Consider the following 230686-nt stretch of genomic DNA (forward strand, 5'->3'; position numbering starts at 1 on the left):
CGCTGATGTCTCTGACGATCGCGACCGGTTTCGTGGTCGATGATGCCATCGTCATGATCGAGAACATCTCCCGCTATATCGAGATGGGCGAGGATCGTATGACAGCCGCAATGAAGGGTGCAGGTGAGATCGGTTTCACCATTATTTCGCTGACAGTTTCGCTGATCGCGGTGCTGATTCCACTCCTGTTCATGGGAGATGTGGTCGGTCGTCTGTTTCATGAGTTCGCGTTGACACTTGCCATTACGATCGTGCTGTCAGCAGTGGTTTCTCTGACCCTCGTGCCGATGATGTGCGCGCGGTTACTCTCAGAGCGCCCGCATAGCCAGGCGGATGCACACACAGCGTTCCAGCGCTGGTCAGCCCGAATGGAAGTAGCGACAGAGCGTCTGATCGCGGTATATGATCGCGGGCTCGACGTTGTTCTGGCGCATCAGCGGATTACATTGCTTGTGTTCGGTGCGACGCTTCTGCTGACTGGTTTCCTTGCCTGGGAAATCCCCAAGGGTTTTTTCCCGGTGCAGGATACGGGTGTCATTCAGGGTATTTCCGTCGCAGCACAGTCGACCTCATTTGATGCCATGAAGGAGCACCAGCAGGTACTTGCCCGTGCGATCCTGAAAGATAAGGACGTAGTTTCGCTGTCATCGTTCGTTGGTGTCGATGGTCAGAACTCAACCCTGAACCAGGGTCGCTTTCTGATCAATCTTCGGGATCATGATGAGCGCAGCTCCTCCGCGCAGGAAGTTGCAGCCCGACTCACTGACGAAACCGGTGGCATTGCGGGCATCCGCCTTTATCTGCAGCCGGTGCAGGATCTGTCACTCGATACGACAGTTGCCGCCACGCAGTATCAGTTTCTGCTGGAAAATCCCGATTATAATGAGTTCAAAAGCTGGGTTCCGAAACTTGTCGAAGCGCTGCAGAAAGAGCCAGCTCTTTCTGACGTGACATCTGATCTGCAGGCTGAGGGGCTTGTGGCACGGATAACACTCGATCGTGCCACCGGAGCACGCTATTCGATCACGCCGCAAACGGTGGACAACGTGCTTTACGACTCATTCGGACAGCGCCAGATCTCCACGATTTACACTCAGTCCAATCAGTATCGTGTCATTCTTGAAGCCGATCCGAAATTCCAGACGAAACTCGGGTCGCTCAACCAGCTCTACCTGCCAGGTGTATCCGGAAACTCCGGTGAAAGTACTTCCGGTCCAACAAGGTCTCCAACGTCAGGGCTTGTTCCGCTGGCGGCTGTGACGTCGGTTACACATGAGACAGCCCCGTTGCTGATCACCCATTTCGGTCAGTTTCCGGCGACGACGATCTCGTTCAACGTTTCGCCGGGCTATTCTCTTGGCCAGGCGACAGATATCATCGAACGTGTTGAGAAATCCGTGAGGCTGCCAGCCTCCTTCCAGACATCGTTCCAGGGAACTGCGGCGGCATTCCAGGGGTCGCTCGGCAACGAGATGTTCCTCGTCGCCGCAGCTCTCGTTGCGGTCTATATCGTGCTGGGCATTCTGTACGAGAGCTTTGTTCATCCGGTCACCATTCTCTCCACCCTGCCCTCTGCCGGCATTGGTGCACTGCTGACTCTCCGTCTGTCAGGAGCCGGGCTTGATGTGATGGGTATTATCGGCCTGGTGCTGCTGATCGGTATTGTGAAGAAGAATGCGATCATGATGATCGACTTTGCATTGGAGGCCGAGCGAGTACATGGCATGTCCTCTCTGCAGTCGATCCGGCAGGCGGCCACGCTGCGTTTTCGTCCAATCCTTATGACCACGCTGGCCGCCATGCTTGGTGCATTGCCGATGGTTATTTCACATGGAACCGGCTCGGAGCTGCGTCGCCCTCTTGGTCTTGCCATCATCGGTGGTTTGGCGCTTTCGCAATTTCTGACTCTGTTTACTACCCCGGTGATCTATCTGGCACTCGACACGATGGCTCAAAAGTGGCGCGGGCGCGTGGGATCGGACATCACAGGCACGAGTCCGGAGCCGGATCATGGCCGGAGCTGATGCTGCGATGTTGATCTCTTTTCAGGCTAACCTGTTGTCATGAGTCCATGCCGCATCTTTATAGAGCGGCCTGTCGCGACCATATTGCTGACGGTCGCCCTGCTGATTGCCGGAATTATCGGTTATGTGAAACTTCCGGTTTCCGATCTGCCTAACGTCGATTTTCCAGTCATTCAGGTTCAGGCACAACAGGCGGGCGGATCGCCTGAAGAGATTGCCAGTTCTGTCGCTGCACCGCTTGAGAGACGTCTTGGTGGGATCGCCGATCTGACTGAGATGACGTCGCAATCGACTCAGAATCAGGTTCGCATCACGCTTCAGTTTTCGCTGTCACGTGACATCAATGGTGCTGCGCGAGACGTAGAAGCAGCACTGCAGGCCTCCCGGGCCGATCTGCCGACATCACTTCGTCAGAATCCAAGTTATTTCAAGGCGAACCCGAATGGCGCGCCAATTATCATTCTCGCCCTGACTTCTCCTACCCGCACTCCTGCCGCCCTCTATGACTTGGCGAGCAACGTGTTGCAGCAACACCTTTCCCAAATTCGCGGCGTTGGGATGGTCGATATTGCCGGAAGTGCTTTACCTGCAGTGCGGGTAGAGATGAATCCACTTAAGCTGTTTCGTTATGGGATCGGCTTTGAGGACGTAAGGGCAGCCTTGTCTTCAGCAAATGCTCATGGACCCAAGGGAGTTATCGATCAGAACGGAATGCGTTTCACGCTGGATACGAACGATCAGGCACGTTCTGCACAGGCATATCGAGACCTGGTGATCGCTTACCGGAACAACCGACCTGTCCGTCTGTCTGATGTCGCGGATGTGCATGATGGTGTCGAGGATGTCCGGAATGCCGGATTTTATAATCGCGAGCGGGCGGTGATTGCTGTCGTGTTCCCGCAGGCCGGCGCGAACGTCATTCATACGATCGACCAGATCAAGGCTGAGATGCCGATTCTTCAGACAGCCTTACCAACGGATGTATCGCTTCATACAGCACTCGATCGATCGCTCACGATCCGGGCCTCCCTGAAGGATACTCAGACGACTCTGATCATAGGCGTTATTCTCGTTGTGCTTGTTACTCTGGTTTTCCTGCGATCAATTCGTATGACGATCATTCCGGCCATTGTGGTTCCGACGTCGATCATCGCGACGTTCGGCGTGATGAAGCTCATGAATTTTTCGCTCGACAATATGTCGCTGATGGCACTGACGGTTTCGACTGGTTTTGTCGTCGATGATGCGATCGTCGTGCTGGAAAATATTGCCCGTTACATTGAGGAGGGAATGCCTCCACGTGAAGCAGCTCTGAAGGGTACAGAAGAAGTTGCTTTTACGGTTCTCTCGATTTCAATTTCGCTGATTGCAGTTTTTCTTCCTATCCTGCTTCTCGGAGGTCTTGCGGGCCGATTATTCCACGAACTTGCGATGACGGTGTCAATCACCATCATGATCTCGATGCTGCTGTCTCTGTCGCTAACGCCCATGCTGGCTTCGCGTATTCTGAAGCCTGTGTCAGTTCATGCTGAAACCTCCGGATCAGAAGACAGATGGTTCAGGCGGGCGGCGTCCATGCTTGGCCGTATATCCGGGCAGGCAGTCGACAGTATGGCGAAAGGATATGAATCCAGTCTGGACGTGGCTTTGCGACACAATCGTCTTGTCCTGCTGACCCTGCCGCTTACCATTATTCTGATGGGTGTGTTGTTCGTTGCGATGCCCAAGGGATTTTTTCCGACAGAAGACACCGGGATGCTGATGGGGCATCTTCAGGGTGACCAGTCGAGTTCATTTACGGCCATGACTCAGAAAGCTGACGCCGTGCAGGCAGCTGTTCTGAAGGAAAAAGAGGTCGAAAGCATTGCCGGATCTGTCGGTGGTGGTCGCGGCTCGGCCAATCAGGCAAACCTGTTTCTTCAGTTGAAAGACAAAAGTGAACGTGGACCCGCAGAAAATCTGATGGTGCGGATCACGAAACGGCTGAGTAATCTTGTTGGAGCGCGGTTTTTTCTCATGCAGCCGGGCGCAGTGCGCGCAGGAGCGCGGCAGGGAAACGCCGGGTATCAGTATACGCTGGAGGGCGATACCGCATCTGAACTTTATAGCTGGACACCGAAGCTCGTTGCGGCTCTTAGCCGTCATTCGGAGATTCTCGACGTATCCTCCGATGTTCAGCAGGGGGGAGCGGCTGTTGTTGCCGCGATTGATCGCGACACGGCCTCCCGGATGCAGATCACGCCACAACTGATTTCCAACACAGTTTACGATGCGTTTGGCCAGCGGGCTGCCTCTGTCATTTATAACACGCTGAATCAGTATCGTGTCGTGATGGAGGCGGCTCCTGATTTTAGGGCGAACCCGGACACGGTCAATCAGATGTGGGTTAGTGCGGCAGGCGGCAGCGCAGGTGGAGGGACTGTTTCAAACACGATCCGTGTCCGCGCCGCAACGACGGGCTCGAGCAGCAGTAGCGAGACTGCGAGCATCAGCAGTCAGAATTTTCGTAATCAGATTGCAAACCAGCTTGCTGGTGGCTCTTCCACATCCACCGGCTCGGCCGTGTCGACAGGAAGTGAGTCAATGATTCCGATTACCTTTATCACGGACATTTATCCGTCGCGGACGCCGCTTTCGGTCAATCACCAGGGGCAATCCGTCGCGGCGACGATTTCATTTAACCTTGCTCGCGGTGTCGCGCTTAGCCGGGCGATAGAAATTATCGGGAACGAAACTGTACGTCTCCATATGCCCACAACGATCCACGGCAGTTTCGCGGGAAATGCTGCTCAGTTTCAGCAGTCAGTCAATGATGAGCCGCTCCTGATCATGGCGGCGCTGGTCGCTGTGTATGTTGTGCTGGGAATTTTGTACGAGAGTTACGTTCATCCACTAACCATTCTTTCAACCCTGCCGTCGGCGGGAGTAGGCGCGCTGCTTGCTCTGGAACTTTTTGGCGAGGATTTTTCGCTCATCGCTATGATCGGGGTCATCCTGCTCATCGGCATCGTAAAAAAGAATGCCATCATGCTGGTTGATTTTGCGATCAATGCAGAACGGGAGACGCACTGCTCGCCATTGGACGCCATTCGCACGGCTTGTCTGCTCCGTTTCCGGCCGATCATCATGACGTCGCTGGCCGCTGCTCTTGGGGCAGCACCACTTGTCTTCGGCAATGGCTATGGCGCCGAGATGCGGCGCCCGCTCGGTATTGCCATCGTGGGAGGGCTTCTGGTCAGCCAGGCCCTCACGCTTTACACCACACCGGTAGTTTACCTGACACTGGATCGTCTGGCGCTGCGCGTCAGGCATCGTTCGTGGAAATTACGCTCTCACCCTACTAATCCTCAGGAAGTCTGACGCGGATGAAGACTACGATGCCCCGCCGCCCCACCCGCCGCGCCATTCTCATACTTACGCCACTAATGTTGTCCGGCTGTATGGTAGGCCCGGATTATAAGCGTCCGGAAGCTATTATCTCTCCGAAATTCAAGGAGCTGCGTCCGGCTCCTGGATGGAATTATGCTGCACCATCTCTTGCCGCAGCGCCGAAAGGTAAATGGTGGGAGATTTATAACGACCCGCTCCTGAATAGCCTGGAAGAACGGGTTGCCATCAACAATCAGAATGTCATCCAGTATGAAGCACGGTATCGGCAAGCCCGGGCAGCAATCAATTCTATCCGTGCCGAGCTTTATCCCACACTGAGCGGATCTTTGAGTTTCAACCGAAACAGCACAGGTCGCGGATCGCGTAATGCGTCTTCCGGTGTTCTGGTTAATTACGGTACCGGCGACACAGAGACCAGCTATACGCCATCCAACTCGACCGAAACCACTTATGGGATGGGTCCGACAGCAAGCTGGGACCTTGATTTATGGGGCGCCATCCGCCGGCAGGTTCAGGCTCAGGTCACGGAAGCGCAGGCAACTGCCGCAGACCTCGCAAATGCGGCTCTATCCTATCAGGTCCAGCTCGCCACAGCGTATTTCAATCTTCGGTATCAGGACAGTCTGAAAGATCTTCTTCATCGGAACGTAATATTTTATGAACGTTCTTTTCAGATTACCAACAATCAGTTTCAGGCTGGTGTTGCGGATCCGACCGCTGTGCTGCAGGCTCGCACGCAGCTGGAACAGACGCGTGCTCAGGAAGTCCAGGCCGGCATCGCGCGTGCGCAATATGAGCATGCTATTGCCGTCCTTGCCGGTGAGGCTCCCGCTGATCTGAACATTGCTCCCGGTATGCTGCCGCGGGCTATCCCTGCAATACCGGTTTCTGTCCCGGCGACGCTTCTTCAACGGCGACCGGACATTGCGGCGGCCGAGCGCCGTATGGAGGAGTATAATGCGCAGATCGGCGCTGCGATCGCTGCGTTCTACCCGGACGTCAAACTAACAGCTTCTTATTCCTACAGTGGTGATCCTGTTGGCGCCCTTGTTCAGGTCGCTAACCGAATATGGTCTCTTGGTGCGGCGGCAACGGAGACTATTTTTGAAGGAGGTGCACGCACAGCCGCAGTTCACGAAGCTGACGCCAACTACAATGCTTACACCGCCACTTATCGGCAGACTGTACTGACAGCGCTGCAGAATACGGAAGATCAGTTATCCAATCTGCGTATTCTCGCTGATCAGGCGACACAGCAGGAGATCGCTCTGAATGCGGCAAACCAGGCGGTGACTGTATCGATGAATCAGTATCTCGCTGGTACGGAGATTTACACGACCGTCATCACGGCCGAGGTAACAGCGCTGTCAAACGCTGAGACTGCGCTGGCTATCCAGCAGAGCCGGATTGTGGATTCAGTGACTCTTATCGGGGCGCTTGGTGGCGGCTGGGATGCCGCCAGCCTGCCGAGCAAAGGATCAATGCAGACGGATAATCCGTTTCTTCCATCCTTCATCCAAAAAGATAAAAACTGAAATTCATGATCCGCAAAATTAATGTTTTACAAACGGAAATATTGCCGGGCGCAATCATTTGCTGATGTTATGTGTGGGATTCAAGCCTCCTTCACATTAATTGAATGTGGCTTTTGAAACCTAGCAACGCTGCATCACGCAGATTACGCTGAGCGTTCGGATGCACATAATATTCAAAAAGCGGAGTAAAAATGACGCCCGGCATAATATGAATGGCATAATTTGCCTCCATGACCATCGTATCGCGCTGCACGCCCGTTGCGTGATTTGGCATTGTACTTCCTTCGTCCATCAGATATTGCTCAGTGAGCGACACACCTTTGGAAATCTTTGTATACGTAAATGCAAAACCCATTGTATCGTAAGGTCGTGATCGAAAGACACCCCGGTTCAGCAACGCTCCATATGCGAGATACTGTCGCAGAGATGTATGTGGATCGTTATAGATCACACCCCAAAGAGCAGTGAGACCTGAGTCCTTATCGTGATAGTGGAGGAGGCGCTGGTCGAACATTCCCCAGGTTGACCATGATGCACTTCGCGATTTCTGCTTACGATGCGTCAGCGCATAAGGCTGATCGTAAAGATCCAGAAAATTGTCATTCTGAGGCGTGCTGAAAACCTGAGCGCCAATCTTGTAATGACCAGGAAGTGTACCGCTACCAAAGACAGGTTCCCAGGCGGTTTCAACAGGTGCTGTATAACCAATAATATTGGCTCCGTTAAACTTGAAACCTGTGCGATGCTGAAAAACCTGGTAAATTCCATCCTCAATAGGATAGAGACCTGTCTGAATATAGACAGAGCGGGCCGGACGACCGCGCACCCGGAATCCCCACGTCGAGGCAGGATATCCGGCGGCAAAATTGGTATCGGTAATCCCTTTTGGGCGCCCACAGAAGCTCCCGTTCTGGAAATTGCAGAAGAGCGGGCTCGCCGCAAAGTCTGAAATTTCTGCCATGCGTCCGGCTGCTACGACAAAACGGCCACCGAACAGCGTTTCCTCACCATATAGATAGACCAGATGCACAACGACGTTTCCACCGCCGCCGTATGTTTCTGAAGCATGATTAAGCCAGTCGCCGAACATGCGGTTAGCCGTTGTCCCGTACCGTCCAATCGTGACCATATGCGTTGCAAATCCCTTCCAGCCGGCGAGCTTTTCCCAGTCGATATCAAGCTGCATGGCATACTGACCGGCGTTACTTGCCCCCTGTCTGTAATTAACGAAACCCGGATTGCTACCGCGTGTGGGCGGCGTTATCGCCCCGGCAAATTCGTTTGTATTATCAACAAGAAAATTAACTCCCCTCGCCCGCAACCATGCGGATAACGGGTTAGGCACGATGACCTCCGGATGTGAAAAGGGAGGCACTGATGTTTTTGTCGTTGCGTTGGGCAGCAACGGTGTAGACACAAGCTGGCTCGGTGCTGAACCGATATCGCGATCCATGACCTGTGCATGCGCCGGAGCAGAGAAGTACGAAGACAACAGGCATGTGATTGTCGCGCCCGCGACGCGCCGGAAAGCTTCACGAGACAAAAATTTCCCGCCAGCTCTCCTGTTTCTGACAGCAGAAACTACTGGCAAAGAAACAGCATCAAAAAATGGCAACATAAACTGTTGCGAGGCAGTCTGATTCCGAATTTTTTCCATGGAGAGCACACTCAATGCACAAAAATGGAAGCGATAAGGCAGAAAATCAGCCCGAACACAGCAATCAGTGTCTCAAGAACGGACCATGTCTTCATTGTCTGGGGAACCGTTAATCCCAGATATTCTTTAATCTGCCAGAAACCGGCATCGTTCATCGGCCCAAAGGCGACCGAACCAGACCCGGTTACGAGAACCATAAGTTCTGGTGACACGCCCGTTGAATGTGCAAGAATAGGACCGACAATTCCGGATGCCGTCGCCATCGCAACAGTTGCGGACCCGCACGCAACGCGCACGATTACTGCCAGAAGCCAGGCAAGGACGAGCAGCGGCATATGAGCGCCGAGTGCGGCGTCAGTAATCGCCTTCGACACGCCGCTATCCACCAGAACGCGGCCAAAACCACCGCCGGCACCAATCAGCAGCATTATCAACGCCGTGGGGCCGAGACACTCATTGGTAAACCGGAGAATTGTCTCGCTGGAGAACCCGCGAGCAACACCCAGAACGTAAAACGACATCACCGTCGCGATAGCCAGTGCGATGTCGGTATTACCGATGAAATGCAGAATACTATTGGGCGTACTCTGCGGGATAGTCAGAAAATCTGCTGCTGAGCCTGCGAGCATAAGGATAACCGGCGACAGAATTGTAAATACTGTCAGGGAAAAACCAGGAAGATTGTCCGGCGTCTCTGTGTGGATAAATTGTTCGGCCAGAGGGTTCACTTCTGTAAGTGGAACACGCGCTGCGGCGAAGCGCCCGAAAATGGGGCCTGCGATAATGGCGATGGGCGTGCCTATAAGGATGCCAAGCAAGATCGTGTGACCAACATTAGCATGATAGGCGCTCACGGCGAGTAATGCCGCCGGATGCGGCGGGATCAGTGCATGGGTTACAGATAACGCCGCGCCCATCGGGAGAGCGACACGCAGCAAAGGAGTTTTCGTGCGTTCTGAAAGCACGAAAACCAGGGGAATAAGCAGGACGAAACCAACCTCGAAAAACACAGGCAAACCGATGAGAAGACCTATCACCATCATTGCCCAGTCGATGCGATCCCGACCTGCAAGACTGGAAATTGTAATAGCGATACGATCAGCACCACCTGACTCCGCCAGCATTTTTCCGAGCATGGTGCCCAGGGCAATGACCGTGCCGACATGGCCAAGCACGTGACCTGCCCCGGCCTCGAATGAACCAACGACTTTGTCTGCGGGCATTCCGGCGACAAGGGCCATTACAACCGACGTCACAAAAAGAACGATGAACGGATTCAGACGAAAACGCGCAATCAGGACGATAACCGCACCGATCGCCGCCGCAGCGAGAGAGATGGCAAATATTGAGCTCATCCGGTGAGAACTCCCCTTTCTGGTGAAGTGCTCAACGTCCTGAAAGGGGACACGGAAAGACTTATAAAGTAAACGTGATGGTAGTATTCTAACGCATATTCCGGGCGTTAAGGCATTCGGCCAAAAGCACCTGATAAAGATGGGTTTCCTGCCCGCATATTGGGTCGCAGAGGAAACCGTTCAGTCAGAATGGGTGATGACCAGTATCCTCTTACAGGGAAACGGTAATCCCCCCATCCACCATCAGCACGTGGCCATTCACAAAACTGGATGCGTCGGAGGACAGGAAAACAGCAGCACCGACCAGTTCATCCACCTGTCCCCAACGTGCGGCAGGCGTGCGTTTGCAAAGCCAGTCTGTAAAAGCTACGTCCGCTACTAAGGCTCGATTCATTTCTGTTTCGAAATATCCAGGAGCAAGCCCGTTAATCTGCAACCCGTGACGGGCCCAGTCTGTTGCCATACCTTTGGTGAGATTTTTTACGGCCCCTTTTGTTGCGGTATAAGGTGCTATTCCGGGCCGGGCGAGCTCGCTCTGCACGGAACAGATATTCACAATTTTGCCCCGACCGCGCGGAATCATATGGCGCGCAACAGCCTGCCCAACGAAAAATACGGCATTCAGATTTGTTGAAATCAGAGCGTCCCAGTCCGCGCGTGGAAACTGATCCAGAGGAGCGCGACGCTGGATGCCAGCGTTATTGATAAGAATATCGATGGAACCGACATCGCGTTCGATTGCATCGATACCGGCAATGACAGCGCTCTGATCCGTTACATCGAAGGCTGCGGTTATCGCGTGCAGACCATCTTTTTCTAATATCGTTCGGGCTTGTTCCAGCCGTTCGGAATCACGTCCGTTAAGGACGATTTCCGCGCCGTATTGCGCAAGCCCCTTTGCCAGAGCAAGACCGATGCCGCGTGAAGCACCTGTTACGAGAGCCCGCCGGCCCGAGAGGGAAAAAAGACTGGTATCTGGCATGTATGCCTCGACTGTTTTTGGAAACAGTTTGCAGTAGCAGCCTTTTTTATCTCCTTCTCAACACGTCTCTGTGCGCGGAGGTCAGCTTAACTGAGATTTTTCTCCAGCCCTTCCGGAGCGTATCTAAAATGCCTGGTCCGTACCACCACCTGTATCCCAAAGAGCTGCCCTTACTTCTCCAATAAGCTCCTCCAGAGAGGGAGGCAGCCAGCGTGCTTCCCGAACATACACGCCAAGGTCAGTGGTAGCACCGGCGTCCTTTAGCGGGATATGCACAAGTCCCGTATTACCCGGCTCAAGCGCCAGCCAGGACTGAAAGGACACACCCGTTCCAAGAGCCACCATTCGGTTTGTCAATTCGATTGAACCTGTTTCTACGACAATCTTTAGCTGTTCACGGTAAGGGCGCAGAAACGGTTCCATGACCCATCGAAGTGACAAAGTTGGCGAAGGCAAAATCAGGGGGTACTTCAGACACTCAGCGACGGTGACGGAGGGTTTCCGGGATAATGGATGACCTGCGGGCACAATCGCGCCGATCGGGAAAGTAGCGACCGTAATCTGACGGAGATCTGGCATCGGTTCTAACGAAAATGCGATTCCGAGGTCTGTCTGGCCGCTGCTGAGAGCCCTGGCAATCATCCCGGGTGATCCTGCCTCGGCGTGGGTGACGATACCGGGATAGCGCACCATCATGCGTTGCAGAATACGGGGAAGCAGACCGCCCATAACGCCGGCGACTGCCATCACCCCGACGCGACCTTCGTGGCCTCCCCTAAGCGCAGCAATCCGTTCATCAGTGCGACGGGCATCCTGCAGGACGGTGACAATATGACGGGCGACGATTTCTCCGGCGGCTGTCAACACCATTCCACCGGGCAGTCTGTCAAAAAGAGGTGCCCCGATTTCGGCTTCCATCTGACCAAGTTGCCGTGTGAGCGCAGAGGGTGTGACATTCAGTCGCCGCGCGGCCTCACGAATGGAGCCGTACTCACGCACTGCATCGAAATACAGGATAGCGCGATCATGCACCCTCAAAACTTGTCCAGGTCGCCATTCTCTCACAGGCTGGCTCTCTTTCCGTGCAAAAGCCGTTCAACAACTTCTGCCGCCGCAAAGGCTGCAATCACTGCGGGCCGTTTATCTCTTATTCCACGGTTTCCTATCGGACAGACAAGACTGGCGATCCGATCTCTGGACAGACCGACCTCCCGTAATCCTCGTTCCAGCCTGAGGCGCTTTGTCACTGAACCAATCATCCCGACGTAGGCCAGGTCACCGCGTTCGAGAAGTTCTGCCACAATCACTCCATCCAGTGCATGGTTATGGGTCAGCACAAGCGCACCAGCTCCCGGCGGCGCCTCGGCCACCACCCGTTCCCAGGATCCATCAGACACCACCTCGATACCAGCAGGAACAATTCCGAATTCTTCAGAACGTGAATCAATCCAGATCAGGCGAAGCGGAAGCAGTACGAGCGCGGCAGCCAGCGCTCGTCCCACATGACCTGCTCCAAAAAGCAGCAGAACCGGTAAATGTATGTTTTCATTTCTGAGCTGTTCGGCAGCAAGCTCAAGGTGTTCGTCATCAAGACATTCTATTCCAACCGAGACACTGCCACCGCAACACTGTCCACTTTCAGGTCCGAGCGGAATAATGAGTTTTGCGGAACCACCACTGTCTGCAAGCATTGAGCGAGCCTGACGGATCGCCTGCCATTCGAGTTCACCACCTCCGATTGTCCCAAGCATCCCATCAGCACTTACAAGCATAAAAGCGCCCGCTTCACGCGGCGTCGAACCGAGTGCCCGTTCGACGGTCAGCCGCGCGACAGGGATGCTCTGTTGCTGCCAGCGGCAGATGATCTCACCGGGATCATCCATATACCCTTCTCACGTAGTCCCTGTTGCCACACGATCTGCGGCGATTGAGCGCAGATGCTCTGCACAACGCAGGATCGTCTCAGGCGTCGCCGGTGCGTCCAGGCGCGGACAGCTGCGATAATCGTCCAGACTCGCAATGGCATCAGAAATAGCATGAAGCACTGAAAGACCATGAACAAAAGGCGGTTCGCCAACAGCTTTCGACCGGAAAATCGTTTCTTCCTGATTTGGAGCATTATCCAGAAGACGAACATTGAAGATCCGGGGGCGATCCGAGCAGCCGGGGATTTTGTAAGTGCTGGGAGCGTGCGTTCGAAGCCGCCCGGCAGAATCCCACACCAGTTCTTCCGTAGTGAGCCAGCCCGCACCCTGTACGAACGCACCTTCGATCTGCCCTATATCGATGGCCGGGTTCAGAGACTGACCTGCATCGTGGAGGATATCGACACGTTCGATACACATTTCACCTGTCAGCGTATCGACGGCGACCTCTGAGCAAGCGGCTCCGTAAGCGAAATAGAGGAAGGGACGACCGCGTCCCGTGTCGGGATTCCAGTGGATTTTCGGTGTTTTGTAAAAGCCGTTTGACGACAGGGAGATACGGGCGAAATAGGCGGCTTTGATGAGGTCAGAGAAAGGGATGAGGGTTTCACCTGCCTGCACACCTTCGGGTGTGAAGGCTATGTGGTCCTCCGGAACGGACCAGTGTTCGGCGGCGAATGTTACGAGCCTGGTTTTGATTTTGATGACCGCATCAAGCACGGCCATGCCGTTCAGGTCGGCGCCGGAGGAGGCGGCTGTTGCCGAAGTGTTAGGGACTTTACCGGTGTTTGTGGCGGTGATGCGGACGCGGTCGGCTTCGAGCGCGAATTCGCGCATGACGACCTGAACCATTTTAGTATGAAGCCCCTGCCCCATTTCGCAGCCGCCGTGATTCACCTGGACGGAGCCGTCAGTGTAGACATGCACGAGGGCGCCGGCCTGGTTATAATGAGTAGCGGTGAATGCAATGCCGAATTTGACCGGTGTCAGAGCGATGCCGCGTTTGATAAAACGGCTTTTTGTATTGAAGACTCTGATGTCTTCGCGTCGTTTTCTGTAACCGCAGTCTTCGGCGAGAGCTTTCATGATGTCCGCCGCGATGCTATCTTCGACGTTCATGTGATAGGGCGTAAGGTCTCGGTCGGTTCCGGTTTCGTAAGTATTGCACAGGCGCACATCAAGCGGATCGAAGCCGGTAGCGTAAGCGATTTCCTCGATGAGGCGCTCGGCGCCGACAATGCCTTGCGGGCCGCCGAAGCCGCGATAGGCGGTGTTGGACTGGGTGTTGGTTTTAAGGGGTTCGGAACGCAAGCGGACATCGGGATAGTAATAAGCGTTGTCTGCATGAAACAAAGCGCGGTCAGTGACAGGGCCGGACAGGTCGGCGGACCAGCCGCAGCGGGCAGCAAGCACCATATCGACGGCATGGATGCGGCCTTCGTCGTCGAAACCGACATTGTAGTCGATAACGAAGTCATGTCGCTTGCCGGTTATAGTCATGTCGTCGTCGCGGTCGAGGCGCAGTTTGGTAGCGCGACCGGTGATCGAGGCCGCGAGGGCTGCGAGGCAGGCGGGGCCGTTGGCCTGGGTTTCCTTACCGCCGAAGCCGCCACCCATGCGGCGCACCTCAACAGTGACGAGCGCGCTGGGGCAGTCGAGGACGTGGGCAATCATCAACTGAGTTTCGGTCGGGTGCTGGGTAGAGGACCAGACACACATTTCTCTGTTCTCGCCGGGCATGGCCATGGCGGCCTGACCTTCAAGGTAGAAATGCTCCTGGCCACCGACACTGAGGCTACCAGAGACGCGGCGGGGGGCTTTCCGGAGAGCGCTTTCGGCGTCCCCGCGGCTCATTGTGAGGGAGCGCCAGACAACTTCGCTGCCTGCGGCACGGGCCTGGGCGACATCGAGGATCGCGGGGAGGTCTTCGTATCCGATTTTTGCCAGGCGGACGGCGGCGCGGGCCTGAGCACGGGTTTCGGCTACGACTGCAAAGATCATCTGGCCATGATACGACACGATATCTTCGGCCAGGAGCGGTTCGTCATGTTTGCCGACGGGGCTGACATCGTTGTGGCCAGGAATGTCCTTCGTTGTCAGAACGAGGACGACACCGGAAGCGGCACGGACAGCTCCCAGATCTATCGACAGGATGCGGGCGTGGGCTCTCGTGCTGAGGCCGGGGGCCAGGTGCAGGAGCCCCTTGGGTTCGGGCAGGTCGTCGATATAGGTGGCGGCGCCAGAGACGTGAAGAATCCCGCTTTCGTGGCGGAGGGACTGGGATGCGCCACCGCGCACCGGTTTCAAGGATATGCGTTGAGAAACTGATCGGGCATCCAGGGCTTTGGTTTCGGCTTTTGTGCCGTCGATGACTTCGGTGGAGGGGCCTGCCATACCGGCACCGAGGTCAAAGGCGTCGCCCGGGTCAGACATGGGCTGTCTCCGCGCGATGCGTGCGGACGGAGACGCGGACGGGGGTCTGCCCGGCGGTTTCGGCGTAAAAACGTGTCAGCAGGTTCCGGGCGACTTCCTGGCGATACCAGGAGGAGGCACGCAGGTCTGAGAGAGGTGTGAAATCCTGACTGACAGCATCACGGGCGGCGGCAAGCGCGGCTTCGTTCCAGGGGCGTCCCACGAGGGCAGCTTCGGCGGTGGCGGCACGCTTCGGGATTGCAGCCATGCCGCCAAAAGCGAGGCATGCTGTGTGGATGTGGCCGTCGCGGAGGGTCAGGGAGAAGCCTGCCATGACGGCAGAGATATCCTGATCGAAGCGTTTAGAGATTTTATAGCCTCTGAACAGGACTCCTTCTTCGGGGACCGGCATAAAGACAGCTTCAACGAATTCATCGGGCGTGCGGTCCTGAACGCCGTAATTGATGAAAAACGCTTCGAGAGGAATGCGACGTCTCTGAACGCCGCGTCGGAGGATGAGTTCGGCGCCGGCGGCGATCAGGAGAGGCGGGCCGTCTCCGATCGGGGAGCCGTTGGCAATATTGCCGCACAGGGTCGCGGAATTTCGTACGGGACGAGCCGCGACGCGGCGGAAGGTGTCGCGCATTTCAGGCTGTATGGCGCAGAGCGGAGCTTCAGCCTCGCTCCAAGTGACAGCGGCGCCGATTGTAACGCCTTGTGCCGTTGCTTCAATGCGTCTCAGTTCGGGTATTTGACCGATGAACACGACGTGGGGAAGTATGCGACCGAATTTTGTCACCCAGAGTCCGACATCGGTGGCACCGGCGACGATACGAGCAGCGGGGTCGGTCTGCATTGTGGCGGCAAGTTCGTCAGCGCTGGCGGGGATGGTCAGGCGACCGGCATCTGTCGCAATCACGACCCCTTCCCCGGTCTCCATCGTGGCCAGGCGTTCGGAGATCTTTGCCGTTTCCGCGTCAAATCGATCCGGCCCGGCGGCCAGCGCATGGCGCATCGCACGAATGATCGGCGCATAGCCGGTACAGCGGCAGAGATTACCGGCGAGGGCGTCGTCGATATCGGTATCGGTGACAGGTCCGTTTTTTGTTTCGGCGCGTTTACGGAACACAACCATCGACATGATGAATCCGGGTGTGCAGAAACCGCATTGCGAGCCGTGCTGCTCCACCATGGCGGTCTGGACCGGGTGCAGGGCGCCGGACGGATCGCGGAGGTCTTCCACGGTGTAAACCTGAGCCCCATCAAGCATAGGTAGAAACTGGATGCAGGCATTGACAGCCTGCCAGGTCAGGTCTTCGTCGTCGTTCGCTGTGGTGTTGCGCCGAACGACGATGATGGTGCAGGCGCCGCAATCGCCTTCATTGCAACCTTCTTTGGTGCCGGTGCGGCCACCTTTCTCACGCAACCAGTCGAGTGCCGTCATGGTCGGCGGCACGTCGTGGAGGACGATATACTCGTCGCCCAGCCAGAATCTGAGTGTGTCGCGCATTGCCCCTCCCTGCAAACCCGATGACATGCCAGGCACCAGATGACCTTTCCCCCCCCCCGGAACGGACCATCGCTTCTCTGATAAAAATCAATCCTATAGCGAGGACTCTGTAAGAGCAAAGGAAAGGCGGTGAAGCAGGATCAGGGGCTGTTCTCTGTCTGCTGATTTTGAGGCGGCGGCTTCAGTGTCAGAGCCTGACAAAACAATCTGTTATAGGTCCAAAGTGTGCATGAAATATTCATTGCCTACGAATTCCCCGGTGCAGTGGGGACTGCTCATTACACCGGTGCCCACACGGTTCAGTCACTCATCGGGAAAACCTGCTTCTGTCGACAGCTTCCTGAAACGACAGAGCCTATCCGCATTTCCGGGCGGCCAACCCAGATGATTATGATCAGAATTATTCTCGCGCCACCCCCTCTCCCCTAACCACTCGTCCCATACCGAATGCGGGGTATGTGTCCTTGAGGGACAGATTACGATAAGACAGAGCCTACGGTAATTCCCACACGTGTCATCAGGGTGAGGTTTTTCCCGAATCAGTCGACGATGAGCACGAACCGTGCATGCCTTTTTTCCGCTTATCAGCACAAGGATCAAAAACGATTCCATGCCCATCAGCAATTTGTCGAGTAATCAGATTCAGAAGCCTCATTCTCGGTAAGATTTCGCCTCCGGTTTTTGATGACGGTCTGAGAGCGGCTTTTGGCCCTGACGTATTCGATGGCTAGCCAGATTCACTCGTGCGAAGGGCGGTTGACTGCGCGTCCACGCAACGAAGTGGGGCAGCCTGAAAAACCGTTACAAATCCTTCCACTGATCTGCTGCTCCATACAGTTTGCCCTTCACGGCAGAGAGAGTAGATAGGTGCCATGCTCAGTCATGTCTCTTTACGACACGTCTTCGTTTGCATCCCCGGCCGATGCAGCATTCGGACGTGCAGTCCGAACGACAAAGTCACTCCCGCTCCGATCGCGCGTGAAGTAAACGTTTATAGTGTGTCCCCATTCACAGGACCAAGCACCCTGTGCTGAAACTGAAAACTTTTGATCGATATGTGCTGCATCAGCTTTTCGTGGCGCTGCTTGCAACCACTGGCGGCCTTGCCGCGCTGATTTGGCTCACTCAGTCGCTCAGATTCGTCTCACTTGTCGTCGACCGGGGCCTGTCCCTCCGGGTATTCATCGAACTGACCAGCCTGATGATCCCGTCCTTTGTGGCTGTAGTGCTTCCGATTACGACCTTCGTGGTAACACTTTTCGTCTATCATCGACTGGCAGGCGATCGGGAACTTACGGTGATGCGCGCCGCGGGGCTGTCTCCCTTTTTACTGGCCAGATCAGGTCTGATTTGCGCCACAGTCGCCATGCTTCTTACTTTCGCGCTTAACCTGTGGATCGTGCCTGTTTCCTACCGGGATTTCCGCCAGTTCGAGTTTCAGATCAGAAACAAGATGGCCGCTTTCCTTCTCCAGGAAGGTGTTTTCACCAAGTTGTCGGACGCGATGACCGTCTATGTCCGTGAACGGGATCACACCGGGATGCTGCGCGGAATCATGGTGGAAGATGATCGGATTCCGAATAGCCGTGCAACGATCTTCGCGGAACGAGGAACAATGCTGATTGTCAACGATCAGCCCCGGGTGGTGATGTATGATGGATCGCGACAGGAAATCGACCACAAAACCGGGCGGCTTACGTTGCTCTTGTTTGACAGCAACACACTGGATCTGACGTCTTCAAAGTCTGACCAGGTACGGCCCCGTGATGCGGCGGAAATGTCCCTGCAGGAACTGATTAATCCCGATCCGAGAGAAGTGAGTGAACGTGACAGAGGCAAGCTCGCTGTCGAAGGCTGGCGGAGAATTACATCTCCCTTCACTGCCTTCTCGTTCGCCATGATCGGCATGGTCGCGATTCTCAGGGGAGCGTTTTCGCGTCATGGCAACATCCTCAGGCCGCTCTTTGCTGTTCTCGCTGTGATCGGATTGCTCGCCCTAAATCTTCTGCTGCAAAATCTTGCCAGCCGGAATATGATCTTGATTCCGCTGATCCTTATCGAAGCCGTAGTGCCGGGAATAGTCTGTGCGCTTCTCCTCTTTGCATCTGAAGTCAGAACGGCCGGACAGAAGATACCTTCTTCCGTTCGCCCGAACGCCTGAGGCCTGTTACGGTGGTCGTTTCTGTCACACTGTCACTCTATATCGCGCGCCAGTTCATGCTCTCGGTTATGGCGATGACGGCATCTCTAACCGGAATCGTTTGCCTTTTTGATTTCATTGACCTTCTGCGAAGAGTTGCAACAAAACCTGATGTACCGACGAGTCTGGTGACGGAAATCGCGGGGTTACATATCCCTTATTTTTTCATGGAGATAATGCCATTCGGTGTGCTTCTCGGTGGAATTGTCTGTTTCTGGCGCCTGACGCGCTCTTCGGAACTGGTCGTCGCCCGGGCCGCTGGCATTTCCGCCTGGCAGTTCCTGGCTGCTCCTCTCGCTTGCGCCCTGATGCTAGGGACGCTGACAACGGGTATCATTTCTCCTCTTTCTTCTGTCATGTATGGTCGCGCTGAAACACTCGACGAGCAATATCTGCGCACAGGTGGCGGCCCTCTGACAATGTCTGGTGCCTCACTCTGGCTACGGCAACTTGATTCCGGCCTTGATGAACGCGGCGTCGCAATCCTCCACTCCCGGGACACTCATCTGAAGGACGGCACTCTCCGGATTCAGGATGTCAGCGTGTTTCGCATCGACCGACACGATCATCTCATTCTGCGAATCGAAGCGCCTTCCGGGCGTCTGGAAGCAGGATACTGGCTACTCGAACAGGCTCACACTCTGCGACCCGACGAAATGGCAGGACCGCCCGAAACTGTCATGCTGCCAACGGATCTGACTCTAAATCGTGTACAGGAAAGTTTCGCATCTCCTGACACGCTGTCCGTATGGGCACTTCCGGGTTTCATTCGTTTACTGGAGCGTTCGGGGTTCTCTTCGATTCGTCATCAGCTTCATTTCGAAGCGCTTCTTGCTCTTCCAATCCTCGCCGGAACGATGGCTCTCGTGGCTGCCGGCTTTTCAATGCGGCCAACACGCCGCGGTGGTGTGGCAAAGATGATCGGCTCGGGCGTCGCCGCAGGATTTCTGTTGTTCACAGTCTCGAAAGTTGCTGAACAATTTGGTAACTCCGGAGCGCTGCCGCCGTTGCTCGCAGCATGGGCGCCAACCGGGGCTGGGCTTTGCCTCGCGGTCTCATTGCTATTGCACCTGGAGGATGGCTGATTGCCCTTTTTGATGACCAGTTCCACAGGCTTTCCTTCCCATCAGATGAGACGCATGATTGCCGCGTGGCTGAAAAGCATCAAAGGGCTGACCGATGCTCGTAGCCTTGCTGGATGGAAGGGAGGCGGAGTCTTTCTGGCCGGACTAGGAACGACATATGCCCTTCTTCTGGTTTCGACCGAAACAGCCCACGCGCAATTTCGGCCAACGCCACTGCACGTAAATACCGGAAGCACGACATCGCGAAATGATCCTGTTACCTTTCAGGCGGATAAGGTGAGTTATGACGACCACGCTGGCGTCGTTACATGGACAGGCAATGTGCAGGTCTGGCAAGGCGACCGCATCATGCGTGCCGACAAAATGACCTATGATCGGAATACAGGTATTGTGGCGGCTGCCGGCAGTGTCGCTTCAAGCCAGCCGGACGGATCGGTTCTGTTCTCTCACTACGCGGAACTGACAGGAAACATGCGTGACGGCGTGATGACTCACGTCAACGCGTTGCTGACAGACAACGCGAAACTCGCTGCTAACGGAATGAGGCGAACCGGCGGCAAGATCAACGACCTGACGCGTGCAGTATACACAGCCTGTGAAATCTGTGCAAAGAATCCGACCCGTGCGCCTTTCTGGCAGTTTCGTGCCTATAACGCGACGCAGGATCTTCAGCATGAAGAGATTGATTTCCGTGATGTCTATATGGATATCCTCGGTATACCAGTTCTATACCTGCCCTATTTTTCGATCACTGATCCATCAGCCAAGCGTCACAGCGGCTTCCTGATGGCCGGGATTACGCCACATGACCGCTATCTCGGAACTTATGTCACGATCCCTTATTACTGGGTCATAGACGATCAATCAGATCTAACGGTTCAGGGACTTTTCTCGACAAAGACGGGCCCCCAACTCAGTGCTCAGTATCGTAACCGTTTCAATTTCGGCACACTCAATATTCTCGGTGGTGTCGCCTATGACACATATCGCCACGCAGGTTACACGAATGATTTCGGTGATTCGGTCGGTGCTCAGAATGATCGTGGCATTCAGGGATATGTTTTTGCTCAGGGACAGGCCTCAATCACCAAAGCATGGCGGGGCGGTTTTAACGTGCAGATCGCGAGTTCTGCCAACTACATGCGTGACTACCGAATTCAGGGTTACGGTTCTGACACCCTGAACTCCAACGCTTATCTCGAAGGATTTGGTACAGGAGCCTATAGCCGGATCGACGGTCAGTTTTATCAGGGCCTGAACCAAGGTGTCATTCGCAACAGTGACCTTCCATTTGTCATGCCGCATTATGAATACAGTTTTCTCTCACAGCCCGACATTCTTGGTGGACGCATCGGCGTCAACACCAATGATTTCTATGTTTACCGCTCCAACGGGACGAGAGATCAACGCGGTGAGTTACAACTAAACTGGGACAGGCCGTTTAGAACCAGCCTCGGTCAGAAATATCTGGTGACGCTGCGGCTTGACTCAATGCTCTATCGGGCCAGCAATCTTTATCAGCAGCCTAACTTCTATAAATACCGGGGAACGACTGTGGAAGGGCAGGTCGTGCCAACTGTCGCGGTGAAGATGAACTGGCCCTTCTTACGTCAGTTCATGAAAGGTCGCGGCACCCAGATTTTTGAGCCGATCGTTCAGGCAATCTATGCACCGAATACTGGCGATGGCATGTCCCGGAACATGCCCAATGAAGACAGTCTTAATTACGAATTTACCGATTCGACGCTGTTTTCTCTCAACCGTTTCCAAGGCACAGACAGAATTGATGGAGGCTTGCGCGGCAATGTCGGCATGCACGGCAACTGGACATGGAATGGTCACGTGGTCGATCTTCTGGTGGGCGAAAGTTTCCAGGAGCACATTGAGCATGACCGCCTGCCTTATTCGGGCCTGAATCACCATCTGTCAGACGTTATAGCCCGCGCTCGCGTAGAACCAACACAGTATCTGAGCTTCACGGCACGTACGCGGGTAAACCCTAAAAACGGCGACATCGATTTTGGTGACGCGTTGTTTAACCTCAATGGACCACATTTTGGCCTTTCAGGCGGGTATGTATGGGAACCGGTTACGCCTTTCTATTATTACGTAAATAATTATCACGATTCCAACCCGCCTTCCGTATACTACCAGCGCACGAATGAAATTAGCGGTGGCCTCTCGACTAACTGGGCTAACTGGCATGCGTCATTATTTGCTCGTCGGGCCCTGTCCCGCAAACAGTTTGTCACAATTGGCGCAAATGCGGGCTTTCAAAATGATTGTTTTGGACTGGATGTTATGTATCTCAAACAGTATACGACAATCGGCGGTCAGCAGCGCAACTCCACCTACCTTTTCACCGTCACACTTAAGAGTATCGGTGCATTTGGCCTGAAATAACGATACAGGCAAAGGATAACCAGTGTGCATGCCGCGCTGATGCGCTTCAAATGCGTGCCACATTCCGGTAAACGCGACTCCCTTAACTGCGACGGCGAGAGACCAATCTGCATGCGACTGAGCCTTTCCATTACCGGGTCCGCCTTGGCGCTTGTGATTGCAACCAGCTTTGCTTCCTGTCCGACAGAGGCGCTGGCACAACGGCATCACCACAAACAGCAGTCCGACTTGTCAGAACCCGCCGACGGCGTGGATGATGCCCGGCCTCATACGAAACAAGCAGGAAAGAAAGTCTTACCGGTTCTGGGTGAAACTCAGGATACAATCATTGCGGTCATCAACGGCATCCCGCTAACCCGGCGCGACGTCGATAACCGTGGTCGTTTGTTCGCGCTATCAACAGGCCTCCCGATGAACGAGGATGTCATGAGCCGAATGCGGCCCCAGATTATCCGACAGCTAATTGATGAGCGGCTTCGTACGCAGGAAATCCTCAACCGCCATATCAATGTTACTCCTGAGCAGATCGCCGCCGCGATTGAAGGTATCGAAAAGCGAAACGGTATGCCTGCTAACGCACTTCGCAACCGACTGGCGCAGGATGGTGTGTCGTTAACGACACTGATCGACCAGATCCGAGTCCAGATTGGCTGGACTCAGGTTCTCAGACAGGAACTGGGAACACGTTACCGGATGACTTCGCAGGAAATTTCTCAACGAACCGATGCTCTTCAGAAACAGGAAGGGCGTCCGGAATATTTCATCAGTGAGATTTTTGTTCCTGTCGAAGATGCGCGGCACAGTGAAACTGAACTGAAATTCACCGAAACTATTATTCAGGAACTCCGCAAAGGAGCCCCCTTCTCAATTGTCGCGGCGCAGTTTTCGCAAGCACAGAGTGCGCTTGACGGTGGATCCATGGGCTGGGTTCAGGAAGACAGCCTTGACCCGGAAGTCGTGGCCATGGTTCGCAAAATGCCTGAAGGCGCGATTTCAAATCCGATTAAAGTGGCCGGAGGCTATGTCATCGCGACCGTTCTTGGCAAACGCATTATCGGGCACCAGCCCGGGACTTTGCTAAATGTTCGGCAGGCATTCATTCCTTTTGCTGAGCACCTGAATCCCCAAAATCCAACACCGCAACAGCGTCAGGCACTACAAACCTCTGTGCAGATCGCTCAGCAGTCGCATAGTTGTGAGGATCTGATCGCTGCGAATAAGAAATTGGGAGAAGTGCGCCCATCCAATCCAGGGGAACTTCAGCTTGAACGCCTGAACCCACAGATGCAGCAGGTTCTGGGAACCCTGCCAATTGGAAAAACAACCCGTCCCCTGGTGTCAGAAGATGGGATTGCTCTGCTAATGGTCTGTTCTAAAACCACGAAGAATTTTGCAAATCGCACACCTAGCGAAATTGCTGATCAGTTGCTGAACGAACGTGTGGAACAGACAGCACGACAGCTTGACAGGGATCTGCACCGGAAAGCCGTCATTGAGATGAGATCTAAAACCTGAGCAGACTGGTCAGATAAATGACACGAGAGCCCCTTGTCTCCGTCATAAGCCGCCATAATCTCGATGCCAGACGCGCTCTTGGTCAGCATTTTCTCCTTGATCCCGGCATCACGGCACGGATTGTGCAACTGGCAGCACCTCTTGCCGGACGTCATGTCATTGAGGTTGGTCCAGGCCCTGGCGGACTTACCCGTCCCCTACTCGATAGCGATGCAGCCTCTGTCATCGCTATCGAGGTCGATCCCAGAGCCGTCTCTGTTATCCGAGAACTGGAAATCGAGGCACCAGACCGCCTCCATCTGGTTGAAGCCGATGCAACCAAGGTTGATCTGACAACTCTCTGTCCCGCACCACGAAGGATCGTGGCGAATCTTCCATATAATGTTGCCACCCCTCTGCTGATTGGGTGGCTCAGACAAGCCGCTTCGTGGGAGCGTCTGACACTGATGTTTCAGCTGGAAGTAGCCGAACGAATTTGCGCCGAACCGAACACTGAGCATTACGGGAGACTTGCTGTTATCTCGCAGTGGTGCGCTCTGTGCTCGCAGATCATGCGGTTACCACCAGGCGCCTTTTCGCCTCCACCAAAAGTCTGGTCCGCAGTAGTTGAATTGACACCCCATGCAGACCAGCCCGACTCTCAGCTGTTCCGAGCAATGGAACAGGTGACTGCCGCTGCGTTTGGTCAGCGACGAAAGATGCTCCGTGGAGCACTAAAGGGTATTGGTGGCGAGCGACTACTAAACGCGGCGGCGATCGATGGATCGCGCCGCGCAGAAACGCTCGACGTTTTAGAATTTGATCGTCTGGCGCGTAATTACCTCACCATAACTCAAAAAGGCAGTGTATAAATTCATACCGACAAAAATACCAGCTTGAGGCCACATCGAGAGGGCCACATTACTGACCAAATGAATTCATCTGGTCAGTAATGTTTTGGTATCAGGTTGGTTCAGTCAGCCAGAAATGGCCTGCCTTCATGTGCAACAAGAAGATCATGCATATCGGTTGCATGCTCTTCTTCCTGTGCCAGTATTTTTTCCAGCATGATCCGGGTAGTGGGGTCTTTCTGACCAAAATAGCGAATCAATTCGCGGTAATGCTCAATCGCAACCCGTTCTGCGATAAGATTCTGCTTCACTAGTTCTACCAACGTTCCGGGCTGACCGTATTCGGCAGCTGAGCGCGTAGCAAGCCCCTCCGGATTAAGATCTGGCACACCACCCAGTTGATCAATTCGCTCCGCAGCCCACTGCATGTGCGTCTGTTCTTCGCGCGCATGCTCAGCAAACTCAGCAGCGACACTTTCACTATTAATCCCGGAAACAGAAATTGAATTCATCGTATAACGCAGCACGCAAACAATTTCGGTCGCGACCACTGTTTGCAACAGTTCAATCGCCTTTTTCACATCGCCTTCATAAGCAGGTGTGACAGCACCATCACCGATCGATTTTTTCGCACGTGCACGCAATGTCTGAATATCGGACAGAAATGTATTATCTGTGTCCGTCTGTGTTTTCGTCATAAGAATACAACTCGTCCGTTGAGGTCAGTCAAATAACGGACAAGCTGGCTACAGGTTTCAAACTATGTCTTAAAATCCTGCCGAAAAATTATAAATCGTCCAGGAATTGCCCTCTTTCCTGTTGCAATTCAGCGAGCCGCTCAGACCGAAAACCCGTTGCCACCACATAAAGTTCGCTGGAGTCTTTGCGACTTGCCGGCGGCTTGGCGTGACGGACGCTTGAAAAAACTTTTTTCATCGGATCAAGCATTTGCTTTTCTGATCCACCCTGGAACACCTTAGCGACGAATGTGCCACCCTCAGCCAGAACATCCAGCGCGAAGTCAAACGCGCCTTCAGCAAGCCCGATAATTCTGAGATGATCCGTAGGCGCGTGACCCGTTGTGTTGGGCGCCATATCCGAGAGTACAAGATCAGCCTTGCCACCAAGCATCTCAATCAGACGCGCTGGCAATTCCGGATCGGTGAAATCTCCTTCAATAATTTCAGCGCCAGGAACTTCATCAACTGGCAGCAGGTCGACCCCGACAACACATGCCGCACCGCGCTTGACAGCAACCTGTGTCCAGCCACCTGGGGCAGCGCCGAGATCAACCACGCGCTGCCCGGGCTTAATCAGATGAAACCGGTCATCAAGTTCGATCAGCTTGAAGGCTGCCCGGGAGCGCCAGCCCTGCTTGTGTGCCGCCTGCACATAGGGGTCATTAAGCTGACGTGCCAGCCAGCGTTGCTGAGCTGTAGTTCGTCCCCTGGATTTCTTAAGCGATACTGATTTGGACCGGATATTCTGCGGAGCAAGACCGTCCTCACCACCATCCCGGGCACCGGGCGCGGATTTCTTTGTGAGAGCACGCCCCGGCACCCGAGGCAAATTCTCAGCTTTGGATGTCGAAACGGGGTGACTGGCGCCGCGCTTTGAAGGTGGGGCTCTGGTGGTCAAGTGTTGCTTACTTCTTTTCTGTTACACGCACCGGATTATCCGGGCATACGATGCTGTCTGCCACGTGCCCCGGAAAGTCCGTTACGCCTTCCGCCAGCTAATCCATTGCCGCTCATCATTCGTGTGAGCAGGCCATCCCGCAATCCACGATCCGCAACAACAATATCTGAAGACCAGTGAGAGAGAAATGCTTCGAAAATTGCACAGCCAGGAAGAACATAAGAGGCACGTTCGGAGCCAATGCATGGATGGGCATGCATACCCTGCACCCCCATACGATGTAGCCGTGCGATCGCTTTGTGTGCGTTCATCACACCAAGATGGTATCCATCGATAGCACATCGTGAATATCGGGGCAGATCAAGGTCCAGACTAGCCAACGTTGTCACTGTACCACTGGTGCCGACAACACGCACTCCTCCCCCAAGAATCTCCCGGTTTATCCGATGCGTTGTCTCAAATGCTTTAAGCTGATGATGCACATGCTGCACCATAACACGGTAGTCATCGGGACGGTGTGAAGAAAACTGCTCGGAGAGGGTAATGACGCCGATTGGCAGACTGATATAACCAATCACATCATGCGTACGGCGTCCGTGATCAAGCCGGACCCACGCAATTTCTGTTGAGCCGCCGCCAATATCGAGAAGCAGACCCCGGGTCGGTGCTGGCTGGCCGCTGGCAGATTTTATGGTCCCGGCTGCACCACGATAAAAGCTTGAAAAAAGCAGACCCGAACAGCTTTCGACTGCAAGTTCTGCTTCTTCCCGACCAGAGATAATCTCAAACCGGAGGCCTGTTTCGTCATGGATACGTCTGATGAACTCACGGCCATTTCTTGCCCGCCGGCAGGCTTCTGTCGCCACAGCACGAAAACCGGAAGGCGGCCGGCGGCCAAGCCGCACGGCACAGGTGTGAAGGGCATCCAACGTCCGGGCCATGGCATCCTCACCCAGTTCGCCGGTTTTTTGCAGCCCCTCTCCGAGACGGACGATGCGGCTGTAACTGTCCACCACACGAAAGCCACTATTCGCCCGCGCCGCGATCATCAGGCGGCAATTATTCGTGCCCAGATCGATTGCCGCCAAGACATCATCGTTATCATGACCAGCATATGACCGTCGGGTTGCCGGTCTTTCGTTGCCATCCGGACCCATTTCACTTTTACCGGACACAAAAGCCGGCCCGGAGGTTTTGACTCCTGTGCAATCTGATCCGGGCAAAGACGGGAAAAAACTGGCGGGCACGGGCGGGAGGGTGGTCAATACCTCCTGACTCCGGGGCCAGGCGCGGGAACGGTCCATCGTCTGGTCCTTCAGGTTAGGGCAATTTTATGGCAATATTTCAAGAAAATGACGGTCCGGGCAAGCAAAAACTTACCCACTGTCACAAAGTAAAAAAATGCCCTTGCCCTGTGTGAGCCGGAATGCTACCTGCCTGCTCACCGCAGGAACGGTGGCTTTTGCCTGATGTTCCGAACCTCGTTGGGGGATAGTTTAGCGGTAGAACTACCGGCTCTGACCCGGTCAGCCCTGGTTCGAATCCAGGTCCCCCAGCCATTTTCCCCGCTTTTTCCAAAAAATCTGAAGTGACTCTATCTGTCTTGCGCCCTGTGTTTCAGGGGGATCGCGAGTAGTGATTTCCGTGGGATAATACCGTGTTTCAGGCCTGAATGGCGGCGCTGACAAGGGCGTTTTTTACGGTCTGGTGGCTTCGGTTCGGGTGAGCGCGGCGATCTGGTGCTGAAATTCGGGATAATCCTGAGTGAGTGAGGCACGTTTTCCGGGTTCAAAGTCTTCCGGGATGAAGCCGGGGGCCATGGTTGTGCCCACGAATGACCAGCCGCGCGGACCTGCGGGAGCTGAGCCTTGCCAGGTATTGTGGGGCACGACGAGGGCTGGTGTCTGCGCGTCGAGCGTGACTTCGCGGCCATGTCCGTCGGGCGTGAGAAGCAGGATATGGACCGGGTCGCCGCTGTAGAAGTGCCAGACTTCATCTGTTTTCAGGCGGTGGATAGCGGAGAAGCCGGTGGCGGTTTCGACGTAGAGAATGGCTGTGGAAATGGGATGCCTGATTTTGTTGTAGCGGGCCGGGAGAGCTGAGCCGTCGATGGTTTCATCGGTGCGCAGGAGTTGGGCGAACCAGCCGCCCTCTGCTGGCACCGGCTGCATATGGAAGCGGGCGATGAGGCGGGCCGCGGCTTCGGGGGTGCGGGCATGTGTCGGGGACAGGAAGAGCCAGGTGGTTGCGAGGGTGATCAGGACGTGGCGGGCTGCTGTGGCGGGACGCATGGTTTCGGTGCTCTTCGGGGGTTTGTCTGAGAGGCGGGGCGGGCTCCCCTGCCCTGCTTTCGGGATGTTCTGTTTATCGGGACTGGCGGTTCTGGCGAAGAGGTTCCGGGGGCTTCGGAGGGGGCTGGTTTTCCAGATGGGTCGGGGTGGTTTTTCTGTGGATCACGGATTGTTTCGGCGGGACGTGATGGAGGGGGCTGGTTGTGGTGGAACGGAGGGTTGGACGAGGTTCGGCTGAGGATGGCTGCGGGGTGACATGGTGAGGGCTCCGGTCCTGGTGATCTGTGACTGGGACTGTCTTTGCCGGGGAATGGGAGAAATTTATTTCGTTTTCCGGGGTTGGTCCGGTTTGGGGACGTAAGGGATTCCAGAGAGTTCCGGAAAAGTATGGTTCGGATGTGGAATGGTTTTTGGGATCGGTTTCTGACTGACTTTCCGGGCCAGGATGCGGACGATGGAGATGGGGGCCGCTTTCCGAAGAAAAGGATGCGCGATCGGTCTGGTTCCGTATCATTCTGCGGTCTTTGGTCTTTGCGGACGGTCCGGTTTGGGGGGGGTAGCGGAAGGGCCGGTTTTGGGTGGATGAGCGTCATAGCTGACGCAGTGACAACTCGATATTTTGCTTGCCGCTCCTAAGTAAGTTCTGTTACGTATTACCGTTCGTAATACGGAGCTGAGCTCATGGAAACGGTTGTCGTTCGCAAACAGGGCAATTCTGTCGGTGTTACCCTTCCAGCGGAAACACGTATCCGCCTTGGTCTTGAGGTCGGCCAGGAACTCACGCTGGTCGAAATGGCCGACGGAATCAAGCTCGTGAAACGTAATCTCAGGCTTGAACGCCAGATGCAGATGGCGCGTGAGACACTGCGTGAGCAGGCTGACGTTCTTCAGGAACTGGCCAAGCGCTGATGCCGGGTGTGCTGCCTGAGTTTCTGGAACCCGACGCGGTGCTGTTCATGCACGATCAGGCCCTGAAGGAATACGGCGGAACCCACGGGCTCAAAAGCGAAGATCTGCTGCACAGCGCGTTAGCCCGCGCAGAAAACCGCTGGCACTATGCGGAATCCGATCCGCCGGACACCGCGACTCTGGCTGCGGCCTACGCTTATGGCATCGCGCGCAATCATCCCTTCAATGACGCCAACAAGCGGACAGCCTGGAGCTGTTGCATCCTTTTCCTGCGGTTGAATAGCACTCGTGTGCAGGTCGGCGCTCCGGAAGCTGTCGAAGCGATGGTGGCTCTTGCGTCTGGCGCAATGGAGGAAGACGCGTTCGCGGTCTGGCTCCGGCAACATTTTCAAAACCAGTGATTCCACATTTTCGACATCGGACCAGATTTTCTCATGAGCACGACACCCCGCACTGCCTCCCTGTCCTCCATGATCTGGCAGGTCGCCGATCTTCTGCGGGGCGACTTCAAGCCAGCCGAATACGGTCGGATCATCCTGCCCTTTACCGTTCTGCGCCGCCTTGATGCCGTTCTGGCTCCTACTCGTGCAAAAGTGCTGAAGGAAAAGGAGAAGTGGGAGAGCAAAGGCATCGACCCCATGCCTTTCATGGAGAAAGCCGCCGGTCTGAAGTTCGTGAACACGTCCGACTTCACGCTGAAAGGCGTGCTGGGCGACCCGGATAACCTGACCCAGAACCTCTCCGCCTATATCAACGCCTTCTCACCCGCTGCCCGTGACATCTTCGACCACTTCCGCTTCATCGAGCAGACAGACCGTCTGGCAAAGGCCAACCTGCTCTACCTGGTGCTTGAAAAATTCATCAGCTTCGACCTCAGCGACAAAGCCGTCGATAACCACCAGATGGGGCAGGTGTTCGAGGAACTGATCCGTAAGTTCTCGGAAGCCTCCAACGAAACGGCAGGCGAGCACTTCACTCCGCGCGAAGTCATCAGGCTGATGGTGAACCTGATCTTTGCTGAGGATGACAGTCTGCTGACCCCCGGCAATGCCGCCGTGCGCACCATCTATGACCCGACGGCAGGCACCGGCGGCATGCTCTCCGTTGCGGAAGAGTTTCTGCTCGATCACAACCCGGACGCCCGTCTGACCATGTTCGGGCAGGAACTGAACCCGGAATCCTATGCCATCAGCAAGGCTGACATGCTGATCCGCAATCAGGACGTCAGTAACATCCGCCTCGGTAACACACTGTCAGATGACGAACTGGCGGACTTCAAATTCGATTACATGCTCTCCAATCCGCCTTTTGGCGTGGAGTGGAAGAAGGTTGAGAAAGCCGTTCGCGCCGAGCATGAAAAGCTCGGTTATGACGGGCGCTTCGGCCCCGGCCTGCCGCGCATCTCGGACGGTTCCATGCTGTTCCTGCTCCATCTCGTCCACAAGATGCGCCCGACGAAGGACGGCGGCTCACGCTTTGGCATCGTCCTGAACGGCTCGCCCCTGTTCACGGGCGCCGCCGGGTCCGGCGAGTCCGAAATCCGCCGCTTCGTTCTGGAAGAGGATCTTGTCGAAGCCATCATCGCGCTGCCGACCGATATGTTCTTCAATACCGGCATCGCCACCTATGTCTGGGTGCTCACCAATCGCAAGCCAAAGAACCGCAAGGGCAAGGTGCAACTGATCGACGCCTCCTCCTTCTGGCAGAAGATGCGGAAAAGCCTCGGCTCCAAGCGCAAGGAAATGGGAGAGGACGACATTACCCTCGTCACGCGCCTGTTCCGCGATGCGCAGGAGGCGCAGCTTGCCACCGTGACCGCTACCGATGGCACGCAGACGCGTGAGGTTGTGATGAAGGGCGCGGAACCACCGGAAGCGCCGGAAGGCGGCAAAGTCAAACTCGCGCCATTGAGCCGCATTTTTCGCAATGAGGCGTTTGGCTATCAGACCATCACCGTGGAGCGTCCGCAGCGCGATGAGGACGGCAATATCGTCCTTGGCCAGCGCGGCAAGGCAAAGGGCAAGTCCATGCCCGATAGCAGCCTGCGGGACACGGAAAACGTGCCGCTGGATGAGGACATTCACGCTTACTTCAAACGCGAAGTCCTGCCGCATGCCCCGGATGCATGGATTGACGAGGACAAGACAAAGATTGGCTACGAAATTCCGTTCAACCGGTATTTCTATGTCTTCGAGCCGCCACGTCCGCTTGCGGAGATTGATGCGGATCTGAAAGAGGTGACCGCGAAAATCATGGCGATGCTTGGGGAGCTTTCGGCATGAGTTTCCCGAAGTATCCGGCTTATAAGGACAGCGGGGTTGAGTGGATTGGGGAAATTCCTGCTCATTGGTCATTGCAACGATATAAACAGGTCTTTGCTGAACGGGATGAGAGGTCTGAGACGGGAGAGGAAATGCTCTTATCTGTATCAGCCTATACTGGCATAGCTCCTCGCGGCGAAATTATTAATGATGGTGATTTTTTAAGCCGGGCGCAGTCTCTTGTTGGATATAAGATTTGTTATCCCAACGATCTCGTGATGAATATCATGCTCGCGTGGAACCGCGGGCTGGGGTTCTCAAATTATTACGGTATTGTTAGTCCTGCATATTCAGTATTTAAATTGCTCTCAGGAAATTTTGCGAGATTTTTGGATTACTTAGTCCGATCAGATGAGGTTATTTTGTACTATAAAGCATTCTCATCTGGAGTTATCGATTCTAGATTGCGGCTTTATCCCAACATTTTTGGATCGCTGTATTGTGCACTTCCTCCACTCCCCGAACAGCAGGCAATAGCCAGCTTTCTGGACCGCGAGTGCGCGAAGATTGACGCCCTGATTGCCGAACAGGAACGGCTGATTGCCCTCCTTGCGGAAAAGCGGCAGGCCGTCATCTCTCACGCCGTCACAAAAGGCCTGAACCCCAACGCCCCCATGAAGGACTCAGGCATTTCGTGGATCGGGGTGGTGCCGGAAGGGTGGGAAGTGCATCCTCTGAAAAATGTAGCGTCAGTACAAACCGGGATTGCTAAAGGCAAAGAGGTAATAGAGCAGAAATCAGTGCAAATGCCGTATCTCCGGGTAGCCAATGTTCAGGATGGGTATTTGGATTTGTCTGAGATATCTAGAATTAACATTGATAGAGATCAGGTCGAGAAATATTTGCTGCGACAAGGAGATGTTCTTATGAACGAGGGGGGAGACTTCGATAAATTAGGACGCGGCGCCATTTGGTATGGCGAGATATCTCCTTGTATTCATCAAAATCATGTGTTTGCCGTTAGACCAAAATCTATAATGTCAGAGTGGGTGTCTGCAGTTATTGGTTCTGACTATGCAAAATTTTACTTTATGACACGCTCCAAACAATCCACAAATCTTGCATCTATTTCTTCAACAAATTTGATGATGCTCCCAATAATAGTTCCTTCGATTGATGATCAGAAAACTATTGTCAATTTTTTGGAGAGTAAAAAGTCTCAATTCGAAAACCTGATGAATTCAGCTAATTCTATTATCACCCTCCTCAAAGAACGCCGCTCCGCCCTCATCTCCGCCGCCGTCACCGGTAAGATCGATGTCCGAGCCCAGAGCAAGGCCATCGCAGCATGATCGACACCAAGGGCCGCTCTCTGGAGCTTTTCTATATCGACGGTCATCCGGACGGCATGATCACCGCCGAACTTTTCAACTGGACAGGACATGTGTTCGTCACGCCGCGCACACGCCTGACCGAAGCGCTCAGACGGGAGGAGGCCGGTTATGCCGGGGTCTACCTGTTGCTTGGCGAGAAGGATGGGCAGGACTTCGCCTATATCGGGGAGGCCGAGGATCTTGGTGTCAGGCTGAAACAGCACGCGGCGGCGAGTGACAAGGACTGGTGGGAAACCGCTGTTCTGGTCTCCGCCAGCGCGAACCGGCTGAACAAGGCGCATGTGAAGTATCTGGAAGCGCGGCTGGTCGTCATGGCGCGGGAGATCGGGCATACGCCGTTGCACAATGGCAATTCCCCGAAGCCGCCGGGTCTGACGGAAGCGGATATTGCCAAGATGGAGGCGTTTCTTGCCAGTCTGATGGTGGTTCTGCCCGCCATCCGGGTGGACATGTTCATCCAGCGCAGCCGTCCGGCGGGGTCGACGACTTCTGCCGCCACCAGACAAGCAGTCGCGGTAAATGAACAAAGCTCAGATTTAGAGCCAGAGTTCACTCTCAAATATCCGAAATATGAAATCGAAGCGCATGCTGTTTTACAGGATGGCGAATTTATCGTTCTAACCGGTTCTCGTCTCTACCCGTGTTGGCAAGGGAGGGAAGGAACGAGCTATCATCCACTACGCGATGAACTTGAGAGAGGCGGTGTTATAAGATCTGAGGGTCAATCCACTGTATTTGTGAAGGATTATGCCTTTTCCAGCCCAAGTGCGGCGGCATCAATCATCTATGGACGCCCTGCGAATGGCCCGGACAAGTGGCATCAGGTCCCCTCTGGAATCACTTATAAAGAATGGGAAAATCGTCAGCTTGATGCTCTTCCCATAGAGGATGTTGCTGAATGACCGATCTTCACAAGGAGCATCATCTGGAATCCGAAATCTGCGATTACCTCGGACGCTCCGGCTGGCTCTATGAAGATGGCTCTGCCGCGCGGTATGACGTGGCGCAGGCCCTGTTCCCCGAAGATCTGCTGGCGTGGGTGCGCGAATGTGAGCCGGATGCGTGGAAGACGCTGGAGAAAACGCACGGGGCCTCGGCTGGCGCAGTTTTATGCCAGCGTGTGCGGGATGCCCTGAATGCGCGTGGGGCGCTCGTCGTCCTGCGTGATGGACTGGACATTATCGGGCTGACAAAAACGCTGAAGATCTGTCAGTTCCGTCCGGCCCTGACGATGAATCCGCATTTGCAGCATCGTTATGACGCCAATCGTCTGCGTGTGGTGCGGCAGGTGCGTTATTCGGCCAGCAACGGCAATGAGCTGGATCTGGTGCTGTTTCTGAATGGCGTTCCGGTTGCGACAGCGGAGCTGAAATCGAACTACACGCAGTCGGTTCAGGACGCGGTGGAGCAGTATTGCACCGACCGCCTGCCGAAGCCGCCGGGCAAGCCAGCGGAGCCGCTGCTTTCGGTGCCTGGCGGGGCGGTTGTGCATTTTGCTGTCAGCAACAGCGATGTGATGATGTGCACGCATCTGGATGGCGCGCACAGCCGGTTTCTGCCGTTCAATCAGGGGAACGAGGGCGGTGCGGGCAATCCCGGCACCACGGCGTATCTGTGGCGGGAGGTGTGGCAGCCTGCCTCGTGGCTGGACATTCTTGGCCGCTACATCATTCCGGCAAAAAAGAGGGGGAAGATTACGGGCTGGATCTTTCCGCGCTATCATCAGCTTGCCGCCACACGGCTGCTGGTCTCCACCATTCTGAAGGAGGGGCCGGGGCAGCGTTATCTGATTCAACATTCCGCCGGGTCGGGCAAGACAAACTCCATTGCCTGGACGGCGCATTTTCTGTCCGATCTGCATGACGCGCATAATCACAAGCTGTTCGACACCGTCATTGTGGTGTCGGACCGGACGGTTCTGGACCGGCAACTTTCGGAAACCATTGAGAGTTTCGAGCGCACGCGCGGTGTGGTGGCGTCAATTTCCGGCAATGGGGGCAGCAAGAGCCAGGAGCTTGCTGCGGCACTGCATACCGGCAAGAAGATCATCATCTGCACGATCCAGACTTTTCCGTTCGCGCTGGAGGAAATCCGTCAGCTTGCGGCGACCGAGGGCAAGCATTTCGCCGTGATCGCGGATGAGGCTCATTCCTCGCAGACCGGGACATCGGCCAGCAAGCTCAAGGCCGCTCTTTCATCCGGTGAACTGGCAGAGCTTGCGGATGGCGGGGAGATTAGCACGGAAGATCTGCTGGCGGCGGAAATGGCGCAGAGGACTGCGGCGGACGCGGGAATTTCTTTTATTGCTTTCACGGCTACGCCAAAGGCCAAAACGCTGGAACTGTTCGGGCGGTTGCCGCATCCGGGTCTGCCCAGGGGCGAGGACAACAAGCCTGAGGCGTTCCATGTCTATTCCATGCGGCAGGCTATCGAGGAAGAATTCATCCTTGATGTGCTGCGGAATTATGTGTCCTGGAAACAGGCGTTCCGCCTGAGCCAGAACGGACAGATTCTGGATGACGAGGAAGTCGAGGCTTCGGAGGCAAAGAAGGCGCTGATGAAGTGGGTGCGACTGCACCCCACCAACATCGCCGCACGGGTGCAGATCGTGGTGGAGCATTTCCGCCAGAATGTGCAGCCGCTCCTTGGTGGCAGGGCTCGCGCCATGGTGGTGACGGCCAGCCGCAGGGAGGCTGTGCGCTGGAAGCTGGCTATGGATCGCTACGTAAAGGAAAAACACTATCCGTTCGGGCTTCTGGCGGCATTTTCGGGCGAGGTGGATGACCCGGAAAGTGGCCCGGAGCCGTTTACGGAAAGCAACATCAATCCTGAGCTGAAAGGACGTGATCTGCGGGAGGTTTTTGCCGAAGATCCGTGGCGCATTCTGATCGTGGCGAACAAGTTCCAGACGGGTTTCGATCAGCCATTGCTGTGCGGCATGTATGTGGACCGGAAGCTCGGCGGCATTCAGGCCGTACAGACGCTTTCGCGGCTGAACCGCTGTTATCCGGGCAAGGACATGACCTTCGTGGTCGATTTCGAGAACGACCCGGAAGACATCCTCAAGGCGTTCCAGCAATATTACACGAAGGCCGAACTGGCGGACCTCAGTGATCCGAACTGCGTGGTGAACCTGCGCCACAAGCTGGATGACGCCGGGCTGTACGATCAGCCCGAAGTGGATCGGGTGGCCCGTATCCTGACAAATCCGAAAGCGACGCAGCAGCAGCTTGATGCGGCCATCGTGCCGGTCAGTTCCCGTGTGCTGGGCCGGTATCGTGATGCCCGGAAAATTGTTCAGGACGAACCGGAAGGCTCACAGGAGCGGAAAGAAGCAAAGGAACGGATTGACGGCCTGATCCAGTTCCGGAGTGATCTGGCCTCCTACGTGCGGATGTATGAGTTTTTCAGTCAGATGCTGAACTACGGCAATCCGGATTATGAAAAGCTGTACCTGTTTGCAAAAATGCTCTGGCCGTTGCTGAAGTTTGACCGTGAGCGCGAGACCATCGACACGACGACCCTGCGTCTGACGCATCATCTTATGAAGGATCTTGGCAGGCAGAAGCTTGGGCTGAAGAACAGGGCCGGTGACGGGCTGGAGCCGGTCAGGGAAGCCGGTTCCGGTCAGCCACAGGAGAAGATGAAGGTTCAGCTCTCGCGAATTATCGAGGCGATCAACGATCTGTTCGAGGGCGACCTGACGGATGGAGACAAGGTGGCGTTTGTCACCGGCCTGGAAACCAAACTGGCAGAATCGGAAAAACTGCAGGAACAGGCGCGGGCCAATACGAAGGACCAGTTCGCCAATTCACCTGATCTTCATGAAGAGGGGCTGAATGCGACCATCGAACTGATGGAGGCGCATGAGACGATGGGCAAACAGATGCTCAACGACAACACGCTGCTTCGCGCGGTTATTGCCGCGATCGTAAAGCAGGGCGGGCTGTGGGAGGGGTTGCAGGGACAACGCGGGCCTGGTGGACCGGGGTGAGAACTGTCTGCTTATAGCAGAGGTTGTGAAGACTGACCTGTCGATGAGAGTATCCGGATCCTGCCCGGACCCGGCAGGAACCTCAGGCCCCTGCACCCCTATTGATTAATAATAAAATGGTTTCCAAAGGTCTGTGGCCTTTGGCGGGGTTCGGGGCGGAGCCCTGAGGCTCCTTTCCCTTCTGGTGATCAGTTTCCGGCGCGGCGGGTTAGTTTTTCGAGGGCCTGGGTGACGCGGCGGGCGAGGTCGATGCGCTGGATGTTGGTGAGTTCGCGGACGATGGCGAGTTTGTGGTCGGGGCGGAGGCGGACGGTGCCGTCGGTCCATTTTGCCATCCAGCGGATGAGGCCTTCGGGGTTGGCGAAGGTGTTGCCTCTGAACTGGAGGACCATGCCTTTGGGTCCGGCTTCGAGGCGTTCGATGCCGGCGGTGCGGCAGTTTCGTTTCAGTTCGACGACATCGAGAAGGTTTTTAAGTTCGGGGGGGACGGCGCCGAAGCGGTCCACCAGTTCGGCTTCCATGGCTTCGTTTTCGGCGTCGGATGCGAGGGTGCTGATGCGGCGGTAGAGTCCGAGGCGGACGGGGAGGTCGGTGACGTAGGTGTCGGGGATGAGGACGGGGAGGCCGAGGACGATGTTGGGGGTCCAGTCGCGGTCGGCAGCGCGTTCCCTGCCCTTCTCTGCTCTGAGATCCGTTACGGCGTCCTGGAGCATCTGCTGGTAGAGTTCGATGCCGACTTCGCGGATGTGGCCGGACTGTTCGTCGCCGAGGAGGTTGCCGGCGCCGCGCAGGTCGAGATCGTGGGAGGCGAGTGTGAAGCCGGCGCCGAGGGTGTCGAGCGTCTGCATGATTTCGAGGCGTTTCTGGGCGGCGGCGGAGAGGAGATGGGTCTGGGGCCAGGTGAGGTAGGCGTAGCCGCGCTGTTTGCCGCGACCGACGCGGCCACGGAGCTGGTAGAGCTGGCCGAGGCCGAACATATCGGCGCGGTGGATGATGAGGGTGTTGACGGCGGGCATGTCGAGGCCGCTTTCCACGATGTTGGTGGAGAGCAGGATGTCGTATTTTCCGTCGGAGAACTCGGTCATCACACGTTCGAGTTCGGTTGGGGAAAGCTGGCCGTGGGCCTGGATGAGTTTGGCGTCGGGGACGATTTCGCTGAGGCGTTCGCCCAGGCGGTTGAGGTCTTCGATGCGGGGGGCGACGCAGAAGATCTGGCCGCCACGGAAGCGCTCGCGCTGGATGGCTTCGCGGATGACCACGCTGTCGAACGGCATGATGAAGGTGCGGACGGCGAGACGGTCGGTTGGCGGGGTGGCGATGAGGCTCATTTCGCGCACGCCGGAGAGGGAGAGCTGGAGGGTGCGGGGGAGCGGGGTGGCGGAGAGGGTGAGGACGTGAACGTCTTCGCGCAGGGCTTTGAGTTTCTCTTTATGCGTGACGCCGAAATGCTGTTCTTCGTCGATGATGAGCAGGCCGAGATCGGCGAACTGCACGGTTTTGGCCAGCAGGGCGTGGGTTCCGATGACGATGTTGATGCTGCCGTCGGCGAGGCCCTTGCGGACTTCGGTGGCTTCCTTTGCGGTGACCATGCGGGAGAGCTGGGCGACACGGAGGGGGAAACCCTCAAAACGGGCCTCGAAGGTTCGGAAATGCTGACGGGCGAGGAGTGTGGTGGGGACCACCACGGCGACCTGGGCGCCGGACATGGCGGCGACGAATGCGGCGCGGAGGGCGACTTCGGTTTTGCCGAAGCCGACATCGCCGCAGACGAGGCGGTCCATGGGGCGGCCTGAGGCCATGTCTTCGAGCACGTCGGCGATGGCGTGGGCCTGGTCTTCGGTTTCCACGAAGGGGAAGCGGGCGCAGAATTCTTCCCACTGACCTTCGGGCGGGGCGAGTGACGGGGCTTCGCGCAGGGCGCGGGCGGCGGCGGTTCTGATGAGGGCGCCCGCCATGTCGCGGATGCGCTGCTTCATCTTCGCCTTGCGACCCTGCCAGGCCACGCCGCCGAGTTTGTCGAGGGCGACGCCGGCCTGATCGGAGCCGAAGCGGCTGAGCAGTTCGATGTTTTCGACGGGGAGATAGAGTTTCTGGCCGCCGTCATAGAGCAGGCGGAGGCAGTCATGCGGGGCGACGCCGACGCTGACGGTTTCGAGGCCATCGTAGCGCCCGATGCCGTAATCCTGGTGGACGACGAGATCGCCTTCGGTGATTTCGCCGGCTTCGGAAATCAGTTCATCGGCGCGGCGACGTTTGCGGGGCGGGCGACCGATGCGTTCGCCGAGGAGGTCCTGTTCGGAGACGATGGCGATGTCGTCGCCGATGAAGCCGCGGTCGATGCCGAAGGTGAGCAGGCCGACGGGGCCGGGCTTCATTTTCGCGGCCTGTGTCCAGGAGTCGAAGGTTTCGACAGCGATTTTGTTGTCCTGGAGGAGGGTTTTGATGCGCTCGCGGGAGCCGCGTGTCCATGCGGCGATGTAGCAGCGGCGTTTTGTATCGGCCCAGGTCTGCGCCTGATCTTTGATGAGGGAGAAGACCTGTTCGCGTTCGCCCTGGGGAGTGAGTTTGGAGAACATGATGCCGGGGCGGCCGAAGGCGTCGATGCCTGCGGCGCCGTCGGGTTTGGCGAAGGGGCTGAAGCGGGTGACGGGGGCGCGGCTCATTGCGGCGTCCCAGGCTTTGCGATCGAGATAGAGGAGGTGTGGCGGGAGGGCGCGGTAGGGGGATTCGCCTTCGCGGGGCGGGGTGCGGCGGGCTTCGTAGTGATCCTGGATCATGTCGAAGCGGGCGGTGAGGGATTCATCGACCTGGTGGTCGAGGGAGATGGCGGCGTCCGGGAGGTAATCGAACAGGGTTTCCATTTCTGTATGGAACAGGGGCAGCCAGTGTTCGATGCCGGTGTAGCGGCGGCCGTCGGTGACGTGTTCGTAGAGGGAGTCCGCGGCGGCGGCGGGTCCGAACTGGTCGCGCCAGGCGGCGCGGAAACGGGAGACGCTTTCCGGGTCGAGGGAGAATTCCGAGACGGGGCGCAGCGTCAGGCCGTTTGTGCTGGTGGTTGAGCGCTGGGTGCCGGGGTCGAAGTGGCGGATATTTTCGACTTCGTCGCCGAAGAGGTCGAGGCGGACGGGCTCGGGCTGACCGGCGGGGAAGAGGTCAAAGATGCCGCCTCTGGTGGCGAATTCGCCGGGTTCCATGACGGTATCGGTGCGGGTGTAGCCGTTGGCGATGAGGAGTTCGATCAGGAAGGCCTGATCGAGGCTTTCGCCCTGGGCGATGGCGAGGGACTGGCCCCGGAAGGCGGCGCGCGGGGAGACCCGCTGCATGAGGGCGGCGGGGGTTGTGAGGACGATCCGGCCTTTTTTCTTCGCGTCCGGTTTTTCGAGCAGGCGGGTCATTGTTGCGACGCGCTCGGCGATGATGACGGGGTTGGGGGAGACGCGGTCGTAAGGCAGGCAGTCCCAGGCGGGGAAGCGGAGGGTTTCGATATCGTCGCCGAAATAGCTGAGCAGGTCGCCGAGGCGGGCCATGGCGGCATCGTCGCGGGCGACGTGCAGCACCGGGCCTTTGTGTTCGCGGGCGCGTCTGGCGAGGAGGAGGCCGTCGAATCCTTCGGGGGCGCCCCAGACGGAAGTGGCGCGGGTTGCGGTTTTGACGTCAGCGTCCATCAGCGACAGTTCCATAGGATTAAGAGCGGCCCTTATGGGGTTTCAGGCCGGTTTTGAGTGTTTCGCGGGCTCGTTTGTGATGCCGGACCGCTGGTGTGCGTCGTTCAGCAAGGCCCGGAGCATGGGGGTTTCGCACTCTTCGGGCACTGGCAGACGTCCGAACAGCCAGTCGGTCAGCACGGGATCGGGGGTTTCGAGCACGGCTTCGATATCATCGAGTGCGGTGGCGTCCATAGTGTTGACGTATTTTTCGACGAAGCCGCCGATGAGGATATCGGTTTCGAAGGTTCCGCGATGCTGTGAGCGGAACAGCAGTCGTTTGCGCCGCCTCTCCAGGTCGGACTGTGCGTCGCCTGCTGATGCGTCGGGAGACGATGTGGCGGGGGAGATGGTTTCGTTTTGTTCCATGGCGCCGCTGTCCTATAGCCTTGTGGCTTATGCCTGTCAGCCCGACAAGAAAGGCCGTCGCGCCGTCCGTGTCCAGATCACTGCTCCCGTCGGAAGGCCCCTCCATGCTCCAGGCGCATGAGGGCCTGGCGTCCTGCCTGCCTGTTCCGGCTCTGATTGCGCCGTTGCTGGAGCCTCTGTCGGGTCTGGCGGGGGTGAAGCCAGCGACGGCGAAGTTGCTGGCGCGTGTTGTGGGTGGGTCGAAGGTGATCGATCTGCTGTTTCACATGCCTGAGAGTGTGACGGACCGGCGGTATCGGCCTGATCTCCGCGCGGCGGAGCCTGGGATGGTTGCGACGGTTGAGGGCGTGGTGACGCGGGTGGCGGCCCCGGCGCATGGCCGGCAGCCGTGGAAGATTGTCGTTGAGAATGCGACGGGGGCGCTTGAGGTTGCGTTTTTTGCGCGCTGGCAGGCGAAGCGGGCGGTGACGGGGGCTGCGGTTCTGCTTTCGGGACGGCTGGAGGTTTTCAACGGTCGTCTCTCGATGAGCAATCCGGAGTATTTTCTGGCGGCCGGGGATCTGGTCCCTCCCCTCGATCCGGTTTGGCCGCTGACGGCGGGGCTGTTTGGCGGGCAGGTTCGGGCGGCGATGCGGCGGGCGTTTGCGCTGATTCCGGAGGGGATGCCGGAGTGGCAGGACGCGGCGGTGGTGGCGCGGCATGGCTGGCCGGATTTTCGCACGGCGCTGCTGTGGACGCATTTTCCGGGGGATGATCCGTCGTTACTGGCGGGCGATGCGTGGCGTGGGGCGCGGCGGAAGGCGCGGGAGCGGCTGGCATGTGATGAGTTGCTGGCGGATCAGGTTGCGACGTTGCTGGCGCGGGAGGCGAACCGTGAGCGTCCGGGTCGGGCGCTGGTGGGGGATGGAGCGCTTCAGCGGGAGGCGTTGCGGCGGTTCGGGCATGTGCTGACGGGCGCGCAGACGCGGGCTGTGGCGGAGATTGAGGCGGATCTGGGGGCGCCGCGTCGGATGGTGCGTCTGTTGCAGGGGGATGTGGGCTCGGGGAAGACGCTGGTGGCGTTGCTGGCGATGTTGCGGGCGGCTGAGGCGGGGGCGCAGGCGGCGATTATGGCGCCGACGGAGATTCTGGCGCGGCAGCATTATGCGACGTTTCAGCGACTGTCGCCGGTTCCTGTGGTATTTCTTTCGGGTTCGGTGCGTGGCAAGGCGCGGAAGGAGGCTCTGGCGGCGATTGCGGACGGGTCGGCGTCGCTTGTGATCGGGACGCATGCGCTGGTTCAGGAGGCGGTGCGGTTTCATGATCTGGCGCTGGCGGTGGTGGATGAGCAGCATCGGTTTGGGGTTGGGCAGCGGATTTTGCTGACGGAGAAGGGCGAGGCGGTGGACATGCTGGTCATGACGGCGACGCCCATTCCGCGCAGTCTGCTGCTGGCGCACTGGGGTGAGATGGATGTGAGCCGGCTGGACAGCAAGCCGGCGGGGCGCAAGCCGATCCGGACGTCGATTCATGGTCAGGAGTCTTTTGAGGAGGTTCTGGCGGGGATCGGGCGGGCGCTGGGGCGTGGGGCGCGGGTGTTCTGGGTGTGTCCGCTGGTGAGTGAGAGTGAGACGCTCGACATTGCGGCGGCTGAGGCGCGGCATGCGGCGCTGTCGGAGCGGTTTGGGGGGCGGCCCGGAGCGCAGCAGGTTGCGGTCGGGCTGGCGCATGGCCAGCAGGACAGTGCGGTTCGTGAGGCGGCGATTGATGCGTTTGCGACGGGGGAGTCACGGCTTCTGGTGGCGACGACGGTGATTGAGGTTGGCGTGGATGTTCCGGCGGCGACGGTGATGGTGATTGAGCATGCGGAGCGGTTTGGGCTGGCGCAGTTGCATCAGTTACGCGGGCGGGTTGGCCGGGGGGCAGCGGAATCGTTCTGTCTTTTGCTGCATGGGGCGGAGGTTGGGGCGACGGCGCGGCAGCGGCTGACGTTGTTGCGGGAGACGGAGGACGGGTTTCTGATTGCGGACGAGGATTTCCGGCTTCGGGGTGGCGGGGATGCGACGGGGAACCGGCAGTCCGGGTTGCCGGGGTTTCGGATTGCGACGACGGACGAGGCTGAGTTTGATCCGGGAGCGTTGCTGGTGCTGGCGCGGCAGTCTGCGGAGATGAAGGTCCGGGACATTTTGCGGCGTGGCCGGATTGATGAGGCGCTGGCGGTATTACTTGCGCTGTTCGGGAAGAGTGATTTCCGGCGGGTAATACAGTCGGGATGAATTTACGAAACCGCAGTCATTTTCAGATACGTTTTTAAGTATATTTTTACATAAGACTGATATCCGGACCGTGAAGAACAGGCAGAAATGCGGGACGATATTCAGCATTTCCGCTCAGTGACATAACAAGGCGTGGTATCGCGGTATGCAAGACCTGAGTTTTCCTCTGATCAGCCGTGATGCCTACCTTGCGGTGATTGCGCGGATGACGATGCAGTTGCTGCCTTGCGAAACTGTTTTTGTTGTTGGTCAGGCCGATGCGAAGGCAAAGCCCGGGGTTCTGGCTGTGGCGGGGGATGTCCCGGGGGCGGATATTGGTGCCCTGGTTGCCGGTTTTAAAGGCTCGACTGATCAGCTTGCGGCGGAGAATGGTGTCAAAGCAGGGCTTTTCGCTCATGCCATTGATGGTTTTCAGGCGTGGGTTACGAGGCCGCTGCAACACGACGGCGGGGGCACTGCGTTTCTGCTGTGCCTGAACCGGCCAAGGCAACTATTTGAATCTTCCGCGCTGACCCGGCTGGCGACGCTTCAGGCATCGACCGATCCCATGCCCAAAGGCGGCCGTAAAGCGCATACCGGGCCGCCGTCCGGGATTGCGGCTCTGACGCGTTATCTCGATACCCGCATTACGGCGACCGGGATTTCAGACACGGCGCCTCTGGCGCTGTTGCGGCTTGATCTGGGGCGGATCGGGCCGATCAATGACAGTGATGGGTGGCCTGTATCGGACGCGCTGATTGAGGGGGCTTATGCTCTCCTGCGGGAAATCGCGCCGAACCCGTGTTTCACGGTTCATCTTGGCGGCGGGAGCTTTGCCGTTGTCGTGCCGCTTGAGCGTGATGTGGAAAAGGCGGAGGCTCTTGGGAGCGCGATTATCGCACGAATGAATGAGGGGAAAGACAACCCTGATAACGGGTTTCCTTTTGAGCCTTATATTGGCTGGGCTGCCTATCCGTTCGATGCGCCGGATACTGACACGCTGACCGGATTTGCAAACGCGGCGCTGGCCAGAATCAGGGGTGTCAGGGCTGGCCCCTGTATCAATCGTGTGGCTCCGGAAATTGCCCATGCTCATGCCGATCAGATGGGCATGGAAGCAGATCTTCGGAAAGCTGTTGCCGGGGGGGATTTCACCATCAACTGGCTTCCGGTTCTTGAAACCAGCACGGAACGTGTGATTGCGTTTGAAGCTCTGGTGCGCTGGAATCGTCCGGGACATGGAGAGATTGATCCGTCTTTTTTTCTGACCTGCGCGGAAAATGCGGGTCTTATCGAAGACATTGATCGCTGGGTGCTTCATGACGCGTGCAGGCAGGCGAAGGCCTGGAAGAAGCCTCTTGGCCTCAGTATCAATGTATCGCCCTGCTGGCTCGATACTGAGCGTGTTGCCTCGTCAATCGGCGAGGCGTTGCAGAAGAGCGGGCTTGATCCGGAGCGGCTTCGGATTGAACTTTCGGAACGCCGCAGTTTCGGGTCTGCTGACAGTGCCCGAAAGGAGCTTGCCCGCATCAGGGGCATGGGGGTCCGGCTTACGCTTGATGATTTCGGAACGGGATTTGGGGCTCTTGAGCGCCTGACGAATTATCCCTTCGATCAGGTCAAGCTGGATCGTATGTTCGTTAACCGGCTTGGGACAGATAGCCGGGTCGAAACCGTATTACGGTCCACGCTGTACATGATTCACTCACTGAATATGACCTGTTGTGCCGAAGGTGTGGAAACCGAGGAGCAACTGGGTTTCCTTGATGCGCATGGATGCGAGGAAATTCAGGGCTTCCTTATCGGACGCCCCACCATTCAGCTTCCGGATTACCAGGACGACTGAGACTTCTGAAACAGTCTCCCGGAGCGCATCGTCATCAGGCGGGCCGGCCTGATGACGTGAGGTACTTTCTGATCGCGCGATAAAGCGGCCGGCTATCAGAATTTCGCGGATGCGGCGAGTGAACCGTAGTTGAACAGGCCGCTGCGTGCCGTGTCGAATTCCTGCGTCTGCCAGACCTGGCTGTAGGACAGTCTGACGCCATAGAACATCACCGCGACGCCGGCGTGGATTTCGCCCACATCCCATTTTTTATTAACATGCGGTGAATTGCTGCGCATGGTGTTGCCCTGAAGCGTCGCGTCATAGCCGACCGCGTCACCCGTTACGCCACCGAAGAAATACCAGGGAACGGTACGTGTTCCTTTATAGGCGTCGGCTCCATCGGTTCCTGCGCCGATTGTGGGCACACCGAAATCGCTGTCCAGGCCCTGCCCGAACCGGATGGTGTCTCCGATTGTGCCGGCGGTGCGGTAGTCACCCACGCGCGCGGCCACTGTCGGGAGCATGTCGAACGAGATGCCGTTCCGGCCACCGATCGTGCCCAGCGGCAGACGCCAGGTCCGTCCGTACTGCACCTGAAAAATCGGCTGATTGGAGAGCTGATGGCTCCAGCCCTTGTTGCTGGTATCCCCGATTGCGCCGTGGAAGCCGTTCTGCAGCTGTCTGCCCAGCGCGTCAGGACCCATGACGCCAAACTGGATGCCGAAGACCCCGCGCGACAGGTCTGTGTCGTTGATCAGATTAACCGTTCCGAGGAGCACGCTGGAATAGGGCCGGTCACGGGCCGAGGGCGTGGCGATCTGCGTATCGGATGGCGTGAAAATCATCTGCTGAACGCCCATGCTGATTCGCTGCATGCCGCGTCCGAGGATGGCCCGGTTGATGGTCGCAATCGGCGCGGGAAGAGTGTCCGTACCTGAGGTCCAGTTAAACCGGAGGCCGCTTGTGTAATACTGATCGGAGGTTCCGTTCAGGGTCGAAACCGCGTCATTTTCACCCTGAAGCGTCCATGTTCCCTGCTTGTCCTGCAAAGGAGTCGCGTAAGCACCGGATGTTGCGGCAAGACCCACCGTTAGCGCACCGGCTGAGGCAAGACTCTTCCAGTGAGTGCCAAGACGGTGTTTCAGACCATGCCGCATTATTTCTTTTCCTTGCGTGGCTACCGCCTGCCCGCGGAATGATCCGCACAGGCTCTTCGCTCCAGATCGTTTAAGACAAAAGATCTTAATAAGAAAGTCCTGTGAAGGTCAGCAATCTTGTGGAGCCCGCATAAAGATTACTTCTCCGGGATGACGCATTGACTGATTTTTCGCCTCTTCATTGCGAGAAATTCATGTGAACAGGGGTGCCATAAGCAAAAAGACAGTAGCTTTCTATCGACACCTTATGCTTTTCTCTTTTTGTCCCCGGCGACCAACCGGAAGCCCCGGACACCGGAATTCAAGGTTGAGACGATACGTACCGCGACAGGTGACCATTACGGGCGCCGCCTCCTCCCTCCCCGGATTTATTTCACAGGGCGACTTTTTCGCCATACCAGACCTCGGGATCAAGACCGTTGAGAAGTAACCGAACCGACCGCAGCTCCCGCTCCCCCCGCCGCGGCGGATTTGACGATGATTTCATGAGCACGCCCTCACCTTATGATCGCGGCAACTCGCCTTTTGGCGGCGCTGGCGCAGGAGCAGGTGGCGGAGATCGTGGTGGATATGCACCGCGTCGCCCCTCCAGCCCGCAGGTGATCGCCTCCGGACCAGAAATTGATGCCACCGTAAAGTGGTTCAACGGCGAAAAAGGCTTCGGCTTCGTCGAACTGGCAGATGGTTCGGGTGACGTATTCCTGCATGCGAATGCTCTTACCCAGGCCGGTCACGAAAGCGTGAATCCCGGTGCAACTCTTTCTGTCCGCATTGGCCAGGGCCCTAAGGGTCGCCAGGTTGCGGAAGTTCTCACGGTTGATGAGAGCACAGCACAGCCTGAGCGCCCGCGCTCACCAGGTTTCGGTGCCGGTGCGCCTCGCTCCGCGGGCTTTGGTGGCGGTCGTGCGCCTCGTCCGGCTCCGGACCTGTCCGGCGCGGAAGAAATTCGTGGCACCGTGAAGTGGTATAATGCCACCAAGGGCTTCGGTTTCATTACGCCTGACCATGGCGGCAAGGACATTTTCGTTCATGCATCCGCTCTTGAGCGTTCCGGCATCGGCTCGCTCAACGAGGGGCAGATGACGAACGTGAAGGTTGTTCAGGGCCAGAAGGGTCCTGAGGCTGCTGCTATCAGCCTCGACTGATCCTGACTTCATGATGGCGGTTTCTGATGAACCCGCCATTATCTGAAAAAGCCGCCACTCCCTGTTATGGGGCTGGCGGCTTTTTTTGTTGGGGTTGCCGGGGCTGCCTGATGTGTCTCTCTGGTGAGCGGGAACTTGGCTGGCGTGTGTTTTTGAGTGTCGGGAAGGAAATACGGGCTCTGGCCAGACCGGGAAAGGAGTGCTGCTTACCGCAGTCTGGCGCTTTCTCAGGGCTTTGCCCTGAAACCCACCAAAGGTCACAGACCTTTGGAAACCATTTTATTATCAACAGATTGGGGTGAAGGGGTCTGCGACCCCTTCCGGGTCCGGACAGAGCCCGGGCTTCCGCCGCCCCCTGGAAAGGTCTGCGACCTTTGGCAGGAGAGCGGCTGTGATTAGTCTTCGCGGCCTTTGTTCCGTATCAGGCGCGCTTTATCACGCTGCCAGTCACGTTCGGCGATGGCGTGTCGTTTATCGACTTTCTTGCGGCCTTCACCCAGTCCGAGCGTCATTTTGGCGATGCCGCGGGCATTGAAGTGAATGTCCAGCGGCACGAGGGCGACACCTTCCCGTGCGACCGCACCGAGGAGGCGTTCGACCTGTTTTTTATGGAGGAGCAGTTTGCGGGGCGCGCGGCTATCGAAACGTGACAGGACGCCGCCCTGATATTCGGGGATGAAGCAGTTGAAGAGCCACAACTCGCCATTCCGCTCGCCGGCATAGGCTTCGGCAATCTGAGCCCGGCCTGCGCGCAGGCTTTTCACTTCCGGTCCTTTCAGGACCAGGCCGGACTCGATGGTCTCGGTGATTGTGTAGTTGAAGCGTCCCTTACGGTTCTGCGCGGCAATGCCATGCGAGATCAGGCCCGTCTTGCGTGAAGATGCCATCGGTTCAGCCAGACAGCCCGACTTCCGCAAGCGCGGCTTTCACCGTCTCGCGGGAGGCTGTCGTCAGCGGTGCGAGTGGCAGGCGGCATGTTTCGCCGGCAAGTCCGAGCAGGGAGGCCGCGAATTTGGCCGGAGCCGGATTGCTTTCGCAGAACAGGGCGTCATGCAGAGGGAGCAGCCTGTCCTGGAGCGCGATGGCTTCGGCGGTGCGTCCGGCCTGCCAGGCGGCCTGTGTCTGAGCGCAGAGAGATGGCGCGATGTTTGACGTGACGCTGATGACGCCGTCACCACCGGCCGCCATGAACGAAATCGCGGTTCCGTCTTCTCCGGACAACTGATTGAAATACTTGTTACGGATTGCGTGGCGCACCTGAAGTGGCCGCAGCAGGTTGGCGGTTGCATCCTTCACGCCGATGATATTGGCGTGCTTTGCCAGACGCGCCATGGTCTCGACCGAGATATCCACGATCGAACGACCCGGGATATTATAGAGGATCACCGGGATGTGGATTGCATCGGCGACGGCGCTGAAATGCCGGTACAGGCCTTCCTGCGAGGGCTTGTTATAATAGGGCGTGACGATCAGGACGGCGGATGCGCCGGCGGCTTCGGCGTGTTTTGCCAGATCAATGGCTTCAGAGGTGCTGTTTGATCCGGCGCCCGCTATGACGGGCACGCGGCCGGCGGCGATGTGAATCGTCCGCGCCACGATGGCATGGTGTTCCTCATGGGACAGTGTCGGACTCTCACCGGTCGTTCCGACGGGGACCAGACCGGAGATACCCTCGGAAATCTGCCATTCGACGAAGCGGTCGAACGAGGCGAAATCGAGAGAGCCGTCCCGGTTCATCGGGGTAATGAGGGCAGTCAGCGCCCCCCTGAACATGGCTTCGGTCATGGTTTTCTTCTTGATGGTCCAATGGACAGACGTTTTTCGTTGCTTTGGTATGCCACGAATAAAGCTGACTGTCAGGCCACCCTGCCCGGCGTCCGGAGCCTGAACGGCGATTGCGGGTAGACTCCGAGGGTGCGGAACCGTTCGGCGAAGAATTCAAGCTCGGCGAGAGCCTGTTTCAGGCCGTCTTTGTCCGGCCTGCCTTCGACATCGAGAAGGAACTGCGTCGCGGCGAATGTTCCTTCGAGCATGTAGCTTTCAAGACGGGTCATGTTGACGCCGTTCGTGGCGAAACCGCCGAGCACTTTATAAAGAGCGCCCGGCACGTTGCGGACACTGAACAGGACCGTTGTCATCACCGGGCCTGATGCCGGGATGTCCGCGGGATGCAGGGCCATGACATAGAAGCGGGTGGTGTTATGGGCTGCGTCCTCGACATTTCGGGACAGGATGGTCAGGCCGTTGAGTTCGGCGGCGAGTTCGGACGCCACCGCGACGTCTTCCGGTCTGCCCCAGCCGGCGACCAGCTCGGCGGCTCCGGCTGTATCGAATTCGACGACGGGTGTGAGGTCGTGCTCTCTGATCAGTGTTCTGATCTGGCCCATGGCGACGGGATGGGTGTGAACGCGGCGTGCCTGTTCGACGCGTGCGCCGGGGATTCCCATCAGGCAGTGTTCCACGCGCTGGAAATGCTCGCCGATGATATGCAGGCCGGAGTCTGGCAGCAGGGCGTGAATGTCCGGCACGCGACCGGCGAGGCTGTTTTCGCAGGCGAGCATGGCCAGCGTCGCACGGCCTTCATGCACGGCTGCGATTGCGTCGGCGAATGTTTCGCAGGGCACGGTTGTCCAGCCGGGATAAGCCTGACGGCAGGCGAGATCGGAATAGGCGCCGGGGCGCCCCTGGAAGGCGATTGTATGCGGAGTGGCGGTCATGCTGACAGCCCTTCCAGTATCCGGCGTGCTCTGTCCAGATCTTCGGGCGTATCGACGCCGAACGGCGCTTCAGCGATCCGGGCGCATCCGATGGTCATTCCGGCTTCGAGGGCGCGGAGCTGTTCCAGCTTTTCGCGCTTTTCGAGCGGGGATTCCGGCAGGCTGACGAAGCGGGCGAGTGCTGTACGGCGCCAGGCGTAGACGCCGACATGGTGCCAGAGCGGGCCGCTTCCCCAGGGGATGGGCTGTCTTGAGAAATAGAGGGCGCGGGCGGTTTGTGCTGTAGCGGACCCGAAGGCGCAGGCGACTTTGACGACTGAGTCGGTGCGGGCTTCGGTGTCGGTCCGGATGGGGGCGACGAGGGTTCCGATATCGACGGCCGGGTCTTCGAGTGGGCGGAGGGCGGCGCGGAGGGTTTCCGGGTCGAGACCGGGGAGATCACCCTGGAGGTTGATGATGATCCGGCTTTCGCCGTGTGGGTCGAGCTGCTGTGCGGCTGCATGGACGCGGTCTGATCCGGAGGGAAGATCCGGGTCGGTGAGGACGGCTTCATACCCTGCCCGGCTGACGACGCTGGCGATTTCGGGATCTCCGGCGGCGACGATGACGCGGCCGGCTCCGGCGCGGCGGGCGCGTTCGGCGACGTGGAGGATCATGGGGAGGCCGGCGATACTGGCGAGGGGTTTGCCGGGCAGGCGTGTGGAGGCCATGCGTGCGGGGATGATGATGAGGGGGGTGGTCATGGGGTTGCGGGGTTTACCTGGTTCCCGGCGAGGGTTTGCCGGTGGCTTCACATGATGGGGCTGGCACTCTAGAAAAGAGCGGTATCTGAGGCAACTGCGCGGTGTGCGGGGGTTGCTGTGGCTTTTCGTTTTTGAACCGTTATGTTTCGGGCTGGCGAGGCCGGGGCGGCGGGATTTTCGGGATGAGCATGGATTTTCAGACGGCCAATCGTGGCGCTTTTGCATTGCTTCTTACGGTTGGGACGCTTTCCGTGTGCTGGGGTGCCGGAGCGGTTGTGGTTCCTTATGCGGTGCCGGCGAAGCCCGGGGTGGAGATTCCGGCTTCTCCGGCTGAGGCGCCCCCTGCCCCGCCTGTGGCTTCGGCTGTTGCTCCGACGGCTCCGGTTTCCGGGGCTGAGACTGGGACCGGAGCTGGGGCCGGGACTGGCGGGGATGTCGCGCATGGAGCGGCGCTGGCGCAGCAGAGCTGTGCGATGTGTCACACGCTGACGGCGGATGCGCCGGACACGGTAGGGCCTAATTTGTTTCATGTATCTGGTCGTAAGGTTGGCGGGAAAGAGGGGTATTCGTACTCACAGGCTTTGTCGGGGCATGGGGGGCAGTGGGATGATGCGACGCTGAATGCGTGGCTGACCAATCCGGCGGCGTTCGCGCCCGGGACGCGGATGTCATTTCCGGGGATTGCGGATGACAAAGATCGGGCGGATGTGGTGGCCTGGCTTAAGACGTTGCGGTGACGGGGCATGTTTTGCGGGGGCTGTTTTCGCCGTCATTCCGGTCATCGGAAGAGCGCCTGACCGGTCAGGAAGGCGGTCACCGGGAATGGTGCGGCCCATATACTTTTTGTCGCCGGCAGGAACAGCCTGAACGCATCCGGCGTTAATGTAAAAACAACTACCCCTCTGTCGGGACAGTTGTTTTTACGGACAAAAATCATGTCTAAGCCGGTTCTTATCGTCGGCGCTGGACCTGTCGGCCTGACCATGGCCGCAGAACTGGCCCGTTACCGTGTGCCCGTGAGACTCATCGACAGATTGTCGACGCGCACCACTCAGTCCCGGGCGCTGGCCGTCTGGCCCCGAACCCTCGAACTGCTTGATATGGCGGGCTGTGCGGATGCTTTCGTGGCCGCCGGGCTGCACGCAAAAGCCGTTAGTATCCACTCCGGCAACAGGGTTCTCGCACGCATCCCGTTCGGGACGATCGCCTCTTTCTTCAATTATCTGCTGATGATTCCGCAGTCCGAGACTGAACGTCTGCTGGAGGATCATTTTCAGATTCTTGCCGGCACAGTCGAACGGGAGACCGAACTGACGGATTTCGTCGACAGGAACGGGAGTGTTACCTGCACTCTCACGCATGCCGGAGGGGAAATTGAAACCATGGAGGCGGCCTGGCTCATCGGTTGCGATGGCGCGCACTCCTTCGTTCGGCGCAGACTGGGCGTTCCATTCGAGGGTGAAACCCTGCCAGCGGGTTTTGTCCTCGCCGATGTGCATGTCGCGGGTCTCACCGTCCCGCCGGACGAACCGGCGATTTTCTGGCACCCCGATGGGGCGGTCATGTTTTTTCCGATAGCGTCAGGCCGCTGCCGTATCATCGCCGATCTCGGATCGGTTCCTTTACATGCGCCTGATCTTGCGGAAATGCAGGCGCTTGTTAACCGGCGCGGTCCGGGCGGTGTCATCCTGTCCGATCCGGTGTGGTTGTCGGATTTTGGCGTCAATGAGCGCAGGGTCCGGGATTACCGCAAGGGTCGCGTATTCCTCGCGGGTGACGCGGCTCATATTCATAGCCCCGCCGGTGGCCAGGGGATGAACACGGGCATGCAGGATGCTTTCAATCTCGCCTGGAAGCTGGCGCTTGTTGAGCACCGGAAGGTTAGCGCGGGTCTGCTGGAGAGTTACAGCATCGAACGCAGCGCCGTCGCACGGCAGATCCTCTCGGATTCCGGCCATATGACCCAGGTTGCGTTACTTAAAAACCATCTGGTTCAGAGATTACGTAATTTTATCGTAAGGAGAATTTTTAGCATCCCGATGATCCGTCATGCCATTGCCGGTCGGCTTTCCGGCGTCATGATCGGGTATCCTGACAGTCCTCTCAACGCGGGCTCTGCCAGAGGACTGCACGGCCCGGAACCGGGGCAGCGGTTTGTTGCCGGGTGCGGCTGTCGGGGAGGCGATACGCCTCGCTTTACACTCATTGCCAGAGACGATGCTGAAGCGCGGGCCATGATCGCGCGTCATTCCACATTGCTAAAATCTGAAGTGTGCCAGCCACCGGATGAAAACGGCATCTGGCTGGTAAGGCCGGATGGATACGTTGCGGCTGCCGCGCAAAGCCGGGCCTGGGCGGTGATCGACTCAGCCCTGACGAGGATGGCAGGGGTGCTCGGGCCAGTCGCAAAACATGGCTGATGAGGACTTGCGGAATACAAATCCATGGCTTCCCGGGTAATCGAGGCCGGTGTCAGTGAGGATCTTCACTGGCTCGTCTCGGCTATTGAGGTAACTACCGGTTTCTCATACGGATCACCCGACGGCACGTTTTCCCGGCCAGACCAGATGCGTTTGCAACCGATATGATTAACGCAATAAAACGGTTTTTGGAGGCCTGCGGTCTCTGGCGGGTTTCAGGGCGGTGCCCTGAGTCGGGGGATACTCTGAAAGGCGCTTTTTGTGGCTCATGATTTTGATGTTCTGACTGAGACGGCGCTGGCTCTGGCGGATGTGGCGGGGACGGTGATTCGTCCTTATTTCCGTGTGCCGATCGGGAGTGATGACAAGGCGGATCAGAGCCCTGTCACCATTGCGGACCGCATGGCGGAGCGGGTGATGCGGGCGGTTCTGGCGGAGCGGCATCCGGAGCATGGGATTCTGGGTGAGGAGTTCGGGCTGGACAATGAGGGGGCTGGCTATCGCTGGACGCTTGATCCGATTGACGGGACGCGGGCTTTCATTACGGGGCGTCCGGTTTTCGGGACGCTGATTGCGCTGACTTATGATGGGGAGCCGGTTCTGGGTGTGATTGACCAGCCGGTGACGGGTGAGCGGTGGCTGGGCGTTGCCGGGCGGCCAACGCTGTTTCGTTCGGCGGCGACGGGGGTCATGCGCCCGATCGGGACGCGCCGGTGCGCGGTCCTGGCGGATGCGGATCTGTCGTGCACATCCGTTGAAATGCTTGAAGACGCGCCGCGGCAGGTCTGGGGCAGGCTGAAAGACTCAGTAAAACGGGTCAGCTGGGGTGGCGACTGCTATGCCTACGGGCTTCTTGCCATGGGCTATATTGACGTGATTGCCGAGTGCGCGATGAAACCCTGGGACTGGGCGGCTCTGGTGCCGGTTGTCGAGGGGGCGGGCGGGCGGATGACGGACTGGAATGGCGATCCGCTGCGTGACGGGGGGGATGGCACTGTTCTTGCTGTCGGCGATCCGGCGTTGCTGAACGATGCCGTGAAATGCCTCCGCGCCTGACGGCGCTCTGCGTTGCATTCCGGCGGCCTCTGATTTCCGCCTGTCGGGAAACGTGCTATGGCACCGGTCCCGCGATCAGGCTCGTTCTCAGGTAGCCGGGGCCGGGCGTGCGCGCTCCGGACTGCGCGGAAATACGCCAGCCTTGCCTTCCGGCAGGCTCACTTTCAACCGGGCCGGGCCAGCAATGCCGGGACCGCCGTAACTGCTACGAGCAAACTGAATGATTCCACATCTGTCTCTGCCGAAGGATAAAATCCGTATTCTGCTTCTGGAGGGTGTGCATGACAGTGCCGTCGCTCTTCTGAAAGCGAGCGGCTATGAGAATGTGACGCGTCACAAAGGCGCTCTTGAAGGCGATGCGCTGCGCCACGCGCTTGAAGGCGTTCATGTCGTCGGCATCCGGTCGCGGACGCAGCTGACACGAGAAGTCATTGAGGGTGCTGACAGGCTTTTTGCGATCGGCTGTTTCTGCATTGGCACCAATCAGGTGAATCTCGACGCGGCCCGCGAGGGGGGCGTTCCGGTTTTCAACGCGCCGTTCAGCAATACCCGTTCAGTGGCCGAACTGGTCATGGGCGAGATTGTGATGCTGATGCGTCGTATCTTTCCGCGTTCTGCTGGCTGCCATGAAGGCCGCTGGGACAAATCGGCGACGAACAGCTGGGAAGTGCGCGGCAAGACGCTGGGTATTGTCGGTTATGGCTCGATCGGGTCGCAGCTTTCCGTTCTGGCCGAAGCCTTTGGCATGCGGGTGCTTTATTACGATGTGATCGACAAGCTTGGTCATGGAAACGCGATGGCCTGTGACACGCTGGAAAATCTGCTGGCTGAGAGTGATGTTGTGAGCCTGCATGTGCCGCAGCTTCCGACGACGGCGAATATGATCGGTCGTGAGCAGATCAGGCAGATGAAGCAGGGATCGTTCCTGATCAACAACGCGCGTGGCAATGTGGTTGATCTGGAAGCGGCGGCTGAGGCTCTGAAATCCGGGCATCTTCTGGGTGCGGCGATCGATGTGTTTCCGAAGGAGCCGAAGGGTCCGGGCGACCGGTTTGTCTCGCCGCTTCAGGAAATCGACAACGTGATTCTGTCGCCGCATATCGGCGGTTCGACGGCTGAGGCGCAGGAGCGGATTGGCGTTGAGGTCGCCCGCAAGCTGGTGGAATATTCGGATATCGGCTCGACGCTGGGTGCGGTGAATTTCCCGAGCGTGCAGCTTCCTCAGAGTCCGCGTGGCACGCGCTTCATGCATGTTCACCGCAATGTTCCGGGGATCATGTCGAAGATCAACGAGCTGTTTCTGCGTGAAGGCTGCAATGTCACGGCGCAGTATCTGCAGACGGATGGCGAGATCGGTTATGTGGTCGTTGACGCCGAGACGGCAGGCGACACGGACAAGGACAATCGCCTTCTGGAGATGCTGCGTGATCTGGACGGCACGGTTCGGGCGCGTCTGCTTTACCAGGGCAGCTGACGACCGGAGTTTGCGGGCGCGATGATTAACACGCGCGTCCGCGCTTTCACATTTTCGGGCATTGAGGCCATTCCGGTCTGGGTTGAAGTCCAGATTGCGAATGGTCTGCCTGCGTTTCTGATTGTCGGGCTTCCTGACAAGGCGGTTGGCGAGGCCCGGGAACGGGTTCGGGCGGCGCTGACATCCATGGGGCTGGCGCTGCCGCCGAAGCGCATTCTCGTCAATCTTGTTCCGGCGGACCTTCTGAAGGAAGGCTCGCATTTCGATCTTCCGATTGCACTTGCGGTTCTTGCCGCGATGGAAATCGTGTCGATTGAGGAACTGGGGCGATATGCGGTGCTTGGCGAGCTTTCGCTGGATGGCCGCATCAATCGTGTTGCCGGTGTGATCTCCGCTTCCATGGCCGCGGCCACCATGAAGCTCGGGCTGATCTGTCCGGCTGTTCAGGGGACCGAGGCGCTTTTTGGCGGGAGTCGGGATATTCTGCCTGCGCCGGATCTGACGACACTGGTCAATCATTTTCGTGGTTTGCAGATTATCTCGCCGCCGGAGTTTTCGCCGGATCACGAACTGCTTCCGGCTGGCCCGGACATGGCGGATGTCAAGGGCATGGAGGTTGCACGCCGGGCTCTTGAGATCGCGGCGGCTGGTGGTCATTCGCTGCTGATGTCGGGGCCGCCGGGGTCGGGCAAGTCGATGCTTGCCGCGCGGCTTCCGGGGCTTCTGCCGACTCTCACACCGGACGAATCCCGCGAAGTGACCCGGATTTACAGCGCGGCCGGGCTGATTTCCGATGACGGACCGCTCCGGCGGCCGCCCTTCAGGGATCCGCACCATTCGGCCAGTCAGCCTGCGCTGGTGGGTGGCGGCGCGCGTGCGAAGCCGGGGGAAATCAGCCTTGCCCATCGTGGTGTGCTTTTCCTTGACGAGCTGCCGGAATTCTCGCGGCAGGCGATTGAGTCGCTGCGGCAGCCGCTGGAAACCGGGCAGACCACGATTGCGAGGGCTGCGGCGCACATCACCTATCCTGCGCGGTTTCAGCTTGTCGCGGCGATGAATCCCTGCCGCTGCGGGTATCTTGGAGACGCGTCCCGCGAATGTCGGAAAGCGCCGCGCTGCGGAGAGGATTATCTTGGCCGCCTTTCCGGCCCGCTGCTGGACCGGATTGATCTCTGGGTCAGCGTTCAGCCGCTGTCGCCGCTTGATCTGATGGTTGCGCCGGCGGGGGAGAGTTCTTCGGTGATTGCGACACGTGTTGTCACGGCGCGGGTTCAGCAGCATCTGCGCGGGCAGTCTGAGCGGAATGCCGAGGCGTCCCCGGATGGTTTCGATCTGGATGCTGAGGCGAAGGCTGTGCTTGGAGATGCGGCGCGAAAACTGCGTCTTTCGGCGCGTGGATTTACGCGGCTGCTTCGCGTGGCCCGGACGATTGCCGATCTGGAGAGCTCGGAGCCTGTTCAGGCGCAGCATGTTGCTGAAGCGGTGAGCTTTCGTCACCGGAGTTATACCGGCGCGAGCTGAGGCTGACACCCGGGGCGGGGTTCTGTCGTTATCAGGTGCCGACGCATTCTCAGGCCTTTGCACGTGATGACCATCAAGGGTCGCAGACCTTTGGAAAGGCTCTGTTGTCGTGACGTGTTTATCTGTGATTTTTCAAAGGGTTAGCAGAATCCGGGCTCTGCCCGAACCCGGCAGGGACCGCAGGCCCCTGCACCCCGATTTATTTATAATAAAATGGTTTCCAAAGGTCTGTGACCTTTGGTGGGTTCCAGGGCAAAGCCCTGCGAAGGAGCCAACACTTAACGACAACAGAGCCTTTGGAAACCGGCCTGTTACTCAACAGATTGGCGTGAAGGGGTCTGCGACCTTTTCCGGGTACGGGCCTTTCTTCATGACGGTCAGTTTTTGTGCGGGCTGGTATGACACCGGCATCTGACAGACCGGACAAACAAAAACGCGGGACCGGTTAGCCGGCCCCGCGTTTTCGGGAAGTTTACCTGACGGGAACCATCAGACGTCGTTGATGGTGCCTTTGACCTTGCCCTTCAGGTCTTCCGCGTGGCCTTTGAGCTGCTGGGCCTTGCCTTTTGCCTCAAGCTCGGTGTCGTTTGTGGCTTTGCCGATAGTTTCTTTGGCGCTGCCTACGACTTTATCGCCTGCGCCTTTAAGTTTGTCGGTAAATTCACCCATTGTGGTGTCCTCCTGATACAGGGTCCGCCGTGACGAAGGCCCTTTGCATAAGAAACGTATGCGGGGCGCTCAGGTTCACAGACCCTGATAAAAAAACGTCTCATGACGCTGTTTCAAAAGTTTTTATGCGGTGTGAAGATCCTTCGCAGGAGGGATGACCGGTATGTGTTTCCGGGCGCCTGGGCGGAGTGGTCTTTCAGCCTGTGACGGGATTTTTGCCGGATGGCCCCTTCCCTTCTTCGGAGGCGCGCCAGAGATACCACGCGGCGACGGAACGCCAGGGTGAGAAGCATGCGGTGACCTGGGCCAGCTGGCGGGGCCGCAGCCGGACCTCCTGACGTTTCAGTTTGCGCCAGCCTTCACCGATGCCGAAATCATCCACTGGCATGATGTCAGGTTTTCCAAGTGTAAAGATCAGCAACATTTCCACGGTCCAGCGACCGATTCCACGGAGGCTGGTCAGGTGCGCGATCAGGTCTTCATCGTCCATGGCTTCTGCCCCGGCCCGCGATGGCACGATGCCGTCGAGACGCGCCTGAGCGAGGCCCTGGACGGTCACGATTTTCCGTGCGGAGAGGCCGCAGGCCCGCAAGGTTTCGAAGGAATATGAGAGGAGTTCGCCGGGTGACGGGCAGCGATCGTCCGACAGGGCTTTGAGTCGCCCCAGGATCGCGGCGGCGGCACGGCCATGGAGCTGCTGATAAAGCACGGCTCTTATCAGTGCTTCGTAAGGCTCGCCTGTCTGATCGGGCTCCAGCCGACATCGTCCGGTTCGCTCGATCAGGGCCGCGAAATCCGGATCGGCCGCGGACAGAAAATATTCCGCAGGGTGAGGAGAAGCTGTCATCGGCGATCATGCTCCGATACCGGAAACCGGGACAGAGCTATCTTCATCGGGCGACCTGTCATGATTGTTTTTTTCCTTCATGCTGGCCGCTACACCCGGTAGACGCTATCACATGACCGGGACCACTACTCTGAGCCGGAACGGGCGACCTGAACGATACGTTCTGTCACCTCTCTGTCTTGCCTGGCAGGGTGGTCAGACTGCCGTGCCAGTGGCAGAATTGCGTGCCTGTATCTGGTGCCGGACTGGTGCCTGTTCTGTTTTCCCGGAGACTGACCCAACTCCATGACGGTGTCACAAAGGCCTCCTGCAGGGTCCGGGGAAAGGAAAGAACCGGTTATCGTTCCTTCATCGGGCATGGAACGGGTGTTTTCTGCCCGGACAGCGGCCAGGAAACCACCGGAGAGCGATCCGATGCGGCCTGGCCTGGGGCCGGCTCTGGTCGAGCGTGGACCGGGGGTGCGCCGTCTGCGTCCGGCGAAAACGCCGATGACGCCGCGTCAGGTTTTTGCTGATCCTGATCTGATTCCCGTCATTCTTCTGTCTCTTCTGCTTCACCTCGCCTTGCTGACGGTGGCCATTCTGCTTGCGGCTCATCATCGCCCCCGGGGGAATCCGCAATCTCCTGAAACCGGCTCGGTTGACATGATGTTCGTTACCCCGCCGGCGCAGAGCGGGATGAAGGGCGAGCGCTCTCCTGATCAGGCCGGTGGCACGGATTCGCCGAAATCATCGCAGAGCAGCAATGCCCAGCCGGAAGAGTCCGAGGCATCGGCGGGGGCTGCGAAGCCGACCACGGAGCCGCCTGCGGCGCCTCCGATTCCCGAGGCGCCGGCGGATGAGAACTATCCGAAACCGACCAATGAGACGGCTCCGGTCAATCCTGCATCGACCGATGCCGGTCAGGGCAGCAAGAAGGCGGCGAAGCAGACGGCCAGCCGGCAGTCAGTGAAGCATGAGCAGCACAGGCAGCGGGCGCCCTCCCCGTTCGATTCGCCGATGGATCTGTCCTTCGACCAGTCCTCCGCGCCGCGTCGTTCCCGGCGCGGACGATCTGGCGGTTCCGGCGGCCCGATTGATCTCTCGATCGGACCGATGATCCAGAACGGGCAGCTCAACGCGCCGTTTGCGACCCGGAGCACGACGAAAGGCGTCAGTGACGATTACAGCGCCGATGTGGACCGCTGGATCCGGCGGCACATGTATTATCCTGAGGAAGCGGCGCGAAACGGGGAGGAAGGGCCTTCTTCGGTTCATGTGGTGATTGATCGTCAGGGACGTGTGCGTTTTGTGCGGCTGACCAACCAGTCCGGGTCGTATGAACTCGACGCATCGACGACGGGCATGTTCCATGGGGCGCAGTTGCCGCCGGTTCCGCCTGATATTCCGGGGGACCACTTCGATCTGGATGTGACGATCAACTATATTCTGATCCGTCACTGAAGCTGACTGGTCTGCGATTACGGCGGCGGGACATTTTTTCCTGAACAGTCCTGAACGAAGGTCGCTCTGACGATCCGGACGTGTACGGTGCGGGATCGGCTGATTCGGAGGAAGCAGAACTATGAGTGATTCGGCTCGGATACTGGATTCTGTCGGGACTGATTTTGTCGCATTCCGCGATGCCACCGGGGCGGTGGCGCGGATCGAAGAGCTTTATGACGAAAGCGTCCGGCTCCTGCGCGAGGCTTTCCTGGGCAACGGCGCCGACGTGTCGGAACGGGCGGTTTATCCGTATCTTGCGTTTTTTGTCGCGCGGGGAGCGCCGCCCGAGACGCGGCCTCCGTTCGATATTGTGCTTGAGCCGGGGTTTTACGGAACGACGCTCACGCACCCGGAACTCTTTCGGGAGTACTGGTGTGAGCAGATCGACATTCTTCTGCGCCATTATGACCAGCCTGTTTATGTGGGGCGTTCGCTCCGGCCGATACCGCTGCCCTACGTCATTGAAGAGGCTGTCAGCGCGCTGACGGAAGCTGATCTGCGTCGTATTCAGCAGCGTTTCGCGCTGCCGGATCTGCATGCGACGGACGATTCGATTGCCAATTGTCAGAATATTCCGACGGACGGGCAGCCGCGTCCGCTTTCGCTGTTCACGGCGGAGCGCACCGATTATTCGCTGGCCCGGCTGCATCATTATACGGGGACGAGCCCGAAGCATTTCCAGCGGTTTATCCTGCTGACGAATTACCAGCGCTATGTGGATGCGTTTCGCGATTTCGGACGGACCGAGGTGGCGAAAGGCGAAGAATACTGCGCCTTTGTCGAGCCGGGGGACTGCGTCTGGACGGGGACGACGGGTGAGTGCGTTCCGGGTGGGCCGCCTGTCACCAGCCTGCCGCAGATGCCGGCCTATCATTTGCAGCGCCCGGATGGTGACGGGATTACGCTGGTGAATATTGGTGTTGGCCCTGCCAATGCGAAGACCATCACTGACCATATGGCTGTGCTTCGGCCGCATTGCTGGCTGATGGTGGGTCATTGTGCGGGATTACGGCGCACGCAGGTGCTTGGGGATTATGTTCTGGCGCATGGGTATGTCAGGCAGGATCATGTTCTTGATGATGATCTTCCGACCTGGGTTCCGGTTCCGCCGATCGCGGAGGTGCAGGTGGCGCTTCAGTCGGTGACGGCTGAGGTGACGGGTCTGAAGGATGCGGAGCTGAAGACGCGGCTCCGGACGGGCACGGTCATGACGACGGACAACCGGAACTGGGAGTTGCGTCTCAGGGAATTATTTACCGAGATCAACATGTCACGGGCGATTGCTGTTGATATGGAGTCGGCGACGATTGCGGCCAACGGATTCCGGTTCCGGGTTCCTTACGGGACGCTTCTTTGTGTGTCTGACAAACCTCTGCACGGAGAATTGAAGCTGCGCGGAATGGCCAATGCCTTCTACCGCGAACGGGTTAGCCAGCATCTGACGGTCGGGATTGAGACGATGCGGCTGTTGCGCAGACAGGGGGTTGCGAGGCTACATTCCCGCAAGCTGCGTGGTTTCGATGAGCCTCCGTTCCGGTAACGGGCGACTCGTCCTGGCTGTAAAAGAGCGTTACGCTCGTACCAAGGATCATTCCTGTGCCGACTTCTTCTTATCCACCAGAGGTCATTCCTACGATCCGTGTTGTCGCCATGCCTACGGATACCAATCCGGCCGGTGATGTCTTCGGGGGCTGGCTTGTTTCGCAGATGGATCTGGCCGCGGGCACGGCCGCGGCTTTCCGGGCGAAAGGGCGCTGTGTGACGGTTGCGATCGACAGCTTCATTTTCCACGAGCCTGTCGTGGTGGGTGATGAGGTGAGCATTTATACGAAGATCACGCAGACCGGGCAGTCTTCGATTGTCGTTCATGTGGAAACCTGGCGCAGGGCGCGGAACACCAATTACCGCCGAAAGGTGACGCAGGGGAAGTTCACCTTTGTCGCGCTTGATGAAGCCCGGAAGCCGCGCCATCTGCCGCCGGAAGACGGCTTTGACACGATCACGGAGTAGGCTGGTTCTGAGTAATCTCTGTTTGTGCCGCGGCGGTTTCCGGCCCTGTGGGTGACGGCCTTCTGCGTGCCGGAGGTTTTTCAAACCGGGACCGCTTTTTTGCGTTGAATGATCATGATGCCGTGCGTGTGACGTCGATTGTCCGGACGTTGTCTGGCTGACCAGAGAAGATAAAAATGAAGCAGAACGAACCACTCCGCGCTGTGACCTCGTGGGAGGTGGACGTTGCCGGTTATCCGCTCAGTCTGCCGATCACGCCTGTCTCACCGGACCGCGCTATTGCGCTGATGATGATTACCGATCTGGGCGTTTCGTTTGGCGATCATATCGGGGCGGCGCTCGCTGAGAGATTTCGTCCGCTGAAGCCGGAACTTGTCATTGGCACGGCGACGCTGGGCATTCCGGTCGCGATTGAGGTCACGCGTCATCTCGGGCTCGACAAATACGTCATCCTGCAGAAATCCCCCAAAAAGCATCTGGCGGATGCTCTGACGTATTCCCTGTCTTCCGTGACATCGCACGGCACTCAGGAACTGCGTCTGGACAAGGCGGCTTTGCCGATGCTGATGCGGCGGCGTGTGATTGTGGTGGATGATGTGATTGCCACGGGGTCGAGCCTTCTGGCGTCTCTGGTGCTGGCGCGTCAGGCTTCGGCTGAAGTCGTGGGGCTTGGTGCTGTTCTGACGGACGGGGAGGCCTGGCGTTCGACGCTGGGGAAAGATGCGGCGCTGGTGCAGGCGCTGGCGCATATTCCCCAGTTTCGCAATGCCGGGCCTGGGCGGTGGGAACCGATTGCGGAGAGTGGCGCGTAAATTAAGCGGATCGAAACCCGTCTGGCACAGGATGGCGCGAACAAATTAAGGCCTGATGTGCGTGAACGCTTTCACTTCCTCCCCCCACGTCTTCATTGCGACGCCGTGCTTCGGCGGTCTTGTCACGCAGAATTATATGCAGTCGATCATTGGCTGCATGGCGACGGCGCAGCAGTCCGGCATTGAGCTGACGCTTTCGATGATCGGGAATGACGCGCTTATCACGCGGTCCCGCAACACGTTACTGCATCAGTTCATGGCGCAGAGCTCTGCCTCCCATATTCTGTTTATCGACAGTGACATTGGTTTCGCGCCAGACGCCCTGCCCCGCATTGTGAATGCGGGCAAGGACCTGGTGGCCGGGCTTTATCCTCTTAAGGACCGCTACTGGGATGCGCTGACCGAGGCGCAGACCCGGCGCGGGGAAACACCGGCGACGGCTTCGCTCCGGTATGTCGGGGAGACTGAAGCCCTGCACGAGCAGCAGCATCCTGTCGGGACGGAAGGTGCGCTGGTGAAGGCGGCTTATGCGGGAACGGGGTTCATGCTCATCAGCAGGAACGCTGTTTCTCAGATGATTCAGGCCTATCCTGAGACGCGCTACAGCCGGATTGATGCGCCGGTCGGGCAGGATGAGTCTGCCCCGGTCGCTGAAACGGAGGCGTATGCGCTGTTTGACTGCATGATCGATCCGGAGACGAAGACGTATCTGAGTGAGGATTTTGCGTTCTGCCGCCGCTGGCGCGCCATTGGCGGTGAAGTCTGGCTTGATCCGTCACTTGTGCTGACTCATACCGGCTCATCGACCTTTGCGGGAGATCCTTCCGTTCGGGTGGGGATCATCAGGCCGGCACGGAGCGCGGCCTGAACGCGGCGGCAGGCTGTTTCAGAAGTCCGGTTTTGTCTGTGACAGAATGCCGCCCTGGCGCAACGGAGCGACTTTTCGGGTCAGGCCTGTTGCATCGTCTGTTTGAATCATCAGGCCGGCGATCGTCGCCTCGCCATCGGCGGGCTGAAGGCGCTCTCCTGGCATTTTGCGAATGAACCGGGCGATGGCGGTCTCTTTCTGCATGCCGATGACACTGTCGTAATCGCCGCACATTCCGGCATCGCTCTGAAAGGCCGTCCCTGCCGGCAGGATCCTGTGATCTGCTGTGGGGGTGTGGGTGTGGGTGCCGATCACCAGCGAGACTTTACCGTCCAGGGCGTGACCGAATGCCCATTTCTCGCTGCTGGCTTCTGCGTGCAGATCGACGACGGCGGCCTGCATGGTGACGCCCAGACGATGCCGTGACAGCAGTTCGAGTGTCAGGCGGAAGGGATCATCGAGAGGATCCATGAAGAGCCGCCCCATCACGTTGACGACGAGGGCGCGGCGGCCATCGGCGAGTGTGATGACCGTGCTTCCCTGTCCCGGGGTTGCGGGGGGGAAGTTGAGTGGTCGGATGACTGTTGCGAGGGCGTCGATTTCGCCGATCAGGTCGCGTCTGTCCCAGGCGTGGTTCCCAAGGGTGATGACATCGACGCCACACGCCATCAGGTCACGGGCGATGGCAGGCGACAGGCCAAATCCGTGGCTGGCGTTTTCCGCATTGGCGATGACGAGATCGAGGGCGAGAGTGCGTCTGAGGTCCGGGACGCGGGCGAGAACCGCGTCTCTGCCGGAGCGGCCAACAATGTCACCCAGAAACAGTATCCGCACGCTCTTCTCCCGTTTCTGCAAGGCTGTCCCGGTGCGGGTATAGTCGCGCTCCGCATAAAAGCCAAAAAACGGGTGATGCTCAGTCTGGTGTCGTCACGTCGTCCTGCCCTGGGTTTTTGCCCGCGGAGCAGTGGATAATCTCCCGTTCGGTGACGATGACGGGCAGGGCGATGTCGTGCGGGCCGGTGGGGATGGCCGTCTTTTCCTGCATGGATGAAGCGTAACCGACGGGCCTGGCGTGCGGGAGCGCGGCGAGCGTCCGGTCATAGTAGCCCCCACCATATCCGAGACGATAGCCACGGCGATCGAAGGCCAGCATTGGCACGAGCACGATGTCCGGGGTCATGACCGGCCCTTCGGGATGCTGTGTGCCGAAGCGGCCCGGCTGCATTGCGCAACCTGGCCGCCAGAGACGAAACGTGAGGGGGTGACCTTTTTTGGGTGTCTCGGGGAGCCCGATGATCAGGCCGTCCTGATGGAGGGCGTGACAGAGGGGTCGCAGGTCGATTTCATGTTCCAGCGGCCATGTGCAGGCGACGGAGCGGATTTTTCGGGTGTGGAGATGGGTGCGAAGCCAGTGGCAGACATCGGCGGATAATGCTGCATCCCGGGATCGCAGCGCTTTGCTGGCGTCGCGAAGAGCGCGTTTGGCGGCTGCGATGTCTGGCGGATCGTCGTGCATTCTGTGTTCAGGAGTGTTTTGCGGAGCCACCATGGCCGTTGGTCTATACAACCTCCAGGACCTGCTAGTGCAGGTGGGCGCCGGATACCATGACCACGATCACAGCAGCGCCAGCTCCCGAGGAAGTGCTTATCGGCCCAGGGGATGAAATTGCCTGACGAACCGGGCAGCTCCGCATCCCTAATCTAGTCGCGCTCAAGGGCATCCGCAATGGTTTCGGTGCGTTCAGCGAGCAAAGAAATCTGTTCCAGCAGATAGGCGTTGTCTTTTGTGGCCTGCTCTCCGGCGATGATGGCGTTATGTGTTTCCACCGGCAGTTTTTCAGCGGACACATCAGAGATCTCATCGGCCATCAGCAGCGCCGCGAGCACGAGCACCTTCGCTTCTCCGCTGAAGCCGAGATTGCGGACCCGGCTGACACGTTTTTCGACTTCCTGCGCCATGGCCAGCAGGTGCCGCTCTTCGCCACGCTCGCAGCCGATCGTATAGGCGTATCCGTTAATGCGAACTGTGACCTGCGGCATGTTCATCCCTCCCCGCCATATCGTTGCCCGGACTCATATCCTGAACTGTAGTTCGTATCATTCCAGGACGGCGACTGATGGTGGGAATCCATCGGGGGATTGTTCTGATAAGGGCCTTCCGTGAATGACGGGTCGCCGTTCTGGCCGGTCTGCGGATTATGGAATGGCTCTTCATACTGCTGAACAGGAAACTGTGCTGGCTCAAAGGTCTGTCCGCCGTTGTCTGAGGGCGGCATATACGCATCGGCGACCGGCTGGCCGTAAGCAGGGTTATGATCTGCCGGGGGCTCATGAACCGGCGCGGCGGCCACAGTCTCCCTGGTTTCCAGAACATCGTTAATCCGGGTCATCAGCAGATCGATACTCGCCAGAACCTCCTGCATATCCGGGCCAGGCGGCGGAACCGGGACTTCAGGTGGTGTTTCTGTTTTGCGACGATCGAGCGCAAAGGCGATCCGGTCGAGGGCTGTGCGAAGTCTGCTGACCGGATCTGCGGCAGCCGGAGAGCCGGCCATCGGGTCGTCGTGCCTGTCTTCGCCTCTGTCCGACACTTGTGCAGCCCTGTCTGTGTATTGAAATACCAATGTCACAGATCACCCGCACGGGATAGAACGTCAAGCATGATCCGCACACCATCTTCCGAAAAAGCAACTGAAAATGCTGCTGCGCCGCGTTGTGCTGTGTTTGTTATCGGCACGATTTCCGAAGCGCGGCGTGCTCTTGCCATTGGCCGCGAGCTTGCGGTGTGCCCTGTGCTGCTGTCTCCGCCGGATGCGGCATCGTTCATGGGCTCTCCCTGGTGGCTCGCCATGATGGATGCTGTGCGTCGGGAGTGTCTGGTTCCGGGCAGCGGGGCCGGCGGAAATTCCGGGCCTGATGAGTGCGGGCTGGCTGGTCCGGCTTTCATCGACATTCTGGATTGCGGCGCTCAGGCGGGGCGCGCGGCGTCGGCTCTGGCGCTGGGACAGTCCCGCATCGTTCTGCACCTGGAGTGTCCGCAATATCGGCAGGTTGCTGATCTGGCGGCTTCGCTGAATGCCGAAGTGATTGCGTGCCGTCCGGAGGCTTATGTTGTGACTGCTGACCTGACGGCTGAACGTCTGAGAGACTGTTTCAGACATTTCTCCGCTGAGTGAGAGTCTGTTTCAAAAGGCTCTGTTCGTGGTGCGTACTGATCTGTGATTTTTGGTGGTTTCAGGGCAAGGCGCTGCGAAGGTGGCGGAGCGGTCGTGTGGGCGGAGGGCGCGGAAAACATGCCTTACTCCGTGGCGTTCGTAGACAGGAAAACGCAGGCGGAGCATATGCGGTCGTCATGGGAGATAAGTTGATGGCCGCAGTGCAGAACGCAACGACAGATGACATCGCCGGGTGTGAGATTTATCTGGTTACACCGGCCATTTCAGATGCGGACGCCTTTCTGCCGTGTATCGGGCAGATATTGTCGGCAGTTCCGGTCGCGGCTGTCAGGCTTCGGCTCGAAGCGGGGGCGCCTGAGACTTTGATCCGCGCGATTGAAATACTTCGCCCTGCCATTCAGAATCAGGGTGTGGCTCTGATCCTTGACGGCTTGCCGGAGCTTGCAAGGCAGACGGGCTGCGATGGTGTTCATGTCGATGGGGCCGATGTTGCAGCGGCGCGCCGGTTGATTGGTGACAGCCTGCAACTCGGCGCCTTCTGTGGCACAAGTCGGGATCTTGGGATGCAGGCCGGGGAGAGTGGCGCTGACTACATCTCGTTCGGCCCGTTTCATGACACATGCGACGAGACCGATATGGCGTTGCTCCAGTGGTGGGCGGAAGTGATGGAACTGCCTGTGGTCGCGGAATGCGGCTCACCGGAGCAGATGCTGGAGAATACTGCCCTGCTCAGTCAGTTAACGCGGACGGCCGATTTTCTGGCGACTGGCATGACCGGCCAGACTCAGGACGGACAGCCTGACGCCCTGGCCGCGCTCCTGCGTGCGATCCGGGCCGCATCCTGATCCGGGGCGTGAGCCTTTTACCTTATATCAAACAGCATTAAAGACTAACTGCCGCGAGGGCTCTGCCCGCACCCGGAAGGGGTCGTCACGCGAAGGCGTGCTGCACGCGATGCCCCCTTCACTCCGATCTGTTGAGTAACGGGCCGGTTTTCGGATGTCCGTGACGTTTGGCAGGGAGCGGGGTGAAGCACCGGAGCTTTCTTCCCGCGTGTCAGCGTTAGCACGGACCGGAGTGGGGGCTTTTCCGTTCTGTCGTTCAGGCGTTGAGCGGGTTTATCTGCGTTACGCCATCGAGTGACCATGTGACCGGATGGTCTCTTCCGATCAGCCTGACGGCAGTACGCACTTCATCTGCCGTCAGCGAAACGCGCTTTGCCACGGTGTCTGCGGCGGGGAAATCGGAACGGAAATGCGCTCCACGACTTTCACGACGCCTCAGTGCCGACACAAGCATCATCTGGGCGATCAGCGCGACATCATCGTAATCAGCGAATCGTGAGATGCGCATGAGGGCATCGGTCAGCATGGTTTCGGTTCGCATCGGCGCCATTGCGGTTGACATGACTTTGCGCACTACCGGCAGCAGACCTCGTGGCAGCGACTGCTCAGGCCGGATGCCCGAAACGTCGCGAAACGGGGCAGGCATCCGGCCCGTGACGTTTTCTGCCACGAACCGGCTGCACACCACCGCTTCCAGTAATGGATTGCCGTCATACACCGACGCGCCGTGAAATCCGGTGCTGGCCACTTCTCCGCAGGCCCACAGGCCGGGAAGCGAGGTTCTGCCGCTGGCATCCGTCCTGATCCCGCCCATATGGAATGCCGGTGCGGGCCGGACGGGCAATGCCTGTGTGGCGGGATCGATCCCGCGTGCGTGACACACGGAGAGGAATGATTTCAGGATGCTGCCGTCCTTTTTTTCATCCGACGCCACAATTTTTCGCAGATCGAGAAAGACCGCGTGTCCCTCGGTTTTCCGTGCGAAAATGGCGCGTGCCACATAGGCCGGATCGCTGATATCGCCTTCGAGTTTTTGCCCCTGTTCATCGAGGAGCATTGCATCGGGTCCGTAGAGGCCGAACGGAATCGCAAGCCCGGAACCGGGTGTATCTCCGAGTGAGAGCGCGAACGGATGGAAATGGACGAATTCGAGATCGGAGAGCACGACGCCCGCCCTGGCGGCGACGGCCAGTCCGCTTCCAGCTGCTGTTCGGGGGCCGAGACCGTCGCTGTAAAGCCCGCATGTTCCGCCTGACGCGAGGATGACAGCGTCTGAATCGAGTGTCACAGACCGTTCGCCGGCGTTCAGCGCGATCCCGCGCACGTGTCCATCAACGACGATCAGGCGCCGTACGGCTGTCGGTGCGATAATCGTGACGTTGGGGCGGGCATGGACCGCTGCGAGAAGGGCGGCATGCAGAGCGAAGCCCGAATCATGAGATCCGGCCTTTATGGTGATGCCAAACTGGCCGAGCGTATCGACCACACTGGCCATAGCTCCGGTGATGCGCTGGACTGTCTCAAGACTGGCGAGGCCGTCGGCTCTCTCCAGAGTGTGCCTGGCGCGGTCAGCAGGTGTATCGTCGGCTCCGAGGGCGGCGGCGACGCCATAGGGCAACGCCCCGACACCGGGAGGCTCGGCGCAGGACACCAGGACGCAGGGTTTGTCGCCAAAATGGAGAGCGGTCATCAGCCCTGCCACGCCGGCTCCGACGATGACGGGCAAACCGCGCAGAGTATGAAGGTCAATTCTGGCGGCCATTGGTGCATCCTTTTCAGCGAACGAAACGCCGGTGCCATTGAGGTCGGCCAGGATGCACAGTCTTCTTCCCTATCCGACGGGATGATCAGTCGGGCATCGGAAGAGTCACGCAGTCCCGGGCAGTCTCTCCGGCGGCGTTCACATCGGAGTTCAGTCGCAGAGAAAGATCAGCAAACGGTTACCGGCAGCGGATTTCGGGGGTTCAGGGGTTCAGTCATCATTTTCGGTCCTCGGCGCTGAACGCTGTATCCCGTCGGGTTTTTCGGGTCCGGTTACCACGGGGCTCAGGAGCGTTTCGATTGTTTCGTAGCGGGCCAGATCGCCGGCCAGGGGCAGGACGAGCGGCACGCTCTGCATTGATCGCGCCACGGCGACATCGATTTTAAATCGAAACAGTTTGGCCGGTCGCCCGACGATTTCATCGCTGTGGCCGCCGGTGTCTTCGAGAAATCCGCAGTTTATTGCGTTACGGCGGAACACCTGTTTATCGAGCACCTGCCCCAGCACGCCTTCAGCGGCGGCCTGAAACTGTGGGATGGTGAAGCGATCGGGCATCAGTTCCACTGGCAACGACAAGGACTTCAGGGGGCGTCGCAGGTGACACAGGGTACTTGCGAGCCAGCCCCGGAAGGGTCTTCCCAGAGATCCGTCTCCGGAAGCGGCTCCGTCTGTTTCCGGCAATCCGGCCTGATCAAGGACTGTCCATCGCTCGGTGGCCAGTTCCGGGCGCCAGGACCAGCCTTCGCCTGAAAAGAGAACGCCGAGGCGGCGGCGATGCAGCAGTTGTTCCGGCGTCAGACCTGAAGCCGTTGCACTTTGTAACGAATCATTCACCAGTTGCGCCGCCAGATCGGAGATGCGTTCCACGTCAGCCTCTGACCGCCGATCCTCCCAGGGCATGATATCGTAACAGGAAACCCATCCGGGTTCACCGGAGCCCATGCGCGTCGTGACGAGGTACGGTATTTCGATCATCCGGCCGCCGCCTTCCGTCTGCGTGACGCGAACCGGCAACTGTTCGGCGCAGGCCGTGGGGAAGCGTTGCTTTCTGACGAGAAGTGCTTCCAGTGTTGCCCGGATGTTCCCTTCTCCGGTCTTTTCAAGCACTGCGTTTGGCAGACCGCCGTGTGTGTCTGTCATAACGTGCGGTTCTCCGGCGCTGAGAGCAATGGGAACGGCAATGATGATGATCCGGTCTCCCTCCCGCATTATGGACGGATCATCGCGACTATGCCTTCGGGCCACCTTATCTCTGGGCAATAATGCCTGTGGGACGCGGCGCCTGATGCCCGACGCCTCCATTTACTCTCACTGTACCGCCCGTGCGACGGTCCCGGCTTCTCTTTGTGCGGCCACGGTCAGCTACAACGTATTATTACCCGGGTCTTTCCGGACACGTGAAAACATTGCGACATAGCGTGGCAGGACAAGCAGAACTGTCATCTCAACGCAATGATCGGTGATCCGGACATGTCCCTGGATTTCGCTACTGTGACGATTTCTGTTTCATGGAACCATCGATAAAGGCGGGCATTCTTGTTAGCGCGATGCCATGTTATTGTCTGACGTGTTGCGCGCCTTACCGGAGAAACAGAATGGCAAATGAAACCGCCAGAGACAGACTGATTGCCCTTCTGCGTGGCGTTGAGTATTTTAATACGCATGTCTTTCCGGAGAAGCAGGAGCTTTTCAAAGGACTGGCGGAAAGCCAGGCGCCGAGCACTCTTTTTATTGCGTGCGCCGACAGCCGCGTCAGCCCGGGGCTGATCACTCAGACTGACCCTGGCAACCTGTTTATTCTGCGCAACATCGGCAACATCGTTCCGGCTTATGGGGAAATGCTGGGCGGTGTGTCTTCTGCGATTGAATACGCGGTTCTCGCGCTCGGTGTTTCCAGCATTATTGTCTGTGGTCATTCAAACTGCGGCGCGATGACGGCTCTGCTTGACCCTGATCCCGGCAAGCTGGCGAAAATGCCGACTGTGAAATCATGGTTGCGCAATGCTGAAGCGGCGCTGGCCGTGACTGCGGCTCTGGTGAGTGAGGATGCCGGGCCTGCAACTGTCCGTTGCCTGGCCGAGCAGAACGTGTTGTTGCAGATTTCGCATCTTCGGACGCATCCTTCCGTCGCGGCGGCCCTTGCACGCCGGCAACTGATCCTGCAGGGCTGGTTCTATGATATCGGCACAGGCGAGGTTCTGGTTCTTGATGAGGACTCCCGCAAGACGATTTCTATCGAGGACGCGATATCGCGCCTTGAGACAAAGCCTGTTCCGGCCGAACCGGTGGGTTGAGAAGGGGTCGGCGGGAGGTATTTTCGCCGGTCAGTTCTTTTGCCTGACCATACTGCTGCTGGCATGTCTGCCAGCCTGCGCGTCTGGTTCTTCACTGAAGCTTGCGACATGGAATCTCGGCTGGCTGACATCACGGCCTGCCGGTGATTCTGCGTTACCGGAAGGAATTTACCGGCGCAATGAGGCGGATATTGCCCGCCTTGCCAGCTATGCCGATCATCTGGATGCCGATGTTATCGGGTTTCAGGAGGTTGATGGCGCGCCGATTGCCGCTCGGATATTCCGGCCGCCGAAATACAGAATCATCATGTCCGGGGACCATGTGGTGCAGCAGGTCGGGGTTGCCATCCGAGGTTCGCTGAGCGTGACCCGGAATCCGGATCTGACGGCCCTGAATGTTTATCCTCCCGATGCGCCTCATGCCTTACGCAGCGGGCTCGACATCACGATAAGCGATGGCAGGGCCTCTCTGCGGCTGCTTGTGGTTCATCTCAAGACGGGGTGCTGGGACAATCCGTGGGCGGAACGGCAGCATGCCTGTCCGACGCTCAGGAGCCAGTTTTCCGTTCTCGACAACTGGGCGCTGGAGCGCAACGACTCAGAGGAAGCTTTTGCGATTCTTGGTGATTTCAATCGCCGCATGACGCCGGCTGATCCGTTTTTTCTTTTTCTGAAGCAGGATGCTCCGCTGACCCTGACCACTGCCGGGCGGGCCAGTCCCTGCTGGGGGGGCGAGTATTTTATCGACCATATCGTTCTGGGAGGGAAAGCGCGGGACTGGCTCAGACCGGACAGTCTGCGTGTCACGACCTATCATGATCCGGGCGTCACGCCGGCGCAGCTTTCAGATCACTGTCCGGTCTCGGTGCGGCTTGCTTTCCCCTGAGGGCTCTGCTGGCGTTACGTGCCGGTGTTTTTCTCAGGGCTCTGGTAGCGTTGCGTGCAGAAGATCGGGCTCTGCCCGCACCCGGAAGAGACCGTCACGCGAAGGCGTGCCGCGCACGACGGCCCCTGCACCCCGATTGATGAATAATAAAATGGTTTCCAAAGGTCTGTGACCTTTGGTGGGTTCCAGGGCAAAGCCCTGGGAAGGAGCCAGCACTTAATGACAACAGAGCCTCTGGAAGCTCCGGCCTGGTGATCAGCAGATCGGGGTAAAGGGGTCTGCCCTTTTCCGGGGCCGGGGAAAGTCCGGCTTCCGCCAGCCATTAACGACAGCGGGGCCTTTCAGACGGGCATCATGCGGAGATGTCGGCGTCCGGGCGGGAGGGAGCAGCTCCGAGGGCCTGCAGCGCGGGATCACGATCCCATTCATCGGCCGGAACCAGATCCACGCCGACCCGGAGGGAGTCGCCTCCGCCGCCGAGGATCAGGCCTCTGACCGGGCTGATATCTGCGTAATCCCGACCCCATCCCAGTACGACATGCTCATCCCGCGCCACGATTCCGTTTGTGGGATCGAGACCGATCCAGCCGTGATCCGGTCCGAGCCAGGCGCCGACCCAGGCGTGCGACACGTCTGCGCCGAGACGTCTTTTCTGACCGGGCAAAGGCCGGGTCCGGATATAACCGGAGGTGTAACGCGCCGGCAGGCCGAGCCAGCGCAGGCCACTCAGTATCAGATGGGTGAAGTCCTGACAGACGCCTTCTTTGCGTGCGAGGATCTCATCGGCGGTTGTGCGGAAGGACGTGACACCGGAGCGAAAGCGAAACTCTCTGAAGACCCGAAGATTGAGGTCCATCAATCCCTCGATGACCGGGCGGCCTGCAGGGAAGGATTGCGCGACCCAGGCGCCCACGGCTGGCGATGTTGCGCACATCGCTCCGTCGAACAGATATTGCGATACGTCGGGGTCCTGCATCGCCAGAGTGGCCACGACTTCCCAGGGGAGCGATTTTTCCGCGGGCGGCGGCAGATCGAACAGGACTTCGACCTCGGATGTCGCCACGATATCGAAGCGGCTGTGCGGGGCTTCGTGGAACAGCCAGAAGATCCGGTTCCCGAAATGATCGACGCCTTCCCGACGGCGGACGGGCAGCGGATCGCAGTCGAGACGTGTCCATATGACCCGCTGGCCGGGAAAATCACGGGGCGTCACATGGAGAACGTGCGAGGCCAGTTCTACCGGGCGCCCATAGGTGTAGGACGTCGCGTGGCGGACACGATAAATCATGCTTCGGCCTCATCGAGGCTTCCGTCTTCTGAGATTCCGACGAGCCGGGGCGAGTTGAGCACGGAGAAGTAGCAGCGGCCGATTTCCCCGGACAGCAGCATGACGGAGGCCTGTGCCTGACGCAGGGCCTCGGGCAGGATTGCGGCAGCCCGATCCTGATCCGGGTCTTTCATCACGGACGATACCAGGCAGGAGAGCATCTCCAGCAGGTCACTGGCGGCGGAGGCCAGTTCCGCGGAGGCGGCGCGCTGCGCGGAGGGGGCTGTGCTTTCGTCTTCCGATGCCAGTTCGGCGAGAGAGTCGCGAAGGGCTGTCAGCTGAAATCCGGCGCCGCGCGGGTTGTCATCGTCCAGCAGGAGCAGATCCAGGACGGGTGCGGGCTGCACGACGCCGAAATAGCGGGACCGGTAGGTGATCACGCTGTCGCAGAGTTCCAGCATGAGGCGGAGCGCGCCTTCCATCCGGCCACGCTGGTGAACGTCCGGCTGCTCCAGTATCCCCGCGCAGCTCAGCAGGACGGCAGATGCCCGTTCAATGCGCCGTCCGAGATCCATGAACTGGCGGCCACCGGAACGGACCATGTTTTCCGCCGCGAGGCCTGACAGGGTGGCGCCGTAAGCCAGGAGGCGGCCTGTGATGTCGGTCAGGAAGTCCCGGATCTGACCCGGATCTCCGCGCGAGGGCCGGGTTTCCATGGCGCGCAGGATCGCATGCGCCTGATGTGTGATGAAATCGCGCATTTCACGTGTGAGGCGGTCGGTCAGTTCCGGCACCAGGCGAATGATTTTACGCAGCAGAAGAGCGAACAGCCCGTCCTTGCTGGTCGCTGAGGAAAGTTCCCTGATCATGCCGGCCACGGCGTAACCGGAGAGGGCTGTCTCGCCGGCGAGGCCGGCGACCCGCATCTGACGCATCAGCACATCGAGATCGGCCCGCTCGCGGGGTGAAGGATCGGGGCCTGAAAGATGGGCCAGGACGACGTGCAGCAGTCTGGCGGCTCCCTCGAGCTGTTCGAGATAACGGCCGAGCCAGAAAAAATCGTCTGCGGCGCGGCTTGGCAGATCTCCCTGGGAGCGACGAATCGGCAATGGGCGTGCATGCGGCACCGGATGTTCACGAGGGGCAAAACGTTCATCGGTTGTTACCCACACATCCTTCGTGACCTGGGGGCCGGAAACCGGCTCGATGGTGACGGCGTCGTCGTCGGCGAAAACACGTCCCAGGCCGCCTGGAAGCACGCTCCAGTTCGAACCGTCATGCGCTGCGAAAAGACGGAGCACCACCGGTCGCGGAACGATCCCGGTTTCCGCGACGGTCGGAGCCACTGATCCATGGGGAGCGCGACAGGCGACATAACGCCAGGGCGCGGCGCGGACTTTGCTCTGAAACGCCATGCGCCGGGCCGCATCCAGACCGGCGAGCCGGGTCACGGATGTATTGAGATCGAGCGCCGAGGCAACAACCCAGCCTGCGCCGTTCTCTCCGGAACTTTCCGGCGGGAACAGGGTTTCGTTCAGAAACGCCTGTCCCAGATCGTCACCGAGCCAGATCGTTTCAAGGTTGCCGAGCAGCAGATCTTCGCCCAGCAGATGACGGGAAAGAGGGGCCAGGAACGGCATGAGTCCGGGCGCTTCGACAAATCCGACACGCGGATCGTTCATCAGGCGGACCGAGCCCGCCCGGGCGGCATCGAGCAGACCGGCAATTCCGGCGGTTCCCTGTCCTTCGAGTTCAAGAGGATCAACCGTATCGGCATTCTGCCGGATCAGGAGGACATCGACGCGGCGCAGGCCGCGCACGGTCTTGAGCCACAGCTCCCCTTCCCTGACGGTGAGATCTCCGGCTTCGGCCAGGACGCAGCCGAGTTCGCGGGCGAGAATGACATGCTCGCCCCAGTGGGGCCCGGCGGGGCCTGGAGTCAGCAGGGCCAGGCCTGGATTTGAGGCGCCGGTCAGGCCGTCATTCTGGAGGGATTCCTGCCAGAGTTCGAGAAACGGTGTCAGCCGGCGCAGATCCTGTCCGGCGAAAAGTTCCGGGAAGAGACGTGTCATCTGGCGGCGGTTTTCCAGTGCCAGGCCGGCGCCGTTGGCACGGGAGGCACGATCGGCCAGCACGCTCCACTGCCCGTCCAGGCCTCTCACCAGATCGACCGCGTAAAATGACAGAAACCGGTCTGGCAGCGGTGAGCTGCCGTCGGGAGTGCCTCCGCGCAGGAATCCATGATTGGCCCAGACGAGGGCGGAGGGCAGCAGCCGTTCATCGAGGATGGTCCGCTTCCCGTAGATGTCCTTCAGAATGGCTTCAAGAAGCTGCGCGCGCTGGATCACGCCGGCTTCCAGAGCGGCGAATTCATCAGCGGGAAGGATCAGTGGAATCGGGTCGCAGAGAACGCCGGGCGGATCATCCGCGCCAGGCTGGCGGTGAGTTGACTGTATATCGATGGCGGGAACCGGCATTCCTGTCTGATCGGACAGGGCCAGAGCGATATGCTGCCGGCGCGCCAGCAGTTCTTTGTGACCAATATCCGAGATGACGCCAAGCAGCCGGCGCCAGTGCGGACGCACACCACCCCGGCCATCGACCATCTCATCAACTGGTATCGTACCTGTCATGCGTGCCGTTCTAAGGGGTTGCCAGCGACGCGCGCAATCCTGACTTTTTATTCAGCTTTTTGAAAGCGTCCGCGGAGGGGAGAGTGCCTGTCCCCTCCGCGGGAATTGCTATGAAAGCGGCAGGTTATGAACCAGCTTGTGAATGAAATGCAGCTTACTCGCGATCGTTGGTGTGATGACAAACGGGTAGAGGTCTGGCTGCCCCATCGATCTGTTGAGCGAATTGACGGCCAGTGTCAGAGGTAACCAGGCCTGAATGATCTGGTCAAACGCAGCCGACCCGTATGGATCGAAATCGAAATGCCGCGTCAGGCTGTCATCCTGGACAATGACGGGATCGACGGCAACTCCATAGGCAACGGCTGTCTCCAGCGTGTCAACGATATGCAGATAATGCGCCCATGTTTCCGCGAAATCCTCCCAGGGGTGGGTGGTCGCGTAGGCGCTGACATAGTCTTCGGTCCATCCGGCGGGGGGGCCGTTCTGATAATGTGTTTGCAGGGCGGTGCCGTAATCCAGGGAATCATCGCCGAAAACGGCCCGGCAGGCCTCTGTATTGCCGGCGTTTCTGACCAGGATATTCCAGTAATAATGGCCGACCTCATGCCGGAAATGCCCGAGCAGCGTCCGGTAATGCTCGCCCATTTCGACACGCATTTTTTCGCGCTCCGCATCGTCTGCCTCGCGCAACGCTATGGTGATCACCCCCTCATCATGACCGGTCATGATTTTTTGTGACTGGTCACCATCCGGCGGATCGTCGGGGAAGTTGAAAACGAGGCCTCCGGTCGGGTCTTCGGCGCGGGTTTTCATGGGAAGGTTCAGTCTGAGCAGACTGTAGAACAGCCGGTGTTTGGCCTGTTCGAGCTGCCGCCAGCGCTCCAGGTTTCCGTCTTTTGTCAGATCGGGAATGACGTGATTATAGCGGCAGGCGACGCAGAACGCGTCTTCGCCGCCTTCTGGCAACAGCCAGTTGCACACGTCGTATTCCGCGTTGGAACAGAAAAAACGCGGTGCGTGGCTTTCAGCGACGACCGGCAGCCAGTCGCCGGTCGCAGGACCGCTGGCCGGAGCGGCCGGGTCATCGCCGCCCGCATCGAGGGCCAGCATATCAATGGCTTCGCTGGCAAATCCCAGCCGCCTTGAACAGCAACCGCAGAACGTATTTTCAAAGAACACAATCTGTCTGCATCCCTGACAGACGAAAAGTTTCATAGTCGATCCGCTCCAGCTTCTTTGCCCGTTATCGGGCCTGTTAACGCGCCGGACAGGTTCACCGTTCCTTCTGCCTTTGATCTGCTCCGGTTCAGAACCGGCGCAGATCGAGCGTGCGGGGCTGTTCCAGCGACCGTTCGAGGCGGGGTGCCGGCATGGCGCCGGGGGTGTGGCCGATCGGGAAGAAGCGGATTCGGCGGCGGGCTTCGGCCTCGCTGGCGTTGACGGGGCGGGTTTCGTAATTGCGGCCGCCGGGGTGGACGACATGGTAGGTCAGGCCGCCGATGCTGCGGCCTGACCAGGTGTCGTAGATATCGAACACCAGCGGGGTTTCGACCCCGATGGTCGGGTGCAGGGCGCTTGGGGGATTCCAGGCTTTGAAGCGGACGCCGCCAACATACTCACCCTGTCGTTCCGTCCGGCTCAGGGGGACTCCGACGCCGTTGCAGGAGAGGATGTAGCGTTCATCGACCCAGCCGGTAACGAGGGCCTGGACGCGTTCGACGGAGCTGTCGACATAGCGGGCGGTGCCACCTGCCGCCGGTTCTTCGGCGAGGGTGTTCCAGGGTTCGAGGGCGGTGCGGAGTTCGAGCGTCATGCCGAGTTCGGAGATGGCGCCGATTTCCGGGAAACGGAATGCGAAGTGCGGCAGGAACCAGTCCGCGTCGAGGGGCGCGCCGAACTGGGAGAGTTCGGCGATGGCGTCGCGGAAATCCTGTTCGACGTAATGCGGGAGCATGAAATCATCATGCAGGCGTGTGCCCCATCGGACCAGGCGGCGCTCGTAGGGGGTTTTCCAGAAGGCGGCGACGCAGGCGCGCATCAGGAGCGCCTGGGCGGCGGCCATGCGGTGATGCGGCGGCATCTCGAAGGCGCGGTATTCCACGAGACCGAGCCGGCCTGAGCTGCTTTCCGGGGCGTAGAGTTTGTCGATGCAGAACTCGGTTCTGTGGGTGTTGCCCGTCATGTCCGCGAACAGATTGCGGAACAGGCGGTCGGTCAGCCAGGGGGGTGTGAACTGCTGCCGGCTGATCTGACGGAATGCGATTTCGAGTTCGTAGAGTGAGTCCTGTCTGGCTTCGTCGATACGCGGGTGCTGCGAACTGGGGCCGATAAACAGGCCGCTGAACAGGTACGACAGCGACGGGTGGTTATGCCAGAAGCTGGCAAGTGAACGGAGCAGATCCGGGCGACGCAGGAACGGGCTGTCCTCCGCTCTTGCCGCGCCCATGACGACGTGATTGCCGCCGCCGGTTCCGACATGGCGCCCGTCGAGCATGAATTTTTCGGCGGTGAGGCCGACGCCGCGGGCTTCGTCATAGAGCTGGCGGCTGCGGGTTTCGTGCTCATCCCAGCTTGCGGCGGGGTGGACGTTGACTTCGATGACGCCGGGATCGGGCGTGACGGAAAAGGAGAGCAGGCGCGGATCGCGGGGCGGGGCATATCCTTCGAGCACGATTTTCCGGCCGAACTCGGTGGCTGTTGCCTCGACTGCGGCGCAGAGATCCAGCCAGTCTTCGACGGCGGTGAGCGGCGGGCAGAAGATATGCAGAATCCCGTTACGCGCCTCGACTGTGAGGGCAGTCCGCACTTCAGCCGGCTCCTCGCGGCCGATAGCGAGCAGATGTTCGTCAAAGGCCTGCTCTGTCGTGAGGCGCCACGGTTTACGGACCGGATAGGGCGGAAGGGCCGGAAGATCCGAGAGCTGCGCGCCGGGGCCTTCGGGAGAACGGGCTGACCGGCTGATCAGATCCGGCACGGAAGCACCGTAGGCTGTGCCGGTGCGCCGCACGAAAGACGGATGAGGCGGGAGCGGATATTTCGGCGCGAACGGATCGGCCTCGACCTGCGGCTCAATATGCCCGGTTTCTGCCCAGGGAAGGCTTTGCAGTGGCAGACGGAAGCCGATCGAGGAATCGCCGGGGACGAGGAAAATGGTATCGCCACGCAGGAACCAGCGTCCGGACTGCCAGCGTCGCACGCCGTCCCGGAGCACGACGCGAAGTGGCAGGACCGAGCCTGATTCGCGGGACAGGCCGCGTTCGAAAACGCGGGCCAGGCGGTCGCGCTCCAGCGGGTCATCGAGCTTCGAGTCTTCGGCCAGCACATTGGCCGGCAGGCGATGTTCACGCCACAGATAGTAATGGATGTCTTCGTAGGCCGGCGTGACCAGTTCCGGGTCTACCTGCAATTTTTCGGCGAGCGACCGGGCGAAACGGCGGGCATCGTGCTCGGTTGCGTTATCCTTGTCGTCATCGGATGCCAGCAGCGAACGATCGAGCCACACCGGTTCGCCGTCGACCCGCCAGTAGCAGGTGAGCGCCCAGCGCGGCAGCTGTTCGCCGGGGTAATGTTTACCGAACAGCGTCATGTAAGCGGAGCCTGGCGACCAGAGCGGCATCAGGCGGTTCAGAAGACGTCCGGCACAGGCGCGTTTGGTCGGGCCGAGGGCTTCGATATTCCACTCGGGCGCATCCATGTCGTCCGCGGCGATGAAGGTTGGTTCGCCGCCCATGGTCAGGCGGACATCACCGGCGTTCAGCTGCGCGTCGACTTTTTCTCCGGCTGCCAGGATCGCCTGCCAGGTGGTGTCGTCGTACGGTTTTGTCGTGCGGGGCGATTCGGCGATGCGTTCGACCTGCATGACGAACGAAAATTTCGTTTCGCAGGCTTCGACGCCGCCGGAAATCGGCGCCGCGGAACTCGGTTCGGGGGTTGCCGCGAGGGGAATGTGCCCTTCGCCGGCCAGCATGCCGGATGTTGCATCGAGGCCGATCCAGCCGGCGCCGGGCAGGTAGACTTCGGCCCAGGCGTGCAGATCCGTGAAATCCGTCTCTGGTCCCGCCGGGCCATCGACCGGTTTTTCATCGGCTGCGAGCTGGATCAGGTAACCGGAGACAAAACGTGCGGCATATCCGAGGTGGCGGAGGAGCTGCACCAGCAGCCAGGCGCTGTCGCGGCAGGAGCCTTTTCCTTCGGACAGTGTTTTCTCGGGCTCCCAGACGCCGGGTTCCAGCCGCACGATGTAGCTGATGCGCTTCAGGACGGCCTGATTGAGCGCGACCAGCATATCGACGGTGCGCTGTTCCGTGAGGGGGATTTCGTCGAGAAATGCCGACAGCAGCGGCCCGGGTTCTTCGAGCCGGCGGTAGGGCGCGAGTTCCTGGTCCAGAACCTGATCGTAGGTGAAGGGCCAGGATTCGGCCTGCGGTTCGAGAAAGAAATCGAACGGGTTGCTCGCTGCCATGTCGGCGACGAGGTCGACGGTGACATGGAAGTGGTTGACGCGTTCCGGGAAGACGACCCGTGCCTGCCAGTTTCCTGACGGGTCCTGCATCCAGTTGATGAAATGCGGCTCGGGTTCGATTCTCAGGGCGTAGGAGAGCACATTGGTGCGGGCATGGGCTGCCGGTCGCAGCCTTATGATCTGAGGTCCGAGAACGACCGGGCGGTCATAATCATAGGTGGTCTTGTGTGTCAGAGCGACATTGAGTGTCATCTGTCATCTTTCCAGCGCGAACGTTGTGCGATTTAAGCCCACCAGGCGCGAGGCTGACAGGCCTAATTCGTTGCGGTCTCAAAAAAATTATCTGGCGGAGACTGTTTCAGAAGTGTCTCCGCTGAGAGAAAACGTCCCTTAAAGGGTGCTGTCGGCGTATGTTCTGAGCACCGGACGGAGCGGCCACGGGCGGGCCTGAGCATGGGAGCCCGGCAGGGCTGCGTCAGCAGGCGTGTCGGGTCGTTGGCGGAGGGACTTATGAGACAGTCTTTGACATCGGGTCGCGACGGGAAAACGGAGACACTGTGTTGAGTGAAGAAAAGGTGCCGCGTGGCGAACATGCCTTTGGCGACTGGAGCTGCATGGCTCTTTCCCCTGATCTCATCGTCGTGTCTTCCGGTGAGCCCCGGCTTTTTTCCGCCGGGATCGAGGCGCGGGTCGACACGATCTGGGCCGGGGCGAAAGCTGCGCGACCGGCGCTTTTTAATGGCCGGGTCTTTTGTGCGGACCGGGTGACGCCTGAGCGCATTGAGGGGCACTGGACGGATTACCGGCATGCGCTTGCGCAGATCGAAGACCCGCTGATTTTTGGCGATCGGCCGCTGCGGCAACTGGCTGTATGTGGCGGGTTGCGTTGTTCTGGCGGGTTTGTGATTGCGCGGCGGGCGCCGTTATCGCTGTATCTTGGGGGGTTCTGGCAGTCTCCGCCGGCGGGGACTGTCGAATCACGGGACGGGTGTGACGATATTTCTCTGGCGGATCAGATCGCCGCGGAAGCCGGGGAAGAAATCGGGCTCACACGTGATGAACTGGAGATCGGTCACCCTCTTATCGCAGTGACACATATGGCGACGCAGATTGTCGATATTGGCATACCGCTCACGACGCGTCTGTCGTTTGACGAGATCAGGCGGCGCTGGAGCACGAAGGGAAACCGCGAATATGACCAGCTTGCTCTGATTGCGGACGGGGAGTCTTCAGCGTGGCGCGGACGTGAGGACATTCTGCCGACAACGCGCAGGCTGTTTGAGGTGCTGTGAGAGACCGGGATATGTGACGCACTGTATAGCTATGTGAATTTTTCATGTCCGGCATACGATTTATATTTACCTGAATATGACGCGCTGATAATGTTCATGACAGAACCCTTTTCAGGAGCTTCGCCATGGTCACCCGGATCGCACGCATTTTCTCCAGCAGCCTCGTAGCGGTGCTCGTGGCGGCTCATGATCACTCGAAAAATGCCGTATCGACCGGGCCTGCTCCTAAATAAGCGCGACCTGAGCCGGCAGGCTTTTTTATTCCCTGATCAGGGAATTTCAGAACTGATACGGATGGACTAAGAAAAAGCCCGCCTTTCCGGCGGGCTTTTTTTAGATGCCGATCCAGAGGGCACCGAGCACCAGAACGGCGCCGACGAAAACCAGGACGAGGATTCCTGCCGCGTTTCCCGGCATGACATCTGGCATTTCCATCGCAAATCGCAGGGCGAGGGCGAGAAAGACCAGCCCGATCGTGATTGCCACGAAGCGGACGATGACCGTCGAATTAAGTGGCGATCGGGTACGCCTGAACTGAGCCATGATCGGAACTCCGGCGTTGGGCTGGCTGGACTGTCTGTCCCTTTACAGCAGGGCCACGGCCAGAGCCATACCGGCGAAATTTTCCAGGCGCGCAACGGACCATGCGGTGGCCATCGGGCACTGAACCATCGGTGCACGATCTTTCGTCGGGTACATGCGAAACGTGGTCTTTCCGGCAACGTCATGGCGTCTCTATAAGCGACTATGCTCAAGGGATTTCTCACAGTCGGCGGCTGGACGATGGCCAGCCGGATTCTCGGTCTGGTTCGTGATCAGCTGCTTGCCGCCTTCATGGGCGCGGGGCCGATGCAGGATGCCTACCTGGTTGCATTCCGGCTTCCGAACATGTTTCGGCGTCTGTTTGGCGAGGGGGCGTTCAACGCGGCGTTCGTGCCGCTGTTTTCCTCGATTCTGGCGGAGCATGGCGAGACTGAGGCGCGGCTTCTGGCGCGGCGGGTGTTTGGTGTTCTGCTGACCTGGCTGGTGATTCTCTGCGTGCTTGGCGAGATTTTCATGCCGGCGGTTCTGCGGGTGATTGCGCCGGGGTTTGCGAAGAACGGCCCGCAATATGATCTGGGTGTGACGCTCAGCAGGATTACCTTTCCCTATCTTGTTCTGATCTGTGCGGCGGCGCTGGTTTCCGGTGTTCTGAATGGTCTGCACCGGTTTGGTGTGGCGGCGGCGGCATATCTGGCCTTCAACGTGATCGGCATTGCGGCGGTTCTGTTCGCGACGCCTTACTTTCCGTCCGTGGCGCATGCGGCGGCCTGGGGTGTGACGGTTTCGGGCGTGGTACAGCTTGGGTTGCTGATGATTGCGGCAAGGCGGGCGGGGTTTGATCTCACTCCCCTGCCCCCGCGTCTGACGCCACGGGTCCGGCTGCTCGGGCGGCGGATGCTGCCGGGGCTGATCGGGAGTGGTGTCACTCAGATCAATCTGACGATCGACACGATCATTGCGACGCTGCTTCCGACGGGCAGTATTTCGTTCATGTATTTTGCGGACCGGCTCAACCAGTTACCGCTGGGTGTTCTGGGGGCTGCGGCCGGGACGACGTTGCTGCCGGTTCTGACTCGGCATCTTGCCGAGGGGGATCATGACGGCGCGCACGGGGCTCAGGGGCGGGCTCTGGATTATGTGCTGATGCTGACATTGCCTGCGATGGCGGGGCTTCTCGCGCTTGGCACACCGATCATGCAGGTTCTGTTCTCGCATGGGTCCTTTACGTTGACGGACGGGGCGATGTCGGCGCAGTCGCTGCGGGCTTATGCGATCGGGTTGCCTGCGTTTGTGCTGATCAAGGTGCTGTCTCCGGCGTTCTTTGCACGGGGCGATACATCGACGCCGGTGAAGATCGGGTTCTTTACGCTGGTGCTCAATCTGATCCTCAATCTGCTGCTGATGAGGCCCCTCGCCCATATCGGGCCACCGCTTGCGAGCAGTCTGGCTGCCATTGCGAATGTGGCCATTCTTTCCATGCTGCTGTTCCGGCGCGATGCGCTGCGCATTGATGCGGTGGCGCGCAACAGGATCGTTCTGATGACTGTCGCGGCCTGCGCGATGGCGCTGATCCTGTTCGGCGCCAACAGCATGTTACCTCATCCGACGTCCCGGATCACGGCGTGGCTCGGGCTTCGTCTTGCTGTGGAAGTTCCACTGGGCGGACTGGTGTATCTGATCCTGCTGCATATGTTCCACGTGCTGGATCTTGCGGCGGCGCTGGACGGGGCGCGCCGACGGCTGAGCAGGCGGCGCCGGGCGGCACAATGAGCGGGAGCAACGTTCCGCCGGCGAGTAGCGGCGCCACGGCCGGGATTGCCAGTGTCACCCTGCTCGGCATGACGGCCATGGGGATTGCGCTGCCGATCCTGCCTCAGCGGCTTAATGGCGACCTTGGCTACAGTCTGACCATTGTCGGCTGGATCATCGGGCTGGAATCGATTGCGACCCTGTTGTCGCGGCCGTGGTGCGGGCATCTGACCGATCGGCGTGGCGGCCGGTTTGCTGCGATTGCCGGTCTGATTGCCATGATCTTCTGTGGCCTTACTTATCTGGCGTCGGATTTTCTGATGGATTATGGCGCTGCGGGACGGCAGGCAGCGGCATCGCTCATCGTTTTAGGCCGGATTTTCATGGGCATTGGCGAGGGGCTGGTGATTTCCGGGACCGGGCTCTGGGCTGTTGACCGCGCGGGGCCGGATCGTGTCGGGCGGGCGGTTTCGTGGGTCGGGCTTGGTCTGTTCGCGGGGCTGGCTCTGGGGTCTGCCTTTGGTGCCTGGCTTGACCATGGGCAGCCGGGGGGATTTGCGCTTGCCTGTGCCATTTCCACGATCATTCCGCTTCTGGGAACGGGTGCTGCGCTGGTTATCCGGCCTGGCACCGCCGCACGTGTTCATGACAGCGCACCTGTGGCGCCGTTGCTTTCGGTGATTCTGCTTCCGGGTCTTGGTCTTTTCGCCAATGCCTGTGGGTTTGCCGCGATTACGTCGTTTCTGGCTCTGGATTACAGGGCTCATGGCTGGGCGGCGTTGCCGCTGGGCAGTGCGGGCGTCGGGATTGCGGGTTTTGGCGTGGGGCATGTCACGGCGCGGCTTCTGTTTTCCGATCTCAGCGATCATGTCCGTTCGCGCTGGCCTGTGGTGACCTGCCTGCTGGTGGAAGCACTTGGTCTCTGTATGATCTGGCTGGCGCCGACGCCGCTGATGGCTCTGAGCGGAGCTGTTGTGACGGGGTTCGGGTTTTCGATGGGCTATCCGCTTCTGACGCTACCGGTTCTGGCAGCGGTTCCGGTGGTGCGGCGGGGCATGGCTTTTGCGCTTTTCGATGCTTTTTTTGATACTGGCGCGGGATTTGCGGCGCTGTGTTCGGGGACTGTGGCGCATTATCTGTCCCTGCCCCGCGTTTTTCTGATCGCGGCTTTGGTTTCGCTGGCCGGCATTATTCCGTTGCTGATGGTGCCGGCCATGCGATGGCGGCGCGAGACCCCGGAGGGGTGATCTGCGCTGGCGATGCGGGGGCGTTCCGGATATGAACATGACGCTGTCTCAATGAAATTTCTCAATCCTGAAAATGATACATTTTCCAAATATTCATGGTCCGTATCTGCCGGAATCCGGTGATTTGTTCAGAGATAATCGTGAAGTCAGGTCAGATTTCAGTGTGGGTGGCAGTTGTTATTGACAGACCCTGACGGGAGGATGTTCTGTTCGTCAGATGACGACACATCCTTCTTTTTCCCTGATCACCAGTACACTTGGTCGGCAGGACATTCTCGGCCGCTTACTGGCATCACTGGAAAAACAGTCTTTTCGTGACTTTGAAATTATTGTCGTGGACCAGAATCCTGAGGGGTATCTTGACGATGTGATCGCCCGGTATACGGGCTCTCTGCGTCTCACGCATCTCCGGTCACCGAAGGGTCTGTCGGTCGGGCGCAATGCCGGTCTGAAGGTGGCGACAGGAGACATCATCGCCTTTCCTGATGATGACTGCTGGTATGGTCCTGAAACGCTCGCTGAAGTGACTGAGCTTTTCAGGAACTATAGCGGGTATGACATGCTTGTCGGCCGCACCACTGATGCGGAGGGGCGCAATTCGATTGTTCCGTCTTTGCCTCGGGACTGCGACATCGACCGTATCAATGTTATTGACGCGGCCAACAGCAATACGATTTTTATGCGCCGGGTCGCAGAAGCCGGGACCGGTCTGTTCGACGAGCGGCTTGGTACGGGAGGGACGAGCATCTTCCAGAGCGCGGAGGATCGTGACTATATCGCCCGTGCGCTCGAGGGTGGTTTCAGGGTCCGTTTTGTCAGGGACCTGGTTATTTTCCATGAGCAGATCGTCACCGACGATGCGCGGCATCTGGCGCGTGTGCGCAAATATTCGCTTGGTGATGGCGCTTATTATCGCAAACATGGCTACGGGATCGGGCGTATTTTCCTGATGATCGCCAAAGCGCTGGGAGGGATTCCGTTCCGGCTGCTGCGGAGGCAGTCCCCTGAGCTGAAAGCAAAATTCACTTACAGTATTTTTCTTCTGAGTGGTTATCTGCGCTGGAATGATCGAAATCTGAAGGTGTGAACGACGGGGACTGCTGAAGCCGTCGTGCGGAGCGCGTTTTCGCGGGGCGCTCCCTTTCGGGGCCGGTCAGAGCCTGGGGCTCTTTATGACGATCACTCTTTATCCGGATTGAGATCAGGTCTGCTTTTTCTCTGTCAGGCGGTGTTCCGGGAAGCGTTCGGGCGTCAGGATGCGGTCTGCTATTTCGCTCCATTCCACCAGATCGATGGATACCGGCTCCTGATAAGCCAGCGCGGAGGAAACGGCTTTGATGATGGAGGCCCGGTTGCCGGGGATATAGCCGCAGCGACCTGCGACATTTCCGAGTGCGAATTCGGGGCAGACTGCGGGTTTACCAAAATAGGCGAACTGCTTGAGTTTCATTGAGGTATCAAGAAGATAGCTCGGTGTGTTTTCATCCCGATAGGGGGCGATGCCGAACACCGCGTGCTGGACATAGGCCAGGGTCTCCACGAAGGGCATTTCTTCATGGACGATGAGGTTGGGCAGTGTGTCCAGGCTTTCGGCGGCGCGTCCGGCGCCGATCACGTGAAAGTCGAGATCGGGGAAAGCGGGCGCTGCTATATTGAAGAATGTCGGATCGAAGAGCATGGAGCCGACAGATACGCAGGCCGGTTTTTCACCGTATGGTGACGGGCGCGGAATATCCATGACGGCACGGTCCACGCCGTGCGGCGCGAAGATGCTTGTCCGGCCGTGAGGCATGCCGCTCAGAAGCAGGGGCGACGGCAGTCTTACCAGATCGATGCTGTCAAAGTTCTTGATGAAGTCACGCCTGATGGTTTCTGCCGCACCGATGACGGTCAGATCGTCAGCGGCCCAGTATATGATCCGTGCTTTCGGGTTAAGGCGTTTTACGTCCGCGATATAGACGGTTGCCATTCCGGATTCGATGAAGACCTCATCGGCTTCCAGAATCCACTGTCGCAGAACCGGAGTCATTCTGTGCCGGTAAAGACTGAACATTGCGGCTTCGAGTGGCTGGAGTTTCGGATTTTTCAGGCGGAACGGGTGCCACAGACCCCGCTGAAGATAGCACTCGACGCCATCCACGACTTCGATGCGGTTTGCTTTATCGGCAAGATCGGTACGCGTATCGCCGCGATGTTCGGAAAGCCGGCTCAGGCCGGTTGAATAGAACCGGGCGTGGCCGCGTTTTGCCAGTTCAGTCGTCATGAAGTGTACGCATGTTTTGCGACGGGAACGGAAATCGTGCACAGACAGGAAAAGAAAATTCTTCATCTGAACTGGTTTTTCTTTCATGAGCGGGAGGCTGACTGCTCTCCGCCAGCAAACATTTTAATGATTTATTAACGTATGATTGTCCTGTTTTCCAGAGGGCTCCGGGGATCGCAGGGATGCCTTCCCTTCCCCCTCTGGTGAACATTTACGACTCGCTTTTGCATCGGGCAGGATGTTCCGGCTACCGTTTACGGAATTTGTTAATGATCTCGTTGAGCATGTCTCTGCGGAACGCGGCAAGCAGCGCGACGTAGGCAATGCATGTGATGAGCCCGATCATTATGCATTGTGCGAAGTCACTGTTTCTGACGCCGGGCATTTCCGCGCACAGGAGACCGAGCCCCACGGCGACTCCCGAGAAGCCGGCAGGGAGGAAATAGAATTCCGCGATTGTGCGCCAGGACACGCCGTTACGCAGCATGATCAGATAGGACGTTGCGGGTGGCCAGATGAAATAATAGAGGGCCACGGCGATTGCGACGCCCATGACGCTGTCCAGATAGCCGCCGGCAATTACCATGGCGTAGAACAGGGGCGCGCCGATGAGCTGATAATAAAAGCCCCGGGCAAATTCGCGTCTGGCGCTGAGCAGGGAGGCCGTGACCCAGCTCAGTGCGTCAAACGGCAGGCCTACACTCAGGATAATCACATACGGGACGGCTTTCATCCACCGTTCGCCGAACAAAAGATGCAGTCCGGGCTGGGCCAGGCCGGCCTGCAGGAGGCAGAACGGCATGACGAGATAACCCAGCAGGCGACAGGCGCGGAGAACGGCATCGACCTGCCTTGCCGGTTCGTTGCGGAACTGCGCCAGGGCGGGGAAGACGACGTTGGTGACGTTGCCTGCGAGCATGCGGACGGGCTGTGCCGAGAAGCGGAACGCGAAGAAATAATAACCCACTTCGACTTTTGAAGCGATCAGGCCGAGGACGATGTAGTCGCCCTGGCTGACGAGGTCGACCACTGTGCGTGTCAGGAGGACGAGTGAGCTGTTGCCGAGGAGATAACGCAGCTGGAAAGGTCGGAACCGACGGTTTGTGCGTGGAGCCGAGCGGCGCCAGAACCAGATGGCCCGGATTGCCGAGACGATGGGAAATGGCAGCGCGAATGCGTATGCCTTGAGCCCTGCTGCCGCGAAGGCGATTGTCAGCAACTGGAGCGCGAAGATATCGAAGGCGTTGTAGGTTGCCAGAAACCGGAAATCCATTTCCGCCCTGATTTTGGCGGTTGGAACTGTTGCCAGGGCATTCAGCGGTGAGGCGATTGCGATGGCCATGATGAGGCCTGACAGTACCGGAGAATGGTACCAATGGGAGGCCAGCGGCGCCATGGCGATCATACCCAGCATTCCGAGAACACCGATGCCGAGACTGAGCCAGAACGCCGGCGTTTCCCAGTGAGCGATACTTTTCTGGCGCTGGAGGAGCACCTCGTCGATTCCGAATCCGATCAGCGAGTTTGCGATCGTCGTGACGGTAAAGGCCAGGCCGATAACGCCGAAATCTTCCGGCATCAGCAGGCGTGCGAGAATAAGCTGTGAGAAAAATCCTATGCCGCGCGCGGCCACACTCTGGAACACGAGCCAGAGAAAGCCGCTGGTGGCTGCTTTTCCGACGCCGGCGGGTTTTCCGCTCACGGGGAGAGCCTTGCAGCTACACGATCCACCACGTCTTTTTTCATTTGTGTGCCTGCTGCCTGGTCATTATCGAAAGAGTTTCTGGTGATCGCACTTTATCCGGTAGTGAAAGAGAAGCAATTCCGGTTGTAGCGTCGTGTGATCTGGTCGGACAAAAGCAATACCCGACCGGCTGGCCGGGACAAATCCTGTGCTGAACAGTGAGAACCGGCTTCGGGCGTGGACTGTATATGATCATTACGGTGAAATCGGCCGACGAAACCTGTATTATTTTTGTTTCACAGGATTTTTTTATGCGACAATGTTGGATCTGATCTGTTTTTTAGAAAGCGACGATGTCCGTTTCGGGGATGACGCCCGGTTTTGTCTTTTCCGGGTCATCACCGGGTACCGTATCTGCATGAGAAACCCCGAAAAAGGCATTGTATCGCAAGTCCGGGACTTATTCTCCCGATTGTGAAGCATAGGCTGTCTCTGGCCGGCATCGAAAAATAACGTCGGTGTGTGGTGTGTGATACCGGAGGGTCTGGCTTGTGACCGGTGTGAGGTTGATGGGTGTGGCAGGCTCTGCTCTGGAACCCGGCAAAGGTTCTGTTGTTGTTAAGTGTTGATCTGTAATTTTTCAAAGGGTTAGCAGAATCCGGGCTCTGCCCGGACCCGGCAGGGACCGCAGGCCCCTGCACCCCGATCTGTTTAACAAAATGGTTTCAAAGGTCTGTGACCTTTGGTGGGTTCCAGGGCAAAGCCCTGGGAAGGAGCCAGCACGTAACGCTAACAGAGCCTTTGCAAACCGTTTATGATCAAGCAGCCGGGATGCAGGGGCCTGCGGTCCCTGCCGGTTCCGGGGCAAAGGCCACACCCTTCGGTATAAATCCTTATACCTGATATATGATGAGATGCAGGCTACTTTGTTTTTGTTACCGACTTAATCCGGTTTCTCACAGAAGGCGGAAGCACAACGCGAAAGATGACCCGGGCGGCCAGCTTCGGCAATTGCTTTGGTGAAACAAGTCGCAGTGCATCGGCAATGCGACCGGAAATGACCAGCCTGATCGCCGTGGAAAGAACGGCTTCCTTGTATTCGGCATAGAGAGATCGCGATGAAACCTGAGGATCGACGACCGGGACTGACCGGATGAATTCGATATCGGACCGGTCCGGCTCGTAGGGGCGCAGGTAGCAGATGTCGACCATCTTGGCTGCCAGAGCGGAATGAAGCCAGGACTTTTCATCTTTCCTGAGAAGCGGGGAAACGATGGAAAACAGACCGCTGAGGCTGCTTTCTGCATCGATCATTTTTTTCAGGTCCGGCGTGAAGCTGATGTCAGGCTCACCGGCTCGCCTGCGCCATGCCGAGACAGCGCAGAGCTGGGACCAGATGGCTAATTTCCTGCCGGCAATAATGCCCTGTGACGAGATTGAGGCTGAATGGATGCGGTAATCGCCCAGCATTTCCGGAATGATGTGGAGGCTGCCGAATTCGGACATCCGCCAGTACAGATCCGTATCCTCGGAGACTGTGAGCGGTCTGTAGCCGCCAGCCTTCCCGAGGGCATCCCGTCTGAGGAAAAGCAGAGGCTGCATGATGTAAGGCTCTGTGGCCGGGATTGAGGTATAATCGGCTTTTGAGAGATCTTTGAGGCCGACGTAATTCCCTGTCGGGCTGCCGTTTTCATCGATATGTCGCGCAAGCGCGCTGACGGCGACGCAATCCGGGTTCTGCTCCAGATATGCCAGTTCTTTTTCAAAACGGTCGGGATAGGAGATGTCATCGCCATCATGCCGGGCGATGAACGGAGCGGTACAGAGAGCAGTACCTTTCTGCACCGCGGCGACGATTCCGGCGTTGGGCTGATAGTGATAATCGATGCGTGAATCGCTGGCTTGCGCGGCTTTGATGATTTCGCCGGTTTTGTCCGTTGAGCCGTCATCAATGATGACGAGTCTGATGTCGCGAATTGTCTGATTCTGAATACTGGCCAGAGTGTCCGCAATATAGCGTTCGCAGTTATAGACAGACATCAGAACGTCAATTTTTGCCACGATTGCCGCCGTCATTCTGTCTGGACAAGGTTTTGGCTCCACAAGATCGGGGCGGGTGCGGGCTTCATGACAAAGCCCTCTGAACAGACGTTGAAACGACCTGCGTCATTCACGACCATGACGAAAAAAATGCCTGTAAATCTGTTTGCCGTCCAGTGCCGGGGTGGATGAACCGGAATTGCATTGCGTTCCGTTCCTGGGAAAGGTGGACTGCCTTACCTGTCTCAATGACGTTCTGGTTTCAGAAGCTTTTTTAATTTTATTCGATTTTCTTCGGACAGGACTGAAAAAAGTATCGCTCTGGGGATCAGTGCCGGCCAGAGAGGCCAGGCTGTCAGCCTTAATGCGTTAAGTATTTTTCCTTTCAGGATCAGCCTGACCGACATGGCCTGCATGGCCTGGCGCAGGAAGGCGCAGGAGGGGGATTTATAAAAATTCTTATTGGATTCAATTGTCTTTTTTATAAAAACGATATCTGAATATTCCGGAAGGTATGGCTTATAATAACAGACATCCAGAAGTTTTGCGCACATCGAAAATTTCAGCCAGTTCTCTTCCCCGGTATTTTCACAATATTTCCGGGAAACTTCTACCATCTCACTCAATAAAGAGAGCGGTTTCAATTTTTTAAACAGCGCATCATCAAACTGAATATCGGTTTTTTTGTTTTTTCTCCTTTGATCTGACAATGCCGCCAGCTGGGACCACACGGCCATCTGCCTGCCGCGCACAATCGATGATCGCGTGATGCTTCCTGAATGTGTTCTGTAAGACCCGAGAACCCGAGGGATGGTATGCAGTCTTCCGATGTCACTCAGTCTCCAGCACAGATCGGAATCCTCGGCGACGCACAGGTTTCGATATCCCCCCGTTTCGTGGATAGCGGCTGATCTGGCCATCATCAGAGGCTGCATAATGTAGGGCTCGATTGCCGGTATGGAGCTGTTGTCGGAACGAACAGAGCAATCGGTCGGGGAGATCGAGCCCAGATAGGTGCCGTTTTCATCTATATTCCGGAGTTGCGCGGAGACGGCGACGCAATCGGGGTTATTCAGGAGATAAGTGAGCTGAACTTCAAATCTGTCCGGGGCAGAAAGATCATCTGCATCGTGTCGGGCGATAAATTCAGCGTCACAATACTTTATACCGTGATTGATCGCGGAGACGATGCCTCCGTTTTCTTTTTTGAGAACCAGGATACGCTCATCTGAGCGGGAGAATTTTTCCAGGACGCTGCCTGTATTATCCGTTGATCCGTCATCGACGATGACGAGTTTAAAATTTTTATGCGTCTGATTTATGATACTGCTGATCGTTTCCTCAAGAAAATGTGCCGAATTATAGGTTGTCATTAATACATCGATTTTATGATCCGGCATTCTGCTGTTTCCTTATACGGAACGTTGATCTGTATTTTCCATCACACAAAGACGTCGATGATTTTGCTGCCGCCGGAACGGCCTTCCTGATGGGAGCAGGCCGGCACAGCGGCGGTTCCCGGAGAATGTCATCGGGGGTCAGTTGTGGCCTGTGTCCGCTGATGAGGAAAGGGGCCGGTCAGGCGGAACGGGCACATCCGTGGATGCCCCGTTCATTGCCGTGATCGGGGCAGTAATCGCGGCGCTGTCTGTGTCACGCTTCGAGCTGGCCGTCACGCCCGGATCGGGCGTGGGCTTTGCGGGACGATGCTGTTCACGAGCCGGGTTTCATGGCTTCGAACAGACGGGCGATGGCTTCGGCACCGGGGTCGGGGATGTTGTCAAGGTGAGCTGACGGGACGTAGGAGGCGCGTCCGGCGGCGGCTTTTTGCATTTTTGCGGTGGCGTCGGCGCCTTTGCGGGCGGCTGCGACGACCGTGTTCCAGTCCTTTTCGGCATCGAGGGCGGCGACGGCGGGGATCAGGGCGTCGAGCATGGTGCGGTCCCCTTCCCTCGCGCCGCCATAGGTCTGCATGGCGGTCAGGCCTTCTGTCAGGGCGGCCTGCCAGCGGGACTGAGTGCTGTGACCGGCGGTGGAGAACATGATGGACAGCAGCGCCGCGCTGGAGCCGCCGGCGTGGCGGGCCAGGAGACGACCGAGGGTCTGCATCAGGGCTTTCGGGTCATTGAGCGGCAGGCGATCGAGAGAGTCCTGAATGACGCGGGCGGTTTCGGCGAAGGTTGAACCGGCGTCACCATCACCGATTTTGGCGTCGAGCGCGTTGAGGGCGTCTTCGTTTTCGAGGAGGACTGCTGCGCCGCGCTGCACGACGCCTCTGAGGATCGGGCTGGCGGAGGGCGGAGCGGAGAACACTTCCGGCATCGGGGGAAGCGGCACGACGGACGGGTCGCGCCAGGGGGCCATACCGGTCCAGGCGGTCGGGCCGACGGGGGACAGGAGGGCCTGTTCGATGTCTTTATCCAGTTCGATCAAAGACAGGGAGAAACCGTTCATGTCGAGGGCGGTGAGGAAGTGCGACGGGCCGGCGATCAGGGAGATGCGCGAGGAGAGCTCTGTTTTCGAGAAGGCTTCGAGGAGCAGCGACATCTCCAGAACAGAGGTTGTGCCGAGGTTGTTCAGCATCAGGGCGTGCTTGCTGTCTTTTGTGCTGTCGTCGGGGAGCACTGCGAGAAGTGCGTCGGCGGCGAGGCTCATCAGGGTGTCGGCGTCGGCCATGTCGATGCGTCTGGCGCCGGGTTCACCGTGGATGCCGAGGCCGAGTTCGGCTTCGTTTTCGCTCAGGCGCGTCTCGTATTCTTCATCATAAGTGTAGCAGTCGCTCAGGGAGAGGCCGATGGAGCGGATTTTGCTGATGGCATCACGGGTGAAGGCGGTCACTTTTTCGAGGCTGGCGCCGCTTTCGGCCAGGTGACCAGCTATTTTGTGAGCGAGGACGGTGCCGGCGACGCCTCGTGAGTGGCGGTGTCCTGGCAGGGAGATGTCATCGCCGACGATGACCATATCGACTTTCAGGCCGAGATCGCGGGCCTGTTCGGCGGCGAGGCCGAAGTTCAGACGGTCGCCGGTATAGTTTTTGACGACGAGCAGGCAACCGGCCTCTCCTGTGACCGCGAGGATGCCGGCGAGGATGGCGTCCACGCCGGGAGAGGCGAAGAGGGAGCCGCAGACGGCGCCGGTGAGCATCCCCTGCCCTGCAAATCCGGCGTGGGCGGGTTCGTGTCCTGAGCCGCCGCCTGAGAGGACGGCGACTTTTCCGCAGTTTTTATCCCAGTCTTTTCTGAGGATGACGCGGATATCGGGGTAACCGTCGAGCCGGCAGAGACCGGCACCGGCGGGGGAACGCAACAAGCCGTCGAGCGCCTCCGTGACCAGCGTTTCGCGACTGTTGAGAAACCGTTTCATTCAGGGAAATCCTCCGCGACCTTTGGGACAGGCGGGCGATTGCGCCCTCCCGGGCGCGAAAAAGCAAGCGCTGCGCAGCAAATGCGCCGGGATGGATGAGCTGTGTCGTGGCCGGTGACGGGCGGGCCTGCGACGTGTTCGGAAAAAGTTCGGCGTGCGCGGGCCTGTCACAAAACGATCATCCTTCATTCATCGCATTCCGCAGCCGGCTGCCGTAAATCGCGGACAGATTAACAATTTACGGATCAATCATGTCCCAGGCGATCATGGGTTCCTTACAAGAGGCAGCGCCGCCGTCTCGGCCCGACATGGAAGTGGGCAACAAGCCCATCCATGTGGCAATTTTTTTTGGTGTACTGATTGGCGCGCTCGGTTTTGCGGCGTTCAGCATTCTGCATGACATGAACGCTGTCGGCGAAGGCACTCTTGCCACGGGGACGTTTGTTCTCCTTGGCATCGCGCTGATCATTGCGCTGGGGTTCGAGTTCGTGAACGGCTTTCACGATACGGCCAATGCTGTCGCGACCGTGATTTACACCCGCAGTCTTCCGCCGCTTGTCGCGGTTGTGTGGTCGGGGTTCTGGAATTTTGCCGGCGTTGCGACGTCAACCGGTGCGGTGGCTTACAGCATTGTGACGCTTCTGCCGGTTGAGCTGATTCTTCAGGCGGGCAGCACGGCTGGTTATGCGATGATTTTCGCGCTGTTGATCGCGGCCATTATCTGGAACCTGGTCACGTGGGCGTTTGGCATTCCGAACAGTTCATCGCACGCTCTGGTGGGTTCGATCATGGGTGTTGGTCTGGCCAATCAGCTCATGGCGCCGGGCGGAGCTGCGACGCAGGGTGTTGACTGGGGTCAGGTCGAGAAGGTTTTTTCGGCGCTTCTGTTCAGCCCGCTCTGTGGTTTCGTGATGGCGGGGCTTCTGCTTCTGGTCATGAAGCTGCTTGTGAAGAACAAGGCTCTCTACAAATCGCCTGAAGGTGACACGCCGCCGCCGCTGTGGATTCGCAGTCTGCTGATTTTCACCTGCACCGGTGTGTCTTTTTCTCATGGTGGCAATGACGGTCAGAAGGGCATGGGTCTGATCATGCTCATTCTGATCGGTGCGGCGCCGACGGCGTATGCACTGAACCGGGCGATGCCGGAGAGTGCGATGCCGGCGTTTATTCAGTCAGCCGATCATGCAGGCCAGGTTTTTCAGGCTCATGCGGGTGATGTGCCGATGACGATGGACGAGCTGAAGGCACGCGATACGATTGGTGCGGCGCTACGGGCGAAGTCTGTGTCGTCTCCTGAGACGTTTGCGGCTCTTGCGGTTCTGAGCAACGACATTTCTTCGTCGGTCCGGACTTACAAGTCGATGAAGTCTGTTCCGGCGGCGGCTGTGCCGAACGTTCGTACGGACATGTATCTCGTGGCTGATGCGATCCGCGTGATGGGTGAGGCAAAGGATCTGGCTCCGGATGACAAAAGGACTCTGAAGTCATTCCAGTCCGACCTTTATGCCGGCACCCGTTTTATTCCGGTCTGGGTGAAAGTTTCGGTGGCCATTGCTCTGGGTCTGGGCACGATGGTTGGCTGGAAGCGCATTGTTGTCACGGTGGGCGAGAAGATCGGCAAGACGCACATGACCTATGCCGAGGGTGCTTCGGCTGAGATTGTGGCGATGACCACGATTGGTCTGGCTGAGCGGTATGGTCTGCCGGTTTCCACGACGCACATTCTGTCGAGCGGTGTTGCGGGGACGATGGCGGCGAACGGGTCCGGGTTGCAGTTCTCCACGCTGCGCTCGATGGCGCTGGCCTGGGTCACCACCCTGCCTGCTGCCATGGCGATTTCCGGCTGTCTTTACATTCTGTTCCGCCAGCTATTCTGAATGTGATCACTGTTATGCGTATGTTGCTTTACAGGCAGCATACGTCCCGATACGTTGTTGAGAATGGATTGCAACAACGTAAAATCTGAGAACGGCGTTCAGCCGGCCACCGGGGCCTCATCAGCCCCGGATTTCCGTTTTCTGCTGCGTTTTCTGAATTGTGCGGCGCCGGTGTTTCCTGCGGTGCTGGCGATTATGGTGCTGGTGCCGGCGATCCTGCACATCTCGCATTTTGATGCGCTTTTCGTCGCGCAGGCGGAAGCGGTTGCGATTGTTCCGCTGATTGTTCTGATTGTTTTCGGAGCGCAGACGCTGCCCCGGGGCCTTCTGGCCGGGTTCAGCGCTGTCTTTGCGGCGATTATTCTTGTTCTGCCCTACCTTGCTTTTGGTGCGCCGTAGGGCGCGGGGTGATGCTTTCTCAGTGTCTGACCGAAAATGAGTTGAGTGATTTCGGCTGGTTATGATTCATGGGTTTGCGAGAACCTGATGAGATCAAGATGGCCTGGACTGAAATCACCCGCGCGCAGTATCAAAGGGACGACCTGGAATATGCAAGCGACCTGCGCGATGCGGAGTGGGCGCTGATTGCGCCGCTGATGCCCGAGAAGAAACGGCTGGGCAGACCACGACGTACGGATTTGCGCCGGGTCATGGAGGCGATCCTCTATATCGTCACGACCGGCTGCCAATGGCGGCAGTTGCCGCGTCACTTTCCCGCCTTCACGACCGTGCAGGGCTATTTCTATCGTTGGATCCGCGAGGGGCGATGGGAAGCCATGAACCATATTCTCGTGATCCTGTCGCGTGAGCAGGACGGGCGAGACGCCACGCCTTCGGTGGGCATTATCGACAGCCAGTCGGTTAAAACCGCTGAAAACGGCGGTCCACGCGGTTATGACGCGGGCAAGAAGATCAGGGGACGCAAGCGGCATATCGCGACCGACACGCTGGGTCATGTCGTGGCGGTTGTCGTACATTCCGCCGACATTCAGGATCGTGATGGTGCGCCGCTGGTAGCGGTCAGGATACGCTCATTGTTTCCCTGGCTTCGCCATCTGATCGGTGACGGGGGATATGCTGGCGAGAAGTTGCGGGGTGCGCTGGCTGAACTCGGACGATGGACGATCGAGATCGTCAAGCGCAGCGATCGGGCCGAAGGCTTCGTCGTCCTGCCGAAACGCTGGATCGTGGAGCGTAGCTTTGCATGGCTCGGGCGCTGTCGCCGCCTCACCAAGGATGTCGAGGCAACAATCTCTTCATCCCACGCGTGGTTGATGATTGCCCATATCCGCAGAGTTCTGCGGAAAATCAATCAAACCGCTTTCTGATTCAGGCTCTCAGGCAACCTGCCGGATAACCATCTGGCGGGAAAATTAAAAACACGTATTATTATTACTCAATGGGAAAGGTATTTTACGGATGCTGGCCTTCGACGAAGTGGTTCAAAGTCCAAACAACCTCATGGGAGTTAAGGCCGTATGGGGCGTCTCACAAGAGGCGGTTATGTGTTTTTCCACACGCGGAAGAGCAGAAGGAGTTGCAGAGCGTTCTTTATCGAAAAAATTCTTCGTAACCATTGGTGCAGGCTCCGATGTGCCTTCCGAGTTGGACGGGCGTGTTCTTGAATTAGTTAAGGTTACTAGTGTCTACGGAGAAACGAAAGCATTCGTGCAGGACTCTGTCCTTAAATCCAAACTGATGCAATGGCCGTTCGCAATCGTTACTTCTGAAACCTATGACGTAATAGGACACCCGCACCTTATTAATGACCTTGGTTTTCCAGATCGGAGAATATTAACTAATGCCTTTGATGGGGTTAAGCGTGATGATGAACGTATCCTGGAATTATGGGAAAAGATAAAGAACCATCCCATTCAACATAAGACAGAAATATTACCACCTCCTGGCTTTCTTGATACTGGTAAAGTCGAGTATTTTTCGACTTTCTACCCAAGATTAAAAATAACATCACCTGAAGGTAAAAAAGTCTGGACGCTATCTCTTGATGTCGAACGATCCAGAGAATTAAAACGCGCCGTAAAAGAAGAAAACAAATTACAACATGGTGGCACTCTAAAGTGCGAGGGGTGCGATTACTCTGATCCGGTAGACGGAATGTTCGATGCTCATCATCTTCAGCCCGTTTCATGTGGTGAGCGCGAAAGCACTATAGATGACCTTGTGGTGTTGTGTCCGACTTGCCATCGGTGGGTACATGTCAAAGGGCAGGATAAATTGGCACCTTTACCAATCCCAAAGCTACGCGAAATAAAAGGATTGCCACCCATTTGATACCTTGTGGCTGATATCTGGGCAGGTCCACGGGATGCAATCCCTAGCGAGTTATTCACGGCGATTGTATCGCTGGGGATATGCCTCGCTATAAATGATATTTTTAAATATATGCTATAATAAAAATCATGGAGACTCACAACCATGATGGAGAAAATGATACATATCCGAGTATCGGATAAAGAACATAAAGATATTGATGATTTTTCTCAGTGTCTGACCGAAAATGAGTTGAGTGATTTCAGCAGGTTATGATTCATGGGTTTGCGAGAACCTGATGAGATCAAGATGGCCTGGACTGAAATCACCCGAGCGCAGTATCGCCGGGACGACCTGGAATATGCAAGCGACCTGCGCGATGCGGAGTGGGCGCTGATTGCGCCGCTGATGCCCGAGAAGAAACGGCTGGGCAGACCACGACGTACGGATTTGCGCCGGGTCATGGAGGCGATCCTCTATATCGTCACGACCGGCTGCCAATGGCGGCAGTTGCCCCGGCACTTTCCGGCCTTCACGACCGTACAGGGCTATTTCTACCGCTGGATCCGCGAGGGACGATGGGAAGCCATGAACCATATTCTCGTGATCCTGTCGCGTGAGCAGGACGGGCGAGACGCCACGCCTTCGGTGGGCATTATTGACAGCCAGTCGGTTAAAACCGCTGAAAATGGCGGCCCCCGCGGTTATGACGCGGGCAAGAAGATCAAGGGACGCAAGCGACATATCGCGACCGACACGCTGGGTCATGTCGTCGCGGCTGTTGTACATCCCGCCGACATTCAGGATCGTGATGGTGCGCCGCTGGTAGCGGTCAGGATACGCTCATTGTTTCCCTGGCTTCGCCATCTGATCGGTGACGGCGGGTATGCTGGCGAAAAGTTGCATGGTGCGCTGGCTGAACTCGGCCGATGGACGATCGAGATCGTCAAACGTAGCGATCGGGCCGAAGGCTTCGTCGTCCTGCCCAAACGCTGGATCGTGGAGCGCAGCTTTGCATGGCTCGGACGCTGCCGCCGCCTCACGAAGGATGTCGAGGCAACAATCTCGTCATCCCACGCGTGGTTGATGATCGCCCATATCCGCAGAGTTCTGCGGAAAATCAATCAAACCGCTTTCTGATTCAGGCTCTCAGGGCTTTGCCCTGGAAGCCATCAAACGCTCACAGACCTTTGGAAAGGCTCTGTTGTCGTTACGCGTTGATCTGTGATTTTTCAAAGGGTTAGCAGAAGATCGGGCTCTGCCCGCACCCGGAAGGGTGCTCTGGCCCCCTTCACCCCCGATTTGCAGGAATTAAGAGGCTGTTTCAAAAGCCTCGCTGCCGGGCGGGAACGCCCCCTGAGGGGCGTGACCGGCGTGTGTTTTTGAGCGCGGAAGCGGAGCGGCCGTGGGGGCCGTGAGCATCGGAGCCCGAAAATCTGCGGTGAAACGCGCGTCTGATCGTCAGCGGAGAGGCTTTTGAAACAGCCTCTGAGGCGGGGCTTTGCCGGGGCCGGTGTGGCTCAGGCTTTCGTGACGGGAGTGGTGTCGTTCGCTGCTTTTTCGGTGCTGTTCAGGATCGAGGTGATGGTTGAGCGCATGACCTGCACCCGGACATTTGGCGCGATTTCGAGTTCGATCTCGGCTGAATCCGGATCGGATTTACGGACGACGCCGATGATGCCGCCTGCTGTGAGCACGCGGTCGCCACGGCGCAGTTTGTTGAGGCTTTCGCGCAGTTGCTTCTGTTTCTGCTGCTGCGGGCGGATCATCAGGAAATAGAAGATACCGAACACCAGAACGTAAGGCAGAAACTGCACGACGCTGCTCAGGCCTCCGCCTATGCCGCCGGCAGTCTGGGCGTAGGCTGGGGAAATCAGAAAATCTGGCATTGCGCTCACTTTTCGATGGACGGGTTGCAGGCCGTCCGGGCTGACTGATAGGCGGGACCATAGATTTTGGGTGGCGTGCGTCAACCCGCGGCGGGATGCGGATCGGCGCACGCTCAGCCAGAAAGCATCTGTTCCGGAGACTTCATGATGACGACAGAACTGCACCCCATTCTGGAACGGATTGCGTCCGCTCTGGAACGTCTCTCACCGCCGCCTGCCACGCTGGACGGTCTGGAGGTGGCTGATGCCTTTGTCTGGCAGCCGGAGCGCGGCCGTCTGAACCCTGTCGCTCATGTCGCTCATGTCGGGATCGACCTGATCCGGGGGGTCGATTCGCAGCGTGACCAGCTTCTGGACAACACTCGCCATTTCGCGCGGGGGCTGCCGGCGAACAATGCGATGCTCTGGGGTTCGAGGGGGATGGGCAAGTCGTCGCTCGTGAAGGCGTGTCATGCGACGGTCAATGCTGACGGGCCGCCGCGCGGCAATGTTGTGCTGGTGGAAATCGAGCGTGAGGATCTGGCGACGCTTCCTGACCTGCTTGGGCTTCTGCGCGGTGCTTCGCGGCGTTTCATCGTGTTTTGCGATGATCTGTCTTTCGAGCGCGAGGATCGGGATTACAAGGCGCTGAAATCTGTTCTGGATGGTGGCATTTCGGGACGGCCGGAAAATGTTCTGTTTTATGCGACGTCCAACCGGCGGCATCTGATGCCGCGGGACATGATTGATAATGAGCGTTCGACGGCCATCAGTCCGGGTGAGGCTGTTGAGGAGAAGGTGTCGCTGTCCGACCGGTTCGGTCTGTGGCTCGGATTTCATTCCTGCCCTCAGGATGTCTATTTCGACATGGTTCGCGGGTATGCAAAAGACCGGCGGATTTCGATTACCGATGAGGATCTGTGCATGCGGGCGAACGCGTGGGCGATCACGCGTGGCAACCGTTCCGGGCGTGTTGCCGTGCAGTTTATTGATGACCTTGCCGCGACGGTTGAGGGGCAGTGAGACAGGCTGCGGGTGGCTTTTCGTTGCCGGGTCTGATCCGGACTTAGCGGCCTGTTCCGGACGTTTTTCTGCTGAGTAAGAGTGCTCCGTAAGGTGTGCTGCCGGCGGGTGTTTTTGATCCCGGAAGCGGAGCCGCCGTACGGGCCGCGAGCATTGGCGCACAGACAAAATGTGTTGGATTGCCGACAGAGAGACTTCTGAAACAGTCGCTTACGAATATCCGATCAGTGCCGTTTGCGTCAGCGGCTTCCCGTTTACAAGCCGTATTGATCCATGTCAGGAACGACAGGGAACATGAATGCAGTTTTTCTGCTCACTATAATTAGGGACGATGCATGGCAGACGCTTCTCAGCAAACGGCGCCCACACGCCGCCAGTTGCTGACCCGGATTGGTCTTCTCGCGGGCAGTGCGGGACTTTATCAGGCGATGACGAGCCTTGGACACGCGATGGGGACCGATTTCAAGGGTCCGCCTGTCCTGTCGGGAGCGCGGCGCGGCACACGGGTTGTCGTTCTGGGCAGCGGACTGGCGGGGATGCTGGCGGCTTATGAGCTGCGCAAGGCTGGTTACGCCGTTCAGGTTCTTGAATATCAGAATCGCGCCGGTGGCCGGAACATCACGCTGCGTGGCGGTGACACAGTGACCGAAATGGGTGGTCACACGCAGAAAGTTGGTTTCTCACCGGGGAATTACATCAATCCGGGTCCGTGGCGGATTCCGTATCATCATCAGGGGCTGCTGCATTACTGCAACGCCTTTGGTGTGGCTCTTGAGCCGTTTATTGAGCTGAATCACAACTCGTATCTGCACTCCACGAACGCATTTGGCGGCAAGCCGGTGCGTTACCGCGAGTATGCGAATGATTTCTTCGGATACACCGGCGATCTGATTTCCAAGGCTATTGATCAGCACAAGCTGGATGACGTGATTTCCGCGGATGAGCGGGCTCATGTGAAGGCGGCGATGCAGGGCTGGGCCGGACTGACTGATAGCGGCGCCTGGACGAAGGGGAACCGGAGTTCGCTGCGTCGTGGTTTCGAGAAGGCGCAGGGAGGCGGCGTTGATGGAGCGCCGATTCCGTCCGATCCGTTCTCACGTGAAGAAATCATGAGTTCGGGCCTGTGGCAGTTTATTGCTTTCCACGAGCGGCTGGACATGCAGACGACGATGTTCCAGCCGGTCGGTGGCATGGACAATATCGGCAAGGGGTTTATCCGCCAGGTTCATGATCTGATCACGCTGAACTGCAAGGTCACGGCGATTCATCAGGATGACCATGGGGTGAAAGTCACTTATAACGACATGGCGAATGGTGATGCGGTGAAGACCGTCGACGCTGATTACTGCGTGTGCACTATTCCCCTGCCCGTTCTGTCCCAGCTTGATATCCAGGTCAGCGGACCGCTGAAGGCAGCGATTGCGGCTGTGCCTTACGGCTCCTCGGTGAAGCTGGGTCTGGAGTTCAGACGGCGGTTCTGGGAGCAGGATGAGCAGATTTATGGCGGGATCAGCTTTACGAATCAGCAGATCAGCCAGATTTCCTATCCGAGTGCCGGAATTTTCTCGAAAGGCCCGGGCGTTCTGCTTGGGGGCTACATGTTCGGGCCGGCGGCGCTTGATTTTGCGGGGATGACGCCGCAGCAGCGTGTGGAAGAGGGTCTTCGGCAGGGCAGCCTGATTCATTCGCAATATCGGAAAGAGTTTTCCAACGGCGTCGGGTTTGCCTGGAGCCGCATGCCGTGGACGCTCGGCTGTTGCGGGGCATGGACTGAGCAGGCTCGCAAGGAGCACTACAAGACCCTCACCTCCATGGATAACCGGATCGTTCTTGCGGGCGAGCACGCCTCTTATGTCGGCTGCTGGCAGGAGGGGGCCATTCTGTCGTCTCTGGCGGCCATTACCACGCTGCACAAGCGTGCTGTGGGAGGTGCGTGATGCGCTTCGGTTCTTATTTTCTGGTCGCTGCGATGCTGGGCGGCGCGCTGTCGGCTCTGGTTGCGCCGGGTGTGGCCCGGGCTGATTCGGCGACGTCCGTTGCCGGCCCTTTACAGCCTCTGACGACGGGGGCCGCGGTTTATCAGCATGTCTGTCAGGGCTGTCATATGGCTGATGGCAAGGGTGCTTCGGGGGCCAGTGCGGGTTTTCCGGCGTTTGCCGGAAATGCTAAGTTGCAGGTTGCGGATTATCCGATTTATACGATTCTGACTGGCCACGGCGGCATGCCTCCGTTTGCGGGGCTTCTGACAGACAAACAGGTGGCTGATGTGGTTAATTTTATCCGCACCCATTTCGGCAATCACTTCACCGATCCGGCCACGCCGGAAGAGGTTGCTCCGATGCGCCCCACTCTCACGAAGGAAGAAGAGTAATCCATGAGCTTTTTCTCACGTAACGCATTCCTCGCGCTTGCCTGCGCCGGTGCTGCCGGTTTCTGTGGACTCAGCGGTGCATCAGCGGCGGATTCAGTCCTGCGTCACGTGGACCCGGCCAGCCATTTTCCGATCGCGCAGGCGATTGAGGTTCCGCCGGGTGCGACCACGGTTTATCTGAGTGGCATGGGTGCTCCGGTGATCGACAAAACGGCGGATGTGCATTCACTCGCGGCTTATGGCGACACTGAGACGCAGACGCGCGGGGCTCTTGAGAAGATTCAGGACCAGCTTTCAAAGCTGAATCTGACGATGAGCAGCGTGGTGCAGATGCACATGTATATGGTTGCTGATCCGAAGCTTGGAAAAGCTGATCTTCCCGGCATGATGAAGGCGTATACGCAATTTTTTGGCACGAAGGCGCAGCCGAACCTCCCGGTTCGTTCTGCGTTTGAAATTGCACGTCTTGGCAACCCTGGCTGGCTGATTGAGATTGAAGTGACTGCCGTGCGGACGACTCATCCGTAACAGAAAACGGGGATTACGAAGAGAGTTCATGTGTTTGATCTGGCTCACTTCGACACTCCGGAACGGATGGTATAGACGCTATGCGTCCATGTCTCCGCCGCCTTTCAGGCATATGGGCGGAGACAACATGGAGGAAGCATGAGCAGGGACACGATGGACCAGTCACTTCAGAGCGAACTTTCGGCTCAGGCAGCCGGTATGTCACACGAGGCGGCGGATTGTCCCGCCTCGCCCGGCGAGCAGCCATCGGGAATGAAACCAGGCACTGACCTGCGGCGCGTTCATTGTGATCCCAATTTCTGGTACCCCGTTGCGTGGTCCCGTGAGCTTAAATCCGGCAAAACCATCGGTGTGCGCTACGCGGAGCATCCCATTGCTCTTGTCCGCCCCGAAGAGGGACCGGTTTTCGCCCTTGAAGACCGGTGTGCCCATCGCCAGGTGCCTCTGAGCAAGGGGCGCGTCTGCGGTCAGTCGGTTCAGTGCTGTTATCACGGCTGGGCTTACGGGCGTTCGGGCCGGTGCATCGATGTTCCCTATCTTGGCAAAGGCAAGTTGCCGAACGGTGTGCGGACTTACCCGGTTCTGGAGCAGGACGGGCTGATTTTCGTGTTTCCGGGAGACCCGGAGAAAGCCGCGACGACGCATTTGCCGGCGGTTCTCGCGCGGGTCGAAGATCCTGGGTATAAAACCCGACGATTTGGGAAAGTCGTGGGCTGTCACTACAGTTTCATGCATGAGAATCTGATGGATATGAATCATCAGTTCATGCACATGAAACAGATGGGGCAGATGCGTCCGCGCTTTCTGGGTCAGAAGCGTGAGGCCGGAATGGTTGAGGCGCGTTATTCTTTCGCGCGGACCAGTGGCAAGCAGCCTCTTGGAGAGGCACTTATTTTCGGTGAACGGCGTGATGCATCGGCGAAGTTTGCCGATCGCGATGTCATGACGATCCGGACGGTTTATCCTTATCAGACGCTGCATATTCAGACTGGTGACGCTGATCCGGTGATGGATCTCTGGATTGCCTATACGCCGCAGGACGGGGAGCAGCTCACGAACCGGACATTTGGTCTGCTCTCGGTCAAGCGGCCCGGGATTCCTGGTCTGCTTGATCTGGCCTGGCCGTTCCTTGTCGCCTTTACCGAGCGGATTTTCGCCGAGGATCGGGAGATTGTCGAGCTTGAGCAGCAGGCGTGGCGTGATCTGGGCGGGGACCATAATCTTGAGGTTTTCCCGGTCATCAATCTGCTGCGGAGTCTGCTGGCTGAATGTGGCGTGCAGCCAGAGCCGGAAAAACCCGCCGGGGAGCCGGCAGTGGCCGCTTCGGCGCCTTTGGAGACACCGAAGCCGGTGACGGCCAGTGCAGCCGCGACTGCGGGGGGTGCTTCGCCAGGCGGCGACGTGGTGCGGAAAACGGGTCGCACGAGACGCAGAAAGAGTAAGGCCGACGCCACATCTGATCAGAAAGTCTGATTACGCCTTGTCCGGCGGGAGTTACAAAAACACTGGCACGCCGGTTCTGACAGCCGGAGCTTACACGCTGCGTGGCCTTCTTCCCGAGGACGCGAATGCGATTCATCGGCAGGTGAATGACTGGAATGTCATTCGCATGCTGAGCCGGCTGCCTTTTCCTTATCCGCATGAACTGGCTGTGGACTGGATTGCGGGCACGGCGCGTCAGGCTGACGAAGGAACGGCCTGGCATTTTGCGATTATCGACCCGGCAGGCAGTCTGGTTGGCTGCGTGGGGCTGACGCTTCATCAGGGTGGGCGGCGGGCATCGCTCGGTTACTGGATTGGACGGAATCACTGGGGGCGCGGCATCGCGTCTCTGGCGGCGGATCGTGTCTGCCGCTGGGCGCTCGCCAATCTGCCTCTTGACGGTCTGGAAGCGAAAACCGCGCAGGACAATATTGCGTCGGCTGCGGTGCTGCGTCGGGTGGGGTTTCGGCAGACCGGCACTGCGACAATGCCGTTTATGGCCCGTGGCGGGGACATTCCGGTCCTTACGTTTGAAGCTGTCCGGTCAGATTTTGACGCGGTTCATGAGGCTGTCGCTGAGACTGATGCGCCGGCGTCCCCTTCCGGGGTGACCGGGAGGCGAGTGCTGCTCGTTGTGGCTGCGGCGCTGATCGATTCTGACGGTCGCGTTTTGCTGGCGCGGCGGCCTGAGGGGAAGTCACTTGCCGGTTTATGGGAGTTTCCCGGCGGGAAGATTGACGCAGGCGAGACGCCTGAAACTGCTCTCATTCGGGAACTTAATGAGGAACTGGGCATTGATGTGACCAGAGCGTGTCTCGCTCCTTTCACATTTGTTTCTCATGCTTACGAGAAATTTGATTTACTGATGCCGCTCTGGCTTTGCCGTCGCTGGCATGGCACTCCGCAGGGACGTGAGGGCCAGGCTCTGGCGTGGGTCAGGGCGGATGATCTGGAAAAATATCCGATGCCTCCGGCTGATCTGCCGCTCATTCCCTTTCTTCGCGATCTGCTGTGATCCGCACACCGGACGAGGGGCATGTCTGGAAAAATGACGGCCGCATCGCCAGAATGACGACCGCGCGATTCTTCCTGATCTGCCTGACTGACCGGAGCGACTGATATGAACCCGACATCCGCCCTCATTGTGATTGGCAATGAAATTCTCTCAGGCCGGACGCAGGATGCCAACATCCGGTATCTTGCGGTTCATCTGGGTGAGATCGGGGCTCCGTTGCGGGAGGTCCGGGTGATTCCGGACATCGCGGACACGATTGTTGCAACCGTGACGGAGATGAAGGCGCGGTATGATCAGGTGTTCACGACGGGTGGCATCGGACCGACTCATGACGACATCACCAGCGCCTGCATTGCCGAGGCTTTTGGCGTTCCGCTGGAGTTGCATGAGGAAACGGCTGCGCTGATGGAAAAGCATTACGGCAGGGATGAATTCACATCTGCCCGTCAGCGGATGGCGATGTTGCCGCGTGGCGCCACGCCGATCACGAACTCACGCTCGGTTGCACCCGGATTCACGATGGGCAATGTGCATGTGATGGCGGGAGTGCCGTCGATCATGCAGGCGATGTTCGAGTCCGTGGCGCCGCATCTGAAGCACGGTGAGCCCATCGACTCGCGTACGTGGCATGCGTTGAATCTTTATGAGAGCGTGGTCGCGGCGCCGCTTGAGGTTGTGCAGAAGCATTATCCGCATCTGGATGTCGGGTCTTACCCGTTCCAGCGCGATGACGGGCGGCGCGGGATTGCACTGGTGGTCAAGGGGACCAGCCAGAAGGATCTGGACGCGGCGGCGGGTGAAGTTCGCGATCTGATTGCGGCGGCGGGGCGGGAACCGCTGGAAGGTGAGCCTTCCATCTGACTGGCTGGCCCTGTTTCGGGACGCTCAGGACTTTCCACCAAAGGTCTGAGACCTTTGGTGGTTATCACGGGTAAAGCCTGGAGAAGGAAGGCGCCAGGACTTAACGCAGATGATGACCTGAGGCTGCGGCGTCTGCCCTCAGGAGAGGGCGCTGCGGCCCATGGCGAGGAATTTTTCCCGGCGCTGGGCGACCAGCGAAGCCTCTCCGACCGTTAGCAGCGGCATCAGTTCTTCCGCGATGGCCTGACCGAGTTGTTCGATCATGGTTTTCGGATCGCGCTGCGCTCCGCCAACTGGCTCGCTGACAATACGGTCGATCAGTCCGAATTTGCGAAGATCCTGTGCTGTCAGGCGCAGAGCATCGGCGGCGGTGGATGCCTGCTTGGGATCGCGCCACAGAATCGAGGCACAGGCTTCCGGTGAGATCACCGAGTAGATGGCGTTTTCAAGCATCAGCACGCGATCTGCTGAGGCCAGGGCCACGGCGCCCCCGGAGCCGCCTTCACCGATGATGGTCGCAATGAGCGGAACCGGAACGGAAAGGCAGGTTTCGATGGAGCGGGCGATGGCTTCGGCCTGCCCTCTGGCTTCCGCGTCGATTCCCGGCCAGGCGCCGGAGGTATCGACGAAGGTGAGGATCGGCAGACGGAACCGGCCGGCGAGCTTCATCAGCCGGATGGCTTTCCGGTAGCCTTCCGGGCGGGCCATGCCGAAATTATGGGCGAGGCGCGTTTCCAGCTCGGAACCGCGCTCCGTTCCGATCACGACCACGGACTGGCCGTTGAAGCGACCGAGGCCACCAACGATAGCCTTATCGTCACTGAACTGGCGGTCTCCCGCCAGAGGCGTGAACTCGGTGATCAGGCCGTTGATGTAATCAAGCGCGTGCGGGCGCTGCGCGTGGCGGGCGACCTGCACTTTCTGCCATGGGGTAAGTTTGGCGTAGAGCGCGCGAAGCTGCTTTTCCACCTTATCCGTCAGCTTTCCGATGTCATCGGAGATGCTGACATTACCGGCCTCGCCCTCACGGGCAGCCGCCATATTTCGCAGATCGTCGATCCTGGTCTCAAGTTCGGCGATCGGCTTCTCGAAATCCAGAAACTGACGCATGGCCGATGCCGATAGCACAGTCACGGCCAAAGCCAAGCGTCCGGGCTCTTCAGATTACAGATTCTTTTCATCTGTGGCGGATGAGGGAATCGTGTCGCCGTTATCCTGCGGCTGTCCCAGCGGGTGGTGGGCCTGCACGATTTCCTTCAGCCTGTCGGCCTGAACATGGGTGTAAATCTGCGTTGTTGAGATGTCGGCGTGGCCGAGAAGCGTTTGCAGGGTGCGCAGATCGGCCCCGTGGGCGAGCATGTGGGTCGCGAAGGAATGGCGCAGGACATGGGGCGAGAGTCGGTCGGCGGAGATCCCTGCCCTGCGCCCGAGTTCTGCCAGGATTTTATCGAAACCCTGGCGGGTCAGTGGCTTTGAGGGGGAGCGGCCGGGAAAGAGCCAGGGGCCGGGATGGGCGGAGTCTTCGCGAAGAAGAGCCTGGACCGCGATGCGGGCTGGTTCGGACAGGGGCACGAGGCGTTCGCGGCCACCTTTTCCCCGGATCAGAAGCATACGGGTGTTTTCACGAAAGGACTCACGGCGGAGCGCGAGCATCTCCGAGACGCGGAGGCCGGTCGCGTAGAGCAGTTCGAGCGCGGCCCGCCCGAGAATCAGGCGTCGGCGCGGGACCGGCGCGGAGTCCGGCTCGGGTGTTCCGGCTTCGATCAGCGCGACGACTTCTGCCTCGGTCAGAAATTTTGGCAGTGAGCGTTGTGGCGACGGGGCATCGAGTTGTGCCGCAGGATTATCGGGGCGGCGGTCGTCGCGCAGAAGAAAGAGGTAATACTGACGGATGCAGGAGATTCGCCGGGCGATGGTGCGGCGGGCAGAGCCGGACGCACTCATCTCGCTGACCCAGGCGCGCAGGCCTTCGGGGCTGGCGGTATCGAGGTCTTCTCCCTGCCGGAGCAGGCTGGCGGCACAATCCGCGAGGTCTGTCGCGTAGGCTTCCAGGGTTGCCGGTGCAGCCGCGCGTTCGGCTGCGAGCATTTCCAGAAAGGGTTCGATAGAGGTCTGGCTCAGGAACCGGGCTCCCTGCGATGGCTGGCGCTCTGGCTCAGTGTGCGGGAGCTGGCTGCGGCGGAGCCGGAACAGCGGCGGAGGGAGCGGTCACCGGGGTCTGGACGACCGGAGGCGCTGAGGGCGCCGGGGCTGTCGGGAGCGGTGGCATGACGGGCAGTGATGGTGCCGGCGCGGCGGAGGCGAACAGGCTCTGCGGCAGATCCTTATGCACCATCTGCTGAGCGGGCGGGGTGGAGCTGGCGCCGAGCATGGCGACGCCTCCCAGAAGAATGACCGCAGCGACTGCTGCGGCGATGATGACGATTCGGCGCATTGAAGCCTCGATTCCCATGGGGCGGCGGTGCATACTGCAGTCCCGCGGCCTCGCCTTGACGTGTGTTCGCTCGCTCTATGTTACGATGTGATCCATGTCACGCCCATACCCTTCTGAAGAGCCGGAATATTCCCCGGCCACACCCGGAATCGCCGCTACGGACAGCGCGTCCGCGCGGCTGCCTGCGTCGGAGCCCGGTTTCTCGCAGACCGATCCGTTTCCGCTCAATCTGGATGCTGTGCGGGCCTGCACGGGCTTTGGCCCTCAGGCGGGGCGAAGCATCGTTCTGATCGGGCTGATGGGGGCCGGAAAATCAACGATCGGGCGGCGGCTGGCGCAGAGGCTCGGGCTCGGCTTTGTCGATGCGGATGCGGAGATTGAACGGGCGGCGGGCTGTTCGATCAGCGATGTGTTCCGCATGTATGGCGAGAATGCTTTTCGCGATGGCGAACGGCGCGTCATCAGGCGGCTGCTTGACGGTCCTTCCCGCGTTCTCGCGACAGGCGGGGGAGCCTTCATGAACGCGGAAACGCGGGGGCTGATCCGGGAACGGGCGATTTCCGTCTGGCTGCGATGTCCGCTGGATATTCTGGTGAGACGGGTTTCCGGTCGCGGTCATCGCCCTCTGCTTAATAATACCCGGCCACGGGACGTGCTGGAGCGCCTGATGGTTGACCGGCATCCTGTTTATGCCGAGGCCGATATCATCGTACAATGTGGAGATGACAACGTGGACAATTCCACCACCCGTGTGATTGAGGCGCTTGCGCTGAACCACCGGCCACGGCGGCTGCCGATTGCGCTCGACCGGACATCTTATGACGTGGTCATCGGTGCGGGTCTTCTGGAACGGGCCGGCGCGCTTCTTGCTCCTGTTGTTCCGCAGAAGCGGGCTGTTGTCGTGACAGACTCGACAGTGGCCGGCCTTTATCTGGAACGGCTGCAGGAATCGCTGAATGATTCCGGGTTTCTGGTTCACTCTGTTGTTGTGCCGCCGGGCGAGAAATCGAAATCCCTGGAAGAATTCAATCGTGTCACGGATGCGATTCTTGAGCAGGGCGTAGAGCGGCGCACGACCATTATTGCTCTCGGTGGCGGCATTGTCGGCGATCTGGCGGGCTTTGTCGCGGCGACTGTGCTGCGGGGGCTGCCTTTTGTGCAGATACCGACGACGCTGCTTTCGCAGGTCGACTCCTCCGTTGGCGGCAAGACGGGAATTAATACGCGCTGGGGCAAAAACCTCATTGGCGCCTTCCATCAGCCGGTGATGGTGCTTGCTGACATTTCGACGCTTGCGACGCTTCCTGTCCGCGAGATCAGGGCGGGGTACGCCGAGATTGTTAAGGCTGGCCTTCTTGGTGACGAGGCGCTTTTTGCGTGGTGCGAAATGCATGGCGCGGCGGTTCTTTCTCAGGAGCCGGAAGCTCTGGCTGAGGCTGTTGAGCAGGCCTGCGCCTTCAAGGCCGCGGTTGTGACGAAGGACGAGTTTGAGCAGAGTTCCGAGGGTGGACGGGCTCTGCTGAATCTGGGCCACACCTTCGGGCACGCGCTGGAAGCGGAGATGGGATATGACGGCCGCCTTCTGCATGGAGAAGGTGTTTCAATCGGTCTCCGGCTGGCGTTTCTGCTCTCCGTCCGCCTTGGTTACTGCCCGCAGGCTGATCTGGATCGCGTCACCGCACATCTGGAGGCCTGCGGCATGCCTGCGCGGATTTCCGATATCGGTGAAACCTTTTCCGCGGACGTTCTTCTCCGTCACATGACGCGCGACAAGAAAATGCGCGACGGAAAACTGACTTTTGTTCTCGTTCGCGGAATCGGCCAGGCTTTTACATGCCGGAATGTTCCGGAGGAGGCGGTTCGGGCTGTCCTTATGGAAGATGGATGTGCATCTGACGCGGTGCTGCCACCGAATAACTGAAGAGCATCATGACCTGTGTCATTTTGCCACAAAAGAAACGGCGGCAAACAGCGTTAATTCAGCGGTAAACCTTACTTTCTGCCTATGGTCGGATAGTAGCCTCACGCTGAGTTTTATCAGGCAGCGAAATGAAGTGTTGCATATAAATCACTGTTATGACCTCTAATACCCGAAAGCATGACAGGACGGGTTCCATTAACGGAACCCCTCGCTTTATAGGGCTTTTAGACATCTTGCAGGGGCTGAATTGCCGATGGTAGGTGTCGGCCCCGACAGATGAAGAATGAGGACGAAAAAATGCGTCTCCGCACGGCGTTACTCGCTACAACCCTGATGGCAGCGGCCCCGGTGGCCGCATCCGCCACCACAATCACCGGTCCGTATGTCGACATCGGCGGTGGCTATGATCTGACCCAGAGCCAGCATGCACATTTCGCCGGCGATGCCGGTGGAGAAGGCGGCGGTTCTTCGACATATCGCCACAAAGACGGCTTCACGGGCTTTGGCTCCTTCGGCTGGGGCTTCGGCAACGGTCTGCGTGCGGAAGTTGAGGGTGTTTATAACTACTCCCAGATCAACCATGCCCGTAACGGCGCCGCGAATTCGACCCGCGGCAGCGATCAGTCCTACGGCGGCCTGGTCAACGTTCTGTATGACATTGACCTGAAGCAGTTCGGGATCGACGCGCCTGTGACACCGTTTGTCGGTGTTGGTGCCGGTTATCTCTGGCAGCATTACAACCCGACAACATCGATGTACCAGAACGGTGGTTCGACCCGCCTTGGTGGCACGAACGGCGGATTTGCCTATCAGGGCATCGTCGGTGCCGCTTATGACATTCCGAATGTTCCTGGCCTTCAGGTCACGACGGAATATCGTATGATCGGTCAGCCTGGCTCGTTCGTCGATGGCTCCTACAGCGGCACGTCGATCAGCGCTCCGAGCGGTCATCGTTCCACGGGTAACGTGAACTTCGACCACCGCTTCAACCACCAGTTCATTCTGGGCCTGCGTTATGCGTTCGATACGGCTCCGCCGCCGCCGCCGCCAGCTCCGATTGCTCCGCCGCCGGTTGTGACTCCTGCCCGTACGTATCTGGTGTTCTTCGACTGGGATAAGTCGAACCTGACCGCACGTGCACGTCAGATCGTGGCTGAGGCAGCTCAGGCTTCCACGCACGTTCAGACGACCCGCATTGAAGTTAACGGCTACACCGATAACTCGTCGGCTCGTGGCGGCGCTTCCGGTGCGAAGTACAACATGGGTCTGTCCATCCGTCGCGCTGACAGCGTGAAGGCTGAACTGGTTCGTGATGGCGTTCCTGCCAGCGCGATCGACATCCATGGTTATGGTGAGCAGCATCCGCTGGTTCCGACGGGTCCGAACACCCGCGAGCCGCAGAACCGCCGCGTCGAGATCATCCTGCACTGATCCCGTTTTCGGTATCTTTCAGGATCATCAGAGAAAAGGGCGCCATTCCGGCGCCCTTTTTTCATTCTGGTCTTCTGATCCGGCCATAACTTCCAGGAAGAGCCAGCGTCTTCGCCATGTCAGATGCTTCTCACGTGTCCATGTCTGCTTCAGACAGCAACGCTGGCGGACGCTCCGCCTCGTTCAGACGGTTTCTTAAATTCGGTATTGTCGGCAGCGCCGGTTATCTCTGGGATACCGGAACGGTGTATGCATTGCTGCCTGTTCTCGGACTGGGCACAGCGACACTGGTTGCGTATTTTGTCGCCGCGACGCTCAACTGGGTGGCGAACCGGTTCTGGACCTTTGGTGATGCGGGCCGGCACGAGCATCCGGTTCTGCAATGGCTGAGATTTCTCACAGCAAACAGTCTCGGGTTTTTCCTGAATCGCGGCACTGTTTACGCACTTTTCTATTTTGAGCCATTCTGTCGCGACTATCCTTTTATAGCGCTTGCTGCTGGTTCTTTTGCCGGAATGTTCGCTAATTTTGCTCTGAGCAACCGTCTGGTCTTCCGTGAGCGGCCTCCTGTTTCAGCGCTCGATCTGGCGGAAATTGCGACGGGCGCAGTTGATCCCGAGCTTCCCGAAGCGGATGAAGCCGTGCCGGCCAGCCCGGATGCGAGGCTCCGCTGACACTTTCGGGACTGTTCCGACTGCGCTACAGTTCAGACATCAACATCGTCTTTTCTTTCTGGTCGCCTGAGATCCTTTCCGGGACCATGCAACCGCTATCAGGACCCCTCCCCGCGCCATGTCATCAACAAACGAAATCCGCGCTGCCTTCCTCGAATACTTTGCGTCTCATGGACACCAGATCGTGCCCTCTTCGTCGCTGGTGCCGCGGAACGATCCGACATTGCTGTTCACCAATGCCGGCATGGTTCAGTTCAAGAATGTTTTTACGGGGCAGGAAACGCGTCCGTATTCGCGGGCAACGACCGCGCAGAAAGTTGTGCGTGCCGGTGGCAAGCACAATGACCTCGACAATGTCGGCTACACGGCGCGCCATCATACGTTTTTTGAAATGATGGGGAATTTTTCTTTTGGTGATTATTTCAAGCCGCTTGCGATAGAGCTCGCCTGGAAGCTGGTGACGGGTGATTTCGGGCTGCCGAAAGACAGGCTGCTCGTCACGGTGTTTTCCGAGGATGAAGAAGCAGCCTCTCTGTGGAAGAGCATTGCCGGACTGACGGATGACCGCATCATTCGCATTCCGACGTCTGACAACTTCTGGCGGATGGGCGATGTCGGTCCCTGCGGTCCGTGCTCGGAGATTTTCTACGATCATGGGCCGGATGTTCCGGGTGGGCCGCCGGGCTCTCCGGATGAAGATGGCGACCGGTTTGTCGAGATCTGGAATCTCGTTTTCATGCAGTTTTTCGAGGATCCGCCGGGCGTGCGTTCGCCGCTGCCGCGTCCTTCGATCGATACCGGGCTGGGACTGGAGCGTTTTGCCGCGATCCTTCAGGGCAAGCGCGACAATTACGACACGGATACGTTCCGCGCTCTGATTATGGCGTCGGCTGAGGTGACGTCACAGGCTCCGGACGGTCCGTTCAAAGCAAGCCACCGGATTATTGCGGATCATCTGCGCTCCACGGCGTTTCTGATTGCCGATGGTGTGCTGCCGTCGAAGGACGGACGCGGGTATGTGCTGCGGCGCATCATGCGGCGGGCGATGCGTCATCTGCACATGATGGGGACGACGGAACCGGTGTTTTACAAGCTGCTGCCGGCTCTGATTCAGCAGATGGGCGCGGCTTATCCTGAGCTTGGTCAGGCGGCGCCTCTGATTCGCGAGACGATGCGTGGTGAAGAGGAGCGTTTCAAGGTGATGCTTGGACGCGGTCTCTCGCTGCTGGCGGAGGAGACGGAGCAACTCCCTGCCGGCGGGGCTCTTCCGGGAGATGTGGCGTTTAAACTGTATGACACATTCGGGTTTCCGCTCGACCTGACGCAGGATGCGCTGCGTGGCAGCGGCTACACGGTCGATGTTGACGGGTTTGATGCGTCGATGAAGGTTCAGCGCGATCGTGCGCGCGCGGCCTGGACGGGATCGGGCGATGCAGCCGTTGAGACGGTGTGGTTCGAGGCGCGGGACCGGTTCGGGGCGACGGAGTTTCTTGGTTACGGCACTGAGGACGTGGAGGCGGAAGTTCAGTTTATCGTTTCCGGCAATGCGAGTGTGACGGAGGCGGGTATCGGCACTGAGGTGGCGATTCTGCTGAATCAGACGCCGTTCTATGGCGAAAGCGGCGGCCAGGTTGGCGATACGGGTGAGATCACAGCGCCGGGCGTTCGGGTTGCTGTGTCGGACACGCAGAAGAAGCTGGGCGATCTGCTGGTTCACTATGGCACCGTGACGGAAGGCACGCTGAAGACCGGCATGGCGGTTCATGCGGTGGTCGATCATCGGCGGCGTTCGGCGATCAGGGCGCATCATTCCGCGACGCATCTGCTGCATGAGGCGCTTCGCCGCAGGCTGGGTGAGCATGTGATGCAGAAGGGCAGTCTGAACGCGCCGGACCGGCTGCGTTTTGACGTCAGTCAGCCGCGTCCGATCACGCGGGAGGAGCTTGATGAGATCGAGGCTGAGGTGAATGCGCGTATCCGGGCCAACACGCCGGTGATGACGCGGATCATGACGCCTGAAGATGCTTCGGCTGAGGGTGCGATGGCGCTGTTCGGTGAGAAATACGGCGACGAAGTGCGCGTGGTGTCGATGGGCGGCGCGGACGAGGCGACCGGGAAGCCGGGCTGGTCGGTTGAGCTTTGTGGCGGCACGCATGTTGGTCGCACGGGCGATATCGGGCTGTTCCGGATTTCCTCGGAAAGCGGTGTTTCGGCAGGTGTCCGGCGTATTGAGGCTGTGGCCGGTGAAGCGGCGGAGGCGGTTGCGATCGCTAACGAGCAGCGGCTGGTGCAGATGGCGGCGATGATGAAAGTCACGATTGCCGAGGCGCCGGAGCGGCTGGCGACGTTACTGGAAGAACGTCGGGCGATGGAAAAGCGGATTTCCGATCTGCAGCGCAAGCTGGCTATGGGCGGGGCGGACGAGACGTCGGTTGAGACCATTGCGGGCGTTCCGTTTGCGGGGCGGAATGTGGGGGATACGTCGCCACGTGAGCTGAAGGGACTTGCTGAGACGATTGGCAGGCAGATTGGCGTGGGTGTGGTTGCGCTGGTGTCGACGGCGGATGGCAAGGGCAGCGTGGTGGTTTCGGTGAATCCGGAACTGCCTGAGGCGTTTGATGCCGTGACTCTTGTGCGGGCGGCCAGTGCGGCTCTTGGCGGCAAGGGTGGCGGTGGCCGGCGTGACATGGCGCAGGCTGGCGGGCCGGATATCGCGGCGGCGGATGCGGCGCTTGAGGCTGTGCGGGCGGGGATTGTCGCGGCGCGGGGGTGAGACTGGCCGCGTTATCCGTGCTGGTATTTTCTCAGGGCTTTGCCCTGGAACCCGTCAAAGGTCTCAGACCTTTGGGAAGGCTCTGTTGTCGTTAGGTGTTGATCTGTGATTTTTCAAAGGGTTGTCAGAATCCGGGCTCTGCCCGAACCCGGCAGGGACCGTCACGCGAAGGCGTGCTGCGCACGACGGCCCCTGCACCCCGGTTAATTAATAATAAAATGGTTTCCAAAGGTCTGTGACCTTTGGTGGGTTCCAGGGCAAAGCCCTGGGAAGAAGCCAACACTTCATGACAACAGAGCCTCTGGAAACTGGCTTGTTTAAATAAAATGGGGCGTGAAGGGGTCTGCGATCCCTTCCGGGTTCTGGCAGAGCTGACGCTAACACAGCTTTTTAACAGGTTTCAGGGCAAAGCCCTGAGGCTCAGCCCGCGAGAAGAGTGCTGGCGAGGCAGTTATGCGTCTCGATCAGGCGGTGTTCGCTGGTGCTCAGCAATTCACCGTCACGCACGATCGTACGCCCGTTGACCATTGTAAGGGCGGCGCGGCCGGGTGTGCAGAACACGAGGGCGGCGACGGGGTCGGACCGGGCGCCGGTGTAATCGAGGCCACGCATGTCGAAGGCGACGAGATCGGCGGCCATGTTGGGGGCGAGGAAGCCGATATCATCGCGGCCCAGGGTGGCGGCTCCGCCACGGGTTGCGAGGGCAAGGATGTCACGGGCCGTCATGAAGCGGCGAGCCTGCTGATCGGGCTCGAAAGAGGTGCGGACGCGGGCCAGCAGCATGGCCTGGCGGGCTTCGGCGAGCATATGGCTGCTATCGTTTGAAGCGGAACCGTCGACGCCGAGGCCGACGCGGATGCCGGCGGTCTGCATGGTTGTGACCGGGGCGATGCCGGAGCCGAGGCGCATGTTCGAGCAGGGGCAGTGTGCGACGCCGGTGCAGGTTGCGCCGAAGCGGGCGATCCCGGCGGGATCGAGTTTGACGCAGTGGGCGTGCCAGACATCGGGGCCGACCCAGCCGAGGTCTTCGGCGTATTCCGCCGGAGTGCGGCCAAAGACTTCACGGCTGTAATCGACGTCGCTGTCGTTTTCGGCGAGATGCGTGTGCAGGGTTGTCCCGGTGGCGCGGGCGAGTTTTGCGGCTTCCTTCATCAGATCCGTGCTGACGGAGAACGGGGAACACGGGGCGACGACGACGCGGCGCATGGCATAGCGGGATGGGTCGTGCCAGCGTTCGATTTTCTGCTGAGTGTCGCGGAGGATGGTTGCTTCGTCCTCGACGAGGCTGTCGGGAGGCAGGCCGCCTTTGCTTTCGCCAACGCTCATGGAGCCACGGGCAGCGTGGAAACGCATGCCCATTGTGGTCGCGGCCTCGATCTGGTCGTCGAGGGTGGCGCCGTTGGGGAAGAGGTAGAGATGGTCGCTTGTGGTGGTGCAGCCGGACAGGAGGAGTTCGGCCATGGCTGTCCGGGTGGACACCTGGATCATCTCGGGGGTCAGGCGCGCCCAGATCGGGTAGAGCGCTTTCAGCCAGCCGAACAGTGAGGCATCCTGGGCTGCCGGGATTACCCGTGTCAGCGTCTGGAACATGTGGTGATGGGTGTTGACTAGGCCGGGCAGGAGCACATGACCCGCGAGGTCGATGCTCTCGTCGAACGCCCCCGGATCGTCGTGGCTTTCACCGAGAGCGTCAATGCGGTTGCCGGTGACACGGACCCATCCGCCGGCAATCTCGCGCCGTGCATCGTCCATGGTGACGATGTGAGCGTTTCTGAGCAGCACGGTCACCGGCATCGTTCGTCCTTCAGGTTTCAGGCGCGACAGTCTGGCGTGACAGGATGGAAGCCGCCATCCTGTCGGCAGGGTCAGAAAGCCGCCGGATTAACGCAATGGCGCGAGAGGTTTCGCGGCAACGGACTGTGTGCTCTTTGCGAAGGATGACGCTGCCGGAGCGACCTGTGGGAACACGGGAGAAAGCAGCGACTGGGTGAAATACAGCACACCGTTTGACTGCGGGATGCCTGTGACCCACAGCCTGTTTACCGCGCCCGCGCCGTTGCTGAGAATCAGCTGTCCCGAGGCCGGGTCCGGTGAGACCGTGAGGATCGCGCCTGACAGGGTATGCAGGCCGATCGCATGGGTTGGCTGTCTGGCGATCGCTTTTCTGAGCGCATCGACGGACCATCTTCCGGGGACGATTGTGTAACCCAGCAGCGACTTCAGGGCGGGGGCGTTCGCTGGCTGCAGGATGCCGCCGGAGAACTGAGCTTCATAGCGCTGGAGCGGGCCGTTTGCGATGGCGAAGACCGTATAGGGCCCACCCTGCTCAAGGATATTGAACAGGCCGACTGACTGGAGCGCGCGCGTGTAGTTCGCGAGTTCAATCGCCGATCTCAGCGACTCAGCAATCGGCCGGTCACAGTAAACCGGCGTTTCCGGGTCCGGGTAGGCGATGGCGCTGTCAGGCCCTTCTTTTGCGTCACGGGGCACGTAATTTCGTGTACCGGACACGGTTGGCGCCATGAACGAACAGACACTTCCATCCTGTGCGTGGGCATCCTGTCGTGCCCCGCTCTGGCAGCCTCCGAGCGACAGAGCCACCAGTGCTGAGGCCCCAGCCATACCGTATCGCCCTGCCAAACCTGGCCGCATTCCAGTCTCCAATCCCGAGTTTCAGCGTCCGCGCCGGACATGATGACGGACCGCGCCGACAAGTCTATGCCGCCCGGGTTTCACATCCGTAAATCCACAACCGGCTCGCGCCGCTTATCGGCTCCCGCGCGCTGTCACAACCCCCGGTGTTCGGAGAACCGTTACCGGATAAGCGGATATCAGCAGCCGTCGCCACGCATCGTCCATCCGGTGACGGCGCCCCCGGCGAGTTCGAAGGTGGTCTGGCAGACGGTGTTGTAATAGCTCGACGGGAAGCCGCCGCCCATCATTCCCATGCCCATTCCGCCGCCGCCCCAGCCGCCACCCCAGCCACCGCCATAACCTCCCCAGCCGCCGCCCCAGCCCGGGCCGCCGCCCCAGCCGCCCCAGCCCCAGCCCATGCCGCCGGAGCTGTAGCTTGTCTGGTTATCGATATAGGCGAGGAAGATATGCCCGTTGGTCTGGAATGTCCGGGTGGGCACGCCATACGCACGGATGACGTCGACCTCTGTCTTGCCCACGAGAGCATCGAGCTGTTTGCGCTGAGCATCTGTCGGACCTGTGCAGCCGGCGACGACGAAAACGGCCAGCAAGGGCCAGATACGCTTTATGACCATGACGACGCCCCTATCTTCTGCGACGAACCTGAGAGACCGGCGCCGGGCCGTTCCGGAGCTTGCAGGCTTTGCTCAAGGTTACGCGAATTTATCCAAGCCACAAGACGTCCCTCAGGCGAGGCGCGCCGGTTGCCAGCATTACGAGACGGTCGAAACCGAGGGCTATGCCTGAAGTCGGTGGCATAACCGGTAACGCGCCAAGAAAAGCTTCGTCTATCACCCATGATTTTCTCTCCGGATAAAGTTCCGCCCGGCGTTGCCGGTCTGCTTCGAACCGCTGACGCTGTTCCCTGCTGTCGGTCAGTTCCTCGAAGGCGTTCGCAAGTTCAACACCGCCGACATACAGTTCGAATCGCAATGCGGTGCGCGGATCGGCCGGGCATGTCCGGGCCAGAGCGGCCTGGCTGGCGGGCCAGTGGGTGAGGAATGTGGGACGCTCACGTCCGATCGCGGGTTCGATGCGTTCGAGCAGGAGGCGGAAAAACAGGTCTTCCCAGGTTTCCCGCTCCCGCAGGGTGCAGCCGGCCTGTGTGGCGAGGGCGCTGGCGTTGTCGGCTGTGGCGAGAACATCGGCGCCGGCATAGCGGTGGAAAGCGTCCGCGACGGTCAGCCGTTCGAAGGGCGTGTCGATGGGAATGAGCTGACCGTCACGGTGGATCCGGGGGGGCAGCAGGCGCTTCACGAAGGTTTCGGTCTCGTCCATGAGCGAGGCCAGGCTGGCGCCGGGACGATACCATTCCAGCATGGTGAATTCGGGCGCGTGCAGGGCGCTGCCCTCGCCGTTACGCCAGACGCGGGCGAGCTGGAAGATGGGCAGGCCGGTGGCGGCGACGATCCGCTTCATGGCGAATTCGGGGCTTGTGTGCAGGAAGAGAGGTTCGCGGTCGCCCTCCGGTGAGGTGCGTTCCGTTTCGAAGACGTGGAGGTGCACTTCCTCTCCGGGAGCTGGCACGGCGTATGGCGTTTCGACTTCCAGGTATCCGCGCGCGTCGAAGAAGGCGCGGGTCGCGCGGTTCATCAGGGCGCGGCGACGCAGGAGTGGCAGCCGTTCGGCGATATGTGTCGGATCCGTCTCTGTTCGCGGATTGCCTGCTGTGTGTTGCTCCGCTCCGTTCATATGGCCCCCTGCCCTTCGGGTTTTATCCGCGTCGTCTGTCATTCGGTGTCGCTTCGCCGATATCGCTTTGCGCAGCGGATCGGAAATGCTGTTTGCTCCGGACCCGGTCACGACACTAAAAGCGCCGCATGACCTCTCCTGTTTCATCTGCTCACTCTGCTGACCAGGTTCCGGCAACGACATCCGCCGGCGCTTCCGGCAAGGGTGGGAGCACGCTTCGTTCGCCGCGGCAACTGGCTGATGCCGGACTTATTCCTGAAACGATGCTCCGGGATGTCGGGAAAGTTGCGGCGCGTTACGCGACGGCGATCCCGCCTGCGTTTCTGTCTCTGATTGAGACGCCGGACGATCCGGTCGGGTTACAGGTTATTCCGCATCCGGATGAGCTGATCCTGGCGCCTTCTGAGCGGGACGATCCGATTGGCGACGATGCGTTGTCTCCGGTGCCGGGGATTGTCCACCGTTATGCGGACCGGGCGCTGCTCAAGCCTTTGCTGATCTGTCCGCTTTATTGCCGGTTCTGCTTTCGTCGTGAGCATGTCGGGCCGGACGGGGGGCTGCTTGATGATATGGCTCTGGGAAAGGCGCTCGACTGGCTGCGGGCTCATGAGCAGATCAGGGAAGTCATTCTGACGGGTGGTGACCCTCTGATGCTGTCGGCACGCAGGCTGGAGCATATTGTGCGTGCGCTGAGTGAGATGTCGCATGTCACGACGATCCGTATTCATTCGCGGGTGCCGCTGGCTGATCCCGGGCGGATTACGGACGCACTGATTGCGGCGATGGAGACGGATCGGGCGATGTGGCTGGTGCTGCATGCCAATCATGAGCGGGAGTTCTCGCCGGAAGGACGAGTGGCGGTTCGGCGGATGCAGAAGCGCGGCATACCGGTTCTGGGGCAGTCTGTGCTGTTGCGCGGGGTCAATGACAGTGTGTCCGCGCTGGAGGGGCTGTTCCGGGCGATGGTGGAGAACCGGGTGAAGCCTTATTATCTTCATCAGCTTGATCCGGCACCGGGGACGGCGCGGTTTCATGTTCCGGTCGAGGAGGGTCGTGCATTGTTGCGGGGGCTGCGGGGACGTGTGACCGGGCTGGCCTGGCCGACTTATGTGCTGGATATTCCGGGCGGTTACGGGAAGGTGCCTCTCGGGCCTGATTATCTGGACCCCGGGGGTGACAGCGTGACTGATCCGCAGGGGCAGTTGCACAGGGTTTCGGATCTTTAAAAGGCTGGTTCTGTTGTGATGTGGGAGCGTCTTCTCAGCGCCTTGTCCGTGATGGTGACCAGAGTCTCTCAGGCGGAGCGGAGCGGGCCGGATCTGATCCGTCAAAATGACGCGATACAAAAAGGCCGGCCCCGTTTTCAGGGCCGGCCTTTTTGTAGTTCAGGCGTATTGCGTCACATCTGTGTGGCGCTGCCACCTGTCTGAGCAGGTGTCTGGCCGGCGGGGGCTGTACCGTTCTGCGGCGAGCCCGTCAGCGTGCCTGGCTGTGTCGAATGTTCGACATCGTAGGCCGTTGCTTTTTCGGCTGTTGTTCCTTTTGCGCCGGGATGCTCCTTGTCATAGAGATCGGCCTTTACCTTAGCTTCCTTGCGGTATTTGTGACGCACATACATGCCGGTTACGCAGCCACCGAGCGCGCCCAGTACGCCGTGATGCGCGACATGGCCGCCTACGGCACCGGCGGCGCCGTATTTAATGCAGCCGCCGGGCTCCGCCCGGGCCACCGTTACTGAGCCTGCGGTCAGCATCACGGCCATAGTGGCGCAGAGCAATCTTTTCATTGGTATATCCTGTTTGTCGTGGTCCATCGGGACCGTCCACGGACATCCTGCCTCTAAAACATGGCAAAAACCAGCGTCGCCCCATATCCTGACGATCGTAATGGCCTTCGGGGCAGGGTCCGGGCTTGACGCTCGCGGTGATGTGCAGTCATGACCCTCTCCGGATTGACGACTGACGAACATTCTTCTGCCGGAGACCGTGCTTATGTCCCCTACCCGTCGCGCTCTTCTCGCCGCAGCGCTTCCTGCCGTGCTCGCGCCTGCCCTGATCCGCCGGGCGATGGCAGCGGACGACCCGCGCATGGCACCGCGCGTTCTTGGCAAAGCCACGGCGAAGGTGACGGTTGAGGAATGGTTTTCGCTCACCTGCCCGCACTGCGCCCAGTTTGCGATCAACGTTCTGCCGGAAATCAAAACAAAGCTGATCGACACGGGCCGCATCCGGTATGTGTTCTGCGATTATCCTCTGGATCGCATTTCGCTCATGGCGGCGCAGATTGCGCGCTCGCTGCCGGTTGAACGGTATGAGCCTTTTGTCATGGCGCTGCTTGCCAACCAGGATCACTGGGCCTTCGTGCAGGACGGATCGCAGGAAGAGCAGCTTCGGAAGATGGCGGCGCTTGCAGGTCTGTCGGCTGACTCTTTTGATCGGGCTGTGAACGATACGCAGCTTCAGAACGAGATTCTGAGCGAACAGGGCAAGGCCGAAACGCAGTATAAGATTACCGGCACGCCGAGCTTCCGCTTTAACAATGACGTTTATCGCGACGGCGAGCTCTCTTATGATGCTTTTGAAAAGAAAGTCGCCGCTGCCGGCGGCTGATCTTTATTCAGATCATGCTCATATTACTGGCTCGTCCCTTGCGGCCTCCGCACACGATCCGCGCTGACAGGGTGTTTTTCCGTGCGGGGGCGGTGCGCCTGCGGCGGGACGCTTCGGGCGCAGCATGAGCGCGCGTTTCATTCAGCTCCGGATCGCAGGCTTCAAGAGTTTCGCGGACCCTGTGACCGTTGATATTCTGCCGGGTCTGACGGGCATTGTCGGGCCGAATGGCTGTGGCAAATCGAATGTTGTCGAGGGGCTGCGCTGGGCGATGGGCGAGACATCCGCCCGATCGCTGCGTGGCGGCGAGATGGACGATCTGATTTTTGCCGGCACGGCCAGCCGGCCCGCGCGCAATCTCGCGGAAGTCACGCTGACGCTGGAGAATGCAAAGGGGCTTGGGCCGGGAGCGTTTGCCGAACAGGATGATCTTCAGGTCACGCGGCGGGCGGAACGGGGCGAAGGCAGTGATTATCGTCTGAACGGGCGACCGATCCGGGCGCGCGATGTGCAGACTTTGTTTGCAGATCTGGCATCGGGAGCCCAGTCTTCGGCCATGGTCAGTCAGGGCCGGGTGGCGATGCTGGTCGGGGCGCGACCGGAAGAGCGGCGGACCATCCTGGAGGAAGCGGCTGGCATCACCGGTCTTCATGCGCGGCGGCATGAGGCGGAGCTGAAGCTGCGGGCGACCGAGACGAATCTGACGCGGGCGGAAGATTTACGGACGCAGATTGAGTCCCGGCTGGCGGGGCTGACCAGTCAGTCCACGCAGGCCTCGAAATATCGCGAGTTATCGGCTGGTCTGCGCGAGGCGGAGACGTCTCTGCTCGCGCTTCTGCATGCGCGGGCACGGCACCAGGTGGAGCGGGCACAACAGGCGACGATTGCGGCCCGGAAGGCTCTGATCGCGGCTGAGGAAGCGGCGGAAACGGCAGTTCTGGCTGATTATGAGGCGGATAAGGCTCTGCCACCGCTGCGGGAGGCGGCGGAGACCGCCCGCACCGTGCTTGAGCGTCGCCGTGTTGCCGCTGAAGGAGTGGCGCGGGAGGAACAGCGGGCGGCTGAGGCGGCTGAGGCGGCGGCGGGGCGGCTTCAGCAGTGTGAAGCGGACCGGGATGCTGCGGCGTCTCGCCTTCAGGACGCCAGCGAAACGCTGGCGCGGCTCCGGGCCGATGCGAAGGATATTGCTGAGAAACAGGCGGCTTTGCCAGAGCTTCAGGCGGAGGCAGAAGCGGCGGTGCTTGCCGCTCAGGCCGCGGTGAACGAGGCAACGCAGCAGCTTGAGCAGCGCACGGCGGAAGCGACGGCGGCGAAGACGCGGGCGGAGCAGGCGCAGGCGGCTCTGGAGGCAGCGACGGGTCGGCACGATCGGCTTGTACAGGCCCGGACGGCGCTGGAGGCCGAGATGGCCGCTTTGCGGGCTGATCTGCCTGATGAAGAGACGCTGACCGCCGCTGAACGGGCTGTGCGTGAGGCGTCGGAGAGGCTTGCCGGGTGTCGCGAGGCGGAGGATGTGGCGGTGCTGCGCCGGACAGAGTCGCAACTTGCGTTGTCGATTGCCCGCAATACAGCGCAGGCCGCACGGACACGGCACGAGGAGTGTCAGGCAGCTCTCACCGCAGTCAGGACGCGTCTGGCTGCTCTGACCCGTGATTGCGAGGCGCTGTCCCGACGCCGGGATGAGGCCAGAAAAGAGCTGGTTCCGGAGGAGAGGCTTGCGGCGCTGGTGACGGCGCTGGAAGAGGCCGGGGCTGAGCATGGCAGGGCGGTCCCGGCGTTTGAGGCGGCTGAGTCCGAACGGGCGGCGGCGGCGGCGGCGCTGATTGAGGCGCGGGCACGGACGCAGGAGGACAGCACGGCTCGCGCCACGGCGGCGGAAGGGGTTCGCAAGGCGCGGGATGCGCTGGGACGGGCCGAGAGGGAAGCGGCGACGCTGAGCCGGGAGCTTGAGGAAGCGGGACGCCATGCGGTGGCGGACAGTGTTCTCGAAAACGCTCAGGCGGCGCGGGCGGTTGAGGAACAGCGTCTTGCTGCGGCGGAAGTGGCGCTGACTCGCGCAGAAGACTCACTGACGGAAAGCACGACGCTTGTCCGGGAGAAGGACGGCGCACTCGGGTCGTTGCGGGCTGAACTGACGAGGCTGCGCGCGCAGATAGATGGACTGGCGCAGGCGCTTGGCGATGAGCAGGAGAGTGACGGCAGTCCGTCGGTCTCGCCGGTCTCTGATCAGCTGCGTGTGCCGGACGGCCTGGAGATAGCGCTGGCGGCGGCGCTGGCGGATGGGCTGGACGCACCGGAAGCGGCCTCGGCTCCGGATGCGCCGCGCTCGTGGGTTGTGCTTCCGCCGGTCGCTGAGCCGGGGCTGCCAGCCGGGGCGACGGCGCTCAGCACGCTTGTCGAAGCGCCTGGGGTTCTGAGGCGGGCGCTGTCACAGGCAGGGCTTGTGGGGTCGGACGCTGCGGGAAGCGAACTGGTTTCAGTGTTGCAGCCGGGTCAGTGTCTGGTCACGCGCGATGGCGCCCTGTGGCGCTGGGACGGGTATCGCGTTGAGGCCGGGCAGCCGAATGCGGCGGCGCAGCGTCTGGCGCAGCGACGGACGTTACGGGAAAGCCAGGCGCGGCTTGACATGCTCGCGAAGGAATTGCCGGCGGCGGAGCGTGGGGCTGCTGACGCCGCGCAGGCTCTGACCGCAGCCACTGAGGCGGTGCGCGGGACGCGGGCGGAGCGAAGCGGGATTGAAGCGGCGCTGGGCAAGGCACGCACGATGGAGGCCGAGACATCGCGGCGGCATGCGGCGGCGCGGGCGCGGATGGATGGTGTGCGGCCTCAGCATGAGCGGGCGGAGCAGGCGCTCGGCGCTGCGAAACAGTCGCTTGCCGAGGCTGTGACGGTGGAGGAGGCCCTGCCGGATGCGGCGGCGCTTCGGGCGGCGCATGAGGCGGCGAAGATCCGCGAGCAGCGGGCGGGTCAGGCTGAGACCGCCACGCGCGAGGCGCGGCGGAAAGCGGAGCAGCAGCTTGAGCGGGCGCGGCGCGAGAAGCAGGAGGCGGAGACCCGGCACGGCAATGTTGAGACGAGGCTGGGCACGCTTCTTCCCGATCTCGCCCGGCTGACCGGGGAACGTGAAGCGGGTGAGCAGGCCGTGCGGGTGGCTGAAACCGCGTTACGGGAGGCATCGGATCCTGCGGCGGCGGGACAGGCGCTGACGGACGCGGAAAAGGAAGCCGCGGCGGCTGAGACGGGGGCTAAATCGGCGCGTGTCGCGCTTGAGGGTGCGGAGCGGGAGGCCACGCGGCTGGATACGGCTTTGCGGGCGATGCAGGAGAAGTCGCTGGAGCGGAAAACGCGGTTGTCGGCGCTCGCTCCGCGTCAGGCGACGTTGCAGGACGACGTCGCGGAGGCGGAATCGGCTCTTGAAATCGCCAGGACGGCGGCGTCATCCGTTGACAGGGACGCGGCGGAGGTCGGGCTGGATGCGTTACGGGAGCGGCTTGCCGGGCTGAGGGCTGACGAGCAGGCCGCGCGGGAGCGACGGGCGGCTCTGCTGGCGGAGACAGGGACTCTGGTGGCGCGGGACGCTTCGCTGCGTGCGTCGGCAGAGGAGTGGTCCGGGCGGGAAAACGTTGCCAGAGGGCAGCTTGAAGAGGCCGCGCAACGGCTGGCTGCCGTGGCGGCGGAGCATGAGACGGTCTCGGCTTTACCTGCCGAGGCGCAACGGCTGCGCGAGACCAGTGCCACGGCCCTTGAAGAGGCGGAAGCGGCGTTTCTTGCCTGCGATTCTGCCCGGGAGACGGCGGAAACGCGGCAGAAGGAGGCGCAGGAAGCGCGACGGCAGACGGGGAGTGATCTGGCGACGGCGCGTGAAACCTTGCTGCGGAGCGAGGGGAAGAGCGAGCAGGCCAGGGCCATTCTGGATCAGCTTCTGGCTGAGACGCCGGAGCCGCCGCTGGTGCCGGTCGGTGATCTCACGGAAGCTGCCGAGACGGGTCTGCGGCGGAAGATCGGGCGGCTGGCGCGGGAGCGGGATGAACTCGGTCCGGTTAACCTCCGGGCCGACATCGAGGCGCAGGAAGCGGAGCAGCAGATCGAGACGATCCGCCGGGAGCATGGGGAGCTTGAGACGGCGATTGCACGCCTTCGGGGGTCCATCGGGGCGCTCAACAAGGAGGGCCGGGAGCGGCTGATGGCGGTCTTCACACAGGTCGATCATCACTTCCAGTCGCTTTTTTCGCGCATGTTTGGTGGTGGAAAAGCTCATCTGGGGCTTGTCGGCAGTGATGATCCGTTGCAGGCTGGTCTTGAGATCTACGCACAACCGCCAGGCAAGAAGCTGGCGACATTGTCGCTTTTGTCCGGCGGCGAGCAGGCTCTTACGGCTCTTTCGTTGATTTTTGCGGTTTTCCGCTGTAATCCCGCGCCGATCTGCGTCCTTGACGAGGTCGACGCTCCCCTCGATGACGCCAATGTCGGTCGTTTCTGTTCCCTTCTCGGGGACATGGCCGGAGAAGCAGGAACACGTTTTCTCGTTGTGACCCATCATCAGCTTACAATGGCGCATATGGACCGTCTTTTTGGCGTGACCATGCAGGAACGGGGCGTGAGCCGCGTTCTCTCTGTCGACCTCGAGCGGGCCTCTGCGATGGCCGGCGAACGGAAGAAGGAGGAGGCTCATGCCTGAGTCAGCATCTGCCACCCGCCCTGAAACTGGTCCGGCTGACACCGGGCGGCAATCGGGAGACGCTATTCTGACCCGGAAATGCCGGCGAAACGCATTCATTGGCGTTGCGATCATGACGCTGACCGGCGGTATTTTCGTGTGGCGTCAGGCGCAGTCCGATGCGTTGCTGACACGGATCCATCACGGGCTTGTTGTCTGTGCGACGGGTGCCGCCGCTGCGGCGGCTCAGCCGCTTTCGCTGACGGCAGCGGCTCAGGCGGCGACCGGGACGGCCAGCGTCACGCCTCCGGCGAACGGCCCGGATCCTGTCGTCGCCAGTGCACCGTCGATGGTGCAGCTCGATGTCATGCAGGACCCGGATGGTCAGCTTCTGGTGAGGGAAGGGTCTCGTCCGCTCAGCGATGCCCTGATGGCATCGCGCCACAATCGTGAGCTTGTCATGCTCTCGCTGCACGACACGGCGGCGAAGAATGTTGTGAAGGTGATCCGGGCGACGGGGATGCGGCATCGCGTCATTCTGTCTGCGGCGAATGACGCGGGCACGCGGGATGCGCTGAAAGCGGACCGTTCAATTATTGTCGCCATTCCTGTCAGTTCGACACGTGATGAATATGCGGCGAAGCGACTCGCGGGCAGCCATCCTTTCGCGGCCTGGGTGCCGTCTGACGCGTCCCCTGCCCTTTTCGCACAGGCTCATCACGACGCGAGCGCCGTGATTGCCAATAGTCCGCGCCTTCTTTCCGATCCGGCCCGTTTGCAGACATTCCTGAACCAGCCGGTGGACATTGTTGTGACGGACAATCCGTCACGCTTTGTGAAGCTTCTTGACGGCGGCTGAGACTGGCGGGGTTCTGTCCTTGGAACCAGGCAGAGGCTCGCCTTTGCAAACCGTTTATTGTCAGCAAGCCGGGGTGCCAGGTCGGGTCCGAAGGCTCTGTGTCATCAGGTGCTGGCACCTTCTCAGGGCTTTGCCCTGGAACCCACCAAAGGTCACAAACCTTTGGAAACCATTTTATTATGAATCAATCGGGGTGCAGGGGCCTGCGGTCCCTGCCGGGTCCGGGCAGAGCCCGGGCTTCTTCCAGCCCTTTGAAAAATCAAAGATCAACACGTAATGCTAACAGGCTGGAAACCGGTTTATTTGTCAGCCGGGCAGACGGTCGGCCATTTTACCGCCAAGGCTTATCGCCATTGCGACGTTGCGGGCGGTTCTTCGCACGCTTTCACGGGATTCGGTCAGAGCCTCCGACAGGGTGCAGGGCCGCTGGACAGTGCCGAAGACGGCATCGATTCCGGCTGCGTGGACTTTATCGACGCCGGCGCCCAGTGAACCGGCGATGGCGATGACCGGTTTCCCCAAACGTCTGGCGACACGGGCGACACCCACGGGTGTTTTTCCGCGAACGGTCTGACCGTCGATCCGTCCTTCCCCGGTGATGACAAGATCCGCATCGGTGAGAACGGATTCGAGGGCGAGGGCCTCCATGACGATGTCCACGCCCGGGCGGAGTTTTGCATCCGTAAACGCCAGGAGTGCGGCGCCCAGGCCGCCTGCGGCTCCGGCTCCGGGTATCGTTGCGATATCGCGTCCGAGATCGGCTGTGATCTGCGCGGCGTATCGTGACAGAGCCAGATCGAGTGTCCGCACGTGTTCCGGGGTAGCGCCTTTCTGCGGACCGAAAACGGAGGATGCACCTTCTGGGCCGAGAAGCGGATTATCCACGTCGCAGGCGACTTCCAGTGTGATTCCGGCAAGGCGCGAATCGAGACCGGCCATCTCGATTGCTGCGATCCGGGCCAGGGCAGCGCCGCCGGGTTTGAGTTCGAGACCATCCCCGTCTTTCAGCGAGATGCCGAGAGCCTGAGCGAATCCGGCGCCGCCGTCATTGGTGGCGCTGCCACCAAGGCCGATGATGATGTGGTTGCAGCCTTCATCCATCGCGGCCAGGAGCAGTTCACCGACGCCGCGTGTGGTGGCGCCGAGAGGATCACGCTGCTCTTCCGGGACCAGTTCGAGGCCGGAGGACGCAGCCATTTCGATGATGGCCGTCTTTCCGTCTCCGGTGATGCCGAAGAATGCCTCGACGGGTGTGCTCAGAGGACCGGTGACGATATGACGCACCAGGCGTCCGCCGGTTCCGGACACGATGGCTTCGGATGTGCCTTCGCCACCGTCGGCTGCTGGCAGTTTTACGAAGTCCGCATCCGGGAAGATATCACGGAATCCGGCTTCGATCTCGCCTGCGACCTCCAGGGCGGAGAGGCTTTCCTTGAACGAGTCACAGACGATCGCGACTTTCATGGGTTTTCTCCGGTTTGACCGTGCTCATCGCCGGTCGGCTGACGGGTCATGTCGGGACTTCTGCTCTGGGGCTGCAGAGAACGATGCTCGTTCCGCCGAGCATGACAACGGCCAGGAGGATCAGGGCGTAATCGGTGCTACCTGTCGCCTGACGGATCCAGCCGACGATCCAGGGGCTGGCGAAACCGGCGATCTGTCCCATCGAGTTGATCAGCGCGAGCCCGCCTGCCGCCGCTTCGGCGCCGAGGAATGAGGAGGCCAGCGGCCAGAACATGGCCAGTCCGGTGAGGGCGCCGGATGCGCCGAGTGAGAGTCCGAACAGGGCGAGAGAGGGCTGCGCGCCGACAAGGCCGGTCAGGCTGCTTATGAACAGGCCTGTGGCTGCGAGCAGCATTGGTCCGCCGAGATGCAAGCGGCGCTCTCTGCTGCGATCGGCTGAGCGTCCGACTGCCAGCATGACGATGATTGCGATGAGATAGGGGATGGCGCTCAGCCAGCCGATGGCGAGCATACCGGAACCGAAGCTGGCCTGGATGATGGTCGGGAGCCAGAAATTGATCGCGTAGACGCCGCTCTGCACGCAGAAATAGACGAGTCCCATCGCCCATATCCATGGGCTGCGCAGGGCCTGGGACAGCGTGCCGGCTCCGGTGGTGGTCGGGGTTTTCCGGTCAGCGGCAAGCGCCACCTGCATTGCGTCGCGTTCCGGTTTTTCCAGCCAGGCGGCGCTGGCGACATCCTCACTGAGCAGGAATATGACGGCGCAACCGAGGAGGACTGTTGGAACTCCCTGAAGCAGAAAGAGCCACTGCCAGGCGGCGAGGCCGCTGACCGTATGCCCTCCGGCATTTGAGAAAGACGACAATATCCATCCGGAAAGCGGGCCGCCGATGACGCCGGAGAGCGGGATGGCCGCCATGAAAAGGGCCATGACGCGCCCGCGGTGCTGCGAGGGGAACCAGCGGGTCAGGTAGAGCACGAGGCCAGGAAAGAAGCCGGCTTCGGCGGCGCCGGTGAGAAAGCGTATAGCGTAGAATGAGGTGGCGCCATGCACGAAGGCGAGACTGGCTGACAGTGCGCCCCAGATCACCATGATGAGCGCGATCCAGCGACGGGCGCCGAATTTTTCGAGCATCAGGTTGCTGGGGACGCCGCAGGCGACATAGCCGAGGAAGAAGATTCCGGCTGCGAATCCGTATTGCCGGTCATCGAGACCCAGTGCGTCGAGCATCTGGAGTTTCGCGAAGCCGACATTCACCCGGTCGAGATAATTGAAGAGGTAGCAGACGAAGATGAAAGGCACGATGCGGAAGGCGGCCCGTCGGAAAAGTTCGTCGGGGCTGGTATCCGGGCCATCATCCCGAACGACGGCAGCCATAGCGCTGTCGGTTTCTGACATGGTTGTTGTCCAGCTCTTATTTTATGCTGAACTCTCTCATCCCGGCGACGGGACGGCAACCATGTAAATGATTACTATGCGTTATGTGAATGAGCGGGGGAACGCGCTGAATTTTGCGAAGTTCTGGCGCCTGTCACGGACGGTCAGGCGTAATTCGCGATGGGACCGGCGCTCATCCGGGAGAAGGTGGTCCGGTTGAGCGCCGATATCATCAGAGGTCTCAGCCCGGCAGCATCGTGCCGGTTTCGACGAAGCGCTCGTGCCAGGAGAGGGCTTCCTTCAGCAGATGCGGCGTGTGCCTGCCCCAGGAATCCCGCTTTGCACGAGTGAGATAGTCTTCAAGCATTGGCTTGTAAGTCGCATGAGCGCAGTTTTTGATGACCTGTTCGGCGCGCTGCACCGGTCCGAGACCGCGCATATCGGCGAGACCGCATTCGGTGACGATGATCTGACTGTCCTGCATGATGTGATCGACATGCGCGGCCATCGGGACGATGGCTGAGATCTTTCCATCTTTTGCTGTCGAGGTGGACAGGAAGATCGACAGGTAGGAGTTGCGGGCGAAGTCACCGGAGCCACCGATTCCGTTCATCATTTTCGTGCCCATAACGCGGGTCGAGTTCACGTTGCCGTAGATGTCGGCTTCAAGCATGCCGTTCATGGCGATACAGCCAAGGCGGCGGATGACTTCGGCGTTGTTGCTGATGTCCTGCTGGCGGAGGATGATCTTCTCACGGAAGAACGACATGCGCCGGTTGATTTCCTCGACGGCATCCGGGCTGAGGGAGAACGAGGTCGCGGAAGCGATTTTCATGCGTCCGGAATCGAGCATTTTCAGCATGCCGTCCTGGATGACTTCCGAATAACCCATGAGGTTTTCGAACGGGCCTTCGTTCAGGCCTTCGAGCACGGCGTTGGCGACGTTGCCGACGCCGGACTGGAGCGGCAGGAGATTAGGCGGCAGGCGGCCCTTTTTCACTTCGTGTTCGAGGAACTCGAGCAGGTGGCCGGCGATGGCTTTCGCGTGGGCGTCGGGAGCTGCGAAGGGGGCGTTGCGATCCGGGTCATCGGTGCGGATGATGGCGGCGATCTTGCCGGGATCGACACGCAGGAAGGTCTCGCCGATACGCTCGTCTGCCGTGCGGAGGGGGATGATGTCCCGTCCGGGCGTTCCGCTGACATTGCCGCGCCAGACGTCGTGCATGCCTTCGAGGCCGGCGGGCTGCCACTCGTTGACTTCGATGATCACGCGCTTTGCGAGATCCATGAAGGTCTGTGAGTTGCCGACGGACGAGCTCGGCACGATGCCGCCGTCTTCGGTGATGGCGGTGGCCTCGACGATGGCGAAATCGAACTCGCCATAATTGCCCTGCACGGAGCGGGGGGCGACCTGGCCGAGATGCGTATCGAAATATTCGGTTTCGCCCGAATTGATATTGTTGCGCATCGCGCCGTCTGTGTTGAACGGCGAGCGGAATGACACGCCGTGCACTTTGGCAAGCGCGCCATCCATCTGCGGGCCGGTTGAGGCACCGGTCACGAGGCGGACTTTAAAGTCCTCGCCTTTTTCGTGGGCTGCGCCGATTCGCTCGGCGAGCGCCATCGGGACGGCCTTTGGGTAGCCCGCGCCGGTGAAGCCACTGGTTCCGAGCGTTGCTCCGTTTCCGATAAGCTCGGCGGCAGCGGCGGCTGGCATTTCCCTGGCACGCAACGCCTGGTTGCGGATGCGATCAGTCATGAAAAACGGTCCTGTCCAACATCGTGTTTCCCGTCGCCATCTGGCCCGCAGCCGGGTCAGTGCCCTGCCTGCGTGTGCCACGGCGTGATCCGGCGGAGCCCCGGTGACATGACCCGTTTTCAGAATCGTGTCACCGTGCCGTGCGGCCGTCGCGATCTTTAGTCCGCCCATCTACGCGCAATTTATGGCGGGAGGCGCGTCACATGGTTGTGCACAAAGGCAAATGACGCGTGCTTCTGATCGAAATCCCGTGAGCAGGGGGGCACCACAGACAGATATCCCGCGCTATAGTGAAAAAAAGCAGCGCCGCATGCCCTCGCTCCCGCGTGACGACTGCCCATATAATATAAGTGAAGACGTGGTGGGCCCGCTATGTACGACGAGACAGACTTTCGACGCAGAGTTGCCGGTCGCCGCATTCGTGTTGTGGGCGATGTGCATGGTGACCTTGAAGCGTTCAGGCATGCGGCCGCGACGGATCGTTTTATTGTGCAGCTTGGGGATCTGGTCGATTACGGGCCGGACAGTGCCGGTGCTCTGCGGCTGATGGCGTCGATTATTGATGACGACCGGGGTTTGTTCCTGCTGGGGAATCATGACCGTAAGCTTGGGCGGGCTTTGCTGGGACGCAAGCTGCGCCGGGATGCGCCGCTGGAAGCCACGATTGAGCAACTGATCGAACCGGAAAATTCTGACGTTCTGGAACGGGCTCTTTCTTTGTTTCAGGCGGCGCCGACATGGCTGAAGCTTGGCAGGCGAATTTTTGTTCACGCGGCTTTTCATACGGGCATGCTGGCCGAACCCTGCCATCCTGGCCTTGAGAGTGTCTCGCATCTTTTATCACGCGCCCTGTTTGGCGAGGTTACTGGCGGGACGCAGGCGGACGGGTATCCGGAGCGTCGGCTCAACTGGGTGGATCATATTCCCGCCGGGCATACGGTCTATTGCGGTCACGACCGGCGCTCCACGGACGGGCGTCCGTGGGTCAAACAGGGGCGTTCGGGCGGGACGGCGGTTTTTGTGGATACGGGTGCCGGCAAGGGCGGGCATCTCGCCTGGATTGATCTGCCGGACGAAATTGCTGATGTGCCCGATTATCCGGCTCAGCCCTTATCTGACTGGCCGACTCAGTCCCCTGCCCTCTTCTGAGCCGATTCTTCTGTTGCCGCCCTGTCATGGCCTGCGGTGAAGACTGTTTTGACACGCTCATTCACGGCGTGGTGAATGAGAGCTCGCTGTTTTCATGGGGGCTTGCGGGCGCCCGGTGACGGACAGACCGGAACACAGGACAGGATGGAGTGGCGTGGCGGCAGATTTGCATGAAGGCGCGCAGGCAGTTTCCGTTGACGGTGCCGATCCCGTCGCGGAGCTGGCTGCGCTGCGACAGAGCATCGACAACATTGACATGGCGCTGGTTGCGATGCTGGCGGAACGGTTTCGCTGCACCCAGGCGGTCGGGGAACTGAAGGCGCGGTATAAAATGCCACCGGCTGATCTTCAGCGGGAAGCACGGCAGATTGCCCGGCTGCGTGAGCTGGCGAAGAATGCGCATCTCGATCCTGATTTCGCCGAGAAATTTCTGAATTTCATTATTCGCGAAGTGATTCGTCATCATGAGGCGATTGCCCGGGACGACGACACTGCGGCGGTCGCGCGACAGTGAAACCTGTTGCTCACAGGCTTCTTCTTTTACGGCATGCGGAAGCCGTGCCGGCTCCGGCCGGCGATCTGAGTGCTGCGGCGGACCTTGCCCGCCCTCTGACGGAAGAAGGGCATCGGCTGGCGCGACATCGGGGTGAGATGATGCGGCGGGCCGGGATCGTTCCGGATCTGGTGCTGTGCAGCCCGGCTCTGAGGACGCGCCAGACTTATGCCGGGCTGCTTCCGTTCGGGCAGAACAGCCGGTCGGACATTCGGCCGGAAATCAGGATTGAGCCGACACTTTATCTTGCGGCCCCCGATGAGTTGCTGGCGAGGCTGCGTGTGACGCCTGACGCGGTGCACACAGTTTTACTGGTGGGCCACAATCCGGGGCTCCCTGCCCTCGCCCGCTATCTGAATGGTGTGGAGACAGCGCTCGAATCGGACTTTGGGCTGGGAACGCTCGCTTCGTTTCGTGTGGAGGTTGAGAAGCAGGAATCGATTGCTCTGGCGTGGAAGGGGCTTGGACCCAGGACAGCCTGGCTTGAGTCGTTCTCGCAAAATTGAGCCGAAAATCTCCCCTATCGGGCCGGCTCTCAACAAGGTGACGGGTTTGGAGCCCTTCCACGGCTTTCGGATTAGCGCCCGATCAGAGACAAACGTCGGTGACGCCACCGTCGCAGGACAGGTGGTCAGATTGTTGCAGGAGTAACGCCATGAGCGGGTCGCAGACAGCAGTGACGGGTAAATCCGCCAGCATAAAACTTGGGGACGATACGGCTGAACTGCCGGTTCTGAGGGGCACTCTTGGCCCTGACGTTGTGGATATTCGTCGCATAACAGCCGATCTGGGCATTTTCACGTTCGATCCGGGCTATGGCGAGACCGCATCGTGCGTGAGCAAAGTCACGTTCATTGATGGTGATAAAGGCGTTCTGCTGCATCGGGGTTATCCGATTGATCAGCTGGCGGAGCAGGCCTCCTATCCGGAAGTCATCTATCTGCTGCTTAACGGTGAACTGCCGAATAAGTCGCAGTATGCAACATTCGTTGACACTCTGACGAATCATACGCTGCTGCATGAGCAGATCCGGAATTTCTTTAACGGATATCGCCGTGACGCTCATCCGATGGCGATTCTGTGCGGCACGGTCGGGGCACTTTCCGCTTTCTATCCGGATGCCAACGACATCTCCCGTCAGGAAAGCCGCGATCTTTCTGCGATGCGCCTGATTGCGAAGATTCCGACGATTGCTGCCTGGGCGTATAAATATACTATTGGCGAGCCATTCGTTTATCCGCGCAATGATCTGAACTACGCCGAGAATTTTCTCTCGATGATGTTCGCGCGTCCTTCTGAGCCGTACAAGGTCAATCCGGTTCTGGCGCGTGCCATGAATCGCATTCTGATTTTGCATGCGGATCATGAGCAGAATGCTTCGACCTCGACAGTTCGCATGGCCGGTTCGACGGGAGCCAATCCGTTTGCCTGTATCGCGGCTGGTATTGCGGCTCTGTGGGGACCTGCGCATGGCGGTGCCAATGAAGCGGTGCTGAAGATGCTGGCTTCGATTGGCTCGGTTGAGAACATTCCGGACTTCATTGCCAAGGTGAAGGACAAGAACAGCGGCGTGAAGCTGATGGGCTTCGGGCACCGGGTTTATAAGAACTTCGATCCGCGCGCGAAGATCATGCAGGCCACCTGTCATGAAGTGCTGACCGAACTTGGGATCAAGGACGATCCTCTGCTTGATCTCGCTGTTGAGCTTGAGAAGATTGCGCTGAGTGACGATTATTTCGTAAAGCGCAAGCTCTACCCGAATGTGGATTTCTATTCGGGCATCATTCTCAAGGCGATGGGCATTCCGACCAGCATGTTCACGGTGCTGTTCGCGGTTGCGCGGACGACTGGCTGGGTCAGTCAGTGGAAGGAAATGATCGAGGAGCCTGGTCAGCGTATCAGCCGTCCGCGCCAGCTCTACATGGGTGCGGAAAAGCGGGATATGACGCCGCTCGATCGCCGACCCTGATCGGCCAGTCCTGAGATCTGACGGATCAGGCTGTTTTTCTGAAGCAGCCTGATCGCCGGTGAGTTCGGAACTGTGCCGGGACTGTTCTGCAGTGCCTGTCATTTTTCCGGAGGTTGGCTGGAGTTTATCCACTTATCCCGTCCTTTTTGTGGAGCGGGGTTTTGTGGGTTTTGAAACGATTCACTCTCATACCCAACCAGTGTTGAGGCTGGCACACGGGAGGAGACGAGTCCGCACGCGCCAGACGGCCGGAGACCTTTGCGAAAGCTCTGTTGTCATTAAGTGCTGGCACCTTCTCAGGGCTTTGCCCTGGAACCCACCAAAGGTCACAGACCTTTGGAAACCATTTTATTATTAATCAGGGGTCTGCGGCCCCTTCCGGGTTCAGGCGGAACCCGGTCTTCTTCATGACGGTCAGCTTTTATGCAGGCTGGTATCAATCAATAAAGGCCCCGGCTGAAGTCGGGGCCTTTATTGATGTGTCCGATATCCTGACTTTTCGGTCAGATCGACGACGCCAGTCGTCAGACAGGTGGTACTGCGTGGTGTTTCAGGCGCAGTCGCAGCCGGATGTCGGTCCGGCCTCTTTTTTGACGACGTGATGATCGATCCATTCCGAGACGAGCCGCCGGGCCTCGTTCACGGACGATTCCGGGTGGTGGATCCGATATAATGTCGTGCAGGCATTGAAGGCTGAGACATCATTCGTGCCGACAAGTTTCAGTTCCTGATAGGCCGTAACGACAGCCCGTTCGCAATTCCGCGCAATCTGACTGGTTTCGACCACAGCAGGTTGTCCTCACATTGATAATCATTCGCAACTTGTGTAAAGCATAGCGGCTGCCGGGCCATACGCGCAAGAGGACAGCCCTGTCTGTGGCGCTCGTCTGTAAGGTTCTGTCATCACGTCGGTGCGATCTCTCCATCGCCTCCGGGATCGCTAAAGACCGAATCTGGTTCTCAGCAACGACGCGACGCGACCGGCTTCATCAAGCGCCTCACGGGGCCAGGGCGAGAAATCGCTGTCGAAAATCCTGGCATACCCATTGGAGACCAGAGCTCGCGCCATTCGGTTGTTCTGTCCGAAGCGTCCGGGCACATGTCCGAGAAAGACAGGGAGATCGGTCGCCGCAGTTTCCGCGAGCGTGACTGCCCGACCGCCATAGACGACCACGGCATTGGCACAGCCGATAAATCCAAGCGTCGGGTTATCGTCGGGCTCACCATGTCGCCAGACGAGTTTGTAACAGGAGCCAAGCGCTTCGATGAAGACATCTGCGATGCCTTCCGGCACCCCTTCAGAGACAGACAGCAGAACCGACCCGCGATAATCCTGCACCATGAGGCCGAGACGCCGTGCCGCGGCGTCTGCTTCCGCGGGCGTGAGGCCTTCTCCCGCGTCCAGCACCACGGCGACCCTGGGCTCCGGCAGATGTTCCAGACGTTCGATCCAGAGGCGGCGCGCCCGTTTGCAGAGTTCGGCTGAAACGATCGTCAGCGGACCCAGGACGGGAATAATGTGAGTGCTGGCCCGGCTACTGCGATGCATCAGCGGGAGAATGACCGCATCGAATGGACGTCCGCCCGTCAGAGCGGTTGCCAGGCGGCCACTGCTGCAATGGACGACCGGGGCACCAAAGCGTCGTCGCAACGCGAGTCCGGCCAGCCCGGCGCCGATTCCGGATGTCAGCATCAGGCGTGGCGGGCGCCAGCCGGCTTCGGCGTTCGACAGATCGCGCATCCGGCGGAACGAACAGTCAAACCGGCTTGCCAGCGCGTGAGCGGGTCCGACCCGTCCGGGCACGGAGGACTCGATCACCCAGAGTGGCACATCGCAGGTTGTTTCCTGCACCATCATGACCGGAGAAGACCGGATTGCCCCTGAGCGGGCGGGCCATTGTCGTCGCGCGACGAAAGAGCCGGATCTGGCCGGCACGGGACGGCTGAGAATAGATTTTCTGCCCGTGTGCAGCTATGCCACGACATCGCCGGTGAACGCGCGCGAGGAGAAAGGGACATGGAACGCATGATCGGACAGGAATCAGTTCTCGGCAATGATGCATCGGTGTGGGACCGGGATGCAGCGCTCACAACCGCACGGTTGCTGCTTGAAATCAAGGCGGTGAATTTTCGCCCTGAAGAGCCTTACACGCTGACATCCGGATGGAAGTCCCCGGTTTATATTGATTGCCGGCGCATCATCTTTTTCCCCCGGGCGCGCAGGAAGATTGTCGAACTTGGTGTCGAAAAGATCGGTCGTCATGTTGGCTATGAAAGCATCGACGCTGTCGTTGGCGGTGAGACGGCGGGCATTCCTTTTGCCGCGTGGTTTGCCGACAGGATGATGACGCCGATGGCGTATGTGCGCAAAAAGCCGAAAGGTTTTGGCCGCAATGCGCAGATCGAGGGCGATGTTCCTGAAGGCATGCGGACGCTTCTTGTGGAAGATCTGACGACGGATGGCGCCTCAAAGATTGGATTTGCAAAAGCGCTGCGCGATGCCGGTGCGATCGTCGATCATACCTTTGTTGTGTTTTTCTATGGCGTTTTTCCGGGGGCGCACCGGACTCTGACCGATATGGGGATCAGTCTGCACTCCCTGTGCACCTGGTGGGACGTACTGGAAGCCTGTGCCGAACGGCCCTACTTCTCAGAAGAAGCCGCTGCCGAGGTTCGCCGGTTTCTTGAAGATCCGTGTGGCTGGTCGGCGCGGCATGGTGGCGTTGGCAGTCTTGAAGAAGCCCTCGCCCTGAAGACAGCCCGCGATTCCTGATTTCCGTGGTGTCGGGCGGTCAGCAGACGGATATCACGAGGCCACCGCGTGTTCTGGCGTTCGATTCCGGCATCGGCGGTCTTGGGATCGTCGCTGCGTTGCGGGAGGCTATGCCCGGGGCGGAGATTGATTATCTCGCGGACACGGCTGTTTATCCCTATGGCGAACAGGACGACGCGTTCCTGACGGAGCGCATCGTTTCGCTAGTGCGGGATGCGGTTGCGCGGCTTCATCCGGATGCGGTGGTGGTTGCGTGCAATACCGCCAGCACGCTGGCGCTCACGGCGTTGCGCGGCGCGTGTCCGGTGCCGGTTATTGGCTGTGTTCCACCGATCCGCTGGGCGGCACGCCTCAGCAGAACCCGCGTGATCGGGCTTCTGGCGACGAAGGCGACTGTCCGGCGACCTTATGTTGCGTCTTTGCAGGCGCAGTTTGCCCCCGACTGTACGCTGATCGCGCATGGCGCGCGTCATCTGGCTGACAGTGCCGAATCAGTTTTCAGAGGGGCGATGGCTGATCCGGCGCTGATCCGGCGGGAGCTTGCCGGTTTATTCGGGCATCCGGATGGTGGCAAAATCGATGCTGTGGCGTTGGGCTGCACGCATTACACGTTTCTGATGGACACTTTTCGGGAGGCTTCGCCTGCCGGTGTTGCCTGGCTTGATCCGGCGGAGGCTGTCGCGAAGCAGACCGCTGCCGTGCTTGGTGTGCATCCGGGAACCAGGAAAGGTGGGGCTGCGGGGTCCGGGCAGGCGTGGTTTACGGCTCAGCCGGACGAGCAATCCAGGCTGGAAACGGGGCTGCGGCGTTTCGGGTATGGCGGTTTCAGTCTCTGGCAGGTGCCATCCACGAGGGTCAGTGCGGGCTGAGCAACCGTTTCAGTCGTGTTTTTGCCGGGTCCGCGGGCGCTGTCGGCGTGTCTCTGAAGCACAGGAACAAAGCGGCCATACAGGCTGCGGGCACCGGCGACCGGAAAACCCGTGCGGAATCCCCGGCGGGGGATTTATATTTATTGCCTGTTTAACGGGCCCGATCGGCTGTGTAGCGGGCTACATCCATGAGCAGCTGTGTGAGCGGCGCCGTATGGATGGTCGTCTTCTTTAGCGTGTGCGTAACCTGCTCCAGCGCCTTGCAGGCGTCGTCAGCATAATCACGGGCACGGGCCATCGTGACATTGATGGCGTCCGTTTTGGCGATCAGCTGAAGCGCCCGTTCGAGATCGGCTTCTTTCTGCTCTTCGCTGTTTTCGATGGTCCGCAGCCAGAAGGCGCGCTCTTCCTCGTTTCCGGCATGGTAGGCCGCGAGGACGGGCAGCGTGACTTTTCCTTCAAAGAAATCGTCACCGACTGTTTTGCCAAGAACGGCCTGATCGGCTGAGTAGTCCAGCGCGTCATCGACGAGCTGGAAGGCCATACCGAGATTGGCGCCGTAGAGCCGCAATGCCTCACGCGTGTCGTCATCGACGCCGGCTACGACGGCACCGGTTTCACAGGCTGCGGCGAACAGGGCCGCGGTCTTGCCGTAAATGACCTGAAGATAGCGATCGACCGATGTGGAGAGATCGTTCTGCGTGGTCATCTGCATGACCTCGCCTTCCGCCAGGGTGGCCGATGCGGCCGACAGGATCGCCATCACGGGCAGCGAACCATCGGCGGTGAGAATCTGGAAGGCGCGTGCGAACAGGAAATCGCCGACCAGCACGGACGCTTTGTTGCCAAAAACCGCATTGGCGCTGGCGAGGCCGCGGCGAAGCTGACTGTTATCGACCACATCGTCATGCAGCAGAGTCGCGGTATGGATGAATTCGACGCAGGCGGCCACGCCGATGTGGCGCATGGCTTCGCCCTGATTTTCATAGCCGGCGAGTCGTGCCGCTGCCAGGACGAGCAGTGGTCTGAGGCGTTTTCCGCCTGCTGCCACGAGATGTGCCGCGAGCTGGGGGATCAGGGGGACATCACTTTGCATGCGGGCTATGATTTCCCGGTTGCAGGCGAGCATGTCGTCGGCAAGATAGTCCGCAAGCGCTTTCAGCGCCGCCTCACTGTTCTGAGCGCCGGAAGCGGATTCAGTCACCGCACGATCATCAGAGTCCGCGATTCCGGATCGGACTTCTGCGTCTGGACTTGCGGTGCCTTCCGTCTCCGGCAGATTGACTGCAACGCGCAAACGATTTTCTCCCGAGGCAGGATACCCTGTTAGTGCAACCATATGAGCGGCGGTCAATGGACGGTCAAGCTGCGCACCCTGCAACCCCGGCACCGGCGGTGCGTCCTGACACGACGGAAGGCACGCTTCTGGGCGGACTGGTGCGCTATCGCCAGTTCCGTTCCGGCTACCGGACGGGCCTGGAGCCTGTGCTGATGGCGGCTCTCGTCCCTGCCCGGCGGGGGGAGCGGGTTATTGAAGCGGGATGTGGCGCCGGGGCCGGGCTGCTGTGCCTCACCCGGCGTGTCTCCGGTCTTGAAGGTCTCGGGGTCGAACTGGACGGGGCGACGGTCCGTCTCGCCGAAGAAAATTTCCGGGATAATCATCACGACAATCTGACTCTCCTGAATGCTGACATTACCGACCCGTCCTTCCGGCATCGGGTGGCTGGCGCGGCGGCCTGTTACGACTGCCGGCACGGACCGCTCCCGGCTGACCGGCGATTCGATCATGCTTTCGCCAATCCGCCCTGGCATCGCGTTAACACGACGCCTTCACCGGAGATGCGCCGTGACAAGGCGAGGCGGGCGACGCGGCCGGACACCATTCTGGCCTGGATTTCCGCGCTGGCGTCTCTTTTGCGACCCAAGGGCTCTCTGACGCTGGCCCTGCCTGCTGATCTGACGGCACCGGCGCTGGCGGCGTGCGAGGCGAGTGATATCGGGAGTGCGGAAATTGTGCCGCTCTGGCCGGAGCCGGGCCGCGAGGCGCGGATTATTCTGATTCGGGGAAGGCTGCATGGACGGGCGGGATCACGCCTGCTTCCCGGGCTCGTTCTGCATCACTCCGGGGGGGGTTTTACGCGTGAAGCCGAGGCTGTTTTGCGTGACGGCCACGCTTTGTTTCCCGAGTCTTTTCGTGCCACGCATCGCAGGACGCGATCGCTCACGCTATTTTGAAGCCCTGTGGAGAACCGGTATTCTCCGGCGGATTACGGTCATGTGACAATTTCCTCATCCGGTTGACAGGCAGCCATGTTCGGCGCCTGCCTTTGCGTCGCGGTCTCTGATGACCATGTGTTTTGTCTTGCCTCACTCCGTGGTGTCATTCGGGCGCCCTCCGGACAGGAGGCCAGACCACGTTGATGGAAATGAACCAATGACGAAGTCACCTTCTCCCAAGTTAAGCGCGGCACGCTCGGCACAGATCCACCATTTTCTCGGGACACCCAGCGATCTGCCCAAAGAAGGCGTCGAAAACATTTCGGCCGCGTTGCGGGCGCTTCTGGCCGATGTCTTTGCGCTGTATCTCAAGACGAAGAATTTTCACTGGCACCTGAGCGGACGTCATTTCCGCGATTATCATCTGATGCTTGATGACCAGGGCGCCGAGCTTTTTGCCATGACTGATACGGTTGCGGAGCGGGCACGGCGCATTGGCGGCACGACGCTGCATTCGATTGGCGAGATTTCAAAGCTTCAGCGCATTAAAGACAATGATGCCGAATATGTTGATGCGAACGACATGCTGGCGGAGCTCTGCGAGGACAATAAGCAGCTCGTTTCAGAGATGAGGCAGGTGCATGGTCTGACGAGTGAGGTTGGCGACTGCGCTACGACCAGTCTGCTCGAAAACTGGATCGACGAGAGTGAAAAGCGCACATGGTTCCTGTTCGAGGCCTCGCGCAACACATTCGGCGCGAACAGCTGAGCAGGGTTCGGAGCCGGATCAGTCCCGCTCTGAATCCTGACTGATGACCAAAGGGCTTTTCATGTGGTCAGGCTGTTATCAGTCTGACCATGTTCTGCACTTCATGAACCAGGAGCCCGGTTCTTCCGTTCTCCGATGCATCCTTTTGCCTGCCTGGCCGTTCTGATCGGCACGGCGTGGAAAGGATGTATTGATGATCAGATCCCTTGCAACGGCTCTGGCAGGGCTTGGCATAGGTGCCGCGCAGATTGCCGGACGACGTTACAACCCGACCTCGGCGCATCCTGCGACACGGGAATGGTACCGGTCATTAAACAAGCCATGGTACACGCCGCCAGGACCGGTGTTCGGCATTGTCTGGAGTATTCTGGACGCTGCTCTGCTTCAGACGGGCGCGCGCATTATCAGCGCGCCCCCATCCCGGAACCGCAACCATGCGATCCTCGCGTGGATTGCGACGGTGACCGGGACCTGGCTGTTTCCCAAAGTGATGTTTGGCTGGCGGCGTCCCGATCTTGCTTTTGGCGTGACGGTTGGGACGCTGGTGGCGGGAACCGCACTGACCGCTGCGACAACTGCAACAGACAGAAAAGCTGCGACCGGGACGCTCCCGCTCTGGGGCTGGCTTGTCTTCGCCTGCGTGCTGCAGCGTGACGTGTGGCAACGGAACAGATTTCACCATGTAACGTAACGGGTCTCATCCGAAACATATTTGGGGAACATCAGCGCTCTGCGTGCGTTGAATCTGTAACGCTCTCTATTTTATCAGGAACGTATCATGCGTATTCTCAAGCTGGCCGCAATCGCCGGCATTACGGCAACTCTGGTTTCCCCGGCCTTCGCTCAGCCGACAGCTGATCCACATAGCAGTCCTGCACCGACTGCGGACAGCGCGGCAAAGCAGGTTGGTAAATCACCCAAATCTGCCACCTGGCAGGGAAAGAAAGTTCCGCCTTCCAAACGGCTCCCCAGTTCGGAACAGGTTAAGCGCGAACAGCCAGGCACCATTCCGCCAACACCAGGCGGCACCGCTACACCGGTGACAAAGCCGGACACGACCAGAACAGATATGCCGCCTATGAAGTCTCCGTCGCAGATGACGCCGGACTGATCCGGTCGCCGCCGGAAAGTTTTCTGAGACTGACATGCTGAAGGGAGCCGTTCGCAGAAATATTTTGCGGGCGGCTTCGTCTTTTCAGGCGGGCAGGTCAGGTAGGCTGGCCGAACGCTTTCAGGCGAAGTTTTTCAAGACGTTTGTCGGCACCGGGAATTTTCGGATCAAGTGTCATGGCGTGCTGCCAGGCTTTCAGGGCAGCCGGACCATCTGACCGGGCGTCTTCGACGGCGGTCAGGGTCTCCCAGTTCACCGCGTCATCCGCATCGTGCAGGGTCGCTATACCGAGGTCGCTGACGGCGCCATCGGTGTCTCCGCCAGCCAGACGTGCCTGGGCACGCATGCGCCACAACACGGCAACATCCCCCTGCAGGGCAAGCGCCGCGCCAAGATCTTCGATGGCGTCACCAGGTTTGTCCTGGCTGAGTTCACGCGTTGCGCGCCTCACCAGAAGCATCGTTGCCGGACGCAGCGGTTTTGTCCGCAACGATTCGAGTTCGGACCGCGTGTCGGCGGCTTCCGCATCACTTCGGGCTTTTGCGAGTTTCGCTACCAGCTCTTTCTCGCGCGACTGCCGCACGGTCTCAGGATGTGGCTGAGAGGTGGCGGGCGTCGGTGCGGGCGCATTATCTGTCGGTGCTGCGCTGGTTGCTGGCGCTGAGAGATGCAGAGTGACTGCGGCGACTGCCGGCAGCAGATGTTTTCTGATGGATACCGCAATTAAAAACCTGTCTGTCAGCCGCGTTATGCGGGCTGGCAGACAGGTTTTTAAAGGCGCAGATCCTGACAAGAACGATCCTGTCTCAGCCCTGACGGGCTTTCATACGAGGGTTTTTCTTGTTGATGACATAGACGCGACCGCGACGACGCACAACACGACAATCTTTGTCGCGGATTTTTGCCGATTTGAGGCTGTTTCTGATCTTCATAACCCGTCTCTTTATCCGTCAGCCAGCAGGCTGCTTGCATGAAAAGCTGCTGCGACATACGCAGCCATGCGCGGAAAGTCAATGCAAACACGGCCTTTTGCATATCGATACTCTGCGGAGAACGGGACTTTTGTGTTCCCCTTGGCAGCACGCCCGGACAGCATCAGGTCAGTGACCCGGAGCCTCTGCTGCGTTCCGGCATATTCCGGCTTTCAGTAGCAGATCCGCTCCGGGAGGCGCCAGCCGTTCCAGCGCCGTTGCAAGCGCGCGGAATTCGGTCGTGCGGGGTGATCTGAGCCGCCAGCCCAGACCGATCGTGCGCCAGAGCGGGCCACCGGTGACAGGGCGGGTGACGACACCCGTGCCGGCGAGCATATTCGAATCCACTGCCAGCCTGGGCAGCAGGCCGATACCCAGTCCCTGCCCGATCATTTGCACCAGCGTGTAAAGAGAAGAAGCGGTGTGGGTGATTTCGGGCTCGTTCCCGGCCCAGGCATGGCCCTGTCGACAGATATCGACCGTCTGATCGCGGAGACAGTGTCCGTCTTCAAGCAGCACCATCTGCTCTTCGGTCAGTTTTTCCAGTGGAATTTTCGACAGCCTGGCCAGGGGGTGGGTCTCCGGAAGCGCGAGCACAAACGGATCGCGCCAGACGGGAATCGTCTCAAGGCCATCGCAGTCACAGGGCATGGCCAGAAGCAGCACATCGAGCCGTCCGGTTGTCAGCTTTTCCATGAGCCGTTCGGTCATGTCTTCCATGACGGAGAGCCTGATCTGAGGGAATCGTTCGCGCACCAGCGGGATCAGGCCAGGCAGAATAAACGGCCCGATTGTCGGGATGACGCCGAGACGCATTGGTCCGGTCATGGGTTCACGCGACGCTTCCGCGACGTGATACAGTGCTTCGAGCGCGTCCAGGGCGATCCGTGAGCGACGCACGATCTCTTCGCCCGGCGGAGTAAAGACGACGCGCTTGCCGACATTACGGTCAAGCAAGGGCGCGTCGAGCTGTCGTTCCAGCGCCAGGATGCCGGCTGACAGCGTGGACTGCGTGACGGAACAGGCCGTCGCGGCCCGCCCAAAATGTCTTAATTCAGCAAGGGCAATGAGATAACGCAGTTGCTGAGGAGACGGCAGCGCGACCATAGACAAAATCCGCAGTTAAAAAATAATGGCTTGCAGCACCGGATGATACCAGAGGGTCTGGCTTTTGATCTGTGCGAGGCTGGCTGATGTGAGGCTGGCAGGGGCTCTGCCCCCGGCCTGGTGGTCGTGGTTCTGGTTCGTGCGTGTATTCAGTTCGCGAGGGCATGTACGGCGGTACTGCCTGGCTCTGTTGCCGGCGAGCCCGTCGTCATGTTGCCGGCCACGTTGTCAGTCATGTTACCGGGCGCATCACGCTTTTGCGGGCGTTCGATATACAATATCCGGTCCCGATAGGAGAGCCAGACGACGGCATGGCGCAGGAAATCGGCGCCGAGCAGGGCGGAGTCTGTTTCCAGCGGTGCGACCTGCAGATGAACGTTATGAAAAATCTCCGGCCCCACCTCGACCGTATCGAACAGATGGCGATGCGAGACGACTTTGTCGTCGCTTACCCCTCGTGAAAAACCGACGGGGTCCCGGGCGAGCATATCTCTCGTAACGCCGGCCTTTCGCGCCTGCGACGGTCTGATCACGGTGCCGGATGCTCCGCTGTCCAGGATCGCGTCGATCGGTTTTCCGTTGATTTTGAACGGCACGAGGACGTCCTTGCCGTCTCCTGGCTCAAGCGGCACCGGATCGACAGGTTTTTTCCAGACGATATCCTTCGAAGAACATCCCTGCATCCGGTACAAAGTAATGAGGTGCTGAGGAAGATCGAATTTGACCTCATAATTCGACAGGAAATCGGAACCCAGCAGACCGGCGACCGGCAGATCGCCGATGTGTCCCCACTTCTTGTCGATTTCGATAAACAACACATCGGATGCGATGGCCTTGCCCAGACCCAGCTTGTCCGCACGCACGACCGACGCTGCGACGACGCCGGTCGTGCCGCGAAGTGTGACGTGCCCTCCGGTATAAGAAAGATCGAATTTTTCCGATGTCGCGGTGCTGACCAGAGAGGCGTCGGCGCCGGTATCGACGATCATCGCAACGGGCTTTCCGTTCAGCGTGACCTGCACGACCGGAGAGTGACTGGAATTGAGGACGGGCAGCGGACCGATCCGGCTGATTTCGCAGTTTTCCGGCCCGCTCTGACAACCGCTGATGGCGAACAGAACTGTGCCCAGGGCGAAAAACGCAGCGGCTTTCCGGCGATGTGAGACATAAAAACCGGTGATGGGACGTCCGGGAGATATTTTTTTCAGGCTTTCCGGAACGATCACAGAACGCGCTTCAGGGTTTTTTCTGTTTTACCGGCCATATCATTCCCGTTTCTCATCCCGTTCAGCCGGGCCTGCATCTTACGAATCATTTCACGGGCTCAGCTTTGGGCTCTTCAGCGGACGTGAGTAATCTGGGATGTTCGGCACCGAATGGGTTGATCTTCTCTTTCTCGATATACATCATATGTTGACTGACAGAGAGCCAGAATACTCTCCGACGCAGAAAATCCGCGCCGAGGACGGCATCCGTTATTTGCATTGGAGAGACGGTAAGCCAGGCGGGACTGAACGTCTCGTTTCCGATCTGGAGGCTATCGAAGCGGTCACGGTGAGCGGTTACGGCTGTGCCGTTGACGCCGCGTACGATTTCAGCGTGGTTTTCCGCCTCCATGTTGCTTTTGATGTCGTCCCAGCTCAGTTCCTCCGGTGTGACAGTCGTCGTTGTCGAGGAACTGCTCAGCATGGCGTTGATTTTATGCCCGTTCAGCCGGATCTGCACTCCTGGTCTGCCGCCAGGCCACACTCTGACCGGAACCTGACTGACTGAATCGTCCCATCTGACGTCCTTCACCGTGCATCCGCGTGGCCGGGCCAGCGTGATTTCGCCATCGGGCAGATCAAACTGCACCTCGTAGGACCGGAGGAAATCGGCACCAAGCTCTCCCACGATCGGAATGTTGTCGATGCGGGGTACGGGCGCAGACGAGGAATGCCGCCGGTCCTCGATTTCAATGAACGCAAAATCAGATGCACTGGCGCGGCCTACCAGCAGGGAGTTCGAACGGGCAACGGGCAGGTCGATGGGACCAGTCGTCCCATACACTCTTGTGGAGTCCCCGCCTTCCTCAAGGCCGAACTCTTTAGCCGCGGCTGAAGAAATCGTGGATGTTTCGGCGCCGGTGCTGAGTGCCATGGCGGCCGGTTTTCCGTTTATGCTGACCTGCACGATGGGTGGTCCCCATGATGTAAACACGCGGAGTGTAGCCATTCTGGTCATGGTGCATTCTCCGGGCTTATCCGGATTTTGTGCCGGTTTTACCGGAGCAGGCTGATTTTCGCAGCCGCACAGAGTGAACAGTATGATGAAAAACGGGAGACCGCGCGTCGGATAAGGCGCATTCCGCAATTTTTTCAGGCAGAGCGTGAAAGTGGTTTTTGTCTCTTTTCTGGCGCGAACTCCGGTACATCTTCTGTCGCTTTCCGCGCACATGACACTCTGCCTGTTTCTGCTGGCCGTTTCCGTTTTATTACTTTTATTTCCTGAAACGGGGAGAGTTTTTTCGCGATCCTCGAAAAGAGGAACCTGCCCTCTTTCGCGCTGTGAATTTTTTTTATCCCGGTGGAGTTGCAACCCGCGAAAACCCGGTTATAAGACGCCCCAACGACGACGCGGAAACGCTGGTCGCTGAAAAAAGCGGGTGTAGCTCAGTTGGTTAGAGCGCCGGCCTGTCACGCCGGAGGTCGCGGGTTCGAGCCCCGTCACTCGCGCCACTTTCCAGAAAATCCATTATTAAATTACTGATTTTCCGGGTTAGTGTGGCATGTGACTAACACAGTCCCTGCATAGCTGGTTTTGAGTCTCGTTGACGAGAGGCCGAGGGGTCGCCTCCCCTCATCCATAGTCCGTGGACAAACCATTCCGGTCTGACGGAAATTCGACGGTGCCGGAACATTGTTGGAAATTTGGATTCTGCCCGAACCAGGGCAGGTCCCCTGCACCCCGATCTGCTATCAATAAGCCGGCTTCCCGGAAGGTTTGCGACCTTTGGTGGGTTCCGGAAGCCCTGAGACGTTCTGTCGGGGTCTGTTTTTAAGCATCGGAGCCCGGGAAATCTGAGTCGAAGCGCGGCGGATCGGCTTTATGCTTCGGGCTGGTTTCCCGACGGCTGAATGACGTTACCGAACTGACCTTCAAAACGGGCACGATCAACGTCGTGGAAGCGGACGGTCACGCCAATGTGCATGTCATCGTCCTCGCGCTTCACAACCTCTCCATGTTCATAGAGCCAGGCCATCGCGCTGCCTGCGTGAACCGGAAGGGTGTAATTCACGAGGACCATGCTGTCGGTCATGTGCGCGTCGATTGCTGCCATCAGATCGGGCAGCCCCTCGCCCGTGATGGCCGAGATCGCGACGGCATCCTCGCGGTGAGGCACCTCTTCGATCCCGCCCAGCAGATCGGCTTTGTTGAGCACTTCGATCAGACGCGACGGCCATTCACCATCGAGCATTCCGTCACGTTCCATGTCTCCAAGGACAGAAAGAACGTCTGCGCGCTGTGCTGCCGAATCGGGATGAGCTATATCACGGACATGGAGGATGATGTCCGCTTCAGCGACTTCCTCCAGCGTGGCGCGGAAGGCTGCGATCAGTTCCGTCGGAAGATCGCTGATGAAGCCGACGGTATCGGAGAGAATGACTTTCCGGCCCGAGGGCAGTTCGATAGCGCGCATGGTCGGATCGAGCGTGGCGAAAAGCTGATCCTGCGCATAGACGGAGGCACCTGTCAGAGCGTTGAACAGGGTCGATTTGCCGGCGTTGGTGTAGCCGACCAGGGCCACGACGGGGAATGGCACCCGCTTTCGCGATGTTCTGTGGAGGCCGCGTGTCCGCCTGACCTGCTCAAGTTCGCGTTTCAGGCGCACGATACGGTCGCCGATCATCCGGCGATCGGCTTCGATCTGGGTTTCACCGGGGCCGCCGAGGAAGCCGAAACCACCGCGCTGACGTTCGAGATGGGTCCAGAGACGGACGAGCCGTGAGCGCTGGTATTCAAGGTGCGCCAGTTCGACCTGAAGAGATCCTTCCCGGGTCGCGGCGCGCGCGCCGAAGATGTCGAGGATCAGCCCGGTGCGATCGATCACCTTGCAGCCGAGCGCTTTTTCAAGATTGCGCTGCTGACCGGGTGAGAGCCGTGAATCGATAACGACGACCGATATCTGTTTTTCGGCGACCGCTTCCCGGAGCGAATCGACCTGCCCGACACCAAGCAGCGTGGCCGGACGGCGGGCGCGAAGCAGCAGGATGGCGTTGAGAACGACGACGAGACCGATTGAGGATGTCAGTCCGATCGCTTCCTCGAGCCGCGCTTCGGCTGCGCGGACATCGTGGTCACGGTCGGGCCGTTCCCAGGGAAGAATGACAGCAGCCCGCGTTGCGGGCGGTGTGGTCTCAGTAGATGTCGTCGGCAAGTGACTCGTCGCTCTCCGCCTGCAGGGCCGTGCCCTGCGTTCCCGTTACTGTGTTTACACCGGCCGTGCCGGCGGGGGTTTCAAACACATTGACAGGAACGAGAGGCATGACCGTGCTGATTGCATGTTTATAGACGAGCTGCGTATGCCCGTCGCGCCGGAGAAGGACTGTATCAGCATCGAACCAGCTGATGACACCCTGCAACTTCACACCATTAACGAGAAAAATCGTGACTGGCGCCTTACCGCGCCTGACGTGGCCAAGAAAGACGTCCTGGACGTTCTGTGCTGGTGATTTTGCCACGATATTACCCTGTTTCTTTTTTGTTATTAAGTGCAGCCGAATCCTCCGGACACACAGCATCCAATACGCCGACGCGACAAAAGCGCAAAGATACCCAATCGCCATTAAAGCAATTTCATGGCAATCACGCTACATTCAGATGAGCGGCGTATGGCTGATACTCGAATTCCGGAAGAATACTCCTAACCGGCTCCGGTGATCACTGTCGCAATCCTCTTATGCGGCCTTTGCGCTCCCCCGGTGGGAGCATCGCCAGGTCAGCCGGTACGGTCTTCCGCTGTCACTCCGAGTTGCTTGAGTTTACGGTGAAGTGCGCTGCGTTCCATGCCCACAAAGCCTGCTGTCCGGCTGATATTGCCGCCGAAGCGAAGCAGCTGAGCCTGCAGATACTGGGTTTCGAACAGATCCCGCGCTTCCCGCAGGGGCAGACTCATGACGTCGGCATTTGAGTCGAATTTGAGAAGTGCCGGCGCACCTTCACTGATCTGCGAGGGCAGCATGTCAGCCCGGATGGGCTCACTGCTGTTCCCGGGCATCATGATCAGCAACCGTTCCATGAGGTTGCGGAGTTCGCGAGCGTTTCCGGGCCAGTCATAGGCCTGGAGCGCGGCCATCGCGTCGATACTCAGTTCGCGCATTGGCAGGCCGGCGTTTTCCGCGGCACGCTTCAGGAACAGGCAGGCCAGTTCCGGGATATCTTCCCGCCGCTCTCTGAGACTTGGCAGACGGAGAGGAACGACGGCGAGTCGGTAATAGAGATCCTCGCGGAACCGCCCTCCCCCGATCTCGGCATGCAGATCACGATTGGTGGTCGAAATGACGCGGACATCGACCCGGACGCGTGTCGAACCGCCGATGCGCTCGAAGCTCTGATCCTGGAGCGCGCGGACGATTTTGCCCTGTGTTTCGATGGGCATATCAGCCACTTCGTCGAGCAGCAATGTGCCGCCATGAGCCCGTTCCAGAACACCGATGCGCCGGGGAGCACCCTCCGCGCCTTCAAGACCGAACAGTTCTTCCTCAAAGCGGCCTGGCGCCAGTGTCGCGCAGTTCAGGGCGATGAAAGGGCCGTCCGCGCGGCGTGAACGCGCGTGGATCATACGCGCCGCCACTTCTTTACCGGCACCGGGCGCGCCCGTGATCAGCACGCGGGAGCCGGTCGGTGCGACGCGCTCGATCTGACCGCGCACGGCGGCGATGGGGGCGCTCTCACCGAACAGTGTGGTTTCCGGCCCCGCCCGGAGCCGCAACTCGGCGTTTTCGCGCTCCAGTCTGGCGGCTTCGATAGCGCGACGGACCACGACAAGAAGGCGGTCGGACTGGAACGGCTTTTCTATGAAGTCATAAGCGCCGTGCTGGAGCGCTGCGACGGCTGTTTCGATGGTGCCGTGACCGGAAATCATGATCACGGGTACTGACGGATCTTCGGCCTGCATGACCTTCAGCACGCCGAGTCCATCAAGTTTCGAGCCCTGAAGCCAGATGTCCTGAATCACGAGGGACGGTCTGCGGGCGCGAAAAGCCGCGATTGCCGAATCCGAGTCACCGGCGACGCGGGTCTCGTAACCTTCGTCGTGAAGGATGCCTTCGATCAGCATGCGGATGTCCGGCTCGTCATCGACGATCAGGATTTCATACGCCATCGTTTTCTTTCTGCTCTGTATCTTTGACCGGCAAAATCAGAATGGCCTCGGTTCCCTCTTCTCCGGGACGATCCCTGAGCTGAATTGTTCCCTCATGGTCTTCCATGATTTTCTTGACAATGGCCAGCCCCAGCCCGGTACCCTTGGGTTTGTGCGTAACGTATGGCTCTGTCAGGCGGTCACGCTCCTCATGTGGCAGGCCAATGCCGTCATCGGTGATCCTGATCTGTGCTGTATCCTGACGAACCGACACTTCCACACGGATCGTGCCGATATGTCCGTCAGCACCCGTGTCAGGACTGCCTTCGCTGATTTCACGGGCCACCGGCGGAGTCCGCCCTGTCATTGTGATCGCATCCGCCGCGTTTTGCAGGAGGTTTGTCAGGGCCTGTCCGATCTGGCGCCGGTCGCACGCCACCGCGGGGCCTGATGGCGGCAGGACGACGTCGTACACAATTTCGGGATGAGCGCCGTATTGCAGGACCAGGGCCTCCCGCACAATACGGGAGAGGTCTTCGATGGCGATCTTTGGCTGTGGCATCCGTGCGAAGGCTGAAAATTCATCCACCATGCGACCGATATCACCGACCTGCCGGACGATCGTATCGGCGCACTGGCGAAATGTCTCGGGATCGGAGGTGATTTCACGCAGGAAACGGCGTTTGAGCCTTTCGGCGGCGAGCTGGATCGGCGTCAGCGGGTTTTTGATTTCGTGGGCGATCCGGCGGGCCACATCGGCCCAGGCGGCCTTCCGTTGCGCGGACTGAAGTGCGGTGATGTCATCGAACGTCACCACGTAGCCCTCCGTGACGGCGCCGCGCATTTCGGCGGCGGCCCGCACCAGCAGCACCCTGCGATTGCCTGGCGGTCCGATCTGAACCTCGCGGGTGAAGGCTCGCTCTCCGTTGGTCTGCAACGCCTCCAGAATCGGCCCGAACTCGGGAATAGTTTCAGTGAGAGGTTCTCCGACGGCCTGCGTCAGATCTTTTTCAAGAAGATCACACGCGGCTCTGTTGGGCAGTTCGACGCGGGCCAGGGCATCGAGACCGATCACGCCGGCGGACACGCCTGACAGGACGGCTTCGGTAAACCGGCGGCGCTCGTTGATCTGGCTGTAAGCCACCATCAGTTCCGAGCGCTGGCTGGACAGTTCGTCCGTCATGAGATTGAAGGCGCGCGACAGGCTTCGGATTTCGTCATCACGCCCGCCCTCGGGCACTCTGACGGCAAGATCGCCTTCACTGATTCGCCGGGAGGCGTCCATAAGAAGGCCAAGCGGCCGTGCAATCTGATTGGCGAGTGCCAGGCCCATCAGGGCCGCCGCGGCGAGCACCAGGAGGGCGACAAGCGCGAAGATCATCACGAAGGTGACCTGAATCTTCTCGCGGTTGTGATTCAGGCGCCTGTAATCGGCGACGACCTGTTCGGTTTTGTGCATGTGGCCGACGATTTCGGGATCCACGGGCCGGGTGATGACGAGCATCATCTCGGGCGTTTCTCCAAGCGCCACGACGGCGCGGACGTTTTTCTCGTCCGGGCTGTCATAGATCGCCACGTCGTTTGTCCGTGCCATCATGGTGGCGGCGGGTGGCGGCAGGGGTTCCTGATAGCCCGACCGGCTGAGGAGACCGCCGGCCGCGATCATCCTGTTGGTGATCGGGTCATAGACCACGGCTTCCGTCAGCCCGCGCACGGTTGCCTGGCTGTCGAGGAGCTGACCGAGCGACTCAGGATCGTGGAGCAAATCGGTGCCGTTGACCTGAAGTTCGTTCTCCGCCCCGACGAGGTAGTTGGCCAGCGAGAAGGCTTCGGTTCTGATGTTTTCGTTGTGTTCAGTCAGGTAGCCGCGTGACGCCTGGAGGGCTTCGTTCAGGGCGGTGTTGACCCGGTCCGAGAACCAGATCTGAATGCCGTAATCAAAGAACAGCGTCGCGAACACGCCGACCACGATTGTCGGCGCCACGGCCACGATCCCGAAGAGCGCAACCAGGCGGACATGGAGCCGCGCGCCGGCCGGCCCCCCCTGTCGTTCCGCCATCAGCCGCCGGACGCGAACCGTGGTCATCACGGCGAGCAGAGTCAGCGCCAGGCCGCTGAGGACGAAGACCGCGTTCTGGATCAGTGGGTGATGGGCGAGGGCGGCGCCGCCGGACAGCACGACGAACATCGCGAAGACGAGCATCAGGGCCAGGGCCACGAGAGTCACGGCAACGCTGCGCTGATCGAGAGCCCGCTTCAGCAAAACGCGGCCGCCGCGATGGCGGGGCATATCCTGATCTGGTGTCTGCGAACCCGCCATACGCTTCAGTCAGCCTCACGGCCGGACGGGGATGGCCCCTTCATGACGGGAATATCGAGGTCACGGATCTTTTTCCGCAGCGTGTTTCTGTTCAGACCGAGCATGGCCGCGGCTTTGATCTGATTGCCGCGGGTTGCGGCGAGGGTCATCCGGATCAGGGGGCGCTCCACTTCCGCGATGACTTTGTCGTAAATATCGTGCAATGGCGCGCCGCCATTTCCGTCCATGGCGAGATAACGCCGGATATGGCGGCCCACCGCGTCTGACAGCGTTTCCTCATCGCCCGGCGCTTCGCCTCGGGCAACGGCGGGTTTGCCGTCACGGATGGTTTCGGCCAGCTCTGAATCAATAAGTGCGCCTGTGATGGTTTCCTGAGGATAAAGCGCCGTGATCCGGCGCATCAGGTTTTCAAGTTCGCGCACGTTGCCTGGCCAGCGCCATGCCTGGAGGCGCGTTGTGGCGTCCTCGGTCAGGGCTTTGGGGGGCTGTCCTTCCTCGGCGCACTCATCGAGAAAATGCCGGGCAAGAAGCGGGATGTCTTCAAGGCGTTCGCGCAACGGAGGAATGCGGATTGGCACGACGTTCAGGCGATAGAACAGGTCTTCGCGAAATGTTCCGGCGCGGATGGCCTGATGCAGGTCGCGGTGCGTGGCTGCAATGATGCGGACATTCGCCTTGATCGGATGTTTGCCGCCTGCCGTTGTGAATTCGCCATCCTGAAGCACGCGGAGCAGCCGGGTCTGCGCTGCCAGGGGCATGTCGCCGATCTCATCGAGAAAGAGCGTGCCGCCTGCTGCCTGCTCAAAGCGCCCGGAGCTGCGGGCTGTCGCGCCGCTGAAGGCGCCACGTTCGTGACCGAACAGCTCTGTTTCGATGAACTCGTGAGGAATCGCCGCGACATTGACCGCGATAAACGGACCTGTCCGGCGGCGTCCGTAATCATGGAGAGCCCGTGCCACCAGTTCCTTGCCTGTGCCGCTTTCACCGTTGATCATCACCGTGAGATCGGACGTCGTGAGGCGGGCGATGACGCGGTAGATATCCTGCATGGCCACTGAGCGGCCGATCAGCGGCATGCGTTCGCCCGGCTGCTGTGACTGCAGCGGATTGCCGATCTGCGGCGACGGTGCCGCGAGCGCGCGCTCGACGACGGCAAGGAGTTCCGTCAGGTCGAAAGGCTTGGGGAGATATTCGAAGGCGCCGCGCTGTGTGGCCTTGACAGCGGTTACCAGCGTTGACTGGGCACTCATGACCAGCACGCGCAGATCGGGGCGGGCACGGCGAATACGCGGGATCAGGTCCAGGCCGTTCTCGTCTGGCATGACGACATCGGTGATGACGAGATCGCCTTCGCCGTCTTCCACCCATTGCCAGAGAGCGACGGCACTTGCCGTTGTCCGGACCTGGTAGCCGGCGCGACCGAGCGCCTGACTCAGGACTGTGCGGATTGAGCGATCGTCATCGGCGATCAGGATGGTCGGCAGTGTCATGTGTGATTATGAAATCCGCGAAAATCGTGACGGGGTAGTGAATACGGGAACATGGCGGAGCTGTCCGTGGTGCAAAATCGGGACATCCGATCTTTAAGAGGCTGTTTCACACGCTTCTCCGGCGAGCGGGTGTGCCTCAAGGGCGCGCCCGGTGTATATATCTCCGGGCCTCGGAGCGCGGCGGTCGTGAGTATCGCAGTCCGGGGAAATCTGCGTCGGACTGCCGGCGGCGGGGCTTATGAAACAGTCTCTAGGCGGCATCTCCGGTATCCTCGCTGACCACGGGAAGGTGCAGGCTGATTTCAGTGCGGCCGGGCCTGCTTTCTACCTCGATGATGCCACCATGGTCGTTGATGATCTTGCCGGCGAGGGCGAGGCCAAGGCCGGAGCCGGCGGCTTTTGTGGTCAGAAACGGTTCGAACAGATGGGGCCGGACTGTTTCGGAGATTCCGGGGCCGGTGTCACGGATACTCACCAGGAGCGGGAGATGTCTGCGCTGTCCGGCGGCAGAGCCGGCAAGACGGATGCCCTGGCGATAAGCCGTGACAAGCGTGATGGTGCCTGGCTTCCCTGAACCTTTGATCGCTTCGGCGGCGTTCTTTACGAGATTCAGCAGAACCTGCACCAGTTCATCCCGGTTGCCCCAGACGGGTGGCAGCGAGGGGTCGTATTCCTCAATGATCGGGATACCGGTAGCCACGCCATTTTCAGCCAGCGCGCGAACATGCTCGAGGATGCGGTGGATGTTCACGGGGCGGCGACCGACGGGCTTTTCGTTGAACATCTCCATTCGCTCGACCAGCGCCCGGATGCGGTCTGCCTCGTCACGGATGAGCACGGCAAGCTCACGATCAGCCTCGCCCACCGATCCTTCGAGCAACTGGGCGGCGCCACGGATACCCGAAAGCGGATTTTTTACTTCATGCGCGAGAATTGCCGCCATGCCGGAGACGCTGCGGGCTGCCGAACGGAAAGCGAGCTGCCGGTCAATCACCCGTGCGGCGGAGGCATCCTGAAACGCAAGCAGCACCTGACCGGGATAGTCCGGGATTTCGCTGCCCTGAACGCAGATTCCTTCATGGTGGAAACGTGGCGTGCTCAGGATGAGGTCATGCTCCGTTACGGTGCCTCCAACCTCCCTCACCTGCTGCAAAAGCAGAAACAGGGGATGATCGGCGGGCACCACTTCGGGGAGCGTTTCGTGCCTGAGCTGGACGCGGGATTTCGAAAAGAAATCCTCCGCGGCGCTGTTCACGAACAGAATGGCGTCGCGCGCGCCGATCAGGAGCACCGGCATCGGCAGGCAATCCATCAGCAGCATGCTGTCGGGAACAGCTTCAGGATGGTCGTCGTGAATGCCCATGGAGCGCAATTTCAGGTTCGGACTGGCGATGGTGGCCGGCGTTGCCCTGCTGCGATACGGCACGGATCTCATGCCGCGCGGCGGGCGTCGGTGGCGGATGCCGGATCTGACACGGCTGACGTTTGTACCGTTCCTGACTGAGCTGCCTTTGCCTCTGCGACGCGTGACCGGCGGGGTTCGCGCACGCCGCCTTCTTCGATCTGCGTGTCATAAAAAGCGTTGACCGCCGCGATGACGTCGTTCGGGTCTTCCATCCGGTTTACGCTGGCGCGGAACCCGGCTGAGTCCCGCAATCCCGCCGAATACCAGGAGATGTGCTTACGGGCGAGGCGCAGTCCTGGTCGTTCGCCGAAATGTCGCAGCATCATGCCGTAATGCTCCAGCACGATGCCGCGTTCCGTTTCGAGATCCGGATCGGGGGGGGCGTGACCTGTCCGCAGGGCTTCCGCGACCTGAGCCAAAAACCAGGGGCGGCCATAACATCCGCGACCGATCATCACGCCGTCGGCGCCTGACAGGGCCAGAGCCTGCCGGGCATCGTCAATTGTGAGAATGTCGCCATTGGCGATGACGGGAATGTGCACGGCCTCTTTAACCTGGCGGATGAAAGACCAGTCGGCGATGCCATTATAGAATTGCTGACGGGTGCGTCCGTGCACTGTCACCATTCTGATTCCGGACGCTTCCGCGATCCGCGCCAGCGAGGGCGCGTTGAGATGATCGTGGTCCCAGCCCATGCGCATTTTCAGCGTGACCGGCACGTTGACGGCCCGGGCTGTTGCCTCCAGCAGACGGCCAGCAGCGACCTCATCGCGCATGAGCGCGGAGCCGGCCATCTGCCCGACCGCGACTTTCTTCACCGGACAGCCGAAATTGATATCGACGATATTGGCGCCTTTACCGACAGCAATACGCGCGGCTTCGGCCATGGCGTCCGGATCACAGCCGGCGAGCTGGATGGAATTGGGCCCGTCGCTGTCGGCGACCTCGGCCATGCGGAGCGTTGCCTCGTTTTCACGGACCATGGCCCAGGAGGCGATCATTTCCGAGACGACAAGTCCGGCACCGAGACGACGACAGAGCCGACGGAACGGAACGTCCGTCACGCCCGCCATCGGTGCCAGAATAACAGGCGTGTCCAGCATAACATCGCCGAGATTGATCGGCGGGAGGCCAGGCGTCCCGACTATGGTGGTATCTGCAATGCCCATGATTTGGGCAATATACTGCCCCCGTCAGGGCAGCGCAATCACGGAATATGTCTCCTCGCATCCGGACGGGAGGCGTATAACGGTTACAGCAGCGGGGGGACGCTCAGGATCGCCTGCCGCACCAGTTCTTTCCGGCTGACCGGGTCCTTCAGCCTCGACCGGAGCGGATCGAGACGACCATCTGTTGCCAGCACGGCAAGGCCGTGGACCAGCCCCCAGGCGGCAGTGTAACGAGCGGCGTCAGGCATGTCGTATATCCCGTCTTTTACCTTGTCTTCTTCCTGTGCGACGGTGGCGGAACTGTGTGACGGCTCAGCCAGAATTGCGAACAGTGCCGAGGCGGCTTCGCGATAACGCGGGCGATTCCGGTCGATGAGATCGCTGCGGAACATCAGCTCAAACATGTGGGCATGATCCATCGCGTAGAAGACGTAGGCTTCCGCGATCAGGCGCGAAGTGCCGTCTGCGGCGACCAGGGCGGCGCGGAGTTCGTCCATCCCGGTTGCCGCCAGTTCCGCCAGCAGGCCGGCCAGATCGCCGAAATGGGGCACGGCGGCTGTGTGCGAGACGCCTGCTGCGCGCGTGATGGCGCGAAGACTGAGAGCCGCGACGCCATCGCGTTCCAGAATAAGGCGTGCGGCGGAAAGCAGGGCGTCCGGGAGTGCGCCGTGATGATACCGTGTGGCCGGTTCGGGATCGGGCATTTTTCCGTTCCGGTGCGCATGACCGGGGGATACCGAAGCTGTCGTCGCGCTGTCTGTCATGTGCGATACCTGAGTTTTCCGGTAACTTTCCATTGGAAAGTTATGCTTGACGGTCACATTCGGGACATGACATCTTTCCACTGTCAAGAACCGGATGAAAAAGTAATGTCACCAGCCTCTCCCGCTCAGGCGCCGATCACCAATGGCCGATCGAAGATCCTGACTCTGCTGAATGATTTTGGTGGCCTGGCGGCGCTGTGGATCCTGGACAGTATGTTCGGTCATCGCGTTGCGATTGAACTGACCCTGCTGTTCGTGGCCGGAGATTTCATCCGCCACATTATTCAGCGTCGTCCGGTTCCGGTTCTCTGGTGGCTGATCAATGGTTCGATGGCGGTCTTTATTGTCGCGGAACTCATTTTCGGAATGGAGACGCTTGAGCCGTTTGAAGGCTCGGCAACGGATGCTGTTTTCGCGCTTCTGTTTCTCGCCGGGGCTTTTGCACGCCCTCCCCTCATTCAGCGTTTCGCGGAGCAGCAACAGGGGACCCCGTTTCCCGAACGGCGCGATCTGACGTTGTTCTTCCGTTATCTGACGCTCTTCTGGTCGGGGCTTTTCTGGTGTGTCGCTCTTCTGGACGCAGGCCTGTCAGTCACGCATTTCGCCGGGAAATATAGCGGCACTCTTTCGACGATCGCGCCCATTCTTGCTGTGGGGACCGGTGTCGTAGTGAGCAGGTTTTATGGGCGCGCCCTTTTTCTCCATCTCAGTAAAAAGGGAGTTCTCGGCCATTCGCAATAAGGGGCTTTTGAAAGGCTCTGTTGTCGTTAAGTGTTGGCTCCTTCCCAAGGCGCTTTGCCCTGGAACCCACCAAAGGTCGCAGACCTTTGGAAACCGTTTTATTATAAAACAAATCGGGGTGCAGGGGCCTGCGGTCCCTGCCGGGTCCGGGCAGAGCCCGGATTCCGCCAGCTCTTTGAAAAATCACAGATCAACTCGTAACGACAACAGAGCCTTTCCAAAGATCTGCGACCTTTGGCGGATTCAGGGCAGAGCCCCGAGATGGTGTATGCCCAGATGTATCGGTAGCGTGCCTTACCGGGAACCGTCCGACCTGACTGACAGGAGTTCTGCCGCGGCGCTTCCTGGCGGATCTTCCCTGTCAAAGTCCTGATGTGGCAGAAGGACGGCGTGTGGTTCTTCCTGGTCGTGAGCCAGCAGAAGGCGTTCGACATTTCGGGCGACGACCGGATAATCCTCCAGCAACCGCTCGAAGCGCACAGCCGAAATGACCAGCATGTGGCCGAACTGGAGCGCCCTGACCGTACCTGGCATGGGGCGATGATCGGTCACTTCGACGGCACCGATCAGATCTCCGGCGCCGAAACGGACATCGCGCTCAGCCACATGCATCTCGGCCAGGCCGGCACTGACGAAGAACACTGAATGGACCTTGTGCCCGCGCCGGAGAATGGCTTCACCCGGAGATGGAAACCGCAGCGAGGTCGTCATTGCGAGATCGTGCAGAGCGGCTGCCGGAAGGCCTTTGAACACTTCGGCATGACGCAGACGATCTTCGATGTTGTTCTTGAGATTGAACGTCATCGGGCGGTCGAGCCGCTGGCGTCTGCGGTCCACATCGCGGTGCAGTTCCCGGTACAGCTCGTCGCTGATCAGGGATTCGGCATGGAGGGAGTCAAATTCCTGATTTTCCAGCCGGAGAACGATCTGCCGGAAAATCCGGTTCTCCAGAGCTTCTGAATAGCCTGGATAATGCAGGCGCAGCGTCGCCAGGGCCTCGTCAAGCATCTTGCGCTGACGGGAGAGCGTTTCGGACACGATTTCACTCACGCGGCTGCCGAGCGTGGGCTCCATCCGCTCGCGCAGGAAGCGCGTGAGCGCCAGAGAGACGAGGTGCGTCACCATCAGCATCTCAAACCGCTCTGCCATGCAGGCCATCAGCGGGCGATCATAATGCAGCCGGTTGTGAATTTCCTGAGCGAGACGGAACCGGAGGGATGGCCGGAGCCGGCGTCTGATGGCGCGCACATAGCCAAACCGGCCCTGCAGGCGTGCGCCATCGACCATTGCGTCGGACGTTCGCAGCAGATTTTCCATCACGCGACGCGACAGGCCCTGAATCCGGAACAGGTCCAGCAGGATCGAGCGTTCCTGGTTCGCGATGGTGATCAGCGCGAGAGTGACACGCTGGCGGTCGCCGAGAGCGGTGTCGAATGTGTTGGCGGACTGCTCCTCATCGCTGCGTTCCTCAAGTCCGTCGATGACCGAGCGGGTGGCATCCGGCGAAAACCCAAGCTCCTCGCCTGTTTCTTTTGCGCGGACCGCGACCTTTTCAAGGGCAATACCCACTATCTGGTGCCGCGTGGCCTGGTCCATCGGCGAGAGCTGATCGAGCTTGAGGAATATGACCACCGAGCGGAGCGTTGTGCCGTTGACCAGCAGGGTGATGAGCACAAATCCTGTCGCGATGATGCCGATGAAATGCGCGACCGGGGTGGAAATATGCTGGTTTTCGGTGACGGCCAGAGCGAGAGCCAGGGTGATCGCGCCGCGCAGGCCGCCCCACACCATGGTGACCTTGAAGGGTGTAGGGACTGGCGGCGCGAGGCGCGTCATGGCCAGGAAGGGGAGCAGGCCGAACACGACGGAGGCGCGGGCGACCAGACCGGCCAGACTTGCGATGAGAATCAGGACGATATCCCACCGTGTCATGCCGACCATCAGGCGGGGAACGAGCATGGAGGCGAGGACGAACACGAGTGAACCGGCCCAGAAGACGAGCTGCTGCCAGAGTTCGTTGAGGAAGCGCCAGGTCTGCGGGCGGAAGGTCGAGGGGCCGTAAACCGACATGGTCAGCCCGGCGACAGCCGTGGCCACGACGCCGGAGACACCGAGGATATCGTCACAGACGATATAGACAATGTAGGGCAGTGATACTGTGAGTGTCGTTTCCGCGGCGGGTGCATTGCCGAGCACCGTGATCATGTACAGCATCGCCCGCGCGCCGACGATCCCGACGACGATTGCGCCGGCGAAGGAGATGATGAACTCGAGGGTGGCGCTGCCGAGCTGGATCGGGTGGTGAGAAATGACAGCGTTGAGCAGCACGGCGAAGATTGAGATGGCCGCGGCGTCATTCAGCAGGGCTTCGCCTTCCACGAGACGTGTCAGCCTGGACGAGGCGCCGATATCGCGGAAGATTCCGGCCACGGCGGACGGATCGGTGGTTGCGACGATCGAGCCAAGGAGCAGGCACACGATCAGGGGCATCTGCGCGAATGGCATCAGGGCGAGGCCGATTGTTGCCGTGGAAACAATCACGGCCACCACGGCGAGAAGCAGAACGGTTGCGGTTTCCTCGGCCAGGCGTCGCACATCGATCGCCATGGCGCCCTGGAACACCAGGACAGGCAGGAACACGAGGAGGAAGACCTCGCTGCTGACCGGAAAATCGAGCAGGGTTTCGGCGACGCCGTTGATGGCTGAGCCTGCGACCCCGGACAGCGAATCCGTATAGGTACTCCGCAGCACCAGATCCGCACCACCGCCGATGATGATCCCGACGATGGCGAGCAGGACCGTTTCGGAGACTTCCAGGCGTCGCGCCACGGGCTGAACCGCGCTCACAATCACCAGCAGCAGCGCCGTCGCCAGCAGTACTGCGGCCAGGCCCGTCACCTCCATTCACATCCTCCTTCTGCGCCGGCTCTCACGGAGGCTGACGCGGTTCATTATCCGGGACGAGAGCCCGGGGTGGCAGTGCGGACCATACTTCAGCATCATAACCACGTTTTTATGATAAACGGGCTTTCAGGCACCCTTATGGCAGCATGCCATCCTGAAAATGAAGCCCGTCATAACGGGTTTGCCCGCGCCTGCCAGGTCCGGAGTGGCACGGATTCGAAAAAACACGGTTCAGGGCCTTTGCTGACGTTCAGTGGCTTCTGACGGAAAATCAGGGCTCGTTATGACCTTCGAAGGTGCCTTCCCAGGCCAGCGTTGCCAGAGGCGCGCGGTCTGAAGGGATTTCGCGCGCACGAAGACCTTCGGGCAGCGTTTCGGGGGCGCCCTGTTTTCCGATGGCTATCGCGACATGAATCTTGAAATCCTGTGGCGCCGCGAGGCCTTTGTGAGCCGCTTTTACGTCGAAACCACTCATGGGATGCGTTGCCCAGCCGAGATGAGCCGCCTGGAGTTGCAGCAGCATCGCGGCGGCGCCGGCGTCGAATTCATGAGTGGGCGCAGGAACCAGGTTTCCCGAGGGAGACAGCATCACGGTTCGGGATGCGACATAGATAAGCGCGGATGCCTTGCCGGCCCAGGACTGGTTGAAAGGGATCAGCCAGGACAGGAAATTCTCCCATTCGGGGGTTCCGCGTCTTGCACACAGAAAGCGCCATGGCTGCGAATTATAGGCTGACGGGGCCCAGCGCGCGGCCTCCAGAACGGCCATCAGGTCATCGGATGACATTGATGCATCGGTGAAGGCGCGCGGCGACCAGCGCTCAAGGAAGAGGGGGATCGTTGCGGGCAGTGAGAGCGAAGCGCGGTCTGCGGCTGACGTCATGGCGGAATCCTGTTCTGACGAAATAACATATCCAGGCGCCCGCGATTGAGCGGGATATCAGGCTGTCAGCATCCGTCTCCAGGCACAGCTCGGCACCTGTGCCGCAATGAGAGAACGGGACAACGCTGGCAATAGTAAAACGATCTCATGTAACAATCATACGTCTGAATATCGTTTTGAGATGCTTAAGGAAGACTATCTGGTGTCTCCGGGCGGAGCGAAAAAGAACCGGGCGCCGGTCGGGTCTGCTCAAACAGGAGAGGGCATCACACCGGTGCTGACGATGCGATGCCCTCTCCTGTTCTGCTGAACGGCGTGCGGGCCATGGGACTGCATCCGGAAGAACCGGGCGGCCTCGTCACAAACCGCTTCGGCCGCTCCTGCCCGTCGCGCAATGGCGAGCAGACAGGGAGGCTGAACGCCGGGTCAGCTCCCGGCTTTTTTCCGCGTCACATCAGTGGCTGGAGGCTCCGGTCGCGTTCGTGATGCCGGTCTGAGCCGCATTCGCGCCGCGGCTGACGTTGTGTCCGACCGAGCTGACGTCTTTACCTGCGCCGGAAACCGTATTGCATGCGGCCAGTGCGAGCAGTGCTGTGGCGACGACGGCCAGCCGCAGGCTGTTCGGCCTGGTTGCCGCCTGTTTCCGAGGCTGCCGGTCTGCGTTTTTCTCGTTCATAAAAGTCAGGCTCCAGTAATTTTGCCTGCTGTTAACGAAACAGGCAGAACAAGGTTGCTTTTTCCGAACAGTTATCCGGATGGTATTGGAGCCGCGACCGGAGATAGGATGGAGGCTGCGATATTTTTGAAATGGTCACTTTGACAGGGACCTGGCGCTAAAAACGCTGATAGAAGAAGGCTTTGCGATGTCTGATGCCTGCGACAACAGACCAGAAACCAGGAATCCCGGGCTGGTATCGGATAAAAAGAACGATGTGCGGACCGTTACCGGACAGCCCCGGCTGACGCCCGTTGCCGAGGCGGCGCGGCTGAAGCGGCAGGCTGATGAAGCCGGGGCCTTGCGCGCCAACCTGAGGCGGCGTAAGGCGCAGGCTCGCGCACGGGCGGAGCAGGAGCTCCCCGCGCAGCCTTCTCATTCTCACCCGGAGACCACTTGATGCCAGTTATGCCCGATACATGGATTCGCGACAGGGCAATAAACGATGGCATGATTGAACCGTTCGTTGAGAATCAGAAGCGTGATGGCGTTATTTCCTACGGTCTCTCGTCATATGGATATGATGCACGGGTGGCGGATGATTTTCGCATTTTCACGGATGTGAACAGCGCCATTGTCGATCCGAAATCGTTTTCCGAAGACAGCTTTGTCTCCCGCAGGGCTGATGTCTGCATTATTCCGCCGAACAGTTTTGTGCTGGCACATACGATTGAATATTTCCGCATTCCGCGTGACACGCTTGTCGTCTGCCTTGGCAAATCGACCTATGCGCGTTGCGGCATCATTGTGAATGTCACGCCTCTTGAGCCGGAATGGGAGGGGCAGGTTACGATCGAGATCAGCAACACCACTCCCCTGCCCGCCCGTATTTATGCCAATGAAGGCATCTGTCAGTTTCTGTTTTTCCAGGGCGCATCGCCCTGTGAGGTGAGCTACGCGGACCGGGCCGGAAAATATATGCACCAGCGTGGCGTTGCCACACCGAGGCTTTGAGACATGGATCGTTTTGTTATCCGGGGCGGCAGGCCCCTGCGCGGTGAGATCGTTATTGGCGGCGCCAAGAATGCGGGCCTGAAGCTGATGGTCGCGGGTCTGCTGACGGCAGACCCGCTGGTGCTGACGAATGTGCCGCGGATCGCTGATATTGCGACCATGCGCGATCTGCTGGTCCAGCACGGGATCACTGTCGAGGACGTCAACGGCGACGGCTCCAGCTATGCCGTGGGCGGCTCGATCAGCAGCACAGAAGCGCCTTACGACATTGTCTCGAAGATGCGGGCGTCGATCCTTGTGCTTGGCCCCCTGCTCGCGCGTTGCGGAGAGGCCCGTGTGTCTCTTCCCGGTGGCTGCGCCATCGGCACACGTCCGGTGGATATGCATCTGAAGGCGCTTGAGACGCTCGGCGCCGAAATCCGGCTTGAGAACGGGTATATCAACGCGACGGCCCCGAAGGGGCTGATCGGGGACAGGGTTGTTCTGCCATTCGCCTCTGTGGGTGCGACCGAAAATCTTCTGATGGCGGCAACGCTTGCCAAAGGGCGTACGGAGATTGTGAATGCGGCTCGTGAGCCGGAGATTGGTGATCTTGTCGAGTGTCTCAACAAGATGGGCGCGCGGATCACGGGGAGTGGCACCGGGACGCTTATAATTGAGGGTGTGGAGGCGCTGCATGGCGCTGAGCATCGCATCATGCCGGACCGGATCGAGTGCGGTACGTATGCCTGTGCCGCCGGGATCACGGGTGGCGACCTGAAATTGATTGGTGGCCGGGTGGATGATCTGGGTGCTGTCGTTCGGGCGCTGGAAGAGACGGGCGTTGAGGTAACGCAGGAATCTTATGGCATGCGGGTCCGGCGGACCGGCGCGCTGCGTGGCATTGATATCATGACCGAGCCTTATCCAGGCTTTCCCACCGACATGCAGGCGCAGTTCATGGCCATGCTGGCGGTTGCGGATGGTGCTTCGATGATCACGGAGACGATCTTTGAAAACCGGTTCATGCATGTGCCGGAACTGAACCGGATGGGGGCACGGATTAATGTCCATGGTTCATCGGCCATTATCCGCGGCGTACACGCGCTTTCGGGCGCGCCGGTAATGGCGACGGATTTGCGGGCTTCGTTCTCGTTGATTCTCGCGGGCCTGGCGGCGCATGGCGAAACGATTCTGAGCCGCGTTTACCATCTTGATCGTGGTTATGAGGCGGTGGAGAAGAAGCTTGCCGCCTGTGGCGCGAACATTGAGCGCGTGAAGGACTGACGGCGCGCATTGTCTTTACGGAAGGAAGCAGTCTTATGTCCGGCAATCGCGCCCTTGTGGACCCTGAACTGCTTCCGCTTCTCGACCGTCTCGGGCCTTCCGCGCTGGATGAACATCTTCTCCCGGCAGCCCGCGCCGAGCGGCAGGCGGTGCCAGGGGCGATGGACAAACTCCCCGTTGAGACATTTTCGCGAAACATTCCGGGTATGCCGGGCGACCCGGATGTCAGGGTTCTGATTTCGCGTCCGGAAAAGGCTTCTCCTGGTCCGTTACCGGCGATTCTGCATATCCATGGTGGCGGGTTCGTTATGGGAACGGCGGACCGGTTTCTGCCGCTCTTACGGAAATGGGCTCACGATCTCGATTGTGTTGTGATTTCGGTGGATTACCGGCTTGCTCCGGAAACATCGTTTCCCGGGCCGCTTGATGATTGTTATGCCGCTCTGCTCTGGGCCGTGGCGGAAGCCGGAGAACTGAATATCGATGTCAGCCGGATTGGTGTCGCAGGCGAGAGCGCGGGAGGCGGGCTGGCGGCGGGGCTGGCCTTGCTGGCAAGGCAGCGATCCGGACCGCATCTGGCGTTTCAGAATCTGCAGTATCCGATGCTGGATGACAGGACTGGTCCGGACAGTCCGCGCAATCCGGTCACAGGGGACTATGTGTGGACGCGGGACATGAATGTCTTTGGCTGGCGCTCGTTTCTGGGTGTCATGCCGGGGGTTGAGGGAATTTCTCCCTTTGCCGCGCCGACCCGCGCAACGGATCTGAGCGGGTTGCCGCCTGCCTATATCGGCGTCGGAACGCTTGATCTCTTCCTGGACGAGAACATGGACTACGCCCTGAGGCTGATTCGGGCGGCGGTTCCGGTCGAAATTGACGTTTTTCCGGGAGCGTTTCATGCGTTTGAATTGCAGCCCCGAGCCGCGATTACCCGACGCTCGATGGCGCGACGCACGGACGCGCTACGCCGGGCGATGATTCTCAGGCCAGGCAAAGACGAATGATTACGCCGTTCTGAGGGGAAACCGGATTTGTCGCAGGGGATTATCCGGTTGTCAGTTTCCTGACGTGGCGCTGATGCCTTTTTTCTTCTGAAACTGCTGGATTTCGCTGCGAAGATTGCCGACCGGTGCTGCGCTGATGGTGTCCTGATAGGAATCGCCGTGCCAGATCCAGCGATCTGTTCCATCGACAACGATATCATACATCCCGCGATGGCTGGTCGGCAGGATCGCGATTGAGCCACTGACTGAGTCGAGCACCTTTACCCAGTCATCGCCGGTGCGGAGATAAACGTCAGTCGAGCAGCCGGCTGAGCCGCAGAGTGCGGCGGACTGAAGCTGAACGAACAGCGCGATCTCGCCTTTTTTTGTCGAGAGCGGGGCCGAGCCGATCAGCAGCACGGGTTCTTCGTGATGTCGGCGACTTGTCGCGATGTCGTCGGCATTGAGGATGCGGGCCTGTTTGTCCAGATCCGTTCCGGGTTGCTGCGACAGGATGACGGGTTTGCCAGTCGATGTGCCCGACGTGCCTTTATGGCTTTGCACATGATGCGTGCGCGCCTGTGCGGCGCCGATCATCAGAGCGGGAACTGCGATCAGCGAGGCGGCAAGACAGCCCGCAACGAGAAGCAGGCGCGGGCCTGGGAGGGAAAGCGTGGAGTCCGACGTAACTGGCGGGACGCTGCGAACCGGAACCGGACGCTGGTTTGTCTGCCGCTCGATGGCGGGCGAAGCAAATTGGCGCAAGGTTCGTCGTCTCCGTTATGTATAAACAATCGGACGGCCCCCTCGTCGCGGGCCACCCGGGCTTACCATAGCCGCAATTCCAGGAAGGGGCGATACGATCTTGCAGCCTGATCATGACGTTACACCGGGGCTTTATCGCCATTACAAAGGCGGGCTCTATACAGTGATCACGACAGCACGGCATAGCGAAACTGAAGAATGGTTCGTTGTGTATCGCAGCGAGGCTCATGGCACGCTCTGGATACGTCCGCTTTCAATGTGGAAAGAGACGGTCAATGGGCAGCCACGGTTTGCCCGGCAACAGGACTGAACTGGCCATGAGGCTGGTGCTGGCACAAAAAAACCCCGGAGCAGCGCGCCGGGGTTTTTAAGAGGTCGTCTGAACGGCGCAGACCGGAAAATGCTTTTCCGACCGGCGGTTTCATTCAGATCATCGATTTGGAACGTGCGAGAACAGCCGAGCAGATCTTGCCCTGCGCACCCGTGTCCAGGGGTGTGACTGTCGTGACTTTCCCTGCAACGATCATCTGACCCGCTGAGCCGACGGCGTAATCCATGTTTCCGTTCTGATCCGATGGAACAGCGTTGGTCTTTGCGTTCAGCGCTGTCTGCACAGAATCACCATCATCGTGAGACACGAGTTCTGTCTCGACGCAGTAGTTGAGCAGGCCGGCAAGGTTGACCGGTGTCACAGATGCGACTTCCGCTCCGGTTGCTGGCAGGATTCCGGCGGCTGACGGGCGACCCTCGGGTGTTGTCGTGGGCTGAGCCAGCATGTCCCCTGCCAGGGCAGGAAGAGAAGCTGACGTTATACCGGCTGTGATGGCGAATGCGGCGAGGGCGCGCGGGGAAAAACGGATCATCGAAAGCTCCTGGTTGCTTTGCGGCATGTTGCGCCAACCATGACGGCGGCGCAACGCACGCAGGGCTCATAGGGCCATTCCGCAAAGGTAGACCGGACGATCACAATATCGGGAGCATATCGCGCTGTGCCGCCGGGGGCAGGGCTTATGGAGCGGGTGAAGGGAATCGAACCCTCGTATGCAGCTTGGGAAGCTGCCGTTCTACCATTGAACTACACCCGCAATCCGGTTTTCTATAATCGGCCTGCTTCGTTGTGACAATCGTCTGTTTGCGTGTGAGACCGGCCCGGACAGTTCTGAACAAAATCTGCTCAGGGGGTCCAGGGGACTCTCGGCGATCTGGCGGTCTTTTCTGTCCATCCGCCGCCCAGGGCGCGATAGAATGTCACCAGATTCTCATAACGGGCCACCTGGACACCGATCTGCGACTGCTGCGCCTGGAGCAGTGTACGCTGGGAATCAAGCGTGTTGAGGTAGGAGTCGGTTCCGGCCTGGTAGCGCATTTTTGCCAGACGATAGGCGTCGGCGGAGGCCTTCACGAGATCGTCCATCCGGTGTCCCTGATCGAGATAGGTTGAGCGGGCGACAAGTGTGTCGGACACTTCTCTGAACGCTGTCTGGATTGCCTTTTCATAGGCTGCGACCTTCATATCGCGCGTTGTTTTTGCCACTTCGAGATTTCCCTGGTTCTGGCCCCAGGTGAAAATCGGGATGGAGATGTTGGGTTGCAGGCCCCACGTTGTCGCCGGAGCCGTGAAGAGGCGATGGAACATCAGACTGCTGACGCCATCCGTTGCCGTGAGCGTGATCTTCGGGAAAAACGCGGCTCTTGCGGCACCGATATTGGCGTTCGCGGAGAGGAGATCATGCTCGGCCGCAATGATGTCCGGCCGCCTGAACAGCAGATCCGAAGGCAGGCCGGCCGGCACGTTGGCTATAAGGGTCTGCGCGCCGAGCGGACGGGGTGGTGGCAGATCGGATGGGATCGGTGCGCCGATCAGCAGGGTGATTGCATTTTCGTCCTGCGCCACAAGGCGGACCTGCTGCGCATGAAGTTGCGCGGCCTGATCCACCTGCGTCTCGGCCTGACGCAGGGTGAGCATGTTTTCCTCGCCGTGATCGTAGCGCAGACGGATCAGTCGAAGATTTTCCGACAGGTTCGCGACCGCGTCACTGGCAACATCCAGCAACTCCCGGTCGCCAAGCCAGGCAACATAGGCCGTGGCGATCTGAGAAACGATGCTGATTCTCAGTGCACGCTCATTGGCGACCTGTTTGAGCGCGGCTTCGGCGGAGGCCTGTGACAGACTGCGAATGCGTCCGAACAGATCAATCTCGTAGGATGAGAAGCCAATTCCGGCACTGTAGTAACGGAATGTGGAAATACTCTCGCCCAGGCCCGGAGCGAAGCTGAAACCAGCGGTCTGTGACGGAGCCATGTACATCGCGGCACCGGTCGCGCCGATGGCGGGAAACAGTGAAGCGTGCTGCACATCATACTGAGCGGCGGCCTGTGTGATGCTTGCCGCGGCGGAGCGCAGATCACGATTTTCCTTCATCGCGATGGCAATCAGCGCTTTCAGCCGCGGATCGGTGAAAAAATCGGCCCATCCGAGATCGGCTGCCGGGGTTTGGAGCGCTGTTCCTTCAGGTTTTGTTTCTGATTTCGGTTCCTGCGGATAGGCAGGTGCCACCGGCGCTTTTGGACGATGGTAAGTCGGCGCCATGGTGCATGCGGACAGCAATGCCACGGAAAGTGGGATTGCCGCGATCGTCCGGGCTCTCCGACGGACGGTGGAGAGGGCCTTCATCAATGTGTCTCCGGAGACGCTGCCGAAGCAGGTGCGGGATTGTCCCCTCTCTCGCTGGCCCGCTTCACGCGGAACAGACGCAGGACGAGGACAAAGAACAGGGGAACGAAGTAGACGGCGAGGAGCGTAGCGGTAAGCATTCCGCCGACCACGGCGGTGCCGATGGCCTGGCGCGCGGAAGATCCGGCGCCGGACGCGATTGCCAGCGGAAAGACGCCGAGCACGAAGGCAATCGATGTCATCAGGATGGGGCGCAGGCGTTCCCGTCCCGCGTTCATCACGGCTTCTTCAAGAGACTGGCCACTTTCGAAGTTGGCCTTCGCGAATTCCACGATCAGAATGGCGTTTTTCACCGCGAGGCCAACGGTCGTCAGCAGACCGACCTGGAAGTAAACGTCGTTATCCATGCTGCGCCACAGCGTTGCGGCGATTGCGCCCAGGACACCGAGCGGGATGACCAGAACGACGGCCATCGGAATGGCCCAGCTTTCATAAAGTGCTGCCAGGCAGAGCAGGATGACGGTTGTTGCCAGGGCGTAAAGAGGACCTGTGGAAGAGCCGGCCGACATCTGTTCAAACGACAGACCGGTCCATTCGTAGCCGATACCACCCGGAAGCGAAGCAAGAATGTCTTTAATCGCACTGATCGCATCGCCTGAACTGTAGCCCGGCGACGGCTGGCCAAGGATTTCAAAGGCATTGAGGCCGTTATAATCCTCGACTTTCTGGGGGCCGACGATCCAGGAGCCACTGGCGATCGTATTGAAAGGCACCATCGTTCCGGTCACGTTACGCAGATACCACGCGCTGAGATCACCTGGCATCATGCGTGAATCGGCAACTCCCTGGATGTAGACCTGTTTTACGCGGTCATCGCGCATGAACTGGTTGACGTAGATGGAACCCAGAGCGCCTTCGACCAGCGTGTTGATATCCGCGATGGAGACACCGAGCGCACTGGCTTTTTCACGGTCGATATCCAGATGGTATTGCGGAGCGTCTTCCATTCCGTTTGGACGGACGGCCATCAGGCGCTTATCCTGCGACGCCCTGAAAAGGACCATATTGCGCGCCTGGAGCAATGCCGCGTGTCCGATATGTCCACGGTCCTCAAGTTCGAGATCAAAGCCTGACGCGTTACCCAGTTCGAGCACGGCTGGCGGGTTGATCGCGAAGATCTGGGCCTCGGGATCGCCCCAGAAATGCATCATGATCCGGCCGGCGATTGCGTCCACATTCTGACCGGCTCCGGTGCGCTCATCCCAGTCCTTCAGTTTGATGAAGAACGCGCCTGAATTCTGGCCCTGACCGGCGAAATTGAAGCCGTTCATGACGAAGACGGATTCGACATTTCGGGATTCAGTATCGAGAACGTATTTCGAGACTTTTGCTGTTACCTTCGCGGTCTGTTCCATTGTCGCGCCGGGCGGCAGCGTCACCTGACCGAAGATGAGTCCCTGATCTTCGTTGGGCAGAAAGCCTCCCGGAAGACGGGTGAACAGAAACACCGTACCGCCCACGATCAGGCAAAACACCAGAAGCGCGATAACGCGATTGCCGATCATCAGGCGGACACCAGACAGGTAACCGTTCGTCATGTGGGCAAAGCCGCGGTTAAATCGCCCGGCCAGACCTTTGGTTTTTTCATGCTGACCGGGTTTGAGCATGGTTGCGCAGAGAGCCGGCGTCATGGTCATGGCGACGAGGACGGAGAGCCACATGGCGGCGCAGATCGTGATTGAGAACTGGCGATAGATCACGCCCGTGGAACCGCCGAAGGCAGCCATGGGCAGAAAGACCGCTGTCAGCACGAGAACGATGCCGATCAGTGCGCCCGAGATCTCGTCCATCGACACGCGTGCGGCTTCACGGGGAGACAGATTTTTTTCCGTCATGACGCGTTCGACGTTTTCGACCACGACGATGGCGTCGTCGACCAGCAGACCGACGGCCAGAACCATGGCGAGCATGGTCAGGGTGTTGATGGAAAATCCGAGTACGGAGAGGAAACCGAAGGTGCCCAGCAGAACGACGGGGACCGCGATGGTCGGGATCAGGGTCGCCCGGAAATTCTGAAGGAATATCAGCATCACGAGGAAGACGAGGCCGATCGCTTCCGCCAGCGTGATAATGACTTCCCTGATCGACAGGACGATGAACGGCTCGGTATCGAGCGGATAAACCGTCTTGAGTCCGGGTGGATAAAACTTTTCAAGCTGGGTGATTTCGGCCCGGACGGCGGCCTCGGTCGCAAGCTGGTTCGCACCGGGCGAAAGCTTCAGCGCCATACCTGCGGAAGGTTTCCCGTTATAGACGGCGTAGGTGTTGTAAGTCTGAGCGCCCAGCTCAACTTTTGCTACATCCCCGATGCGCACCTGGGAACCGCCGGGCATGACTTTGAGCAGGATTTTCCGGAATTCTTCCGGCGAGGAAAGCCGGGTGGGGCCGATGATTGTCGCATCCAGTCCGATCCCCTCCTTAGCCGGGAGGCCGCCGAGTTCACCGGAGGAAACCTGCAGGTTCTGCGTCTGTATCGCGGCCTGAACGTCACCGACAGTCAGAGAATATTTGTAAAGTTTTTGCGGATCAAGCCAGATGCGCATGGCGTATTCGGAGCCGAACAGCGTGTGATCACCGACGCCGGAGACGCGTGCGAGCGGATCGGAGACGTTGGAGGCGACGTAATCCGAAATATCCTGTGCATCCATGGAGTTGTCAGTTGAAATGAAACTGACGACGAGCATGAAGTTCTTGACCGCCTTGGCGACAGTAATGCCCTGGGACGTGACTTCTGTCGGCAATCTGGGCTGTGCCAGTTGCAGTTTGTTCTGAACCTGGACCTGCGCGATGTCAGGATTGGTGCCCTGCGCGAAGGTCAGATCGATTTCCATCATTCCGGACGCGTAGGACTGGGCCGAAATGTATTCGAGGTGGTCCAGGCCGAACATCTGCTGAAGGATTGGCCGGACGACGGTGTTGTTTACCGTCTCGGCGGAAGCCCCCGGATAGGTGACGGTGAGTGAGACCTGTGGCGGCGCGATCGACGGATACTGGGCGATCGGCATGCGGAAGATCGCAACCGCGCCGACAAGCATGATGATGAGCCCGATCACCCATGCGAAAACGGGCCGGTCAATGAAAAAACGTGACATGCCGGTTTACTTTTTCTCTTCTGAGGGTGTGCCGCTGTCGAACGGAACCGGTTTCACCTTGTCGCCCGGATGCACTTTCTGCAGGCCGACGACGATGACGCGATCGCCCTGTTTCAGGCCGCTGCTGACGATCCAGTCGGCACCGTTTGCACTTCCTGTGGCGACCTGGCGCAATTCCACTTTGTCATCCGCGTTGAGAGCGAAGACCTGCGGGTCGCCGTGGGTGTTTCGGGTAACGGCCTGCTGCGGCACGAGGAGGGCATTCGGATCGATGCCTTCATCCAGCGTTGCATGCACATACATACCGGGCAGCAGAAGTTTATTTGGGTTCGGGAAGACAGCGCGGACCACGACGGTTGCGGTTGCTTCATCGACATTGACTTCGCTGAACTGCATCCGGCCGGGCAACTCATAGGTTGAGCCATCTTCCATCTGCAGGCTGACCGGAACGGTGTTGTCAGGGTTTGTGTGAATCCGGCCGGAAGCCACCTCGCGGCGGAATCTCAGCAGAGAGATCGCTGGCAGATTCACATCCACGAAAATCGGATCGAGGCGTGTGACGACGGCGAGATTAGCGGTCTGTCCGGTTGTTGCGAGCGCGCCGACGGTGAGAAGCGACCGTCCGATCCGGCCTGTGATAGGCGAATTAACTTTTGTGTAGCGCAGGTTGACCGCGGCGGACTCCACCTGCCCTTTTGCAATCAGAATCTGTGCATCGGCTGCCCTCGCGGCGGCCAGCGCATCGTCATATTCCTGCTTGCTGACGGCGTGCGCCTTCATGAGCGGGCCGTAGCGTTCCAGTTTTGCTCTGGCTGTGACGGCGTTTGCATTCGCCTGAGCGAGCTGGCCGCTGGCGCTGTCATAGGTCGCCTGATAGGGACTCGGGTCGATCTGATAGAGTTGCTGCCCGGCGACGACGTCGGCGCCTTCCGTAAAGAGGCGCTTCTGGATAACACCGTTCACCTGCGGGCGGACCATCGCGATTTCGAATGCCTCAAGACGCCCTGGCAACTGAGAGCTGACATGCACGGAGCGGCCTTCGATGGTGACGATCTGAACCTGCTGGGGAGGCGGAGCGCCCTGCTGTGCGGGCTTTCGGCCGCAGCCGTCCAGGACAAGGAGACTCGCAGCAGAAAGCAGCAAGGCTGTGACGGGAATACGAAAGGGCCTGTTCACGAATGCATCCTGCCGACCGAAAAGATAAGTGTATGGGGACTGCCAGCCCTGCGTCACCGATCGGATAAAAATCCGGGAGCAGAGTTGGTTTGCCTGGAAATAGAAACTATATAGTTTCCCAACCCCCGGTCAAGATGGGAAAAACGGGACGTGAAAGACGAAACCGGACGGAAGAACAAGGAAGTGTGCGGACAGCAGGCGCCGCGCTGCTCTTCCGCGCGTGGACCTGGCCGACCGCCGGAAATGGAGGAGTGCGAGCGCCGGCAGCGCATCCTGACGGCTGCCTGCGAGATTCTGCAGGCGCACGGTTATCACGCGGCATCCATGGATAAGGTCGCGCAATGTTCCGGGATGTCCAAGCGCACGCTCTATCAGCTCTATCCTTCAAAGCAGGAACTTTTTCTCTCGCTGATCGGCGCCCGGCTGTTTTGCCTGCCACCGCATGTTCGTGAAGGGGCTGCCACTCCGGAGGATGAACTGGGGAGCCTTCTTCTTGAGGTGGCGAAATGGCTGTTGCGTCCTGATCAGATTGAACTGATCCGCGCTATTATGGCTGAGGCGCCGGAAGCGCCGGATATTACCGAGATCATGCTCAGCCTGAAGAAGGGCGGTGAGACCAACGCGTTCAACCGCTGGCTGCGGGATTACTGCACGGTCTCCGGTCATCCTGAAGCTGACGTCAACGAACTGGGACGTCAGCTGTTCGGCATGACGATTGGCGAACTGATGCTGAACGGACTGATTGGCGCGGGTGGATATCTGGAGCCGGCAGCAGTAGAGCGATTTGTTACGTCCGGGGCCAGGCTGTTTCTTGCCGGGCTGACTGCCGGATGGGCGCGGGATGCGGTAAGTCATGCTCCTGAAACGACCGGGCCGCCTCCTTAAGAGCGCACTGGTCTGTCGCGTGTCGTGGCCGGTCATCATCATGATCCGGTCATCGGTTACGCAAAGCAGGGACGGCTTCTGCTTCCCCTAAGTCCGGCGGGACATGCCGACTCCCGCGCCATTGCGAAATGAGTTCCGGTTTTGCGTCGACTTCCTGCTCTTCTGATCGGTGCCGTGACGGCGACGACAGCTCTTGTCACTACAGCCTTCCTGATGGCAGACCATATCGACCTCTCTTCATTCGCGGCGCGCCGGCTGGCTGCCGCGACGGGGCGGGCCGCGCATATCGGCTCGCTCCGTGTTACGCCGGGGCGCTGGATTACGGTCGAACTCAGTGATGTGCATCTTGCCAATGTCACGGGTGGAAGTCGGCCGGACATGATCACGCTGGAGCATCTGCACACGCAGATAAGGCTGATGTCGCTGCTTCATGGTCCTGTCGAGACCCGCGATCTTGTGCTGACCGGTTTTTCCGGACTCTTTGAGAGAACCCCTGATCGCAGGCCGAACTGGCGCTTTGGGCCGCCAGTGGCAAAACCTGCTGCGCCCGCATCTGCTGCGCCCGCTCCTGCTGACCAGAGCTGGTTTCCCGGACTGCGGCAGGCGACGATCCGGGGCAGCGAGGTCATTTACCGGACCGCGCGCGGGCACACGTATCGTGCCGGACTGGACAATATTGTTTTTTCATCAGTCAGCGACAGTTCACCTTTTCTGATGACCGTGAACGGGGCTTATAACACGACCCCGGTTGCGATCACGGCGAAGATGCAGCCAATCTCGATGCTGCGTCAGGCGGGAAAGCCTTATGGAGCCAGCATTCATGCCAGTTCGGGTGACCTGACGCTCGATCTGGAAAGCACCATCACCGATCTGTTCGATTTTGATGGCGTTGCCGGAAAACTCGTTCTGCGCACACCGACCTCCGCGCCTCTGATGGCATTTGCGGGGATGCCTGCCTCTGATTTTGTCATGACGCTGGGGCTTGATGGTCACTTTGTTCATCAGGGGAATGTCTGGTCACTCGATCACACGACCGGACGCTTCGGGGAAAACCCGATCACAAACGCCGATGTGGTTTTCACGGAAGGGGCTTCTGGCAAGCCCGACCGGATTACCGGCAATGTCAGTTTTGCTTCGCTTGATCTGAACAGGCTGACTGGCGGGAGCGGATCGACCTCGCAGAAACAGACTGACATTCCGCTGGACGTGCCGGCGCGACCTGATCCTCTGATTGATGTTCAGCTTGGTGCCCGGGAAGTTCGTTACAATGCGCTGACTTTTTCGGATGCGTCGGTTGCTCTGTCGCAGACTCCGAACAGAATTGACGTGAAATCGCTCTCTTTCGGGTGGCTTGGGGCGCATCTGCATGCGTCCGGGTCGTTGCTGTCTGCTGCGGAGGGTGCACGGGCACGGGCGGCTGTTGATGTAACGGGCGCTGATATTGACCGGTTCAGGCGCCAGGCCGGTCTGGCGGCGATCCCGATCAGTGGTGCGCTGAGTTTTCGGGCCGCGGCTGAGGCGAATGACGTGCGCACGCTGAACCAGGCTGTGCAGGTGGCGGATCTGACAGCTGCTGTTGGGATGAACAACGGGGCGATTTCCCGTAAAGTTATCGCCATGGCATCGACGGATGTCAGTCTGCTGGTGCGTCGCGTGACCGGGACGGCGCCGGTGTCATGCCTTCTTGGCGTTATGACGCTGCATCATGGTTCGGGAACGGTGGTGCCGTTGCGGATCAGTTCAGCGGCGGGGTCGGTCATTGGGGCTGCGATCTTTGATCTGAACCGCAAATGGTTCGATCTGGCGTTTCAGAGCCGGGCTCCGGGGCTGTTTGCGCTTGATGTGCCGATCCGTGTGAGCGGGAGTTTCAGCAATCCCGGGTTTGGGCTGGCCGGCTGGTCTGAAAAAGGCCGGGGGCTTCTGAAGAGTGCCAGAGCCATCAGTGTATTGCCGCCGGAGATTGAGAGTTTCACGCCCGGAAAGGCGTGTCTTCGCGTCACCTTCTGATGGTGCAACCGTGCCAGACGGCCGTGGCAGTTGACGGCGACGCGAGTCATCCGCAATAACCCACCCTTTCCCGCCGCTGGCGGCAGGGACCTCGTGATTTGTATGGCCGGCTTGCGGCGAGGATAAAGAACCGCGCTAAAGAGGCTCTGGCAGGCATCTGCATGCAGGCCAAGGTTTCCACGGTCGATGACCCATGCGCGGGACGGCGGTGATTCGCTCTCCATTTCCGTTACGTGCGATGGATTAAGGACAGAATCGAGACCGCGATGACTGATAAGACAGAAAACACGTCAGGTTCCGCTGCATGGCGGACTGCCACCCGGCTGCTTCATGCCGGTGTTGAGCGTACGCCGTATGGCGAGACCAGTGAGGCCCTCTTTCTTACCTCCGGCTTTGTCTATGACAGTGCCGAACAGGCGGCCGCGACGTTCACGGGTGATGCAGTGCATTACCAGTATTCCCGTTTTGGAAATCCGACGGTTGACGCATTGCAGCGTCGTCTCGCTGATCTGGAGGGCGCGGAAGCCTGTATAGCGACGGCCACGGGCATGGGGGCGGTATCTTCCGCGCTTCTTGCTCAGGTAAAAGCCGGGGATCGCGTTGTGGCGTCCCGTGCTCTGTTCGGCTCGTGTCACTGGATCATTGCTCATCTGCTGCCGCAATACGGGGTGGAAACCGTTTTTGTCGACGGGGATGACCTGAATGCCTGGGGCGCGGCACTCAGCAAGCCGACGGCCGCCGTGCTGATTGAGAGTCCGTCCAACCCGATGCTTGATGTGCTGGATATCGCGGCGGTGTCTGAGCGTGCCCATGCGGCTGGCGCTATCGTGATTGTCGACAACGCGTTTGCATCGCCGGTGTATCAGAAGCCACTCGCGCTTGGGGCGGACGTGGTCGTGTATTCCTGCACCAAGCACATCGATGGTCAGGGCCGTGTGCTGGGTGGAGCAATCCTCGGCCGTGAGGCGTGGATCAATGAGGTTGTGCTGCCGTTCACCCGCAATACTGGCAACAGCCTGTCTCCCTTCAATGCCTGGATCATGCTCAAAAGCCTTGAGACCCTGCCCCTGCGCGTCGATGCCATGACCCGTAACGCTGCCACTGTTGCCGACTGGCTGGCTGATGCGCCGGGTGTTGTCAGCGTGCGCTATCCTGGACGGACGGATCATCCGCAGCATGAGATTGCGAAACGGCAGATGAGTGGTTTCGGTTCGCTGGTGGCATTTGAGGTGGCTGGTGGCCAGGAGGGCGCGTTCGCGTTTCTCGATGCTTTGCAGGTTATCCTGATCTCCAATAACCTTGGCGACGCACGGTCGCTTGCCACGCATCCGGCGACGACCACGCATATGAAGATCGGCCCTGAGGAGCGTGCGCGTCTGGGGATCTCGGATGGTGCGATCAGGTTGTCGGTTGGCCTTGAAGATGCCGCCGATCTCACTGACGATCTTGCGCGGGGTATCGCGGCGCTGAAGTCACGTGGCTTTGTGGCCGGATGAGATTCTGAAACAACACTGCCCCCCTGACGGGTTTGCGTCACGGGGGCGGCTCCGGACGAACATTTCGTCTGGTCGGGCTGTCCGCTCTGACCAGACCAGGTTCCGGTGATTTACAAGGGGGTAGAACCCGCGATGTCCTCCAGGCCGCCAATGCCGCCGAAACTTTTCACAGATCCGGAAGCGGCGCTTTCCGAAGCGATTGCCAGTCTGCCTGCTTATGAGGACACGACGGAAGGCGTGCGGGTGATCGTGCGCGCTTTCTGGCTCGACGATCAGTCGCAGCCGGAGGAACATAATTACTGCTGGGGTTATCGGATCCGCATCGAGAACCACAGTGACAGAACGGTGCAACTGCTCGAACGCTCGTGGGAAATCATTGATGGTCTGGGGCATATTGATCGCGTCCGGGGGGACGGCGTCATTGGCGAGCAGCCTGTGATCGAAGCGGGTTCCGGCTTTGAATATACCTCCGGGGCAGCCCTTGATACGCCGAGTGGCATCATGCGCGGCCTCTACCGGATGATCGAGGAGCCCACGGGACGTTTGTTTGACGTTCGTATCCCGCCCTTCAGTCTGGACAGTCCGTATCAGTCTGGTCTCGTGCATTAAGCCTTCCCGATCAGACACCGCGCCTCTGACGCGTGATGTCGCGCCGGCCATAACCTGTGAAAAAGAGATTTTACGTCATGAGCAATTCGTCCGCTCCGAATGTCCCCCTGCCCCCGGGTTCACGTCCGTCCCGGCAGGAAGCTGAGGATGCCGTGCGCGTTCTTTTGCGATGGGCGGGCGAGGATCCGCAGCGCGAGGGGCTGCATGACACGCCGTCCCGCGTGGCCCGGTCTTATGAGGAATTTTTCGAGGGCTATCACGTTAACCCGGAAGAACTTCTTGCACGGACATTTTCCGAAGTTGATGATTACGACGAGATTGTTCTGCTTCGTGACATCCGGTTCGAGAGCCACTGCGAGCATCACATGGCGCCGATCATCGGGCGGGCGCATGTTGCCTATCTGCCGCGACGTCGGGTGGTGGGGATTTCAAAACTGGCGCGGGTTGTTGATGCGTATGCGCGACGGTTCCAGATTCAGGAGCGTCTGACGGCGCAGATTGCCAACACGATCGACACCGTTCTGGAGCCTCACGGGACGGCGGTTATTCTGGAGGCCGGACACCAGTGCATGACGACACGGGGCGTGCATCGTCCGGGCGTTTCAATGGTGACGAGCCGTATGCTTGGTGTGTTCAGGGAAAATTCCGACACGCGTCGGGAACTGATGGCGATGCTTAATCGTCCGGCGATTGGTGAACTGTCTGCCTGACCGGAACGGATGACTGCTTTCAGGTATTTCGTTCGCCTGAAAGCATCCATTATCCGCCTGTCAGACCAGCCAGCGTTGCGGCTGACACACGGAAAGAGGGCCGCGCTCCCTTCCTGGTTCGGGCAGCGCCCGGGCTTTTTTCATGTCATTCAGCTTTATGCGTGCTGGTCTTATACCAACCCGCATAAAGTTGAATGACAAACCGGATTCCAAAGGTCTGCGAGCTTTGGCGGGGTGTGGAGCAGAGCTGCGAGACTCTCTTTCCGTGTGCCGATCTCAATCCGGGCTGGCATTATTTTTCCACGATGTTCCATGTCACTACGAAGTGATTCGGGACGGGTGAACTTGGCGTCATGCCAACGGACGCGCTGATCTGCTTGCTTTTGTAAAGGTCAGAGATTGCTTTCTGATCGGCTTTTACCGCGTCATCGGAGACCGGAGAACCCGGACGCAGCTTTGTCGCGGCTGTCAGGGCGTCGGTCGGGATTTTGGAGTTACCTGAGAAAACCACACCATCGACGACGGGCGCAGCGAGTGGCGCCTGCTCTGTAATGGCCCAGGACACGTCCACCGTATTACCGGTGAACTTCAAGCCACCACCGAACGAACCGCCGATATTTTTCGACTTGTAAAGGTTTTCAACGGCGTCCAGTCCCTGACTGATCTGGTCCTGTGACACCAGGTCTCCGACATGAAATGGAACCACGCTCATGATGTCCGCTGTGGAAACCAGCTTGTTTCCCGTAATATGAAGTCCTTTGAGCTTGAGAGGCTCATTGGCGCCCGGAGTGGCGGCCTGAGCGCTTTCTGCGGGGGGGACAGCGAGCACGGTCACGCCAGACAGCATGAGTCCGAGGCCGGCAGCCAGATGACGCAGCCTGAAGCTGCTGGAACGTGGCGGGATTTCGGTCATGAAGAAGGCGCTCCGGGTTATTTACTGATTGCCATGATGCACACGAGCCTCGTGCTGCCAAGGCCATTGGTCCTGTTTCGTATTCGTCATGGCGGCGGCTCGGGGATTTCCGGCGAATGACCAGTCATAACGACGCCGGCGGAGGCTGTGACGATCGACAGGATTCCGAGGATGTTCGCAACTGAAAGAGTTTCTCCGAGCAGGAGAAAACCGGTGCAGCCTGCGGCCACCGGTTCAAGGCTGTAGAGAACGCCCAGATCCCTGGTGGAAAGTTTGCTCATCGCCAGGCATTCCAGCGTGTAGGGCAGCGCCGATGACAGCAGCGCGACGAGGAAGGCTGCCGGCAGATAATGCATCTGTGCAGGTGCTGTCGTGCCAAGTGTCAGGATAAGCAGCGGGGAGATGAAGACGGTACCCGAAACGAGGCCCAGCGCTGCCGCCATCTTTGGTTCGACGATGGCCGTCAGGCGTTTGCCGGAGAGAATATAAAGTGCCCAGCACACTGAGGCCAGAGACGCCTCCAGCAGCCCGATGGGGTCAAGGTTTCCCATATCTGTATGCGGGCGGAGCAGAAGAATGAGGCCTGCAACCGTGAGCGCAAGCCAGAAGAGATCCTTCAGGCCGCGTGAGTGCCACAGGCCCAGCAACAGGGGACCGATGAATTCGATCCCCACGACAATACCCATCGGCAGACGGTCCAGCGCGAGATAGAAAAACAGATTCATCAGGGCTGTGGTCGCGCCGTAGGGCAGTGCCGCACGCCAGGCTGCGGGACTCCTGATTTTCAGGGGGCGCAGAATGATGGTGAGCACGAGAGCCGCGAAGCCGATGCGCAGGCTGGTCACGCCCGCCGCGCCGAAGACCGGAAAAAGTGATTTCGCACAGGATGCGCCGAGTTGCAGAGAGGCAATCGATCCCAGCATTTGCGCCACTGCCATAATCCTGGGCAGGCCTGCTGGCGTTCCGGCACTGGCTCGGGCGGACATGGATTGTCTCTCTCAGAATGACAGCTTTGTGCCGGTGACAGTGCCAGTCCTGAGCTGACGGCACCAGACAGGCGAATGCTTGTCCGCTCACTGTTTTTTAAATGGTCCGGGTGAAACTTCGGGCATGAAGCAAAACCCCTCGCCAGCTCCTGTTCCGACACCGGTCGCCCCGGATTTTTCCATGCCCGCCGACGAAAAGGGCGAAGCATTGCAGCGCGCGGGCCGGCTGGATGAAGCGGCTGTTGCGTATCGGGAGGCGCTTGCCCGAAACCCTGATGATGCACGCATATTGAGCAATTACGGAGGACTTCTCTGGGGTCTGGGAGCGTTTGAGCAGGCGCATGGTATGCTGATGCGTGCTGTCACTCTGGCTCCTGATCTTCCGGATGCATGGAGCAATCTGGGGAATGTGCTCCAGCAGTTTCAGCGTTACGATGAGGCGATTGCGGCGTATTCAAACTGCCTGCGTCTGAACCCGGTTCATCCTCTTGCTCTCAGTAATCTGGGCGTGGCTCTGGATTGTCGGGGAGAGCACGCAGCGGCACAGAAATTCCATCGGATTGCCGTGCGGCTTGCGCCGGATAATGCCGAAAATCATACGAATTTTGCAATTTCGCTGCTCTCCGGTGGAGATTATCGGAGTGGCTTTGCTGAATATGAGTGGCGCTGGAAGACACGCACCACACGCCATCACGGACTGACAGCCCCTTTGTGGACGGGAGCGTCTTTCGAAGGAAAGACGCTTCTGATCCACACAGAAGGCGGTTTTGGTGACATGCTTCAGTTCGCACGGTTCATTCCGCTCGCTGCTGAGCGTGGTGGCAATATTATCGTAAGTGTACGGCCGGAGCTTTCTGATCTCCTGAGACAGTCCTTTCCCGGCTATCAATTTGTGACGACGGAAGAGCCTGTTCCCTGGCATGATCTGCAATGCCCTGTGCTCAGTCTTCCGCTCGCGCTTGGCGTCGCGCTGGATACGATTCCGGCCTCGGGTGGGTTTCTCGCTGCAAATCCACAGAAAGTCGCTTTTTGGGCACAGCAGCTTGCAGAGAACGACATAAAGTTCGGGCGGGTTGCCGATCCTCTTCGGATCGGCCTCGTCTGGGCTGGCGCACCGCACGCGGAAATCAGGGAGGCGGAAATCACTGACCGGAGGCGGTCGACCAGTCTTGAGACCCTGGCGCCACTGGCCACGGCTGCTCCTGATGCCCTGTTTTACTCGCTTCAGGTTGGGGACAAAGCAAAACAGGCACAGCACCCGCCAGCGGGCATGCGGCTTATTGACGACACCGCCAGCCTGCATAATTTTGATGATACCGCCGCTCTGATCAGCAATCTGGATCTCGTTATTGCTGTGGACACCTCGACCGCGCATGTCGCCGCAGGGCTTGGTAAGCCCGTATGGCTGCTGTCGCGCTATGACCAGTGCTGGCGATGGCTTGCCCACCGGACAGATTCGCCGTGGTATGATTCTATCAGGATTTATCGGCAGGATAAGCCGCTGGACTGGTCCGGGCCGGTCCAGCGGATCGTTGAGGATCTGAAAGTGCTCGACGCCAGCGATAAAGCTCGTTCAGACCGGAAAGAACTTAATACAGCAGATCAGGACTAACCCCCTGCCCGCCATGGCGGGCTGCCTGACACCCTAAATATCAAGCAGTTCCACAGACTGCGCGTGTTCCTGGATAAAGGCGAAGCGCAGCTCGGGCTTTCGTCCCATCAGGCTTTCGACCCGTTCCCGGGTTTCTGCGCGGTCTTCCGGCCTGGCAATAACACGCAGCAAGGTCCGGCGGGTCGGATCCATTGTCGTGTCCTTCAGGTCTTTGGGAGGCATCTCTCCGAGACCTTTGAAGCGCGAGACTTCGACTTTTGTGTTGACCCTGAACTGCGTTTTTACTTTCCGCTCCCGGTCGGCATCATCCATTGCGTAGACTGTTTTAGCGCCCTGCGTCAGGCGGTAAAGCGGCGGCTGCGCGAGATAGAGATGTCCGGCCCGGATCAGTTCCGGCAATTCACGGTAGAAAAACGTCATGAGCAGAGAAGCGATGTGGGCACCATCGACATCTGCATCGGTCATGATGATGACGCGGCCATAACGGAGTTTCGTCAGATCAAAGTGATCTCCGTTTCCGCAGCCAAGAGCTTCGACCAGATCGCGAAGTTCCTGATTGGCCCGCATCTTCTCATTTGTGGCGCTCGCCACATTGAGGATTTTCCCTCGCAGCGGCAGAACGGCCTGCGTTTCCCGGTTTCGGGCCTGCTTGGCCGAACCGCCGGCCGAATCGCCTTCGACCAGAAAAATCTCTGTCTCGGCGGCTTTTTCACGGGTGCAGTCGGTCAGTTTACCGGGAAGACGGAGCCTGCGTGTAGCACTTTTGCGTGGCGTATCTTTCTGTTCACGGCGTCGCACACGATCTTCCGCGCGCTCCACGACGAAGGCGAGAAGCGCATCGGCCTGCGTGGGATTGGCTGAGAGCCAGTGATCGAAGCGATCCCGCAAAGCGGTTTCGACAAGCTTCGATGCTTCTGAGCTGGTCAGTTTTTCCTTGGTCTGTCCCTGAAACTGCGGATCGCGGATGAACAGCGACAACTGTGCTGCGACGGCTCCGAGAATATCCTCAGCTGTGATGATCGTGGCGCGCCGGTTCGAGCGCTGTTCACCCCACGCACGCAGGCCTTTCAGCAGGGCGGCGCGGCAGCCGGTCTCGTGTGTTCCACCCAGCGGCGTGGGGATTGTATTACAGAACGAAACGAAGCTGGCGTTGCCCGACTCAAGGAAGCCGATCGCCCATTCAACCCGCCCTGTGGCGTTTCCGTTGATCTCGGGGAGATCGGCTGAGCCGGCCCAGAGCGGTGCGAGCAACGGTGCGGCTGGCCCGAGTTCATCCGCAAGGCTGTCCGCCAGACCACCAGGGAAATGGAGCACTGCCTCAGACGGGGTTGAATCCCCGCTGCGGATCAGTGAGGGGTCGCAGCTCCAGCGGATTGTCACGCCGCGAAAGAGAAACGCCTTGGACCGGCAGAGGCGATAAAGGCGGGCCGCCTGAAAAACATGTGTACCGAAAATCTCGGGGTCCGGATGAAAGCGGATCTGTGTGCCCCGCCGGTTCGGCGCCGCGCCGACTTTTTCGACCGGACCGAGCGGAAGACCACGGGCATAGAGCTGCCGCCACAGAACGCGGTCGCGGGCGACTTCGACTTCAAACGCTGAGGTCAGCGCATTGACGACTGACGAGCCGACGCCGTGCAGACCGCCAGACGTTTCGTAGGATTTACCCGAGAATTTTCCACCGGCGTGCAGCGTCGTGAAGATCACCTCCAGCGCGGACCGGTCAGGAAAACGAGGATGGGGATCGACCGGGATGCCACGCCCGTTGTCACGAATCGTCAGCCAGTTGTCGCGCTCAAGCGTGACATCGATCGTGGACGCATGACCGGCAACAGCTTCGTCCATTGAGTTATCGAGAATCTCGGCGGCGAGATGATGGAGCGCGGTTTCGTCCGTCCCGCCGATATACATGCCCGGACGGCGCCTGACAGGCTCAAGTCCCTCAAGAACCTCGATCGCGCTGGCATCGTAGCGATTGTCCCCGGCCGCCGATGGCGCCGGGGCAGCGCGTGGCTCTCTGGATTCAGGCTGCTTCGGGGAGGCCCCGTCTGTCGAGAAGAGATCACTCATGGCGGGTCTGTCCCCCGGCGCGCAGGATTCGTCAAGAAGTCTCTCGCACGCCTTCGGCTTTCAGACAGCCGGCAATGCGTCAGGCGCGCTTTGTGCGGCTGCGCCGTCTTGCCGGACTCTTATCGACCGAAGGTGCTTCGCAGGTCTCGAACACTGCAGGCTGCACAATATCTTTAGCCTGTGCGTAGCTCGACAGATCATGATCGTTATCGAGAGCGGCGACCTCATCAAACATCCCCAGTCGCTGGAGACAGAAAATCGTTCCGGACTGGACGCCGCGTTCAGACTGAACATTTGCAAGCTGCGTGATGTAATCATCATGCTCGCGCTGGGCGCTCTTGCCGTAAGTCGTCTTGAAATAGGTATTCAGACGCTGCTCGCCGGCCAGCAGGCTGCCACGAAATTTTGCCACGAAGTCATTGTAGCGGTCCTGAGCCCTGCACGACAGGGCCGTGACCATAAGTTCGCTTTTCAGTCCCTGAATATCGAAAGCTTCGCGAGCCGGAGAACTTCCGCAACTCGCTGCGGAAGCCAGCGTGCTGCATGACAGGCCGGCGACGAGGATTCCGGCGACAGCAAAACGAGAGAAAGCCGAGGACATGAAAAGTCTCTCCAAAGAAGATTCGCGCCATGTGATATGCCCGCGCAGTTCACCGGTGGCGAGAATTTTTTGAAACCTGTTTGTGGAGTGGTTGCGCTATAACGCGGATTTAAAAGATAAACCATTGCCCTTCAATAAATTGCATACCTGCCACGCCCTGATCCGGGTGATTATTCGGGAGCTTTCCACCGTCACTTCTGCCGAATCGAAGTGCCTGCGTGCCATCCATGCCGGAACGCGGCCTTTCAACCGCGGGCATGTTGCTCTAGAGCGTGTGTCATCCTGACCGGCCGCGAATCGCGGTCAGGTCGAAGACTTTTCCACTCAACAGAATTGCGGAGCCTTTGCGTGCGACTGCGAGTTTTTGTCATGCCGGTCCTTACTGCCGGTCTTCTGACGGGATGCAACCATGGTCCGCTTCAGACGGGTGCTTCCGGAACTCCGGACCCTTTCGGCAGTGTCAGAACGTCTGCTGTCTGTCAGGTGTCAAAGCCTCAGGCAGGAGCGACCGGAGTTCTTGTGAGCTCCATGACTGTCCGTAGTGACGACGGGCGCTGTCTTCTGAGTGTCGCGCCGCCCGATGGCGGAAGTTATGCTTCCTTCGGTGTCTCGCCGGCACCTGAACATGGGAAAGCGTTTCTCTACACTCTGAACGGTCAGGTGCAGGTCTCTTACACGCCATCAATGGGTTACGCAGGCTCTGATACGTTCACGGCAATTCTGATCCGTGGCCCTGGTCAGAAACGGGATCGGCTTACGGTCAATGCAACCGTGGACGCGACAGGAGTTGTGATGCCGAAACCTGCGGTTGCTGCACCGGCAAAAGCAGGCAAAGAGCCGGCAAAGAAAACGACGACCCGCCGTCGGCATAAATAACGTTTATTTTCGTCGCTGCCGGACTGTCTCTCTGGTCTGGCACGCACGGCACGGCCAGTCACCAGGTTAACGTGGCACAGAACTGAATCAGGCTGGTGTCTGGCCGGAAACAAACCACCTGATGGTCTGTTTCCGGCGCAAGTCAGATCGAGAACGAGATCGGCTCGGTCAGAGGCTTGCGGAGGCCTGCGGCTTCGGCACGCCTGACGAGATCATCAAGGGTCAGTTCACGCAATTTTGCCACCAGCCCTTCTTCCTGTTCGGACCAGAACGGGTCGATGACTTTTCCGAACAGATCGCCGGATGGTCCGTCATCGCTCTCGGCATCGGTATTCACCACTGTTGCGACGATCTCGGCGACACTGATATCGCGGCGGGGACGCCCGAGATGATAGCCACCGCGAGGGCCGCGCACGCTCTCAAGCAGAGAAGAGCGCGAGAGAGTTTGTAGCAGCGGTTCGATTCCACGACGGGCCAGACCTGCGCGTTCGGCGATATCGGCGGCGCTCACCGTACCGGTTCTTCCCGCATGGAATGCGACATCCAGCATAATAAGCACGGCAATAAGTGCGCGATCCCGGCGCAGCAGCATAATCGTTCCCCGGATGCCATTATTTTCACCCCACCTATACCTCAGACAAAGGGGTTCGTCACATATGCTTTTGATCAGATGTAAATAACCTCTCGCATGACATTATCCACGCCGACACCACGTGCTATACTCTGGAAATTATTCATCATAACCCTGCCCGTTGGGTATTCGCAGGAGAAATCCGGATGGCCTCAAAAACAGACGTTCAGCACGGAAATTTCGGGTTCGCTCCGCCGCATGGGCGGGTTTTCAACTCCATTGTAGAGGCTGTTGGCGGAACGCCGCTCGTTGCGCTGCCACGCCTGACGGAAGAGGATGATCTTCCTGCTGACGTGCTTCTCAAGCTGGAGTTTTTCAATCCGCTGGGCTCGGTAAAAGACAGAATCGGGGCGGCAATGGTCATTGCCGCGGAGCAGGAAGGGCTGATCACGCCCGGACGGAGCGTCCTTGTCGAGCCAACTTCCGGTAATACCGGCATCTCGCTGGCATTTGTCGCGGCATCACGAGGATACCGGCTGATTGTCACGATGCCTGAAGGTGCTTCGATCGAACGCAGGAAAATGCTGCGTCTTATGGATGCTCAGGTTGAACTGACGCCGTCACGGCTTGGGATGGCCGGGGCTATTGCCCGCGCCAGAGAGATCCTCAAAACCACGCCGGATGCATGGATGCCCGGGCAATTCGAGAATCCGGCCAATCCTCTTGTTCATGAAAAGACAACCGCTGAGGAAATCTGGCAGGACACGGATGGCGGGGTCGATATCGTCGTTGCCGGCGTGGGGACTGGCGGGACGGCTTCGGGCATTGCTCATGCGCTGAAGCCCCGGAAAAAGGGGCTGGAAGTCTGGGGCGTTGAACCTGTTGAAAGTGCGATCCTGAATGGTGACGAAGCGGGGCCTCACGGCATACAGGGTATCGGACCAGGGTTTTGTCCTCAGACACTGGATGTTTCATCTCTGGATGGCGTGCTGACTGTTTCTGAACGGGAGGCCATCGCGTCCGCGAGGCGCTGTGCGCGTATTGATGGTATCCCGATCGGGATTTCATCGGGAGCCGCCCTTCACGCCGCGATCATGCTTGCAAGACGACCGGAGAATGAGGGCAAAACCATTGTCGCCATCGCGCCGTCTTTTGCCGAGCGCTATCTGTCCACTTCGCTTTTCAACGGGCTCTGAGGAACTCGCGAGGTTGCTTCCGCTTCCAGAGCAACCTCGCTGTTTCTGGCGTCCGGTGGCGTGTTTATTGTGCGCACACCTGGAAGGGGCCGCAGACCCCTTCGCCCTGATCCGTTGATAAACAGGCCGGTTTCCAAAGCCTCTGTTGTCATTACGTGTTGATCTTTGATATTATTTCAAAGGGTTAACAAAAGATCGGGATCTGTCCGAACCCGGAAGGGGTCGCGGACCCCTTCACCCCGATATGTTAATCAATAAGCAGGTTTCCAAAGGTCTGCGACCTTTGGTGGGTTCCAGGGCAAAGCCCTGAGAAGGTGTCCGCACGTAACGCTAACAGAACCCGGACGCTCTCATCCGGAGGCCGGTCTCCTCAGCCTCTGATATCAGATGAAAATCACCGGAGAATGATTTCCACGCGACGGTTCTGGGGTTCACGCACGTCTGGTCCGGTTGCGACGATCTGATGTGTCTGGCCAAAGCCATTCACGCCGATGATCGTGCCTGCCACGCCGTCACGCACCAGTTCGGCTTTCACCGCGTTCGCGCGCCGCAGAGACAATGTCATATTGTAGCTCTCTCCGCGCGGTCCCGGATGGGCTGCGGACGAGTCCGTGTAGCCGGAGACTTCGATCCGCGTGAGAGCAGTATGGGCTGAAGCCTGAGCGGCAACCGCGACGATCGACCGGGCACGGTCGGTAAGACCGGATTTATCCCAGTCAAAAAATACGAGGTAGGTCCGGGCGGCGGCGGGAGCAGGAGCGGTAATCTCGGGTGGCGCCGGAGGCGGCGGAGGCGGCGCGGGATTAAACTCGTAACGCAGACCGAGCATCAGGGAGTGATTGAAGTCGGTCACTGTATCCCGGTTGCCGGACGCGAAACTATATTGTTTCGCAACGTTCCTGCCGCCGATCGTTCCCATAGCCGTTGAACCATGGGACTGCGGGCCGAGCATCGTCCAGAAACGGTATTCCGCTGTCGCGGACAGGCCCACGACCCAGGGCACCGGGAAGGCCAGACCGAAAATGCCCTGATAGGTAACGTTTCCGAATGTGCCGCCAACATGCTGGGACAATGTGCTGCCCGGAGCGGTGATGGACGTGTTCATGGCGGTCCAGCCGTAGCCAACACCGGCGCCGAAATAGGGAAAGAGCCAGCTTTTGCCGATATCCATATCGAAAAGCGCGTTCGCCATGACGCCATAAGTCTGGCGTCGGCCATCCGCTCGTGACTGCACGGAATTCGTCACAAAGCGCTGATAATCCATGTTGCGGTAATTGCCTTCGACCTCGACACGAAACCCGTTTCCAAGTCCGTAACCGACCGAGCCGATTCCCACGGCGCCGGTGCGCCAGCGATCACGGCCATCGGGGAACATTGCACTGGAACGGACCCGCTGGTCCTGGTTGAAGGTCGCGCCACCTTCGCCCGCAACATAAATTCCCTGAACTGGCTGAGCGAGTACCGGGCTGGACAGAACACATGCGATAAGCGGCGCTGACAGGACAGAGCCTGCGAGAAACCTGTAACGCAGCTTCATTATGTTCTCCTCATGCCCGGACCGCCGTCCGCCCTGTGCCGACCATCCGGTAACGCGATCTGACGTCATACCACCTGGCACTGTTTTGCCGAAAGCGGGGTTTCGCGCAACTCGGAACAGCAGATCCGCTCTCCGGCGCCCGCTTCATAACTGCGCAGGAAACCTTTTTCCCGCGTCATCAGGTGCGGAAACAATAGCCTGAATCACGGAACCACCCGTAAAAAACGCCTGTGACCCCCGAAGTTCCTTCGACATGGCTGGCAGTCCGGAAACTGTGGCTCGTTTACAACTATTTACGACTCTTTTGAGGAAAACATCCCGGATCGTCACAACAGGCGTGCTTCGAAGGGGGGTGTGAAGTCGGTTACGCGAAACTCCAGCACCCACAGATCCGGATCCCGTCCGACCTGACGTGTGACATAGGCGCTGGCATCGGCTTCGCTGACGGGTTCAGAACCGCTGCCACGTATCCATGCTGGCGAACCGTCAGGCGCACGCGTCTGGGCAAGCACGACAGCCTGTTCTGACGGATCAAGCAGGATGGCGAGAACGCCTCCGGCATCCTCGTCTCCCCGCCGCAGTCTCATAGCCGGATATCCGGCCTGATTAGACTGACGAAGGACCGCGCTCACCCAGAGCGCGGTTTTAAGTCGGGGTTCACTCACAGATTATTCAGCTCCGGTATCTGTATTCGTATCTTCCGGCACCATGGCGAGCGCGGTGCGGTAAGCGGTCGGGTTTTCCAGCACGCTGCGGGCCAGTTCGAGGTCCATATCGCCTCCCAGAGCGGCCGGACAGGCTTTACGGATCTCAAGGATATGCGAAACGGGCACAGGATATCGCGCCAGACGAGACTGACTGACAGGTTCCGGATCAAGGGCATGTCCTGCCTCAAGCGCCTCGAGTTGTCGCTGCGCATCCGCGGCGCCCCGGCTTGTGCAAAGCTGCGGCATGACGCCCAGTGCCTGGAGGGGCCAGCCTCCGGGAGCGATCACCCGGCTCCATGTTACGAACAGTTCGCCCCGGTCCGGGAGCTGCGCGACGGTCTGCACAAGCCCTTTCCCCAGTGTGGCGCTGCCGATAACGACCGCACGGTGGTGATCCGCCAGCGCTGCCGCGAGTATTTCTGCGGCGCTGGCTGTCCTTCCGTCGACCAGAATGGCGACGGGCAGCCCGCTGGTCATGTCGCCGCCCTGAACCGCCCAGATATGGTTGGCCTGCGGATCCCGTCCTTTTGTTACTACGGCGACACCGCGGTCCAGGAGGAGAGCGGCCGCCGTGACCGCCTGCTGGAGGACGCCTCCGCGATTTCCGCGAAGATCAAGAATCAGTCCGCGCAGACGATGGTCCTGTGATGCCTGATCGAGATACTGGCTCATCTCTTCAGCGGTCTCGCTGGAAAAAGACGTTACCCGGAGAACGACCAGCGGTCCGCTTGTAAACGCAAAGACTGTCTCGGGAGGAACCTGCGCGCGTTGCAATGAGACGGTTTTGGCACGTCCGCCCGGCGTTGAGGCCAGCTTCAGCGTCACCACCGTGCCGGGCTCCCCCTTCACCATGGCGTCCACATCCGCAACGGAGCGCCCGGCTACGCTGTGGCCGTTTACTGCCAGAAGTTCCTCGCCGACATCGACGCCGGCTGGCCAGGCCGGGCCGTTGGTGTTGACGGCGGTCACCACAATCATGTGCTGTTCCCGACCGGCGCCGCGTCCGGATCGTGTCGGCACGGAACGGGTTCGCTCACCGAACGAGAGGCCGGCCTCGCCCATGCCTCCGCTTCTCGCTTCGCGATCATTATCGGCTGGCGCGGGTGCGACATAGCGCGAATACGGGTCGAGATGGTTGAACAGTTCGTCGAAAAAGCTCTGAGCGAGCCCGTCGGAACCTGCTGCCCGAATGGTATCGGAATGATCCCAGGCAGCCGCCAGAAAGGCCGTGTCGACGTCTGTCCAGCCGCGCATATCGTCTGCCGGCGGGATGGCGCGCGTTAACAACGTTGTCTGTCCGAGCATGAGCTGAAGGCCGGAGAGTCCTTCCAGCACGCGGAATGACGGGTCCAGCGAACTGATCCCTCCCAGCCCCCACAGACTGAACTGGCGGGCGGAATAAGGCTGCAATGTGCGCGGCTCGAGAAAGGCCATTGCCGTGGCGATCACCGAGCGCATGAGAGCGGTGTCCATCCGGGGCTGCACGACCTGCCCCTCAGGCGTGACGGAGGGCGGAACCGTGTCCGGGCGGGCGGACTGTTCGGCGTGAACCGGTCGCGCGACCGGCGCCGGAGAGCGGCCGGTTCCCTGTTCCGGGGCGGTTCCGTCTTCATCCCGGGCGGAGACACTCTGGCCGTATGCGGCACCGGCGAGCCAGAGAATCAGGATGATTGCCGGGGCGGCGACATGTAGAGAGCGGCTGACAGACGGACGAGTCCGCAGAAGGGAGGCATGCTCCGCGATGGACAGCAGTGCGGCCCTGGTCATGGCTGCCTGTCCGCGAGCGCAAAAATGCACTGAAAAGTGGCTTCTCTGAGCGCTATCGGTCGCACGCGGACTGCCGTTCCTTTTTTTGGAATCCGCTGACCGGACGAAGCATGACGAAGCATCCCGGATTCGGGCCGTTCTTTGCTTATCCTGTTCAAATCTGATGCCATATTTTCGCAGACTGCCGGGTCAGACACCAACAGACCGGTAAGCTCGGGTTCAGTCAATGAGACCAGAGCGCCGAACGGGGTCTCGCCTGTTACATAGCCTGTAAAAATCCGGTTTGTCTGACGTGAAAGATACCATCCGAGCAGTCGGCGCTGCGCATCGCGCGTGGCGCAACCGGCCCGGGCTTCCCTTAAATCGAGATGCGTTGTCAGGCTTCCGGAAAGCCGGCGATCAGAGTCGTTTTCTGCTTCTCCAAGGAGAGCACGATGACACACCAGATCCGCATAACGTCTGATTGGACTCGTAACGTGCGCGTAGGCATCAAGAGCAAGCGCAAAATGCGCTGATGCGGTGCTGCTGTAAGATGCGGCAGGCAGCACGGATTTTTCCGGAACAGGTGCTTCGCCCATGAGGTTCGCCCGCACCATCTCCGGGTCTGGCGGAGCCGGATGAATTCGGAAAATTCCGGGCAGACGACGACTTTTCATCGTTCGGGCGGCGGCGAGATTGGCCTGCACCATGAAATTTTCGATCAGCCGGTGACTTTCGAGTGGCGCCATCGGAGCGGCTGTCAGACTTCTCGTATCCGGAGCAATCGATACCCGATATTCGTTCCGTTCCAGCGACAGAGCGCCACGCTTCCGACCTTCGGCGGACAGAGTGGCATGGGCGGCATAGAGCGTTTCGATCAGACCGGGCGGCAGTTCTCCGGGCACGCTTTCGGCGCCTTCATACATGCTCTGGAGCTGATCATAGGTCAGACGTGCGCGGCTGCGCATAATGCAACGTTGAATCTGTATGTCCCGCTGGTGGCCGGCTGAATCGATCCGGATGTCGAATGCGACACAGAGCCGGTCGATCCCCGGTCGGAGCGAACACAGATCATCGGACAGTTCCGGCGGCAGCATGGGGATCACACGATCGGTAAAATAGACTGACAATCCTCGTTGCCGGGCTTCGCGGTCAGGGGCTGATCCGGGCCGGACATAATGAGCCACATCGGCGATGGCGACGATCAGGCGGAACCCGTCCCCGTCGCGGTCGGCCCATATCGCATCGTCGAAATCACGGGAATCCGGGCCATCCACAGTTATGAACGGGATGGTGCGCCTGTCCTGGCGTCCCGCAGCGAGCGCCGCGGTGACGTCGACCGTTTCGCAGGCATTCGCTGCATGATCGACGTTCTCCGGGAACGCCTCAGGCAGATCATAATCCGCGATGCTGAGCTGGCTCACGATGCCCGGATCATCGCCCCGGCCCAGTATTCGCGTCACACGCGCGTCGCGTTTCGCGATCGGGATCGCGGTAACGAATTCACCTGAGGCGATACTGGTTTTGTCGTCCGGAGCGACATGCCACTGGCCATCCGCATGTGGATTAACGGGGTCGATCAGATACCCTGCGGGGGCTGATTGCAGCAGACCAGTGAGTTTTGCAGCGGGACCATCGAGAACACGCAGGGTTCGTCCCTCAAATCGCCCGGAGCCCAGCGCTCTTAATCGCGCGAGAACGCGGGTGCCGGCGATCAGCGGCGGTCGGCCCGGAAGTTCGCGGGTCATGAACACGACCGATGGCCGGGCATCTTCTCCCGGCTGTGACAACACTCCATCACGCTGAATCAGGCGGGCGACGGGGTCACCGTTGCGATCCATGCCGGTTATGACCACGGGGCTGACGAGTGGGAGATCACGCACGCCACGAATTTTCCCTGCCAGACCCTGCTCACAGAAGACGCCTTCCAGCGTCATGACGTGCAACAGTTCACGCAGGGCGGCCTTCTGCGGTGCGCCGATCCCCAGCGCACGCAGTATGTCTCCGACGGAAAGCGGCTGCACGGCAGACCGGAGCACGTTAAGCAAAGCATCCCGGTCGACCGGCGTTAACCGACGCGTCTTCACGCTACTGCTCCGCGTTCCTCTGGTCTGGTGTAAAGCTCAGTCCGCGTCCTTCGTTGCTTTACTTTTCGCGGCTTTGCTCCGGGTCGTTTTCGGCTTTGCGGCTTTCGCTGTCGTCGCGGGTTTTTTCTTCGGAGTTTTTCCGTCCGCCGCAGCTTTTTTTGTCGCGGTGGCTTTTGCCTTAGGCTTTGTCGTCTTTTTCGCGGCGGTCTTACCACCCTTTGCCTTCAGTGGTTTGCCCTTTTCAGCGAGCAGAACCAGCGCGCCGTCGAGCGTGGTGTCATCCATGCTCTCGCCACGGGGAAGGTTCGCCACCACCTGGCCGTGCTGAACATAGGGACCGAACCGTCCCTTGCGGACGAGCACCGGTTCACCGTCTTTCGGATGCGTGCCGAGGGTCCGGATGGACGCCATCTTCTTCGCCAGCGCATCGACAGCACGGTTCAGGCCGACGCTCAGAACGTCATCGTCCTTGTCGAGCGAGCCGTAGATGGCACCCATTTTCACATAGGGTCCGAAGCGGCCCAGACCGGCTTCGATAGGTTCGCCGAATTCAGGATGGATGCCGACAATCCGGGGCAGGCTGAGAAGACCGACGGCCTGATCCAGTGTGATGGAGGCCCCCTCCATGCCGCGCGGTAATGACGCCCGCTTCGGTTTGGCTTTCTTGTCTTCGGGGTCTGGCTCACCCTGCTGCACGTAAAGCCCCCACGGGCCACGACGCAGAGTGATATCCTCGCCGGTGCCGGGATGCTGGCCCAGAAGGCGCATGCCGTCTTTCAGCCCCTCACCGCCGTCACCTTCTCCGCCATCGATCGCCAGCCGGCGGGTGTACTGACATTCAGGATAGTTCGAGCAACCGATGAACGCGCCGTAGCGCCCGAGTTTCAGGCCGAGCCTGCCGGTGCCACACGCCGTGCAGTGACGCGGATCTGTTCCATCCGCGTTGGGCGGGAAGAAATGTGGTCCGAGATCCCGATCGAGTGCGTCGATCACTTCGGTGATGGTCAGATCTTTGGTCTGGGCGACGGCAGCCGAAAAGGCTTCCCAGAACGCACTCATCACAGCGCGCCAGTCGACCCGGCCACCGGAAATATCGTCGAGCTGCTCCTCCAGGCCCGCCGTGAACTGCGTATCGACGTAGCGCTCGAAGAACGACACGAGGAAGGCCGTTACCAGTCTGCCCCGGTCTTCGGGGACAAAGCGGCGGCTTTCCAGGCGCACGTAACTGCGGTCGCGCAGAACGGTGAGGACGGAGGCGTAAGTGGAAGGACGGCCAATGCCGATCTCTTCCATTTTCTTCACCAGAGACGCCTCGGAATAGCGTGGCGGCGGCTGGGTGAAGTGCTGCTCGGCTTTGACATCACCGCGTTTGAGCGGGTCACGTTCGTTCATCGGCGGGAGCATACGACTTTCATCGTCGGCCGCTTTGTCGGTTTCGTCCCTGCCTTCCGAGTAGAGCTTCAGGAAGCCGTCGAAGGCGATGATGGAGCCGGTTGCGCGCAGGACGGTTTTTCCCGGCACGTCCGCGACGTCCACGGCGACCTGATCCAGTTCAGCGGACTGCATCTGGCTGGCGACAGCGCGCTTCCAGACAAGCTCGTATAATTTGCGCTGTTCGTCCGAGAGGTGGCGGGCCATCGAGGCGGGTGTGCGGCTGACATCCGTCGGGCGAACGGCCTCATGGGCTTCCTGGGCGTTCTTGGCTTTCGTTGTGTAGACGCGCGGCTGCGGCGGGACGTAGCCGGGGCCAAAATCCTGGCCGATATGACGCCGGATATCAGCGATCGCCTCGCCGGCCATCGTGACGCCGTCGGTTCGCATATAGGTGATGAGGCCGACGGTTTCGCCACCCAGATCGATGCCTTCATAGAGCTGCTGGGCGGTGCGCATCGTGTTCTGCGCGCCCATTCCCAGTTTCCGGGAGGCTTCCTGCTGAAGGGTCGAGGTTGTGAAGGGCGGCGGGGGGTTACGGCGAACCTTTTTGCGCTCGACGGAGCGGACGGAGAAATTACCTCCGAGCACGGCATCCCGTGCGGCTCCGGCATCGGCTTCCGTGGCGAGATCGAACTGGTCGAGCTTCTGCCCGTTCAGATGGGTCAGTTTCGCTGTAAATGAGGCGCCGGCCGGTGTCATGAACGTTGCGGCGACGGTCCAGTATTCGCGGGTTTTGAAGACCTCGATTTCAGCTTCACGCTCGCAGATCAGCCGCAGCGCGACGGACTGCACGCGGCCTGCGCTCTTCGATCCTGGCAGCTTGCGCCACAGGACGGGAGAGAGCGTGAAGCCGACCAGATAATCGAGCGCGCGGCGGGCTAGGTAGGCCTCGATCAGCGGCATATCCAGATCGCGCGGGTGCGCCATCGCGGTTTTGATGGCGCTTTTGGTAATTTCGTTGAAGGTGACGCGCCGGACATTTACGCCCTTGAGCGCCTTCTTCTCTTCGAGCATGGCGCGCACGTGCCACGAGATTGCCTCCCCTTCCCTGTCCGGGTCAGTGGCGAGGTACAGTGTGGTCGCGCCCTTGAGGGCTTTTACGATCGCATCAACCTGTTTCATGCCGCGCTCATCGGACTGCCAGCTCATGGCGAAGTCTTCGTCGGGGCGGACGGAACCGTCTTTGGGCGGCAGATCGCGCACATGGCCGAACGACGCCAGGACGGTATAACCGCTTCCAAGATACTTATTGATTGTCTTCGCCTTGGCAGGCGATTCAACCACGACGACGTCAGTCATGCTCTCTCCGAGCCGGCCTGAAACCTCAGACTTTCGTCATTCTGTTTCAGCCGGCACCAACAGGACAACGGCTCCCCCAGGGAGCGTTTCCACCCGTCCGGCAAGCTCGAACTCAGTCAGAACCGTCAGGACCGCGGAAACGGAGAACTGACAGTGCCGGACCAGATCGTCAACCGCGACCGGTGTGTACGAGAGAAGCGACAGCACCCGCCCGCGCACTGTGTCAAGCCCTGAAGACTCCCCGCCTGCGTTCTCTCCCCACGGAGACTGCCGCTCCGCGAACCCGGAAAAGAGCTGGTTACCGCCTGATATATCGCTGCGCAAAAAAGGAAGAATGTCAGCAATATTCTCAACGAGATAGGCGTTCCGGCTTCGCAAAAGATTATTGCTGCCACGGCAGCGCGGATCGAGAGGCGATCCCGGCACGGCGAAAACGGCCCGACTGTATTTATCCGCCAGGTCGGCTGTGATCAGACTGCCGGACTGCACCGCGGCCTCGACGACAACCGTGCCCAGAGACAGCCCGGCAATCAGCCTGTTGCGACGTGGAAAATGACGGGCCTGCGGCACGGTGCCCAGCGGGGCCTCGGTGACGACGGCCCCTTCCTCCGCGATGCGCGCCTGTAAGGCGGTGTGTTCGGGCGGGTAGACGACATCAATTCCGCCCGCGATGGCGGCGACGGTGCCTCCCCAGTCCGGAAAAGTGCCATGCAGCGCGCCACGATGCGCGGCGCCATCGATTCCACGAGCGAGACCCGAGATGACGGTCACACCTGCCCGGGACAGCTCCGTTGCGAGACTTTCCGTAAAACGCATCCCTGCCGCCGATGCGTTGCGGGCTCCAACGATGCCGACACCATGGGCAGCAAGGCAGGCCAGATTACCCATCACGGTCAGGACCGGCGGAGAGTCAGGAATCTCGGCGAGAAGCGGGGGGTATTCCGGATCACATAACGTGACGATTTTCCCGCCGAGCGCCTGTACGCCCGCGATCTCTTTTGCAACCGAGGCCTCATCGGCAATCTTCAGCGGACCGCGTCGCCCGCCCCGGCGGGCGCAGTCTGGCAAAGCGGCCAGAGCGCTCTCTCCCGACCCGTACTCTGCCATCAGCCGACGCCATGTCACCGGACCGACATTTTCTGTACGGGCAAGCCTGAGGAGCGCCGGAAGATCAGGATTCACGCGTGCGGCCTGTCATTCTCTGCCCAAAGATCACTGCCCGATCCGCGGCTCACGGCCACTGAGCAACCGGGTGATGTTTTCACGATGCCTGAAGAAAATCACCAGTGCGATCAGCGCGCCGGCCAGGGGTTTTTCGGACTCTGTAAATGAGTGGCCATGCTGAAAGAACAGGATGACCGGCATCACAGCGAAAGCCAGCAAAGCACCGGCTGATGAGATTCGTGTGATTTTCGCGCCCAGAACCCAGATGAGGCAGCAGGCGAGTCCTGCAAGTGGTGACATGGCGAGCACAACGCCAAGCCCGGTCGCGACGCCTTTGCCGCCTCTGAACGACAGCCAGACTGGAAAACAATGACCGATCACGGCAAAGATCGCTGCCGTTGCTGTCGCTCTGTCAGCGAGGTCGGGGGGGCACATGACCCAGGCGATCATGACCGCGAGAATGCCTTTGAGCGCATCCAGGGCAAGGGTCGCCGCCGCCAGATCCTTCCGGCCTGAGCGGAGAACATTTGTCGCGCCGATATTGCCGGAGCCGATCTTGCGGATATCGCCGCCGCCTGACAGCGCGGTCAGCACCAGACCGAACGGAATACTGCCGAGGAGATAGGAGAATAACGCGACGACGATGATGAGTGTTGCGGGCGATTCAATAAAGCTCACACACCATCTCCAAACACACGCACGCCACTTTTCCAGGTACCGAGAACTTTGCCTTCGAGAGCCCGACCGTCGAAGGGGGTGTTCTGGGCATGACCCGGCAGTTCTCCGGCAATGACTCGCCAGGCGCGATCCGGGTCGAACAGGCAGAGGTCGGCCGGAGCTCCTGTTTCCAGCGTGCCGGCGGACCGTGTCCCTTTTTTGCGTGATGAACCGGACACGCCCAGCAGAGCGGCTGGTTTGCTGGTCAGCAGGGCAAGTGCATCGGACAGGGATAACGTGCCGTCATGGTACCGGGTGAGCGTCACACCGAGGAGTGTCGCAAGGCCAGTTCCTCCGGCTGCGGCCTGTGCGAAAGGCAGGCGCTTGTCGTCAGCATCACGCGGGGTGTGGTCGGAGGCGACGGCGTCGATTGTGCCATCGGCGAGAGCCGCGCAGATGGCGAGTCGATCGACCTCGGCGCGAAGGGGGGGGGAAAATTTCGCGTAGGTGCGGAAATCGCCGATCGCATTTTCGTTCAGATCAAAATACTGCGGCGCGGTGTCACAGGTGACGGCGAGTCCACGTTCTCTGGCACGACGGATCAGATCGACGCCCTCACCTGTCGAGACATGCCCGAAATGCAGCCGTCCGCCTGTCATTTCGGCGAGCCGGATGTCGCGCGCGATCATGATGGCTTCGGCTGCGGTCGGGATGCCGGGGAGCCCGAGGCGGAGGGCCAGTTCGCCATCCGTTGCGCAGCCGGAGCCGGCAAGCGTCGGCTCCTCCGGGTGCTGAACGACCATCGCACTGAAGCCACGGGCATAGGTGAGAGCCAGCTTCATCAGTCTCGCTGTGGCGACCGCGCGGGCGCCGTCGGTGAACGCAACGGCACCGGCTTCGCTCAGCAGACCGATCTCGGCCAGTTCCTCGCCGCGACAGCCTTTGGTCAGCGCACCATAAGGCAGGATCGACACGTGACCCGGCTCTTCGCCGCGCGAACACAGCAGGCGCACCATGGCGGGATCATCGATCGCGGGTGTTCCGGTCGGCAGGACGGCGACGGTTGTGATGCCACCGGCGAAGGCCGCGCGGGAAGCTGATTTTACCGTTTCGCGGTATTCGTGGCCTGGCTCCCCGATCTCGACACGCATGTCGACGAGACCGGGGCAGAGAACCGCGCCGCCACCATTGATGACCACGGCGTCCTCCGGGGCGCCTTCGGCACCGGGCAGATCGATTCCGGCGATGAGGCCGTCACGAACGAGAAGGCGTCCAGGCTGGTCGAGACGGGCGGCAGGGTCGATCAGCCGGACGTTCTCGAAAACAATGGCTGAGGTTGTGCTGCTCATGACCGGTTCCCCCTCGCCAGCCGGTCAAGAACCGCCATACGGACCGCGACCCCCATTTCCACCTGTTCGCGGATCACGCTCTGATCGGAATCGGCGATCTGGCTGTCGATTTCGACGCCGCGATTCATCGGGCCCGGGTGCATGACGAGCGCGCCGGGTTTTGCCAGTTCGAGCCGTTTCCGGTCGAGGCCGTAGAAACGAAAATACTCGCGCGCGCTGGGCACCTGTCCGCCGGACATGCGTTCGTGCTGGAGCCGCAGCATCATCACGACATCCGCGTCCCGCAGTCCCTCCTCCATTGTGTGATGAACCTCAACGCCCAGCGAGGCCATGGCACCGGGGACCAGGGTCGGGGGGCCGACAAGACGCACGCGGCAGGACATGGCGCAGAGCAGGTGGATGTTCGAGCGGGCGACACGCGAATGGGCGACATCGCCGCAAATGGCGACGGTCAGTCCCTCGATACGGCCAAGGTGACGTCGCATGGTCAGGGCATCAAGCAGGGCCTGCGTCGGGTGCTCATGGGTGCCGTCGCCGGCATTGATGACGGAGGCATCGACTTTCTGCGCCAGCAACGCCGGCGCGCCGGACTGGGAGTGGCGGACGACGAGGAGGTCGGCGCGCATCGCATTCAGTGTTGCCGCCGTATCGAGCAGGGTCTCGCCCTTGTTCACGGAGGACTGCGAGACGGACATGTTGACTACGTCGGCGCCGAGACGTTTGCCGGCGAGTTCGAAGGATGTGCGCGTCCGGGTGCTGTCCTCGAAGAACAGATTGATGAGTGTGCGGCCACGCAGACGATCTCTCGGCGTTTTCCGTGAGCCGTTCATCAGCACGTAGGTTTCGGCCAGATCGAGAATCGGGATGATCTGGCTGGGGTGCATACCCTGCACGCCGAGAAGATGGCGGCCTGAGGCGCCGAAAAAACGGGAACCCCCGGCCTGCCCCTCAGCCATTCTGAACGGCTCCGATCCGGGCCAGAACTTCATCCCGTCCGAGTGCCGCGACCGTGGCGTCAATGCCGGGCGAGGTTGCCGTACCGGTCAGGGCGGCCCGGAGTGGCTGCGCGACCTGACCGAGCTTGTGTCCGTGCGTTTCCGCGAACTGACGAAGAGCGCTGTCAATCTGTTCAGCGCTGAACGGGTCCACGACGGCCAGTGCCCGTGCCAGTTCGCCCAGCATGGCTGTGGACTCCGGCGTCAGATTTTTCTGTGCTTTTGCGTCGAAGCTCAGCGGCACCTGTCGTCCCAGGAATGCGGCGCTGTCGGCGAGTTCGACCAGCGTGCGGGCCCGCTCTTTCAGGCCCGGCATGAGTTTCAGCACGCGTTCGCGCGTGATGGCGCCCGTATCGACGCCTTCCCGGCCTGCGAGGCGCTCCATGACGTCATTTGTCAGTCGTTCGTCGTCAGCTTCGCGGAGATAGACGGCATTAACGTGGGTGAGTTTCGTGTAGTCCATCCGCGAAGGGGAACGACCGACGCCATCCAGGTCGAACAGCTTTATCTGCTCATCGCGGGACAGGATTTCGGCATCGCCGTGGCCCCAGCCAAGACGCAGCAGATAGTTGCAGAGCGCTTCCGGAAGGAAACCCTCATCGCGGAATTCCACGACTGACTGGGCACCGTGACGCTTGGACAATTTTGCGCCGTCTGGTCCGTGGATCAGCGGCAGGTGAGCGAAGCGCGGCTGGTCCCAGCCCATCGCGCGATAGATCATCAGCTGCCGGAAGGTGTTGGTCAGATGATCGTCGCCGCGAATGACATGCGTGATGGCCATGTCGTGATCATCGACGACGACCGCGTGCTGGTAGGTCGGCGTGCCGTCCGAGCGGAGGATGATCATGTCGTCGAGTTCGGCGTTCGCGACCCGGACTTCGCCCTGGACGAGATCCTCGATCACCGTTTCTCCTTCGTGATCGGCCCTGATTCGCACGGCATAAGGCGCGCCGGGAGGAGCTTCGGAAGGATCGCGGTCGCGCCACATCCCGTTGTAACGGGGCGGACGGCCTTCGGCCATGGCCTGCTCGCGCATCTGCTTCAGCTCTTCAGGCGTGCAGAAGCATTTATAGGCCTTGCCTGCTGCAAGGAGCTGAAGCGCGACTTCCTTATGACGCTCCACGCAGGTGGACTGGAACACAGGCTCGGCGTCTGCCGTGATGCCCATCCAGCTCAGGCCATCGAAGATCACGTCCACGGCTTTTTGCGTGGAACGCTCGCGATCCGTGTCCTCGATCCGGAGCAGAAACTCGCCACCATGATGGCGGGCATAGAGGAAATTGAAGAGGGCGGCCCGGGCGTTGCCGATATGCAGCAGGCCGGTGGGCGATGGGGCGAAGCGCGTGCGAACGGTCATAGCTGGCGTCCATATCACGGGCCAACGGGAGGTGCCATGGGCTTGCGTGCAGACCCGTGTGTCACTCGTGTGGCACCTGACGCCGGCTGGTCACACGGCTTTTTCCGGTGGCCCGTGCAGCACGAGTTCGCCTGTCACTTTCGGACGGCCCGCCGTGACGGTCCCGACCCATCGGCCCTGCTGTGTCAGAGTGACGGTGAAATCGAATGTCTCCGCGTCGCCGTTAAAATCGGCATGATCGAACTCTTCCTGGTAACCCACATATTCCAGCTTTGCATCGAACTGCTGTGTCCAGAACCATGGTAACTGATCGAACACGCCTGACCCGTTCATGCCAGACTGGTTCATGCCAGACTGGTTCATGATGGAACGTGCGACCTGTCGCCCCTGCACTTCGGCAGTCCGCCAGTGTTCGATTCGCACCATGCTGCTGCCATGCGGGAAGCGCGCAGCATCGCCCGCGACGTAGACACCGGGGGCAATCTGCAGGCGCTCATCGACATCGATGCCGCCATCCGGGGCACGAAGGTCCGCAACAAAATCCGTTGCGGGCGTGACGCCGGTGCCCATGATCACGAAATCGGCGGAGATATGCGTGCCGTCATCGAGTTCGACACCCTCAGCCCGGATGTCCCCTGTGATGGCGGTGACACGGCGTCCGGTGCGGAGGACAACACCTTTTTCCTCATGCAGGGTCATCAGACGACGTGCGGCGCGTTCGCCGAACACATGGGCAAAAGGCACATCCATGGGGGCAACGACTGTCACGTCCAGACCACGCATTGTCAGGGAGGCGGCTGTTTCCATCGCGATAAAACTGCCTCCGCAGACCACAGCGCGGCTGGCGCCCGTTTCGATCCGGGAGTTGATGGCTTCAGCATCTTTTGCATGACGCACTGTGAAGACACCGTCTTTTTCCACACCGGGAATGGCCGGACGTTTTGCGGTGCTGCCAGGTGCGATGAGGACATGGTCGGCATCCATTCCGGTGCCATCAGCCAGCGTGATACGTTTCGTGCCGACATCCAGGGCTGCCACCTTGTCGCGGATACGTCTGATTGCGTGGATCGACCACCAGTTGTCCGGGCGCAATCCGGGAGGTTTTCCGTTTTTTGCTTTTCCGGCGAGAACAGTCTTGCTCAGTGCTGTGCGGTCGTAAGGTGAGGCACCATCATCGTCGATGAGAGTGATCGTGCCGGCAAAGCCGAACTCACGCAGCGAAACAGCGGCTGCCGTACCTGCGGCGCCGCCCCCGATGATGATCGCGCGCTCGTTTTCACGCGATGACGGTGCCCTGCGCTGCTGTTCAGGATGAGGCGAAATCAACACACGGCCGTCACTGATTTCCACCGGATAGACCGGCAACGGATCGAACGAGAGAGGTTCGATGAGACAGCCGTCATTCAGGGAGAATTCGGCTTTGTGCCACGGGCAGGCCAGGCGACCGTCACAGACGGCGCCTTTTTCCAGCGGAGCGCCTTTGTGCGGGCATTCGGCGCCGAATGCCCGCACATCACCCTGTGGTGTCCTGATAACAATGACCGGGGTTCCTGCGACATCCACACGCACCGGCACATCGGATAAGACTTCCGATATGGCCAGAGCGTCGTGCCACCGGACGACAGTTTCAGGAGTGTGGGTGACACCATCAGTCATCACTCAGTTTCCTTATTCAGGACATCAGGGTGTTGGGCTTATCCCGGAAGGCCGTTGCCGGCATTGATGCCGATGACCTGTCCGGTCATGTAGCTGGACTCCGTCGAGGCAAGCTGGACATAAACCGGCGCGATCTCGGCGGGCTGACCGGGGCGCCCGAGCGGGACAGAGTCACCGAACTTCTCGACATTTGCCATCGACTGGCCACCGCTGACCTGGAGTGCTGTCCAGAACGGACCAGGCGCTACGGCATTGACTCTGATACCGCGCGAGACGAGCTGCTTTGCGAGGCCTCTGGTATAGTTCGCGATACCGGCCTTCGTGATTGAATAATCCAGAATATTGACTGACGGATTATAGGCGTTTGTCGAACTGGTGAAAATCATCGTTGAGCCTGGCGGCATCAGCGGAATTGCGGCTTTAGTCAGCCAGAACAGCGCATAAAGATTTGTTTTTAGCGTCCAGTCGAAATCTTCTGTCGTCAGATCGAGTACATCGTCATAGGCGTGCTGACGGCCGGCGCAGTTCACGAAGATATCGAGGCCACCCAGTTTGTCCGCTGCGTGTCTGATCAGGTTTTTGCAGAACGATTCATGGCGAAGATCTCCTGGCAACGCGACGAATTTACGCCCTGCCTGCTGAACGAGTTCACCGACTTCGCGCGCATCACTCTCCTCGGCGGGAAGGTAATTGATGGCCACATCGGCGCCCTCCCGCGCGTAAGCGATCGCTGCCGCACGTCCCAGGCCGGAATCGCCGCCTGTAATCAGCGCTTTCCGACCGGCGAGACGACCGCTGCCGCGATAACTTGTTTCACCGTGATCGGGCTTTGGAATCATTTTCGAGGCGAGGCCCGGCCAGGGCTGCGGCTGCGCCTGGAACGGAGAATGCACATAAAGCTCACGCGGATCTTTTAGCGGACCCGCCCCGCCCGGATTTCCTTCCGACGCAGCACTGGCCTCCTGAGCCGTGGCCCTGTTGCCGGCCACCAGCGGAACTCCCGCAACGGCGGCGACACCGGCGGCTCTGAAAAGAGCACGGCGCCCGCTATCGTGCGTTTCGTTGTCATCGCTCATGCAATGTCCTTTCCGTTTGAGGCGGTCAGACGACAGGCAAAGCGCGTGACCACCTCTCACCAGGGTTGTCAGACACCACTGGCGTTTCCATTCACTCTGCCTTTGTGAATATTACGCCGGATTTCAGGGAATGTTCCCGTTAGCGAACACGGATGTCCGCATAACTGTTACCGGAGAGGGTCATATGGGCCACAATTCCGGTGCGGGCCGCTGATATGGCGCACCCTGAAAGAAGGGGCTCCACGTTCGGAAACTCTCTTTTTTCAGGAAGAGAGGGTTTTGACTGGTTCTGTTGTCGTTACGTGTTGAAGCCTGAATTTTCAAAGGGGTGGAAGAAGCCGGGGTCTGGCCGAACCCGGCAGGGACCGGAGCTTTTCCGGTCCCGAGGATTTTACCGGATACGGGTCACTCCGCTGACTGCGGGCGAACCGCATGACCGGGCACAAAATGCCGGACTATCGTAAAGGCGGCGACCACAGTGATATTCACAGCCAGCGCGATCAGTCCGGTGGAAACAAGCTCCGAATAGCCGGCGAATGACAGCGTGTGCACCGGCTTGAGACCATCGACCCAGCACATTCCGAGCCCGACCACCATTCCGATCAGCCAGCCGGCCATCATGCCAACCGTAGAGTAATTGATCCGGAACAGGCCGAGAACCAGTGCCGGGAACGTTTGCAGGATGATCACGCCGCCCAGCAGTTGCAGATCAATGGCAAACTGCGCGTTCAGAAACAGGACGCAGAGCAGCGCGCCCAGTTTTACGGCGAAGGCGGCAATGCGACTGCCGGTTACGGTGTCATACTGTTTCGGCAGAATGTTGTGCGTCAGCAGATTGGCGGCGCCGATTGCCATGACGGCGGCTGGTACCAGTGCGCCGATTGCGATTGCCGCGAAGGCGAAGCCTGCGAACCAGTCAGGAAACAGTTTCAGGAACAGCAGCGGCACGACCAGAGAGTGTGTCTTCGTATCGATTCCGGCGACGTGCGCCATCATGCCGAGCATTGCGATCAGCCCGAGCACGATCGTGTAGATCGGAAGATAGACAGCGTTCTGACGCACTGTATCGGCTGATTTCGCGGCGAGGATGCCTGTCAGCGTGTGTGGGTACAGGAAGGCCGCCAGTGCTGATGACAGAGCCAGCGTGGCGTAGGGCACAAGCTGAGCGCTTTTCAGCACATGCGTGCCGTCCGGGGGTGGGAGCACGGTGTTCATGGCGCTGAACATATGCCCGTAGCCGCCGAGTTTCAGCGGGACGAGAGTGACGGCGGCGATGACCGCGATGTAGATCATCACGTCCTTGATGAACGCCGTGAGGGCCGGCGCATGCAGGCCGCCGAACCATGTGTAGGCCGCCAGCGAAACGAACGCGATGACCAGCGGAATATCACCGGGAAGGCCGAGCGCCTGCACGACAGTCCGGATACCGATCAGTTGCAGGGCGATATAGGGCATCACTGCGACCAGGCCCGATATCGCGACGGCCAGTTCGAGTGTCCGGCTGCCGAAACGTGCGCGTGTGATGTCGGCTGCGGTTCCGTGTCCGCCATCATGGGCGATTTTCCACAGGCGGGGCATGACGGCGAAGATGAACGGATAGACGATAATTGTATATGGAAGCGCGAAGAATCCGTATGCTCCGACTGCGTAAACCAGCGCAGGGACGGCAATCACGGTATAGGCTGTATAGAAATCGCCTCCGACCAGGAACCAGGTGATCCAGGCGCCGAACTGTCGTCCGCCGAGCCCCCAGTCTTCGTTGCCGTGTCCATCCCCGACGGGCGTGATGTCAGCTTTCTTTTTTCCGCCGGAAAGAAAACCGCGCCAGTGCGAGACTGTGCTGCCGAGAATGATTGTGATGCCGAAAAACGCGATAAAAACAATGAGCGCGAGCGTGTCCGCCGCAGGAACGCCGTTCATGCCCGCTCTCCTTTTTTCCAGGCGAGCCAGATCAGCACGGACGTCACCGGCACCCAGGCGAACTGGTACCAGTAGAAGAACGGAAACCCGAGCAGAACAGGCCCCTGAAAGTTGTAGAAGGGCACCCAGAGAAGGCCCACGAACGGAGCCAGCAGTAGTATATTGAAAATTTTCATGAAGCCGACCGCTTGTTTTTTTTGTTTAGGGCCTGAACGCACTGTAGAAGCGCCATACATTAAGTCAATAGATCCAGCGGGAGGACCACCCCATGCCTTTTTCATCCAGCTACCGGCCTGCCGTGGATCACACCACTCTGGGTGACGCGTTTTATGACGTTGTGGAGCCGGCAGAGTTTCCTGAGCATATTCTGCGTTATCGCAACCGGAAAGCGGCTGCCACAGTCGGTCTCGACACGCTTACAGACGAGGAATGGATCAATCATTTTGGCCATTTTCAGCCGCTTCCGGGTTCGTTACCTCACCCGCTCGCGCTGCGTTACCACGGTCATCAGTTCCGCCAGTACAATCCTGATCTGGGTGACGGACGTGGTTTTCTCTTCGCACAGTTGCGTGACAGCAACGGACGGCTGCTGGATCTCGGAACAAAAGGCAGCGGGCGAACACCCTGGTCACGGGGCGGCGACGGACGACTGACCCTTAAAGGTGGAGTGCGTGAGATCCTGGCGGCCGCCATGCTGGAGGGCCTTGGGGTCGATACGTCGCGCGCTTTCAGTCTTATTGAAACCGGTGAACACCTTGAGCGGCATGACGAGCCCTCCCCGACCCGGTCCGCCGTTCTGGTACGTCTCAGTCATTCCCATATCCGGATCGGTACGTTTCAGCGGCTTGCCGCGCTGGGAGACACTGCTTCGATCCCGCTGCTGGTCGCCTACGTGCTGGAGACGTACTACCCTGACATTGTTGTCCCTGAGGGTGGCAATCCGGCACTCATTCTGTTCGAGGCTGTCTGCGGGAAAGTTGCGCGCGTTGGTGCACAATGGATGGCGGCAGGATTTGTGCATGGTGTCCTGAATACGGACAATATCGCCATCACCGGAGAAAGCTTTGATTATGGCCCGTGGCGGTTTCTGCCACGGTTTGATCCGTCTTTTGTGGCGGCTTATTTCGATCATAGCGGTTTATATTCATATGGACGGCAGCCTCAGGCTCTGGTCTGGTCTCTGGCGCGGCTGGCCGAATGCCTGCTCGAAACCGCACCTCATTCTGCCCTTAGCGAAATCATTTCTTCTTTTCCTGCTCTCTATGAAAGTGAACTGGACGCGGCGTGGTGCAGGAGGATGGGGGTCGTTCAGACCGGGCCTGAAGATGATCGCGCCCTGCGTCATGCGGTGACACTGTTCATGGAAAAGTCCGGAATTCCCTTCCCTGCGCTGCCGTTTGACTGGTATGGTGGCCCCATAAGCACAAGACGAGCGATGGAATCTCCGCGGGCGGCGTTCTACGCAGAGCCTGGTTTTCAGCCGGTTCGCTCTTTGCTCGACGCCCGGGCCGCATTGCCGGGGATCATGCCTGATCATGCGTATTTCAGGGCTGAAACACCTTGTGACATGCTGATCGGGACCGTTGAGACGTTGTGGTCTGCTCTGAGCGAGGACAACGACTGGACGGCGCTTGATGCCATACTCGGGAGGATCGGCGTTATGTCTGATGCTCTCGGAACAGGCTGACTATAGTTGCCACATCGAAAGGAATGATTTTGGACGCGATACCCTGTTCTTCCCCGACACATTCAAAGACAGTCGCCAGGGCTGTCGACGCAGCGGATATTTCTCCTAACGCCCATCGCACTCTCTGGATCGCAGCCACCGTGGCCGCAATATGCGGCGGCCTCTATGGATACGATACAGGCATCATTTCCGGTGCCCTTCTGCTTATGACGAAGGAGTTCCATCTCAATACCGGGATGCAGGCCACTGTCGCCTCCGCGATCCTGATTGGCGCGACGTTTGGTGCGGTTGTTACCGGCTGGTTTTCTGAAAAATTCGGACGGCGGACTACCGTAATTGTTGTGACGGCCATTTTTGTGATCGGGGCTATTGCATGCTCCCTGGCTCCGGATGTGATGTCACTGATTGCCGCGCGTGTTTTCCTTGGGCTGGCCGTTGGTGGCGCGACCCAGGTGGTTCCGACGTATATTTCGGAACTGGCTCCGCATAACCGGCGCGGCACTCTTGTCACGATGTTTAATGTTGCCATCGGGATCGGCATTTTGCTGGCCAATATCGTGGGCTTTGCCATGCGGGACGCCTGGGGCTGGCGGCCAATGGTCTCAATCGCTGCCCTGCCTGCGGCGTTTGTCTTTGTGTCGATGTTCTTTCTGCCAAAGAGCCCGCGCTGGACAGCCGAGAACGAGGGCATCCGATCTGCGGTCAGGCAACTGAGCCGTGTGCGCTCCAGCCGGAAACAGATTCGCCGTGAGATGCATGAGATTCACGAGAATGCCACGGGCATCGATGATGACGAGCGTGGCTGGCGTGGTCTGGCTCTCCCCTGGGCGCGTCCGGCTCTTGTCGCCGCACTGGGTGTTGCGTTTTTCACGCAGGCCGGCGGGCTTGAGATGATGATCTATTATACGCCGACCTTCCTGTCCGATGCCGGTTTCGGGGAGTCTTCCGCGCTGCTCGCAAGCCTTGGTGTCGCGATTATCTACTGCATCATGACACTGCTCGGCTGCCTTTTCGTTGACCGGATCGGGCGTCGCCGTCTCGTTCTGATCATGGGGCCAGGTTCGGTGCTCAGCCTGATCGGGCTTGGCATCATGTTCGCCATTCATCCTGACAAGGGGTCTGCCGGCAGTTATGCGACTGTGGCTTTTCTGCTGCTGTTTATGCTGTTCAATTCTGGCGGCATTCAGGTTGTGGGCTGGCTGATTGGTGCTGAGATGTTTCCTCTCCCGATGCGCGGGGCAGCAACAAGCCTGCATGCCGCGGTGCTGTGGGGCAGTGATTATCTGGTGACACGCACGGCGCTGCCTCTCGTGACTCTGATTTCGCTGGGCGGAACGATGTGGGTGTATGCGGGGGTTAATCTGGCCTGCACGCTGTTCGTGCTGTTCTTCGTTCCCGAGACGGCTGGCGCGACACTTGAGGATATCGAGACGTCGCTTCGTGACGGCACATTCCGCCCGCATCTCGGGGAAAATCCTTCGATCGCCCATAAGGCAGCGGCTTAACGCTGCCTTCTCCCCGAATGTGTCGCCGCAATCCGACAGGGCATGTTCGGGGACTGATCGTGAAGGGCAGGATAAAATGCCTCACGATGTTCAAAATTTTTTCGCATTTCCACAATACTCCTTGCGGAACCAGCATCTCGTCTTTCTGAACGCGCAGGGAACGGGGTATGGTCCCGGCGGCGTGCGACGATCGTGCGCGGCATCAGAATGTCACTTGCAAGTCAGGACCGGTTACTTGGCGCGTCTCAGCCGTCTCACCACGCCCGATCTTTCGTCCCCCGCACTGAAGACGTCTCTCCGGCGACGCGGAGATGAGGTGGGGGGTATCGTGCTCTGGGTTCTGGCGCTGGCGCTGGCGGCGACCTTCTGGAGCTATGATCCGCTCGACCCGTCATCCAATGTCGCAACATCGCGCCTGGCGACCAATCTTCTCGGCTGGCCAGGAGCCTGGGTTGCCGACATGCTGATCCAGGGCTTCGGTCTTGCCACCGCGATTCCTGTGATCGCCCTTGCTGCCTGGGGCTGGCGTATTTTCCGTCATCGCGGTCTGAGTGTTTTTATTCTGCGCGCGATTGCTCTCGGCTGCCTGTTACCGGTTTGCAGCGCGCTGTTTGCGAGTATTCCGCTTCTTATAACGGCCATCCACGCTCCTGCCTGGCCGGCTGATTCCGGCATTGGTGGCGGGATCGGCTCGACGACCGCCCGTGCCGCGCTGGCTGCCGGCACATCGGCGATCGGGCCTGCGGGCGAGGTCATCATCTGGCTTCTTGGTCTGGTGCTTGCTTTCCTGCTTGGCGTGCTCGCGTTCGGGCTGGACCGGCGCGAGTGGCACGCCATCGGCAAGACTGCCGCGGCGGGCGGCCTCTTTCTCGGACGGCAACCTGGCAGGCTGGCTCGTTCCATCATTGCGCGGCAGCGGCGGGACGCTGGCGGAGGCGTCACGACTATGGGCGCTTACGAGAATGCCCGCGTTCATAATGGCGCGGAGAGTGAAGACACATCTTACGGGCGACAATCCTGGACGCCACGCAGGAGCGACTCTGCTTCGGATGCTGCTGTGACATCCGTATCCCGCCGTGGTATGGTTGCGCGTGGCAACGATAGTCAGCGTCGTGAAAACCCATCACCTGCGCCGGCTGTCAGTCGGTATTCGTCGGATGCGGCCAATGCTGAAACCGGCAACGCTCTCGCGCTGATCGCGCCGCCGGCGGAATCCCTGCCGGCCAACCGCCCCAGAGGGCGGATGGCGGTTTCCGTTCCATCGGAAGCGGAAGAGGATGCTCCGGTGATTTCGTTGCCGGGACCTGCCGCAGAAAGGCAGCAGGAGCATGCGGATGCTCCGGTAGCCCGAAAGCCTGAAACACCTGCGGTGACGGCTCCGGAAACGACCATGCGTCCTCCGGAGCCCGGGCAGCGCCCGGTCGTCCCAGCGCAGGCTGAGGCATCGGGCGACATCAGGACTGATGATGGCAGTAAAAAATCTCTTTTGTCCCGCCTGTTTGGCGGACGCGGTGAGGCGGAGACAGAAGGCGCCTCAGCGTCGCCCTCGAAGCGGGCCGGACGGGGAGCGCCTCCTGCGGGTGGCACCGGCTGGGTTCTGCCGCCGGTTTCTTTGCTGCGCACGGTGCCGGAATCACGTGCTGAAGCCGGGCCGAGCCGTGAGATGCTTGAGGCCAATGCCCGCCTGCTGGAGACGGTTCTGGCGGATTTCGGTGTGCAGGGAACAATTGTCGATCTGCATCCGGGTCCCGTGGTCACGCTTTATGAACTGGAGCCTGCGCCAGGGATCCGGTCTGCCCGTGTGATTGGTCTGGCTGATGACGTTGCGCGCTCGCTGTCAGTGCTCAGCGTGCGTATCGCGACTGTTCCCGGTCGCAATGTGATTGGCATCGAAGTTCCGAACGCCGTGCGCGAGACGGTCTATCTGTCCGAACTGTTTAACCGGCCGGAATGGACCGGCTCTTCCGGTCGCCTTGAACTGGCGCTTGGCAAGGACATTGCCGGCGAATCTGTCTTCAGTGACCTCGCCAAGATGCCGCATCTGCTGGTCGCGGGTACGACCGGTTCGGGTAAATCCGTCGGGATCAACTCCATGATCCTGTCGCTGCTGTTCCGTCATTCTCCTGATGAATGCCGGCTTATCATGATTGATCCGAAGGTTCTGGAACTCTCGATTTATGACGGGATACCGCATCTTCTGACGCCTGTCGTGACGGAACCGCCCAAGGCGGTCGCGGCACTCAAGTGGGTCGTACGCGAGATGGACCGGCGTTATCGCTCGATGTCTCATCTCCAGGTTCGTAATATTGCCGGGTATAACGAGCGTGCGGCACAGGTGCGTGACCGGGGTGAAGAAGTGACGCGCCGGGTCCAGACGGGATATGACCCCGAGACCGGGAATCCGATCTTCGAAGAGCAGTCTCTCACGCTTGAGCCCCTGCCCTTCATTGTGGTCGTCATCGACGAAATGGCTGATCTGATGATGACTGCTGGCAAAGAAATCGACGCAGCGGTGCAGCGACTGGCGCAGAAGGCTCGCGCGGCTGGCATTCACGTCATCATGGCAACGCAGCGTCCGTCTGTGGATGTGATCACCGGCACTATTAAGGCGAACTTTCCGACGCGTATTTCCTTTCAGGTGATCAGCAAATTCGACAGCCGGACCATTCTTGGCGAACAGGGAGCGGAACAGCTTCTCGGGCAGGGTGACATGCTGTTCATGCAGGGTGGCGGTCGCGTGACCCGTGTTCATGGTCCGTTTGTTGCGGACAGCGAAGTGGAAGCGGTCGTCGCGTTCCTGCAGGAGCAGGGCGAGCCGATTTATGATGAAGACGTGATTTCCGAGCGCGAGGATGAGGCGGCGAGTGGTCCGTTTGACGCGGGCACTGGTTCTGACGGAGATTCCAGTCTTTATGACAAGGCGGTGGCCATTGTTATCCGTGAAGGCAAGGCATCGACATCGTTTGTGCAGCGGCATCTGTCGATCGGTTACAACCGCGCAGCCAAACTGATTGAACAGATGGAGAAAAATGGCATCGTGAGTGGAGCAGATCATGTCGGACGACGCAAAGTGCTGATTGGCCGGGGTGCCGATGATTAAACCCGGTATACGCAGAAAACGCAGCGCAGCGCCTCTTCATCCGAAAAAAGGGGCGCCGGCTGATGTTCCGGTTGCTGTCCCGGTCGGCCCCCTGCCCTTCGATATTCTGTTTCAGAACAATCAGGTGGTTGTCATTAACAAGCCTGCGGGCCTTGCTGTGCATCCCGGGCCGCGTGGCGGGCCGAATGTGGAGGAGTGGTTTCCGCTTCTCAGCCGGCGGAAAGATGGTCCCTGGCTTGCTCACCGGCTGGATGCGGACACAGCCGGCTGCCTTGCCATCGCGCTGCGCAAACAGGCGCTGATTGCGATGCAGGCCTGTTTTGCATCCGGGACTGTGAGGAAAATCTACTGGGCGATCGTGCATGGAGTGGCGCCGGAGCACGGCATCATGGAACAAGCCATCGCCCGGGTTTCCGGACCGGCTGGCTGGAAGATGGTTGTCACGCCTGATGGACAACCTGCAAAGACGACGTGGCGGCGTCTGGGCACTGACGGAAGCGTGTCATGGCTTGAACTGACGCTGCATACCGGTCGAACGCATCAGGCAAGAGTTCACTGCGCGGAAATGGGGATGCCGGTCGTCGGAGATCCGGTTTACGGGATAGAAAAGAAAGCGAACCGCCTGCAGCTTCTGAGTCGTGAACTGGATATCCCGCTGGCGGTTCCTGTCTCCGCTATCGCACCACCTCCCGAGCATATGTGGAAGACACTTACACGCTGCGGCTGGTCGTCACTGCCGGACATATCGTCCTGATCGGTTACCGGGCCGACTGGTATGTTCAAAAGCGGGCCCCCGGAGGGGCACGACGGGCGTGTATTTTTGAGCCCCGAAGCTGGAGCGGCCGTAAGCATCCGGGTCCGTAAAATCTGCTTCGAAACGCCGGCAGAGGGGCCAAGGCTGGCGGCCTCTGCCCCGAGCCTGTCAAAGGTTCGGTTTTCGTTACGTGTTGAAGCCTGAATTTTCAAAGAGCTGGCGGAAATCCGGGCTAGCCCGAATGCCTCATCCACAGCTCAATCTTCATAGCATCCGGTATTATTCCTGCGCGGAAAGGGGCACGATAACGTCGCTGAACACGGCGTTGTCGTAAATGATCATGGAAGGAAGCGGCCGGAGACGCTCCAGGTCGGCATGGAAAGTTCTGTTCAGAGCACGCTCGAATACACCCGAACCTGTTTTGGCGGGGATGGAAAGGCCGGGATGCTGATAGCAGTTACGATAAAGCGAAAGCAGCGCATCGCCCAGGATCGGACTGTTGGGTAATGTTCCGAAGAAACCGTTGTGAACCACGTTTTCATGACCCAGCAGAAAAACGTGCGAATGGCGCTGTGACACTCTGCTGAAAAACACATCTTCCGAGCGGATGCGATTTCCTGCGTCCAGCCACCAGCCCCCCAGTTGCTGCATGACATGCATACGGAAAAAATCGGATGCTTCAGAGACATTCTGAGCGGAAAGGAAAAGTGTCCGGGCATCGACACCATAGGCCGTATAAAGCCAGTTTGCGGCCTCTTCCTTGTTGAATGACCTGAATTCGAGTCCCGTGAAATCGCTATGCCAGGCGAAATCGTGTTCTGCCCCATCCGGTGCATCCACATCCCGGTACGTATAGAGTTTACGCGGGATCAGTGAGTTAGGTGCCCGGATATCCGCGATACCGCCCTGCATCTGCTCATGATAAATCCGGTTCACGATCTCCAGATAAAGCCGGTCACACTCTGCTCCGGTATGGAATTCTTCGTAGCAGTTGCCCATGATCCGGGCAGCCTTCACGAAATCGCCCTGCGTCCAGGCCGTCTGAATCCCGACGATATAATTATAGAACGGGAGAGAGAGAGAACGCAGGGTTTCCATCTCCTCCGGGGCTGGTGTCTGACCGGCTTTCAGGCCACACAGGAGGCTGAGTTCCAGCAGCACATGAGCCCCTGGCGTCTGGCCTGGCTGACTGGAATGAAGATCGTATGCGATTCTGTACACACGGGACGCTTCTGCGACACACCTGTCTTCATTAAGAATATTAGCCAGAGCGAATCCCGTTTCCACAGTATCGCAGCCGTGGTCATGATAATATGCGATTGCTCTTTGATTGTTCGCGAGATCAGAAGACGTTAATTTCGGTTCAGTTACCGTATCCTGCATAATTTTGTCTCCGACCTCATCCAATGCAGTTCATTTTTATACGTATCGGGAATTGACGACAACAGGACCTGCCTGCTCCGGCTTTACAGATCGACACTCCTCGATTTCCGGCGCCCCGCATCATGCGGCGCGGCAGCATATCTGTCCATTTTCCAGCACTGGTTCTGCAGCAGACTCTTGTTTCATACCAGCAGACCCACGTCAGTCAGGATGATGCCGGCATACACGGCAGATGTTCTCTGAGAGGTTGTTTGAAGTCTCACTGCTGAGCGGGACGCGAACAGTGTGTGTTTTTGCAGCGAAGCGGGATGAAGGGATCTGCGATTCCCTCCGGGTTCGCGGGCGGAGCCCGGATTGCCGCCAATACTTTGAAAAATCACAGATAACATGTATCGCGAACAGAGCTTTTTGAAACAGTCTCTTAACAAATCGAAGCAAAGTCGCCATCGTGCCGCCGTTTCCGAAGGCCCTCAGGTCTTCAGTCCAGGGTGAACAGGAGGAATGTGTCATGACAGCCGGACCGACCATTCTGGTACGTGGAGCCGGTGTCGCCGGGCTTGTGACAGCCGTTACGCTCGCGGAGCGTGGAGCGCGGGTGACGCTGACAGAGTCAGGCTCACGTGTCGGATCGGGCGCGTCATGGATGGCGGGCGGAATGCTTGCCCCATGGTGCGAGGCTGAAGATGCGCCGCCGGAAGTTACGGAGCATTCACTCGCCTCGCTTTCATGGTGGCGCGCTCATGTCCCTGGCGTCGAATCGAACGGTAGTCTGGTTCTGGCGCCGGCTCGCGACACGGCTGAAATTACCCGGTTCGCACGTCGGACGAGTCATTTTCAGGAGATCGGCGGTGAGGAAATAATGAGGCTGGAACCCGACCTGGGCAGCCGCTTCTCACGCGCGCTGTTTTTCCCCGGGGAAGGGCATCTCGATCCCAGAAAGGCACTGCCGGCTCTGGCAGAACGTCTCATCAGTCTCGGTGGCCGTCTCCTGACGGATGAAGCCGACGCACCAGCAGGCGTCAGTTTTGACCGGACTGTCGACTGCACCGGGTTACGCGCCCGTGAAACACTGAAGACGTTACGTGGCGTGAGAGGCGAAATGATCCTTTTACGCTGCCAGGACGTCACGCTTCATCGGCCTGTGCGGATGCTGCATCCCCGTATTCCGATCTATATCGTGCCCCGGGCCGACCATCTTTTCATGGTTGGCGCCACAATGGTGGAAAGCGAAAATGCCGGTCCCATGACATTGAGGTCCATGAGCGAGCTTCTGAGTGCTGCATGGGTTCTTCACCCCGGATTTGCCGAAGCGGACATTGTGGAGATGGGAACAGGGCTCCGGCCATCTTACCCGGATAATGTGCCGCTCGTGACGCAGGAGAAACAGACTGTCTATGTGAACGGCATGTACCGGCATGGTTATCTTCTCTCGCCCTGGCTCGCAGCACAGGCCGCCGATATGATTTTCGGCTGAACCGTTCGTGAGGGCACGTCTCCGCTTCCGGTAGGCGCTTGCATGAACGGGACGGAAGAACCAGATCTGACAGATTATGATCATCACCTGGCGGCAAGGAGAGCGGCATGAATATTCTGGTCAATGACGAGACGCATGTGGTGACAGCAGGAACGCTTGCCAGTCTTGTCGCCGAACTCGGGTTTTCAGAGGCCCGCATAGCCACTGCGATCGACGGCGAATTTGTTCCGAAAGCAACACGTGGGCAACATGCACTTGCGGAAGGCATGCGCGTGGAAATCGTCGCTCCCATGCAGGGTGGATAATCTGATGCTTTTCTATGGTACGCGCCTTTCTTCACCGCTGATGCTGGGGACAGCGCAATACCCCTCTCCTGCGATTCTCTCATCGGCTGTTCGGGAAGCAGACGCCGGGGTGATTACTGTATCATTGCGACGTGAGGCGGCCGGGCAGCGTGCCGGACAGGCTTTCTGGTCCCTGATCCGCGATCTTGGTGTTCCCGTTCTTCCAAACACAGCCGGTTGTCATACGGTGAAGGAAGCTGTCACGACCGCGCATATGGCGCGGGAAGTGTTTGAGACAGACTGGGTCAAGCTTGAAGTCATCGGAGAGTCAGATACGCTGCAGCCGGATGTTTTCGGCCTTGTCGAAGCGGCCCGCATTCTCTGCTCGGAAGGATTCCGGGTCTTTCCATATACGACTGAGGATCTGGTCGTTGCGGAACGCCTGCTTGCGGCGGGATGTGAAGTTCTGATGCCATGGGGTGCACCGATTGGTTCAGGGAAAGGGTTGAATAACGTGTTCGGTCTCCGGGCACTGCGGGCGCATTTTCCTGACGTTCCGCTGGTGGTCGATGCCGGAATTGGATTACCTTCCCACGCTGCCCAGGCGCTGGAGCTTGGCTATGATGCGGTGCTGATCAATACGGCTGTCGCAAAAGCCGGCGATCCTGTCGCGATGGCCCGTGCTTTCCGTCTTGCCGTTGAAGCCGGACGTCTTGCTTACGGTGCGGACCCGATGGAAGCACGGGATATGGCTTCACCCTCCACCCCTCTCCCTGGAAGACCGATGCTCGGATGACCCGTACACCTCTCCCTCAGCGTATTTATCCGATTGTTGATCGTGCTGGCTGGGTTTCGCGTCTTGGCAAGGCCGGGGCACGGTTCATTCAGTTGCGCATCAAGGATCTGTCCGATGACGCTCTGAAAAATGAAATGCGCGAGGCTCTCGCTGCGGCTTCTGATACCGGCGTGACGCTCGTCATTAACGATTTCTGGGAGATGGCGATCGATCTGGGTGCGACATATGTCCATCTGGGCCAGGAAGACCTCGATACTGCCGATCTGGAAAAACTTCGCGCGGCCGGAGTCAGAATAGGGATCAGCACACATAGCTTACCTGAACTCGGCCGGGCTCTGGAGCTTGCTCCGGATTATGTCGCATTAGGACCGATCTGGCCCACGCGCCTGAAAAAGATGGCGTTTGGCCCGCAGGGCACGGAGAGGCTTACGGAGTGGCGGGAGCGGATCGGGGATATGTCTCTCGTTGCAATCGGCGGGATCACTCTGGCGCGCGCACCGGAATGCATTCTGGCAGGAGCAGACTGTGTGGCCGCGGTGTCAGACTTCATTTTTTCCGCAGATCCGGAGGGACAAATATCCTCCTGGATCAAGGCTGTAACAGTTGCAGCCGAGGCATCGGACCGACAGGATTGACGATATTTTGTCGGAACTTAAGTCTTCCTCAATAGCCGCAGGCAATGATGTGCTCATGTGACTGGGCTTGAGAGTGTGCGGCGGCTATTCCGGTTTTTTAACAATATGAGAAGATGCCTGATGATGGGTTGTGTCGGCTGTGCATTATGCGCTGCCGCACCCGATGCAGGTTCGTCTTCATTTAACACCAAGGATATCGCAATTCTTGGGCAGACCCTGCACTTCGTTGATCCGCCTCCGGACAGCATTGTCCGGATTGCTGTTGTCTACAATTCTGCGGTGCCGGGATCGAAAGACGAAGCCACTGGAATCATGAAACAGTTTCCGGAGGATTTGTCTGTTTCAGGATTCTCTCTGCACCCTTTTATCGTGAATCTTGACCAGATCGGACAGGCTGCTTTTAACGCGGCCATTTCGACGACAGGAGCAGGCACGCCTCAGTTACGGCAAGCTCTGAATGCTCATCACGCCATTTGCATCACAAACCATCTCGATCAGGTATCGGAAGGGTATTGCCAGATTTATATGACGTCTCAGCCCAGCGTCGATATCCGGCTGAATCAGGCCGCCTCGGATGCCGCCGATGTCCACTTTGCAACTGCGTTCAGGATCATGGTGCGCACGCTGTGAATGTTATGCTCTGAGAGCGACTACTGTGCAGCCGCCGGTTGAGCCCGTCTGATCTCCTGCTGTTCCGCCACGCATCGGGCCATATCCGCAATCACACGATTCACTTTGTCCGCAAAACGTGGATTTAGGCCGTACCCGCCACCTGACCGGGGACACATGTACAGAGTCCTGCTCATTTCCAGCTGAATAACACTGACATGCTCAGCCGGGCGACCATAATGACTGGTGATAAACCCGCCTGCGAATGGATGATTGCGTGCGACATGGAAACCGAGGCTCAGCAGAGTTTTACTCAGAGCCTGCACAAAAACAGGTCTGGCTGAAGACCCGAACCGGTCTCCGATGACGACATCAGCCTTCGTTCCGTCAATGCCCGGAGGCATCGAATGCATATCGAGCACAACGCAGAATCCATATTCCGAGCGCATCTCGTCGATGAGTCTTCTGAGTGTCGCGTGATAGGGGTGCCAGAACAGCCGCAATCGTGCTGCTGCCTCTTCCATCGACAGTTTGCTGGCATAAACCTGTCGCCCGCCTGACACGACGGCAGGTACGCTGCCCAGTCCCGCGCGCCCTCGCTCGGTTGGCATCAGCATCACATCGTCGCCATTCTCGACCATACGGGGATCAAGATCGAGCGAAGCCCGATTCACGTCGCACACAACGCGGGGAAAGGTTGCGCAGAGAAGAGTGGCTCCATGCTGAGGCGCGCCGGCGATCAGTGTATCGACATGGAAATCTTCACCACTCCTGAGAATGTCGAGTGGGAGACGCGAGCGGGCCAGAAACTCGGCAGAGTAGTTTCGTCCCGAATGAGGGGAGCACACAATCAGAGGAATCGGGGTGTCCAGAGGTCTGACAACGACCACCGGTGCGGGAGAGGAACCACCGGCACCGGCACTCAGATCTGCCTCTCCGCCTTCAGATTTTCCGGAAGCCTGCACTCTCTGCTCCCTGCTGGCTTCTGGCCGGAAACTCATATGCGTCGGCCCGCTGGAATCGTACATGTCATGCTACCAAAATACACGTTTTGCGTCCGGTGGGGTTGCGTTCATCATTAAGGGGAGGTAGAAGCCGCCTACCGAACGGATGGGCGCATAGCTCAGCGGTAGAGCACTACCTTGACATGGTAGGGGTCACAGGTTCAATCCCTGTTGCGCCCACCATCTGTTCGGTAAAACTCCTGTTTTTTTATGATTTAGCCGATTCTTTGGGTATTTTTGCCCATCGTGCTGCGTCCTGTGCTTTCCGTATTCTGATAAACAGGGCAACAAGTACGCCGTTTATCCCGGTCACAACGACAGCGGTCGCCGCGCAGTAAGCAAGAATAACGGACATCACATCCATTTCTTTGCGGCAGTATTTATTTCAGACACCATAACATCCTCTCAGTTTCCGACTTTAAAGTCGGGAGATGTCATACGTGTCTCACAGGGAGGCTTCAGTTTCCTTCTGGCAAAACGAATAATTTTGCGGGCGCGTCGCCTCCTGCCACCAGATCAGACAAATTGACCTGCGTTTGTTTTCCCTGCGCGTCCACAACGACCCAGCCGCGGAGTGTGAGAAACTTCTCGTCAAATGCCATAACCAGCGTGCCTTCACCTGGCGTGGCTGTTCTGACCGCCGCGATCTGAATAACGCCATTTTCCCGATGAAAATTCGTCACCGTTACATTGCCTGAAAGCGTGATGTGGGCGCCGAGCAGGAGGCCCAATGGCGTGCGTTCAAGCGGAATTTCGGTTGTCTGATCGAGTTGCGCATCGCGAAACACGACCTTGCCATCATTAGCGACGAGGAGAAGCGGGCTGGGCTTATCGTATTGAAAACGCATGCGCCCAGGCCTTGAAAGCCATACGTCGCCTGTTGTCCGCTGTCCGTCTGCCGCAATCTGCTCAAAACGGCCGCGCAAAGTCGTAACGGCATTCATCCTGTCCTGAATGCGTTCGACCCACCCCTGATCGACCGGAGAAAGCTCCGGTGAGGCGGCATGCGCAGGATGAATTCCCTGACCGACGCCAAAGAACAGAAATCCGGTAAGGATCAATGACCCGCAAACGGGAAAACGGAATGGCATCCGGACCTCCTTATCAGACGGAACAACGCAATTGCATCAGATCATGATGTCCGTAGCGCCATATGACAGGTGCGAACAACGTATCAGGATCACAACAGATAATCCGGGGTGATGTTAATGCGCCGAATACGGTTTCAGTGCGGCTACCCGGGAAAAGGACATGAAGCCCCCTTCCCTGAAACCGATCAGCGCCCAGTCATGATCCGATCCACCAGTTCTTTCACAGTGGGAACAAAACCGTTGGAATAGAAAGGATCTTTGGAAAATCTCCAGGCATTTGTCCCGCCGAACATCAGATTATGATCAGCAATCACTTCCTCATCCGGACCATGAGCATGGGCAATCGTCTGAAGCGTCTTCTGAATGCAATAGGACCGAGGATCGGCCTTGTGGCCATTGCTGAATTCGGGAGGCCGCTGACTCCAGTTCGAAAAGCGGCACTCCGAGAGGCATCCCATGCAGGCGACCTGATCGGCCAGAATTTCTCTTGAACGCTCAGGCGTCACAAAAATCAGTGTCGAATCGGGTGTTCGCATAGCTTCTGTAAAGCCGTCTGCCTCCCACGCACGTGCACGAAGCAGATCCGCCCCGGTCACAAACACTTCGCGTTTACGGGCGCCTACGCCATAGGGCGCTGCATGCGCTCCGAGCGGCTCAGAAGAGAACGCGATCTGCCGCTCTGAACGTTCACGAAGCTCTGTCAGAAAGCTGTTATTAACGGCGGATGAATAGAAGCCCGTTGGCGAAAAACGATTGAGAAAAACGTCGCCTTTCTCAAGAGTCTTGAGGCGTTGCTTCCATGCCTCCGGGATCGGGCTTTCTTTTGTCAGCAGCGGCCGGGTCCCAAACTGAAAGACGATCGGCCCGAGTTCGGGGTTGTCGATCCAGTCCTGCCATTCTTCCAGCCACCAGACACCGCCCGCCATGATGATTGGCGTCTCACCGAGACCAAAGCTGTTCATCAGTTTGCGCAGTGCCGCGACACGCGGATACGGATCCTCCGGCTTCAGCGGATTCTCTGTATTGGACAAGCCATTATGCCCGCCCGCGCGCCATGGATCTTCATACACAACCCCTCCGAGCATATCGGCGGTTTTATGAAAAGCACGCTTCCATAAAGCATTGAAGGCTCGTGAAGACGAAATGATCGGGTAATAATGGACACCGAATTTCGCAGCGATATCCGCCAGACGATAGGGCATTCCGGCACCACAGGTCAGCCCGTGGATCAGCCCTTTCGCGCCTTCCAGCACACCGTCGATCACGCGTTCCGCACCACCCATTTCCCACAGAATGTTAGCGTGAATACGTCCTCGCCCTGACGCACTCTCATGGGCGATCCGGGCCTGAGCGATGCCTCCGCGAATGGCGTAATCAATCAGTTCTTCGTGCCGTTCGCGGCGCGTTTTTCCGCGATAGATCTGGGGAACGACATTTCCGTTCTCGTCATAACTGTCAGCGTTGACGATTGAGACCGTCCCGGCTCCGCCCGCTGCGGCCCAGGCGCCGGCGGACTGCCCGGTAGAAACAGCTACGCCCTTCCCGCCTTCAACCAGCGGCAGGACTTCTGCGCCACTCAACCTCACTGCGTTAATCGCCTTCATGCCTGTCCTGTCGTCGTGACTGTTCCTGTGAACTCCGGAGCCTCTTAACGCGGCATCAGAGCTTACGCCATACACAAACGGGCGCTGCGACCCTTTGTCGCAACGCCCGTTCACTGACTGTCTCTCAGTCGATGTTCAGTCTTCGCGGCGCGGTGCGCGGGCGGGGCGTTCACCCACTTCTTCAGTAATGTCGGCACCGGTGGCCTGATCTACAACCCTCATCGAGAGTTTGACCTTGCCGCGGTCATCAAAGCCAATGACCTTTACCTTCACAGCATCACCCTGTTTGACCACATCGGTCGTACGGGCGACCCGTCCCTGAGCGAGCTCGGAGATGTGCACGAGGCCATCTTTGGCACCCAGGAAATTCACGAAGGCACCGAAATCGGCGGTCTTCACAACCTTACCGTCGTAAATACGGCCAATCTCGGGTTCCGCGACTATTCCATTGATACGGTTAATAGCCTTTTGCGCCTGCTCATCGGAAGAAGCCGCGATGGTGATGGTTCCGTCATCACCGATATCGACCTTCGCGCCTGAATACTCGACGATCTCACGGATGACCTTACCACCGGTGCCGATCACGTCACGGATCTTTTCCTTCGGCACGCTCATCGTGGTGATTTTCGGTGCTGTGGATGAGACGTCGGTGCGTCCTTCCGTCAGCGCTTTGGACATCTCACCCAGGATATGCAGACGGCCACCGCGTGCCTGCTCAAGCGCGATTTCCATGATTTCCGGCGTGATGGACGTGATTTTGATGTCCATCTGGAGTGCCGTTACGCCCTTCCCGGTGCCGGCCACCTTGAAGTCCATGTCGCCGAGGTGATCCTCGTCGCCAAGAATATCGGAGAGAACCGCGAAGCCGCGATCTTCCTTGATCAGGCCCATCGCGATACCCGCAACAGGACGTTTTAGCGGCACGCCGGCATCCATGAGTGCCAGCGAGGTTCCGCAAACGGTCGCCATCGAGGAGGAGCCGTTACTCTCGGTAATCTCGGAGACCACGCGCATGGTGTACGGGAATTCAGTCTTCGTTGGCAGCAGCGGACGAAGCGCACGCCATGCCAGCTTGCCATGACCGATCTCACGACGTCCTGGTGACCCGACGCGACCGCACTCACCGACCGAGAACGGAGGGAAGTTGTAATGCAGCATGAAGTTGGTGCGATATTCGCCCTCAAGGGCGTCAATCACCTGCTCATCCTGACCGGTGCCAAGTGTAGCGATGACGAGTGCCTGCGTTTCACCGCGGGTGAACAGGGCTGAGCCGTGTGCACGCGGCAGGATACCGACTTCGGAGACGATCGGGCGGACGGTCACCAGGTCGCGTCCATCGATACGCAGGCCAGTGTCGAGCACGGAGCCACGAACAATACTGGCTTCGAGATCTTTCAGCATCGGTTTCGCGGCCTCAGCATCCAGACCGGCATCCGTGAGCTTCTCCAGGATGACTTTCTTCGCGGCGCCTACTTTTTCGTAACGCGCCTGCTTCGCCTTTTCCTTGTAAGCGGTGGTCAGCGTTTTACGACCGAGCGTGTCGACTTTCTTGCGGAGGGCAATGGCTTCTTTTGAAGGTCCTTCCAGATCCCACGGTGCCTTCGCCGCGTGCTCGGCAAGTGCGATGATGGCTTCGAGCACCGGCTGAAATGCCTTGTGGCCGAACGTCACGGCGCCCAGCATCACGGACTCGGAAAGCTCGCTGGCCTCGGATTCGACCATCAGCACGCCCTCGGATGTGCCGGCGACGGCCAGTTCGAGTTCGCTTTCCTTCGTCTCTTCGAGCGTCGGGTTGAGGATATATTCACCATCGACATAACCGACGCGGCAGGCGCCGACCGGGCCGAAGAACGGAATACCGGAGAGCGTGAGCGCGGCTGAGCAGCCGATCAGCGCCGGAATCGCGGGATCGTTTTCCATGTCGTGGCTGAGGACGGTCGCGATGACCTGGACTTCATTGCGGAACCCTTCCGGGAACAGCGGACGGAGCGGGCGGTCGATGAGGCGGGAGTTGAGAGTCTCAGCTTCGGAAGGACGACCTTCGCGTTTGAAGAAGCCGCCGGGGATCTTACCCGCAGCGTAAGCTTTTTCCTGATAGTTGACGGTCAGCGGGAAGAAATCCTGACCCGGCTTGACGCTCTTCGCGCCGACGGCCGTGCAAAGCACGACGGTATCGCCGTAGGACACCACAACGGCACCATCGGCCTGGCGAGCGATCTTGCCGGTCTCGAGGACCAGTGTACGACCGCCCCACTCAATCTCTTTACGAAAATAATTGAACATTCTGCATCAGACCTTATCGGCCGATACCGTGCCTCGCGTCCCGGAAGCAGGTCACAGATGTGACCGCAATTCCGTCTGACAGGGGCCGGTGCAGACAGCGTCTCGGACGGCATGGTGACTGGCGAAAAACGCCAGGGCGCCATGTGGCCTGAAACGCCGTGGCTGGCCGGAAAGCCCCACGATAAGCCGGTTCGGCTCCAGTTTAGCCCGGTCCATACCGGGCAACAAAAAAACCCGAGACACCCCTTGGACGGGT

The 230686-nt window shown here is 59.3% G+C and carries 186 protein-coding genes, 4 tRNA genes, 1 other RNA gene and 1 riboswitch (1 of these 192 running past the window's edge); of the genes, 93 read left to right on the forward strand and 98 right to left on the reverse strand.

The genetic code is table 11. The features are described from left to right. The 3 genes in view from GOB85_RS01040 to GOB85_RS01050 are tightly spaced (at most 39 nt apart) and all read left to right on the forward strand, a layout consistent with a single transcriptional unit that may run on beyond the window. A protein-coding gene (locus tag GOB85_RS01040; RefSeq protein ID WP_173575746.1) for an efflux RND transporter permease subunit crosses the window boundary here: on the forward strand, nt 1-2024 show its 3' portion. It extends 1162 nt beyond the left edge of the window; only the last 2024 of its 3186 coding nucleotides appear in the window; its start codon lies off the left edge, out of view; the stop codon is at nt 2022-2024. Nucleotides 2025-2063: 39 nt separating this feature from the next. Beyond that, nucleotides 2064-5384: an efflux RND transporter permease subunit gene (locus GOB85_RS01045; protein ID WP_173575747.1), complete on the forward strand. Its 3321-nt coding sequence runs from the start codon at nt 2064-2066 to the stop codon at nt 5382-5384. 5 nt (nt 5385-5389) lie between these two features. Continuing rightward, nucleotides 5390-6949, forward strand: coding sequence for an efflux transporter outer membrane subunit (locus tag GOB85_RS01050; RefSeq protein ID WP_173575748.1), 1560 nt, complete (start codon nt 5390-5392; stop codon nt 6947-6949). Between the two features lie 91 nt (nt 6950-7040). Here the strand turns inward: GOB85_RS01050 and GOB85_RS01055 are convergent, their stop codons facing one another. The 7 genes from GOB85_RS01055 to xdhA all read right to left on the reverse strand — a co-directional run bounded on the left by GOB85_RS01055 (nt 7041) and on the right by xdhA (nt 16790). Beyond that, nucleotides 7041-8606, reverse strand: coding sequence for a carbohydrate porin (locus GOB85_RS01055; RefSeq protein WP_242011191.1), 1566 nt, complete (start codon nt 8604-8606; stop codon nt 7041-7043). Between the two features lie 11 nt (nt 8607-8617). After that, entirely contained in the window at nt 8618-9961 is a 1344-nt protein-coding gene (locus GOB85_RS01060; RefSeq protein WP_173575749.1) for a GntT/GntP/DsdX family permease, read from the reverse strand. A gap of 211 nt (nt 9962-10172) precedes the next feature. After that, the gene (locus GOB85_RS01065) at nt 10173-10943 is read right to left on the reverse strand and encodes an SDR family oxidoreductase (protein WP_173575750.1); all 771 of its coding nucleotides are present in this window, start codon (nt 10941-10943) and stop codon (nt 10173-10175) included. Nucleotides 10944-11066: 123 nt separating this feature from the next. After that, complete coding sequence (locus tag GOB85_RS01070; RefSeq protein WP_338421602.1) at nt 11067-11975, reverse strand: LysR family transcriptional regulator; 909 nt, start codon at nt 11973-11975, stop codon at nt 11067-11069. A 29-nt stretch (nt 11976-12004) separates the two neighbouring features. Then, complete coding sequence (gene xdhC / locus GOB85_RS01075; RefSeq protein ID WP_173575752.1) at nt 12005-12826, reverse strand: xanthine dehydrogenase accessory protein XdhC; 822 nt, start codon at nt 12824-12826, stop codon at nt 12005-12007. A 9-nt stretch (nt 12827-12835) separates the two neighbouring features. Then, entirely contained in the window at nt 12836-15301 is a 2466-nt protein-coding gene (xdhB, locus tag GOB85_RS01080) for a xanthine dehydrogenase molybdopterin binding subunit (protein WP_242011192.1), read from the reverse strand. Next, nucleotides 15294-16790 carry a xanthine dehydrogenase small subunit gene (gene xdhA, locus GOB85_RS01085; RefSeq protein WP_173575753.1) on the reverse strand — a complete coding sequence of 499 codons (1497 nt, stop codon included), beginning with the start codon at nt 16788-16790 and terminating at the stop codon, nt 15294-15296. The genes xdhB and xdhA overlap by 8 nt, the downstream gene beginning before the upstream one ends. 1027 nt (nt 16791-17817) lie before the next feature. Between xdhA and lptF the strand changes: the two genes are divergently transcribed. The 5 genes from lptF to rsmA all read left to right on the forward strand — a co-directional run bounded on the left by lptF (nt 17818) and on the right by rsmA (nt 24844). Next, nucleotides 17818-18951, forward strand: coding sequence for an LPS export ABC transporter permease LptF (gene lptF / locus GOB85_RS01090; protein WP_173575754.1), 1134 nt, complete (start codon nt 17818-17820; stop codon nt 18949-18951). A gap of 11 nt (nt 18952-18962) precedes the next feature. Beyond that, the gene (gene lptG / locus GOB85_RS01095) at nt 18963-20075 is read left to right on the forward strand and encodes an LPS export ABC transporter permease LptG (RefSeq protein ID WP_173575755.1); all 1113 of its coding nucleotides are present in this window, start codon (nt 18963-18965) and stop codon (nt 20073-20075) included. 54 nt (nt 20076-20129) lie between these two features. Then, on the forward strand, nt 20130-22478 hold the full coding sequence (locus GOB85_RS01100; RefSeq protein WP_173575756.1) for an LPS-assembly protein LptD: 2349 nt from the start codon (nt 20130-20132) through the stop codon (nt 22476-22478). A gap of 111 nt (nt 22479-22589) precedes the next feature. Next, complete coding sequence (locus GOB85_RS01105) at nt 22590-23993, forward strand: peptidylprolyl isomerase (protein ID WP_173575757.1); 1404 nt, start codon at nt 22590-22592, stop codon at nt 23991-23993. Between the two features lie 17 nt (nt 23994-24010). Next, on the forward strand, nt 24011-24844 hold the full coding sequence (gene rsmA / locus GOB85_RS01110) for a 16S rRNA (adenine(1518)-N(6)/adenine(1519)-N(6))-dimethyltransferase RsmA (protein ID WP_173575758.1): 834 nt from the start codon (nt 24011-24013) through the stop codon (nt 24842-24844). Nucleotides 24845-24945: 101 nt separating this feature from the next. Here rsmA and GOB85_RS01115 read toward each other — a convergent pair whose 3' ends face one another. The 3 genes from GOB85_RS01115 to GOB85_RS01125 all read right to left on the reverse strand — a co-directional run bounded on the left by GOB85_RS01115 (nt 24946) and on the right by GOB85_RS01125 (nt 27549). Further along, a complete protein-coding gene (locus GOB85_RS01115) occupies nt 24946-25521 on the reverse strand; it encodes a ferritin-like domain-containing protein (RefSeq protein ID WP_173575759.1) in 576 nt (191 codons plus the stop codon). A gap of 88 nt (nt 25522-25609) precedes the next feature. Further along, on the reverse strand, nt 25610-26392 hold the full coding sequence (locus GOB85_RS01120; protein ID WP_173575951.1) for an RlmE family RNA methyltransferase: 783 nt from the start codon (nt 26390-26392) through the stop codon (nt 25610-25612). A gap of 104 nt (nt 26393-26496) precedes the next feature. Beyond that, complete coding sequence (locus GOB85_RS01125) at nt 26497-27549, reverse strand: Ppx/GppA phosphatase family protein (RefSeq protein ID WP_242011193.1); 1053 nt, start codon at nt 27547-27549, stop codon at nt 26497-26499. 397 nt (nt 27550-27946) lie between these two features. Here GOB85_RS01125 and GOB85_RS01130 point away from each other — a divergent pair. Then, nucleotides 27947-28020: transfer RNA gene (locus GOB85_RS01130), tRNA-Gln, on the forward strand. A gap of 138 nt (nt 28021-28158) precedes the next feature. On the opposite strand, the gene GOB85_RS01135 is transcribed toward GOB85_RS01130, so the two are convergent. After that, complete coding sequence (locus GOB85_RS01135) at nt 28159-28752, reverse strand: cupin domain-containing protein (protein WP_173575760.1); 594 nt, start codon at nt 28750-28752, stop codon at nt 28159-28161. A gap of 681 nt (nt 28753-29433) precedes the next feature. On the opposite strand from GOB85_RS01135, the gene GOB85_RS01140 reads away from it, so the two are divergent. The 6 genes from GOB85_RS01140 (at nt 29434) to GOB85_RS01165 (ending at nt 37310) form a co-directional block, all read left to right on the forward strand. Continuing rightward, entirely contained in the window at nt 29434-29661 is a 228-nt protein-coding gene (locus GOB85_RS01140; RefSeq protein WP_003630907.1) for an AbrB/MazE/SpoVT family DNA-binding domain-containing protein, read from the forward strand. Further along, on the forward strand, nt 29661-30062 hold the full coding sequence (locus GOB85_RS01145; RefSeq protein ID WP_173575761.1) for a type II toxin-antitoxin system death-on-curing family toxin: 402 nt from the start codon (nt 29661-29663) through the stop codon (nt 30060-30062). Before GOB85_RS01140 ends, GOB85_RS01145 begins: the two co-directional genes overlap by 1 nt. 69 nt (nt 30063-30131) lie before the next feature. Further along, nucleotides 30132-31943, forward strand: coding sequence for a type I restriction-modification system subunit M (locus GOB85_RS01150; protein WP_173575953.1), 1812 nt, complete (start codon nt 30132-30134; stop codon nt 31941-31943). Continuing rightward, nucleotides 31940-33274 (forward strand): restriction endonuclease subunit S, encoded by a 1335-nt coding sequence (locus GOB85_RS01155; protein ID WP_173575762.1) that lies wholly within the window; start codon nt 31940-31942, stop codon nt 33272-33274. Before GOB85_RS01150 ends, GOB85_RS01155 begins: the two co-directional genes overlap by 4 nt. Then, the gene (locus GOB85_RS01160; RefSeq protein ID WP_173575763.1) at nt 33271-34218 is read left to right on the forward strand and encodes a GIY-YIG nuclease family protein; all 948 of its coding nucleotides are present in this window, start codon (nt 33271-33273) and stop codon (nt 34216-34218) included. Before GOB85_RS01155 ends, GOB85_RS01160 begins: the two co-directional genes overlap by 4 nt. Further along, the gene (locus GOB85_RS01165) at nt 34215-37310 is read left to right on the forward strand and encodes a type I restriction endonuclease subunit R (RefSeq protein WP_173575764.1); all 3096 of its coding nucleotides are present in this window, start codon (nt 34215-34217) and stop codon (nt 37308-37310) included. Before GOB85_RS01160 ends, GOB85_RS01165 begins: the two co-directional genes overlap by 4 nt. A gap of 188 nt (nt 37311-37498) precedes the next feature. Here the strand turns inward: GOB85_RS01165 and mfd are convergent, their stop codons facing one another. Together mfd and GOB85_RS01175 are read right to left on the reverse strand one after the other, a co-directional pair. Further along, the gene (mfd, locus tag GOB85_RS01170) at nt 37499-40975 is read right to left on the reverse strand and encodes a transcription-repair coupling factor (protein WP_173575765.1); all 3477 of its coding nucleotides are present in this window, start codon (nt 40973-40975) and stop codon (nt 37499-37501) included. A gap of 42 nt (nt 40976-41017) precedes the next feature. Further along, the gene (locus tag GOB85_RS01175; RefSeq protein WP_173575766.1) at nt 41018-41383 is read right to left on the reverse strand and encodes an FAD assembly factor SdhE; all 366 of its coding nucleotides are present in this window, start codon (nt 41381-41383) and stop codon (nt 41018-41020) included. Nucleotides 41384-41487: 104 nt separating this feature from the next. Here GOB85_RS01175 and recG point away from each other — a divergent pair, with 104 nt between their 5' ends. Together recG and GOB85_RS01185 are read left to right on the forward strand one after the other, a co-directional pair. After that, complete coding sequence (gene recG, locus GOB85_RS01180; RefSeq protein WP_173575954.1) at nt 41488-43638, forward strand: ATP-dependent DNA helicase RecG; 2151 nt, start codon at nt 41488-41490, stop codon at nt 43636-43638. A gap of 145 nt (nt 43639-43783) precedes the next feature. Then, nucleotides 43784-45463, forward strand: a complete 1680-nt coding sequence (locus tag GOB85_RS01185; protein WP_242011195.1) for a GGDEF domain-containing phosphodiesterase — start codon at nt 43784-43786, stop codon at nt 45461-45463. A 95-nt stretch (nt 45464-45558) separates the two neighbouring features. Here GOB85_RS01185 and GOB85_RS01190 read toward each other — a convergent pair whose 3' ends face one another. Continuing rightward, entirely contained in the window at nt 45559-46602 is a 1044-nt protein-coding gene (locus GOB85_RS01190; protein WP_173575767.1) for a lipid A deacylase LpxR family protein, read from the reverse strand. A 485-nt stretch (nt 46603-47087) separates the two neighbouring features. Between GOB85_RS01190 and GOB85_RS19550 the strand changes: the two genes are divergently transcribed. Next, complete coding sequence (locus GOB85_RS19550) at nt 47088-47747, forward strand: cold-shock protein (protein ID WP_277875812.1); 660 nt, start codon at nt 47088-47090, stop codon at nt 47745-47747. A 395-nt stretch (nt 47748-48142) separates the two neighbouring features. Here the strand turns inward: GOB85_RS19550 and smpB are convergent, their stop codons facing one another. The 4 genes from smpB to GOB85_RS01215 all read right to left on the reverse strand — a co-directional run bounded on the left by smpB (nt 48143) and on the right by GOB85_RS01215 (nt 51207). Next, entirely contained in the window at nt 48143-48634 is a 492-nt protein-coding gene (gene smpB / locus GOB85_RS01200) for an SsrA-binding protein SmpB (protein ID WP_173575769.1), read from the reverse strand. Nucleotides 48635-48638: 4 nt separating this feature from the next. Next, complete coding sequence (gene dapA / locus GOB85_RS01205; RefSeq protein ID WP_173575770.1) at nt 48639-49532, reverse strand: 4-hydroxy-tetrahydrodipicolinate synthase; 894 nt, start codon at nt 49530-49532, stop codon at nt 48639-48641. A gap of 71 nt (nt 49533-49603) precedes the next feature. Then, the gene (locus GOB85_RS01210) at nt 49604-50464 is read right to left on the reverse strand and encodes a prephenate dehydratase (protein ID WP_173575771.1); all 861 of its coding nucleotides are present in this window, start codon (nt 50462-50464) and stop codon (nt 49604-49606) included. Continuing rightward, the gene (locus GOB85_RS01215) at nt 50461-51207 is read right to left on the reverse strand and encodes a 3-deoxy-manno-octulosonate cytidylyltransferase (RefSeq protein ID WP_173575772.1); all 747 of its coding nucleotides are present in this window, start codon (nt 51205-51207) and stop codon (nt 50461-50463) included. Before GOB85_RS01215 ends, GOB85_RS01210 begins: the two co-directional genes overlap by 4 nt. A 182-nt stretch (nt 51208-51389) precedes the next feature. Between GOB85_RS01215 and GOB85_RS01220 the strand changes: the two genes are divergently transcribed. From GOB85_RS01220 to GOB85_RS01245, 6 genes are all read left to right on the forward strand, one after another. Next, nucleotides 51390-51944 carry a c-type cytochrome gene (locus GOB85_RS01220; protein ID WP_242011196.1) on the forward strand — a complete coding sequence of 185 codons (555 nt, stop codon included), beginning with the start codon at nt 51390-51392 and terminating at the stop codon, nt 51942-51944. A 198-nt stretch (nt 51945-52142) separates the two neighbouring features. Further along, entirely contained in the window at nt 52143-53627 is a 1485-nt protein-coding gene (locus GOB85_RS01225; protein WP_173575774.1) for an FAD-dependent monooxygenase, read from the forward strand. A 24-nt stretch (nt 53628-53651) separates the two neighbouring features. Beyond that, complete coding sequence (locus GOB85_RS01230) at nt 53652-53795, forward strand: hypothetical protein (RefSeq protein WP_173575775.1); 144 nt, start codon at nt 53652-53654, stop codon at nt 53793-53795. Between the two features lie 93 nt (nt 53796-53888). After that, nucleotides 53889-54683 carry a histidinol-phosphatase gene (gene hisN, locus GOB85_RS01235; RefSeq protein ID WP_173575776.1) on the forward strand — a complete coding sequence of 265 codons (795 nt, stop codon included), beginning with the start codon at nt 53889-53891 and terminating at the stop codon, nt 54681-54683. A gap of 220 nt (nt 54684-54903) precedes the next feature. Continuing rightward, nucleotides 54904-56157 carry a phosphoglycerate dehydrogenase gene (gene serA / locus GOB85_RS01240; protein ID WP_173575777.1) on the forward strand — a complete coding sequence of 418 codons (1254 nt, stop codon included), beginning with the start codon at nt 54904-54906 and terminating at the stop codon, nt 56155-56157. 21 nt (nt 56158-56178) lie between these two features. Then, nucleotides 56179-57678: a YifB family Mg chelatase-like AAA ATPase gene (locus GOB85_RS01245; RefSeq protein ID WP_173575778.1), complete on the forward strand. Its 1500-nt coding sequence runs from the start codon at nt 56179-56181 to the stop codon at nt 57676-57678. 489 nt (nt 57679-58167) lie between these two features. Here the strand turns inward: GOB85_RS01245 and GOB85_RS01250 are convergent, their stop codons facing one another. Together GOB85_RS01250 and GOB85_RS01255 are read right to left on the reverse strand one after the other, a co-directional pair. Next, nucleotides 58168-58347 carry a CsbD family protein gene (locus GOB85_RS01250; RefSeq protein WP_173575779.1) on the reverse strand — a complete coding sequence of 60 codons (180 nt, stop codon included), beginning with the start codon at nt 58345-58347 and terminating at the stop codon, nt 58168-58170. A gap of 196 nt (nt 58348-58543) precedes the next feature. Further along, nucleotides 58544-59194 (reverse strand): DNA-3-methyladenine glycosylase family protein, encoded by a 651-nt coding sequence (locus tag GOB85_RS01255; protein ID WP_173575780.1) that lies wholly within the window; start codon nt 59192-59194, stop codon nt 58544-58546. Between the two features lie 414 nt (nt 59195-59608). On the opposite strand from GOB85_RS01255, the gene GOB85_RS01260 reads away from it, so the two are divergent. From GOB85_RS01260 to GOB85_RS01280, 5 genes are all read left to right on the forward strand, one after another. Then, nucleotides 59609-60637: an energy transducer TonB gene (locus GOB85_RS01260; protein WP_242011197.1), complete on the forward strand. Its 1029-nt coding sequence runs from the start codon at nt 59609-59611 to the stop codon at nt 60635-60637. Between the two features lie 121 nt (nt 60638-60758). Beyond that, nucleotides 60759-62219 (forward strand): AMP nucleosidase, encoded by a 1461-nt coding sequence (locus GOB85_RS01265; protein WP_173575782.1) that lies wholly within the window; start codon nt 60759-60761, stop codon nt 62217-62219. A gap of 50 nt (nt 62220-62269) precedes the next feature. Continuing rightward, nucleotides 62270-62689 (forward strand): acyl-CoA thioesterase, encoded by a 420-nt coding sequence (locus GOB85_RS01270; protein WP_408737008.1) that lies wholly within the window; start codon nt 62270-62272, stop codon nt 62687-62689. 176 nt (nt 62690-62865) lie between these two features. Then, complete coding sequence (locus tag GOB85_RS01275; RefSeq protein WP_173575783.1) at nt 62866-63501, forward strand: phosphoribosyltransferase family protein; 636 nt, start codon at nt 62866-62868, stop codon at nt 63499-63501. A 61-nt stretch (nt 63502-63562) separates the two neighbouring features. Continuing rightward, nucleotides 63563-64369 carry a hypothetical protein gene (locus GOB85_RS01280; protein ID WP_173575784.1) on the forward strand — a complete coding sequence of 269 codons (807 nt, stop codon included), beginning with the start codon at nt 63563-63565 and terminating at the stop codon, nt 64367-64369. Nucleotides 64370-64387: 18 nt separating this feature from the next. On the opposite strand, the gene GOB85_RS01285 is transcribed toward GOB85_RS01280, so the two are convergent. The 5 genes from GOB85_RS01285 to GOB85_RS01305 form a co-directional block, all read right to left on the reverse strand. Next, complete coding sequence (locus GOB85_RS01285) at nt 64388-65203, reverse strand: YmdB family metallophosphoesterase (protein WP_173575785.1); 816 nt, start codon at nt 65201-65203, stop codon at nt 64388-64390. Nucleotides 65204-65282: 79 nt separating this feature from the next. After that, the gene (locus tag GOB85_RS01290) at nt 65283-65918 is read right to left on the reverse strand and encodes a 5-formyltetrahydrofolate cyclo-ligase (protein ID WP_173575786.1); all 636 of its coding nucleotides are present in this window, start codon (nt 65916-65918) and stop codon (nt 65283-65285) included. Then, a non-coding RNA gene (ssrS, locus tag GOB85_RS01295) (6S RNA) lies at nt 65905-66061 on the reverse strand. Before ssrS ends, GOB85_RS01290 begins: the two co-directional genes overlap by 14 nt. 9 nt (nt 66062-66070) lie before the next feature. Then, complete coding sequence (locus GOB85_RS01300) at nt 66071-66409, reverse strand: cell division protein ZapA (protein ID WP_173575787.1); 339 nt, start codon at nt 66407-66409, stop codon at nt 66071-66073. A gap of 2 nt (nt 66410-66411) precedes the next feature. Further along, nucleotides 66412-66960 carry a hypothetical protein gene (locus tag GOB85_RS01305; protein ID WP_173575788.1) on the reverse strand — a complete coding sequence of 183 codons (549 nt, stop codon included), beginning with the start codon at nt 66958-66960 and terminating at the stop codon, nt 66412-66414. Between the two features lie 69 nt (nt 66961-67029). On the opposite strand from GOB85_RS01305, the gene GOB85_RS01310 reads away from it, so the two are divergent. Further along, nucleotides 67030-67545, forward strand: coding sequence for a hypothetical protein (locus GOB85_RS01310; RefSeq protein ID WP_173575789.1), 516 nt, complete (start codon nt 67030-67032; stop codon nt 67543-67545). A gap of 191 nt (nt 67546-67736) precedes the next feature. Continuing rightward, nucleotides 67737-68390: a thiamine phosphate synthase gene (locus GOB85_RS01315; RefSeq protein ID WP_173575790.1), complete on the forward strand. Its 654-nt coding sequence runs from the start codon at nt 67737-67739 to the stop codon at nt 68388-68390. Between the two features lie 256 nt (nt 68391-68646). Here the strand turns inward: GOB85_RS01315 and GOB85_RS01320 are convergent, their stop codons facing one another. Further along, a complete protein-coding gene (locus GOB85_RS01320) occupies nt 68647-70152 on the reverse strand; it encodes an FAD-binding protein (RefSeq protein ID WP_173575791.1) in 1506 nt (501 codons plus the stop codon). A gap of 210 nt (nt 70153-70362) precedes the next feature. After that, on the reverse strand, nt 70363-71292 hold the full coding sequence (locus tag GOB85_RS01325; protein ID WP_173575792.1) for an NrtR DNA-binding winged helix domain-containing protein: 930 nt from the start codon (nt 71290-71292) through the stop codon (nt 70363-70365). Nucleotides 71293-71747: 455 nt separating this feature from the next. On the opposite strand from GOB85_RS01325, the gene GOB85_RS01330 reads away from it, so the two are divergent. Together GOB85_RS01330 and GOB85_RS01335 are read left to right on the forward strand one after the other, a co-directional pair. Then, complete coding sequence (locus GOB85_RS01330) at nt 71748-72446, forward strand: carbonic anhydrase (protein WP_173575793.1); 699 nt, start codon at nt 71748-71750, stop codon at nt 72444-72446. A 43-nt stretch (nt 72447-72489) separates the two neighbouring features. Then, nucleotides 72490-73332 carry an endonuclease/exonuclease/phosphatase family protein gene (locus GOB85_RS01335; protein WP_408737009.1) on the forward strand — a complete coding sequence of 281 codons (843 nt, stop codon included), beginning with the start codon at nt 72490-72492 and terminating at the stop codon, nt 73330-73332. Nucleotides 73333-73684: 352 nt separating this feature from the next. Here GOB85_RS01335 and GOB85_RS01340 read toward each other — a convergent pair whose 3' ends face one another. From GOB85_RS01340 to GOB85_RS01355, 4 genes are all read right to left on the reverse strand, one after another. After that, on the reverse strand, nt 73685-74620 hold the full coding sequence (locus GOB85_RS01340) for a transglutaminase family protein (RefSeq protein ID WP_173575794.1): 936 nt from the start codon (nt 74618-74620) through the stop codon (nt 73685-73687). Beyond that, nucleotides 74617-77232, reverse strand: a complete 2616-nt coding sequence (locus GOB85_RS01345) for a circularly permuted type 2 ATP-grasp protein (protein ID WP_173575795.1) — start codon at nt 77230-77232, stop codon at nt 74617-74619. The genes GOB85_RS01340 and GOB85_RS01345 overlap by 4 nt, the downstream gene beginning before the upstream one ends. Nucleotides 77233-77340: 108 nt before the next feature. Next, nucleotides 77341-78447, reverse strand: a complete 1107-nt coding sequence (locus tag GOB85_RS01350; protein WP_173575796.1) for a zinc-binding metallopeptidase family protein — start codon at nt 78445-78447, stop codon at nt 77341-77343. Between the two features lie 91 nt (nt 78448-78538). Then, nucleotides 78539-81946, reverse strand: coding sequence for a transglutaminase family protein (locus GOB85_RS01355; RefSeq protein WP_173575797.1), 3408 nt, complete (start codon nt 81944-81946; stop codon nt 78539-78541). 308 nt (nt 81947-82254) lie between these two features. On the opposite strand from GOB85_RS01355, the gene GOB85_RS01360 reads away from it, so the two are divergent. Continuing rightward, nucleotides 82255-82986, forward strand: coding sequence for a phosphohydrolase (locus tag GOB85_RS01360; RefSeq protein WP_173575798.1), 732 nt, complete (start codon nt 82255-82257; stop codon nt 82984-82986). A 333-nt stretch (nt 82987-83319) separates the two neighbouring features. Here the strand turns inward: GOB85_RS01360 and GOB85_RS01365 are convergent, their stop codons facing one another. Further along, nucleotides 83320-83529, reverse strand: a complete 210-nt coding sequence (locus GOB85_RS01365; RefSeq protein WP_173575799.1) for a hypothetical protein — start codon at nt 83527-83529, stop codon at nt 83320-83322. 204 nt (nt 83530-83733) lie between these two features. Here GOB85_RS01365 and murJ point away from each other — a divergent pair, with 204 nt between their 5' ends. From murJ to GOB85_RS01380, 3 genes are all read left to right on the forward strand, one after another. Next, nucleotides 83734-85299 (forward strand): murein biosynthesis integral membrane protein MurJ, encoded by a 1566-nt coding sequence (gene murJ / locus GOB85_RS01370; protein WP_173575800.1) that lies wholly within the window; start codon nt 83734-83736, stop codon nt 85297-85299. Beyond that, a complete protein-coding gene (locus tag GOB85_RS01375) occupies nt 85296-86525 on the forward strand; it encodes an MFS transporter (protein WP_173575801.1) in 1230 nt (409 codons plus the stop codon). Before murJ ends, GOB85_RS01375 begins: the two co-directional genes overlap by 4 nt. 217 nt (nt 86526-86742) lie before the next feature. Continuing rightward, complete coding sequence (locus GOB85_RS01380; RefSeq protein ID WP_173575802.1) at nt 86743-87612, forward strand: glycosyltransferase family 2 protein; 870 nt, start codon at nt 86743-86745, stop codon at nt 87610-87612. A 114-nt stretch (nt 87613-87726) separates the two neighbouring features. Here GOB85_RS01380 and GOB85_RS01385 read toward each other — a convergent pair whose 3' ends face one another. The 5 genes from GOB85_RS01385 to GOB85_RS01405 form a co-directional block, all read right to left on the reverse strand. Continuing rightward, nucleotides 87727-88875: a GumK N-terminal domain-containing glycosyltransferase gene (locus GOB85_RS01385; RefSeq protein WP_408737004.1), complete on the reverse strand. Its 1149-nt coding sequence runs from the start codon at nt 88873-88875 to the stop codon at nt 87727-87729. A gap of 160 nt (nt 88876-89035) precedes the next feature. Next, on the reverse strand, nt 89036-90490 hold the full coding sequence (locus tag GOB85_RS01390; protein WP_173575804.1) for an oligosaccharide flippase family protein: 1455 nt from the start codon (nt 90488-90490) through the stop codon (nt 89036-89038). Nucleotides 90491-91393: 903 nt separating this feature from the next. Continuing rightward, nucleotides 91394-92533 carry a glycosyltransferase gene (locus GOB85_RS01395; protein ID WP_173575805.1) on the reverse strand — a complete coding sequence of 380 codons (1140 nt, stop codon included), beginning with the start codon at nt 92531-92533 and terminating at the stop codon, nt 91394-91396. A gap of 224 nt (nt 92534-92757) precedes the next feature. Next, a complete protein-coding gene (locus GOB85_RS01400) occupies nt 92758-93912 on the reverse strand; it encodes a glycosyltransferase family 2 protein (protein WP_173575806.1) in 1155 nt (384 codons plus the stop codon). A gap of 313 nt (nt 93913-94225) precedes the next feature. Further along, nucleotides 94226-95875 (reverse strand): dihydroxyacetone kinase subunit DhaK, encoded by a 1650-nt coding sequence (locus GOB85_RS01405; RefSeq protein ID WP_173575807.1) that lies wholly within the window; start codon nt 95873-95875, stop codon nt 94226-94228. A gap of 263 nt (nt 95876-96138) precedes the next feature. Between GOB85_RS01405 and GOB85_RS01410 the strand changes: the two genes are divergently transcribed. The 5 genes from GOB85_RS01410 to GOB85_RS01430 all read left to right on the forward strand — a co-directional run bounded on the left by GOB85_RS01410 (nt 96139) and on the right by GOB85_RS01430 (nt 101163). Next, nucleotides 96139-97752, forward strand: a complete 1614-nt coding sequence (locus tag GOB85_RS01410; RefSeq protein ID WP_408737010.1) for an inorganic phosphate transporter — start codon at nt 96139-96141, stop codon at nt 97750-97752. Between the two features lie 63 nt (nt 97753-97815). Then, nucleotides 97816-98151 (forward strand): hypothetical protein, encoded by a 336-nt coding sequence (locus tag GOB85_RS01415; protein WP_173575809.1) that lies wholly within the window; start codon nt 97816-97818, stop codon nt 98149-98151. 98 nt (nt 98152-98249) lie between these two features. Continuing rightward, nucleotides 98250-99080, forward strand: coding sequence for an IS5 family transposase (locus tag GOB85_RS01420; RefSeq protein ID WP_173575810.1), 831 nt, complete (start codon nt 98250-98252; stop codon nt 99078-99080). Nucleotides 99081-99171: 91 nt separating this feature from the next. Next, nucleotides 99172-100044 (forward strand): HNH endonuclease, encoded by an 873-nt coding sequence (locus GOB85_RS01425; RefSeq protein WP_173575811.1) that lies wholly within the window; start codon nt 99172-99174, stop codon nt 100042-100044. A gap of 288 nt (nt 100045-100332) precedes the next feature. Beyond that, entirely contained in the window at nt 100333-101163 is an 831-nt protein-coding gene (locus GOB85_RS01430; protein ID WP_173575958.1) for an IS5 family transposase, read from the forward strand. Between the two features lie 380 nt (nt 101164-101543). Here GOB85_RS01430 and yajC read toward each other — a convergent pair whose 3' ends face one another. After that, nucleotides 101544-101912: a preprotein translocase subunit YajC gene (gene yajC / locus GOB85_RS01435; RefSeq protein ID WP_173575812.1), complete on the reverse strand. Its 369-nt coding sequence runs from the start codon at nt 101910-101912 to the stop codon at nt 101544-101546. Nucleotides 101913-102059: 147 nt separating this feature from the next. Here yajC and GOB85_RS01440 point away from each other — a divergent pair, with 147 nt between their 5' ends. The 7 genes from GOB85_RS01440 to GOB85_RS01470 all read left to right on the forward strand — a co-directional run bounded on the left by GOB85_RS01440 (nt 102060) and on the right by GOB85_RS01470 (nt 109171). After that, complete coding sequence (locus GOB85_RS01440; RefSeq protein ID WP_173575959.1) at nt 102060-102914, forward strand: ATP-binding protein; 855 nt, start codon at nt 102060-102062, stop codon at nt 102912-102914. Between the two features lie 335 nt (nt 102915-103249). Beyond that, entirely contained in the window at nt 103250-104851 is a 1602-nt protein-coding gene (locus GOB85_RS01445; protein ID WP_173575813.1) for a flavin monoamine oxidase family protein, read from the forward strand. Continuing rightward, entirely contained in the window at nt 104851-105285 is a 435-nt protein-coding gene (locus tag GOB85_RS01450) for a c-type cytochrome (RefSeq protein WP_173575814.1), read from the forward strand. The genes GOB85_RS01445 and GOB85_RS01450 overlap by 1 nt, the downstream gene beginning before the upstream one ends. Nucleotides 105286-105288: 3 nt before the next feature. Beyond that, the gene (locus GOB85_RS01455) at nt 105289-105813 is read left to right on the forward strand and encodes a RidA family protein (RefSeq protein WP_173575815.1); all 525 of its coding nucleotides are present in this window, start codon (nt 105289-105291) and stop codon (nt 105811-105813) included. 153 nt (nt 105814-105966) lie between these two features. After that, entirely contained in the window at nt 105967-107286 is a 1320-nt protein-coding gene (locus GOB85_RS01460) for a Rieske 2Fe-2S domain-containing protein (RefSeq protein ID WP_408737011.1), read from the forward strand. Nucleotides 107287-107293: 7 nt separating this feature from the next. Further along, complete coding sequence (gene mutT / locus GOB85_RS01465; RefSeq protein WP_173575816.1) at nt 107294-108310, forward strand: 8-oxo-dGTP diphosphatase MutT; 1017 nt, start codon at nt 107294-107296, stop codon at nt 108308-108310. A gap of 105 nt (nt 108311-108415) precedes the next feature. Further along, on the forward strand, nt 108416-109171 hold the full coding sequence (locus GOB85_RS01470) for a competence/damage-inducible protein A (protein WP_173575817.1): 756 nt from the start codon (nt 108416-108418) through the stop codon (nt 109169-109171). Nucleotides 109172-109309: 138 nt separating this feature from the next. Here GOB85_RS01470 and GOB85_RS01475 read toward each other — a convergent pair whose 3' ends face one another. Genes GOB85_RS01475 through GOB85_RS01485 form a run of 3 tightly spaced genes read right to left on the reverse strand, consistent with a single transcriptional unit; the run spans nt 109310 to nt 111638 of the window. Then, entirely contained in the window at nt 109310-110281 is a 972-nt protein-coding gene (locus GOB85_RS01475; RefSeq protein WP_173575960.1) for an acetyl-CoA carboxylase carboxyltransferase subunit alpha, read from the reverse strand. A gap of 54 nt (nt 110282-110335) precedes the next feature. Further along, the gene (locus GOB85_RS01480; protein WP_173575961.1) at nt 110336-111292 is read right to left on the reverse strand and encodes a tyrosine recombinase; all 957 of its coding nucleotides are present in this window, start codon (nt 111290-111292) and stop codon (nt 110336-110338) included. Nucleotides 111293-111326: 34 nt separating this feature from the next. Continuing rightward, a complete protein-coding gene (locus tag GOB85_RS01485; RefSeq protein ID WP_242011232.1) occupies nt 111327-111638 on the reverse strand; it encodes a hypothetical protein in 312 nt (103 codons plus the stop codon). Nucleotides 111639-111699: 61 nt separating this feature from the next. On the opposite strand from GOB85_RS01485, the gene aroB reads away from it, so the two are divergent. The 4 genes from aroB (at nt 111700) to alaS (ending at nt 118404) form a co-directional block, all read left to right on the forward strand. Further along, nucleotides 111700-113526 carry a 3-dehydroquinate synthase gene (gene aroB / locus GOB85_RS01490; RefSeq protein WP_173575818.1) on the forward strand — a complete coding sequence of 609 codons (1827 nt, stop codon included), beginning with the start codon at nt 111700-111702 and terminating at the stop codon, nt 113524-113526. Nucleotides 113527-113823: 297 nt separating this feature from the next. Beyond that, nucleotides 113824-114957, forward strand: a complete 1134-nt coding sequence (locus GOB85_RS01495) for an OmpA family protein (RefSeq protein ID WP_173575819.1) — start codon at nt 113824-113826, stop codon at nt 114955-114957. A 140-nt stretch (nt 114958-115097) separates the two neighbouring features. After that, nucleotides 115098-115631: a GtrA family protein gene (locus tag GOB85_RS01500; RefSeq protein WP_173575820.1), complete on the forward strand. Its 534-nt coding sequence runs from the start codon at nt 115098-115100 to the stop codon at nt 115629-115631. Between the two features lie 118 nt (nt 115632-115749). Next, nucleotides 115750-118404 carry an alanine--tRNA ligase gene (gene alaS / locus GOB85_RS01505; protein WP_173575821.1) on the forward strand — a complete coding sequence of 885 codons (2655 nt, stop codon included), beginning with the start codon at nt 115750-115752 and terminating at the stop codon, nt 118402-118404. Between the two features lie 420 nt (nt 118405-118824). Here the strand turns inward: alaS and GOB85_RS01510 are convergent, their stop codons facing one another. The 4 genes from GOB85_RS01510 to epmA all read right to left on the reverse strand — a co-directional run bounded on the left by GOB85_RS01510 (nt 118825) and on the right by epmA (nt 122790). Then, nucleotides 118825-120198: an 8-oxoguanine deaminase gene (locus GOB85_RS01510; protein WP_173575822.1), complete on the reverse strand. Its 1374-nt coding sequence runs from the start codon at nt 120196-120198 to the stop codon at nt 118825-118827. An 87-nt stretch (nt 120199-120285) separates the two neighbouring features. Continuing rightward, complete coding sequence (locus tag GOB85_RS01515; RefSeq protein WP_194298621.1) at nt 120286-121026, reverse strand: fasciclin domain-containing protein; 741 nt, start codon at nt 121024-121026, stop codon at nt 120286-120288. A gap of 209 nt (nt 121027-121235) precedes the next feature. Further along, nucleotides 121236-121673, reverse strand: coding sequence for a hypothetical protein (locus GOB85_RS01520; RefSeq protein WP_173575574.1), 438 nt, complete (start codon nt 121671-121673; stop codon nt 121236-121238). Nucleotides 121674-121761: 88 nt separating this feature from the next. After that, nucleotides 121762-122790: an EF-P lysine aminoacylase EpmA gene (gene epmA, locus GOB85_RS01525; RefSeq protein WP_173575964.1), complete on the reverse strand. Its 1029-nt coding sequence runs from the start codon at nt 122788-122790 to the stop codon at nt 121762-121764. 128 nt (nt 122791-122918) lie between these two features. Here epmA and GOB85_RS01530 point away from each other — a divergent pair, with 128 nt between their 5' ends. After that, nucleotides 122919-124016 carry a lysine-2,3-aminomutase-like protein gene (locus GOB85_RS01530; RefSeq protein WP_173575823.1) on the forward strand — a complete coding sequence of 366 codons (1098 nt, stop codon included), beginning with the start codon at nt 122919-122921 and terminating at the stop codon, nt 124014-124016. A 173-nt stretch (nt 124017-124189) separates the two neighbouring features. On the opposite strand, the gene GOB85_RS01535 is transcribed toward GOB85_RS01530, so the two are convergent. Further along, a complete protein-coding gene (locus tag GOB85_RS01535; RefSeq protein WP_173575824.1) occupies nt 124190-124576 on the reverse strand; it encodes a hypothetical protein in 387 nt (128 codons plus the stop codon). Nucleotides 124577-124781: 205 nt separating this feature from the next. Between GOB85_RS01535 and GOB85_RS01540 the strand changes: the two genes are divergently transcribed. The 3 genes from GOB85_RS01540 to GOB85_RS01550 all read left to right on the forward strand — a co-directional run bounded on the left by GOB85_RS01540 (nt 124782) and on the right by GOB85_RS01550 (nt 130915). Beyond that, nucleotides 124782-125399 carry a DsbA family protein gene (locus GOB85_RS01540; RefSeq protein ID WP_173575825.1) on the forward strand — a complete coding sequence of 206 codons (618 nt, stop codon included), beginning with the start codon at nt 124782-124784 and terminating at the stop codon, nt 125397-125399. Between the two features lie 124 nt (nt 125400-125523). Continuing rightward, nucleotides 125524-130077: an AAA family ATPase gene (locus GOB85_RS01545; protein WP_173575826.1), complete on the forward strand. Its 4554-nt coding sequence runs from the start codon at nt 125524-125526 to the stop codon at nt 130075-130077. Next, nucleotides 130070-130915: a PI-PLC domain-containing protein gene (locus GOB85_RS01550; RefSeq protein ID WP_173575827.1), complete on the forward strand. Its 846-nt coding sequence runs from the start codon at nt 130070-130072 to the stop codon at nt 130913-130915. The genes GOB85_RS01545 and GOB85_RS01550 overlap by 8 nt, the downstream gene beginning before the upstream one ends. Before the next feature lie 306 nt (nt 130916-131221). Here the strand turns inward: GOB85_RS01550 and GOB85_RS01555 are convergent, their stop codons facing one another. The 3 genes from GOB85_RS01555 to GOB85_RS01565 form a co-directional block, all read right to left on the reverse strand. After that, nucleotides 131222-132379, reverse strand: a complete 1158-nt coding sequence (locus GOB85_RS01555; protein WP_173575828.1) for a glycerate kinase — start codon at nt 132377-132379, stop codon at nt 131222-131224. Between the two features lie 46 nt (nt 132380-132425). After that, nucleotides 132426-133778: an MFS transporter gene (locus GOB85_RS01560; protein WP_173575829.1), complete on the reverse strand. Its 1353-nt coding sequence runs from the start codon at nt 133776-133778 to the stop codon at nt 132426-132428. Between the two features lie 220 nt (nt 133779-133998). After that, nucleotides 133999-135516, reverse strand: a complete 1518-nt coding sequence (locus GOB85_RS01565; protein ID WP_173575830.1) for a succinate CoA transferase — start codon at nt 135514-135516, stop codon at nt 133999-134001. A gap of 372 nt (nt 135517-135888) precedes the next feature. Between GOB85_RS01565 and GOB85_RS01570 the strand changes: the two genes are divergently transcribed. The 4 genes from GOB85_RS01570 to gltA all read left to right on the forward strand — a co-directional run bounded on the left by GOB85_RS01570 (nt 135889) and on the right by gltA (nt 139187). Further along, on the forward strand, nt 135889-136665 hold the full coding sequence (locus GOB85_RS01570; RefSeq protein WP_173575831.1) for a metallophosphoesterase: 777 nt from the start codon (nt 135889-135891) through the stop codon (nt 136663-136665). A 166-nt stretch (nt 136666-136831) separates the two neighbouring features. After that, complete coding sequence (locus GOB85_RS01575) at nt 136832-137179, forward strand: chorismate mutase (protein ID WP_408737012.1); 348 nt, start codon at nt 136832-136834, stop codon at nt 137177-137179. After that, entirely contained in the window at nt 137176-137724 is a 549-nt protein-coding gene (locus GOB85_RS01580; RefSeq protein ID WP_173575833.1) for a histidine phosphatase family protein, read from the forward strand. Before GOB85_RS01575 ends, GOB85_RS01580 begins: the two co-directional genes overlap by 4 nt. Before the next feature lie 149 nt (nt 137725-137873). Next, nucleotides 137874-139187, forward strand: coding sequence for a citrate synthase (gene gltA / locus GOB85_RS01585; protein ID WP_173575834.1), 1314 nt, complete (start codon nt 137874-137876; stop codon nt 139185-139187). Nucleotides 139188-139737: 550 nt separating this feature from the next. Here the strand turns inward: gltA and GOB85_RS01590 are convergent. Both GOB85_RS01590 and GOB85_RS01595 read right to left on the reverse strand, forming a co-directional pair. Next, nucleotides 139738-139974 carry a hypothetical protein gene (locus tag GOB85_RS01590; RefSeq protein ID WP_173575835.1) on the reverse strand — a complete coding sequence of 79 codons (237 nt, stop codon included), beginning with the start codon at nt 139972-139974 and terminating at the stop codon, nt 139738-139740. Nucleotides 139975-140127: 153 nt separating this feature from the next. Then, nucleotides 140128-141045: an ELM1/GtrOC1 family putative glycosyltransferase gene (locus GOB85_RS01595; RefSeq protein WP_173575836.1), complete on the reverse strand. Its 918-nt coding sequence runs from the start codon at nt 141043-141045 to the stop codon at nt 140128-140130. Between GOB85_RS01595 and GOB85_RS01600 the strand changes: the two genes are divergently transcribed. Genes GOB85_RS01600 through GOB85_RS01610 form a run of 3 tightly spaced genes read left to right on the forward strand, consistent with a single transcriptional unit; the run spans nt 141044 to nt 142829 of the window. Then, nucleotides 141044-141217 (forward strand): hypothetical protein, encoded by a 174-nt coding sequence (locus tag GOB85_RS01600; protein WP_173575837.1) that lies wholly within the window; start codon nt 141044-141046, stop codon nt 141215-141217. The two genes, GOB85_RS01595 and GOB85_RS01600, sit on opposite strands and share 2 nt — an antisense overlap. Continuing rightward, nucleotides 141205-141960 (forward strand): orotate phosphoribosyltransferase, encoded by a 756-nt coding sequence (locus GOB85_RS01605; RefSeq protein ID WP_173575838.1) that lies wholly within the window; start codon nt 141205-141207, stop codon nt 141958-141960. Before GOB85_RS01600 ends, GOB85_RS01605 begins: the two co-directional genes overlap by 13 nt. An 8-nt stretch (nt 141961-141968) precedes the next feature. Next, a complete protein-coding gene (locus tag GOB85_RS01610; protein ID WP_338421608.1) occupies nt 141969-142829 on the forward strand; it encodes a glutamate racemase in 861 nt (286 codons plus the stop codon). 151 nt (nt 142830-142980) lie between these two features. Here the strand turns inward: GOB85_RS01610 and GOB85_RS01615 are convergent, their stop codons facing one another. Next, the gene (locus GOB85_RS01615; protein WP_408737005.1) at nt 142981-144126 is read right to left on the reverse strand and encodes a polyprenyl synthetase family protein; all 1146 of its coding nucleotides are present in this window, start codon (nt 144124-144126) and stop codon (nt 142981-142983) included. A 56-nt stretch (nt 144127-144182) separates the two neighbouring features. Between GOB85_RS01615 and GOB85_RS01620 the strand changes: the two genes are divergently transcribed. From GOB85_RS01620 to GOB85_RS01635, 4 genes are all read left to right on the forward strand, one after another. Further along, a complete protein-coding gene (locus GOB85_RS01620) occupies nt 144183-145064 on the forward strand; it encodes a tRNA1(Val) (adenine(37)-N6)-methyltransferase (RefSeq protein ID WP_173575840.1) in 882 nt (293 codons plus the stop codon). A gap of 199 nt (nt 145065-145263) precedes the next feature. Then, complete coding sequence (locus tag GOB85_RS01625; protein WP_173575841.1) at nt 145264-145815, forward strand: Dps family protein; 552 nt, start codon at nt 145264-145266, stop codon at nt 145813-145815. Nucleotides 145816-146008: 193 nt separating this feature from the next. Continuing rightward, on the forward strand, nt 146009-146506 hold the full coding sequence (locus GOB85_RS01630; protein WP_173575842.1) for a TspO/MBR family protein: 498 nt from the start codon (nt 146009-146011) through the stop codon (nt 146504-146506). 87 nt (nt 146507-146593) lie between these two features. Then, entirely contained in the window at nt 146594-146926 is a 333-nt protein-coding gene (locus GOB85_RS01635; protein WP_173575843.1) for a hypothetical protein, read from the forward strand. A gap of 97 nt (nt 146927-147023) precedes the next feature. On the opposite strand, the gene GOB85_RS01640 is transcribed toward GOB85_RS01635, so the two are convergent. The 5 genes from GOB85_RS01640 to GOB85_RS01660 all read right to left on the reverse strand — a co-directional run bounded on the left by GOB85_RS01640 (nt 147024) and on the right by GOB85_RS01660 (nt 151227). After that, entirely contained in the window at nt 147024-147509 is a 486-nt protein-coding gene (locus GOB85_RS01640; protein WP_173575844.1) for a tetratricopeptide repeat protein, read from the reverse strand. 223 nt (nt 147510-147732) lie between these two features. Then, nucleotides 147733-147858, reverse strand: a complete 126-nt coding sequence (ykgO, locus tag GOB85_RS01645) for a type B 50S ribosomal protein L36 (protein WP_025886195.1) — start codon at nt 147856-147858, stop codon at nt 147733-147735. Nucleotides 147859-148026: 168 nt separating this feature from the next. Then, complete coding sequence (locus tag GOB85_RS01650; protein ID WP_173575845.1) at nt 148027-149004, reverse strand: hydrogen peroxide-inducible genes activator; 978 nt, start codon at nt 149002-149004, stop codon at nt 148027-148029. Nucleotides 149005-149153: 149 nt separating this feature from the next. Next, on the reverse strand, nt 149154-150230 hold the full coding sequence (locus GOB85_RS01655; protein ID WP_173575846.1) for a retroviral-like aspartic protease family protein: 1077 nt from the start codon (nt 150228-150230) through the stop codon (nt 149154-149156). An 85-nt stretch (nt 150231-150315) separates the two neighbouring features. Further along, nucleotides 150316-151227: a retroviral-like aspartic protease family protein gene (locus GOB85_RS01660; protein WP_173575847.1), complete on the reverse strand. Its 912-nt coding sequence runs from the start codon at nt 151225-151227 to the stop codon at nt 150316-150318. A 417-nt stretch (nt 151228-151644) separates the two neighbouring features. Between GOB85_RS01660 and GOB85_RS01665 the strand changes: the two genes are divergently transcribed. Beyond that, nucleotides 151645-151721: transfer RNA gene (locus GOB85_RS01665), tRNA-Asp, on the forward strand. A 368-nt stretch (nt 151722-152089) separates the two neighbouring features. On the opposite strand, the gene hflX is transcribed toward GOB85_RS01665, so the two are convergent. From hflX to GOB85_RS01705, 8 genes are all read right to left on the reverse strand, one after another. Then, nucleotides 152090-153421 carry a GTPase HflX gene (hflX, locus tag GOB85_RS01670; RefSeq protein ID WP_173575848.1) on the reverse strand — a complete coding sequence of 444 codons (1332 nt, stop codon included), beginning with the start codon at nt 153419-153421 and terminating at the stop codon, nt 152090-152092. Further along, nucleotides 153402-153725, reverse strand: coding sequence for an RNA chaperone Hfq (gene hfq / locus GOB85_RS01675; protein ID WP_173578980.1), 324 nt, complete (start codon nt 153723-153725; stop codon nt 153402-153404). Before hfq ends, hflX begins: the two co-directional genes overlap by 20 nt. Before the next feature lie 257 nt (nt 153726-153982). Continuing rightward, nucleotides 153983-155368, reverse strand: a complete 1386-nt coding sequence (gene ntrX / locus GOB85_RS01680) for a nitrogen assimilation response regulator NtrX (protein WP_173575850.1) — start codon at nt 155366-155368, stop codon at nt 153983-153985. Next, nucleotides 155358-157667, reverse strand: a complete 2310-nt coding sequence (locus tag GOB85_RS01685) for a sensor histidine kinase NtrY-like (RefSeq protein ID WP_408737006.1) — start codon at nt 157665-157667, stop codon at nt 155358-155360. The genes ntrX and GOB85_RS01685 overlap by 11 nt, the downstream gene beginning before the upstream one ends. A 5-nt stretch (nt 157668-157672) precedes the next feature. Continuing rightward, nucleotides 157673-159157, reverse strand: coding sequence for a nitrogen regulation protein NR(I) (gene ntrC, locus GOB85_RS01690; RefSeq protein WP_173575851.1), 1485 nt, complete (start codon nt 159155-159157; stop codon nt 157673-157675). Between the two features lie 250 nt (nt 159158-159407). Continuing rightward, entirely contained in the window at nt 159408-160520 is a 1113-nt protein-coding gene (locus GOB85_RS01695) for a two-component system sensor histidine kinase NtrB (RefSeq protein WP_173575967.1), read from the reverse strand. Between the two features lie 68 nt (nt 160521-160588). Beyond that, nucleotides 160589-161731: a tRNA dihydrouridine synthase DusB gene (gene dusB, locus GOB85_RS01700; RefSeq protein ID WP_173575852.1), complete on the reverse strand. Its 1143-nt coding sequence runs from the start codon at nt 161729-161731 to the stop codon at nt 160589-160591. 83 nt (nt 161732-161814) lie between these two features. After that, nucleotides 161815-162435, reverse strand: coding sequence for a TetR/AcrR family transcriptional regulator (locus GOB85_RS01705; RefSeq protein WP_173575853.1), 621 nt, complete (start codon nt 162433-162435; stop codon nt 161815-161817). Nucleotides 162436-162600: 165 nt separating this feature from the next. On the opposite strand from GOB85_RS01705, the gene GOB85_RS01710 reads away from it, so the two are divergent. After that, nucleotides 162601-163236 (forward strand): DUF3159 domain-containing protein, encoded by a 636-nt coding sequence (locus GOB85_RS01710; RefSeq protein WP_173575854.1) that lies wholly within the window; start codon nt 162601-162603, stop codon nt 163234-163236. A gap of 294 nt (nt 163237-163530) precedes the next feature. Here GOB85_RS01710 and GOB85_RS01715 read toward each other — a convergent pair whose 3' ends face one another. The 3 genes from GOB85_RS01715 to GOB85_RS01725 form a co-directional block, all read right to left on the reverse strand. Then, entirely contained in the window at nt 163531-166140 is a 2610-nt protein-coding gene (locus tag GOB85_RS01715) for a cation:proton antiporter (RefSeq protein WP_173575855.1), read from the reverse strand. A 271-nt stretch (nt 166141-166411) separates the two neighbouring features. Beyond that, a complete protein-coding gene (locus tag GOB85_RS01720; RefSeq protein WP_173575856.1) occupies nt 166412-167023 on the reverse strand; it encodes a nitroreductase family protein in 612 nt (203 codons plus the stop codon). 454 nt (nt 167024-167477) lie between these two features. Beyond that, nucleotides 167478-167699, reverse strand: coding sequence for an entericidin A/B family lipoprotein (locus GOB85_RS01725; RefSeq protein WP_173575857.1), 222 nt, complete (start codon nt 167697-167699; stop codon nt 167478-167480). 187 nt (nt 167700-167886) lie between these two features. Between GOB85_RS01725 and GOB85_RS01730 the strand changes: the two genes are divergently transcribed. The 4 genes from GOB85_RS01730 to GOB85_RS01745 are packed head-to-tail and all read left to right on the forward strand — an operon-like array spanning nt 167887 to nt 170962. Continuing rightward, nucleotides 167887-168138: a hypothetical protein gene (locus GOB85_RS01730; protein ID WP_242011200.1), complete on the forward strand. Its 252-nt coding sequence runs from the start codon at nt 167887-167889 to the stop codon at nt 168136-168138. Then, nucleotides 168138-168692, forward strand: coding sequence for a dCTP deaminase (dcd, locus tag GOB85_RS01735; RefSeq protein WP_173575858.1), 555 nt, complete (start codon nt 168138-168140; stop codon nt 168690-168692). The genes GOB85_RS01730 and dcd overlap by 1 nt, the downstream gene beginning before the upstream one ends. Before the next feature lie 3 nt (nt 168693-168695). Then, nucleotides 168696-169958, forward strand: a complete 1263-nt coding sequence (gene murA, locus GOB85_RS01740; protein ID WP_173575859.1) for a UDP-N-acetylglucosamine 1-carboxyvinyltransferase — start codon at nt 168696-168698, stop codon at nt 169956-169958. A 35-nt stretch (nt 169959-169993) separates the two neighbouring features. After that, the gene (locus tag GOB85_RS01745) at nt 169994-170962 is read left to right on the forward strand and encodes an alpha/beta hydrolase (protein ID WP_173575860.1); all 969 of its coding nucleotides are present in this window, start codon (nt 169994-169996) and stop codon (nt 170960-170962) included. Nucleotides 170963-171013: 51 nt separating this feature from the next. Here the strand turns inward: GOB85_RS01745 and GOB85_RS01750 are convergent, their stop codons facing one another. Further along, nucleotides 171014-171706, reverse strand: a complete 693-nt coding sequence (locus GOB85_RS01750; protein WP_242011201.1) for a hypothetical protein — start codon at nt 171704-171706, stop codon at nt 171014-171016. Nucleotides 171707-171806: 100 nt separating this feature from the next. Here GOB85_RS01750 and GOB85_RS01755 point away from each other — a divergent pair, with 100 nt between their 5' ends. Then, the gene (locus GOB85_RS01755) at nt 171807-172016 is read left to right on the forward strand and encodes a DUF1653 domain-containing protein (protein WP_173575861.1); all 210 of its coding nucleotides are present in this window, start codon (nt 171807-171809) and stop codon (nt 172014-172016) included. Nucleotides 172017-172131: 115 nt separating this feature from the next. On the opposite strand, the gene GOB85_RS01760 is transcribed toward GOB85_RS01755, so the two are convergent. From GOB85_RS01760 to GOB85_RS01780, 5 genes are all read right to left on the reverse strand, one after another. Further along, nucleotides 172132-172569, reverse strand: a complete 438-nt coding sequence (locus GOB85_RS01760; RefSeq protein WP_173575862.1) for an alcohol dehydrogenase — start codon at nt 172567-172569, stop codon at nt 172132-172134. Between the two features lie 148 nt (nt 172570-172717). Continuing rightward, nucleotides 172718-172791, reverse strand: a tRNA-Gly gene (locus GOB85_RS01765). 89 nt (nt 172792-172880) lie between these two features. After that, nucleotides 172881-174380, reverse strand: a complete 1500-nt coding sequence (locus tag GOB85_RS01770) for an efflux transporter outer membrane subunit (protein WP_173575863.1) — start codon at nt 174378-174380, stop codon at nt 172881-172883. Then, nucleotides 174380-177532, reverse strand: coding sequence for an efflux RND transporter permease subunit (locus tag GOB85_RS01775; protein WP_173575864.1), 3153 nt, complete (start codon nt 177530-177532; stop codon nt 174380-174382). Before GOB85_RS01775 ends, GOB85_RS01770 begins: the two co-directional genes overlap by 1 nt. Nucleotides 177533-177538: 6 nt before the next feature. Next, nucleotides 177539-178708 (reverse strand): efflux RND transporter periplasmic adaptor subunit, encoded by a 1170-nt coding sequence (locus GOB85_RS01780; RefSeq protein WP_173575865.1) that lies wholly within the window; start codon nt 178706-178708, stop codon nt 177539-177541. Nucleotides 178709-178858: 150 nt separating this feature from the next. Here GOB85_RS01780 and GOB85_RS01785 point away from each other — a divergent pair, with 150 nt between their 5' ends. From GOB85_RS01785 to folE, 5 genes are all read left to right on the forward strand, one after another. After that, complete coding sequence (locus tag GOB85_RS01785; RefSeq protein ID WP_338421609.1) at nt 178859-179593, forward strand: TetR/AcrR family transcriptional regulator; 735 nt, start codon at nt 178859-178861, stop codon at nt 179591-179593. A gap of 141 nt (nt 179594-179734) precedes the next feature. Then, the gene (locus GOB85_RS01790) at nt 179735-181600 is read left to right on the forward strand and encodes an AsmA family protein (protein WP_242011202.1); all 1866 of its coding nucleotides are present in this window, start codon (nt 179735-179737) and stop codon (nt 181598-181600) included. 80 nt (nt 181601-181680) lie between these two features. Continuing rightward, nucleotides 181681-181760: riboswitch (SAM riboswitch) on the forward strand. Between the two features lie 106 nt (nt 181761-181866). Continuing rightward, entirely contained in the window at nt 181867-183096 is a 1230-nt protein-coding gene (gene metZ, locus GOB85_RS01795) for an O-succinylhomoserine sulfhydrylase (RefSeq protein ID WP_173575866.1), read from the forward strand. A 150-nt stretch (nt 183097-183246) separates the two neighbouring features. Next, nucleotides 183247-183705 (forward strand): Co2+/Mg2+ efflux protein ApaG, encoded by a 459-nt coding sequence (gene apaG / locus GOB85_RS01800; RefSeq protein WP_242011203.1) that lies wholly within the window; start codon nt 183247-183249, stop codon nt 183703-183705. 77 nt (nt 183706-183782) lie between these two features. Further along, nucleotides 183783-184415 carry a GTP cyclohydrolase I FolE gene (folE, locus tag GOB85_RS01805; protein WP_173575868.1) on the forward strand — a complete coding sequence of 211 codons (633 nt, stop codon included), beginning with the start codon at nt 183783-183785 and terminating at the stop codon, nt 184413-184415. 292 nt (nt 184416-184707) lie between these two features. Here the strand turns inward: folE and GOB85_RS01810 are convergent, their stop codons facing one another. Together GOB85_RS01810 and GOB85_RS01815 are read right to left on the reverse strand one after the other, a co-directional pair. Further along, nucleotides 184708-185328 (reverse strand): POTRA domain-containing protein, encoded by a 621-nt coding sequence (locus tag GOB85_RS01810; RefSeq protein ID WP_173575869.1) that lies wholly within the window; start codon nt 185326-185328, stop codon nt 184708-184710. 86 nt (nt 185329-185414) lie between these two features. Further along, entirely contained in the window at nt 185415-186314 is a 900-nt protein-coding gene (locus GOB85_RS01815) for an EamA family transporter (RefSeq protein ID WP_173575870.1), read from the reverse strand. A 181-nt stretch (nt 186315-186495) separates the two neighbouring features. Between GOB85_RS01815 and GOB85_RS01820 the strand changes: the two genes are divergently transcribed. Continuing rightward, the gene (locus GOB85_RS01820; RefSeq protein WP_173575871.1) at nt 186496-187926 is read left to right on the forward strand and encodes a tetratricopeptide repeat protein; all 1431 of its coding nucleotides are present in this window, start codon (nt 186496-186498) and stop codon (nt 187924-187926) included. Between the two features lie 33 nt (nt 187927-187959). On the opposite strand, the gene parE is transcribed toward GOB85_RS01820, so the two are convergent. Together parE and GOB85_RS01830 are read right to left on the reverse strand one after the other, a co-directional pair. After that, nucleotides 187960-189993, reverse strand: a complete 2034-nt coding sequence (gene parE / locus GOB85_RS01825; RefSeq protein ID WP_173575872.1) for a DNA topoisomerase IV subunit B — start codon at nt 189991-189993, stop codon at nt 187960-187962. Between the two features lie 79 nt (nt 189994-190072). Further along, complete coding sequence (locus GOB85_RS01830) at nt 190073-190594, reverse strand: hypothetical protein (protein WP_173575873.1); 522 nt, start codon at nt 190592-190594, stop codon at nt 190073-190075. Nucleotides 190595-191113: 519 nt separating this feature from the next. Between GOB85_RS01830 and GOB85_RS01835 the strand changes: the two genes are divergently transcribed. After that, on the forward strand, nt 191114-191470 hold the full coding sequence (locus GOB85_RS01835; protein WP_242011204.1) for an Ig-like domain-containing protein: 357 nt from the start codon (nt 191114-191116) through the stop codon (nt 191468-191470). Nucleotides 191471-191612: 142 nt separating this feature from the next. On the opposite strand, the gene GOB85_RS01840 is transcribed toward GOB85_RS01835, so the two are convergent. Next, nucleotides 191613-192062 (reverse strand): Rrf2 family transcriptional regulator, encoded by a 450-nt coding sequence (locus tag GOB85_RS01840; RefSeq protein ID WP_173575874.1) that lies wholly within the window; start codon nt 192060-192062, stop codon nt 191613-191615. Nucleotides 192063-192247: 185 nt separating this feature from the next. Between GOB85_RS01840 and cysK the strand changes: the two genes are divergently transcribed. Then, nucleotides 192248-193237, forward strand: coding sequence for a cysteine synthase A (gene cysK / locus GOB85_RS01845; protein WP_173575875.1), 990 nt, complete (start codon nt 192248-192250; stop codon nt 193235-193237). A 394-nt stretch (nt 193238-193631) separates the two neighbouring features. On the opposite strand, the gene GOB85_RS01850 is transcribed toward cysK, so the two are convergent. From GOB85_RS01850 to GOB85_RS01915, 14 genes are all read right to left on the reverse strand, one after another. Then, on the reverse strand, nt 193632-194774 hold the full coding sequence (locus GOB85_RS01850) for an OmpA family protein (protein ID WP_173575876.1): 1143 nt from the start codon (nt 194772-194774) through the stop codon (nt 193632-193634). A 326-nt stretch (nt 194775-195100) separates the two neighbouring features. Beyond that, complete coding sequence (locus GOB85_RS01855; protein ID WP_173575877.1) at nt 195101-195439, reverse strand: DUF1491 family protein; 339 nt, start codon at nt 195437-195439, stop codon at nt 195101-195103. Between the two features lie 3 nt (nt 195440-195442). Continuing rightward, complete coding sequence (locus GOB85_RS01860) at nt 195443-197248, reverse strand: S41 family peptidase (RefSeq protein WP_173575878.1); 1806 nt, start codon at nt 197246-197248, stop codon at nt 195443-195445. Continuing rightward, nucleotides 197245-199314: an RNB domain-containing ribonuclease gene (locus tag GOB85_RS01865; protein WP_173575879.1), complete on the reverse strand. Its 2070-nt coding sequence runs from the start codon at nt 199312-199314 to the stop codon at nt 197245-197247. Before GOB85_RS01865 ends, GOB85_RS01860 begins: the two co-directional genes overlap by 4 nt. 36 nt (nt 199315-199350) lie before the next feature. Continuing rightward, a complete protein-coding gene (gene topA, locus GOB85_RS01870) occupies nt 199351-202047 on the reverse strand; it encodes a type I DNA topoisomerase (RefSeq protein ID WP_173575880.1) in 2697 nt (898 codons plus the stop codon). Nucleotides 202048-202083: 36 nt separating this feature from the next. Continuing rightward, entirely contained in the window at nt 202084-203229 is a 1146-nt protein-coding gene (dprA, locus tag GOB85_RS01875) for a DNA-processing protein DprA (protein ID WP_338421611.1), read from the reverse strand. Nucleotides 203230-203259: 30 nt separating this feature from the next. After that, on the reverse strand, nt 203260-203889 hold the full coding sequence (plsY, locus tag GOB85_RS01880; protein ID WP_173575881.1) for a glycerol-3-phosphate 1-O-acyltransferase PlsY: 630 nt from the start codon (nt 203887-203889) through the stop codon (nt 203260-203262). After that, a complete protein-coding gene (locus tag GOB85_RS01885) occupies nt 203886-205217 on the reverse strand; it encodes a dihydroorotase (protein WP_173575882.1) in 1332 nt (443 codons plus the stop codon). The genes plsY and GOB85_RS01885 overlap by 4 nt, the downstream gene beginning before the upstream one ends. Next, nucleotides 205214-206173 (reverse strand): aspartate carbamoyltransferase catalytic subunit, encoded by a 960-nt coding sequence (locus tag GOB85_RS01890; protein ID WP_173575883.1) that lies wholly within the window; start codon nt 206171-206173, stop codon nt 205214-205216. The genes GOB85_RS01885 and GOB85_RS01890 overlap by 4 nt, the downstream gene beginning before the upstream one ends. Continuing rightward, on the reverse strand, nt 206166-207569 hold the full coding sequence (gltX, locus tag GOB85_RS01895) for a glutamate--tRNA ligase (protein WP_173575884.1): 1404 nt from the start codon (nt 207567-207569) through the stop codon (nt 206166-206168). Before gltX ends, GOB85_RS01890 begins: the two co-directional genes overlap by 8 nt. Before the next feature lie 90 nt (nt 207570-207659). Next, nucleotides 207660-209225, reverse strand: coding sequence for an FAD-dependent oxidoreductase (locus GOB85_RS01900; RefSeq protein WP_173575885.1), 1566 nt, complete (start codon nt 209223-209225; stop codon nt 207660-207662). A 38-nt stretch (nt 209226-209263) separates the two neighbouring features. Beyond that, on the reverse strand, nt 209264-210301 hold the full coding sequence (locus GOB85_RS01905; protein ID WP_242011205.1) for an SDR family oxidoreductase: 1038 nt from the start codon (nt 210299-210301) through the stop codon (nt 209264-209266). Between the two features lie 405 nt (nt 210302-210706). Beyond that, nucleotides 210707-212221 (reverse strand): sodium:solute symporter family protein, encoded by a 1515-nt coding sequence (locus GOB85_RS01910; RefSeq protein ID WP_173575886.1) that lies wholly within the window; start codon nt 212219-212221, stop codon nt 210707-210709. Beyond that, nucleotides 212218-212397: a DUF3311 domain-containing protein gene (locus GOB85_RS01915; protein WP_173575887.1), complete on the reverse strand. Its 180-nt coding sequence runs from the start codon at nt 212395-212397 to the stop codon at nt 212218-212220. The genes GOB85_RS01910 and GOB85_RS01915 overlap by 4 nt, the downstream gene beginning before the upstream one ends. Before the next feature lie 92 nt (nt 212398-212489). On the opposite strand from GOB85_RS01915, the gene GOB85_RS01920 reads away from it, so the two are divergent. The 4 genes from GOB85_RS01920 (at nt 212490) to GOB85_RS01935 (ending at nt 219267) form a co-directional block, all read left to right on the forward strand. Further along, nucleotides 212490-213908, forward strand: coding sequence for a protein adenylyltransferase SelO (locus tag GOB85_RS01920; protein ID WP_173575888.1), 1419 nt, complete (start codon nt 212490-212492; stop codon nt 213906-213908). Between the two features lie 38 nt (nt 213909-213946). Further along, nucleotides 213947-215413, forward strand: coding sequence for a sugar porter family MFS transporter (locus tag GOB85_RS01925; protein ID WP_338422444.1), 1467 nt, complete (start codon nt 213947-213949; stop codon nt 215411-215413). Nucleotides 215414-215648: 235 nt separating this feature from the next. Further along, nucleotides 215649-218513 (forward strand): DNA translocase FtsK, encoded by a 2865-nt coding sequence (locus GOB85_RS01930; RefSeq protein ID WP_173575890.1) that lies wholly within the window; start codon nt 215649-215651, stop codon nt 218511-218513. Next, complete coding sequence (locus GOB85_RS01935; protein ID WP_173575891.1) at nt 218506-219267, forward strand: RluA family pseudouridine synthase; 762 nt, start codon at nt 218506-218508, stop codon at nt 219265-219267. The genes GOB85_RS01930 and GOB85_RS01935 overlap by 8 nt, the downstream gene beginning before the upstream one ends. 279 nt (nt 219268-219546) lie before the next feature. Here GOB85_RS01935 and GOB85_RS01940 read toward each other — a convergent pair whose 3' ends face one another. Beyond that, nucleotides 219547-220488 (reverse strand): glycosyltransferase family 32 protein, encoded by a 942-nt coding sequence (locus tag GOB85_RS01940; RefSeq protein WP_338422442.1) that lies wholly within the window; start codon nt 220486-220488, stop codon nt 219547-219549. Nucleotides 220489-221158: 670 nt separating this feature from the next. Here GOB85_RS01940 and thiO point away from each other — a divergent pair. The 5 genes from thiO (at nt 221159) to GOB85_RS01965 (ending at nt 224469) form a co-directional block, all read left to right on the forward strand. Beyond that, a complete protein-coding gene (gene thiO / locus GOB85_RS01945) occupies nt 221159-222124 on the forward strand; it encodes a glycine oxidase ThiO (RefSeq protein ID WP_173575893.1) in 966 nt (321 codons plus the stop codon). Between the two features lie 107 nt (nt 222125-222231). Then, nucleotides 222232-222429, forward strand: coding sequence for a sulfur carrier protein ThiS (gene thiS, locus GOB85_RS01950; protein WP_173575894.1), 198 nt, complete (start codon nt 222232-222234; stop codon nt 222427-222429). Nucleotides 222430-222433: 4 nt separating this feature from the next. Further along, complete coding sequence (locus GOB85_RS01955) at nt 222434-223204, forward strand: thiazole synthase (RefSeq protein WP_173575895.1); 771 nt, start codon at nt 222434-222436, stop codon at nt 223202-223204. Continuing rightward, complete coding sequence (locus GOB85_RS01960) at nt 223201-223839, forward strand: thiamine phosphate synthase (protein WP_173575896.1); 639 nt, start codon at nt 223201-223203, stop codon at nt 223837-223839. The genes GOB85_RS01955 and GOB85_RS01960 overlap by 4 nt, the downstream gene beginning before the upstream one ends. A gap of 120 nt (nt 223840-223959) precedes the next feature. After that, nucleotides 223960-224469, forward strand: coding sequence for a hypothetical protein (locus GOB85_RS01965; RefSeq protein WP_173575897.1), 510 nt, complete (start codon nt 223960-223962; stop codon nt 224467-224469). Between the two features lie 20 nt (nt 224470-224489). Here the strand turns inward: GOB85_RS01965 and GOB85_RS01970 are convergent, their stop codons facing one another. Continuing rightward, nucleotides 224490-225449 carry an N-formylglutamate amidohydrolase gene (locus GOB85_RS01970; protein ID WP_173575898.1) on the reverse strand — a complete coding sequence of 320 codons (960 nt, stop codon included), beginning with the start codon at nt 225447-225449 and terminating at the stop codon, nt 224490-224492. 111 nt (nt 225450-225560) lie between these two features. Between GOB85_RS01970 and GOB85_RS01975 the strand changes: the two genes are divergently transcribed. Then, a tRNA-Val gene (locus GOB85_RS01975) sits at nt 225561-225635 on the forward strand. 275 nt (nt 225636-225910) lie between these two features. On the opposite strand, the gene GOB85_RS01980 is transcribed toward GOB85_RS01975, so the two are convergent. The 3 genes from GOB85_RS01980 to pnp form a co-directional block, all read right to left on the reverse strand. Beyond that, the gene (locus GOB85_RS01980; protein ID WP_173575899.1) at nt 225911-226543 is read right to left on the reverse strand and encodes a LolA family protein; all 633 of its coding nucleotides are present in this window, start codon (nt 226541-226543) and stop codon (nt 225911-225913) included. Between the two features lie 185 nt (nt 226544-226728). Then, nucleotides 226729-228147, reverse strand: a complete 1419-nt coding sequence (locus GOB85_RS01985) for an NAD(P)H-dependent flavin oxidoreductase (RefSeq protein WP_173575900.1) — start codon at nt 228145-228147, stop codon at nt 226729-226731. A gap of 135 nt (nt 228148-228282) precedes the next feature. After that, on the reverse strand, nt 228283-230430 hold the full coding sequence (gene pnp / locus GOB85_RS01990) for a polyribonucleotide nucleotidyltransferase (protein ID WP_173575901.1): 2148 nt from the start codon (nt 230428-230430) through the stop codon (nt 228283-228285). Nucleotides 230431-230686: the final 256 nt, after the last annotated feature.

The organism is Acetobacter fallax (assembly GCF_011516735.1).
GTDB classification, from domain to species: Bacteria; Pseudomonadota; Alphaproteobacteria; order Acetobacterales; family Acetobacteraceae; genus Acetobacter; species Acetobacter fallax.

What these genes read in the sequence shown, in the direction of transcription:
- GOB85_RS01045 (WP_173575747.1), top strand. Translation starts at nt 2,064, where the DNA reads ATGAGTCCATGCCGCATCTTTATAGAGCGGCCTGTCGCGACCATATTG.
- GOB85_RS01050 (WP_173575748.1), top strand. Translation starts at nt 5,390, where the DNA reads ATGAAGACTACGATGCCCCGCCGCCCCACCCGCCGCGCCATTCTCATA.
- GOB85_RS01055 (WP_242011191.1), bottom strand. Translation starts at nt 8,606, where the DNA reads ATGGAAAAAATTCGGAATCAGACTGCCTCGCAACAGTTTATGTTGCCA.
- GOB85_RS01060 (WP_173575749.1), bottom strand. Translation starts at nt 9,961, where the DNA reads ATGAGCTCAATATTTGCCATCTCTCTCGCTGCGGCGGCGATCGGTGCG.
- GOB85_RS01065 (WP_173575750.1), bottom strand. Translation starts at nt 10,943, where the DNA reads ATGCCAGATACCAGTCTTTTTTCCCTCTCGGGCCGGCGGGCTCTCGTA.
- xdhC (WP_173575752.1), bottom strand. Translation starts at nt 12,826, where the DNA reads ATGGATGATCCCGGTGAGATCATCTGCCGCTGGCAGCAACAGAGCATC.
- xdhB (WP_242011192.1), bottom strand. Translation starts at nt 15,301, where the DNA reads ATGTCTGACCCGGGCGACGCCTTTGACCTCGGTGCCGGTATGGCAGGC.
- xdhA (WP_173575753.1), bottom strand. Translation starts at nt 16,790, where the DNA reads ATGCGCGACACACTCAGATTCTGGCTGGGCGACGAGTATATCGTCCTC.
- GOB85_RS01100 (WP_173575756.1), top strand. Translation starts at nt 20,130, where the DNA reads ATGATTGCCGCGTGGCTGAAAAGCATCAAAGGGCTGACCGATGCTCGT.
- GOB85_RS01105 (WP_173575757.1), top strand. Translation starts at nt 22,590, where the DNA reads ATGCGACTGAGCCTTTCCATTACCGGGTCCGCCTTGGCGCTTGTGATT.
- rsmA (WP_173575758.1), top strand. Translation starts at nt 24,011, where the DNA reads ATGACACGAGAGCCCCTTGTCTCCGTCATAAGCCGCCATAATCTCGAT.
- GOB85_RS01115 (WP_173575759.1), bottom strand. Translation starts at nt 25,521, where the DNA reads ATGACGAAAACACAGACGGACACAGATAATACATTTCTGTCCGATATT.
- GOB85_RS01135 (WP_173575760.1), bottom strand. Translation starts at nt 28,752, where the DNA reads ATGCGTCCCGCCACAGCAGCCCGCCACGTCCTGATCACCCTCGCAACC.
- GOB85_RS01140 (WP_003630907.1), top strand. Translation starts at nt 29,434, where the DNA reads ATGGAAACGGTTGTCGTTCGCAAACAGGGCAATTCTGTCGGTGTTACC.
- GOB85_RS01145 (WP_173575761.1), top strand. Translation starts at nt 29,661, where the DNA reads ATGCCGGGTGTGCTGCCTGAGTTTCTGGAACCCGACGCGGTGCTGTTC.
- GOB85_RS01150 (WP_173575953.1), top strand. Translation starts at nt 30,132, where the DNA reads ATGATCTGGCAGGTCGCCGATCTTCTGCGGGGCGACTTCAAGCCAGCC.
- GOB85_RS01155 (WP_173575762.1), top strand. Translation starts at nt 31,940, where the DNA reads ATGAGTTTCCCGAAGTATCCGGCTTATAAGGACAGCGGGGTTGAGTGG.
- GOB85_RS01160 (WP_173575763.1), top strand. Translation starts at nt 33,271, where the DNA reads ATGATCGACACCAAGGGCCGCTCTCTGGAGCTTTTCTATATCGACGGT.
- GOB85_RS01165 (WP_173575764.1), top strand. Translation starts at nt 34,215, where the DNA reads ATGACCGATCTTCACAAGGAGCATCATCTGGAATCCGAAATCTGCGAT.
- mfd (WP_173575765.1), bottom strand. Translation starts at nt 40,975, where the DNA reads ATGGACGCTGACGTCAAAACCGCAACCCGCGCCACTTCCGTCTGGGGC.
- GOB85_RS01175 (WP_173575766.1), bottom strand. Translation starts at nt 41,383, where the DNA reads ATGGAACAAAACGAAACCATCTCCCCCGCCACATCGTCTCCCGACGCA.
- recG (WP_173575954.1), top strand. Translation starts at nt 41,488, where the DNA reads ATGCTCCAGGCGCATGAGGGCCTGGCGTCCTGCCTGCCTGTTCCGGCT.
- GOB85_RS01185 (WP_242011195.1), top strand. Translation starts at nt 43,784, where the DNA reads ATGCAAGACCTGAGTTTTCCTCTGATCAGCCGTGATGCCTACCTTGCG.
- GOB85_RS01190 (WP_173575767.1), bottom strand. Translation starts at nt 46,602, where the DNA reads ATGCGGCATGGTCTGAAACACCGTCTTGGCACTCACTGGAAGAGTCTT.
- GOB85_RS19550 (WP_277875812.1), top strand. Translation starts at nt 47,088, where the DNA reads ATGAGCACGCCCTCACCTTATGATCGCGGCAACTCGCCTTTTGGCGGC.
- smpB (WP_173575769.1), bottom strand. Translation starts at nt 48,634, where the DNA reads ATGGCATCTTCACGCAAGACGGGCCTGATCTCGCATGGCATTGCCGCG.
- dapA (WP_173575770.1), bottom strand. Translation starts at nt 49,532, where the DNA reads ATGACCGAAGCCATGTTCAGGGGGGCGCTGACTGCCCTCATTACCCCG.
- GOB85_RS01210 (WP_173575771.1), bottom strand. Translation starts at nt 50,464, where the DNA reads ATGACCGCCACTCCGCATACAATCGCCTTCCAGGGGCGCCCCGGCGCC.
- GOB85_RS01215 (WP_173575772.1), bottom strand. Translation starts at nt 51,207, where the DNA reads ATGACCACCCCCCTCATCATCATCCCCGCACGCATGGCCTCCACACGC.
- GOB85_RS01220 (WP_242011196.1), top strand. Translation starts at nt 51,390, where the DNA reads ATGAGCATGGATTTTCAGACGGCCAATCGTGGCGCTTTTGCATTGCTT.
- GOB85_RS01225 (WP_173575774.1), top strand. Translation starts at nt 52,143, where the DNA reads ATGTCTAAGCCGGTTCTTATCGTCGGCGCTGGACCTGTCGGCCTGACC.
- GOB85_RS01230 (WP_173575775.1), top strand. Translation starts at nt 53,652, where the DNA reads ATGGCTTCCCGGGTAATCGAGGCCGGTGTCAGTGAGGATCTTCACTGG.
- serA (WP_173575777.1), top strand. Translation starts at nt 54,904, where the DNA reads ATGATTCCACATCTGTCTCTGCCGAAGGATAAAATCCGTATTCTGCTT.
- GOB85_RS01245 (WP_173575778.1), top strand. Translation starts at nt 56,179, where the DNA reads ATGATTAACACGCGCGTCCGCGCTTTCACATTTTCGGGCATTGAGGCC.
- GOB85_RS01250 (WP_173575779.1), bottom strand. Translation starts at nt 58,347, where the DNA reads ATGGGTGAATTTACCGACAAACTTAAAGGCGCAGGCGATAAAGTCGTA.
- GOB85_RS01255 (WP_173575780.1), bottom strand. Translation starts at nt 59,194, where the DNA reads ATGACAGCTTCTCCTCACCCTGCGGAATATTTTCTGTCCGCGGCCGAT.
- GOB85_RS01260 (WP_242011197.1), top strand. Translation starts at nt 59,609, where the DNA reads ATGCGGCCTGGCCTGGGGCCGGCTCTGGTCGAGCGTGGACCGGGGGTG.
- GOB85_RS01265 (WP_173575782.1), top strand. Translation starts at nt 60,759, where the DNA reads ATGAGTGATTCGGCTCGGATACTGGATTCTGTCGGGACTGATTTTGTC.
- GOB85_RS01275 (WP_173575783.1), top strand. Translation starts at nt 62,866, where the DNA reads ATGAAGCAGAACGAACCACTCCGCGCTGTGACCTCGTGGGAGGTGGAC.
- GOB85_RS01290 (WP_173575786.1), bottom strand. Translation starts at nt 65,918, where the DNA reads ATGGTGGCTCCGCAAAACACTCCTGAACACAGAATGCACGACGATCCG.
- GOB85_RS01300 (WP_173575787.1), bottom strand. Translation starts at nt 66,409, where the DNA reads ATGCCGCAGGTCACAGTTCGCATTAACGGATACGCCTATACGATCGGC.
- GOB85_RS01310 (WP_173575789.1), top strand. Translation starts at nt 67,030, where the DNA reads ATGATCCGCACACCATCTTCCGAAAAAGCAACTGAAAATGCTGCTGCG.
- GOB85_RS01315 (WP_173575790.1), top strand. Translation starts at nt 67,737, where the DNA reads ATGGCCGCAGTGCAGAACGCAACGACAGATGACATCGCCGGGTGTGAG.
- GOB85_RS01320 (WP_173575791.1), bottom strand. Translation starts at nt 70,152, where the DNA reads ATGGCCGCCAGAATTGACCTTCATACTCTGCGCGGTTTGCCCGTCATC.
- GOB85_RS01325 (WP_173575792.1), bottom strand. Translation starts at nt 71,292, where the DNA reads ATGACAGACACACACGGCGGTCTGCCAAACGCAGTGCTTGAAAAGACC.
- GOB85_RS01330 (WP_173575793.1), top strand. Translation starts at nt 71,748, where the DNA reads ATGGCAAATGAAACCGCCAGAGACAGACTGATTGCCCTTCTGCGTGGC.
- GOB85_RS01340 (WP_173575794.1), bottom strand. Translation starts at nt 74,620, where the DNA reads ATGATTTATCGTGTCCGCCACGCGACGTCCTACACCTATGGGCGCCCG.
- GOB85_RS01345 (WP_173575795.1), bottom strand. Translation starts at nt 77,232, where the DNA reads ATGACAGGTACGATACCAGTTGATGAGATGGTCGATGGCCGGGGTGGT.
- GOB85_RS01350 (WP_173575796.1), bottom strand. Translation starts at nt 78,447, where the DNA reads ATGAAACTTTTCGTCTGTCAGGGATGCAGACAGATTGTGTTCTTTGAA.
- GOB85_RS01355 (WP_173575797.1), bottom strand. Translation starts at nt 81,946, where the DNA reads ATGACACTCAATGTCGCTCTGACACACAAGACCACCTATGATTATGAC.
- GOB85_RS01365 (WP_173575799.1), bottom strand. Translation starts at nt 83,529, where the DNA reads ATGGCTCAGTTCAGGCGTACCCGATCGCCACTTAATTCGACGGTCATC.
- murJ (WP_173575800.1), top strand. Translation starts at nt 83,734, where the DNA reads ATGCTCAAGGGATTTCTCACAGTCGGCGGCTGGACGATGGCCAGCCGG.
- GOB85_RS01375 (WP_173575801.1), top strand. Translation starts at nt 85,296, where the DNA reads ATGAGCGGGAGCAACGTTCCGCCGGCGAGTAGCGGCGCCACGGCCGGG.
- GOB85_RS01380 (WP_173575802.1), top strand. Translation starts at nt 86,743, where the DNA reads ATGACGACACATCCTTCTTTTTCCCTGATCACCAGTACACTTGGTCGG.
- GOB85_RS01385 (WP_408737004.1), bottom strand. Translation starts at nt 88,875, where the DNA reads ATGAAAGAAAAACCAGTTCAGATGAAGAATTTTCTTTTCCTGTCTGTG.
- GOB85_RS01400 (WP_173575806.1), bottom strand. Translation starts at nt 93,912, where the DNA reads ATGCCGGATCATAAAATCGATGTATTAATGACAACCTATAATTCGGCA.
- GOB85_RS01405 (WP_173575807.1), bottom strand. Translation starts at nt 95,875, where the DNA reads ATGAAACGGTTTCTCAACAGTCGCGAAACGCTGGTCACGGAGGCGCTC.
- GOB85_RS01415 (WP_173575809.1), top strand. Translation starts at nt 97,816, where the DNA reads ATGGATTGCAACAACGTAAAATCTGAGAACGGCGTTCAGCCGGCCACC.
- GOB85_RS01420 (WP_173575810.1), top strand. Translation starts at nt 98,250, where the DNA reads ATGGCCTGGACTGAAATCACCCGCGCGCAGTATCAAAGGGACGACCTG.
- GOB85_RS01425 (WP_173575811.1), top strand. Translation starts at nt 99,172, where the DNA reads ATGCTGGCCTTCGACGAAGTGGTTCAAAGTCCAAACAACCTCATGGGA.
- GOB85_RS01430 (WP_173575958.1), top strand. Translation starts at nt 100,333, where the DNA reads ATGGCCTGGACTGAAATCACCCGAGCGCAGTATCGCCGGGACGACCTG.
- yajC (WP_173575812.1), bottom strand. Translation starts at nt 101,912, where the DNA reads ATGCCAGATTTTCTGATTTCCCCAGCCTACGCCCAGACTGCCGGCGGC.
- GOB85_RS01440 (WP_173575959.1), top strand. Translation starts at nt 102,060, where the DNA reads ATGACGACAGAACTGCACCCCATTCTGGAACGGATTGCGTCCGCTCTG.
- GOB85_RS01445 (WP_173575813.1), top strand. Translation starts at nt 103,250, where the DNA reads ATGGCAGACGCTTCTCAGCAAACGGCGCCCACACGCCGCCAGTTGCTG.
- GOB85_RS01450 (WP_173575814.1), top strand. Translation starts at nt 104,851, where the DNA reads ATGCGCTTCGGTTCTTATTTTCTGGTCGCTGCGATGCTGGGCGGCGCG.
- GOB85_RS01455 (WP_173575815.1), top strand. Translation starts at nt 105,289, where the DNA reads ATGAGCTTTTTCTCACGTAACGCATTCCTCGCGCTTGCCTGCGCCGGT.
- GOB85_RS01460 (WP_408737011.1), top strand. Translation starts at nt 105,967, where the DNA reads ATGGACCAGTCACTTCAGAGCGAACTTTCGGCTCAGGCAGCCGGTATG.
- GOB85_RS01470 (WP_173575817.1), top strand. Translation starts at nt 108,416, where the DNA reads ATGAACCCGACATCCGCCCTCATTGTGATTGGCAATGAAATTCTCTCA.
- GOB85_RS01475 (WP_173575960.1), bottom strand. Translation starts at nt 110,281, where the DNA reads ATGCGTCAGTTTCTGGATTTCGAGAAGCCGATCGCCGAACTTGAGACC.
- GOB85_RS01485 (WP_242011232.1), bottom strand. Translation starts at nt 111,638, where the DNA reads ATGCACCGCCGCCCCATGGGAATCGAGGCTTCAATGCGCCGAATCGTC.
- aroB (WP_173575818.1), top strand. Translation starts at nt 111,700, where the DNA reads ATGTCACGCCCATACCCTTCTGAAGAGCCGGAATATTCCCCGGCCACA.
- GOB85_RS01495 (WP_173575819.1), top strand. Translation starts at nt 113,824, where the DNA reads ATGCGTCTCCGCACGGCGTTACTCGCTACAACCCTGATGGCAGCGGCC.
- GOB85_RS01500 (WP_173575820.1), top strand. Translation starts at nt 115,098, where the DNA reads ATGTCTGCTTCAGACAGCAACGCTGGCGGACGCTCCGCCTCGTTCAGA.
- alaS (WP_173575821.1), top strand. Translation starts at nt 115,750, where the DNA reads ATGTCATCAACAAACGAAATCCGCGCTGCCTTCCTCGAATACTTTGCG.
- GOB85_RS01510 (WP_173575822.1), bottom strand. Translation starts at nt 120,198, where the DNA reads ATGCCGGTGACCGTGCTGCTCAGAAACGCTCACATCGTCACCATGGAC.
- GOB85_RS01515 (WP_194298621.1), bottom strand. Translation starts at nt 121,026, where the DNA reads ATGGCTGGGGCCTCAGCACTGGTGGCTCTGTCGCTCGGAGGCTGCCAG.
- GOB85_RS01520 (WP_173575574.1), bottom strand. Translation starts at nt 121,673, where the DNA reads ATGGTCATAAAGCGTATCTGGCCCTTGCTGGCCGTTTTCGTCGTCGCC.
- epmA (WP_173575964.1), bottom strand. Translation starts at nt 122,790, where the DNA reads ATGAACGGAGCGGAGCAACACACAGCAGGCAATCCGCGAACAGAGACG.
- GOB85_RS01530 (WP_173575823.1), top strand. Translation starts at nt 122,919, where the DNA reads ATGACCTCTCCTGTTTCATCTGCTCACTCTGCTGACCAGGTTCCGGCA.
- GOB85_RS01535 (WP_173575824.1), bottom strand. Translation starts at nt 124,576, where the DNA reads ATGAAAAGATTGCTCTGCGCCACTATGGCCGTGATGCTGACCGCAGGC.
- GOB85_RS01540 (WP_173575825.1), top strand. Translation starts at nt 124,782, where the DNA reads ATGTCCCCTACCCGTCGCGCTCTTCTCGCCGCAGCGCTTCCTGCCGTG.
- GOB85_RS01545 (WP_173575826.1), top strand. Translation starts at nt 125,524, where the DNA reads ATGAGCGCGCGTTTCATTCAGCTCCGGATCGCAGGCTTCAAGAGTTTC.
- GOB85_RS01550 (WP_173575827.1), top strand. Translation starts at nt 130,070, where the DNA reads ATGCCTGAGTCAGCATCTGCCACCCGCCCTGAAACTGGTCCGGCTGAC.
- GOB85_RS01555 (WP_173575828.1), bottom strand. Translation starts at nt 132,379, where the DNA reads ATGAAAGTCGCGATCGTCTGTGACTCGTTCAAGGAAAGCCTCTCCGCC.
- GOB85_RS01560 (WP_173575829.1), bottom strand. Translation starts at nt 133,778, where the DNA reads ATGTCAGAAACCGACAGCGCTATGGCTGCCGTCGTTCGGGATGATGGC.
- GOB85_RS01565 (WP_173575830.1), bottom strand. Translation starts at nt 135,516, where the DNA reads ATGACTGATCGCATCCGCAACCAGGCGTTGCGTGCCAGGGAAATGCCA.
- GOB85_RS01570 (WP_173575831.1), top strand. Translation starts at nt 135,889, where the DNA reads ATGTACGACGAGACAGACTTTCGACGCAGAGTTGCCGGTCGCCGCATT.
- gltA (WP_173575834.1), top strand. Translation starts at nt 137,874, where the DNA reads ATGAGCGGGTCGCAGACAGCAGTGACGGGTAAATCCGCCAGCATAAAA.
- GOB85_RS01600 (WP_173575837.1), top strand. Translation starts at nt 141,044, where the DNA reads ATGACCGGAGAAGACCGGATTGCCCCTGAGCGGGCGGGCCATTGTCGT.
- GOB85_RS01595 (WP_173575836.1), bottom strand. Translation starts at nt 141,045, where the DNA reads ATGATGGTGCAGGAAACAACCTGCGATGTGCCACTCTGGGTGATCGAG.
- GOB85_RS01605 (WP_173575838.1), top strand. Translation starts at nt 141,205, where the DNA reads ATGGAACGCATGATCGGACAGGAATCAGTTCTCGGCAATGATGCATCG.
- GOB85_RS01620 (WP_173575840.1), top strand. Translation starts at nt 144,183, where the DNA reads ATGGACGGTCAAGCTGCGCACCCTGCAACCCCGGCACCGGCGGTGCGT.
- GOB85_RS01625 (WP_173575841.1), top strand. Translation starts at nt 145,264, where the DNA reads ATGACGAAGTCACCTTCTCCCAAGTTAAGCGCGGCACGCTCGGCACAG.
- GOB85_RS01630 (WP_173575842.1), top strand. Translation starts at nt 146,009, where the DNA reads ATGATCAGATCCCTTGCAACGGCTCTGGCAGGGCTTGGCATAGGTGCC.
- GOB85_RS01635 (WP_173575843.1), top strand. Translation starts at nt 146,594, where the DNA reads ATGCGTATTCTCAAGCTGGCCGCAATCGCCGGCATTACGGCAACTCTG.
- ykgO (WP_025886195.1), bottom strand. Translation starts at nt 147,858, where the DNA reads ATGAAGATCAGAAACAGCCTCAAATCGGCAAAAATCCGCGACAAAGAT.
- GOB85_RS01650 (WP_173575845.1), bottom strand. Translation starts at nt 149,004, where the DNA reads ATGGTCGCGCTGCCGTCTCCTCAGCAACTGCGTTATCTCATTGCCCTT.
- GOB85_RS01660 (WP_173575847.1), bottom strand. Translation starts at nt 151,227, where the DNA reads ATGACCAGAATGGCTACACTCCGCGTGTTTACATCATGGGGACCACCC.
- ntrX (WP_173575850.1), bottom strand. Translation starts at nt 155,368, where the DNA reads ATGGCGTATGAAATCCTGATCGTCGATGACGAGCCGGACATCCGCATG.
- GOB85_RS01685 (WP_408737006.1), bottom strand. Translation starts at nt 157,667, where the DNA reads ATGGCGGGTTCGCAGACACCAGATCAGGATATGCCCCGCCATCGCGGC.
- ntrC (WP_173575851.1), bottom strand. Translation starts at nt 159,157, where the DNA reads ATGACACTGCCGACCATCCTGATCGCCGATGACGATCGCTCAATCCGC.
- GOB85_RS01695 (WP_173575967.1), bottom strand. Translation starts at nt 160,520, where the DNA reads ATGGGCATTCACGACGACCATCCTGAAGCTGTTCCCGACAGCATGCTG.
- dusB (WP_173575852.1), bottom strand. Translation starts at nt 161,731, where the DNA reads ATGGGCATTGCAGATACCACCATAGTCGGGACGCCTGGCCTCCCGCCG.
- GOB85_RS01705 (WP_173575853.1), bottom strand. Translation starts at nt 162,435, where the DNA reads ATGCCCGATCCCGAACCGGCCACACGGTATCATCACGGCGCACTCCCG.
- GOB85_RS01710 (WP_173575854.1), top strand. Translation starts at nt 162,601, where the DNA reads ATGTCACCAGCCTCTCCCGCTCAGGCGCCGATCACCAATGGCCGATCG.
- GOB85_RS01715 (WP_173575855.1), bottom strand. Translation starts at nt 166,140, where the DNA reads ATGGAGGTGACGGGCCTGGCCGCAGTACTGCTGGCGACGGCGCTGCTG.
- GOB85_RS01720 (WP_173575856.1), bottom strand. Translation starts at nt 167,023, where the DNA reads ATGACGTCAGCCGCAGACCGCGCTTCGCTCTCACTGCCCGCAACGATC.
- GOB85_RS01725 (WP_173575857.1), bottom strand. Translation starts at nt 167,699, where the DNA reads ATGAACGAGAAAAACGCAGACCGGCAGCCTCGGAAACAGGCGGCAACC.
- GOB85_RS01730 (WP_242011200.1), top strand. Translation starts at nt 167,887, where the DNA reads ATGTCTGATGCCTGCGACAACAGACCAGAAACCAGGAATCCCGGGCTG.
- dcd (WP_173575858.1), top strand. Translation starts at nt 168,138, where the DNA reads ATGCCAGTTATGCCCGATACATGGATTCGCGACAGGGCAATAAACGAT.
- murA (WP_173575859.1), top strand. Translation starts at nt 168,696, where the DNA reads ATGGATCGTTTTGTTATCCGGGGCGGCAGGCCCCTGCGCGGTGAGATC.
- GOB85_RS01745 (WP_173575860.1), top strand. Translation starts at nt 169,994, where the DNA reads ATGTCCGGCAATCGCGCCCTTGTGGACCCTGAACTGCTTCCGCTTCTC.
- GOB85_RS01760 (WP_173575862.1), bottom strand. Translation starts at nt 172,569, where the DNA reads ATGATCCGTTTTTCCCCGCGCGCCCTCGCCGCATTCGCCATCACAGCC.
- GOB85_RS01770 (WP_173575863.1), bottom strand. Translation starts at nt 174,380, where the DNA reads ATGAAGGCCCTCTCCACCGTCCGTCGGAGAGCCCGGACGATCGCGGCA.
- GOB85_RS01775 (WP_173575864.1), bottom strand. Translation starts at nt 177,532, where the DNA reads ATGTCACGTTTTTTCATTGACCGGCCCGTTTTCGCATGGGTGATCGGG.
- metZ (WP_173575866.1), top strand. Translation starts at nt 181,867, where the DNA reads ATGACTGATAAGACAGAAAACACGTCAGGTTCCGCTGCATGGCGGACT.
- apaG (WP_242011203.1), top strand. Translation starts at nt 183,247, where the DNA reads ATGCCGCCGAAACTTTTCACAGATCCGGAAGCGGCGCTTTCCGAAGCG.
- folE (WP_173575868.1), top strand. Translation starts at nt 183,783, where the DNA reads ATGAGCAATTCGTCCGCTCCGAATGTCCCCCTGCCCCCGGGTTCACGT.
- GOB85_RS01810 (WP_173575869.1), bottom strand. Translation starts at nt 185,328, where the DNA reads ATGACCGAAATCCCGCCACGTTCCAGCAGCTTCAGGCTGCGTCATCTG.
- GOB85_RS01815 (WP_173575870.1), bottom strand. Translation starts at nt 186,314, where the DNA reads ATGTCCGCCCGAGCCAGTGCCGGAACGCCAGCAGGCCTGCCCAGGATT.
- GOB85_RS01820 (WP_173575871.1), top strand. Translation starts at nt 186,496, where the DNA reads ATGCCCGCCGACGAAAAGGGCGAAGCATTGCAGCGCGCGGGCCGGCTG.
- parE (WP_173575872.1), bottom strand. Translation starts at nt 189,993, where the DNA reads ATGAGTGATCTCTTCTCGACAGACGGGGCCTCCCCGAAGCAGCCTGAA.
- GOB85_RS01830 (WP_173575873.1), bottom strand. Translation starts at nt 190,594, where the DNA reads ATGTCCTCGGCTTTCTCTCGTTTTGCTGTCGCCGGAATCCTCGTCGCC.
- GOB85_RS01840 (WP_173575874.1), bottom strand. Translation starts at nt 192,062, where the DNA reads ATGCTGCTGCGCCGGGATCGCGCACTTATTGCCGTGCTTATTATGCTG.
- cysK (WP_173575875.1), top strand. Translation starts at nt 192,248, where the DNA reads ATGGCCTCAAAAACAGACGTTCAGCACGGAAATTTCGGGTTCGCTCCG.
- GOB85_RS01850 (WP_173575876.1), bottom strand. Translation starts at nt 194,774, where the DNA reads ATGAAGCTGCGTTACAGGTTTCTCGCAGGCTCTGTCCTGTCAGCGCCG.
- GOB85_RS01860 (WP_173575878.1), bottom strand. Translation starts at nt 197,248, where the DNA reads ATGACCAGGGCCGCACTGCTGTCCATCGCGGAGCATGCCTCCCTTCTG.
- topA (WP_173575880.1), bottom strand. Translation starts at nt 202,047, where the DNA reads ATGACTGACGTCGTCGTGGTTGAATCGCCTGCCAAGGCGAAGACAATC.
- GOB85_RS01885 (WP_173575882.1), bottom strand. Translation starts at nt 205,217, where the DNA reads ATGAGCAGCACAACCTCAGCCATTGTTTTCGAGAACGTCCGGCTGATC.
- GOB85_RS01890 (WP_173575883.1), bottom strand. Translation starts at nt 206,173, where the DNA reads ATGGCTGAGGGGCAGGCCGGGGGTTCCCGTTTTTTCGGCGCCTCAGGC.
- gltX (WP_173575884.1), bottom strand. Translation starts at nt 207,569, where the DNA reads ATGACCGTTCGCACGCGCTTCGCCCCATCGCCCACCGGCCTGCTGCAT.
- GOB85_RS01900 (WP_173575885.1), bottom strand. Translation starts at nt 209,225, where the DNA reads ATGACTGATGGTGTCACCCACACTCCTGAAACTGTCGTCCGGTGGCAC.
- GOB85_RS01905 (WP_242011205.1), bottom strand. Translation starts at nt 210,301, where the DNA reads ATGAGCGATGACAACGAAACGCACGATAGCGGGCGCCGTGCTCTTTTC.
- GOB85_RS01910 (WP_173575886.1), bottom strand. Translation starts at nt 212,221, where the DNA reads ATGAACGGCGTTCCTGCGGCGGACACGCTCGCGCTCATTGTTTTTATC.
- GOB85_RS01915 (WP_173575887.1), bottom strand. Translation starts at nt 212,397, where the DNA reads ATGAAAATTTTCAATATACTACTGCTGGCTCCGTTCGTGGGCCTTCTC.
- GOB85_RS01920 (WP_173575888.1), top strand. Translation starts at nt 212,490, where the DNA reads ATGCCTTTTTCATCCAGCTACCGGCCTGCCGTGGATCACACCACTCTG.
- GOB85_RS01935 (WP_173575891.1), top strand. Translation starts at nt 218,506, where the DNA reads ATGATTAAACCCGGTATACGCAGAAAACGCAGCGCAGCGCCTCTTCAT.
- thiO (WP_173575893.1), top strand. Translation starts at nt 221,159, where the DNA reads ATGACAGCCGGACCGACCATTCTGGTACGTGGAGCCGGTGTCGCCGGG.
- thiS (WP_173575894.1), top strand. Translation starts at nt 222,232, where the DNA reads ATGAATATTCTGGTCAATGACGAGACGCATGTGGTGACAGCAGGAACG.
- GOB85_RS01955 (WP_173575895.1), top strand. Translation starts at nt 222,434, where the DNA reads ATGCTTTTCTATGGTACGCGCCTTTCTTCACCGCTGATGCTGGGGACA.
- GOB85_RS01960 (WP_173575896.1), top strand. Translation starts at nt 223,201, where the DNA reads ATGACCCGTACACCTCTCCCTCAGCGTATTTATCCGATTGTTGATCGT.
- GOB85_RS01965 (WP_173575897.1), top strand. Translation starts at nt 223,960, where the DNA reads ATGATGGGTTGTGTCGGCTGTGCATTATGCGCTGCCGCACCCGATGCA.
- GOB85_RS01970 (WP_173575898.1), bottom strand. Translation starts at nt 225,449, where the DNA reads ATGAGTTTCCGGCCAGAAGCCAGCAGGGAGCAGAGAGTGCAGGCTTCC.
- GOB85_RS01980 (WP_173575899.1), bottom strand. Translation starts at nt 226,543, where the DNA reads ATGCCATTCCGTTTTCCCGTTTGCGGGTCATTGATCCTTACCGGATTT.
- GOB85_RS01985 (WP_173575900.1), bottom strand. Translation starts at nt 228,147, where the DNA reads ATGAAGGCGATTAACGCAGTGAGGTTGAGTGGCGCAGAAGTCCTGCCG.
- pnp (WP_173575901.1), bottom strand. Translation starts at nt 230,430, where the DNA reads ATGTTCAATTATTTTCGTAAAGAGATTGAGTGGGGCGGTCGTACACTG.